We start from the raw sequence: 227,957 nt of genomic DNA on the forward strand, positions 1-227,957 counted from the left end.
AGCTCACCCGTATGGCTGCCAATGTCGGCGTCGACACGCTGGTCGGCGCCATCCCCTTTGCCGGCGATATCTTCGATTTTCTCTACAAGTCGAACACGAAGAATCTGCGCATCATCCGCAAGCATCTCGATCGCCACCATCCCTCGACGGTGACGATCGACGGCTGATATCTGTCAGTTGCCCTCGACCGGCGGCCGGGCGTTGGGGTCGAGATCCAGCATCAACCCCGGTCGCTTGGTCGGATTGGCCGGCGGCGGCACCGGGCGACGCGGGTTGAGGATGATCGGGCCGGGCGTGACCTTGACATAGGCACTGTCGGGCACGCCGCCCTGATGGCCGGGGCAGCGGGTGAATTCCAGCGTCCGGTCCATGCACAGCCACACTTCGCTCAGCTTGTTGTCGCGCGTCGTGGTGACGCGCATCATATCCGCCGTCATGCCCTTGTTCGCCTTGGCAAAGGCCTGGGCAAACTGGCCGGCGGTCAGGTTCGGACGCCGCGACAGCGCCGCCATGTCGGGATAGCGCAGCGATTCATAGAAGGCGCGCGACAGGTTGAAATACAGCTCCGGCTTGGTCGCCATGCAGGTGCCATGCTTGGCCCATTCATGCTGGATCAGCTGAGCCGAGGGGGTGGCGCACATATTCTGGCGGATCACCGCGCGCGGGACCAGGTCGGTCGCGCGGCAATATTGCGGCCATTCCTTGCCATAGCCGTCGGGCCACAGGCCGTGCAGGGTGAAACCGAACTTCCCATTGCGGCCACCACATTGGACACTGTTGCCCGTCCCCTTGGCGGTCGCGCAATATTGCGGCGACCAGCTGATCGCCAGCGTATAGCTGCCGATCGGCAGGACGCGCTTGGGTTCCTTGTCGCTGGGCAGTTCCGGTTCGGGCCGGGCCGGCTGGCTGGGCGGGCTGCAATAGGCCGCCTGGGCGAGCGCGGTGCTCGGCAGGGCGGCAAGGGTCAGAATGGGGGCGAGAGCGAAAATCAGGTTACGCATGGGAAAAATCCAGTCCGATGTCGGCGGCAGGGGCAGATTGGGTGAGGCGGCCGACGCTGATATAGGTGACGCCTGTGTCCGCCCTGGCGCGGATCGTCTCCAGCGTGACGCCGCCCGATGCTTCGGTCGGCACCCGGCCGCCGACCAGGGTGACGGCACCGCGCAGCGTGGCTGCATCCATATTGTCGAGCAGCAAATGGGTGGCACCGGCAGCCAGCGCCGGCTCGATCTGGTCGACCCGGTCGACCTCGACGATGATCTGGGCGATGCCGGCGGCGACCGCACGGCGCGCCGCTTCCTCGACCGACCCGGCGACCGCGACATGATTGTCCTTGATCATCGCCGCATCCCACAGGCCCATGCGATGATTGGTCGCGCCGCCCATGCGGGTGGCATATTTCTCCAGCCGGCGCAGGCCGGGGATCGTCTTGCGCGTGTCCAGCAAGGTCGCGCCCGTGCCCAGGATCGCGTCGACATAGGCGCGCGTCATGGTGGCGATGCCGGTCAGATGCTGCACCGTGTTGAGCGCCGACCGCTCCGCCGTCAGCAGCGCGCGCGCCTTGCCCCGGATGCGCATGATGTCGGTCCCCGCCGCCAACCGGTCGCCATCCTGATGCAGCAGCTCGATCTCCACATCGGGGTCCAGCGCCCGGAAGAAGGCGACGGCGATCGGCAGGCCGGCCAGCGTCACCGCGTCGCGGCTGTCCATCACCCCGTCGAAGATCGCGTCGGCCGGGATCACCGCCTCGCTGGTGACGTCGCGACCGTCCGGCCCCAGATCCTCCGCCAGCGTCGAAGCGACAAAGGCGTCAAGGTCGAACCCGTCCAGCGTGAAAGCCGCGCTCACTTCTTCTTCTCCACCAGTTCGCGAGTCAGGAAAGCGTGCAGCAGCGCCGCGCGCACCGCATCCTCGGCATGGTCTGCGCCGACCGAATGGCCGCCCTCGCGATATTCATGATAATAGACCGTGCTGCCGGTCGCCTTCAGCTTCGCCGCCATCTTGCGCGCATGGCCCGGATGGACCCGGTCATCCTTGGTCGACAGGTAGAAGAAGGCGGGCGGATACTGCACCCCGGTCTTCACATTCTGATAGGGCGACCATCTGGACATGAACGCCCAGTCGGACGGCACATCGGGATCGCCATATTCCGCCACCCACGAGGCGCCAGCCGACAGATGCGAATAGCGCTTCATATCCTCCAGCGGCGATCCCGCGATCACCGCGCCATAGAGGTCGGGCCGCTGCGTCATCGCCGCGCCGACCAGCACGCCGCCATTGGAGCGGCCGGAAATGCCGATATCGCCCTTGGTCGACACGCCGGTCTTGACCAGATCCTCGGCCACCGCCGCCAGATCGTCGAACGCATTCTGGCGCTTCTCGCGCAGCGCATCCTGATGCCAGGCCGGGCCATATTCGCCGCCGCCCCGGATATTGGCGAGGACATAGGCATTGCCATCCTCGACCCAGAACAGGCCGAGCGGCCCGGCGCGATAAGGTTCGGTGGTGAGGTAGGTCGGCGTCTGCGCCGCGCGGAACCCGCCATAGGCATGGATGAAGGCCGGCACCGGCCCCGTCACACCCTTCTTGCGCGCCAGGAAATAGGGCACCCTGGTCCCGTCCTTTGACGTGGCGAAGCGCTGCTCCACGACGAACTGGCTGGCGTCGAAGCGCGCGGGCAGTTGCTGGATCGTGCGCGCCGCCCCCTGCGTCCCCGCCACCATCAGGCTGGGCGGCGTCAGCATCCCCTCGACCGAAGCGAAGACCCGGTCGCCCTTGTCGTCGGTGCCGACCAGATGGACCGTCGCCTTGTCGGCCAGCGGCACCGAACGGCTGGTCCAGCGACCTGTGGCGGCGTCGCGGGTCATCGCCAGCAGCGCGCCCGATACATTGTCGAGCTGCTTCACCCACAGGATATGGTCGGTGGTGCGCACTTCCTCGACCACGGTGGTCGCGGTCGGCTTCAGCACGACCTGCGGCGCCCCCGCCTTGCCCGCCGCAACATCGGCGATCGGCCAGGACACCAGCGATCCGGTCGGAATGTCGCCCAGCGGCTTGTTCAGCAGCACGATCATCTGGCCGCCGATCAGGCCACGGAAATCGGCCGTGTCGGGCACCGGCGTGCGGATCAGCTGGCCGTTCGCGCCCTCGATATAGAGATCGTTGGTGTAGAAGGTCAGCGCCCGGTCGATGAAGACCCAGCGCTTGGCTCCATCCTGCTCGACGCGCGGCCGCACCGAAATGTCGCTGTCGACGCCTTCCTTGACCAAGGTCGCGGCCGACAATGGCGTGCCCCGCTTCCAGCGCTTGACGATGCGCGGATAGCCCGACGCCGTCAGCGATCCCGCGCCATAGTCGGTGCCAACCAGCAGCGTATCCTTGTCGGCCCAGGCGACGTCGCTCTTGGCTTCGGGCAGGATGAAGCCACCCTCGACGAACTTGCCGGTGGCGAGGTCATATTCGCGCACCACATCGGCATCGGTGCCGCCCGCGCTCAGCGAGATCAGGCAGCGGCTGTAATCGGGCGCCAGGCAGTCGGCGCCATGCCAGACCCAGCTCTTGCCCTCGGCCTTGCCCAGCGCATCGACGTCGATGATCGTCGTCCAGTTGGGCTTGCCCGCCAGATAGGAGGCCAGGTCGCTCGACCGCCACAGGCCGCGCGGATTCTTCGCGTCGCGCCACAAATTGGTGACCCGGTCGCCCATCACCTTGTCGGGCACCGCAATCTGGCTTTCATCGTCCAGGATCGCGCGCGCCCGCGCCCGGTCCGCCTCGAACCGCGGGCTGGCCCGCAGCAGCTTTTCCGTCTCGCCATTCCACTGCTCGACCTGCGCGATCGCCTTGGCGCCCTCGATATCCTCCAGCCAGAGATAGGGATCATCGCCCGTGGCGGGCGCGGCGGCGATCAGGGCGGGAGCGGAAGCGATGGCGATCGCCATCAGGGCGGAACGGAGCGTCAGCTTATGTCTCATGGCCCGATGCGATAGGCGATGATGCGGGGCCGTTACAACAGCGAGCCGACCATCCGCGCGACATTTTCCGCAACCTTGCGATAGAGCGGCCGCGCCCGCCATGTTTCGCGGTCCAGCGTCTCCGCCCGCGCCATGAAACGGCGCTGCACCAGTTCCACCGCAGCCACCGTTTCCGCGTCATAGATGAGCAGGCTCGCCTCCTCGTTCAGCTCGAAACTGCGCATGTCGACATTGGAGGAGCCGACCACCGCCACCCGGCCGTCGATGCTGACCGCCTTGGCATGGACGAATTCGGGCCGATGGGCATGGATGCCGATGCCCGCCGCCATCAGCTCGGCATAATAGGAGGCCTGCGCCGCATGGACCAGCCACTGGTCCACTGGCTTGGACACGATCAGGTCGACCTTCACCCCGCGCACCACCGCCGTGCGCATCGCATCGACCAGGTCATCGTCGGGAATGAAATAGGGCGTCACCAGCATCACATGGCTGCGTGCCTGATGCAGTTGCCACACCAGCAGCGTCTTGAACCCTTCCAGCGGATAGTTGGACCCGCTCGGCAGCAATTGCGTCACTGCGTCGCCGACCGGATCGGGAATGATCACCGGCCCATCGGGCAACTGGTGCGTCTCCATATACCAGTCGGCGCGCACCAGCGCCTCCAGCTCCGCCACCACCGGCCCGGTCACCCGCGCCACCAGTTCCTGGTTGACGATGCCGGGCTTGAAGTCGCGCGCGACGATATTCTGCGATCCGACATGGCCGATCACCCCGTCGATCACGAACAGCTTGCGATGGTTGCGCATGTCGCGCCGGGTCCGCCCGCGAATCCAGCGGAACGGCAGGGCGGCGCACAGCTCGACGCCCGCAGCGCTCAGCATCGCCTCCATCCCCTTGCGCCAGGGCCGCGATCCGACGGGGTCATACATCACCTGCACGGTGACGCCGCGCTGCACCGCCGCGCCCAGCGCGTCGGCCACCCGCCGCCCCACCGCATCGTCGGCGAAGATATAGACGAGGATGCGCACGCTGTGCCGCGCGGCGTTGATGTCCGCCACCAGCCGGTCGATCGCGACGATATAGTCGAAGATCAGATCGACCCGGTTGCCGCCGGTCGCCGGCATCTTGCCGAGCTTGGCGGCCAAGTCGACGATCGGCGCGCGATCAGGGTCGGGTGATGGCGCATGGGGCAGCAGCCGCGCGGCAATGCCGCCGAACCAGGGATCAAGCTCGCCGAACCAGGCGCGCCGCCATTCGGGGAAACGCGGGCTGCCGATGATCCAGAACAGGATCAGCCCCGGCACCGGCAGGAAGAAAATCAGCAGCAACCAGGCCCGCGTCGCCGCCGGCGTCCGGCGAAAGGGCACGGCGATCAGCGCGCCGATGCGGATCGCCCATTCGAGAATATAATAGAAAAGGCCGAAGTCGCTGTCGGGGAGGTTGACCATGTGCCTTTTCTCCCCCCTCAAGCGATCCGTTCGCTACCCACAGTTCGTCATTGCGAGCGTAGCGAAGCAATCCACGGGTCTGCAATGGATTGCTTCGCTACGCTCGCAATGACGGGTAGCAATGGCATATCAGCGTGCGCCCAGATCGCCCTGGCCGACCGTGCCGCTGGCCATTTCCAGCATCCGGTCCAGGCTCTTCTTGGCGGCGACGCGCAGCGTCTCGTCCATCTCGATGCGCGGGCTCAGGTCGCGCAGCGACAGATAGAGCTTCTCCATCGTGTTGAGCGCCATATAGGGGCAGATATTGCAGTTGCAGTTGCCGTCCGCGCCCGGCGCGCCGATGAAATTCTTGTCCGGCACGCTTTTTTGCATCTGATGGATGATATGCGGTTCGGTGGCGACGATCAGCGTGTCGCCCGGCATCGTCTTGGCAAAGTCCAGGATGCCGCTGGTCGACCCGACATAATCGGCATGGTCGACGATATAGGGCGGGCATTCCGGGTGCGCGGCGACCGGCGCCTGCGGATGCTGGGCCTTGAGCTTCAGCAATTCGGTCTCGCTGAACGCCTCATGCACGATGCACACGCCCGGCCACAGCAGCATGTCGCGACCCAGCTTGCGCTTCAAATAGCCGCCCAGATGCTTGTCGGGGCCGAAGATGATCTTCTGATCCTTGGGGATCTGCGCCAGGATCTTCTCGGCCGAAGAGCTGGTGACAATGATGTCGGACAGCGCCTTCACCTCGGCCGAACAGTTGATGTAGCTCAGCGCAATATGATCGGGATGTGCCTCGCGGAACGCCTTGAATTGGGCGGGCGGGCAGCTGTCTTCCAGGCTGCAGCCGGCGTCCATGTCGGGCAGCACGACGATCTTCTGCGGCGACAGGATCTTCGCCGTCTCGGCCATGAATCGCACGCCGCAGAAAGCGATGACATCGGCGTCGGTCTCGGCCGCCTTGCGCGACAGTTCCAGGCTGTCACCGACGAAATCGGACAGATCCTGAATCTCGGGCGACTGATAATAATGGCCCAGGATGACGGCGTTGCGCTCCTTGCGCAGGCGGTCGATCTCCGCGCGCAGGTCCGTCCCCTGCGGAATATCGGTGAAAGCGTTCATACCCTGTGACTCCTCGGTCCCTTTGCGGGGTCTTGGCACGCGCCCTAGCGCTGTGGGCGCTTGTTTGCCAGTACCTCGTTGATCGGCGTGGTCACGTCCCAGCGATCGCGATTGGGCCGTTCCGCCGGGAAAGTGACGATCACCCGCGCATCGCCCTGCCCGGCCGCCGCCAGCGGCGCGCCCATCAGTTTCACCAGCGCGGCCCGGCCATATTCGCGCGCCTGCGCCATCCGCTCGGGCGACCCGGCCGATTTGGCGGCCCGCGCCTGCGCGTAAGCAGACGTGCGCCGGCTCAGTTCCTCGCCCGCCTCGCGCGTCACGAACAGGCCGCTGGTGCGCACCAGGGTGCGCTGGCTTTCGTCCACATTGGGCTTGCCGACGGTGACATCGGGCGCATTGACGATCAGGGTGCGGCGCTCCGCATCCCATTCCAGGTCATCCGCGCCGATCGCGCCGACATTGACGAAATAATCGACCGAAAAGGGCATCTTCACCACCTGGTCGGACTTCAGCCAGCCAAAGCCGCGCACATCGCGCGCGCTGCTCTGGATCGTACCGCTGAGTTCCGAAACCTTCAGGCTGCTGGTGCCGGCGATCTTTTCGGCAATGACCTTGGTCACCGCCGTCCCGTCCTCCTCGACGCTCACCACATAGTCGCGATTATAGCGTTGCCAGCCGACCAGCATCGCCCCGCCGACGATCAGGATCAGCAGCGCGACCGCGACCGCCCCGGCATAGCGCTTCAGCGCATCTGCCATCGCCCATCCTCCAGCGGCGCGGCCATGCCCCGGCCATTGAGGTCGATGAGGTGCGCCAGCACCGATCGCCCGGCCGCCCCGTAAAGGCGCGGGTCCACGCCCTTGTACATCTCCGCCACCATGTCGGGGATGGCGCTGTCGCCATTGCGCTCCAGGAAGCGCATGATCTGCCCCTCGCGCTGCTTGCGATGGCCCATCATGCCGCGCACCAGCCGCTGCGGATTTTCCACCGGCTCGCCATGGGCCGGATAATAGACGATATCGTCCCGCTCCAGCAGCAACTGCATCGATCGCATATAGGCGGTCATGTCGCCATCGGGCGGGGAAATGACGCTGGTCGACCAGCCCATCACATGGTCGCCGGTGAACAGCGCCTTGTCCTGCGCCAACGCAAAGCAGAGATGGTTCGACGTATGGCCCGGCGTCGCCACCGCCGCCAGCGTCCAGCCGGTGCCGGCCACCACATCGCCATCGCCCAGCACCCGGTCGGGCCGATAGTCCGCGTCGAAGGCCGCGTCCGCGCGTGGCCCGTCGTCGCTCAGCGTCAACGGCGCACAGCCGATGATCGGCGCGCCGGTCAGCACACTCAGCGGCCGCGCCGCCGGGCTATGGTCGCGATGGGTATGGGTGCAGAGGATCGCCACCACCGGGCGACCGCCGATCGCCGCGATCAGCGCGTCGAGATGCGCGGCCTCGTCCGGCCCCGGATCGATCACCGCGACATCCGCGCCCCCGACCAGATAGGTCTGGGTGCCGGTATAGGTGAAGGGCGACGGATTGGGCGCCAGCACGCGCGCCACCAGCGGCGACAGCGTCATCAGGATGCCGGTCGGCAAATCGGCCGGATCGAACGGGGTAGCCATGGCCCCCATGTGCCCATTTCCCGGCGGATTTCAAGGGCGCGCCGCCATTCCAGAATATACGTCATGCCAGCGAAAGCGGTGGTGGAGGGGCTTTGGCAAGATCAACATCCCCCTTCCCCTCCGCACCGATATCGTCCAGCCTGTCCCGATGAAGAAAGCGCCGCTGGCTCTGGCCCTAATCCTCCTTGCCGCCACCTCCTGCGCGCAGGGGGAGACGATCGATGGCATCGCCTATGGCGAAAAGACCACGCTCTCGGGCATCTGGTTCACCAATTTCGAAAATAGCCGGTTCCTCGAATGCAGCGACAGCTGCGAGGGCGACAGTCTTAGCGAATGGGCATCGATCGCCTGCGCCGACAAGAGCTGCGCGATGCTCGATCAACCTGCCCGGAGGATCATGGGCGACAAGTCGCAGGAACCACCAGAAGGGGCGTTCCGCATTCGCTTCATCGGGCGACGCGGCCTTGCCCCGCACAAATCCCGCTATCTGGGTGATGGCGAAAAGGATGTCTGGATCGACCAGCTTTTGGAGATCCGCCGGGCCGATTAACCGCGATAACTGTCCTACATCGCCCCCCTCTGCTAGGCTTCCGCCATGCGCAACGCAGCCCCTCCCCGCATCCCCCGCTCCACGCAACAAGATTTCCAACTCTTGTTTCATACTATCAAAATGTGCGGGAAATATGCGAAGTTAAGCGCGGCATTTCCAACAGCGCCCTTAGGCCGACCTCTCACCGCCATGGCGACAATCGGCCTCATCAGTCTGAGCGGCTGCGACACCTACACGGTGCCCGTCGATGCAAGTTATAGTCGCCCCGCCCCGGCAGGATCGCCAACCGCTCACCTGGATTATCAGCTAAGGCTCTGGGTCTCGCCACTCTATGCGCCCATCATGAGCCGACATCTGAACAGCAGCAGAGCCACCATCTTCGAATGCCGTTCGGGTGTCCGCTTCGCGACGGTGAAAGGCTTCACCCACGATCCGTCGTTGGGTTTTCAGGCGCATGTCCGCGTCAAATATACGATGCCCATGAATCGGATGTGCATCATCATGCGAGGCGGTCGCTGGCTGGAACGGTTCGAGACTCTGCCGGCGCAGCTCAAACCGATGGATGTGCTGTTTTGATGACCGACAGCCTTCCCGCCTCCCTCCCCGAACGCTGGCGCCAGCATCTCAGCCTCGACCGGCGGCGCTCGACCCATACGGTGCGGGCCTATGTCGCCACGGCCGAGCGGCTGGTCGCCTTTCTCGCCGAGCATCAGGGACAGGCCGTGACCGCCGCCAGCCTCGCCCGGCTGGAGCAGGCGGACCTGCGCGCCTATCTTGCCAGCCGCCGGGTCGATGGCATCGGCAATATCTCCGCCGCGCGCGAATTGTCGGCAGTGCGCGGCTTCCTGAAATTTGTCGGCGGCGCGGAAGCCCGCGTCCCCCAGCTCAAGGGGCCACGGGTCAAGCGCGGCCTGCCCCGCCCCATCTCCCCTGACGAGGCGCTGGCGCTGGCCGGCGACATTGCCGAGGGCGCGCGCGAGGACTGGATCGGCGCGCGCGACTGGGCGGTGCTGCTGCTGCTCTATGGCGCGGGCCTGCGCATTGGCGAGGCGATGGGGCTGATGGGCGACATATTGCCGCTGGGCGACACGCTGCGCGTCACCGGCAAGCGCGGCAAGACGCGACTGGTGCCGCTGCTGCCGCAGGTCCGTGCCGCGATCGAGGCCTATGCCGACCAATGCCCCTGGTCGCCGGCGCGCGACCAGCCGCTGTTCCGGGGGGCGCGCGGCGGCCCGCTTTCGGCCGCGCTCATCCGCCGGTCGGTGCAGGGCGCGCGCGGTCGTCTCGGCCTGTCGGACCGGACCACGCCCCATGCGCTGCGCCACAGTTTCGCGACCCATCTGCTCGGTCGCGGCGCGGACCTGCGCTCCCTCCAGGAACTGCTCGGCCATGCCAGCCTGACCTCGACCCAGGTCTATACACAGGTCGATGCCGCCCATCTGCTGGACGTCTATCGCGCCGCCCATCCCCGCGCCTGAAACGGCCATGGATTCGCCGTAATCCTGCGTCAGCCTTCCTGGCAGATCCCCGTTGCGACCGGAGGAACCCCAGGATGCTGCGTCTGTTGATGGCCCTGCAAAGCGTTGGCGGCACCGATATCCCGCCCGATTTCGACCTTCAGAATGTGCAGCCCGCGCCCAGTCCCAACGCCATCGTCGTCACCGGCCGCCGCCGCGACGAGCGGGTCGAGCGCGAGGTCGTCGCCACCAGCGAAGAGCCCCCGCTCGGCCGCGCCGAAACCACCCTGTTCGGCAAGGTGAAGGGCAATGTCCATGTCGAAAGCCAGACCATGGCGAACGGCACCACCTCGCAACGGGTGATGGTGGGCATCAAATTGCCCTTCTAACCAGGCTTATCCTTTGGGCCGCCAGGTCAGCAATCGCCAGAGATAGAGCAGCACCGCGCCGACCACGCAGGCGGTCGCCACCGGCCCCACATATTTGTCGATGTCGCGGAAATTACGCCCCAGAGAAAAGCCCGCATAGGCCAGGATGACATTCCACACCAGCGCGCCGCCGGCGGTCCAGATCAGGAAGCAGCCCTAAACGGTTGTAAAAGGAAATCCTAACGCATTGCAGCTAGGACGCGCCCATGACCGATTTGCCCTCGATCCGCAGCAGCACAAAGCCTGCTTACATATATGCCCGCTTCTCATCCGCCGAACAAGCCAAAGGGTATTCGCTAGAGCGTCAGCTTTCCACTGCCCGGTCCTACATTGAGAGCAAGGGTTGGCAGTTTGCAGAACAGATGACCGATGAAGGTCGCTCTGCATTCCACGGTAGCAACCGGGATGAAGGTGCAGCCCTATTTGAATTTGAGGCCAAAGCCCGCGCCGGTCATTTCAAAAACGGGTGTATTCTTGTCGTTGAGAACATCGACCGATTAAGCCGTCAGGGTCCGAAAGCAGCCGCGCAACTCATCTGGGCGCTGAACGAAAATGGCGTTGACGTTGCGACCTATCACGACGACCAGCTTTATCGCGCCGATGCCAGCGACATGCTTGAGATATTCGGCCTCATCATCAAAGCGTCAGTCGCCCACGATGAAAGCGAGAAGAAGTCCAAGCGCGCAAAAGCTAGTTGGGACAAAAAATATAAGGGCATTGCAGCAGGGTCGAAAAAAGCCATCACTCAGAATGTGCCTGCCTGGCTGACCGTTACACCCGAAAAGGACATAATCGAGGACAAGCATCGAGTCGCTGTCGTGCGCGAGATATTCAATTCATATGTTGAGGGTGTAGGTCTGCACACCATCATGAAGCGCCTCAATGAACGAGGTGAGCCAGCTTTTTCAGGGAAAGCCACTTCAAAGGGTTGGAGTAAAAGCGCGATCAATCATGTGCTGTCCAATCGCTCCGTGCTGGGCGAATATGCCACCCAAAACGGCAAAAACATACCGGTCCTCTATTATCCTCAGATCATCAGTCTCGACCTGTTCAACCGGGCCGAAGCCATGCGCGCTACGAAGTCCAAAACAGGAGGTTCGTCAAAATATCAGGGCCACAACCTGTTTGCAGGGATAGCCCGTTGCGAGCATTGCGAAGGTCCAATGGGCTACATCAGGGATGGAGGTGTCTCGCGCTACACCACTGCATCAGGCGAAAAGAAGGTCTATCAAAGCAAAGGTCACTCCTACCTGATCTGTGACGCTGCCCGACGAGGGTTCGGGTGCGATAACAAAGCCCACACTCCATATCGTGTGATCGAGACGGCCACATTGCAGCAATTGCTTTGGGCCACTGTCGAGGAACAGCCTGACACATCAAATCCGAAAGCCGATGCAGTCCGGTCCAAACTCGACGCCGCGCTCCACAACATCGACCTCAAGCACCGGCAAATTGCCAACATCATCGACAGCATGGCGGAAGCACCTAGCAAAGCTATGGCCGCAAGGGTTGCAGCTTTGGAAACCGAAATCGAAACGCTTCAAGCCGAATGTGCAGCTCTGCAAAAGGAACTCGCTATCGAAACCGCAGCGCCATCCACGTTCGATGACCTTGCAGAATTGCGCGTCCTGACCGAACTGCTCGAAAGCGAGGACGAGGATATTCGTCGTGCTGCGCGTCTCAGGACAAACGCATCCCTCAAGCGCATCCTCGACCACATGACCATCGACCGCACCGGCAAATTCGTCGTTATGTCGATGGACGTTGGTGTTTGGGAATTTGACCGCTCCGGCCAGCGTATAGGTGGGCAAGCCCTATAAGCCCCTATCCCACTCACTAGATACAAGAATGCCCCAGCGTAGCCGCCGGGGCATCTTTGTTTTGTATGGTCGTCTCAGGGGATCAGTGACGCGGTAATTGCAGCACTTCTGCACCAACATGCAGATCAAAACATGCGCGCTTTCGTTCGCAGTAGATACGCACGCCAGAGAAATCGAACGCGAAGGCATCATCTTCGAAATCGGGATGGTAGTCGAAAGTGGTATCAACATAGTTAGCAAGTGCGTTTAGGTCGATCTGTGTAAGCATGTTAGCACTCCGATGTCTCGTTGTGCCAAAACAGTTAGCTCCACGCCGAACCAGAAGTCATCCACTTTTCTGTCTACTTCTCCTATTTTTCTACTCCGAAGCAATCAAGTGTTGCTCTTTGCCCGATAAGACGCATTGTTTCCTTAGGCACATCAACCAAAAGGAACGTGCCTACTATGGAATGGACAAAGCATATCCGCCCAACGGACCTGCAACAGCTAATCATAAATTGGGAAGAGCAATTGCCGCTCAAGGCGACAACCGGCGAGCGAGACTATCAGCCGGTAGTGAAGATATTCAACCCGGTCGGAGCAGCGACATTCCTCATATCAGAATGTGACAATGAGGGATTGGCCTTCGGGCTTTCAGATTTAGGCTTTGGTGAACCAGAGCTTGGCTATATCAGCATGGACGAGATTTTCAGCGTCCAGTTGCCCGGTGGCCTGACGATGGAGCAGGACATCTATTTCAAGCCCACAAAGACGCTTTCCGAGTATGCCTCAGAAGCCCGTCACAAGGGCCGCATAATGGCCTGAGCATAAATAAGTGCAGCAGGGATAGACATTGGCCTGCTGCTATTTGATCAACGGAGAACCCCGGCACACGGTAGCGCCGGGGTTTTCTTATATCACTTCTTTTCGGCCAGCACCTTGTCAATGTCAGCAGCATCATACTTGCCATCGGCCTTCAACGCAGCGGCAGCTTGAGCAGCCGTCTGCTTCTGCTTGCCCATGCGGATACCGAACGCACGACGGATATTGGTCAAGGGATCGCTGCTGGTAGCGCGAGCAGCAGGAAACCGCTTGGACGCACTTTTAGTGGAGGCTTCGCTGCCAAGCAGATCGTCCAGTTCGCCAGCTTCGACGTTCGCGATCAGCAGATTGACGGCTTCAACAAATCGCTCACTAGGAATGAAATGCTCGGTCTTGCCAGAAATGGCCAGAGGCTCACCACGCAGCTTGGGCGTGAACTTCACAGTATCGCCGTTAGCAGTCCACATGCGGTTCGGGGCTTTGGTGCGGCCAGTGTTAAACTGCTCGATAGCCGTCTTGAGCGCCTTCACAAGCGGCTTACGGATAGCGGCCTTATCGACGGGCTTAGCTTCATACTTGGCGCGCAGACCATCATCGGTGAGCGAGAGAAAATCGTTTATGGGCATCTTGTCCTCCTAGTGCGACTGACGACCAAGTAAGAGGACATTGCAGAGCGGAAGTCAACAGAACGGTCCCACTTTGCAGCAGGACCGTTGGAAGTTAGAAGTTGATTAGCAGTTAGGTTGCAGGCGTTTCCGCTTTCGGCTTCGACTTCCGAGTGGCGCGCATCTTTTCCGTGCGAACAGCGCGAGCTTTTTCCAGCGCTTCAAGTTGCTGGTCGAACTTGCCCTTGCCGATTTCATCAGCAAAGTAGGCCAGCGCTTCGGGAAACAGCTTGGTTTCGACGGCCAGTTGGGTTTCTTCGCCCTTCAATTTGAGCGCCGTGTTAGCGTATCGGATGCTGAAAGCAGTGTCGTTTGCACCGCTTCTGAACCAGCGCCGACCTTCCTTCTTGGGTTCGTTGAACAGCGCGATCTGCGTTTTGATCGCTTCCAATACAACGTCCCGCGCAGTGCGCTTGCCGGTGGTGGTCAGGTCAGCAACAGCGGAAACGCTCTTGAGCGCAGTGGGATTGAAAGCCATCTCGTTTACTCCGATCTTGCAGTGCTGCATTGCCCTGCCAACATCGTATGCAGTCACCTGATATTCATTCCTACCAATCAATGAACTTGACGTTCAGGAGATTTCAGGAGGCACGTTATCAGGGCTAGTTCTTCCCTCTGGATAAGTATGCGGAGAGGAGAACACATTATGATCTATTTCCTAACCGCATTATCCCTGTTCACGTTTCTTACGCTTTGCGGCGCAACTAGCCGCCTCAAGAAAGCAGAAGAGCATATCGAAATTATCCGCGTAGCGCTTGACCGTCATCTTACCGATGGTGCCGACTACCGTTCAACGACAACCGTGCAGAGCGTCAGACAGGCACAGATGCTTGCTGAACTTGCTCAATATCGTGCTGCAAAGTCGGTAGGCCGCAAGGGGGACGAAGCATGAGCCATTACACTAAATGCGAATGGCAGCGCGCAAAGGCTAACGCAGCTGCCCGCTGGCAAGCTGTCTCTTCCAACCCACTGCTCCCGTCGGAATAAGGCCGCGAAGGTCGCACACTGGCTTGCGATAGAAGAAGGCGCGGACCATGCGCTCAGCTTAATCCAGTCAGGGAGCCAACTCGATGAGGTAACTCAATATGTTACCGACTTCCTCGAATGGAAGCTGGGTGGTGACGCATGATCGGCGAAGAAGCACGGGCATCACGCGACAAGATGAGGATCACGCTCAAAGCCATTCGCCGCATGCACTAATCCTTGACAGAGTTGTCCTTGTCGTCGCCCTGTTGTGGTTGCTGCAATGGATGAATGCCCAGTACGATCATATTCGACTCTCGGAGGCTTCCCGCAATTTGGGGCCACGCCTCCATTGCCTTTAAGACCATAACTTCCCGGTCAACAAAGCCTTTCGATACATAGGCGCCACTTCGCAGGGATTCCGGAGAAATGTCATAATCCAAATCGTCAGCCATCGCGCACATGATCGCAATCTGTAGGCTTTGAGCCTTCTGGAAATGAGCTGTGGCAGCATCAACATCTTCCTCTGGCGGTGGACCATTTACTTGTGCAAGATAGTCGGCTCGCGCCTTCATTACCGGCTTCACATCGTGAAAATCCAGCGCTGTCATGGCGAGAGCGCTCTGATATTCAGGATTGGCAGGGGTCTGCCACGTATTCAGAAGAATACGAAGTGTCCGCTCTTTTCGATCTTGTTTGCTTGCACGATCTTGCAGCTTGGGTGAAATCCATCCGGCAACCAGAATTGCGGCAATTATCGACAATCCGTTGACTATGGCCCCCAACTTATCGCCATCAGGGATCGTGCCAATCCAATGGCCGAAAGAAATCGCCCCATTCCATGCAGACGTAATCAAGCAGGTATCCCCCATGTCCACCTCCGATGATGTACAGTATGCAAATTGACGACGCGGTTCCACTGTTTAACGCGCTGATAACGGCTCCACTTTTAGTGAGAGCCTATGACGTTACACGAAGCCATCAGAAGCGTTCTGCCCGCTGGCACCCGATCCAGTCCATATCAGGGCAGCACGCGATACAAATTCGATTGCCCAATGTGCCATCACAACGGCCATCGACGCGATACCCAACAGCGCGGTGCGTTTCGGCTCAATCCAGATGGCAGCGCAGGCTATTCCTGTTTCCAATGCCACCACAACACCCGACAATCACCGGACATGAGCCTGACGCAAAAGATGCGGTCAGTCCTCATCCATCTAGGCATGAGCGACGATGATGTGCAGCGGCTATCATATGACCTTTGGGCAGCGAAAATCACCAGACAGCGCGGCATAGCGCCTCCACCCTATATCTCTAAAAAGCCGTTACCCGCTGGCAGCAAACCTATCGGTCATTGGATCGCGCAGAACGTCGCTGACGATAATTTCAACGATGTCTTGTTAGACCTGGCCGACATGACCGACGAACGCCGGGACAGTCTTTATTGGACCCCGGATGCAGGCGAGTCCGGCGATATGAACAGGCGCTTCATATGGGCAATCGGTCCCAAAGATGATCCGATTGGCTGGGCAGCAGAACTCATCGGTGATGAAGCCACGGACCCAATTCTCAGCGATCCAGATATAATGACCTACAACGACGAGGACGAAAAGTGAGCGACGCGAAAGTAACTAAGACCGAAAGTGATGGAGCAGTTTGGACGTCCACGGTGGTAGTCGATGATGGTCCTGATCCGTATGCTGATTTTATGGAGAAAAAGAAGCAAGAGCGAATTCAAGCCTACAACCAAGCAGTTGCGAATTACGCTCGGATTAAACCAGTCTGGGACCAGTATGTGGTCGAGATAGAGGAATGGCATAAAGCTGCGAGGGAATTTGAAGCAGCATGTGCCGACGAAGCTAAGGATTATGGCTATCTTTGGATGCTGAAAATCAAAGGTGGTTGGAAGAAAGCTGCAAAGACGATCACAGGAAACGGTGTGTCAGAAGACAACCACACGCAGTCGAGCCAAATCCCTGTCTTCAAAAATAATTCGCAATTGAAGGGCTATCACTTCATGCGAGTGACCAAAAAGCAAATCCTGATGGCTAAGCTGTCTGATGAGATCGACACAGGACGGATCATAGATGATCCCGAAGGCAAATTCTGGGCATTCATTGGCAACACGAAATCCCTATGTGAACTGACACCAATTGACGGTAGTTCGATCCGCCGTCACACAGCCCTAATTGCTGAAAAATACACTGTTGAACGAGTTGATCCGCAACTTAAAACTGCTGACGAAATCTACGCAGGAATGAAGTGGGATAATCATGAACCACTACAGCCAAACGAACAGAATTATGTGTCCTGACTATTTTGCAACAGTATCGTTTTTAAGTCGCATCTAGCAGTCGATGGCAGTAAAGCAGTCGTATGCAGCGCGGTAGCAATGCTGTTGGATAGCGGTCGCTTTTAGCTGTCCGAATAACCCGTTGTTCCATACCCCCGGAACAACGGGTTATTCATGTCTGTGATGCCCGTAGAGCGTCACTGAGAACAAATCTCCTAGCCTAGCAGTCAACGGACCCCTAAGACAATCTGACGCTTATTAGGCGAATTTACTCTCCGGCTGTTCGCTGCGCTCAGCATCACTCCATGACAGTCTGAACATCATAGCCTCACTCGGCTCCCTGAACATGACCCGCAAGAAGTCATCGGGATCGTGATGGGCAATTGAGTTTAGCTGCTTGTCGATGCCTGCATTGCGCTCGTTTGGAAATGCACCAACGTCCATAATGTCATAGACACCTACAAGCGATGTATCGCCGTTCAGGTGCCATCTGTCGAAATGCTCAACTTCCTCCAAAGTCGTCTCGTCAATTTCGGTAAACCAGAACGATCCAGCAGTAACCCAGACCATGACCCGGCCCTTGGTATTCTGCTCTAGCCAGTTATGCAGCGCCATCGGATCACCAGCAGGCATGTTCAGCGACGGCAGATCAAAGAACGTCACAACCGATGTTGAGGTAGCAGCCATAAGCTGGCCGAACGCAACAGCATCGCTATCAAGGTCGAATATCACGTAAAGCGAATGCGGCGTCCCGATATAGTGGACAAAGGCATCATCGAGATATGTTGTCCATTCCACCAGACCCGCCCTGTTGCCAACGTCCATTTTGAGTTTGTCAGGAAACTCAAACTCTCCATCGTTGAGAAGCATAATCCGACGCGGCTTTGTATCTTCCGTGTGAAGCCAAATATCTGTGCGGCCCTTCACGCTATCGAAGAAGTGCATGAACGCAGGCATGTCAAGCGTCTGCGTCTGGTCAATCTGGAATGTAGTAGTCACAATTCGATGCCTCGTTTGATTGCCCATTGGCTCGCGTAAATGATCGCGCCAGTCAGCCGCGTTATGCGGTCGTCAGTTTGAATCTCTTCAATGTCGCCCTTGAGATATGCCGTTTTGGCATAAATGGGATCGATCCCGGCTTTGTGCGCCTCAACCATCAGAACCCAACACCATGCGTCGTCCTGATGTGGATTTTCCCCGACGAGCATTGTTGTCGCCGCGTCCGACTGCTTATCCATTATCTCTGCTGTTCGCAGGACTAGATCATCCATGATCTTATCGGCTTTGTCGGTCATTTGTCCCCGCTCACTAAAAGTGAATCTCCTTTACAGACCAACCCCTTAATGCCCGGTTTCCATCCCGCTAACTATGCGATGAGGAACAAGGCAGACCGGACAAAACCCTGCAAGAACGACACATGCAATAATCTCGCGAAAGCCCCGCGTGGCATGTGCTGGACTTGCTATAACCGCGAGACAGTAGCGAGGCGAAGAGCAGCAGTAGCAGAAGGCAAACGCGCTCCTAAGCTGATCCCAACGACATATTCGGTCGATAAACACGGCTACAAAATGGGCTATGCACCTGAGCATCCCCTATCGAGCATTACAGGGGGCGCGCTCTAGACTGAAGTGCAACACCCCGATTTGGTAGGGTGTATGCATGGGAACTCACTACAGCCAGTTGTCGATGGACGAACGTAATCAGATGCATCGGTGCAGCAATGAGGGATTGAGTCTTCGGGCAATTGCCCGAAGACTCAATCGGCCGACCTCCGCAGTGTCGCGCGAAGTGGCGCGGAACACGGTGGGCAAGAGCTACGATGCCGCCCGTGCCGAGCGCGCGACGCTGGCGCGCAGGCGGCGCGGAACGATCAAGTTGAAGAGCGGTTCTGTGCTGCTCAACCGGGTTCGCGCGCTGATGGCCGAGGGCTGGTCGCCGGAGCAGGTTGCGGGCAGACTGCGCCGGATGAACCCTGATGATCCTGCTCTGCACGTCTCGCACGAAACGATCTACTGCGCCATCTACGCCGTGCCACGGGGCGAGCTGCGCAACGAACTCATCGCCCAGCTGCGTTTCTCCCACAAGGCACGCATGCCTCGCGCACGGGGCCAGGACCGGCGCGGCACGCTGCCGAACATGACCTCCATTCACCAGCGCCCGATTGAGGTGGCGGCCCGCCTCGTGGCCGGGCACTGGGAAGGCGATCACATCAAGGGGCCGGGCAACCGCAGTTCGGTGGGCACCCTGGTCGAGCGCAAGAGCCGCTACCTGATGCTGGTCAAGCTGCGTGACGGCTCGGCCGAGGCCACGCTGGAAGGCTTCACGCGCAAGTTCCGCCATGTCCCGCTCGCCATGAAAAAGTCGCTGACTTACGATCAGGGCAGGGAGATGGCCCGCCACGAGATTCTCGCCAAGCGGGTCAAGATCGACGTCTATTTCGCCGACCCGCACAGCCCCTGGCAGCGGCCGACCAACGAGAATACCAACGGCTTGATCCGCGAGTATCTTCCCAAGGGCCTGGATTTGGCGCCGATCTCCCAAGGCTACCTCAACGCAATTGCCCGACAATTAAACAACCGCCCGCGCAAATGCCTCGACTTTGAAACCCCAGCAGAGGTCTTTGCGAGGGAAATCATGAACTTTCAACCCGGTGTTGCACTTCAGAGTTGAAACCGCCGGGCTAATCACCGAGCATCGGATTATCGCATACGAGAAATATGGCGAAGGCGAACAAGAGTGTCACTGGTGCAAAAGCAAGCTGACATGGAAGCAAGTTGAAGTCGATCATGTCGACTGGAACCGCACAAACAATCTGCCGGATAACCTCGTGACAAGCTGCAAATCCTGCAATGTCATCCGAACGGAAGTCAGGGTCGAAACGCAAAACACCACATCGGCAATCGCAGAGAAAATGCGCGCACTGGCAAAGCGACTAGGCAGATAATGAGAAGGAGAAAACTCCCATGACGACATTAGCAACGGATGGAAGGACTATCGCGGCAGATGGGCAGATAACTTGCGGCGATACAATCGAGGACACGAATGCAACAAAAGTATTCAGATTAAAGGATGGAAGAGCGTTCGGCTTCGCGGGCTGTCTAGCAAGTGACTATCAATTTAAGTGGTGGGCTGACAACGGCATGAGTTTAGAAGAACTACCCACACTTAGCGAGGACTTCTCAGCAGTGGTGATAGATGGAAGCAAGACAGTTCTTGTATTCGACCACATGCTTAGAACCATGACAATGCCTGTGCCATATGCAACCGGTTCAGGTAGGCAATACGCAGTAACGGCAATGGATTTAGGCTTTACACCAAAAGAGGCTGTTAAGGCAGCATGTAAACGCGATGTCTGGTCTAGTGGGACGATCAGGGCAATAACGGTAAAAGCTAAAGATAAGCCCAGCACGCCACTGCCATAAATACGAACATGGCGAAAAATAATCAGCAGATACAGTCGGAAAAGAAGCACACGCAAACTCTTATGGGTGAGCTTGTTCCCGTAGTGACCAGCTTAACAGCAGAGGCTACAAAGAACAGGCCCGGACAGCCCACAAAGCGCACTCCGCAAATAGTGGATGAGATTTGCAACCGCCTAGAATGCGGTGAAGCGCTGCTTATGATCTGCAACGATCCCATGATGCCGGGTTATCAGACTGTAATGGGCTGGAAGCGCGCTGATCCAGAACTAGCAAACCGTTTTAACGAAGCTAGAGAAGAAGGCACCTACGCACTGGACGACGTTGCTGAACTGATTGCCCGTAAGATCCCCGGTTATGCAACCGGCGACTATCGTTATGATGATATGCTGGTCGGCGTTCTAGCGCAGCGCAAGCGATATGCGAACCGCAAGCGCTTCGGTGAAAAGGTCCAGGTCGATGTTGTGGACCACAAGGTCTTCATGCTGCCCAACGATGCTATCGACGGCGAAGGCTACTAACCGATAACCCGCTTTACGCTGGCCGGATGCCATTGGCCGCCCTGTGCGGTCGTTATGTGACGGGCATTTAGATATGCAGCTATCGAGCGCAGCGACACACAACCCTCTGCCCTAGCAGCGTCTATATGGGGCATGACCAATGCAGCACGGACAGCGGAAGCAGCGCTGCGCTTACGGGCGCTAGCGGCACGGCCAAGGGCTGATACGGCACTGATGTTGCCCCGATCCCCGCCCAATGCCTTACCCCTTGCTTTAGCGACGGCCAGTGCATCCTTTGTGCGCTTGCTGATCTGCTCGGCTTCCCATTGTGCAACCTGAGCCATTATGCCGATCATAAACCTATCAGCGAACGGCATGTCAGCAAACCTGATAGGCACCTGACTATCGATGAGTTGATTAAGGAAAGCCGCGTTACGGGAAAGCCGATCCAGCTTTGCGACCAGCAGCGTTGCACCAGTCAGGCTGGCATAATCCATAGCGGCTTTGAGTTGCGGCCTCTCATTATCCCTTCCACTCTCTACCTCCGTGAACTCCGCAAGTAGTGGACCATCCAACATCGACTGCACGGCTGCGCGTTGGGCATCCAAGCCTAGTCCGCTGCTGCCCTGTTTGCGCGTTGAAACCCGATAGTAGGCGATGAACTTCATACCGTAACCCTGTTGCAATGTCCGTTGCACAAGATGTTACAGCCGCGCAGCAACTAGCGCGACAAAAGACTGATCCCCGTAGATGCCCTGTAAGCCCCTGCTTTGCTCAGGGGTAGCGTGACAGCTAACTGGTCGTCATGGTGTGCGAGTGACGCTCTACGGGGATCAGTGATAGAAGGAATTTGGAAGGGGTAGTAATACTACCCTCGCCCCCTAGAGCCGGGTGTGGGTGCTACGGACTATTTTCTATGTTTCAAAAAGTAGGGCCGAAGTGTGGACCAATAAATAGCTGACAACAAAAAAGCCCTTCGCGGACCGGCAAGTCCCAAGGGTTCTAACAGGAAAGGGCCTGTCAGCTACATGCTTACTTATCACCACTCACATGACTTCATCCCGGCCAACAAGGTCGATCTACTTTGCGACAAGTTCGTGAAGAACTGCACAATCGACGACAATGATTGTTGGATTTGGAACGGCGCACTCTTCACTAGCGGTTATGGAAAGATCAAGATCGCTCGTAAAAGCTGGTATGTCCATCGCCTTTCAGCTTGTCTGTTCCACGACAGTTTTGATCCCACTTTAGTTGTCTGCCAGGAGTGTCCGAACGCCCACAACAAGGCTTGCTGCAACCCATATCATTTGAAGCAGGGAACACAGAAGGACAACATGAGCCATCCTTTGACAAGGGAACTGCTACGTCAGAAGGCATACGAATATCTAAGCCGACAACAAAGGGGCATGTAGTATTACCCCTATGGTGCTTTGAGGTGCGGGTAGGCACGCTCAAAACTCTGACCTATTTCAGAACCCTCCGCCTTTCGTCAGATTTTCAGCCACCGTTCCAAAAACTCTCGGGCTGCGGTAGAACGCTCGAAACAGGGGGTAAGGAATGGCTGACGACCGCGACGAGGGCACACTTGAAGGTCTGTTCGGTGGGCCCCGATCAGATGAAGAACGGGCGAACGATGAACGGAAGTGGGATCGCGAGAGCAATGAGCGTGCTAGAATAGCTTTCGAGAAAGAAAAGGAGCGCCGCGCCGACTATGTCGCGATGGATCAGCGCATCCGCAACATCGTCAGTCAGGAGATCAACAAGGTCTTCTGGGTTGCCGCTTTCCTTGGTGCGATCTGGTGGACAAATGACCGCTACGGCTCTGCCCCCGCTGTAGGCGTCTTTGTAATAGGCATGGCGATATGGCTGTGGGAAGGTCGGAAGGCCGATCAACTACCGCGCAAAGGCATTGAGGAGGTCGATGATCTAGCAGAGGATACTGTCAGCCATCGCCGCATTGTCGCGTTTGAAGAGGCGGGCAGGCCTTGGGTCACCGTGAAGGGAAAATACCTTCATTATGAAGAGTTCAACGATCACCCGTTTTGGGACGAGGTGAACAAGCAGGTGCGCGAGTATGTCCGCATGTCGCCTAAGAGCCGAAAATCCCACAACCGCGCTGCGCGCGACGCTTCTCTCCCTTATCGTCTCGCGATGCAGTCCAAACTAGACACTGCTGGTGGGGAACACGGCGAGGAGTGGAGTTTGCCCTACTTTGCACGATTCGACGCGAGAGAGCGACGCAGCTAATGAAGTGGCAGGAAGATGAGAGATCGCGTGTTTTCTCAAATGCTGAACGCAAATTGACCCAAACCCGGCCTCATCGTATGGGCGAGTACACCTAATCGATATGCGATCTTCTTCCATCAGAAATCTCTTAATGTCCCCTTTTATTTCATTTGACCTTCCACAACAATTCGTCATGCTGCCTGCAGTAACGGGAGGAGCAAATGGGACTCAAGGGCGGTTTGTGTTTATCAATGATTGCACTTTGCATTCCGACGGTTGGGTGGACGCAATATACTCCTTGGACCGGATCGGACATGTCGTTGGGCAAAGGCTACGACCGATTTCTCAATGGTGCCAAGGGTCGCTGCGTGTCATTCGATCGGCAAGGCCCCATCAATGTAGCAGGTGAAAATCTCAGGTTTGAACTGAGAAGCGTCGAGAACGAGCAATCCCTTTTTAGCAAGCTGGGAGTATCCGTCTCGGCGAAGTATGGAGCGGTAAAAGGGAATGCTTCCTACGACAAAGAGACGTCAGTTAACAGTTATTCTGTCTATTTCTACATCAGCGGCGACATCGAAACACAAAAGGAAAGCATAACGCAACCGGATCGAACTGCTCCGGTATTATTGGACAACCCGAGATTGCTGCTTGAAAGAGGATTGACCGACAAGTTCCGAGAAAAGTGTGGAGACACGTTCATATCTGGAATGTCGTATGGCGGCCGATATACCGCTTTAGTCGAGATCAAGACAAAGAAGGATTCCGAAATATCATCGATTGCCGCAGCGGTGAGCGCCGCTGCTGGCTCTTTTGGTGGAAGTGCGAACGTGAAAAGTCGGCTTGAAGCGGCGACACAAAATCGCGATGTTAGTATAAAGGTACTGCGTCAGGCCGGAGACGGGGCGATAATCCCGAAAACAATCCCAGAGCTAACTGACGCGGTAACTAAGTTCCCCGACGCGCTCCAAGGCATGAGCAAGCGCGATCTACAGCCTTTTGATGTCACAATCGAGGAGTATACCACAATAGATACTCCTGAAAACGTGAGGCGATCGGACTTCACCAACATCGATCAGGAGGAGTACATCATTAACGCGGATCGCTTTGTGGTAAAACATCGAACCGCGATGGCGAATGCCGACTATGCAATCCGTAACCCGGATCAGTTTCCACAAATAGACAAGGGCGCATTGACCGAGTATGTTGAAACTGCCGAACCGATCGTATTACGAGTGGTAAGCGACATAAGAAAATGTCTTGACGGCATAACAAAGTGCAAAGACTTCACTGCGCCTCAACTAGCAGTCGTTTCACCCCCAGCGCGCCTTGAAGGTCCATCGCGTGCAGAACTCGAAGGTAATATCGCCAAATCCCGGTCCGCCCTGTCTCGTATCTTGCTTCCGCAAGGGCAGGAAAGAAGAAACTGGTGCGATGCGGCGACATGGAGAGCGGGTGGGGATTATACCCAGCGTGTGGGCGTCTGCTGGACTGTAATAGAAGAAATTATCAAGCAATGCAATCAAACAGGCTGCACGCCTTAATGTGAGCGCGTATGTTTCGATCTCATAAGATGGGTTTCTAAATAGATAGCCTTCCGCTAAATATCGAATGGCTACAATTAAAACAGCAAGCCAGATCAGACTTACTTCGTCTCAGAAGCAAGCTGCACTGCTGGCGAGTAATCCGTCCAACCGCTACATCCTCTATCGAGGTGGTTCGCGTAGTGGTAAATCCTATCTACTCTCATACATTCTACTCATGCGGGCCATCAGCACGCCCGGTAGTCGTCACGGCATATTCCGTAAGACTGCTTCGAGTTGCCGCCAGACGCTATTTGACCTGACATTCCGACAAGTCATGGAAGATACCTTCCCCGGTATCTTGTCCACTTGCCTAATCAGCGACAGTGAAGCGACCATCACGCTACCGAATGGTCCTGATCCGAAGAACCCATATATCGGTGGCGCTATCTTTCTCTTTCTTGGCCTAGATGATGGCCGACGCGATAAAATCCTTGGTAACGAGTTCGCGACTGTATGGATCAACGAATGCACTGAGGTCGATTATGACCATGTGAGCTTTCTCATGACGCGACTTAACCAGAAGTTGCCCCAGATCAGGAACGACGAACTAGGCCAGCCTATCTACCTCAAGCCCAAGATGTTCTTCGACTGCAACCCTGCGCTCAAGACCGATTGGGAATACAAAGCCTTCATTCAAAAGATCAACCCAAAGGACAACACCGAACTACAGAAGGCATGGCAGTGGGCCGAGGCAAAGCTAGACCCAGAAGGCAACTCAGATAACATCGACCCAGACTATCTGGATATGTTGAACAACTTGTCGGTTCGCGAGAAGCGTCGTTTCGTCGCTGGTGAATGGTCGGACGTAAACGAGAATGCGCTGTTCCGTCAGGACGACATCGACAAGCATCGCCGCGACATCGACATCAGCCATCTGCAACGCATCGTCATTGCTGTTGACCCTGCCGTGACGAACCACAAGAAAAGTGACCTTACCGGCATATCCGTTGCTGGGCGCTGCTCACGCGGCGACATTTATGTCCTACATGACGGCTCCGATAAGCTGCCTCCCGCTGGTTGGGCTGACCGTGTAGCAGAGCTATATGAGCAGTATCAGGCTGACCTTGTTATCGCAGAAGCTAACCAAGGCGGCGATCTTGTTCAGAGCAACCTCCGTTCTGCATATGGTGCGTTGCCCGTCAAACTCGTTCGTGCATTTAGGGGCAAGGAACTCCGCGCAGAACCAGTCGCGCACTTATATGCTCAGGGCAAAGTCCATCATCCGCGCAGGCCATTGACTGATCTAGAAGAGCAAATGGGCATGTTTGGTGCAGCCGCCTTCAAGGGATCGCCTGACCGTGTTGACGCTCTCGTTTACGCGATCACCGAACTAGCAGACCTAAATGGCAATGGGCCTAGACCGGGTGCCATTATCATCAACGCTGGCAACCGCCGACGATAAGTAAATGGGCAGGCTAAACACCTGCCCGTTTTATCATCCCATGTGCCAGTGCGCCAAAGGAGACTTGTGTATAAGATCAATGAAGCCACGAAAGAGATTGCTGCTTGGCACGACCGCTGGAAGCGCAACCGCGACTTTGTTGCAGGCGAAGAAGCTGTAAAGGCTTGTGGACTGACCTATCTGCCCAAAGCGCGCCTTGATGACAGCCCAGCAGAGTATGAGGACCACAAGCAGCGAACCGGGTTCTTTCCAGCAGCGTTCAAGATCGCTCAGGGTTGGAGCGGACTTATCTTCCGCAAGCCACCAAAGCGCAACATCGCAAGTAAGCGCGTCGAACTTCTCGCCGGTCTAGTTACTCAGGACAACCGATCAATGATCGACGTTGCTCAGTGGATCACTCGCGAGACAATGATTACCAACTTCACTGGCAGTCTGACGGATCATCCCGCAAGAAGTGAGTTCCCTGACACGATGAGTGCTGCTCAGGAATTGCAGCTTGGCTATCGTCCCTATGAAGCGCTCTATGCAGGCGAAAACATCTTAGAAGTCACACGCGGTATCATCAACCCATCGACCATCGGTATTGTTCATGTCCGACTACTGGAAAATGATGGCAAGCAAGTCCGACAGCTTCGTATCAATGAGAGCGGCTTCTATGAAGTCATCTTGCATGAGAAGACCGAAGGCAACGACTTTGTAGAGAAAAGCCGTATTGTCCCGACATTCAACGGTCAGGCTCTAACGGAAATCCCGTTCTCGATCATCAACACCGATGATAGCGTTGTTCCTACGCCAGCGCTGTTACAGCATTGCGTGGACTTGAACCTACAGCATTATGTGATGGAAGGCTGCTTGTCTGCCGCAATCCATCTTACCAGCGGCCCGCAGATCACCATTACGGGGTTCAATCCAGAAGTTGACCCTCAGACGAAGAAACTCATCGATCCATTCACTGGCCAGCCAACCGATAAAATCGAGTTCCCCGTTGCACCCGGCGCTGTCTGGGCTTTCAAATCGCAGGACACAGAGGTCGAATGGAATACGTATGACGCGAAGGGACAGGAACTAACAGTCGGCAAGCTGCGCGATTTGAAGGACGCCTTGTCGGCTATCGGTCACTCCATTCTTGCGCCTGAGAAGCCAGCACCGGAAGCTGCTGAAACCCAGCTTATTCGTCGTGCCGCTGAAAACGCCATGTTGGCCGACTTCACACTAAAAGTGAGCAAACAGCAGGAGAAAATCTGGAAGCGCTTTGCGGCCATTGCAGACCCGGCCAATCCCGACCTGACATTTGAACTGAACGTGGATTTCCTGCCGGTCCCGATGGACGCTCCGCGTATTACGGCGCTGTCTGCGCTTGTCGAAAAGCGCCACCTATCGTTGCAGACATTCCATGAGGCTTTGGAAGAAGGCGAACTCATGCCGCATGGCTTTAGCCCAGCGCTTGAAGCCGAAAGGATCGCTCAGGAAGCCATCGATAGGCCGCCGGTCCTGTAATGACGGTCAATTCCGATCTGCAAGACCGTGCGATCCAGCACGCCATAGCGATTAGCCGTTATGGCGCTGGCTTGTCTGACCGCATTGTGAGGCTGCTCAACAGCGCGGATGCCGATCTAATCGAGAAGATCGCGCAGCGCATCGGCACGATAGAGCAGCGCGGCTATGATCTTGGGCCAAAGTCCACAAAGCGCCTGCTTGCGCTCATGGAGGAATTGCGCGCCCTGAACCGGGCCATTTACGACCAGTTGCATGACAGCCTGGCCGACGAGCTGCACGAATTCGCAACAGCAGAAGCTGGTTTCCAGAAGGCAGCGATCGACGGCGCACTATTAGTGGACGTTGGCACGAAGCTGCCTGCTCCTGCGCGTTTGAAAGCCATTGTCGAGGAAGTCCCGTTTGAGGGTCGGCTGCTCAAAAGCTGGACTGACGGCATGGAGCAAGGGCGCATTGATCGCGTCACGCAGGCAATCCGTGTTGGTATGACACAGGGCGAGACGACCGATCAGATTGTCCGTCGCATCCGTGGCACAAAGGCCGCGCAATATAGCGATGGCATCCTAGACGTTAGCCGTCGATCCGCGCAGTCGATTGTCCGCACCTCTGTAAATCATGTCAGCAATGTAACGGCTCAGGAAACATGGAAGGCAAATAGCCATGTCGTAAAGGCATGGCAGTTCCTTGCTACGCTCGATAGCCGCACCACAATCGGTTGTGGGAGCCTCGATGGAAAGACGTTCCCTATTGGCGAAGGTCCAATACCGCCGCGTCATATCCGTTGCCGTTCCATCAGCGTTGCAGTGACGAAGAGCTTCCGCGAATTAGGCGTTGATCGTGATGAACTGTCAAAGGGGGATCGCGCCAGTATGGACGGCCAAGTCGCAGGCGCGCCCCGCTATGAACAATGGCTGTCCACTAAAAGTGCATCAGTTCAGGACGACATTCTTGGTCCTTCTCGCGCAGAACTGTTCCGAGCAGGAAAGCTGAAACTAGACCAGCTAGTTAAGTCTGACGGCACGGTCCTGACACTGGACCAACTCAAAGCCAAATATCCGACCATCCTTCAATAAATAGTTGCGGTGACAGCTAGTCACCTAACTAAGCGACCAGCTAGGTCGGGAAGGAAAATATAATGACCGATAACAACGAGAAGCTAGACCCTAAACTAGCCGACGCACTCTCCACCGTTGACGCACTAAAGGAAAGCGTCAGGAAGCTGGAAGAGTTCAGCGAAGTTCTCAAGAAAGAGAACAAGGACTATAAAGCCGCAGCCGCACAAGCAGAGACAGAACGTGAAGCAGCCGCAGCCGCAGCAGAACGCGCTAATGGCGATGTTGCAGCAATTGAGAAGCGTCTGACCGACAGTTTCCAGAAGCAAATCGACAAGCTGACCTCCGAGCGCGATGCCCTCTCAGCCGACCTTGAAACGATCCGCGTTGATAATGAAATCACTCGCGCACTCGCAGAAGGCAACGTGTTTGAACACAACCTAGAACCCCTGACATATATGTTCAAAGCCAAGGCCAAGTATGAGAATGGTCAAGGTAACATCGAAGGCAAAGCCATCGGTGAGTATATCAGCGAGTATCTTGGCGGCGAAGTTGGCTCCAACTACAGGCGTGGTTCCACAAATAGCGGCGCAAGTGCATCTGGCAATACCAGCCCAACTGTAAGCGCAACTTGGACCAAAGCAGACTTCCTTGGGAAACGCGCAAACGAAGCGGACATTATGGCCCGCGACAAGCCAGCAGAATATAACGCTCTTGTCGCGCAACTAGGTCTGCCAGACAACATGCGCGTCTAAAAACAGTCGAGAAGCCATCGGAATAAATAACGGGGAAGCAAGTCCGCTTCCCCGGCCTCCAATGTGGGCCGTGTTAGTCCCATAGTTGGAGAACATAATAATATGGCTATTGTCGGAACTACAATTGCAGATTTGGTGCCTAGCGAAAAGGCTATGGCCTCTAGGGTTGACCTTCTGCTCCCAGCAAAGAATCCACTAATCAACAGCGGCCTTGCAGTCGGCGGCCCAGAAGTAGACGCGGTTCTACCTGCAACTGGCTCGCGCAAGCAGGGCTTGGCTTTCATCAAGCCTCTCGATGCATCCGAAGTAAACGTCAGCACCGATAACATCGATCAGGACGGTAAGAGCGGTAAGCTGACCGCTGACGAGTTCAGCGTTATTCGTCATGAACATAACTTCGCTTGGGGCTATGCTGACCTTGCCCGCATGATCACCGCTTATTCGATTGAAGGTGGCATTGCAGCAGGCATCGCGCAGTATTGGAACACTCGCTTCCAGAAGACTGCTGTTGCTTCGCTCAAGGGCGTTCTTGCTCACATCGAAGCAGTGATTGCCGCAGGCACCACTGGTACGCCGACCCCAGAACAGGTCGCGAAGAAGGACGAATATCTCAAGCTGCTCGCTGGTGCGAACAACACTGCATTCTCGATGGCCAACGTCTACAAGGCTGCTGCTACCGCAGAAGACTATGCAGACATGTTCGACACTAAAATCGTCCACCCTAACATGTATGCTAAGTGGCAGTCCGAAGAAAGCTCGTCGTTCCTGACGCCAGCGCAGACCGGATCGCAGTTTGCAGTCTACAAGGGCTACAAGCTAATCAAGGACACCTCGTTTGGTGAACAGATGACGGTCCTATGCCGCACCGGCGGCATTGCGTTCGGCACTCGCGCAAACGAACTGGAAAATGAACGTCTAGCCAACAAGGGCAACGGCGGCGGCGCTAACCTGCTGCACTCGCGTCAGGGCTTCGTTTGTCACGTTCAGGGAACCAACTACGCAGGCGAAACCGCTCCAGACCTTGATACTCTGGCACAGGCTTCGACTTGGAACCTCGCTGTTCCTGCTGCTCAGTTCGGCTTCCGCTTCATCAAGCACGCTAAGCCTTTCTAATCGAGAGCACAGACTAATGGACCGGCTCTGGAAACGGAGCCGGTCTTCTGTTGAGCGCCTCATAAATAGTGGAAAGAAACGGAGGCCCAATGGCAGTTACACTAGAACAGGTCGATACCTTCCATGCAGAGCGACAGCACTCCGAATGGGCTGCTATCGCGGATGACGCCCAGCGCAGCGCGCTAATCGTGCGAGCGCTCGACTTTGTAGAGGCCAATTATGCTCCGCTAGTTGAGGGCGCTGAAACTCAGCCACGTTACCTTATGTCGGTTGCGCTTCTTGCGTTGCGCCTCTTCCAATCACCAGACACCGGCACGGCTAAGCCAAGCGTGAAAAGTGAAAAGAAGGAAATGAGGGGCATGAAGAAGGAAGTCGAGTATTTCGAGCCATCTTCGATTGATCCATTCCCCGGCGTAACGAAGCTGATCGAACCGCTGAAACAGCCTGCAATCGCCGCTCCATGTGTCAGCTTTGGAAAGCTGACACGATAATGTCCTTCTATGAGGAAATGGCCGATCTAGCGGTTGAGTGCCTGACCGAGTTTGGCGCTCCTGCAACCCTATCGCGTGAGACTGTCACGTTCGACAAGAAGACTAATAGACGCACCGCTGTTGTGGTCGATCCTGTTTCCACGCTCGCTGTTGTCGATGACATGGAAGTCTTGGACGAGAACACAGGCCGCGATGTGATCCGCACAATTGCGACAATGCTGCATAAGCCAGAAGTCAATGACAAGCTGACTATGGGCGACCGCACTTGGATCATCGGCAAGGTCACAACTGTTCAGCCGACCAACCTACCAATCATTCATTTTGCAGAGGTGGAGAATGCTTAAAATCGACCTTTCCGACTTACTCGCGAAGACACCCGAAATTAAGAAGCTAGTGGAACAGAAAGTCGTTGATGTCGCGGCCAAGGTCACAATTGATGTGCATGCCAACGTCGTTGCTGGCTCACCAGTCGATACGGGCGCATTCCGTGGTGCGTGGACTGTCGAAACACCCACACAGCCTTTTCAAAACGGCAAGGTCGAGAACACCACTCCCTATGGCCCTGCTCTTGTTGATGGCCATTCAGGACAAGCGCCCAAGGGCTGGATCGATAACGCGGTTCTAGCCGCCACCCGACTTTAAGGAGAACCGATGATTTATTTGGACGTAGATGATTTGAATGCCCGCTTCTGGACTTGCGAACTTAGTTACAAGGATGATGAAGGCGAAACCGTTGTGCTGCCCGATAACCAGAAGCTAGTCGAGAACCAGCCAGACGAAGAAATCGACGCAACGCAGCCGTATGTCCGCTGGACCATTGAACCCGGCGCAAGTGTGCAGAAGGTCAATGCTGGCCCTCACATGTTCAAGAGCGTTGGCACTGCTTATTTGCAGGTGTTCGTTCCGAAGGGAATGGGAACTGGTCCTGCTGTTGATCTAGTCGATAGCTTCCATAATCACTTCCGCAAGTATCGAAGCGAAGATACATGCCTGCGTGTTCTTGGAACCGATCAGCGCAAGGGCAACGACAAAAAGTCCCACATGGTTGTGGCTCTGTTCACATACGAAAGCCATCGCTCCTGACCAAGCAATAAATACAGGCAGGAGCCTGTTTTTGCGGCTCCCTAGTTTAACAACAAGGAGACCGCATGGCACTCGTTAGCTCATCTGATATTACGTCCAGCATCATCGCTGAGACTGTGTTTGGCACTACGCCAACCGCAACTGCTACCCGATATGAACTTCCACTTGGAGCGGACGCCGCTCTGCTGACCGCTTCTGCTACCACTATTGCCAGCCCTACTAAGCGCCCTAACCGCGCAAGCAACGGTTCGCGTCGTGGCATGGTCAATCCAGAAGGCTCACTGGACATTCGTTTCCAGCGTCACGCCTTCATGGACATTCTGCTCCAGAGCGCTTTGTCTGGCACATTCGCGACCAACGTCCTCAAGGCAGGCACCACCGATAGCAGCTTCTCGGTCATCCATAAGCTGGCAAGCGATATGTATAAGACCTACGCGGGCCTTATGGTCAACGGCTTCTCGATCTCGACCACCGGCAATGATGAAGTGACCAGCACTTGGAACCTGATGGGTGCAAGCGTGACCAATGGCGCAACCGATAACGCGCTGTCTGTAACTGCAATCACCGGCACTACTGAGTTCGTTGCATCGGAAGTTCAGAGCATCACCGTCGGTGGCCAGACCCTCTCGATTGCAGAACTGACCTTCGAAACCAATTTGGATCGCACTCGCCGTCCTGTGCTGGGTTCGAACACTGGCCTTGCGTTCGGCGTCAATGGCACCCGCACTACCACTATTACGGTGAGGGCTTATCGTGAAAGCCTTGCAATCGACACCGCAATCACAGGCTTGGCACAGGCTGTCAGCTTCGACATCGGCACCACTGGCGGCGGCTATCGCATCCAAGCCCCTGCTGCATACGGCGACATTCCCGTTGATAGCATCAGCGACGGTTCGGCTTTCGTGACCATCACCTTCACGGCGGGTTACGACGCAACTGCTGGCACTGATCTAGTCATCACAAAGCTATAAACCTCAGAGAGCTACTTCTTCTCTCTTCCTCCAGTAGCTCTCGGCGGCTCTGGGCTTCGGCTCAGGGCCGTTCCCATGTCTGCATAAATATCATGCCTATAAAACCATAAGGGAGAAGACATGGCTAAGAATGAAACTACCGTCGAAGAGAACTTCGGCTTCGATATTCCAACTCGTTACGACGCAGACGTTGCACTTGAAGGCGTTTGGACCCCGCCTGTTTTGGACGAACATGACCAGCAGTGGGGCGAGTTTAAGCTAGTGATGTTTGATACTGACAACCCGGCTATCAAGAAGGCTCAGGAGAAGGTCAGGATCAGGAACGAGAAGGCTGTTCGTTTGAAGCAGGTCACGAATGATGACCTCGCGCTTGAAGTGTTCCTTGAGGCTATTCTGATTGATTGGAAGGGCGTCAAGAAGGGCGGCGTGGAAGTGCCGTACACAAAGGAAACTGCCAAGCAGTATTTTTCCGTTTCCGCTGTTCGCAAGGTCGTGTTCCCTGAACTGCTGGCTTTCGCAGTTGACGTTCGTAACTACCCTACTCCTGACAAGGACGAAGTAGCGGGAAACTAATAGAGGCTCTAACTTGGAGTATGCGCGATGACCTCGCGCTGCTCCAAAAAGGGGCCAATGCCGGAAACGAAATTGCTATCAAAGTCCTTGCTGACCAGCCTACTGTTGACTGGCCTTGGCTCTGGTGGGCATTCCACGAACTATCAACGGATCGCCCCGCAACTCAGGGCGCGCTTTTACCGATCCCTCATTCCGCTATTAGCGCGATGTCCAATGAATGGAACCTGCGCGGGAAAGCGCGTTCCGACTTCCACTACATCATCCGACAAATGGACAATCATGTTCTCGCAAAAGCGCGTGAGCAAGCTGAGAAGGCAATGAAGTCCAAGCGATAGCGCCAACTAAATAACGGGAACCTCTTATAACAAGGAGAACCCGTGGCAGACGCACAAGCAGTCATTAGAATTAACATCGAAGCTGCTGGTGCAGAAGCTGGCGCTCGTCGCGTCAATCAAGCCATCGGATCGGTCGGCAATTCATCAAAGGTCGCTGGTGCGGCCAACGACAATCATACCAAGTCCATTGATCGCCTGACACGCGCAATGAACGACAATGTGAAAGCCGGTGGCGCAGTCGGCAAGATCGTTGAAGACATTAATGGTCGTTCTGCTGCCGCGATCCCGGTTGTCGGTAATCTCGTTTCCAAACTGCTGTCCATGGGTCCGGTCGCTGCCATTGTTGGCGCGGTCGCCCTCAGCGTGGGCGCTCTCGCCGTCGCCGCAATCAAAGCCGCTGCTCAGGTGGAGACATGGAAAGCCAACTTGCTGACCATGACGAAAAGCACGGAAGCCGCTGACGCTGCTTATCGTGAACTGGTCGCCTTCGGCAACAATACCCCCTTCTCAACTGAGCAGTCCGTAACCGGCTTCATCAAAATGCGCGCTCTAGGTCTGGAAACCTCGACCGCAATCATGACCAGCTTCGGCAACACCGCATCCGCGATGGGCAAGGACATGACGCAGATCGTGGAAGCCGTTGCTGACGCGACTACCGGCGAGTTCGAACGCCTCAAGGAGTTCGGTATCAAGGCCAAGCAGGAAGGCGATAAGGTCAAGTTCACCTTCCAAGGCGTGACCACGACAGTCGGTAAGAACGCGACCGAAATTCAGAAATACATCGTCGGCATCGGTAATACGCAGTTCGGCGGCGCAATGGCCCGTCAGATGGCGACCGCACAAGGCGCGTTCTCTCAGCTCGAAGATCAGATTTTCAACACGCTCGCGGCCATGGGTGATGGCGTTCTGAATAAGACAGTCGGCAAGGTCGTTGGTGCCGTGTCTGCTGGCCTCGATGCGATCACGCCATTGCTGTCAGGCATCATGGATGTTGTCGGCGGCCTATTGTCGTTCGTCGTTGATATTGGGGGTGGCTTGCTCTCGATGTGGGTCGGCGGCGAGCAAGGCGCTTCTGACTTTAAGGGCGCGCTCGATGCGGTAGCAGTTGGCTTTAAGTTCGTCGGTGAATGGGTTGCGATGTCCGGTAAGGTCATCGGCAGCGTCATGGGCTTTGCTGGTGACATCATCGGCATGGTCGCTGGTGGCATCCGTAGCGCGTTCGGCATGGCCTTCGATTGGCTCATGCCCGCGACCAAATCGACCGGCCAGAGCATGGGCGAAAGCCTCGTTGGTATTCTCCGTGCCGCGCAGTTCGTTGCTGGTCAGCTTCCCAATATCTTCAAGGTCGCACTGGCCGAATTGAAGGCCGCGTTCATGCAGACCGGCGCAGCGTTGGCCGCTGCTCTAACGGGTGACTTCTCCAAGTTCAGCAAAATCGACCTGTCATTCAACCGCACACAAAAAGTGGCCGGGGCCGTGATGACCGGCGCAGGCCGAGTGCAGCAGGACCAGAAAGGCAATCGCAAGTGGATTGATGAAGCTGCTGGTCGCACTAACAAAGGTAACATCGACTTCGCTGCAATGGGAAAAGATAAGCCCGGTGGCGACAAAAAGAAGGACAATGGCGCAAGCGAAGCTGAGAAGCGCGCTAAGGCGGAAAAGGAGTTCTGGGACACTCTCAAGAATGAGGCTGCAACCGTTGAACTGCTCGGCACCAAGGCTGAGGACTATAAGAAGCAGCTAGAGCTACAGAAAATCCTTGGCCGTGATTTGAACGACGCTGAGATGAAGCGTCTGCTCACTGCAACCCAGCTAGTCCGCACCAACAAGTTCCTAGCCGATGCTGCTCAGGCACATATCGACGCGGTAAACGAAGCCGGGATCTCGGAGGAACTGACAAAGAAGCGCGTTGCTGGTCTGACGAAGGATCAACTTGAGCAAGAGCGCGGAGTTCTGGAGTTCCGCAACAAGGCGCAGGCTCAGGGCGTGGACCTGCAAAGCGCTGCATATCAGGCTGCGGAGAAGGCTCTGCGCGCCGATCTTGCCCGCGTCGATGCCAATAAGCTGCTGAACCAGCAGTTGGACCGTGCCACCGATCTGGCGGAGCAATACAGCGCCACATATCGTAAGGGCCAGGCCGACAAGCAGAACGCTATGGATCGTGCCGCGCTAGAAGTGGCCCGCGCAAATGGCACCATCAGTGAAGCGGTCTATAAGGAGATCAACAGCGGTCTGGCTCGCGCTGCGCTTGAGACGGCCAACCAGTTCCGCGACGAGTTCGGACAGCGCATCGAAGCGCTAGGCGATCATTTCTCCGGTAAGTTCGGCTCTGCGATCAACAAGCTAGGCGCGGCCATTCAGGGCATTGCGCTCGCCGCATCGGGCAAGAACTTCGGTGGTCTGGGCGCAATCGGTGGCCTGATGGACGTATTTGGCCGCAAGCTGGACGGCAGCTTGAACGGCCTTGGCGACACGTTCTCGAAGGGCGTCGGTTCGTTCGGTGACAAGCTGTTCAAGAAGGACACATTCGCCAAGCCGCTGTCCAGCATGACCGATAGCTTCGGCGACTTCAAAAAGTCGTTCGGTAGCATGTTCGGCAAGGACGGCGACTTCATGTCGGGTCTGGGCAATATCCTCGGCAATGCAGCCGGTGGCGCGCAGCTTGGCGGCGCAGTCGGCTCCATGCTCGGCCTTAACGGCACAGGTTCATCGCTCGGCGGTGCGCTTGGTGGCGCTCTGGGTGGCCCTCTTGGTTCGCTGGCCGGATCGCTGATCGGCGGCGCACTCGGCGGTCTGCTGAAAAAGGCCAAGTGGGGAACTGCCAGCATCGTGAACGGTCAGATGACCACACGCGGCAATAAGCAGGCATATGAGGATAACGCGTCCGCCGCTGGCACGACAATCATGTCCACACTCGACAATATCGCATCGCAGCTTGGCGCTGATGTCGGCGGCTACAACGTGTCGCTGGGTCAGTATAAGGGCAAATGGCGTGTCAGCGGTTCGGGCAAGACCGGAAAGCTAAAAGGCGGCGATGTTCAGGACTTCGGCAAGGATGGCGCAGAAGCAGCCCTTCGCGCAGCCATTTCAGATGCGATCAGCGATGGCGCAATTATGGGCGTCAGGGCTTCCACCAATGCGCTGTTGAAAGCAGGCAGCGATATTGAGGCCCAGCTACAGAAGGCTGTCACGTTCGAAAATGTGTTCAAGGACTTGAAGAGCCGCCTCGATCCTGTCGGAGCTGCAATTGACGCGCTTGGCTTGGAGTTCAAGAACCTCACCAAGATATTCAATGAGGCAGGCGCAACTAGTGAGGAATATGCCCAGCTAGAGCAGCTTCGCACCATGAAGCTACAAGACATCATCAAGGAACAGACTAGCGGCCTGCGCGACATTCTGGACAAGCTGAACGGCGAAGCCAGCGGCAAGTCAGCCATGGCGATGTTCACTGAGGATATGGACAAGTTCAAGAGCTATCAATCCGATGCGCTCGCGGGCAAGCAAGTCGATCAAACCGCATATTCTGCTCTCGTTGATAAGCTGCTTGGAAACGGCCAGTCCATCTACGGCATGAACTCCAAAGAGTATCAGTCACTCATCGCTGAGTTGAAGTCCACAACGGGCGGTTTCCTGACCAATGTAGAGAACGCCTTCAACGGCGTGAACAATGGCACCGATATGTCAGCAGCACTGAATAGCCAAACAAACGCTATCACCGCAAACCAGACACTACAGACCGACTACCTCGCTCAAATCCTACAGGAGTTGAAAGCAAACGGCGTTGGCGGTGTCGTGACTTACATTGGCGGCAAGTCCAGCTACAGCGCAGTCAACGGCAAGCTGCAATACAACTAAGGGAGGCGCGTAAATAAGCACATGGCAATAGACGCAAACAGAGCATCCTTCATCAAGAAGGAATACCGATGGGACATCAAAGAGGACACTTCTGTCACCGACAAGAATGCGCGTGAAGAGCAAATTCAGGCAAATGTCGATCCTACGACCGCAAGTCAGCTTGCCACCCTCATCCGCGATCAGAACAAGTCCGCTCGTATCTTCAACGTCAAGATCGACGGCATCATTACGCTGGATGACTTCATTGCAGAGGTTCCGCGCTACATTCCTAACATCGCTGACTACGTAACCGATGGCCGTCCGTTCCGTGTCCTGAGCTTCACCGCTTCCCTGAATAGCGGCACAACGGAAGCGAGGTTGCACGGATAATGCCTACCATCATGTGCGCCCCTCGCAATTTCGCGGTTAGCTCGTCCAATTCGGCCAGCAATGCGCCCGCGTCCAATCTCAATCTCGATCATCCCTCGATGGTGTGGCGCTCGTCAAACCTGACTTCCGTGCAGATCACCGTACAGCTTGGCGCGGGTTCGTGGGACACGATTGCGCTCGTCAAAAACAATCTGCGCGCCACCGATACGGTTCGCATTCGTGCAGCAAATTCGGCCAGCAACACCACGGCAAGCCCTACCTATGACAGCGGCAACCTCTCCGCATTTAGTGGAAGCAGCAACAGCGCAGGCAGCTTGACGCTTCTCACTTTAAGTGGTGCGCGCACTGAGACGTTTATCCGCATCGACATCACCAGCACAGGCAACCCAGCGGGATATGTCGAAGCTGCCCGCGTCGTGATCGGCAAGCGACTTGAAGAAGATGGCATTGACCTGAATGCGGAACACTCCTTCGAAGATACGAGCCAGTCCACTCAATATCGCGGCTTCGAAGCCATTGACCCCTTCGATGTCAAACCATCTTGGAAAGTGACAATCGGTTATGTCAAGGAAGCCAACTATTGGACCAACTGGTATCCCCTTCTGCGCGATGTTGGCATGAAGAAGGCTGTCTTGTTCCTACCTGATCGCGACAGCGCATACTTGCAATCCGAGAACCTGTTTGGCCGCATCACCAGCATGGCTAAAGGTAGCCCAGTGTCGTCCGACTACTTCAAGCTGGAACTCTACGTCCGAGAAATCTAAGGCTTAGCCATGCTCAATAAATACGAGCATGGCGAAGACATACAATTTCCTCTTTGAAGTCACCCCGCTTAACGGCACCACCCCCACAACTCTACGTCTGACTAACATCAGCGCGGACAAGAACGCCACTACGGCTAATGGCCAATCGTGGCTCCCTTGTATCACTTCGATGCCAGATACCGGAGCAACGCTTTCAGCGGACGGCTTGCTTGATGACATCAAGATCGAGCGCGGCGAACTTAGCTTCTTCTGTTCCAACGACTTCACTAATCATGTCTGGTCTAGCTATGTCTGGAACAACGCCTTCTATCGCGCATGGTATGGCGAGAATGGCACTGACTTCGCCAGCTACACTCTTTTCGGTGAAGGCCGCACCACCAACCTAGAGCGCGACGGCAACCAAGTTACTGTTCGCCTGCTCGGTCCAGAAGCCGATGTAACGTCCAAGCTGCTCAGCAACTCCTATACTGGCATTGGTGGCGCAGAAGGCCCGTTGGGCTTCAAGGGCAATCTGAAACCCCGCTGCTTTGGCACTCCGCTATCAGTGGAGCCGGTCGAACTCGATCCTGTTAATCTCGTCTATCAGGTTCATGGCTATGGCGCGGTCGCCTCGATCCAGCCCTATGAATATGGCCTTCCGCTGGAAGCCGACCAATTCAAGGGCAACGCGGCTTCCTATGCCGCGCTGATCGCGCTGCCGCTTGTGTCGGGTGAATATGCCACTTGCTTGGCAGAAGGCATGTTCCGTTTCGGCGGCACTCCTACACCCAAGATCACCGCCGATGTCACTATGCCCGGTGGCACATCGCTCGCTGACATTGCGAACGCGATCCTTACCGCTGCTGGCGTTCCGGCGAACAAGATCGGCAGCTTTGCTGCTGTCTCGTCGGTCCAAACCAACCTCTACGTCACAGGCCAGGTCGAGGCGCTTGAGGCGCTGCAATCCCTGTTCAGGCAGGCCGGTTGCTTCGTGTTCGCTGACAAGAGCGGCGTTTGGCAGTGCGGCAAGTTCTACGCGTCCACTAAATCTGCGATCACGCTTAACAGCGATCGTTCGACATTCCCCATCCTGCTCGACTGGAAGGAAGACCCCACAAAGCCGCCGATCAAGAAGGTCAGCTACGGTTTTCAGCGCTGCTGGGGCGTCCATTCCGATAGCGAAGCCTCGCCTATCGTCAACGAGCTGGCACAGCAGGCCGAGAACGCAGCGTTAGCTGCCGTTGCCGCCCAGACGACTGCCGACAACGCGCAATCGCTGGCCAATGACGCCAAGGGCGTTGCCGACACCGCGCTCGATGCAGTCAAGGATGATGACGGCACGGTCATCAAATCCAAGAGCATTCAGGAGAAGGTCAACGAGGCGAACGCCGACATTGCTGAGCTAATCGATACCTATGGTAGCACGGCGACCGCCGCAGCTTCGGCCAATGCCGCTAAAATCTCAGAGGATGCGGCAAAGGCAGCAGCGACCACTTCTCAGACCGCGAGCAACAATGCTGCTCAGGCAAAGGCCGACGCAGAAGCCGCAGAAGCGGATGCCATTGCGGCAAAGACCGCAGCAGAGACAGCCAGGTCACAAGCCCAGACCGCAGCGACTAACGCGGGCACGGCGAAGACCGCCGCCGAGACTGCAAAAACCGCTGCTGAAACGGCCAAAGCAGCCGCACAGACAGCGAAGACCGACGCGGAAACCGCATTCAGCAATTCGACCACGGCAAAAAATGCTGCCGTTGCGGCTCAGGGTGCGGCTGAAACTGCCCGCAATAATGCCCAGACCTACGCGACCAATGCCAGCAATAGCGCAACTGCTGCATCTGGTTCAGCATCGACCGCCAGCACCAAGGCCACTGAGGCAGGAAATAGCGCGACCGCTGCACAGGCCAGCAACGTATCTGCCACGTCCACGTATAATGACCTGCTCAACACGGTCTATAATCAACCATTGCTGCCATTCTCGTTCGAGGAAGGCACAAAGCACTGGACCCGTGTTCGCAATGGCGCACCTGCAACCCTAGCGACGACCGCTGGCACTCAGGTCACAGACGCGGATCTCGGTCAGGCGCTACAGTTCTCCGATTGGACCTCTGCCGGAACGAATATCCTGAGCAAAGGCGCGGTCGCTGTCTCGGCGGGCCGCATCTATGAAGTGACGGTTCGCTTCAAGGTCACGGCTTCCGATGGTTCGGTCAGCTTCAATCCGATCCTTGCGACCATGGCCGAAAACTACGTCGGTACAGATGGATCGTCAGCGGCATTCGCTTCGGGCGGATCGTCCAGCGTCACAGCCAACAATGTCGTCCAGACCTTCACTGCCAAGTTCGCGATCGGCGGCGGCGCTGGCATTGCCTCGCTTCCATCCAATACAAAATATATCCGCCCCGGCCTTCGTCTGAACTCGTCAGAAACAGGGCTGACGCTCGTGATTGGCGAAATTCGCCTGCTCGATGTGACCGAGCGCGAAGCATCCGCCGCGTCCGCAAATGCAGCTTCCACTTCTGCCAGCGCCGCAGCGACCAGCGCTACCGATGCGGGCACTTCCGCATCTGCTGCCCAGACCAGCGCGACCACTGCCGCGACACAGGCCGGTAAAGCATCCACTTCCGCAACCAACGCCGCGACCAGTGAGACAAATGCTAAGGGGTCGGAAAATGCGGCCAAAACGTCTCAGACAGCCGCTGCGACATCCGCAACGAACGCGGGCAACTCGGCCACTGCCGCAGCGACTTCGGCGTCCACGGCTAGCTCAAAAGCGACGGAAGCAAGTCAATCCGCATCGACCGCGACCACACAGGCTAACACTGCAACCACTAAGGCCGGTGAAGCATCGACCAGTGCGACGAACGCCGCAACCAGCGAGAGCAATGCGCTAGGGTCGAAGAATGCGGCTGCAACTTCCGCCACCAATGCCGCGACCAGCGCCACAAATGCGGGAAATAGCGCAACGGCTGCAAGCGGCTCGGCATCGACCGCAGGCACAAAAGCCACGGAAGCAGGTAACGCGGCGACTTCTGCTGCTGCATCGGCGGTATCCGCGAACTCGACCTATAACAGCACGCTCGGCGCGCTCTATGTCTCATCGCCCATTTTGCCATCGACCTTTGATGAAGGCGCGAAGCACTGGACCAACCAGCGAACCGGCAATCCAACCAGCTTGGCCGACATTCCAGGAACTGCGGTGATCGACGCCGACATGGGTCCGTCGTTGGAATTCAACAACTGGGCCGGTGCAGGCAATAATATCCTGACTAAAGGCGTGATCGCACCAAAGCCCGGTCGCATCTATGAAGTCTCGGTTTCGTTCAAGATCACGCAGAGTGACGGCTCGGTTAGCTTCAACATCGCTTTGGGAACGATGCTATCCGGCTTCGGAACAGCAGCATCCAATTATAGATCAAGCACCATTGGGAACTACTCGACCACCGGTTCTGTCAATGTCCTAACTGGCAAGTTCTCCCTTGATACCATCTCCGGTGTGACCACCATCCCGGCCGATGTCGTACTATTCCGTGCTGGCTTGCGTCTGAACTCATCAGAGACTTCGGGATCGCTGGTTTTCCGTGTTGGTGAAATCCGCATTACAGACGTTACCGAACGCGAAGCGGCTCTGGCTTCGGCAAATGGCGCAGCGGCCAGCGCATCGGCGGCAGCAACTTCGGCTTCCACTGCATCGACCAACGCGACCAATGCTGGAACATCGGCCACGTCGGCGTCGAATTCCGCAAATACCGCGACCACAAAGGCCGGCGAGGCATCGACTAGCGCCAGCAATGCCGCAACTAGTGAGAGCAACGCCAACGCATCAAAGAATGCGGCCTCGACCAGTGCGACCAATGCCGCCAATAGCGCGACCAATGCGGGCAACTCGGCGTCTGCTGCGTCGGGCAGCGCCAGCAATGCCCAGACCAGCGCGACAAACGCGGGCAATTCGGCATCTTCGGCGGCGGCAGCGGCTGTGTCTGCATCGTCCAGCTTTGATGGTGCTAAGGTAACCGCTGCATCGCTGTTGCCATCCGACTTCATGCAAGATGGCTTGTTCTGGTCGCACACCTTCACTGGTGTGCCCGGCTCTCAGGCAGCTTTGTCCAATGCGGTTTCGTTTGTCGATGTCGCCAATGTCGGTCGCGTCGCTCAAATGGGCGGTACAACCACATATCGATACATCGCGCCTCTGGGTGCTGTCAGCGTGATCGCCGGTCGAACCTATCGCCTAACCATGTCGGTGCGCGCAACATCGGCCACTGCGCCGGGCGTGCGCCTCTACGGCATATACCTGTCCAGTTCATATGGTCAGATTGGTCAGCCATCCACTTTGCAGACGCTTTCGGTCCAAAACCAGTGGTATAACGTAACAATCGACGTAACCGGTGACGCAGTGATCGCGGGTAGCGGCGCTTACTTGCGCCCACTGCTGCGCCTCGAACCGGGAGAAACGCACACGATCCAGCTCGCATTTCTGAAAATCGAGGATGTTACGAGCCAATTGGCCGCTGCCTCGTCTGCTTCCGCCGCCGCAACCAGCGCATCGTCGGCAGGTACGTCCGCGACCAATGCGGGCAATAGCGCGAATAGCGCGACCCAGTCAGCGAATACGGCTTCCACCAAGGCCAATGAAGCATCCAATAGTGCAACATCGGCAGCGAACAGCGCGTCTAGTGCCTCGTCGTCCTCAACCGATGCCACCAACAGCGCGACCGCCGCAAACTCGTCCGATGTCTCCGCAAAGCTCAGCGCAGCTTCTCAGATGCCATCTGATTTCCAGCAGGACGGCAAATTCTGGCAACAGGGCTTTGGCGGTCTACCGGCTGCACTAAACCCGATCACCGCGAATTCGACCTTTGCTTTCGTCAACAACAGCGATGTCGGTCGATCCATGCGCGTCACGGCGACTGCTCAGACCGACGTTGGCAATATCGGAATGATGCCGCTCCAAGCGGATCGCGTTTATCGTATCACTGCAAAAGTCCGTCAGCAGACCGGCTCCGTTTTTGCCCAGCTTCAGCTTTTCCGCATTGGCGTGAATACGACCGGCAGCACGATGGGCAATGGCACAGTCCAGTCGACTTACACCTTCACGGCTCTGAACCAATGGGTTGAACTGACCGGCACGGTTCCGGCATCCACGACCAACGCAATGATTGCAGCCGGCGCGTCCAGCATCCGTTGCTTGCTGCGCCTCTTGGCCGCGTCTTCCACGGTTACGGTCGATTATTCGTTCATCCGCATTGAGGATATCACCGAAAGCACAGGCGCAGCCGGATCAGCCAGCGCAGCGGCCAATAGCGCTTCTCAGGCATCCGCAAGTCAATCGGCTGCTGGTTCGTCCGCTTCATCGGCCCAGACCAGTGCAACCAATGCGGCGACATCAGCGGGTCAGGCATCGACCAGTGCGAGCAATGCATCGACCTCGGCCAACAATGCCGCTGGCAGCGCCAACACTGCATCGACACAGGCAACAAACGCCAGCAACTCCGCAAATGCCGCATCTGGCAGTGCAACCAGCGCCAGCAACAGCGCATCGGCGGCTAGCACGTCGGCATCGAATGCAGGCAACAGCGCATCGACCTCAGCGGCTCAGGCTCTTTATGCGGGCAGTTACGCGACCGGCAATTTCATCGCGAAGCCGACATTCGAAGACGGTAGCACCGGCATGTGGAATGGCTCGGTATCTGTCACCAGCTATTCTAACGGCGCGCTGGGCACGACCAAGGAACTGCGTAGTCAGGCGCGTGATGCAACCGAAGGCGCAGAGTTTATTCCGCTACCCCAAACCAATGATCGCGTTTTTCGTATCTCGGGTTATGCGCGCTGTGGCTCGTCGTCTGCATATCCGGTTAATGTCGGCATTCAGGGACAATTGGCCAATGGATCATATTCGTTCCCATATAGCCGTGCGGCTAATGCCGGTGTGACGACCTGGAGCTATTTCGAGTTTAATCTCGGCATTCCGGCAAACATCCTTCGCTTCAAGCCCTTCGTCCAGTCCCAGAACGACGCCGGTCAAGCCGGGTCCGTGCACGATGCGCGCGTCGTCGGACTTCGCATTGAAGACGTTACCGAAAGCAACAGCGCAGCCGGATCAGCGAGCGCAGCGGCGACCAGTGCGTCCAATGCCCAGACCAGCGCCACCAATGCAGGCAATTCAGCCTCGTCGGCTAGCGGTTCGGCCAACACGGCAGCGACACAGGCAAATAATGCCTCGAATAGCGCAAGCGCGGCTGCTGGCAGCGCGTCGAGCGCCGCGACCAGTTCGTCTAATGCTGGATCGTCCGCAACATCGGCAAGCAACTCCGCGAACACCGCATCAACCAAAGCCAATGAAGCATCATCGAGTGCAAGCGCGGCATCTGGTTCGGCGGCGACGGCATCAAGCGCAGCATCGACGGCAACCACGCAAGCAAATCTGACTGCCCAGTACTCGACTGGCGGTGGTAATCTCCTGACCAACACGGAATTTGCGGTCGATACTTCCGGCTGGTGGACCGGCATCAACAGTCAATCGAATATCGTGTTTCCCATCAACGGCGGCGGCAACGACTGGCATCCGCAATATGTGAACGCGATAAGCGTTTATCAGCAGAATAGCAGCAGTTCGGGAAGTTCCGACTGGATGCAGGACATCACGATCCAGCCAAGCAAATGGTACGATGTTTCGGTCCAAGTCGCAGCGCATCGCTGTCAGGTGCAAGTCTATCTCCAGTTCCAGAACGCATCTGGCGGTGCGGTCTCAACTCCATCGTCTGGCGCCCTAACTCCGCTGAGCGGTGGCACGAGCATGGGCAACTGGACGCAGGTCGGCTTCAAGGGGCAAGCCCCTTCCGATGCTGTGAAGGCGCGTTTGTATCTCCGCAAATTCGGAACGCTCAGCAACCAGTCTGATAGCTGGGCATGGTTCATGCGCCCGCAAGTGCGCGAGACATTCGCAAATGCACCGACGCCTTGCAGCTACTCTGCTGGCAACGGCAGCGCAGTAGCGACCACTCAGCAGGCATCCATCAATAGCGCGCAGACAGCAATCGCTACAGCCAACTCGTCCATTGCGAGCCTGAACAATAGCGTCTCGACACTCAATTCGTCGGTGAACGTCCAACAGACCGCAATCAACAATCTGAACGGTAAGACCGCTGCATATTGGCAGGTCAATGCCGTGTCGGGTGGCCGAGCACAATTGACCGTCTTCGCTGATAGCAACGGCGGTGGTGGTGTCGATATTCAGGGCGACATTCGCATTTCCGGCAACGCGATGATCGGTGGCACGATCAACCCGGAGGCGCTGGCTCTACAGCGCTTCGTGAAGCGTCTTGGCCCTGTGACAGCGGCAGGCAATCCTGGCGCTACAATGTATTCTGGAACACTTGGCCAGACCACCGGCTACGGCAGCTACCTGCTAGAAGGCAATCTCGCATTCACCTATCAAACAGGGCGATCGACCACCACGCAGAGCGGCAAGCCATATTACATCGACTATCTCCAAGACGGAGGCTTGACCATCTACATCAAGAAGAATGGGGTTCTTCTGGCAAGTGCTTCGTGGACCGGCACAGCGCAGAGCACCTACGCTTCGCGATCCTTCACCGCCGCACTCACAACGAACTTCGACGGCCCTGACCCGGACACGTTCACCGGTGACGTGACTATCGAAGTTGTCCCATTCAAGGGCAACACTGACACCGGAATGGTCAATCAGGGCGACTACTACTCCCGACAAATCAGCGGCAACTACTTGAACTTCTCGATCAACAACCTGCGGCTGAAATGGACGTTCATCTAATCCGATAATTATAAGAAAGAGAGGAATACCTATGAACCAATATGCAAATCCAAACCTAACACAGCGCCAGCAGGTTGAAGCCAGCCTTGAAGCCATCGAACTAAGGATGGCCGCTGTCGATGAGATGATGGAAGACGCTAATGCGGCTACCGATACGGCACTCGACTATGTGACTGCTCAGGTAGTTTCTCAGCATGTGAGCATACTCAATGGTAGCAAAATCCAGCTTGAGCAAGAGCGTCAGCGACTAGCAAACATCATTGCAGTCTGGGACGCAGCCTAACTAAGTTGCCGGGGGTTCATTCTCCCGGCACTACCATCAGTATCTGCCGACCATTCCTCTAAATACGAAATACCATTTGGAGGTCGCCAGACTATGAAGATCAAACTCACTTCCGTTATCGACAGGGTAGCTACCGTTGTCGCCAAGAACAAGGTAGTCGCTGCTGCCGTTGTATCCCTCTTCGCCATCATGGGCGTTGTGTCTCAAGAAGACGCCAGCACATGGACTAACGTCGTAACAGCGGTTGCGACCGTAGTCAGTCAGGTGCTCTGATGATCCATCATCTGGAAGATGCTCGAAACATCGGAGACATTCTGTCTGGGCTGCTTGCCGCTGGAACTCTAGCCCAACTCCTGCCCCAGATCGCTGCCGTGCTATCAATCGGCTGGACACTCATCCGCCTCGCGGAATGGATTAGGTCGAAGATCAGGAAGCGACGTGTCGATCCACTCGATCTGTAAAGATATTGAAACTGACGGACCCACGCACTATATACGCGCCATCAGTTTCAAGGCTCCTCTGCGGGGGACCGGCTGGCGCATGGAGTGTTTGGATTATTGAAGTCGTAGGTCATAGCATTCTCCACCACATAATTGAAAAATGTCTACACAGCATTTTTAACGGAAAGGGAGAATGATTATGAAGAAGACTAAGATGATGACATTATTGAACCGTATGAAGCCTACTAAGCGTGGGTTGTGTTTGTCGATTATATCTGGCGTAGCCGTCACCATAGAAAAGCCCCGCTAACCAAACCAGCGGGGCTTTCTCATATCCACTAAACCGCAGGCAATTCACCGTTCTTAGTTGCGCGTATATACTCGGCAGCTTCTTCCGGCGCAGTCGGCGAGGCATCCATTAGACCAGACTTTAACATGATGCTGATCGCCGTGCCAACCCATGTCTTTTCTTCGTCGCTTATCCCTGCCCCGTAAACGCTCTCAAATAGCACATCAGCTTGTCGCGCTACCAAAGTGATATAGTGAACGTGCTGGGCATATAGAAACAGTGCCAAATCCTTATTGTATATTGGCATGATGTTCGCGCCTACAGTTTCGCCAACCTGCCCTGTCACTAGGTTCTTGGCTATCTCATGGCGGGACACATGACATATCTCATTCAGCCTTCCGTAGACAGGGCCGAAACCAGCGGTCGGCCCTGTCTTTGATATTCTGGGAGTTACACCTTCTTTCCGGGTGCCGTTATTGTATTCGTCAATCCCTGCGATGGTTTCTAGTTCCTGCTTCAAAAGCGCTGCCGCCTGAGAATACATACCCTCCGATATGGCGGTCTCGCATACTTCGATGCCGATTAGAAACTGAGCAATCAAACAAATCTGCCCTTCGACATGCTGCTCCGGCTTATCAATCCGTTTCGCACTGTGGCGCTGTATCATCTTCACCAACGCGCTGAACGCTAACTCATGTGCGCCAATCAAATCACCAGCGTCTTTCTTCCACTGCTTTCGAGCGTGATCCCTGCTCGCCATAAGGTCAGATAGGTAGTGAATTGCTGGGGAGTAGTCTTCGCTCATACCATTAATGCCTCTGTCATTGCCTTCTTTTACTTCGATACAGTCAATGCTTGCGGTTCAGACATATCTCAACCGTGTCGTAGGCTCAGGCGCGCTCTGCGCTCTTCTGCTGCAATATGCGCCTTATGGGCTTCAACGCCAAGATCATGCTCGATTATTGCTTTCTTGACTGCAACCGGACGCCAAGCACCTATATGTTCGCAATCCAACGTGATGTGACTGCTTAGTCTGGACCATTCCATAATGATCTCGTCCATGACCCTCGCAGGCACCTTTGCGGCGGTAATGAATGCGTCGTGGATACGGGCTTTCACTCGGATATTGTTTGCTGCCAAAATCTCGATTGCAACGTCCATCAGGTACGTCTCATTCTGCTGATATGTGTACGCCAGTAGCAGGACATTGCTCACTTTGCCGTTGGAGCCGTTCTGCTCTCTCACTACTTGTGCGACAGATTCAAAGTCGGACCCGGCTTTCACTAGGTCGAGGATTTCAGCTTCAATGCTGGACTGCTCGCTCAGAAAGCCTTCAACCCATGGGTCATTCAAGAACTTCTCGCGCACGACCGGGCTTTTCAGAATGTCGGTCAGCGCAGTGCCCTTCTGCGTCGTGCCGTCAAACCAGATGCCTGCGTTCGTCTTTGCGCCAAAGCCGATAGCGGTCAGGGCTTGCTTGATGCGATCAATCGCATGATCGCGGGTCACGCCGAAGCCGTCGAAACAATGCTCCGCTAGGCGCTTACGGATCGCTTGCTTGTCCGTCAGATACTCACGGGTGTAAGTGCCAACGCGCGAACCAACCAGATTGTTTTCACCGCCATAGATGCTGTTGAGCAGGGCCAGCTTTACCGCATAGACTGCTGCATTCATATCATACTGGTAATGCTCGCCAATGACCGCGCTGCGAACCTGCTTGGTCACATTCTGGATATTCAAGCCCTTGTAATAGATGCGACCGAATGGGCTTGGGCTTGGCTCCATAGGTAGGAACGCATAATTGTGAACCGCTTCTGTGTGTTCACCGACTTTGTAGATCAATTGCGCCTGATAAAGAGACTGCTTCAATTTAGCCTGTAGCGCAGTTTGCTCGCCGGTTGTGCGGCTAATCTCAAACTCGGTGTTCTCGATGTAGTTCTTGAGATTTTCCATGTCGATTTCGAGGCGTTCATACTTTGGATCAGATGCGTCATCATCGTCATATAGTTCAATGAATACATTCTTTGGAGCGCGTTCGTTCAAGAGCATGTTAATAAGCCTCTCGTTGACAATCTGGACTTTTGAGTTTTTCTCGAATGGGTTATCTGCAATCGTTAAGTTGCTGCCCTTGGTGATGACGAAGAATAGCTGATACACTTCACGGAAGGCATTCCAGACTGAAATGCGTTCGTTCTTGTGTTGGAAGTGTCCGCAAGCATCATACATGCCCGACGTCGAAATGTGAGTGAATGCACCATCCGTGAGATAAGGAAGGCTCTTCCAAAGGGAAGCTGTTACAACATCGAGATATTTGCGGAAATACTTGTTCGCGTTCTGAGCGGTCAGATCAGGAAAGCGATCTTTGAAAGCCTTTGGAACCTCAATCGAGGTGGCGACCGTGTTAAGGCGCTGCTGCGCTTTGATTTCTTCTTGGGTGTAATAGCTCTTGGCCATTTTTGATAACCTCATAAAAAAGTCCACTGTGTGGACCGTCAAGACACACAGTGGACAAAGACTTCTTTATGAGCAAAGCGAAGCAGACCACTGCCGAAGGTGGCAGTTTTGACGGTCTGCTTCCTTCATTTCTATTTATCTAATACTGTTCTAACAGGGCCGATAAGGAACTGTCATTATTCGTGTGATGCTTCCAATCATATTTCCTAGCACGCTGCGACTGCTCTAATTGCAAACCGTTAAAAATGTCGCAGTGCGCTAGAGCAATGTCGCAGTATGCTAGGAATGATGTCGCAGTATGCTAGGAAACCGCAGAAAACTGCGGTTTTTCATGTCGCAGTATGCTAGAAACCCAAATGTCGCAGTGCTATAATAGAGAGAAAGAGAAGGAACTTAGGAAGGGATCGGGATGGGTTGGTCGTTAGGTCAGGTGAGTTATGTTGCTTCCCTGTTCGACCTGACCTCACTTCTCGTGGGACGCGCTTTTCGCGCTGCGCGGTGAATATCTAACCCGCGATTTTAACGAGATTTTTACGAAGCAATCGCTACGCCGGGATCGTCAGGGGCAACCCTGATGGCTCTTTGAAATCGACATATTACCTGATGTGTGACGATCCGTTGTTTCCAGTTGCAGTCCAGCGATGGATTAGCAGCAACACTCAAGACGCAAGTCTATAGGGCAGAAGTGCCTTCTGTAGTGGAGCCGTCGAACAGGCGTGAAGCAGACGCAAGTCTGTAGATCGACACTAGTCCTGTCGGGGTGAATGGGGCCGAGTAGGAAGCCAGACTTAAAATCTGGAAGAGCCGCGAAGCATTCAACTCAATTCATCAACTCAACGGTGGAAGCTGAGAAACTCTCGAAGCCTCACCAAATCACACAGAAAGGTCATTGTTATGTCGAATGAAATGGATGTTGTTGCAGTTCGCGCTCTGGTTGCCACTTTTGAAAAGGACTTCAATGTCCCGATCAAGGCAGCAATTGAGGGCATCGACGGTGATATTGAGAAACTGAACGAGCAAATCGCCACCTTGCAGGCCAAGTCGCGGGATCAAACCTACAACAAGGTCGCTGCACTGGTGACGCTTGCTCAGGCTCTCAACATCAGCAATCCGAGTGCCGGATATAATGCCTTTCTCGCTGAGCGAGGCATTGTTGCACCCGACATGACGAAAGCTGGTGCGAACCCTTATCCGAAGTTCATCAAGGCCGTCTTTTCGGTTCAGGTGGGTTCGGTGTGGTCGTTCACTGACCGCAGCGTTGAGAAGCACGCAAATCATGTTCGCTTTCTGGTGAACGCGATGCGCGCCGGAACTCTTACGGGTTCTGTTCAGGACTTCATTCGCGATTTTAAGCACGCTACCCACGGCAATATGCTGGACGGTATCGAGGCCAACGATCGCTTTGATAACAAGACTGATGCTCAGGAAAAGCGGATCGAAACCGTGCGTGAGCGCGGTCGCAATGCTGATCCGGTTGTTACCTTCGACAGCCCTCTGGGCTATGAAGATGGCAGCGTCGTTTCGTTGTGGGGTCGTGTTGTCGGCGGTAATCTGGAAATCATGTTCGTGGAGTCGGCTAACGATGACAAGGACAGCCTGTATTACAAGCTGGGCAAGACGATCAAAGCTGCATAATCCTAAAAGAGCAAAACCCCCGGAGCCATAAACTCCGGGGGTTTCTTCGTATGAACTACAAGACTTGAGCAGCCCTACTTGAGCATCCGTTCGTTCCGACTATTTACCTGTTGGACCCTGCTTCCATGCGATGCCGTGCTTCTCGCACCAATCCGAATAGCTCGTCTTGCTGCCCTTGCTGATCTTCATGCTCGGCTTCTGAAACCATATCTCAATCGAATAGTCCGGGTTCTGCGCTTTGACCGCCAGGATTTTACGGCGATCAGCAGCATCGAAAAGTCCCTTCGCTTCGATGATGCGCTTGTTCGCTACATCGACAAAATCGGGCAAATATGAGCATTCCAGAACATAGGTGAGCTTGACCGGCTCATAGGCATATTCAGGCCCGATTTGAGCAGCGCAGCGCGCTTCATATCCATTACGATAACCGGACATTATGGCTTCACGAAAAGTGAGGCTTCAGCCGCACGGCGCTTCGTCAGGCCGTTGAGGACTTTGCCACCGGCTTTGTTCCATCGGGCAAACTGACCAGCAGCACCGGCATAATTGCCCGAATTGAGCATTTTCAACAGCGTCGATGATCCCAAAGCGCCAACACCGACATTGAATGCGAAACAGACTAGCGCGCCAAGCTGGTTTGCCGTGACCGGCACCTTTACGAGCGCACGGACTTTCTCCTCATAGGCGTCATATTCCTTGAGCAGAACCGCGTCTGCTTCTGCCTGCGTGATCTTTTGACCAAGCTGGACTTTCTTGCCGTTCCAAGTGGTGAACCCCCAGCCGATTGTCGGCACCTTTGCGGGGCAGAGATATGCTGAGAGTTTGCAGCCCTCAAACTGACGAATTAGGCCAAGGCCATTACGGGATGATTGGGTCATCCCGTACTTATCAGAACTCGCTTATGAGCGCGTTTTGGTCACTTCTCACTAAATAGGTGTGGAAGATAACACATCGGAGAGAGAAGCGATGATTGATCCCATACTGAAATTAACACTCTTCAAAATGCGAACTAAGAAAGCATTGAAGAAACTCAGCTACACTGCCTCGGTTTATGGCCTAGCAGCAGACGAGAAGATGGAAGACGCTCTACGCGATCTTTTGCAGCACTGCCGCGATGAGAAGGATGAATTCTACTGGTCATTTGCGAGCTATGCTCGCAATCACACTAAGTCGGACATTCTGGAAATCACAGCGGTCCCTTTGGAAGTCCCATACAGCCTCGCAAGCGAGATTGCAGAAGCGCAAGAGACTTTCCCACACATTCATTACGTCATCCATTCGCAGGATGAGATTAACAGCAAGCGACCACAGGAACGCCTAGTCGTCCTAACTCCACTCGCTAAGCCAATCACCTGCCCGAAGGAATACACTCGAATTGCATCGCTACTAAGTGAGCAGCTTGGAGTAGGCCAACATAGCAAAGGTGACTTTTCCGCTACATTCTTGTTCGCTCCCTTCTTGCAGGTATGCAGTATGCCGAAGGTCGTTCTGCATGATGCGGACAGGACGTTTCTCGATCCAGATACCTACTTGGAAGAAAACAAAGGCGTCTGGACCAATGCGAGGCTGATGCAAGAAGGCGCAGCAGAACAACCGAAATTGAAGGCCGATGAAACTGGCCTCTTCATGTTCTAAGGGGGAGAAGATGACAAAGGTAGAAAGCACACCGATTGCACCGGAAGAAGTGCAAGAAAAAATGCGTGATGACATTAAGGCGCTGTTGAGCAACGACATTCACTGTCCGATTGCTCGCGCTATTGAAAAGGCTCTGGCTGACATTGATCTAGCTATTGCAGCCCACAAGCCGAAATAACTGAACAAAGGAGAACATAAGAATGGCAGACAATGCTATCGACAAACTATTTGAGAAAATGCGCGCTACGGCTGAGGAACTGATTGCCATTCAGGACGAGGAAGAGGCTTTGCAAGAGCAGTTTCGCGATCTGAGGAAACGCCATGTTGCAGCGATCAAGCATCGCGACGTTCTGGAATTGACCCTGAAAAAGCATATTCATGAGAAGATGCCACTCGTTCAGGCCAAGATGGTCGCCCACGAGGAAATCGAAAAGGGCCGCTCGCAACAATCCCTGATCGCATACAGCAGCGCAGCGGCCAATGCAGCAGGCTCAGCATCACAGGCTATGGCTATCGCGTCCATTGCAGCCTCGTCGGCTTCGCAGGCGGTAAGCATTAGGCGATAAATAGACGACCTCGCGAAAGGGCATCAGTTAAGTTGCAAAACCCGGTGGTCGAAAGACTGCCGGGTTTTCTGTTGGTCGCAAGCCTCTTGCCTATGTTCCCGTTATGTTCCTATGATCGTTCTCATGAACCAGCCCGATTCCTTGTGGCTCGCGCAGAGCCTTCTTCACGCGCCCGGTTGGGCGAGAGTAGCACTGACAGCGCCGAATGAGCGCCTGCGAGAGAATGCAGCGTTGGAACTGGCGCAGAGCATATTAGCGGCTTGGGACAAGCAACAGCCGATCCCTGATGCTCGTCAGATGACCTTCACGCTCTAAGTGGGCGCTAACCCGACGCTGCGAAATCTAGGCGACTACACCCGGCGCGGCGCAAATCTCTTCATCATCTGTAACTGCGGACATTCAGGAGTTGTCGATGCGGAAAAGCTCAACCGGTATTTCCTCGCACATTGCTGGAACACCGCAATGGAAACAGTCGGAGCGCATTTGCGCTGCTCGCGCTGTCGGGGCCATCCTAACCGATTTGCTCCCACGCCTCGCAGACCGGATCGCCCCGACTGGATGAATGACGAAGCGCAGTGGACACGTCTGGTCCGAAGGCTCAGGGGTTAGCGTTCAGCGCGTGGCTTCCATGTGGCCAGCCGATACAAATAGAACACCACGGCAGCGACCACGCAGGCGGTAGTGATCGGACCTAACCATTTGTCGATTTCGCCGCTGAACCTCCGTCCGAGGAAATAGCCGCCATACGCTAACACCACGTTCCAGATAAAAGACCCGGCGGTCGTGAACAGCAAAAATCGCCCGTGCGTATTGAGGAAATGGAGCGCCCTTCTTTTTACATCCGTGCGGGCTTGGAAGCGCACATGGCCCATGCGGAACAGGCCAGCGGGCAGCGAGATCATCGTGCGAAAGGCCGGCATGAAGCGGAAGACGAAAACGACGATCTGGCCATATTTGCCGAACAATCGGTCCAGCGCCTCGACATCGCGCCATTCCAGCGTCGCCCAGCGGCCGAAGCGGTCGACCAGCGGTTTGAGCCGACCGAAGCCCAATATATGGCCGACCAGATACCAGAAATAATTGCCGATGGTGGTGCCCAGCGTGCCCGCCAGCAGCAGCCATTCCATCGCCATCCGCCCCTGGCCGACGCGGATGCCGCCAATCCCCATGATCAGTTCGGACGGGATCGGCGGAAAGACATTTTCGAGGATCATCAGCAAGAAGATCCCCCAATAGCCTCCCGCATCGATCAGCCGCAGCACCCAGTCGGTCATGACCGAAATCCGTAGACGCCCGAACGTCCACCCTCCGTTCGCCCTGAGCTTGTCGAAGGGCTCGGCCGACCGAAGGGAGGCACTCCGCTCCGCTCAGCAGAGGGCTTCGACAAGCTCAGCCCGAACGAGTTTCGTTGAATCAAGCCCAAGCTGCTGAAGCCTTACGCCGCGGCCCGTGCCGCCAGGCGCGCGTCGATCGCGTCCCAGATCATGCCGCCGGTGTCGGTGCCGTCGAACGCGTCGATCGACACGATGCCGGTCGGCGACGTCACGTTGATCTCGGTCAGCCATTCGCCGCCGATCACGTCGATGCCGACGAACAACAGGCCGCGGCGCTTCAATTCCGGCCCCATCGCCTCGCAGATTTCGCGCTCCCGATCAGTCAGCACGGTCTTGGCCGCCGATCCGCCGACCGCCAGGTTGGACCGGATCTCGCCCGCGCCCGGAATGCGGTTGACCGCGCCCGCGACCTCGCCATCGACCAGCACGATGCGCTTGTCGCCCTGCGCGACGCCGGGGATGAAGGCCTGAACCATGAAGGGTTCGACCCACGAAGCCTTGAACAGTTCCACCAGCGACGACAGGTTCGCGCCATTGCTGCCGACATGGAATACCGCGACGCCGCCATTGCCATAGAGCGGCTTCACCACGATCTCGCCATGCTCGGCCAGGAAGCTCTTCACCTCGGCCAGGTCGCGGGTGATCATCGTCGGCGGCATGAAGCGGGCATAATCGAGCACGAACAGCTTTTCCGGCGCATTGCGGACGCTGGCGGGGTCGTTCACCACCAAAGTCTCTTCCTGCACCCGCTCCAGCAAATGGGTGGCGGTGATGTAGCTCAGGTCAAAGGGCGGGTCTTGCCGCATCCACACGACATCGACGTCGCGGCCCAGATCCAGCATCTCCGGCTCGCCCAGCGCATAATGATCGCCCTCGACCTTCTGCACCTTCACCGGCCGCGCCTTGGCCAGCACCCGGCCGTCGCGATAGGTGAGGTCGGGCGCCTGATAATGATAGAGCTTATGCCCCCGCGCCTGCGCCGCCAGCATGATGTGGAAGCTCGAATCGCCGGCGATCCTGATCCCCTCCATCGGGTCCATCTGCATGGCGACGGTCAGGGGGTTGAGTTCGGTCATCTTCATTCCTTTTACCGTTCGCCCTGAGCGAAGTCGAAGGGCTCCGCCGAGCGTTAGCGAGGTGACTTGCCTTCGCTGGCGCTCAGGCGTGGGCTTCGACTTCGCTCAGCCCGAACGGAATGGAGAGCCTTCACCCCCCATGCCAGACATTGGCCAGATGGCGTGGCGGGCGGCCCGGCGCAAGGAGGATGACGTCAATTCGCATGTCGTCTCCGGGCCTTGCCAGTTGATGCCATAATATTTCGGCGCTCGCCGCCACCCGCGCCAGCCGGCGCTGGTCGATCGCGATGTCCAGTTCGGCGTCGGTGGCGCGGCTCTTCACCTCGACAAAGGCCAGCATCGCGCCCTTGCGCGCGACCAGGTCGACCTCGCCCGCGGGCGTGCGCAGGCGCTGGCCGACAATCTGCCACCCCTTGAGGCGCAGCCACCAGGCGGCGATGCGTTCGGCCTGCCGGCCGCGCTTCTCCGCCTGCTGGCGGTTCACGCCTCGCGTTCCCCTTTCAGCTCGTTCGCCCGATCATAGAGCGTCCGCCGGTCGAGCCCCAGTTTCTTGGCGACCTCGCCCGCCGCCTTCGACACCGGCAACCGTGTCAGCGCCTCCAGCAGCGCCGCATCGGCATCCTCGGCGCTGGCCGGCGGCGCCTCGCCGGGCGGGCCGACGATGACGACGATCTCGCCCTTGGGCGGGGCATCGGCATAGCGGGCGGACAGTTCGCTCAGCGTGCCGGTCGCCGTCTCCTCGAACGTCTTGCTGATCTCGCGGCTGACCGCCGCCTCGCGATCGCCCAGTGCCGCCGCCATCGCCGCCAGACTGTCCGACAGGCGCGGCCCGCTTTCGTAGAAGACCAGGGTCGCACGCAACGCCACCACTTCGGCCAGCACGTCGCCGCGCGCCTTCGCCTTGTTCGGCAGGAAGCCCATGAACAGGAACCGATCGGTCGGCAGGCCTGAGAGCGTCAGCGCCGCGATCGCCGCGCTCGGCCCCGGCAGGGTCGTGATCTTGCGCCCGGCCGCCCGCGCGTCGCGCACCAGCTTGTAGCCCGGATCGGAAATCAGCGGCGTCCCCGCATCCGACAGCAGCGCCACCGATTCGCTCGCCATCCGCTCGATCAGCCGCTGCCGCACATTTTCCGCGCTATGGTCATGATAGGGAATCATCGGCCGATCCGATCCCGCATGGCGCAGCAGCCTTGCGCTGACCCGTGTATCTTCCACGGCGACCACGTCAGCCAACCGCAGGACTTCCGCCGCGCGCGGCGTAAGGTCTCCAAGGTTGCCGATCGGCCCCGCCACGATGTAAAGCCCGGGCTCAAGCCCGGATGCCAATATAGTTTCCATAAGGATCCCAGATGACAGAGACGGATGCCCCCCGGCAAGCGAACATGTTCGCGGCGATGAAGCGCAGCGCGCGATTGCTGTTCGTTGCCAGCACCATCATGCTGGCCGCCTGTCAGTCGATCGTGCCCAAGGGCCCCGGCCCCGCCCAACCCACCGGCCCCGCCAAGCCGACCGGCCCGGAAGTGACCCAGGGCCTGCCGACCGACACTGCGCGCCACCGCGTCGCGCTACTGGTGCCGACCAGCGGCCCCAATGCCGGGGTCGGCCAGTCGATCGCCAACGCCACCACCCTGGCGCTGATGGACATCAAGACCGACAAGGTCCGCATCACCACCTATGACACTGCCACGGGCGCGGCAGCCGCCGCCAACCGGGCGCTGGCCGACGGCAATCGCCTGATCCTGGGTCCGCTGCTGGCCGATGACGCCCGCATCGTCGGGCCGATCGCGGCCAAGGCCAATGTCCCGGTCATCAGCTTCTCCAACGACACCAGCGTCGCGGGCAGCAACATCTTCCTGATGGGCTATACCCCCAACCAGTCGATCGAGCGGGTGATCGGCTTCGCCCGCGAAAAGGGCCTGTCCAATTTCGGCGCGCTGGTGCCGCGCGGCACCTATGGCGAGCGCGCCGGCAATGCGCTGCTGCGCGCGGTCGAACAGGCCGGCGGCACGGTCGTGTCGATGCAGACCTTCGATCGCACCCCCGCCTCGATCACCGCTGCGGTCAAGAAGCTGCAGGCCTCGTCCAGCTATGACGCGCTGCTGATCGCCGACAGCGGCCGGGTCGCGCTGCAGGTCGCACCGATCGTGCGCAAGAATGGCGGCGCCAATGCCCGCCTGCTCGGCACCGAAATCTGGAATACCGAAGAATCGCTGGCCGCCAGCCCCGTGCTGCGCGGCGCCTGGTATGCCAGCGTGTCGGACGGCCTTTATCGCCAGCTCGCGACCAAATATCGCACCCGTTACGGCAGCGCGCCCTTCCGTTTGTCCTCGATGGGCTATGACGCAGTGCTGCTGACGGTGCGGATCGCCCAGGACTGGAAGCCGGGTTCGCCCTTCCCCACCGCCCGCCTGCGCGATCCGGGCGGCTTTGCCGGCATCGACGGCGCCTTCCGCTTCAACCGCAACGGCATCGCCGAACGCGCGCTGGAAGTGAGCGAGGTTGGCGCCGGCACGATCAGCGTGGTCGATCCCGCCCCGCGCGGCTTCGGCAACTAAGCAAAGGGGGCCGGAAGGCCCCCTTTTTCGTTACGGATCAGACCCGCGCCGTGGGCACGATCAGTGGCAGGCCATCGCTGACGTCGATCCGCGCCGCAACGCCATAGACGGATGCCAGCCGCTCCGGCGTCAGCACCGCCATCGGCGCCCCGTCCGCCACCAGCGCACCGCCATCCATCAGCAGCAGCCGGTCGCAATAGCGCGCCGCCATAGCGAGGTCGTGCAGCACGGTGACGACCAGCGCCCCGCCCTGCGCCTGCGCCCGGAGCAAGGCCATCACGTCGATCTGGTGGCCGGGGTCGAGCGCGGCGAGCGGCTCGTCGGCGATCAGTGCCGGGGCGCCCACCGCCAGCGCCCGCGCCAGCAGCACCCGCGCCCGCTCGCCGCCCGACAGTTCGGTCGCGATCCGCCCCTTGAAGCCGGTGACATCGGCGCGGACCATGGCATCCTCGATCGCCGCCTCATCGTCGGCGGTCAGGCGCGACAGCGGCCCCAGATGCGGCAACCGCCCCAGCGCCACCAGCCGCTCGACTGCCAGGGGCCAGTGCAAGGTCTGGCCCTGCGGCAGATAGGCGATGGACCGCGCCACCGCCGGGCGCGACAGCCGTTCGACCGGCGCCCCGTCCAGCAGCGCGCGGCCGGCGGCCGGCTTCACCAGCCCCAGCAGCGCCCGCACCAGGGTCGACTTGCCCGCGCCATTGGGGCCGATCACGCCGATCAACTGGCCGGGCGCCATGGTCAGGTCGACGCCGCGCACCGCCAGATGGCGGCCCAGCCGGACGTCCAGTTGCTCGGTCGACAGGGTCACCATAGCCGCCGCTCCCGCATCAGGTGAATGAGGAAGACGGGCACGCCCAGGATCGCGGTCAGCACGCCCAGTTTCAATTCGCTGCTGGTCGGGATGATACGCACGCCGATATCGGCCAGGGTCAGCAGCACCGCGCCGCCCAGCATCGAGGGCAACAGCAGCGCGGACGGCGACCGATCGGTCAGCGGCCGCACCAGATGCGGCACGATCAGGCCGACGAAGCCGATCGATCCGGTCACCGCCACCGCGCCGCCGACGCCGATCGCCACCCCCGCCATCAGCCGCAGCCGCGCCCGCGACAGGTCGACGCCCAGCGCCCGCGCGCCATCCTCGCCCAGGGTCAGCGCGTCGAGCGCACGTCCGTCATAAAGCAGCAGCGCCGCGCCGACCGCGATGCAGGGCAGCGCCAGCAGCAGATGGTCGATGCTGCGATTTTCCAGGCTCCCCATAAGCCAGCTCATGATCTCCATCGCGGCAAAGGGATTGGGCGACAGGTTGAGCGCCAGGCTGATCCCCGCCCCCGCCAGCGTCGCGACGGCGATGCCGGCCAGGATCAGCGTCAACGGGCTTTCCGACGGCCCGGCAAGCAGGAACAGCGCACCGATTGCCGCCAGCGCCGTCACGATCGCCAGCAGCGGCAATGCCATCGGATGGAGTTCGGACAGGCCGAAATAGAGCGCGATCACCGCGCCCAGCGCCGCCGCATTGGATACGCCCAGCACGGCGGGTTCGGCCAGCGGATTGCGCAGATAGCCCTGCAATGCCGCGCCCGACAGGCCCAGCATGGCGCCGACCAGCAGTCCGATCGCCATGCGCGGCAGGCGCAGGTCGATGACGATCGCGCGCGCTACCATGTCGCCACCGCCCGCCAGCACCGCCAGGATGCGGGCCGGCGCGATCGTCACCGATCCCAGCGCGACCGACGCGATGGCCGCGACCAGCAGCAGGGCGATCAGCCCCGGCAGCAACAGAGCATGCCGCCGCCCCTTAGAAGCGGACACGCACGCCGCCATAGGCCGACCGGCCATAGGTGCCATAGCCATAGGCGGTGGCGTAATCCGCATCGAACAGATTGTCGATCCGGCCATAGACTTCCAGATGCGCGCCCACCGGGAAGGACGCGCGCAGACCAGCCAGCGCATAGCCGTCGAGCCGGCGGGTGTTGGCCGTGTCGTCATAGCTGTCGCCGACCATGGTCAGGGTCGCGCCGGTCGACAGGCCGAAGGCCCAGAGATAGTCGGCCGACAGGCTGACCGCATTGGCGGCGCGGCGCGGCAGGCGATTGCCGTCGGTGGCTCCGCCCGACCGGTCGCGCGCATCGACATAGCTGTAGGAGGCCGCCACCGTCAGCGCCTCGACCGGCTTCAGCGTCAGCGTCGCTTCCACGCCCTTGGCGCGGGTCCGGTCCAGATTGCCATAGGTGTAGGTCGCATAGTCATAGTTGATCTGGTTGCGGGTATCGCGCCGGAAGGCGGTCAGCGACAGCACCGCCTTGTCCCCGTCCAGGCTCTGGTCGAAGCCGATATCATAGCTTTTCGAGCGCTCCGGCCGCAGCGCGCTGTTGCCGCTATAAGTGTCGTAGAGCTGATAAAGGGACGGCGCCTTGAACCCCTCGCCATAGGAGAGGCGGATATTGGTCGCGCCGGCGTTCGGCGTGTAATTGGCGTTAGCGCCAAAGGTGGTCGCGCCGCCGAACTGGCTATGATCGTCATGGCGCAAGCCCCCGGTGACGGCGAGGCCGGTGAGCGGCTTCACCACCGCCAGTGCATAGACGCTGTCGATGTTCGCCTTCGCGCTCGCTATGTCGCCAAAGCCGAAATACTCATAGTCCGGCCGCTCATGCTCATAGCCGAAGATCAGCTTGGCCTGATCCACCGGGGCATAGACGCCTTCATATTCGAAGCGCAGATTGGTGCCCGAATAGCCATAGTCCGGGTCGGTGCCGCGCACGAAATAATAGTCGCGATCGTTGCGCAGCCAGGTGACGGCGGCGCGGTTGGTCAGCTTGCCGTCGAGCAGCGCCAGGTTGATCCCGGCATAGCCGACATATTGGTCCAGCTTGCTGACGTCGCTGCTGTCGGCCGGCGCGCCGAAGAAGCTGTCATAGTCGAGATCGGCATGGATATAATAACCGCGCAGGTCGAGGCTCAGAGTGTCGGAAAAGGCGATCTTCAGCTTGGCGTTGGTGGCGATATTCTCATAGCCGTCCTTCTCCACGCCGCCGAAGGACCGGCCGACCGAGGAAATGCCGTCGGTGTTGAAATAGGCGACGCCGACGCCGCCCGACACCGCGCCACGCGTGCCCGACACATCGGCCTTGGCGTTGAGCGTGTCGCTATAGCCATAGTCGGCCGAGGCATTGACCTCGAAACCCTCGCTCGGCGCGCCGGTCATCACATTGACCACGCCGCCGATCGCCTGGCTGCCATAGACCACCGAGTTGGAGCCACGCAGCACTTCGATCCGGCGGATATTGCCGGTCAGCAAATGACCGAAATCATAGCCGTCGCCGATGCCGCTCGGGTCGTTGACCTTGACCCCGTCGATCAGCACCAGCGTCTGGGTCGTCTCCGCGCCGCGCAGCGACACGCCGGTCACGCCGCCGGTGGAGCCGTTGCGGCTGAAGCGGACGCCCGGCGTGGTGGCGAGCAGGTCGACGACATCGACCGCCTGGCGCGTCCTGATCGTGTCGGCATCGATCACCGTGATCGCCTGGCCGACCTCGTCGCGCGGCTGTGCGATGCCCGAAGCGGTGACGACGATATCGTCATCCTGGGCCAGTGCCGGCGTAGCGGCCAGCAATGCGATCAGCGAAATCCCCAACATCTTCATTTTATCGTCCCCCGGCGTCCGTCGATTTGGAACCGGGGCGTCCGCACAAGCGGTCGCTGCATGGGGATCGGGAAGACGCCAGCGCCCCGCCCCACGCACCGATGCGGCCCCGGCCGCCATGGGCGTCGCTCGACGGAAACACCGCGCCATGGCCATCCCCTGGGCCAGGGCAAGAGCGACCAGACGCCGGCAGGTCTCCTGGCTCGCGGGTCAGGGCAGCGATGCGCCAGCCTTCCCGGACTCGTCCGTCCAGTGGCCGGTTCCGGCCCTCCCCTTTTGAAGAGCCTGGGAACCCTGCGCATCGCGCTCACCGCTTACAGTTGCAGGGACAGCCGCGGATTTGGAAGGGCTGCGCCCCCCCCGCACCGCATTCCCGTTTTCAGCCCTTGCGGGCACCGGCGCGATCATGCGCGTCCGGGGCTTTTGACCGCCCCGGCGCGCGGCCCCCATAAGCCAAAGCACAAGCCCTGCCAAGCGGGCCAGGATCGCCCCGGCGGATCGTTGCGCGGCGCCGGCGGGCGGCTATGCAGGGGCCTCTTGCCGGGAGACGCCACATGACCGATTCGCTTGCCATCACTGCCGCCGACGTCGCCGATGCCGCGCGGCTGATCGCGCCGGCGGCGGTCCGCACCCCGCTGATCGAGAATGCCGCACTCAACGATCATTGCGGCCGGCGGGTGCTGGTGAAGTTCGAGGGCGCCCAGCATAGCGGATCGTTCAAGTTCCGCGGCGCCTATAACCGCCTCGCCCGGCTGAACGATGCGGAACGGGCGGCGGGCGTCGTCGCCTGGTCCTCGGGCAATCATGCCCAGGGCGTCGCCTTTGCCGCACGCCTGCTCGGCATACCGGCAACGATCGTGATGCCGGCCGATGCCCCGGCGATCAAGACCGCCAACACGCGTGCGATGGGGGCTGAGGTCGTCCCCTATGACCGCTTCACCCAGAGCCGCGAGGCAATCGCCACCGCCCTTGCCACCGAACGCGGCGCCACCCTCGTCCCCTCCTTCGACGATCCCTTCATCATCGCCGGCCAAGGCACGATCGGCCTCGAAATATTGGAGCAGGCCCAGGCCGCCGGCGCCGACCTCGCACAGATTCTCGTCTGCTGCGGTGGGGGCGGGCTGGTCGCGGGCACGGCCACGGCGGTCAAGGCCGCCCGCCCCGACATCAGCGTCTATGCCGTCGAACCCGCCGGCTTCGACGACACGGCTCGCTCGCTCGCCAGCGGCGTGCGGGAAAGCGTCTCGCCCGACGCACGCAGCATCTGCGATGCGCTGCTGGCGCCCAGCCCCGGCACGCTGACCTTCCCGATCAACCACGCCCTGCTCGCCGGTGGCCTGGTCGTCAGCGACGATCAGGTGCGCGACGCGATGCGCTTCGCCTTCACCACGCTCAAGCTGGTGGTCGAACCAGGCGGCGCAGTGGCCCTCGCCGCCATGCTCGCCGGCCTTGCCCCACCCACCGAAGGCGCCACCGCCCTTGTCATCTCCGGCGCCAATGTCGATCAGACCGCCTATGCAGCGATCATCGGCGGGGGCGCCTGATCCAGACATTGTTTTGTCATCATTTCGCCCTACCGCACCGCCCCTGAAGCAGGAGCCGCGGGGGGATAATAAACATGCTTGGATTGATGTTCGCGGCTGCTCTCGCCAACTCGACTCCGGTCGACACCGGGCGCAGTTGGCTGACGGCTCGTGACTATCCGGCTGATGCCCGAAAGCGGGGCGAGGAAGGCATACTCTGGTTCGTCATCCTTGTTTCGCCGGAAGGTCGGGTCGTGCGTTGCGATATCGTCCAGTCGCAACTGTCATCGGAGCTAAACGACAAGACCTGCTCCCTCGTCACAGCGCGCGCGAAATTCCGACCAGCGACCGACGAAACGGGCGCCCCCGTCTATAGTGAGTGGCAGACCCGTATGGAATGGTTTCTGCCCAGCCAGCGCTGGCCGCCCACGACACAAAGCATCACGATGCCCGTCGACATGGAAATACAGGTCCAAAAGCTTCCCAAGGGTGCGCGCGAAAAAAGCGTCGGCCTCGTCGTTAAGATCGATACTGACGGGCATGTCACCCATTGTCAGGGCATCAAGCCCGACAAGAAGGACGCCAAATTTGTCAACGTCGCTTGCGCCCAGGCCCGCGCTCTTACACTGGAAGGCGGCAAAGATAATGACGGCCGCCCTATCCCCTTCGTCCGCGCCATGCTCGTCGCTTTCCGAGTTCCTGCCCAATAGCCGTACGCACCCACAGCCAAGACTCGCCTTTTCCGCCCCGCCACACTAAATGCGGCGCCATGATGAGCCGCTTTTCCAAGATGCATGGTCTGGGCAATGATTTCGTCGTGATCGACGCGCGCCAGGCGCCAGTCGCGATGACGCAGGCGCGCGCCCGCGCCATTGCCGATCGCCATGCCGGCATCGGCTGCGACCAGTTGATCGTCATCGGCGATGCCGACCCCGGCGACCAGGCCGACGTGTCTATGCTGATCTTCAATTCCGACGGTTCGGAGGTGGAAGCCTGCGGCAATGCCACCCGCTGCGTGCCGCTGTTCGTCGGCAAGGACGTGCTGATCCGCACCAGGGCCGGGCTGCTCGACGCCAAGGGCGTGGCGGGCGGCGCCAGCGTCGACATGGGCGCGCCCCGTTTCGACTGGGACGCGATCCCGCTCGCCTATCCGATGGACACGCTGACGATGTCGGCCAGTTGGGAAGACCTGCCCGCGCCGGCCGCCGTCAATGTCGGCAACCCGCACGTGATCTTCTTCGTCGAGGATCTGGACGCGGTCGATTTCGAGCGCCTCGGCCCGCTGATCGAGCATGATCCGCTCTTCCCCGCCCGCGTGAACGTCAATTTCGCGCAGGTCGTCGGCCCGCAGCATCTGCGCCTGATCGTCTGGGAACGCGGCGCCGGCCTCACCCGTGCCTGCGGTACCGGTGCCTGCGCCACCGCCGTCGCCGCGATCCGCCGCAAGCTGATGGCCGGCCCGGTGACGGTCAGCCTGCCGGGCGGCGACCTGGAGATCGACTGGGCGCCGGGCGGCACGATCCGCATGACCGGCCCCGCCACCCATGTGTTCGACGGCGAGGCGGACTGGGACCGCTTCTGACATGGCCCCCATTCTCATCGTCATTGCGAGCGTAGCGAAGCAATCCACCGCGCTGACGTGGATTGCTTCGCTACGCTCGCAATGACGGGGGGCAAGATATCGATGCCCGGTCCCGACATCATCACCCTGGGCTGCCGGCTCAACATCGCGGAAAGCGAAGCGATCCGGGAGATGGCCGGCGCGCAGGACGATCTGATCGTCGTCAACAGCTGCGCCGTGACGGCCGAGGCCGTGCGCCAGACCCGGCAGGCGATCCGCCGCGCCAGGCGAGACCGCCCCGACGCCCGCATCCTCGTCACCGGCTGCGCCGCCCAGACCGAACCCCAGACCTTCGCCGCCATGGCGGAAGTGGACGGCGTGATCGGCAATCGGGAGAAGCTGGAGGCGGCATCCTATACCCCGTCATCCCAGCGAAGGCTGGGATCTCAGGCCGGATGGAGCGCCCTGTCGCAAAAGACCCCAGCCGTCGCTGGGGTGACGGAAGAAGAAGCAAAGGTCAACGTTTCCGACATCATGGCCGTGCGCGACACCGCGCCGCACATGGCCAGCGCCTTTGCCGAACATGCCCGCGCCTTCCTGGAGGTGCAGAATGGCTGCGACCATCGCTGCACCTTCTGCATCATCCCCTATGGCAGGGGGAACAGCCGCTCCGTCCCCGCCGGCGCGGTAATCGACAAGGCGAAGCAACTGGTCGATGCGGGTTACAGCGAGATCGTGCTGACCGGTGTCGACGTCACCAGTTATGGCCCCGACCTGCCGGGCAGCCCCTCGCTCGGCCAATTGGTCGAACGACTGCTGCGTCATGTCCCGGACCTGCCCCGGCTGCGCCTTTCCTCGATCGACAGTGTCGAGATTGACGAGCGGCTGTTCGACCTCATCGCCCATGAGCCGCGCATGATGCCGCATCTGCATCTCTCGCTACAGGCCGGTGACGACATGATCTTGAAGCGCATGAAGCGCCGCCATGCCCGCGCCGATGCCGTGCGCATCGTCGAGCGGGTGAAGGCCGTCCGCCCCGACATCAGCATCGGCGCCGACATCATCGCCGGCTTCCCGACCGAGGATGACGCCATGTTCGCCAACAGCCTGGCGCTGGTCGCCGATTGCGACATCGTCCATGGCCATATCTTCCCCTATTCGCCGCGCACGGGAACGCCCGCCGCGCGCATGCCCCAGCTGGATCGCGCCACCATCAAGGCGCGCGCCGCTTTGCTGCGCGATGCCTGCGCGGCCCAGCGCGACGCCTGGCTCGCCCGCCTGGTCGGCACCCGCCAATCGGTGCTGGTCGAACGCAACGGCCTGTCGGGCCATGCGGAAAATTTCGCGCCGGTGCGCTTCACCACGCCCCAGCCCCCCTCCACGATCGTCGCGGCCCGCATCAGCGGCCTTGAGAATGGCGCGCTGATCGCGCAAGAGGCGCAATAATGACTGACACCGGCACCAGCTGGCGCGACCGCCTCTTCGGCGGCCTCAAGCGCACATCCGACAAGCTCGGCGAGAATCTGACCGGCCTTTTCACCAAGGCCGCGCTCGACGACCAGACCCTCGACGAGATCGAGGAAGCCCTGATCATTTCCGATCTCGGCCCGGCCATGGCCGGCCGGGTCCGCGATCGCCTGGCCGAAGGGCGCTACAACAAGGAACTGACCGAGGAATATCTGCGCGAGATCATCGCGGAGGAGATCGAGAAGGTGCTGGCCCCGGTCGCCCGCCCGCTCGAGATCGAGGCTTTTCCGCGTCCCCAGGTGATCCTGGTGATCGGCGTCAACGGATCGGGCAAGACCACCACCATCGCCAAGCTCGCCAATAATTTCCTGGAACAGGATTATGGCGTGATGCTGGCGGCGGGCGACACCTTCCGCGCGGCCGCGATCGGCCAATTGAAGGTCTGGGCCGATCGGCTGGGCGTGCCCATCGTCGCCGGCAAGGAAGGCGGCGACGCGGCGGGCATCGTGTTCGACGCGGTCAAGCAGGCGACGGCCACCGGCATCGACGTGCTGATCGTCGACACCGCCGGCCGCCTGCAGAACAAGACCGAACTGATGGACGAGCTGGCCAAGGTGCGCCGCGTGCTCGGCCGATTGAACCCGGCCGCCCCGCACGACGTTGTCCTGGTCCTCGATGCCACCACGGGACAGAATGCGTTGAACCAGATCGAAGTCTTCAAGGAAACCGCACAGGTCACAGGCCTGGTCATGACCAAGCTCGACGGCACCGCGCGCGGCGGCGTGCTGGTTGCGGCAGCGGAGAAATATCGCCTGCCGATCCACGCCATCGGCGTGGGCGAAAAGATCGAGGATCTGCGCCCCTTCGATGCCGGCGACATGGCACGCGCGATCGCGGGGACGGCCTATGCCCGCTGACGCCAAGAAGCCCGCCCATGGCGGCAGCCTCAGCCTCGCGCTCGATTTCGGGCCGCTGCTGGTCTTTTTCCTGAGCTACAAGGGCGCGGGCTGGTTCTGGGGTGCGGGCAATCCGATCACCGCCATGAGCTTTGGCACCGCCGCCTTCATGGCCGCGATCGTCATCGCCGTCATCATCTCCAAGGTGAAACTCGGCCGGGTCTCACCGATGCTGTGGCTCTCGGCGCTGCTGATCCTGTTCTTCGGCGGCCTCACCATCTATTTCCACGACCAGCGCTTCATCCAGTTGAAGCCGACCATCATCTACGCCTTCTTCGCGCTGATGCTGTTCGCCGGGCTGCTGCGCGGCAAGCCGCTGCTCAAATATCTGCTCCAGGCCGCCTATGACGGCCTGACCGAGGAAGGCTGGCGCAAGCTGTCGCGTAACTGGGCCTTGTTCTTCGTCGCCATGGCGGTCGCCAACGAACTCATGCGCCGGTCGATGAGCTTCGACACCTGGCTCGCGGTCAAGGTCTGGGGCGTCACCATCGTGTCGGTCGTCTTCGCCGGCGCCAACATCCCGATGCTGCTGCGCCACGGCCTGACCCTGGACGACGGCCTCGACAGCGACGAGGTGGGTGAAACCACCCCGCCGCAGGGCTGACACGGCGCTGATCCGGGTGGTTCAGGCCTGCGCCTGAACCACCTCGTCTACCATGATGTCGCGCAGATGGCCGTCGCGGTCCGGCCACAATATCGCGTTGCCCGCCCGCATCCCGATCAAGGCGGCTCCGACCGGCGTCAGGATCGATATCCGGCCCAGCGCCACATCGGCATGGCTGGGATAGACCAGCTCCACCCGGCGCGGCGTCCCGCGCGCGCCATCGCGATAGAGGATGGTCGATCCCATTGCCGCGACATCGGCCGGCAGCGCCGCCCGGCTGCACAATTGCGCCCGGCCGACCTCCTCCAGCAACAGCTGGCTGACGTCGGGGAAGCGGTCGCGCGCCGCCCAGGCGAGATCTGAAATCATGTCGGCTTCGGATTCGACAATATGGATCGGCGGCACGGCCGCCCACTTCTGTTGCAGGGTCATGGGAAAACTTCCTGATAGGGGTGCGCGCCCGATCCTCGGGCGCAAAGCGTCAAGAAGGGTGCCCCGGACCTGCCGGCAGCGTGCCTGTCAGGTCCGGGGCGGATGGCCCGCGAGAAGCTGTCCCCCATGATGGCGGAAGCGTGCAAAGATGACCTTGAACGGCATGGTGGCGATCATGTTCGGCACGGCCCCGCCTGTCAAGAAACACCGCCCGCCGCCATGCTGACCCATCCCGTCCAAAGCCCCGCCAACCGCCTGTTTCTGCGATCGTTTCGCAATAGGCACATATTGGTTTTCTTGGGCGTTGGGTGCGCATATGGGAAGCGACGGAGGCGTCCACGCCCCGCATGGACCATATGATAAACCGGCATCGCAACCATCACTGCGAGCCGCCCCATAACGAACCCGAGGAGTTCCGCCATGGCCTTTGTTCTGCCCGATCTTCCCTATGCCAAGGACGCCTTTGGCGACATCCTGTCGGTCGAAACCTTCGACTTCCACCACGGCAAGCATCACAATGCCTATGTCGTGAAGGCCAATGAACTGGTCGCCGCCGACGCAAGCCTGCAGGGCAAGTCGCTGGTCGAGCTGATCAAGTCGTCCAAGGGCGGCCTGTTCAACCAGGTCGGCCAGATCTGGAACCACACCTTCTACTGGAACTCGCTGTCGCCGGTGAAGACCGCCCCGACCGGCGAACTGCTCGCCAAGATCGAGGAAGCCTTCGGTTCGGTCGACGCGCTGATCGAGAAGCTCAAGGCAGAGGCCGTCGGCCACTTCGCCAGCGGCTGGGCCGCGCTGATCCTGAAGGACGGCAAGCTGGAAGTGACCAGCTATCATGACGCCGACACCCCGGTCGCGCATGAAGGCCACGCCCCGCTGCTGATCCTCGATGTGTGGGAACATGCTTACTACATCGACTATCGCAACCTGCGCCCGGCCTATGCCGAAAAGCTGCTGAAGGAAGCGATCAACTGGGACTTCGCGGCCCTCAATCTCGACGGCCAGGGCGCCAGCCGCGCCGACCAGCCGGCCTGATCGCGGGAGGCTCCAATCGGGGCCTGATCCACAGGATCGATGACAGAAAGACCGTCCGGTGCGCAGGCGCCGGGCGGTCTTTTTTTTACAGGCTTTGCGCGCTTTGCCCGCCCTGCGCTCCAATCCCCTCTTAACGCCGGCCGACGCATGATCGCACGGCGCAGGGAGGATGATCGCGATGAACATGGACGAATTGGGCACGCAGCATGAGGAGATCGCCCTGATCGCCGCGCAACTGCGCCAGGCGATCGCTGATCCCGACCAGCCTCGGGCGGTGAGCGCGCTGCGCTGGCAACTGGCGCGCAAGCTGATGGCCCATCTCGCGCTGGAAGACCGCATCCTCTACCCCGCGCTCCAGCGCCAGGGCGACGATCGCATCCGCGCCACCGCCGCGCGCATCCAGGCCGAAATCGGCGCGCTGGCCGAGAGCTTCGCCCGCTACATGGCCGCCTGGACGGACGAGCGGATCACCCGCGACTGGCGCGGCTTCTGCGCCGACAGCGACCGGATATTGGATGCCCTCGGCCGGCGGATCGATCGGGAGGAGCGCATCCTCTATCCGCTGGCACGCTCCCTCGATGACCAGGCAACCGGCCAGATAGCGCGCGCCGGCTGACCGGCGATCAGGCCGCTTCCAGCTGCGCCACGAACAGGTCGGTCGCGCGCTGCAACTCCTGCGCGGTGCGCGACAGGCCAGCCGCCGCGCTCGACACGCGATCGGACAGATTTTCGGTATTGCGCGCGACATCGGCCACGGTCGCCATGCGCTGCGCCATATGATCGGCGTCGCGGGCGGTATCGCGCGCCGACTGGCCGATCGCTGCAGTCGCATCGCGCTGGTCGGCCACCGCACGCTGGATCGCCTGCGCCGCCTGCGCCAGTTCCTCGACGCTCCCGGCGACCTCGGACAGGGCTTCCTGCGCCACCCCGGCGCCCTGCCGCGCGGACGAGGCCAGCGACTGGATTTCGCCGGTCGCACTCGCCGTCTGGTTGGCCAGCTGCTTCACCTCGCCGGCCACCACCGCAAAGCCGCGCCCGACCTCGCCGGCCCGCGCCGCCTCGATCGTGGCATTAAGCGCCAGCAAATTGGTGCGGGCAGCAATCTCGGTGATCGAATCGGCGAAGCTGGTGATCGACGCGGTGCGCCCTTCCATCGCCTGCATCGCCTCATGACCCGCCACCGACACGCGCTGCGCCTCGCCGCCCAGGCTCGCCTGCTGGCTGGCCGCCGCCGCAATCGCGCTGATCGATTCGGACAATTGCTCGATCCGCCGCGCCAGCACCGCCGCGCTGGCCGAGGATTGCCCCGCAGCCGCCATCGTCTCGTCCGTGCCCACGCTCGCGCGGCGCGCCAGATCATGCAGCAAACCGGCCGATTCCTTGAGTTCGCCCGTCGCCGCACTGACCGCGCTCACCACGCCCGCCACCGACTGGCGGAAGGCGCCGACCAGCGCCAGCGTCTCGCTGCGCCGCTCCTGCCCCATCCGTGTCTTTTCGGCGTCTCGTTCGATCCGCAGATGCGCCTCGCGCGCGTCGGACTGGCGCTGGGCATCCATCGCCGATTCCGCCGCATTGCGCCCCGCCTGCGCTTCCCGCGCCAGCCGGGCGGTATCCGCCACATGCGCGTCCTGCGCCAGCAGCAGCGCATGCAATTTGATGCTGAGATAGCCCAGGATCGTGCCCTGCAGCACCACCGCAAAGCCATGGACGATGACCCGGCCAAGCTCCGCCTGCCCCGAAAACACCCAATTGGGCGCGATATAGGTCAGCACCAGATGATGCAGCGCGATCAGCACCGACGCCAGCAGGATCGGCCGCCAGTCGTAGAGCACCGCCAGCGAGGCGAGCGCCACGAAGAAATACATGTGCGCGTCCATCTGCCAGACATGGCCGCTCAGCAGGAACAGGGTGATTGCCGGCTGCACCGCCGCCAGCGTCCCCATTACCAGCCGCACTTCCAGATCGTTGCGACGCCGCATCACCATCCAGGTCGGCAGGATATTGGCCAGCGCCGACAGCAGCATGGCGGGCGCTGCCCGCTCATTGCCGATCATCATGCCGCCGATGCCGATCAGCACGGTCCAGATCAGGCTGCACAGCAACAGGATGCGCAGGCCATGCAGGCGCAGGCTGTCGAGACTGTTGAACGCCATCAGGCCAGTCCTCCTACCGGTTCGCCACAGGCCGCGGCAAAGGCGCGCAGCGGCAATATGCCGCCCCGCAACAAGGGTAGCAGCGCGTCGCGCTGCCCCTCCACCACCATCGATCCGGGCAGGCGTCCGCTCGCCACCAGCCGGGCGCCATGCGCCACCGCATCGGGCACCAGATGCGCGCGCGCACCGGCCGTGATCGGGATCAGCAGGATGCGCCCCTGCGCCGGCGGATTGCCGTAAAGCAGGGCGAGACCGAGAAGGATGATCGCGAGTTGGGCCAGCAGCACCGCACCGCGCGAGGAAGGAAGCCATATCCGCATGGCATCCCCCTAGAAATGTTGGTAAGGATAGGTTTAACAAACGCTCGCGAATTTACGCATTTTGCGTAACTCAGCCCGGATTCTGTGGTTCCGCCTGCACCGGCAGGTCCAGCGCCACCGCCAGTGCGTCCAGATCCGCCCCCGGCCGCACCAGCAGCCAGTCGCGGCTGGCGGCGCCATTGACCACAGTGATCGCGCCCCTGGGACAGACGCCCAGGCAATTCACCTCGATGATGCCCGCCGCCGCCTTGCGCCCCTTCTTCAGCGACAGATGCCGCCGCAGCGCCTTGGCGAGCCGCTCCTCGCCATCCTTGCCAAAGCCGCCGTCCAGCTTCTTCGAGCATTTGCGGCAGACCAGCACGGCATTATGCCAGTTGGACCGGACATGATCCTTCAATCGCTGGCGCCCCGCGGCTTCCAGGTGCGCCGTTCCTCGGCCGCGCGCAGCACCTCATAGGCGGCCTGGATCGTCTGGAACTGCACCGCCGCCTCGGCATCGCCCGGCTTCACGTCGGGATGATATTCCTTGGCCAGGCTGCGCCAGCTCTTGCGCACCGCCTCGAAATCGGCGTCATCCTCCAGCCCCAGCGCCTGCAGCGCGTGCATCTCGTCGCGCGACCGGCTGCCGTCGCCGGGACCGCCCCAGCCATGATGGGCGCTCGACTGATAGCCGCCGGCATCGCGCCGTTCGGTGCGCTCGCGCTCGGCCCGCTCTTCCTCGTCCAGCCCCTGAAAATAGTCCCAGTTGCGGTTATATTCGGCCGCATGCTCGCTGCAGAAATACCAGCGGTCCGGGCTGTTGGGCGATTTGGGCGCGGGGCAGTTACCCGGCTGGTCACAGCCGAAACGGTCGCAGATGCGCACGCGCTGCGCTTCCCGCGTCGCGCCATAGGCACGCCAGCGGGGAAAACCCCAGTCATTGGATCGGCTCTGTCTTGCCATCGGACCAAATTAGGGAAGCCGCGCCCGGAAAGCCAGCCCCGCGCCGGGATTAGCGACGGAAAGTCACGCCCTGCATGTTGCCGCCGCAGCCAAGGCCGCCATCGGGACGATAGCTTTGCTCATATTTCGCCCGCGTCACGATCTTCGTGCCGTTGGTGCCAAAGATCATCGGCGGATAGGTGATGACCGCCCGCTGGTTGCGGGTCGTGCCGTCCGCCGCAATGTCGAACTGGACCCGCGTCCATCCCTCGACACCGACGGACACCATGTCGGTGGGATAATCGGCGGAGGATACCGGCGCGCTGCGCAGGCTGGGCTTGGCATCGACGATCGAACATTGCTGCGCCGACAATCCGGTCGCGGCATAGTCGGCCCGTGCCGCTTCCAGATTACCGCCGGTCGCCTGCAGGCTCGCCCGCCGCACCAGCGCCGCTACCCGCAGCGGATCATTGGCCGGCAAGGCGCCATCATCGATCACCGCGTTGAGCAGCGCCTGCGACCCGGCCTTTTCTCGGGGCCTCAGATCATCATAGGCCAGGAGCGCGAAGGTCGCTCGTGCATCCGCATCGGCCTGATAGTCGGCGGCGCGCAACGCATAGGGGGAATCGGCCCGGATACGGATATCCACATGCTCGGCGGCATCATGGACCAGGCGGTCGACCAGCAATTGCGCCAGCGGCGGAGCATCCGCCGTCCGCACCACCCGGCGCAGCAGCGGGCCATAGGTCTCGACATCCTCGCGCGCGGCCATTGATCCTGCCAGCAGCGGGATCAGCACCGGCATCAGTTCCACCGCCGCATCCCCCTTCTGGCTGCGGATCAGCTGCGCCTGCTGCAACAGCAGGGCGCGCTGCCGGGTCATCGGCACATTGTCCAGCACCGGGCCGGGGACGCGCCTGGCCTCCAGCCAGTCGCCCAGCGCCTTGGTCGGCCCCGCCAGCATCGACGGGCCGCCTTCCGCCGTCGAACAACGCAGTTCCAGCCGCGTCACGAACCGGAACAGCGCCGGGATATTCTTTACGTCATCGGGCCGCCACGACCAGTCCCGCACCGCCCGCGCAAACGCCAGCGCCGACGGGCCGGGGCGCGATCCATAGACCGGCCGCGCATAGGAAACGGCGCCGCTGTCGCTGATGCCAAATTCCACCACGGCATAATCCTCGGGCTGGACGCCATCCTCGCCACAGCGCGGCAGCGCCATGTCCGCGCCCTGGGTGAAGTCCTGCTGCGGCATGCGCCCGGCACCGGTATAGACCAGATAATTGCGCGCCGTGTCGCGATGGCCGGCCAGCATGGCGGCGATCGACGCATCCGACCGGGTCACCAGATCATCGAAATCGACCCTGGTGGTCAGCCCGCCCTGCTGCTTCACCGCCCGCGCGAACAGTTTTTCCGCAGGATCGAACTGGCCCAGATTGAGCAGCGCCCGCCCCCGGATCAGGTCGATATGCGCCAGCGACGCCTTGTCGAACATCTTGGGGTCTGCGGCGGCAATGGCATTGGCCGCTTCGGCGGCCTTCAGCGCTTCGGCCGGATCGACGAACGTACCGGCCTGCGCCTGTCCCAACAGCGCCTGGATGCGCGCCGCCGGCCCCTCCGCTTCGGCCAGCGCCGCGCTGAAATGGGCCAGCGCGCCGACATAGTCGAGGTCGCCCATCGACACGCGGCCCAGCGTGTAGGCGGCACGATAGCGGTCGGTCGACAGGCTGGCATCATCCCTGGGCAGGGCTGGCGCCGCCTGGTTCAGCAGGTCGCGCGCCTCGGCCCAGCGCGACAGTTCCGCCAGCACCATCGCCTTGCGCACGCGCACGATCGCCAGGCTGCGCGGGTTGCGCACCACCCGGCCTTCGAGCGCGGTGAGGATTTCGAGCGCGCGGGGATAGTCCGCCGCCTCGGTGGCTTGTGTCGATTGCTCGAACAATTGCTGGATCGTGCCGGTTGCGGGCGCGGGCGTTGCGGGCGCGGGGGCAGGCGCTGCCGGCGCCGCCTGCTGCATCGCATGCCCGATAGCGGGCATGGCGGCCATCGCCATCAGCAAGGCCAAATATCTGTTACGCAAACCGAATCCCCCCAAGACCGCGGACCGGTTATTGCGATAACCTCGCAACAGGGGAAATGCCAGAGGGCCTGTAAGCCGGGTTCTGTCCACCCCCAAGGGGGATAGGCGACCATTCCTCTAGGGGACGGATTGCTCCGTCCCTCAAGCAACCAACCCGGGCGGTCTCAGTCGAAACAGACCTAGCAGTCAAGCTGCGCGCCGCCCCTATTCGGTCTTGCTCCCGGTGGGGTTTACCGTGCCGTCTTGCGTTGCCGCAGACGCGGTGCGCTCTTACCGCACCCTTTCAATTTCACTGGGCCGAAGCCTTAGTGACCTGCTTTCTGTTGCACTGTCCCTTGGATCACTCCAGCCGGCCGTTAGCCGGCACCGTCATTTCGTGGAGCCCGGACTTTCCTCGCCGTGGAAGTTACCCGCCACGCCGCGGCCGCCCGGCCCTCTGGCACAGGCGCCTATAGGTGCAAAAATCGGGTCAGTCATCCCCTGTCGGCTTGGGCAGCAACAGGGCGAGCAAAATCGCCCGGCATTCGCCATCGATGACGCCGTCGATCAGTTCCGGGCGGAAGCGCCGCTGGAAGGCGACGACCGCCGGCTCCGGCTCGGCAATGTCATAGCCGAAACGTTCTAGGGCCAGCATGAAGCCGCTGTCGGTCCAGTGCGGGTCCATCAGATTCTTGGTCGGTCGTGGCAGCGCCAGCCGCAGCCGCGCCAGTTGCGCCCAGGGGAAAAGCTCGCCCGGATCCTGCTTGCGCGCGGGCGCAATGTCGCTGTGCCCGACGATATTGCCGCGCGTGATCCGGTGGCGCTGGACGATGTCGTGGACCAGCGGGATCAGCGATCCCATCTGCGCCTCGGGAAAAGGCCGATAGCCCCATTCATGGCCGGGATTGACGATCTCGATGCCGATGCTGGCACTGTTCACATCATCGATGCCGCGCCAGTGCGACCGGCCGGCATGCCAGGCGCGCTTGTCCTCGGCCACCATGCGAATGATCTGGCCATCCTCGGTCACGACATAATGGGCCGACACCTTGGATTCGGCATTGGCCAGCCAGTTGATGGCGCTCGCCGCGTCCGGCATGCCGGTATAATGGAGCACCAGCATGGTGATCGGCAGGCTGCGCTCGTCATAATTGGGCGACGGCGTCTCGATCATGGGGATGTCGGTCATCGCAAAGGGCCTGTCACCACGAAAAGTCCAGTCTCACGCCCTGTTCCGCCCTGCGTCGCGCCGCGTCATGCAGCCACAGGCGGAATCATGGCCGAGACCGGCGCGGCAATCAAGCGTGGTAAATGATCGGCGGACGATTAGCCCGCGCGCCGGGCCGAATTGCCGGCATCGGCCGGCTGGCTCCGCCGCGCATAGCTGCCGCGAAATTCGGTATGCGGCACGAATTCCTCGCTCTGGCCGATCACCGTCTCGCCCGCACCCAGCAGCAGCACCGACCGGTCATGGCTGTGCCGGGCCAGCAGGTCGAACACGCTCTGGCGCCGTTCGGGCGAGAAATAGAGCAGCACATTGCGGCACAGTAGCAGATCATAGGCGCCGGTCGGCACCCGCGCGGCGAACAGATTATCCTGCCGGAAATCGATCATCCGTCGCAGCTCCGGGTTCGCGCGCCAGTCATCGCCCGCCGGCTCGAACCATTTGATCAGGTCGCCGATCGGCAGGCCGCGCTGCACGTCCATCTGCGAAAAGACGCCGCTGCGCGCCTGGTCGATCGCGGCGCTGGAAATATCGGTCGCCAATATCTCGATCCGCCAGCCAGCCCAGCGCGCCGCCTCATTACTGAAGCGGATCGCCAGCGAATAGGCTTCCTGCCCGGTCGAACAGCCCGCGCTCCAGATCCGCAGCACCCGGTCGCCCCGCTCCTCCTGGATACGCGGCAATATCTGCCGGTGGATGAGGTCGAATATCTGCAAATCGCGAAAGAAGCTGCTTTCATTGTTCAACAGCGCGTTCACCACATCCTCGTCCAGGCGCGGATTGCGACTGCGCAGCAGCTTGCCGGCCAGTTCGTCGATATCCTGAAACCCATGGTCGCGCAGCACCGGCTTGAGCGCCGTCTCCATGCGCCAGGCCCGCCCCTCGGACAGAACCTGACCAGTCCGTGCTTCCAGCAGACCCGTCAAAATCCGGGCAGCGCCCGATCCCATCCTGGCAGGAGGCAAGGCCATCAGTCGTTCATCTTTCCGCGTCGTGCGACAAAATCCATGATCGCATGGGGTTCCATCAGGGCACAGGTCAGCCCCGCCCCCGCAACCGATCCCGGCATCCCCCATACCACGCTGCTTGGTTCGTCCTGGGCGACGATCCAGCCGCCCGCCGCCACGATATCCCGCGCCCCGGCCGTGCCGTCGCGGCCCATGCCGGTCAGCACGATCCCCGCCGCACCCGCGCCATAGACATCGGCCATGGCGGCGAACATCGGATCGACACCCGGCAGATTGCCCGACGGCGTCCGTTCCGGGTCCAGCACCACGCTCACCCGGCCATGCAGCCCGCGCCGCAACAGCAGATTGGCGTCGCCCGGCGCGACATAGACGGTGTCGGGCGCCAGCTGATCGCCGGCCTCCGCCACCTTGACCCGCAGGCTGGTCATGCGCGCCAGTTGCTGCGCGAAATAGACGGTGAAACTGACCGGCAGATGCTGGGTCAGCAGGATCGGCACGCCCAGCGGCGCGGTCAGGCCGCTGAACAACTGGCTGAGCGCATGGATGCCCCCGGTCGACGCCCCGATGCCCAGGCAGGCCAGGGGCTCGACCGCTGCGCTGGGCGCATGAGCGGGCGGAACCATGGACGACCGCTGCGCCGGTGCCGTCGGCGCTTCGCCGCCGAACAGCCGGCCGAGCCGATCGATCAATGCCTGGGGAAATTGCTCGCCAAAGCTGCCGCTGCCCGGCTTGGAGAGAATATCGCTCGCGCCCAGCGCCAGTGCCTCGATCGCCGCCGCACTGCCCTCCTCGCAGCGGCCCGACAGGATCGCCACCTTGCCCTGCGGGTTCGATCGCAGGATCGCGGGCAGCGCGGCCAGGCCGCTCTGCCCCGGCAGTTCGATGTCGAGCAGCACCAGGTCGACGCTATGTTCGGCCAGATAGCGCAGCGCATTTTCCGCGCTGTTGGTCTTGTGGACGACGGTGAAGCCGGGATCGGCGTTCAGGATGCGCTCGATCACCGTGCGCACCACCACCGAATCGTCAACCACCAGCGTGCGCACCGCAGGAGCGGTGTGGCTGTCGAGGCTGACCATGGTCGGCACGAAGGCGGTCATTGACGGGCTTTCAGAACGAAGAGGCTGGGAAAGACGGCGATATCCTCGAAGGGAGGAACCGGGCCTAGATGACCCCGACGATCGCCAGCTTGCTCTCCAGCGTCTCGCGGTCGAACGGCTTCATCACATATTCGTCGGCCCCGGCCTCGACCGCCGCCTTGATATGGCCGATGCCATTTTCCGTGGTGCAAAAGATGATCTTGGGCCGGGCCTCCATCTTGGTGGCCGACAGCGCCTGCAGAAATTCCATCCCGCTCATCACCGGCATGTTCCAGTCGAGCAGCACCACGTCGGGCAGGCTGGCCTCGCACTGGGTCAGGGCATCCTGCCCGTCCACCGCTTCGGTCACGGCCAGGTCCAGCGATTCCAATATGTGGCGTGCCACTTTGCGGATGACCTTGGAATCATCGACGACCAGGCAGTTCTTCATGAAGCGTCCCTTTGATTTTTACGTGCCGGGAGGAGAGGCGTAAACGCGAAAGGCGAGGAAATGGTAAACGACGCGGCCAAGCGATCAGGCCGCCTGTGCCTGGGCACCGGCCTCGATGAAGCCGGCCAGCGACACCAGCAGATGGGGCACGCCCTCATGCTCCACCACGCCGCGCGCAAAGGGCATCCAGGCCGAATCCAGCTGTCCGCGCAGCGGCAGTTCGCCCTCGGGCACACGGCAGATATCCGACACGCCATCGACCATCAGGCCATAGCTATGGCCGCTGATATTGGCGATGATCGCCAGATCGCGCTGGTCGGCCGGCGTCGCGCGCCCATGAATCAGCGCGGCGACATCGATGATCGTCAGCACCCGGCTCCGCAGTGCGGAAAGACCCGCGACATGCACGCCCATGCCGGGCACCGGCGATATTTCGGTCAGCTTGACCACCGCCTCGACCTCACTGGCATCGACCGCGATGCGGGCGCCGGCCAGCGTCGCCAACAGATAGAGTTGCTCCATCGCTCTTCCCCTTATCCGCGCGTGCCGGACAGCGCCGCCATCAGCGCGTCCTGGTCATAGCGGTAGATGCTGGCATCCATTGGCCCGGTGGCCCGCGGCGTGGCGCGCAGATGCACCACACGGCATCCCATGATCTCGGCCACCTGGCCGACATCGCCGGCCGAATAGAGCACGATATCCTGCGCATCGACGGCATCGCCCGGCAGTCCCAGCACCACTTCATGCCCGGCCTGGCGCAGCAGCGGCGCCAATATCTCGCGGGTCCAGCCATCCTCCGCATCGGCCAGCAGGCAACGGCCCCGGCTCTGCGGAGCGATCGGCTCCTGCGGCAATGCGGCAAAAAGGGCGAAGGGGTTGATGACCTCCAGATGCTCGCCATCGACCACCGCAACACCGCTCAATACGCCGTGCATCGCCACCATGTCGGGCACCAGCGGCATCTGGACGATGTCCAGCACCGTCGCGACCGGGTAGCAGGCTTCCAGGCTGCCATCGCGCAAGCGCAGCGCACAAACCTTGTCCTCGGCAAAGGCGTGACAGCCGTTCACCACCGGCACCAGCCGCTCGTCCAGCCGGACGAAGGCCTGGCCGCCGGACCGGCCGAACAGGCTGGCGTCGATATCCTCGACCCGCTCGATCAGCGACAGGCGCAGCAGGCGCCGTTCGCCCGACAATTCCTCGAAACGCAGGGCCGCCACCATTTCGACGCCAGCCTCCTGCGCGGCGGCATCAGCCTGCGCGGCATGGGCGCGATCGTCGATCAAGTTCGGCAGGCGCGCCGCATTGGCCAGGCCCGCCGCATCCAGCAGCAGCATCGGCTTGCCATTGTCGGGCAGGGTCATGCCGGCATAGACGCCGCTCGCCATCACCAGCGGCGATGCGGGACGGATCACCAGTTCCTCATGATTCTCGACCGCGGACACGCCCATGGCAAAGGGCACGCCGGTCGCCGATCGCACCACCATCACGGCGCGCGGACCGACCTGCTGCGGCTTGGCCATGCCCAGCACATCTTCCAGGTCGATCATCGAATGGCGGAGCGACCGGATCGTCGCGATCTTGGCGCCGCCGACATCGGCAATCTGCATCATCTCGTTATTGTCGTGCAGTATCTCGACCACCGCCGCGCGCGGGATCGCGAAATGCAGGCCGCCGGCGCGCACGATCAGGCCCGGAATGATGGTCAGCGTCAGCGGCACGCGCAGCGTGATGCGCAGCCCCTGCCCCGGATGATTGTCCAGCGCGATGACGCCGCCGATCCGTTCGATATTGGCACGCACCACGTCCATGCCGACGCCACGGCCGGACACCGCCGTCACCTTGGCCGCCGTCGTCAGCCCCGGCTGGAAGATCAGGTCCAGCTTGTCCTGCTCGGTCATCCGCGCCGCCGCGTCGGGCGTCAGCCGCCCGGCGGCAATCGCCTTTTCCACCAGCCGCGCGCTGTTGATGCCGGCGCCGTCATCGCTGATCTCGATCACGATCTGGTTGCCCGACTGGCGCGCCTCCAGCCGCAACCGGCCGGCCTCCGGCTTGCCCGCCGCGCGCCGCCGCTCGGGCGTCTCGATGCCATGGTCGATGCTGTTGCGCACGATATGGGTGAGCGGGTCGACGACCATCTCCACCATTTCGCGGTCCATCTCGACATCGCCGCCTTCCAGGCTCAGCTCGATCCGCTTGTCCAGATCGCGGCTCAGGTCGCGCACCATGCGCGGCATCGCCGCGAACAGGCGCTCGACCCGCTGCATGCGGGTCTTGGAAATCACGTCGCGCATGTCGGCGACACAGGTGGACAGCCGCTCGAACGCGCTGTCCAGTTCGGGGTCGGCCGACCGGTCGCGCAGCTTGCGCGACAATTCGTTGCGCGCCAGCACCATGTCCGACACGCCGTTCATCAGCTGGTCGATCAGCGACAGCGGCAGGCGGATGGTGCGCAGCGCCTGGCCCTGGCGCACGGCGGCGACCGGGGCCGCCGGTTCTTCGGGCTCCGCTTCCTCGGCTGGCGCGGCCGGCGCCTCCACCTGCGTCAGCGCGCCGATCAGATATTCGTCATTCTCGTTGGGCAGCGCCGCGCCGCGGGCCACCGCCTCGGCCAGTTCGCCGATCCGGTCCATGATCGCCAGCACCGCGCTGACGGTCGCGGGATCGGGCTTGCGATGGCCGGCGCGAATCTCCGACAGCACATCCTCGGCCGCATGGCTCAATTTCTCGAAGCGCGGCAGATTGAGGAAGCCGCAGCTCCCCTTGACCGTGTGGAAGAAGCGGAAAATGGCGTCCAGCCGCTGGCTATCGCCCGGATTGGCCTCCCAGGCGACGACTTCGCCCGCCAGGGCCTCCAGCGTTTCCTGCGTTTCGGATATGAATTCCTGAAGTAACTCGTCCATTCCCACGACCTTTGGATGCGCGCGAGGGCACCATGGCCGGCCGTGGTTAAGGGGCCGTTAAAGGCGAGAGCCGGCAAAGAAAAAGGGCGCCGCAAGCGCGACGCCCCCTTTGGCACGATATCGATGCCGCAGCGGATCAGTGCTGCTTCTTCTCCACCGCGTCGGCGGCAGCCTCGCCCGCCTCGCGGGTGGCGTCGGCCTTGTTCTCCAGCGCGTCGGCCGCATTTTCGGCTGCGTTTTCGGCGTTGCCCGACAGGTTGTCGGCCATCGCTTCCATGTTCGCGGCCTGGTTGTCGAGAGCGTCCGCCTGATTCTCGTAGGCATTCTCGACCTTGTTTTCCTGCTTGGAATCGCACGCGGCGAGCGAGACCATGCTGGCAAGGCCAAGGATTGCGACGAAGCTTTTCACAGCGTTTTCTCCTGTTGCGCCCCCTCAGGGCAGACATGTTCGACACGAGGTTCGGGACGATCCATGCCATCCCGAACCCTGACGCCGATCAACCGGCCGCGCGCCCAATGGTTCCCATCAGGGCCTCGGTTCGTCGCAATCGCTTATTTTTTCAGCGAGTCGCGAATCTCGCGCAGCAGCACGATATCCTCGGGCGTGACGGCCGGCGCCGGCGCTTCCTCGGGCTTGGCCAGAACCTTGTTCACCAGCTTCACCAGCAGGAAGATGATGAAGGCCAGGATGATGAAATTGACCAGCACGGTGAGGAACTGACCCCAGCCGAACATGGCGACACCGGCCGCCTTCAGGTCGGCATAGCTGTTGGGATTACCCTTGAACCCCTCGGGCAAGTCGCCCAGGCGTAGGAAGTAGCCCGAAAAGTCAGCGCCACCGAAAAGATAGCCGACCACCGGCATGATCAGGTCATCGGTCAGCGACTTGGTGATGGTGGCGAACGCGCCACCGATGATGACACCAACCGCCAGGTCCATGACATTGCCGCGATTGATGAACGTCTTGAATTCCGAAATCAGCCCCATGATGAACCTCTTGTCTCGCCTTCGATAAACTCTGCATGGCCCGTTGCACGGCATCCGACAACGCCCTATTTCCGTCAGCGAAACAGAGCCGAGGATGTTCCATGCTTTTCCCGCGTCGCCTCTCCCGCCTTTTGCTGCCGGTCATGGGCGCACTTGCGCTGTCCGCCTGCGGCATCAACAGCGTCCCCACTGCCGAGGAAAATGCCAAGGCCAAATGGGCTGACGTCCAGGCGCAATATCAGCGCCGCGCCAACCTCACCGGCAATCTCGTCGCCACGGTCAAGGCCGCCGGCAAGCAGGAACAGGCGACGCTGACCGCCGTGACCGAAGCCCGCGCCAAGGCGACCTCGATCCAGATCAACGCTGCCGACCTGTCCGATCCGGCCAAGGTCGCGCAATATCAGGCCGCCCAGGCACAGCTGAGCCAGGGCCTTGGCCGCCTGCTCGCCTCGGTCGAGGCCTATCCCGACCTCAAGACCAACGAGAATTTCCTCCAGCTCCAGTCGCAGCTGGAAGGCACGGAAAACCGCATCGCCGTCTCGATCCGCGACTATAATGAAGCGGTGCAGGCCTATAATACCCGCATCCGCACCTTCCCCGACGCGATCGGCGCCAAGCTGATCCATGGCGCAAAGCCGATGGCTCCGTTCCAGGCAGTCACGCCCGGCGCGGAAGAAGCGCCCAAGGTCGACTTCGGCAACTGAGCCGATAACGATGCTCAGGCGCCTGCTGCTGGTCCTTGCGCTGCTGGTCTTCATACCGGCGGCGCAGGCACAGACCTTTCCCAAGCTGACCGGTCAGGTGGTCGATGCCGCCAACCTGCTCTCGCCGCAGCAGGAACAGGCGCTGACCGCCAAGCTGGCCGCGCTCGACAAGCAGAGCGGCCGGCAGGTGGTGGTCGCCACCGTGCCCGACCTCCAGGGCTATGAGATTGGCGACTATGCCTATCAGCTCGGCCGCAGCTGGGGTATCGGCAGCAAGGAAAAGGACGACGGCACGATCCTGCTGGTCGCCCCGAACGAGCGCAAGGTGTGGATCGCCACCGGCTATGGTGTCGAGGGTATCGTCACCGACGCGCTCGCCTCGCGCATCTATCGCACCGCCATCATCCCGCGCTTCAAGGCGGGCGACTTTCCCGGTGGCATCGATGCGGGCGTCAACGAACTCGCCACCCTGCTGACCCTGCCGCCCGAGGAGGCGAAGGCGCGCGCCGCCGCAGCCGAGGCGGAGCAGCGCAAGGGTGACAGCGGCGGCGGCGCCGTCATGCTGGTCTTCTGGGTCATCGTGATCGTCATCGTCGGCATCTCGATGTTCGCCAGCCGCGGCGGCCGCGGTCGCCGCTATCGCGGCGGTGCCGGCCCGGTCATCATCTGGGGCCCGTCCGACAGCGGATGGGGCAGCGGCGGCGGTTCCGGTTGGGGCAGTGGCGGCGGTGGCTGGGGCGGCGGCGATGGCGGCGGCTTTTCCGGCGGTGGCGGCAGCTTCGGCGGCGGCGGTGCGGGAGGCAGCTGGTGAAGCCGGTACAGTTCAGCGAACGCGATCATGACCTTGTCTCGGCCGCCGTGATGGAGGCCGAACAGAAGACATCGGGCGAGATCGTGCCGATCGTCGCCCGCCGGGCCGACGCCTATCATGATGTCGGCCTGCACTGGGCGATCGGCACCGTGTTCGTCGTCCTCGCCTTCTTCGCCTTCTTCCCGGACTATCTGCGCGACCTGGCCGGCCGGCTGCTGGGCGATTGGGACCATCAGGTCGCCGACTGGAAGATGCTGACCCTATTGCTCGGCGACCTGATCCTCGACTTTCTGGTGGTGCGCTATCTGCTGGCGATCATGCCGCTGCGCATGGCGCTCACCCCGCGCGCGACCAAGGCCCGCCGGGTCCGCCGCCGCGCCATATTGCTGTTCCGCGCCGCTGCCGAGGCCCGCACCGCCGGCCGCACCGGCGTCCTCATCTATCTCTCGCTCGACGAGCATCGCGCCGAAATCGTCGCCGACAAGGCGATCAATGATCGCGTCACCCCCGAAGCCTGGGGCGAGGCGATGGCGCTGCTGATCGATGCGGTGCGCGACGATCGGCCGGGCGAAGGCCTTGCCCTCGCCATCGGCCGGGTCGGCGCGATCCTGGCGCCGCATTTCCCCCGCGCCGCCGACGACATCAACGAACTGCCGGACAGACTGATCGAATTATGAGCGACAATGACTGGAACGCGCCCGAGGAAGTCATGTGGACCGGGCGCTTCATCACTGCCAAAAAGCGCGGCAAATGGGAATATGTCGGCCGCGCCCGCGGCATCCGCGCCGCCGTCATCCTGGCGATCGACGAGGATGCGGACGGCCGCCATGTCCTGCTGGTCGATCAATATCGCGTGCCGCTCGGCAAGCGCTGCATCGAACTGCCCGCCGGCCTGGTCGGCGATCATGACGCCGGCGAGGACGCCAGCCTCGCCGCCAGCCGCGAATTGGAGGAGGAGACCGGCTATCTCCCCGGTCGCCTCGAATCGCTCGGCGAATTTTTCAGCTCGCCCGGCATGGTCTCGGAAAGCTTCACCCTGTTCCGCGCCCATGATCTGGTAAAGACCGGTGAAGGCGGCGGCGTCGACAGCGAGGATATCCGCGTCCACCGCGTCCCCCTCGCCGCCCTGCCGGACCAGATCGCCACCTGGCGCGAACAGGGCTTTGCCATGGACGTGAAGCTGCTCCTGCTCCTCGGCGCAGGGTTCATCGCCTGAATGCAAACATACCTCGCCCCTCCCTTCCAGGGAGGGGTTGGGATGGGTAGCGAGCGCAGCGGGGTTCATGGCCTAGGCGCTACGGGCCGCTGCATATTTATTCCGTTCGCCCTGAGCGAAGTCGAAGGGCATGACTGAGCGAAGGCGAAGTCATCGCCTCGCGCCGCTCGGCCGAAGGCTTCGACTTCGCTCAGCCCGAACGGTTCATTTAGCCCCCCCTCACCCTACCCGATACCAGTCCGCCACCCGGTCGAGCGCCAGTCCCAGCACCAGCTTGCCCGCGCGACTGGGCCAGCCCAGCGCCCGCTCCGCCGGTCCCAGCCCTTCGCCCGCGCACACCACCCGCCACAATATGTCCGCCAGTCCCGGCCCCGCCGCCCGCACCGCGCCGTCGAACCGCTCGCGGGCCGAAAGTTGCGCAGCGCTCGGATCGGGCCTCGCCGCTGCGCCGCCCCGTCGCCGCTCCGCCGGTGCCCCGTCCCAGCGCATCGTCACCCGCGCGCCCAGTCCCGCCTGCTCCCAGTCGCGCCGCAGCCGCTCCCCCGCCGCAAGCTGCCGGTCGCTCACATGGCCGCGCGCATGCAGCCAGGCGAGCGGCGATTCCCCCAGATGCAGCTTCACCGACTGCATCTTACCGGCAGGGTCTTCGATCATCTGTTCGACAAACTGGGCGGCCATGGCGGCATCTCCTGACAGGGTGGGAAAGGCCAGGGGCTTGCCACGGCGGATAATCTGTAGGAAAGAGAAAACCAAATAGGTTATCAACCCGAGGACAGCCATGATCACCCGCATCCGCGAGGTCCGCAAGGCCAAGGGCCTGACGCTGGAACAGGTGGGCCTGCTCTGCGTGCCGCCCACCACCGCCCAGACCATCGGCCGGCTCGAAACCGGCACCCGCACCGTCTCGGTCAAATGGCTGAACCGCATCGCCGATGCGCTCGGCGTCACCAGCGCGGAACTGGTCGCCCTGCCCGGCCAGAGCGAAGTGCCCGTCGCCGCCCTGCTCGGGCCGGAGGGCGCGCGCGCGCCCGTCCGCGCCCTGTCCTTCCCGCCGCCCGTGCCCGCCGACGGCATGATCGGCATCCAGGTCAATGCCAGCATCGGCGACTATCGCAGCGGCGACGCCATCTGGTGCCGTCGTATCGCCCCGGCCGATTTCGCCAGCGCCTTGAACCGCGACGTCCTCTTCCCCCGCCCCGCCGGCCGCTTCCTGTTCGGCCGCCTCATCGGCCGCGAGGGCGACCGGCTCCAGATATTGCCGCTCGGCCATGGCGCCCGGCAACAGGTGCTGACCGACCCACCCTGGGGCGCAGTGGCGGTGCAACTCGTCCGACGGCTATAGCCAAGCGCCCCCGCCACGCCTAAGCCTCGCTTAACCGACCTGCAGTAGGGAAGGCCCATGACACTCAACGTCCTCACGCTTTCCACGCTCTTCCCGGACATGAGCCGGCCCAATTTTGGCGTTTTCGTCGAGCGACAGGCGCGCGAACTGGCGAGCCGCCCCGACGTCAGCGTCACCGTTGTCGCCCCGATCGGCATGCCGCCCTGGCCGCTGTCGCGCGCCGGCCGCTATGCCCCGCTGCGCGCCCTGCCACCCAAGGAAAGGTGGAAGGATCTCACCGTCTATCGGCCGACCTTCCCGATCATCCCGAAATTCGGTGGCCGCACCAATGTCCTCACCATGACCCGCGCGATCCTGCCACTGGTCAGGCGGCTGCACGCCCAGACCCCGTTCGACGTCATCGACGCCAGCTTCTTCTTCCCCGATGGTCCGGTGGCCCAGCGCCTGTCGAAGGCGCTCGGCATCCCCTATTCGGTCAAGGCGCGCGGCGCCGACATTCATCATTGGGGTACGCAGCGCGGCACCAAGAAGATGGTGAAGCGCGCCGCCGACGGCGCCGCCGGCCTGCTCGCCGTCTCGGCCGCGATGCGCCGTTCCATGGGCCGGATGGGCATCGATGCCGACAAGATCCGGGTCCATTATACCGGCGTCGATCTCGACCGCTTCGAAATCGCCGACCGCGATCAGGCCAAGGCCGCGCTCGGTTTCGAAGGGCCGCTGATCCTCTGCGTCGGCGCACTCATCCCGCGCAAGGGGCAGGATATTCTGGTCCGCGCCCTGCCGCTGCTGCCCGGCACCACCCTGCTGCTCGCGGGTCAGGGCCAATATCGCCGGATGCTCGAAAATCTCGCGCAGGAACTGGGCGTCGAACGGCGCATCGGCTTCCTCGGCTCGGTGCCGCACGACCGTTTGCCGCGCCTCTATGCCGCCGCCGACGTGATGGCGCTGCCGTCGGAATCCGAAGGGCTGGCCAATGCCTGGGTGGAATCGCTCGCCTGCGGCACGCCGATCGTCATCACCGATGTCGGCGGCGCCCGCGAACTGCTCGACCGCCCCGAAGCCGGCAGGATCGTCGATCGCGAACCCGAAGCCCTGGCCGAAGCGATCGCCGACATATTGGCCGACCCGCCCGAACGCGAAGCCGTCCGCGCCGCCGCCCTGCGCTTCACCTGGACCGCCAATGGCAACGCGCTGCTCGATCACCTCACCGGCATGGCGCGAGGCTGAAGCTGTCGAGAATATGCCTCCGCCCTCCGCTGGGACGGCGAAATTGGGTGGGAAGCTGACTGGCGGCTTACGGGAAAGCATAGGCCGATAAAGGTCATTTTGCCATGCCGGAAAGCCCTTAAACGAGGTTGTCGGACACATCCTCAATCCGCCAGTGACTCTTGGTTCCACAACACTGAGCAATGCTGGCGACGTCATAATACCCGCTGAATTGCCTATTCACCTGTCCGAAATCGTGTGTTTTTCGGTGGGTTAGAAGCTATCGGTCATATGTGCATCGGAGAACGTCGCAGTATGATTGATATGCCACCAGCATTGCCTCCTTCAGAAGAACAGGTCATTGAGCAGCGATTGATTGAGTGCGGCCTTAATGCGAAGGGCTTATCGGTAAAATATGAGGTTCATCTTCAAAGCATAGAAATTGTAATTCGACCAAATGCTGGTGCAACTGTGGATCGTTTCAAATGCATCAAAGATGCTTCTGGATACGAGATCGTAACATTTGAAGATCGAAATATGCATGTTGCTTACAATGAATATGCTTCCGAACTAGCTCGTTCGCAGGCTTTAGATGGCTTCAAGGCATCTCTCGAAGAAAAGGGCCTATTGGAAGCTTTTCCAGAACGTCGGAAATTCCAAAATTTGCGCGAATACGCGAAGGCCCTCGAAACACATGGGGGCTTAAAGCCCGGCACCGCGTTGCGAGTTTCTGGTGACGTCATTGTCTTCGATCCGCCTCACAACGATAATAACCCGGCGGATTTTATGGAACGCTATTCTAACCTGTTAGCGATAGTCGGCTACGCCTCCGCCCTTGAACGCTTGGACTTCGGATTTATCGGTAACGCGGCTGTTTCGGAGAAGTGAAAACCGTCCGCTTCGGAGTGCGACGAAAGGCAGGTTAGATGACCGACATTGGTCGATTGATGCCAGCGGCAGGGGATCGAACCCGCACCTTCACCTAACGGCGAGGATCGCTGTAGCGATACGTCTACCAATTCCGTCACGCTGGCGGTTCCATCTAACGGTAAAAGGGTTCTTGCCGCAATGTCCGGTTTCAAGATGCGCGATTGAACTCACCAAGGGCAAGAAATGGTCGCTCGCAGACTGTCCAAATTGTCCACACCGCCTAGGCGGCGTTGACAAAAGGGATTCCCAATCGGTGCGTGTTCTGATTCAAGGCTGCTCTTTGGGGAGCGGTCATGGATCGAGGGGATTTGTCGGACGCGGAGTGGGAGTTGATCGGGCCGCTACTCCCGTCCGAGCGTGGGAGGCATGCCCGACCGGCCGGCGATAACCGGCGCTTTCTCAATGGCATGCTGCATGTGCTGCGGGTCGGTTGCCCGTGGCGCGACATGCACGAGCGCTATGGCAAGTGGAACTCGGTCTATGTCCGGTTCCGGCGCTGGGCGGAGCAAGGCGTCTGGGACGCCATGCTGCAAACGTTGGTCGATCTGGGCCTCACCGACGACTGGCAGCACATGATCGACAGCACCACGGTTCGCGGCCACGTCTCGGCAGCGGGCGGAAAAGGGGGGCTTGTGCGCAGGCTTTTGGTCGATCACGCGGCGGCTTTACGAGCAAGATCCACGCCCGCTGTGACAATCAGGGCCTCCCTGTCGGCTTCATCCTTACCGGCGGCGAGGCATCGGACTATACGGCGGCCGACGATCTGATGAACCTGCCGCTGCCCAAGCCCAGGGCGCTGCTCGCCGACAAAGGCTATGATGGCGACAGGTTCCGGGAGAACCTGCTCATGCGAGGCATCCTGCCCGTCATCCCGCCGCGCTCCAACCGCAAGGTGCCGGCCCATCCCGACTACCGGCGCTACAAGGATCGCAATCGTGTCGAGCGCATGTTCGCCAAACTCAAGCAGCAGCGCCGCATCGCCACCCGCTACGACAAGACCGTCCTGTCGTTCGAGAGCTTCATCAACCTCGCTGCCGCGCGACTATGGCTGAAAGCTTTTGTCAACACCGCCTAGCCAGATAGCCCACACGCTCGCAGCGAGCGAAGATCAGTATCTTAAGCCCTGATCCCCGCCAGCCATTCGCCGATCATCGTCCGACCCGCCGCCACCGCGCCCGGCCCATGATCGTCATGATCCTTACGCAGCGCGATGCCGCACTGGCCCGCCACGTCCAGATCGGCCCAGAAATGCGTCAGCCAATCCTCGAAGCGCGGATCCTCGCCCATTTCGGCGTGGAATTGCAACGCCAGCAGGTTGGCCCCGCGGCGGAAAGCCTGATGCGCATAGCGATCGGTCGACCCCAGCAGTTCGACCTGGTCGGGCAGGTCGAACGTGTCGCTATGCCAGTGCAGCACCGGCACCCCGTCGATATGGCGCAGCGGCGACCCTGCCCCCGCTGCGTTGACGCTGACCGGGGCAAAGCCCAGTTCCATATGCCCACCCGGATAGACCCGCGCACCCAGCGCCGCCGCGATCATCTGGCTGCCCAGGCACACGCCCAGCGTCGGCCGGTCCGCCGCCAGCCGCGCGGAAAGCTTGCCGATCTGCACCGGTATCCAGGGATGCACATCCTGCTCATAGACGCCCATCGGCCCGCCCATCATGATCAGCAGGTCCGGCTCGGTCAGGTCGATATCGGCGAAATCGGGGCTGGCCACATCGATCCGCTCGATCTGATAGCCGGCCGCCTCGATCGGCTGGAGATAACCTGCCGCACCCTCGCGCGGCACATGTCGGACGATCAACGCTCTTTTCATTACCCCCAATAGCTAGCCAGCCAAACCCGCCGACGCCAGCCCAGCCTTTCTTGGGGACAGAAAATTGCCGCTATCGGCTTGGCCCGGCCGCCCGGCCATGATTTAACCCAGCCCCATGATCCTGACCCGCATCGCTCGCCCTGTCCTGCTGGCCGCCCTGCTCGGCGGCACCGCCCTTTCCGCCCAGACCAGCGAAACGCCTTCCGCGCCGGTCGATGCGGTCGATCCCTTCATCGGCACATCGGGCGAAGGCCACACCTTCCCCGGCGCCGTAGCCCCCTTCGGCATGGTCCAGCTCTCGCCCGACACCCATGTCGGCCCGGCGCGCCAGACCTATAACTGGGCCGCCGGCTATCGCCACGAAGACCCGGTGATCCTCGGCTTCTCCCACACCCATTTCTCGGGCGCGGGCCATAGCGACCTGGGCGATTTTCTGGTGATGCCGGTCAGCGGCGACACCGTCCCGCTGGAGGCCGGCGACGACAAGACCCCCGGCTTCCGCTCGCACAAGGCCGATGAGGTCGCCTCGGCCGGCTATTATGCCGTCACCCTGACCGATCCGGGCGTACGTGCGGAAATGACCGCCGGCACCCGTGTCGGCGTCCACCGCTACGCCTTCCCCACCGGCAAGGCGGCGCATCTGGTGCTCGACCTGCGCTCGATCATCTATGATTATCCCGACAAGATCCTCTGGTCCTCGATCCGCATCCGCCCCGACGGCACGATTACCGGATCACGCGAGGTGCGCGGCTGGGCCACGCCGCGGCGCATCTTCTTCGCCATCCGCTTTTCCGCGCCGCTGACCGGCCACCAGCTTGTCAGCACCGAAAAGGATATAATCTACAAGGGCTTCAAAGGGCCAGGTCGCGGCCCCGAGACGCTGGATTCCCTCTCCGGCCGCGCGCTGGTGGCCCTGTTCGACTTCGGCACGCTGGCGAAACCGCTGGAGGCAAAGGTCGCGCTGTCGGGCGTGGACGAGGATGGCGCCATCGCCAACCTCGCCAGCGAACCGGGCGATTTCGACGCGATCCGCGCGAAAACCCGCACCGCCTGGAACGATGCGCTGGGCGCGGTGCAGATCGACGCGCCGAAGCCGATGCGCACCAATGTCTACACCGCCCTCTATCACAGCCTGATGGCGCCCAGCGTCTGGGGCGATGCCGATGGCCGCTGGCGCGGGCCGGACGATCAGGTCCATGCCGGCACCGGCTTCACCATGCATTCCACCTTCTCGCTGTGGGATACGTTCCGCGCCGAACATCCGCTGCTGACGCTGATCCAGCCCGAAGCGAAAAATGCCGATTTCGTGAACTCGCTGGTCGCGGGGCAAAAGACCAGCCCGTTCGGCATCCTCCCCGTCTGGCAGTTTGGCGGCAAGGAAACCTGGACGATGATCGGCTATCACGCCGTCCCGGTCATCGCCGACGCCTGCCTGAAAGGGATCAGGGGCATCGACTGCGCCGCCGCGCTCAAGGCGATGGTCGCCAGCGCCGACTATGCCCCCTATGGCGGCCTTGGCGACTATATGAAGCTTGGCTATGTCCCCATCGACCGCGAGCCGGAAGCGGCGTCCAAGACGGTCGAATATGCCTATGACGACTGGACCATCGCCCGCCTCGCCCACCAGTTGAGCGACACCGCCACGGCAGAGCGCTTCGAGAAGCGCGCCCAATACTGGCGCAACAGCTTCGATCCCAAGACCGGCTTCCTGCGCGCACGCAAGGCCGACGGATCTTTCCGCACCCCCTTCGATCCGACCGCGATCAACTATGGCAGCGACTATACGGAGGGCAATGCCTGGCAATATAGCTGGTTCATGCCGCATGATCAGGGTGGCCTGTTCCGCCTGCTGGGCGGTGACGCGAAGACCGTCGCCAAGCTCGACGCCATGTTCGATTATGACAATAGCAAGATCGACTATAGCCATGCCGAGGATATTTCCGGCCTGATCGGCCAATATATCCATGGCAACGAACCCAGCCACCATGTCGCCTATCTCTACAGCTATGCGGGCCAGCCCTGGCGGACCCAGGAGCGCCTGAAGCAGATCGTCGACAGCCAGTATAAGCCCACGCCCGAGGGCCTGGCCGGCAATGACGATCTGGGCCAGATGTCCGCCTGGCTCGTCTTCACCGCCTTGGGCTTCTATCCCGTCGCGCCCGGCAGCAACGAATATGTGATCGGCCGCCCCTTCGTGGAGCGCGCGGACATGACCTTGCCCAGCGGCCAGCGCTTCACCGTGATTGCCGACGGCCTGTCCGACGCCAATCCCTATGTCGGCCGGGTGACGCTGAACGGCAAGGCGCTCGATCGCGGCTACATCACCGACGCGGAAATCCGCGCCGGCGGCGAACTGCGCTTCACCATGCAGGCGACACCCAACAAGACATGGGCGATCGGCGTGAAGGCCCGCCCCTTCTCCATGACCGGCTATGGCAAGTGAGGGAACGGGGCCGGCATTATCTCTTCGTCTGTAGCCAGAACAAGCTGCGCAGCCCGACCGCCGAACACATTTTTGCTGACCATCCGGGCATCGAAACCCTGTCTGCGGGCACCAACCATGATGCAGGAACGCCGCTGGACGATGAGATGCTGCGCTGGGCCGACACCATCTTCGTGATGGAAAGGACCCACCGCAGCAAGATCCAGCAACGCTTCCGCGCCGCGCTGGGCGGCACAAGGATCGTCTGCCTCGACATACCGGACGATTACGAATTCATGGATGCAAACCTGATCGCCCTGTTCCACACCCGCATGCCCCGCTTCCTGCCACGCGCTCCGACCACTTGATCAAAGTCGCGAAGAAGGAAAACATCCGACTGCGGGATGCAGCAACCTGGAGCGAACCTGATCATTCTCCACCGGTACGGCGGAGTTGGGTGGGTAGGCGACGGTCTGCTTTTGGTCTAGCCCCATCACGAAGCGGACCGGATCACGGAAACAAGGAAATACTTGTGAACAAAATATCCATGCCTCTGCTGTTGATATGGACCTTAATTTCCGTTGTATTATTTTTGCTCGGCATTAGCTTTTCCGGTGGATTTACAAATATCTTTACAGGCCCACCGGCCAATTCAGACCTCATTTCTATAGCATTTTGTTTGATTGCGTCGACACTTATACTTACTCCATTTCCATTGCTAATGTTCCGGCTCATCCAATATTTGATGCGTTAAATTCTGAGCGATTTGCTTGCGGCCTTGAATGGCCTTCCCCTCTTGGGGATGCTCATAGCCGCGACAAAAGTCGAACTATGGTCGCAAGCCGTCAAAGCCCCACATCGCCATTGCAAGCGTAGCGAAGCAATAACGGCAATCGGTCGCCTCCCTAGGTTTCGTGGACAAAGGGTATCCATTGCAGGGCTGAGACGAGATTGACGAAGCCGAGGTAGGACTCTTTGGTTTTGTCGTATCGAGTTGCGATACGCCGCCAGTTCTTGAGTTTGTTGAAGAGGCGTTCGACAAGATTGCGCCAACGGTATTTTTCGCGATCGTGTGGGATTGGATCGCGCCGATTGCTTTTGGCGGGAATGACAGCCTCAACGTCAGCATTGGCCAATTCCTCGCGGATGGCATCTGCATCGTAGCCCTTGTCCGCCAACAATGCCTCGATCTTATGAGCAATCAAACGGAACAGCGGGCCAAAGCCTTGGATATCGTGGCTCTGGCCCGGCGTCAGGACAAAGCCGAGCGGTCGGCCTTTGGCATCGCAGCGGGCGTGGAGCTTTGTGCTGAATCCGCCTCGCGATCGGCCAAGCGCCTCGGTTTCCTGAGTCCCTTTTTTATGCCGACGGCACAATGATGTGCTCGGACCACGGTGCTGTCGATCATGTCCGCAGTGGCATCACGAGCCACCATTTCGCCCAGTGTCTCGAGCATCGCCTCGAACACCCCGGTCGTAACCCAGCGCCGGTAGCGGCGGAAAACGCTGTTCCACTTGCCATATTCATCCGGCAAGTGGCGCCATTGCGAACCTGTGCGGGCGATCCACATCATGCCTTCGAAATACAGCCGGTTGTCCTGTGCTGGACGACAGCCACGACCACGCTCAGATGGCAGTAATGTGCCGATGATCCCCCACTCGTCCTCCGTCAGCCCAATACGCTCGCCCAACGCCACCTCCAAAAGGCAGCCTTGAATCAACGCCCGATCCTGCTGTCAACCTTTGTCCACGAAACCTAGCCCACCCATCCGCTTCACCGCAGGCCCCTTTCCCACCCGCGCCTTTTCTGTTCCATGCTTTTCCATGGATACCAGCGCCGCTCTCGCCGCCACGACACTGTCGCTTCGCTGTCAATTCGCTGTCGCTTCATTGTCGCGTCGCAGGCGCCTCATCCCGACCAGCCCCACGGGAATCCGCCCCAAAATGCCCCGGCGCATGCCGCACGACACTGTGAACTTCGACCTGTCGCGTCGCACTGACGCATCAGCCCCCTTTCCTTCCCGCCGCCGATCCGCAACCATGGCCGCTTCACAGGGGAGACAATCATGATGGACCAGGCGGATCGACGGACCATGCTGAAGGGCGCGGCGATGGGGGCGGCGCTGCTGGCGCCGGGCGCGGGGCTGGCTGCCGCCGGCGGCGACCGGGCGAAGCTCGATCAGGCGATCGCCGCCAATCATGACGCCGCCGTCGCGCGGCTGCGCGACTGGATCGCCCTGCCCTCGATCGCGGCCGAGGATCGCGACATGGAAAAGGGCTGCGCCCATATGATGATGCTGGCCAAGGACGCCGGCTTCCAGAAGGTGGAGCGGGTGCCGACCGACGGCGCGCCCGGCGTCTTCGCCACCATGGACAATGGCGCCAAACGCACACTCGGCCTCTATTTCATGTATGACGTCAAGCAATATGACCCGGCCGAATGGAGTTCGCCTCCGCTCGAAGGGCGGATCGTCGACAAGCCGGGGCTCGGCAAGGTGATGGTCGGTCGCGGCGCCACCAACCAGAAGGGGCCGGAAAGCGCGATGCTGGCCGCCCTCCACGCCTTCCGCACCGCCGGCATCAAGCCGCCGGTCAATCTGGTGCTGGTGGCGGAGGGCGAGGAGGAGATCGGATCGCCCCATTTCGCTCAGATCGTCCGCCGCCCCGATGTGCTGGCCGCGCTCAAGCCGTGCAGCGGCGTCATCATCCCCGCCTCCTGGCAAAGCCCGGTCGATGGCGGCGTTTCGATCAACCTGGGCGCCAAGGGCGTGGTCGAACTGGAACTGGTCGCCTCGGGCGAGGCCTGGGGCCGGGGTCCGGCCAAGGACATCCATTCCAGCTACAAGGCGATCGTCGACAGCCCCGCCTGGCGCCTGGTCGAGGCGCTGGGCACGCTCGTCACGCCTGATGGCAACACGCCGGCGATCGACGGCTGGTTCGACAAGGTGCGGCCGCTTACGCCCCGTGAAAAGGCCCTGATCGCCGAGAGCGCGGCCAAGCGTTCCTCCGCCGACGAGTTGAAGCAGCTCGGCGTCAAGCAATGGGTCGGCGAGACCGGCTGGCAAGAGACGCTGGAGCGGCTGGCGGCGATGCCGACCGTGAATATCGAGGGGCTGGTGTCGGGCTATACCGGTCCGGGCGGCAAGACCATTCTGCCTGGCCGCGCCGTCGCCAAGCTCGACCTGCGGCTGGTGCCGAACCAGACGATGGAGGATTGCGTCGCCAAGCTGAAGGCGCATCTCGAAAAGCGCGGCTATGGCGACATCGCGGTCAATGTCTCGGGCGGCTATGACCCGACCGAGACGGCGGAGGACAGCCCGCTCATCAAGGCGGAACGCGCCACCTATGAACGCGCCGGGGTTAAGACCAGCGTCTATCCCCGCCTCGCCGGGTCGTGGCCCGGCTATGTCTTCACTTCCGCCCCGGTATCCCTGCCCGCCGGCCAGTTTGGCCTGGGCCATGGATCGGGCGCCCATGCGCCGGACGAATATCTGCTGATCGACAGCAGCAATCCCAAGGTGATGGGCTATGACGGCGCCACCGCCGGCTTCGTCGATTTTCTCTACCAGATGGCCGTGGTTTAGAGCGGCGGCAGGCGGGCCTTGCCGTCCGGCGTCGGGAACCGCCCCTCGTCGAACGGCAGCTCGCCCCAGCGCCAGGGGGTCAGTTCCTCATAGGCGGGGTTGGAAATCGGCGCATGGCGGCGCAGGTTGAGCAGCCGTGCGCCCTCATTGCCATAGGCGGTCAGCCGCACATGCTCGCGATAGATTTCCGCCGCCCATTCATAATGAAAGGCCGCCTGCCAGCCCATGGCGCGTGCGACCTGGGTGACGATCCACCAGTCGGGCTTCGCTTCGCCGGGTAGCGGGAACAGCCGGCGCTGGCGGCTGATCAGCCGGTCCGCCCCGGTCAGCGTGCCGTCCTTCTCGACCCAGCTTGCCGATGGTAGCAGGATGCCGCGCCCGTCCCGCTCGGGATCGGCCCAGGGGGTGGAGCGGATCGCCAGCGGCACCGCGTCCAGCGCTGCGCGGAGCCAGGCCGGATCAATGCCGTCGCCGCTTATGCTCCACAGCGCGCGGATGCGCCGGTCCCGCACCGCGCCGGCCAAGTCCGCGCCGTCCAGCCCCGGCCCGGTCGCCATCGCCTCGGCCGACCAGAAGCGGGCTATTTCGGCCATCGCCTCTGCCGTGAAGCCGCGATGCGCCGCGAGGCCGCTCGCATTGCAGCCGACCTCGCGCCCGCCCATGCCATTGGCCGCGGCCGTCATGGCAAAGGGCGCCGCCCCCGGCCTGCCGATCCGCCCCGTCGCCAAATGGAAATCGATCACCGCCCGCGCCAGCGCTTCATCCGCGCCGCCAAACAGCGTCACGATCCGCGGCACGGCCGCGATCCGGTCATAGAGCGCACGCAACTCCACCGGCGACAGGCCGCACCCCCGCGCCACCGACCACAAATCATGGCGGGTCCGCAGTTGCGCCCAGAAATCCGCCGGCACGCTGACACTGCGCGCCAGATAGTCGCCATCGGTCGCGCCGACATCATGGCAATGGCGCAGCAGCCCGGCGATCCAGGACGCCATGCCCTCGCGCGGCACGTCGATGCGCAGGTCGGCCTCGATGCTCGCCCCCTCGCCCGGCGCCGCCAGCAACAGCAGTTCGACGCCCTGCTCGGCCCGCGCCGCCGCGATCCGCGCGTTCAGCACCGGATGGTCCTGCGCTAGGTCCGCGCCGATCATCAGGATCAGTTCGGCCCGCTCGATATCCTCATAGGCGGCGGGCATCACATCCTCGCCATAGGCCGCGCGCTGCGCCAGCGCCGCGCCGTCATTCGCCGCCCAGCCCGCATCGACATGGGCCGAACCGATGAAGCCCTTCATCAGCTTGTTGGCGACATAATAATCCTCGGTCAGCAGGCCGCCGCCGACATGCAGCGCCACGCTGTCCGGGCCATGCTGGGCGATCACCGCCGACAAGCGCCGGGCGACCTGTGCGATCGCCTTCTCCCAGCGTTGCGGCCGACCGTCGATCATCGGCTGGAGCAATCGCCCTTCCAGCCCGGCCTCTTCCGCGATTTCCAGCCCGCGCCCGCACAGCCGCCCGGCATTGGCCGGATGCATCCGGTCGCCTTCGACCATCAGGTCGCGATCCTCGCCGGTGATGGCGCGCAGGCCACAGCCGACGCCGCACCGGCCGCAAAGCGTGCGTATCACTGCCATGTCAAAGGGCTGCGCGGGTCCGGCCGGAACGGACGAAGGGAAGAAGGATCGGCATCACCGACGCCTGCTTAGCGTATCGGGCGCGGCGACAAAAGCATGTGCCGACAATTGCATGGCCGCTGCGCCGGGCGCACAAGGCACCCATGCGCTTCCTTCATCCGATTCCGCTTCTGCTGCGCGCGCTCGCGCTCCTGTCCCTTTTGCTGTCACCATCCTGGGCCGCTGCTCAGGACAAGCGCGGACCACTGGTCCTTGCCGCCGCCAGCCTGCAGGAATCGATGAATGCCGCCGCAGATGCCTGGGCGCGGCAGGGCCATGCCCGCCCGGTCCTGTCCTTCGCCGCCTCCTCGGCGCTGGCCCGGCAGATCAAGGCCGGTGCCCCCGCCGACCTGTTCGCCTCCGCCGACGAGGATTGGATGGACGACATCCAGAAGGCCGGCTTCGTCGCGCGCGGCAGCCGCGCCGACATGGCCGGCAACCGGCTGGTGCTGGTCGCCCCGGCCGGCAAGCCAGTGCGGCTGCGCATCGGCCGCAACATGCCGCTGGCCGCAGCGCTGAACGGCGGCCGCCTCGCCATGGCCGATCCCGACGCCGTGCCGGCGGGCAAATATGGCAAGGCGGCGCTCACCGCGCTCAATGTCTGGCCCTCGGTCGCGGACAAGGTCGCGCGCGGCGACAGCGTGCGCGCCGCCCTCGCCCTGGTCGAGCGCGGCGCCACCCCGTTCGGCATCGTCTACGCAACTGACGCCCGCGCCTCGAAATCGGTGCAGACGGTCGGGACCTTCCCGACCGGCAGCCATCCGCCGATCCGCTATCCGGTAGCGCGGCTGACCGCCAGTCGCCACCGCGACGCGGAAGGCTTCCGCCGCTTCCTGCTATCGGCGCAGGGCCGGGCGATCCTTGGCCGTTACGGCTTCAGCGCACCCTGATCCCTGTCCATATCGCTGTCTATTTCTGGCAGGCGACGATCGCGTCGATCACCGAGAGCGTTTCCTGCGGATCGCGCACGCGCACCGTGTCGAGCCCCAGTTCCTTGGCGGGATAGTCGTTGCCGCCCGGAAAAATGGCGTCGCCGATGAACATCATCGCGTCGAGCGCGATGCCGCTCGCGTCGCGCAGTTTCTTGAGGCCGTAGGCCTTGTCCACGCCTTCGCGCGTGATGTCGATCGACGTCGCACCGCCCATGTTGATCGACAGGCCCGGCAGGCGCTGGCGCAGGTCGGCCTGGATGATCTTGCGCTTGGCGAAGTCGGGATCCCAGCCTTCCTTGGCGTGGATCGGCGCCTGCTGGCCAAGCGCGGAGAAGGTGATCTGGCTGCCGCGATCCTCGATCCGCTCGCCCCAGGTCTGCTCGGGCACGAAGCCGGTCGCTTCCAGCGCCGCGTCGAACGCGGTCAGGATCGCCGCCTTCTGCGCCTCGTCAAACAGTTCGGCATAGACCGGGGTCCAGGCGCCCTGCTGATAGGTGTAAAGCTTGGTACCGGTCGTGGGCATCAGCCACAGCCGCGACAGGTCCGCGTCGGCCGGCAGGCGGCTCGCCACCTGCTTGTCGAACTGCGGCCAGTCGCCGCCAGAAATCACGGCGACGTGGGCCACCTTGAGCAGCCGGGTCAGGGCCTCGCCCATCGCCTCTCCTAGCGGCTGCTTGCTCTCTGCAAGCGTTCCATCAAGATCGAATGCAACAAGATCTTTCATTCAAACCCCTGAAAAAGAAAATGGCGGAAGGCTGGATTAGCTGTAAAAGGTCGCCGTGCTGCTATCGCCTGCAAGACGAAACGACAATCCTTTCACGCATAGTGTGCGGAAAAGAACGAATGGCGCGCCGATATTGCAGAGCCATGACGTCAACAATATCGGCCATCGGCGCCTTCAAGCGGCACTGCCATGCTGACTGCGGTGAGTGCTGGAGAATGGAGCGTCATCCTGCTCTCCATGAAGATCAGTCTGGCGGCGATGGGAGCGATGCTGCCAGTCGCTTTCGCATTGGCATGGCTGCTCGCCCGCGCGCGCTTCCCTGGAAAGCTGCTGCTCGACGCCCTGGTCCATCTGCCGCTGGTCATTCCGCCTGTCGTAACAGGATGGCTTTTGCTGATCCTGTTTGGGTCGCAAGGGCCGATCGGATATTATCTGGAAAGCTGGTTCGGCATTACCCTGCTGTTTCGCTGGACCGGCGCCGCGCTGGCGGCTGCGATCATGGCGATGCCTCTGATGGTACGGGCCATGCGCCTATCGATCGAGGCGATTGATCGCCGCTTGGAAACGGCGGCGCAATCATTAGGGGCCAGTCGAAGCCGCATATTTTTCAGCATCTCCCTGCCCCTGTCGCTCCCCGGCGTGCTGGCCGGCCTGGTACTGGGCTTTGCCCGGTCGATTGGCGAATTCGGCGCCACGATCACGTTCGTGTCGGACATACCGGGAGAAACCCGCACGCTGCCGATCGCCATATATTCGGCGCTCCAAGTGCCAGGTGCCGAAATGATGGTCGGCAGGTTGGCCCTGATATCCGTGATGCTCTCGCTAGTCGCGCTTATGCTTTCGGAACTTCTGGCCCGGCGCATCGCGCAAGGAGGGCGGCAGCATGTCCTTTGATATCGACATTCGCCGCACCATTGGCGCCAGAACCATCGGCCTGACCCATCGCAGCAGCAATCCGTTGATTGCCCTGGTCGGCCGCTCCGGAATCGGCAAGTCCAGCATTCTCGACATGATTGCCGGCGTGGCGCGGCCCGACAGCGGCGCAATCCAGATTGCCGGCCGGACTCTGTTCGACAGCGAGGCCGGCATCGACCTGCCGGTCGCGCAACGTCGTGTCGGCTACGTCTTTCAGGACCGCCGGCTCTTTCCGCATATGCGGGTACGCGCCAACCTGCTTTACGGCTATCGGCCGGAAGGCTCGGTCACATTGGCGGAGATCGTATCGGCCCTCGGTATTGCCCATCTGCTGGATCGCTGGCCCGCGCGCCTTTCAGGGGGAGAGGCGCAACGGGTCGCGATCGGCCGCGCGTTGCTGGCCAATCCCGATTTCCTGCTTCTGGACGAACCCCTGTCCTCCCTCGACCAGCAGCGGAAGGCAGATATTCTCGACATATTGGATAATATCCGTCGCCACAGCGCCATCCCCATCATGATGGTTACACATGAACTGGCGGAGGCAATCTATCTCTCTGCCGAAATCGTGACGATGGAAGAGGATGGGATATAATCATCAACGCCTACCCACGCGCCACAATCTGCCTCTAACATTGTCCTTACAACCAAGGTTCTTGCTCTGAATGGATATCAACAATCTCGACGGCGACGACGCTCCGGCGACCGGTAGGAAAGATGCAAGGATTACCTGGCTGGAAGCCCGTGTCCAGGAATTGGAAGCCGCGCTGGCCAGTGTACGAGCCACGCCACCTCATACCCATCCCAGTCCCGCCGCGACCAACCAGTGGTCGGAAACCGGCTACCCCCTCCTGGAACGCGGTCAGGGCGCCGGCATCGGCTATGAACGGCCCATAGATGATTTCCTCGCGACCGGCTGGTGGCCTGTCGAAGGCTGGGGGGTCTGGGGTCGTGACGAAAACCACAGCCTGCGCTTCCATATCCCGAACCATAGCCACGGCTATGTCGCCGTCCACCTGACATTACGCGCCTTTGTCGCCCCCGGACATGAACGGCCGCGCATCGCCATCACGGCCAACGGATATTTTCTGGGCCATTTCCATCTCGGGGCAAAGGCGCAGAAGCTGACCCTGAAATTACCGCCCTCCTCGATCGACAAGGGCGACGTGATCCTAGCCTTTGAACATAGTGCCCCACACTCGCCGGCCTCATTGGGCGTGGGGGAAGATTTTCGTCCCTTGGGCGTCGGCTTCATCGCCCTGGCTCTGCCATGAACATGGAAATGAATTTGCAATCAAGCCAGGAGCATGCGACCACATTGGCGTTCGCATATAGCGGTCTTGTGGCTGAAAATTGTTCAATCTTCCGTCCAGGAAGGATACAGGAAGGAGAGAGTGACAGCCCGTCGGTTCTAGCGACAAAGTTGCGTCAACAGGTTGTCGGGGCGATCATTCCAAGGGCGATTTCAATTTCCGTCATTTTGTAGCGATCTGGGCAATTGTCGCGAGCGCGACGAACTCCGTTTCGTTATCGCCGAGAAGATCGGCATGAGGATAGGGTGACGTCATAAAGACGCACCGAATTGATACTAAGCGATAGGGAGGGGATTGCAGACGAGGCCATGTTGTGGCTGAGGACGATTGCGAGCCCATCTGGGTGTGATTTTGAGGAGCATTGGGGGAATGGCGAACCTGATCGTTACGGGTGGTGCTGGGTTTATTGGCTCGAATTTCGTGCATCATTGGAAAAAAGTCTCGCCGGACGATGGCATCATCGTTCTTGATGCGCTGACCTATGCCGGCAACCCGGCCAACATTGCCGGTCTTGATGGGGTCGAACTGGTGCAGGGCGATATCTGCGATACCGCCCTTGTCTCCCGGTTGATCGACGCGCATGACGTTGACACGATCGTCCATTTCGCTGCCGAAAGTCATGTCGATCGCTCCATCACCGGTCCCGACGCGTTCGTCACCACCAACGTTGTCGGCACGCACAGCCTGCTAAAAGCCGCCAAGGCCGCGTGGCTGGACAAGGGATCGGGCAAGCCCCACCGTTTCCACCATGTGTCGACTGATGAAGTCTATGGCACGCTGGAACCCGAAGACCCGGCATTCAGCGAAACGACGCCCTATGCCCCCAACTCGCCCTATTCCGCGTCCAAGGCCGGTTCGGATCATCTCGTTCGCGCCTATCAGCACACCTATGGCCTGGAGACGACGACCAGTAATTGTTCCAACAATTACGGACCGTACCAGTTTCCAGAGAAGCTGATCCCGCTGTTCACCCTCAATGCCCTGTCCGGGCGCAAGCTGCCCATCTATGGCGATGGCATGAACGTCCGCGACTGGCTGCATGTCGATGACCATTGTGTCGGCATCGAACGCATCTTGCGCGACGGGCGTGTGGGGGAAACCTACAATGTCGGGGGCGGTCAGGAATTGCCCAATATCGAGGTGATCCGCGAAATATGCCGCGGGGTCGATGCCGCTTTCGCCAAAGACCCGACGCTGGCCGACCGTTTCCCGGACGCACCAGCGGCTCAGGGTCGTTCGAGTGAAGAACTGATGACCTATGTCGAGGATCGCAAGGGGCATGACCGTCGCTACGCGATCGACGAAACCAAGATCCGTGGTGAACTGGGTTATGCGCCAGCGCGCGACTTCCCACAGGGCTTTGCCGAAACCCTGCACTGGTATCTGCAGAATGAGGACTGGTGGCGCCCGCTGATCGAGCGCGCAAAGCTCGGGCAGTGAAGCGCGCGCAGTAAACGACCTCATCTTGAAGACTCAGAATTAAATGCAAGGATTTCGCATGAAGCTGGACCTGATCATCCCGGTATATCGAAATGTCGACCTCGTCGAAGCGTGCATCACGTCGCTCGTCCAGCATATCGATGAAGTCGCGGCCTATGACCCCCGCATCATCGTCATCAACGATTCCCCGGATGATACCGCCGTCAATAGCTATCTCGCTCAGGCGAGGGCCAAGGGGATCATCCATGAACTTGTCCGCAACCCGAAAAACTTGGGCTTCGTCAAGAGCGTCAACAAGGGGCTGACGCTTTCCAAGCAGCGGCAGGCCGCCGCGATCCTGGTCAACAGCGACACCATCACCTACGCCAATACGCTGGCCGAAATGATGGCCGTGCTGGAAACCGATCCTCAGATCGGCTTTGTCTGTCCGCGGTCGAACAACGCGTCCATCTCAACCTTCCCCCAGGCCCCCCACAATATGTCCGGCATCGCGACGACACCGGAAGTTTGCTACAAGGCCTGGGAGTCTGTTCATCATCATCTGGACCGCTACACCTGGTCGCCTACAGCCGTCGGCTTCTATATGCTGATCGCTCCGGATGTGGTGTTGAATTTCGGCACTCTCGACGAGGAATTCGGCCTCGGTTACGAGGAAGAAAATGACATGGTGATGCGTGCCGGCAAGGTCGGCTACCGCGCGGTCATGGCCAACCACGCCTTTGCTTATCATGCCGGCTCAGCGTCGTTCATGCTGCATGACATGGACCTCAAGGGGCAGCAGCAGGGCAATCTGCAGAAAATGAATGCTCGGCATCCCGAATTCCTGCCGCTGGTATGGGATTTCGAAGCCTCCGCCGATTATCGCACCGAACTGAAGATCCGGCAGTTGGTTCCGACCATCGAGGGCAAGCTGAAAATTGCCCTGAACCTGCTGACATTCGGCAAGCACCACAATGGCACGAGCGAGCATATGATGCATTTCGTGCGCTGGTGCGACAAGATGGCGCCCGACAATTTCGAAATCTATGCCATCTGCGAACCGTCGGTTGCCAAATTCCACGGGATCGACGAGCTCAAGCGCATTCGGGTCCGCAAGGATTATGAGGCGAATTACGCGATCTCGATCTTCCCTGGTCAGCCTTTCGATCTGCATATCGTCAATGTGATGGAACATCTGGCGCCGATTAATATCTACGGCATGCTGGATGTGATCGCGCTGGATTGCAGCCACCTGCGCGCCAGTAACGATCTTCAAGCATTGTGGGCCTATATTGCCGAACATGCCAATGGCCTGTTCTTCAACAGCGAATTTTCTGAACTGACCTTCCGCAATCGGTTCGAGCGCGAATTCAATACGCCGGTCTACACCAAATTGCTGCCCACGCAGGTCTCCGCCTACAAACCTCGTTTCGGCGATGTCGAAAAGGGACGAGAGCATGTGCTGGTGATGGGAAACCATTTCCCGCACAAGGCATCGGAACCCGTTGGCGCCGTTATCGCCAAGGAAATGCCGAACCTGTCAGTCGTCACCCTGGGTGGCAGCACCACGACTGCCCGCAACGCCCGCATCCTGCAATCCGGGGTCATTCCCGAAGACGAGATGAACGACATCTTTGCGCGCGCCAGCGTTGTCGTCCTGCCTTCCTACTATGAGGGCTTTGGCCTTTCGCTGCTCAACGCGCTCGCCTTGGGCAAGCCGATCGTCGCCCGCGACATCCCCCCGACGCGGGAAATTCTGGCGACCTATAGCGACATCAAGGGCGTGTTCCTGTTCCGCGACAACAAGGAAATTCCTGCGCTGATCAAAAAGGCCATCAGCGCCGAAACATCCAGTGTGGTAGAAAAGGACAGCATCGACTGGGATCAGTGGTCGAAGGGCCTGTTCGACTTCTGCACCAGCCTGATTGAGCAACCCGATCTCTATCGGCGGATCATCAAGCGGACCAAGGACGGCGACGTCCTGCGTCGCTTCGCCCTGATCAGCCAGCAGGATACTCAGCCCAATCCGATGGCCAACAACTTCGTCGCGCCGACGGAAGTGCATGTCGATCACCTGCTTGCGCTTGATCAGGAATTCTTTGTCCGTGCCTTCTATGAGCAGTTGCTCGGCCGTCGCGTCGATCCAGCCGGCCTGGAACATCACATCGCCCTGCTCAACAACGGCACGACCAAGGTCGAAATCCTGCACTCGATCCTGAATTCGGAGGAGTTTCTGGAGAACCGAACTGGCGTATCGGTGATCGGACGCGACTTGCTGCGCAAGCCGCGCCGTTCCTGGATAGCCCGTCTGGCAAAGGCCGGCTGACGCTCTCCGCTTGCCTGGAGCAGCTTCGCCCCGACCATATCGGTGCGACTGCTCCAGGAGGCTGGCCTGGCCTCGGAGCTTAGCGAGCCTCGCAGTCAGCGGAAGTTGCCGACGACCTGAAGCTTGATCGGATACATCATGCCTATACGGACCATGCCGGCATGCCGGTCAGATCGAGGCGATCAAGCTTTGGCCATTGCCGCCCAATCTGGCACAAATCGCTGCGCTCGCCTCTCGCAAATAGGTAATCGACGGCCCGGAAAATGCCTCCCGCACCAGATTGTCATACCCAGGATAGCGGACATTCAGCGTCTCGATCGCGGCAGTGACAAGCTGGTCCTTCTCTGCCTTGAAGCTTGCGGTGCGAACATGGAAAACGAAGGCCCAGGGCGAAATTAAATGGGTCCAGCCCGCAGCTTCGCTGCGCATGCAAAAATCATTTTCTTCCCCATAACCGCGCGGAAAGCCTTCGACATCGAAAGATCCGCAAGCATCGATCGCCGCCCGACGAATGAACAGACAGAAACCCGATCCGGTCGGCACCACAGGCGGTGGGCATTCGAATGTCCCCTGCACCATCAGCAGCGCATATTCTTCATGACTCAAATGCGCTGGCTTTTCGCAACGCTGACCGGGGAGTGGAAAGGAAAAGGCGCCTGCATTGTCACTCATCGCTGTCGCGGTCGCGATCATCGCCCGACTATAAGCGGTAGCACGTAGTCCTTCGAGCCAACGTGGCGTCACTATCGTATCGCTGTTCAGCAATATGACATCCCGGCCGGCGGCCAATTCAATGCCCAGATTGACGGTACGCGTATAACCAAGATTCTGCGGCGACCGCACCAATCTTATGCCCGCCCTGTCTTCCAGATCTTCGAATATCTGCGCAATTTCGTCATCGCTGCTCGCATCATCGATGAGAATGATTTCCGTCTCTGCCAGTTCGGTATGCTTGAGCACCGATGCAATGCAGGCACGCACCTCGTCCGGCGCATTGAATATCGGTATGATCACGCTGACGGGCGGTGCGACACCGATTGCCTTGGCAATGAGCGGCCGAGAGCCCTCAAAATTGCCCCGTTCTCGCATGGATCGTTCGGTAATCCGCTCATAGGCCTCCGCCATGCGTTCATTCAGCCGCTCTTGAGAGAAATTCTCCGTTATGAATGCCCGCCCCTCTTCACCCATCGTGCCAATCCGATGCCCGTTCTCACACAGTTCGACGATCGCATCGACGACCCCATCGATGTCACGGAAAGGCACAAGATAGCCGGTCTTTCCATGCTGCACCAACTCCGGCAACGCGCCCCAGCGATACGCGATGACCGGCCGGCCGGCCGCCATGGCCTCCGCGACCGTCCGACCAAAGGACTCGGCAAAGGTCGACAGATTGAGGAGGACGTTGATCTCCGCGATCGCCGTACGGGCGTCGGCTTGATAGCCGGCAAAAACAAGATTGTCGGGACGCTCTCCTCGACGGACCTCATCCATCCACTGCTCGATCTGAGCGGTTTTCGGGCCGACGATGACAAATCTGGCGCGGGGCGTCCGATCCGCAGCCCGGCTCGCCACCTCGACAAAATCGGCGATGCCCTTCTTGGGAAGATTGGAACTGACGATGCCGAACCGTATTTCGGCGCCGAAAGCGTTCCGCATCTCGAAATCTTCGATTGTCACCGCATTGGGGACATAAATCGTCCGATCGTCGCGACTGAACAATTCGCATGTCGCACGCGAATTACCGATGAGCCAATCGCTCCGCTCGAAGATGCTATCCACGATATAATCCGCGGTCTGCCGCAGTTGCTGCTGCAGGCCGTCATCGAGCGATATCAGTTCCCGAACATGGATGACTGCCGTACGCCCCATTTTCCTGGCAGCCACCATGGGTTCAAACAACACAATGGTATTGGCATATACTATATCTACGGCTTCGCGACTGATAATATCGGCAAAATCCAGTGCCGACCAAGCATAGACGTCTCTATTTTCCATCCATTGGGGATAGTTGAACGTGTATATGGCCGCGCAAAGTGACTGGATACGTAGAAAATAATCGTGATTATCGGCAGCGGGCAAGGTGACGATCACATTGACCGGAAGCAATGCGACCGCTGTCAGAACGTCAAGCAGGCTGCGCTCCCCTCCGAACAGTTCAGCGCTGACACTATGGGCACATATAAGGATAGTCGGCCGATCCGCCTCAATGCGGCATTGCCCCTCATGCCGCCGCCGCCCTTGCGGCATTTGGCCATCGGCAGAGAGCGGCGCGCCCAAATGGGCAAACCGCCCACGAACAGCAGCCCGCCCTTCGGCCTTTCCGAAGCGAATATAATGAATTAACGCATCAATCCCTGCCTCGGCGACATCGCCATTGGTCTCAAGATAGAGATGCGTGTCGAAGCCGGGACCGGGGTCCCGGCGCAACAACATGCCGAACCGGACGAAATGCTCCAGCGGCGGCAATCCGACCTCGGCAACGTCCTGATAAGTGCGCGTATACCACGCTTCGTCAAACAAACCAGATTTGGCGATTTCCGTGGCGATCTGTTCCCAGTCGTCCAACTTTTCGATCCTTCATCTGGCCGGTTGCCTGAGCAAAATAGCCCGTCAGGCGACCGGGCTACGGCCTTCGTCCCTGCCGAAACGAATATAATGGAGAAAAGGTTCCATATCTGATCCTGCAACATCGGCATTCGTGTCGATATAATAGCGTGTATCGAAACCAGGCCCCGGATCTCGCTTAAGCATCAGGCCAAAGCGGACAAAATGCTCCAGCGGCGGAAGGCCGACGATAGCTGTGTCAGGATATGCCCCGACATACCAAGCCTCATCGAACAGCCCCGATTCTGAAATTTCTTTGGTGAGCTGCTCCAGATCTGCCATCCCTGTTTCCTTCCTACTCGCTCCAACCATCCCTCCGCGAAGGCAGCCTCCGTATCAACTGCAATGAAAGCAGTCACTTATCTTATTTGTTTTTTTATGTTGCCAGAACACGCCCTTGCCCGGCAGCACACCCTTCTCCCTATTTTTTTACGCCCAGAGCATCTTTCAACCAACGGATCGGCGCCATGGCGCGATAGGAAGGCGAGGCCTGGATCATGTTCAATTGCATTTCGCGATCCGCCAATTGCTGACGAAGGCTGACCATTTCTTCCTGCTGACCCGCAAAATCCTGACGCATGGCCGCCAGTTCAGCCACGCGTTCTTCCAGAACATCATCTTGCGCGATCAATCTCGTCGCCATGACGCCCAGTTCTTCAAAGCGAAGGCCGAGCGTTTCCTGCAATTCGCTGCGCTCAACTTCGCTCTGCTCCCACAGCACAATCTGCGTTTCGAGATTTTGCTGCTGTCGCTCCAATCGCTCTGTCAGCGTCCGCCGTTCTTCATCCGCTGCCTGCAACTGTCCGGCGATGCTATCTTGTGACGACGCATATTCCGCGCGAATGGTCGCAAGCATATCCGCATGTCCTTGCCGGTCCGCCTCTGCTTGCTGCAACCGCGCCCTAAGATCTGCGACCTCCTCTTGCGAGGCAGTCAGCGCAGCCTCCCTGACCGCATGAGCCTGGGCATGCAGCCGCTGCTCCTCATTCAACGCGTCCAGCTTAGCTCTGAACAATGCCACCTTATCTTGCGAGGCAGTCAATTCGGCGCGCATAGCCTCAAGCTCTTCCGCATGCCCCTGCAATGTACGGCCGTTCTCCACCAATTGGGCGGTAATCGTGCCCAACTCCTTGAAACGGGTCTTGAGTTCGGCTTCCAGCGTCTTGCGCACCTTTTGCAGAGCCCGGCGCTCGGCCTCGCTCGCCTCCAATTGACGCGCACGCTCAGCCAGTTCCTCGACGCGAGCCGCCAGCCCCTGCCGCTCACGCTCGGCCTCGGCCCGCGCGCTGCGCTCCGCCTTCAACTGCGCGTCTGCACTCTCGACGCCTTGCCCCAACTGATGAATGCGCGCCTCAAGAAGCCGCTTATCCTCGGTCAGTTGCTCTTCCAGTTGCGCTCGTTTGACCAGGTCCGCCTTCAGCCGGGAGGCCATGGACTGCATGTCCTTCAGGCTGCGGTTCAACTTTTCCCGTTCGCCCTGCGCTTTGTCGCGCGCCTGTCGCTCCTCGTGCCACTTGGCTTGGCCATCGAACAATTGCTGCAGGACAGCAGTTTGTTCATGCTGTCCTTCCGCAAGGCCTGCTTCAAGTTCGGCAATCTTCTTGTCAGTCGCCGCCTGCAAACCGGTCAGTCGCACACATTCGCGCACGGCTTCATCATGGCGCGCAAAAGCGGCCTCGATATCGGCGGCAGAGCGATCCAGGTCCATCAACGCTGCGCTCGCTTCCAATTCACCAGCAATCGCTGTCGCGACCTCATCCCGTCGCAGCAATTCCGCGCCAAGTATCCGTGCCAGGGCATTGTCCGTCACGAGATATTCGATCGGAATGACCGGCATCTCCTGTTCGAGCGGCAAACCCATCTGGCGCAATGCCTTGGACGCATCGCCCGCGAAGGCGACATCCTCGACAATCACGGCGCGCCGACGATTTTTCCGAAAGAAGATCAGCAGCTTCTCGGTTCGCTCACGCCACTCATCCAACGCTTGTTGGGCCGGCACACCGGCTTCGATCGCCAATGCGAGCGCTTCTGCAGGCGCGGATTGCAGAATGAGAATGGCCGTCTCCTGATCCACCTGATCAGGCGCCTCCAGAAACTGGGGTGCGAAGTGCGAGACGGCCAATGCCACCTCCGCCAACCCCCGCAGACGCTCAGCATGCGCAACGCCGCCCGCATCAATATATATGGCAACCTTTTCTGCCGGCACATCCGGAATACTCTGGTTGGATATCTGCACCGTTGTCTCCGCTCTGCGGGGCGCCGCATCGGCCCCCATTTGCTCACCAGACTGCCCTGAATTCGATGTCATAGCCCGTTCACTCTATTCCCATAAAGAAATGACCCGAACTAAATCGACAGAAAAATTTCATTCCTGTGGCCCAAATCGTCACAATCTGACGCAATCCACCCTCCGCCCTTTTGCAAAAAAATCGGCTTCAAGCAATATGACTGCCGCCATGGCACCAGGCTTCAATCCTAAACGAATCTCCGAACGCTTTCACACAATTAACCAAGAATGGGTCATCTCCGCGCCTGCTGGAGGGACAAAGACTATCACCGTCCTATCCCCGCCCCTTTCACCGACACTGCGTCATCAGAAGCGCGCGGCTGTATTCTCGATCTCGTCCCCCTGAAGGCTATTTCACCTTTCAAAGGAGGCTAAGGCGCGACCCGTAGAAACAACCATAGGAAAGCAATCAAAATATGTAAATCCTTCGATTATGGGTCATTTGCCATGAAGATCGGGGGGAAGCCCAGCTTGACAAGGCCATCCCGGTCCCGCCTATTAGGGAAGCGGCCTTCGGCCAGCAGCAATACGGGTCGCCACGGATATGATGGCCGGGAGCATTACGCCCGTTAGGGGCTTGCCCCACCAGCTAGATTGTTCAGATTTGGGGGGTGTTTGACATTGACGCGCATTTTCGTGACTGGAACGGCTGGCTTTATCGGTTATCACTTGGCCGAATTATTGCTTCAGGAAGGCATTGAGGTCGCTGGCTATGACGGCCTGACCGACTATTATGATGTCGAGCTGAAACGCCGTCGCCACGCATTGCTGCGCCAATATCCGAATTTCTCGGCCACGGAGGCCCTGTTGGAAGACGGGGATAGTCTGGATCAGGCCGTCGACGCCTTCAAGCCAGACATCATTGTTCACCTCGCCGCTCAGGCAGGCGTGCGCTATTCGATCGAACAGCCCCGGGCTTATGTATCGGCCAATATTGTGGGCACGTTCAACGTGATGGAAGCGGCCCGGCGCAATGCGGTCCAGCATCTGCTCATGGCCTCGACCAGCTCGGTCTATGGCGCCAATACGCAGATGCCTTATGCCGAAGCGCACAAGGTTGACACGCAGATGTCTTTCTACGCCGCGACGAAGAAAGCCAATGAAGCGATGGGTCATTCCTGGTCGCATATTCACGGCGTGCCAATCACCATGTTCCGCTTCTTCACGGTCTATGGACCTTGGGGCCGCCCCGACATGGCGCTGTTCAAATTCACTCGTGGCATCCTGGCTGGCGAGCCGATCGATGTTTACAATCATGGCGACATGTGGCGGGACTTCACTTATGTCAGTGACCTGGTCCGAGGCATCAGGTTACTGATCGATGCCATTCCGGGTGATGCAGGTACCGCAGTCGAGGGCGACAGCCTCTCGCCGGTAGCGCCCTTCCGTGTCGTCAACATCGGCAATTCACAGAAGGTCCGACTGGAAGATTTCATTGATGCCATCGAGGCCGCTATCGGAAAAAAGGCGGTACGCAACTACATGGACATCCAGCCTGGCGATGTCCCCGCCACTTGGGCCGATGCCACATTGTTGCAGAATTTGACCGGCTACGCCCCGCAGACGGACGTGCGCGACGGCGTGAACCAATTCGTTGCCTGGTATCGGGATTATTATAATATTACGCCCTGAGCCGACCGGGCAGGAAAACAAGCCTGCCGCGATGATATGTCGAATTCGCAACATTCCATTATGTTGACTATTCAATAGCGGCATAATGGAATAGGGCCTGACCAGAATGGTTGAGTCGACCTTCTCACCTGTTATGAAACAGAGGGTTGTCATGTATCGGGACAGACGATGAGAGCCGAAGAAGTCGACCAGGAAGACCAGCAACTTCATCCTGTTGATGTGGCACGTCCAGATCACGCAAATTTGACCACCACAGGCGCGCCCATAGAGGCCTCCTCCGCTCTCGAAGCCGGGCACAGCGCTACGCTAGGTATGATCATGAACAAGTCGTTCCCTGAGGCAATCACATGGGCTGCAAGCCGCAGTCCGATCGGCACAATTGTCGACATCGGCGCTGGCAGCGGTGAAATTCTACGCATTCCAGCGGTTGCTTCGGCACAACATATTCTGTTGGTGGAACCAAATCCGCTGCACCTTTCTAGATTGAGGAAATTGTCGGCCGGCGACGACCGGATCAGCATATTGCCCGTGGCGGTCGCAGACTTTGCCGGTGAGGTTGTCCTGCGCCAGTTTAATTTCCCTGCGCTGGCCAGTATTCAGGCCCCTTCCGAGACATTGATGCGATTGCTTCCCGGCCTGCGTCAAACCAAACAGCAAGATGTCGATGCGCTACCGCTGGCCACCATCCTGGCAGAAAGCCTGCCCCTGGAAAATGCGCAGGTCGATGCCAGCAACATTTTGATCATCGAAGCCAATGGTGCCGAACTGGACATCGTGCGCGATTTATTGGCCTCTGATCATTCAAGTCATTTTGCCTATATTTTTCTGCATGCCGGGCGCGATGCGGCCTATCAGGACACTCTCCCCCTATCCGAGGCACAAACCCTGCTCGAAGCGGCCGGATATCAGCTGTCCTGTCAGGACGAGGGCGATCCGGATTTCCCCTGGCTGGTTTTCATGCTGGATCAGGTCGCCCTGCAGTTGCTCGATTTACGCCAGCAAGTGGCCAAACGGGATGAGGCCCAGGAGAGCGACCGCAAACGTCTGGCGGACTTGAACAAGCAGTTGGAGAGCAGCAAGACCGAAAGCCGCAGCCGCTCTCAACGCGTCGAAGAGTTGAAGAAAGAGATTGCAGCGCAGGCTGACAGGCACGGTGCCATCAAAACCCAGCTCATCGAGCGGGAACAACGCATCGAAGATCTCAACAAGGAAATCGCGGCGCTGACGGGCAAGCAGGCCACAATCGAAGCGCAACTCATCGAGCGCGACCAGCAGATCGCATCGCTGCAGGATCAGGCGGCCGAGCAGGCCAAAACGCAGGATGCCGAGCGCCAGCAGGTCCGCGACCTTACCAAACAGCTTGAAACAGCCAAGGCCGAAAGCCAAGGCCGCTCGAAGCGCGTCGAAGATCTCAAGAAAGAGATCGCTGCGCTGGCGGACAATCAGACCACGATCGACACTCAACTCATCGAGCGCGATCAGCAAATCGCTTCGTTGCAAGAGCAGGCGGCCAAGCTGGCCGAGGCGCAGGATGCCGAGCGCCAGCAGAACCGGGAGCTTGCCGGACAGCTTGAAACAGCCAAGACCGAAAGCCGAGGCCGTTCCAAGCGCATCGAAGATCTCAAGAAAGAGATCGCAGCGCTGACGGACAATCAGAGCGCAATCGAAGCTCAACGCACCGAGCGCGAGCAACAGATCGCATCCTTGCGGGATCAGGCAGCCGAGCAGGCCAAGGCGCTAGGCGCTGCTCAGCAACGGATCGCCGAGTTGACCAAGCAACTGGAAACGACGCGAGGAGAAAGCCGGGGGCGCTCCGAACGGGTAGAGGATCTGAAAAAGACCGTTGCGGCCCTGTCTGAAAAGCAGACCAGCATGAGCGTTGATCTCGCTGCGCGCGACAAGCAAATCGCGCTACTCCAGAGTCAGGCGATCGATCAGGCCAAGACCCATGAGGCGGATCGCCTGTATAGCCGCGAATTGATGCAACAGCTTGAAGTGATCCAGGCAGAGAGCGCAGATCGCGCCTCCTGCATTGACGACCTCGGCAAACAGCTCAATGCCGCGAAGTCGGAAAGCCGCGATCGCTCGCAGCGCGTTGAAGACCTGAAAAAGGAGAATGATTCGCTGCTGGAAAAGCAGCGAGCAGCGCAGGCCGAAATCGAGACCGCTTCTGCAGCACAGAAAGCGGACGGCAAAAAGATCGACACTCTTGCCAGTCAGTTGGACCAGGCGAAGGCCGAAAGCCGTAGCCGGGCCGAACGGGTCGAAGATCTCAAGCGCGAGATTGCCGAAATGCAAGTGACAGCCAAGGCCCATCTGGCCGACCGCGACCAGCAATTGCGCGCTCTGAAAGCGAAAGTCGAGGATCTGACCAAGGCCCGCGATGCAGATCGGCTGAAGATCGAGGAACGCAACGTCCATCTCGACAGCGTGAAGGCGGAGAGCCGCCAGAGAGCCGAACGGGTCGAAGAACTCAAGCGGGACAATGCGGCCCTTCAGGACCAGCAAATCGCCGCCGAAGCCAGCCTGGCAGAGCGGGATCAGCAATGCATATTGCTACAGCTTCAAATCGAGGAGTTGGAGCTGCTACTTGGCAATACACGGCAGGACAATCTTGACCAGGCCGGCCAAATCGAGGCGCTCCGGCAGGAAAAAGATGAACTTCTCGATCGGCAGAGTGCAACGGAATCCGGCCTGACCGAGCGGCATGAGCAATTGTCCCAGTTGCAAGCCCGCTATGACGACCAGGCCAAGGCCCGCAATGCCGATCGCGAGAAGATCGACGAACTCGGCAAGCAGCTCGACAGTGTGAAGGCCGAAAGCCGTGGCCGATCCTTGCGGGTCGAGGATCTCAAAAAAGAGGCTGGCGGACTGCGAGACGAGCTTGCGCAACTGCGCTCCGAATGGAGCATGGCGATCGAAAAGGAACAGAATGTCCGGGACAGCCTGTTGCGCGCCGAAGCCCAATTGGCACTGATGAAGGATCTGATCGGCCTTCAGACCCGGCCTGACATCGTCGCGCCGGACAAGCAGCGGATCGGGAGCAAGCGGCTGCCCAAATCCACTGTTCCTGCACAGCCATGAAACAGTCGATCGAACAACGGTGCGCGACGGCCCGTCTCTATTGGCAAATCGGCAACTGGGCTGGCCTCGCTGACCTGGAACTCGCCCTCGATGAAGTCGGCAACGCCCCTGAAGAATTATTATTATACAAGGTTCAAGGCCTGTTCCAAACTGGACAGAATGATGAAGCGATCCGACTTGCCCGCAAGGCTCTGGCAGCCGCTCAGTCCCCTGCACGGTTGATAGAGGCGCTCGCCAGCGGCACCCATGCAGCGCTGGCGCAAGCCTGGATGTTTCTCGACGTCCGCGACGCGGCGGTCAGTAATATTGTCGAGGCCGTGACCCTGCATCCTGCGGGCGGAGACGTATCGACCGTCGTTGGGATGCGTTTCGAGGCCGAGCGCAGTGCGGCCGAGAAGAAAGCGAACCGCATTTTGTGCCGTGACGTCCCGGCCAGGAAATTGTTTGTCGATTGCGGTGGCCATGATGGCTGTTCCGCCGTCATGTTCCTGCTTCGTCATCCGGATTTTGACTGCGTGACGTTCGAGCCCAATCCGGCGCTCCATAAATATTATGCCGGCGTCCCAACGCAATTGCGGCCTGAAGCGGCCTACACCTACAATGGCGAGATAAATTTCACGATCGATCCGATCGATGCGGACGGGAGTTCGCTGATCGAAGGGAAACGGATCGACGCGACCAAGAAACTGGAAAATGCGGAATGCCCCGTCATCAATGCGCCATGCATTGATCTTTCCGAATATATTCGAACGGTTTCGTCTAAATATGACGAAATTCATTTGAAAATGGACATTGAGGGTGCCGAATATGACATCCTTGAAAAAATGCTATCCGATGGAACACTAAACCTTATAGACAAGCTTTATTGCGAGTTCCACGTAGAGAAAATCCCAATGGACCCGAAACGCCATGATGATATTGTGGCGCGAGCATCGGCCATTGTTGGTAAAATCCAAGAGTGGAATGCTCACATATTCAAAACTGGGGATGGCGCATCCGTTAAAGCCAGAAGAGCTTATATGCTCGATCTGATCGAAAATATGCGCCAGAATTTATTTGGAGAACGGCATGGAACGCCTCGCCTCTATTCCTGAGGTTGGCTTTGAAGCCGCAAACGAGGCTCAGCGCGCCGGCGATCTGCTCGGCGCAATCAGAGCCTATGTCCGTTTGCTCGTTGATTTGCCCGACATCGCCAGTGAAGCGACCTTCAACCTGTCGCTTGCGCGCCGGCGTTACCGGATCATGCGGCGGGATGCTCCCGCCAGTGCGGTCATTTGCCTGGGTAATGTCGCCCTGGCCCCGCGGGTCGAAACGCTGGCGGCGCTTCATACCGCTGCCGCCTCGACCAGCGTCATCGGCCTCGTCGGCACCGATTCAGCGACCCCGATCGAGACGGCAATGGCGGGAATGGACATTCCCCTGCATCTCTTCGCTCTTGGTGCCCCGGAAACATTGCCGCGTCGCCTGCTCGACCTGGTACTGGACCATCCATGCGATGTCCTGCATCTGTGCGACGCGAATCTGACGACCCTCACCATTGCCCTGCTCTACAGCGCAATTTGGGACAGTCGCCTGATTCTCGACAGCAATGACCAGCCATTGCCTGTCACCCTTGCCGATCTGATTGCGCCACTGGCCCAGGACGCACCTCTCCGCCAATGGCTGGTGGGTGCCGATGAAGGCAGGGCAAGCATCGTCCTGCGCGACATCTTTGACGATCACAGCGTCGCCAGCGCCCCCCTTGAAGCCGAAAACGGCACCATTCTGCTGACCGACGAATCCTCGTCGGCCGACACCGCTCCGCTGCGACTGGCGCGCGCGCTTCCCGCCATAGGCACCTTGCTGGTGCCGGACGCGCGTGCCGCCCTGTTCGAGCAACTGGGTGGTTGGTCCAGATTCGTCGATCCTGCCGCTCCCATCGCAAGCGCCCAAGGCACCGTGGCGGAACGCATCATCGTCTATTCCGTACTGACGGGAGATTATGAAGCGCTCAAAGAACCCGAGGCCAAGGATCCGCGGGTTCGCTACCTGCTTTTCACCGACAATCTCAAACTGAAGTCTGACAATTGGGACATCATCCACCTGGATCTGCCCAACCTCGCACGACGCCATGCATCCCGTTTGCCCAAGCTGCTGGCGCATGAATATCTGCCCGATCATGACATCAGCCTCTATGTCGACAGCACCTTGACCCTTCATGCTACCGACATTGCCATGCTGGTTGATGAATGCCTGCAGGGCAAGGATATCGCTGCCTACGCGCATTTCGAACGCCAGTGCATCTATGCGGAAATGGAGGAGTGCATCCGGCTGGGCAAGGCCGATGCGACCAAGGTCGCTCCCATTCGTGCGCAGTTCGAAGCTGATGGCTTCCCGGCACAATATGGCCTGCTCGAAAATGCTTTCCTGGTTCGGCGTAACACGCCCGAAATCCGCGCCTTGAATGTGGATTGGAAGCAGGCGTTCGAGGCGGGCGCCGAACGCGACCAATTCTATCTCATGTACCTGCTGTGGAAGCGGAATATCCCGCATGCGGTGATCGGAAACAGCACCAACTTCCGTACCAGCCCCTGGGTCACCTTCCACCAGCACCAGTTCCGGCACACCCCGGTACCCGTCGTCCGGAAACCCGGGGACGTAATCCCGCTCATTATCTACTCCTGCCTCTTTGGCGATTATGAAGAGGCCAAGGAACCTGTCGCCCCACCCCAGGAAGGGGTCGAATATATCCTGTTCACCGATCGGACCGACCTCAAGTCGGATCGCTGGCAGATCAAGCAGGTGGATGAAAGCTTCGGCGACCTGCGCCGCACCTCGCGCTTGCCCAAGATCCTGGCGCATAGCTATCTGCCGCCGCACGAAATGTCGATCTACCTCGATTCCAGCCTAGTCTGGGAATGCGCGGATTCGGTGGCGCTGGCGACCAATTACCTCAAGAACAGCGACATCGCCCTGTATCGCCACTATGCGCGCGCTTGCGTCTATGACGAAATTCGCCATTGCATGGAGAAGGAGATCATCGACAAGCAGGCCGGAACCGAATTGATCGACAGCCTGCAAGCCGAAGGCTTTCCCGAAGCCTATGGCCTGTTTGAAAATGCCTTCATCATCCGCCGCAACACACCTGCCATGCGTCAGGTCAATGCAATGTGGTGGAACCGGTTTATTTCAGGCCCGCACCGCGACCAATTCTACCTGATGCCATCGCTCGTCGTCTCCGGCATTGCGCCCACCGAAATCACGGAAGGCCCGCAATTCCGCAAGAGCACCTTCATGACCCATCACAAGCATGCCTATCGCAAGAAGCCGGGGGCAATGAAGGTGGGCTGGATCATGGGTGGCGAAGCAGAGCGCGGCTGGGCCTACTCCAACAATGCCCGGCGCTTCATCAACAAGATGCGCTATGATTCGCACAAGATAAACAAGGCCAATCCCGATAATGACGTGGCCCTGTTCTTCGACCCCCTGATCCATCAGGGCAGCGACCAGCGCGGGCGGGTCAACCTTGTTCGCCTCGGCGGCCCCCGCCCCCTCAATCGCCTGTTTGGCGGCAAGGTGGTCGAGCGCGCAGCATTTTTGCGTAGTTTCGATGCCATCATTGCGCTGAACGCTGAACTTGCCGCTATCGGCGAGATGTCCGGCGCCCGCACCTATCTGGTGCCCAACGGCATCGACCTCGATCACTGGCCGCTCAATTACAAGGCGGATTTGCCGGAATTCATCGTCGGCTTCGCCGGCAATGTCCACACGGCGGAAGAGAGGCGCCTCAAGGGCTTCGACTTCATCAAGGGGGCGTGCGAAGCACTGGGTGTCAAGCTCAAAACCCTGCGCAAGGGCGAGAAGAGCCAGATATCCCATGAGGAGATGCACGAGAAATTCTACGGCAAGATCTCCTGCCTCGTCCACCCCGTGGCGGAGGGCAAGGAAGGCTCTTCCAACGTGATCATGGAAGCCCTGGCGTCAGGGGTTCCGGTGATCACCACGCTTCAGGCAGGCTTTCATGCCGAGCGCCTGACCCATGGCGAGAACGTTCTGTTCGCCCGCCGGAATGTCGGCGCCATCAAGGAACAACTCGCCAAGTTGCGTGATGATGCCGGACTGCGGCGCAAACTGTCGCGCAACGGACGCGCATTTGCGGAACGCGCCCATGACATCAACAAAATCTCCCAGGAATATCGCAATATCTTCACCGCCGCGCTCAACGGGCGCGACCGACTGCGGGTATCGTTCATTCCCGCGCAGCCGGCAGCCGAAAATTTCGCAACCGGACGTATCCGCTGCCTGTTCATGGCCGACGCCCTCAATCGCTATTTCGGCGGCCATATTCGCGCCGATGTCGGGCTGCAGGAACGGGCCGATGTGATCGTCGTCAGCCAGTTGTGCGACGGTCCGACGCTCACCCGCATCCAGCGGCATGTCATCAATGGCGCAAAAGTCATCTACGATCTTTGTGACCCCTATTTCTCCCGCCATGAGGAGGTATATGGCGTTCACGCCTCGGCCCGGTTCAAGGATCTGGCATCCCTTGCCGACCTGATCGTGACCCCGACCAAGCAACTTGCCAGCATGGTGGCCGAAACGGGATGCGAAACGCCTATCGTCACCGTCGCCGACATGATCGATTATCAAAGCCAGTATCAGCCGTCGATCGTCACGCCCACCGACAGCGTGGTGTGGTTCGGCAATCCGGGCCATGGCAATTTCGACTCAGGCCTCTGGGCGCTCAAGGAGCTTGAATCGCGCTGGAAACACAAGGTTTCGGTGATTTCGGTTCCCGCCAATATCAAGGCCCCGAAATCCTTTGAGGTCAAGCAATGGACATATGACGGCTTCATTGCGAAAATCCGGCAGCATGGCCTCGCGCTTGTTTCGCACGATCCGGGTCAGGCACAGAAAAGCAACAATCGTTTCCTGACTGCGATTGCCAATGGCGTGCCGGTCATTGCAACCGGTTCACGCTCGAGTGCGGATCTGCTGCAGGAGATCGGCTATCCCGAATTATTCGTGTCCAACAGCGAGGAACTGGACCGGGCCATGAAACTCCTGGCTGATCCGGCATGGCGCACAGCCTATGTCCGCAAGGCCCAGGCCTATGTTGAGGACGCATTTGGCCCGCTGCAGAGCGCACGGGACTTCTACTATCACGCACTGTCGAGGGTTCTCGAAAAGCCCGAATGCTAAAAAGCCGCACATCTCGGCGGTAGCGCCTGACGCTCCCGCCGAGATGTGAATCAGGCTCTATCCTTTAATTCCGGCCTTGGGCCAATGCGACCTGAGGCGATCAAGTCCGGAGAGGAGAGACATAACGCCCCTCCCCCACAGCCCGTCATTGGGGCTGATTTGTCAAATAAACCTCGCGCGACGCGCGCACGATCTTGTCGCCCGCTCGCACGAAATATTTGGATGTGTAGTGGGAATCATCGGCCAAGGCCCGCTCGAAGCCGAAGGCAGATATATGGCCGGTCGGATCAAGGAAGCCGACCGTCTCCTGCTCATCGGCAATCTCCTGCAGCACCTCCGCGATGAGTTGACGGCTGGGATTGACGCCCTTGAACGGCCCGGTGTCGACGAAATGGCCGATCAGCAATACCGGCTTGCCAATAGCGACAATCAGCTTTTCAACCGAATCCTTAAGGTCATCACGCGACATGCTGTAAAACTGGCGGCTTTTCATGACATCCAGCAATAATGGATCACTCTCCGCCAGCAACAACTCACCTTCCTCGGGTAGAGCCGTGCCGCCTACGATGGCACTATATGGCACCCCCATCTCCAATCCGGCCGCGAGCAGCCGATCACGGACGCGATTCACCTGCAGCACCCAGCCGTCATATACGGCATAGCGCAAAGACGAGATTTCCACGCCAATGACATCCGCTTCGCCGTAATGTGCGGCGAACAGGTCATCGGCACCCGCCAGCGTTGACGTATCCTGAATGCTGACCAGGTCGCCAATCTCAGCGGGGGGCACGCGCTCACGCCGCAGGATCGAAAGCGCCTGAACCATCTCCTGCGGCGTATGCATGAAGCCGAAAGTAGGGTCCAGCATATGGACGATCCGTCCTTCACGATGCATCGCCCTAATGGGCTCATGCACACGACAAGTGCCGAAGACGCCTACTTTCAGTACCATTTTTACCTCTTATGATCGGCTTTCTCAACCAGCATCATTTGCGCTCTCAGCCGCAATATTTCGTGCCTATAAACTAAAGCAAAGTTTGATAGGCAGGATCATGAAATGTCAAGCAGCGAGGACCGCACGAATATCGCCCGCCCCTCGCCCGACGTCCGCAGAGATATCATCATAGATCGCCGTGGAAATGAGCCAGTATCACCTATCAACGGCTTGAAAAGCATGAAAACTTGCCGCTCGAAGGGAGGGGTGCTATTCTGGCCGCATTCAAAATAAAATGGCAGGGCACGCATGCAAGACAGCGGCAAGAACAATAAAATTGAAATACTTGGATCATCAAAAGTAAATGGTGAAATAAAAGGAAACAATAATATTGTAAAAATTGGAGAGAGCCTGAAACTGGATTTGTCACTTAATATTTCTGGCTCGAACAATCGCGTTATCATTGGCCGTAAATTTGTTGCCAAGCGCCTAACTATAACCGTCGGCAATCACAACCCTGCCAACAATGTCACCGTCGAGATCGGTGAGGACTGCTCGACCGAAGCAGATTGCCGGTTTTATGTGTACAATAGCGGAAATACGTTAAAAATTGGCAACGAATGCATGTTCTCCAATTCGATCGTTCTTAGAACTGGAGAATCGCCCCACCTAATTTTCGACGACATTACTGGTGATTATCTTGACACGAGTGGGCATGTCGAAATCGGTGACCATTGCTGGATCGGTGAAGGCGCCTATATAACCAAGCGCGCTACATTGCCCCGAGACACGATCGTCGCGGCACGTTCGGTCGTCACGCATCGCTTCAGCGAAGAAATGACGATGATCGCCGGCAATCCGGCATCCGTGAAACGACGCAACATTCGTTGGATTCGGAACCGCAACAAACTCGTCGAGGGCAGCCGCTTCAAGGCATCCTATGACGATTTCATCAAGAAGCATGAAGTGTAATCGAACCGAGACATTCTCAAAGTAGGTGAACACAGATAGCGAGCGGGACAATGCAATGACGACAAGCTCCATGCCCTACAATGTCGTTCTTCCATTGCCCATTTGGTCGATTCATCAACAAGCCGATGCAATCGACTGGTACGGCGCTTGCCTTCACCTGCCCCAACCACTAGACATCTGCCCGTCATGATATTGGGAGGCATAGTGCGCAAGGGAATAATATTGGCCGGCGGATCCGGCACTCGCCTTTATCCGCTGACAAAAGGCGTCTCAAAGCAGCTTATGCCGGTCTATGACAAGCCGATGATATACTATCCGCTGTCGATCCTTATGCTTTCAGGCATAAGAGAAATATTGATTATCACCACGCCACATGATGCCCCCGCCTTCCAGGCGCTGCTGGGCGATGGCGCCCAATTCGGTATTTCCCTGTCCTATGCGATTCAGCCGGACCCCGGCGGACTGGCGCAAGCCTATCAGATCGGCGCCGATTTCATCGGAGATTCTCCGTCGACCCTGGTTCTGGGCGACAATATTTTCTACGGTCACGGACTGAGCGACCTGCTTGAGCGCGCCAGCCTGCGCGATCATGGCGCCACCGTGTTCGGCTATTATGTCAACGATCCGACGGCTTACGGCGTGGTATCCTTCGACAAGGATGGTCGTGCCGACAGCATTGAGGAAAAGCCCGCACATCCCAAGTCGAATTATGCCGTCACCGGCCTCTATTTCTACGATGGACGCGCCGTCGATTTTGCCAGCTCGCTCAAACCCTCGCCGCGGGGCGAACTGGAAATCACCGATCTCAACCGCCTCTATCTTGAGGAAGGCTCACTTTCGGTCGAGATCATGGGTCGCGGCTATGCCTGGCTCGACACTGGGACGCATGGCTCCCTGCTGGACGCCGCGCTCTATGTTCGCGTGACGGAAGAGCGGCAAGGCCTCAAAATTTGCTGCCCGGAAGAAATTGCGTGGCGCCAAGGTTTTATCGACGATGCGATGCTGGAACAGGTCGCCTCTCCGCTGCGCAAAAGCGGCTATGGCAATTATCTCATGGGACTGTTGCAGGGTAAGGGCGCAATGCAATGAAGGTCATCGAAACCGCCATCTCCGGCCCTCTCATCATCGAACCCAGCGTCTTTGGCGACGATCGCGGCTTCTTCATGGAAAGCTGGAATGCCGACAGCTTTGCGGCCGTCGGGCTGGATTGGAAATTCGTTCAGGACAACCATAGCCGATCGGCCAAGGGGGTGTTGCGCGGCCTGCATTTCCAGAACCCCAATCCCCAGGGCAAGCTGGTACGCGTCGTGTCCGGCCGGGTGTGGGACGTCGCGGTCGATATCCGTCGATCGAGCCCAACCTTCGGCAAATGGGTTGGCGTTGAATTGTCAGCGGCCAACAAGCGCATGTTCTGGGTTCCCGAAGGCTTTGCACACGGCTTCGTCAGCCTCGAAGATGGAACCGATTTCCTCTATAAATGCACCGGCCGCTATGATCCGACATCCGAACAGTCCCTGCTTTGGAATGATCCGACCGTAGGCATTGAATGGCCACTGGAAGGGATTACCCCGCAATTGTCTGGCAAGGATCAACAGGGCCAGTCCCTCGCTGACATCAAGGCCTTCGCATGAAAGCGCTCATCGTCGGCAGCAAGGGGCAACTTGGCCGCGCCCTGCAGTCCACGGCGCCAGCCGGGGTGGAATTATTCTGTGTCGATGTTGATGAACTCGACATCACCCGTCCCGATCTGGTGAATGAATGGGTCGACCGGGTAAAGCCGGACATCCTGTTCAATGCAGCGGCCTACACCGCGGTCGACAAGGCCGAACAGGATGAAGAAACGGCATTGGCGATCAACGGTACGGCCGTCGGCACGCTGGCCGATGCTGCCGGTCGAATCGGCGCCAGGTTCGTCCATGTTTCAACCGATTTCGTCTTCGACGGCACTGCAGGGACGCCTTATACGCCCGACGCTCCGGCTAACCCGCTCAGCGCCTATGGCCGTACCAAATTGGTTGGCGAGCAATTGGCAGGCGAAAATGCGATCATCGTGCGCACGGCCTGGGTCTACGCTCCCGTCGGCAACAATTTTGTGCGCACCATGCTCCGCTTGATGAGCGAGCGACCTGAAGTACGCGTCGTCGCCGATCAGATCGGAACGCCCACTTATGCGCCAGCCTTGGCCGAAGCGCTCTGGCGTCTGGTCGCGGCTCAAGCTCAGGGCCTATATCATTACACCGATAGCGGCGTCGCCAGTTGGTATGATTTCGCCGTCGCCATTCAGGAAGAAGGCATGGCTGCCGGCCTTCTAGCCCAGGCCGCCAAAGTCGTGCCCATCAATACAGCCGACTTTCCCACCCCCGCGCACCGACCTTCCTATTCGGTCCTGGACAAGAGCCGTACGTTCGACATCATCGGCGGTCCTGCCCCCCATTGGCGCGACCATCTTCGCCGGATGATCGCGGAGATTAAGACCAACGGATAATTGCCATGGATCGCTCTGCGATATGAGCGATCCATGATCTCAATCTCAGTTGGTACGACGATCGTCGGCGAACGAGGCGATCTGGATATCCAACGCCGCAATCAGAGCATCAAAACTCGCCGTCCAATCCGAATTTACTGCCGATATCAGCGGTTCGGGTTGCGCGAGCGCGTCCTTCATGGCTGCGATCATCGCCGTCGGCGCATCAGAGCCAAAATAGCTCAGCCCGTCCCGCGCCAGTTCGCGGAATACCGGCAGGTCGCGCGCCAGTACCCGGCGACCATATCCCAGAGCCTCAACCACCGGCAAACCGAAGCCCTCACCATAAGAGGGGACGACGACCAGTTGCGCTCTGCGATATAACTCTGCCAGCAATTCGTCGGATGCATCATTGAGCCAATGAAAGCCCTGACCGCGAGCAGGATGATCGAGCATCCGTCGCTGCAATGCTTCCGTCCGCCAGCCTGGCCGCCCGACCAGCACGAGGTCCGGCACCTCTTCCGCGCATTCGTTTCGCCACTGGTCGAATGCCGCCAGCAACACATCATGCCCCTTGCGGGGCTCGATTGTGCCCACCATCAGGATTGTTGGCCGCCGCTCCATCGCATCGATGATGACCTGTCCGGCAGCGTCCAAGCCACCGCTGGGCCTGCTCCCCGCAATGTCTCCGGACAAGGGCAGATGCGCCAGGCGCAACATACCTACAGCACCTTGCCGCCGTTCCTGCATCAGGCTTCGCATATCGAAGACCACCTGTTTCGATATGCACAAGGCCAGATCGGCATAGCGCAGCACGACGCGAATCCAGCGATCGAAATTGCGGACCGTACTTGGCGGAAACCAGTCCGGCGCGCGCAGCGGCAACAGATCGTAGATGGTGATTGCAATCACCGCCCCCCGCTGCTTCCAGCGAGCAAGCTGGCGACGGTGTCGCCACAACCTGTGCGCTGCAAGGTCCAGGCCAAGGAAAATATCGCCGCTGCCGATCTCTACCAGCGGCGCCTCTGGCAAAGGCAAACCAATATTCTCGCCATCGATCGCGGCTACGCAATAGCCGCGCCTTGCGGTCGCAACCACCGGCACGACCGCATAGCCCTCCAGAGGAGTTGCCTCCAACAAGTGCCAAAGCGCCCGGACCACCCGCTGGATACCAGTGCCAGCATCATGTTGCGCAATGGTCGAAAGATCAACGATTAGCCGCCTGCTCGAGGGGGCAGGTGCACCCGTCCGTGCAAAGCTGATCGCCGCTGCCAGGCGGCGCCAACCCCACCCGAAAACTGCCATCAGGCGTACCGATGATAATAGACATAGGCTTCGTCCACGTCGTCGAAGCTTATCAGTTCGCCATTCTTGAGGACGGCCGCCTTCTGACAATGCTGCCGCACATAGTCAGCATTGTGCGATACCAGAAAGATCGATCGATTGGCGCGCTTGACGAACAATTCCTCGTGGCATCGATCACGAAAACGATCGTCACCGACCGCGACAACTTCGTCGATCAGATAGCAATCAAAATCCACGACTAGCGAAATCCCGAAACCCAATCGCGCGCGCATGCCTGCGGAATAGGTCCCGATCGGTTCGAACATATATTTGCCGAGTTCTGCAAAATCCTCCACCCGGGGCAGCGCAGCCTCTGGGTCAATCTCGTAGATCCGGCAGATGAAACGCAGATTGTCGAAGCCAGTCAGCGAATGCTGGAAGGCCCCGGAGAAGGCCAATGGCCAGGACACAGACATATCGCGCAACACCCGTCCCTTTGACGGTTCTTCCACCCCGCCCAGCAACCGGATCAAGGTCGATTTGCCAGCACCGTTGCGACCAAGAATACCAACCCGCTCGCCCTTTTCGACGGTCAGATTGACATTCTTCAGAATCTCGGCCCGCCCACTGCGGGTCTTGTAATATTTACTGACGTTATCGAGCTTGATCATTGCGGTACGATATGCCGTTTGGCGTTGCGCAGTTCGACCAAGCCAAAAAAGGTCAGGACCATATTCCAGCTGATCAAATACATCGGACTGTACATCGCCGTGAAATGCGATCCAAAAAACCCGTCTCTAACCCATTCGACGCCATGGATCATCGGCACATACATTAGATAGGGCCGCATGGTGGCCGGCGCCGCTTCCGCCAGCCAGGCAGCGCCGGAAAATGGGAACATGAGATAGGTAAAGGGATGGAAGAATTTATCGACCAATTCCGAACGAAGCGAGAAGGCTCCCAGGAACATCCCCATTGCCATGCCGAACCAGGCAAGCGCCAGCCAGCCCTCCAGTACCAGATAGGGGTTTTCCGGTGCGCTGACCCAACCGATCGCCGAAAAGAAGATCGACAGTACGAAGAAGGAAACACCCACGCCGAGTACTTCCAGCAGGATGCGCGCGACCAGAATGTCCAGCGCCTTCACATTCCGGTGGTACATCAGCGACAGATTGGGCTCGATCGCGCCGATCGATCGCGAAGGAATGTTCCGCCAGACCAGCACACTCGAATAGCCAGTGACCGCAAAGGCGGCGATCGGCAAGTCCGAGCCATGGACATTGCGGAACGCGGTCCACACCAGAGTGACACCAATCGTGAAGACCATCGGCTCCACGAACAGCCACAGGAAACCGATATTGTGCCGCCCATAGCGCGTGAGCATCTCGCGAAGGATCAGTGCTGTCACGATCCGCCGCTGGATCGCCCAGGAGCGCCGCAGAGAGGTCTGCGGTATCTGATCTTCGCCTTCCATCAGTCCGTATGCTCGCGCACGCCTGCCAGAAGCATCGACATCACGCCCCAGAAGAGCAGTCCGACCACGAAGACATTGAGGATGCCGCGTATCCGCTTCGGCCCTGACCGATGGTCCGGCAGATTGGGTTCAACGATGCGCTCCACATAAGCGCGCTTGCGCCGCGCTTCGTTCCGCGCTTCCTGCAATGAGGAAATCGCAGCCGCCAGTTCCTTGTCGGCCAGCGCACTTTCCAGTTGGAGCCTCTGGAACTGGACTGCAGACGCCGCCAGCGACTTTTGATCGCCGGCAATCAGCCCCAGTTGCGCATTGATTTCCTTGCCCAGTTCGTCAATCCGCGTCCGCAGGACCGGAATTTGTGGATTCTGGGGAGTCAGCGATCTCAGCTGAACCAATTGGGTCTTGGTCGCAATCATCTCATCCTGCAGCTTGGAAATCATCTGCAACTGGACGGTAGCCTGCTTTTCCGGATCGACAATCCCTTCGCGGTTGCGGAAAGTCGACAATGCAATTGCGGCCTTGCGGGCCTGATCCTTCGCATCCTGCAGCTCTGTAGTGGCATAGCTGATCAAGTCTTCGCGCCCACGCGCGTTCATCCGATTGACCAGCTGTTCCGCCTGCTCCAGCAGCTGCAGATTGATTTTCTGGGCATCAGCAGGCGTATAGGCCTTGACCTCAAGCGTCGTGATGCTCGCCGCAGAATCATATTTTACGGTGACCATTTCATCGTAATAATCGAACAGCCGATCCCGGCCGCCGCCCCATCCAAAGGCGTTAAAACGATCTAAAAGGGCGATGGAAGGACGCGTATAAGCGTGAAGAACCGCATCATTCTTATTGAGCGCCTGAAGCGCATCACGCGACTTGATGTAATCATTGGCTGCGAAGGCTTCTTCGGACGCAGCGGAAAAGCCCGTCGCCTTGAAAAGTGCGCCAAGCCCGGTCTGCTGCTGCTTTTCAGAGCTTTGCACGACAAAACGGGATTCGGACGTATATATGTCCGAACGCAAAGAGAGATATATCGCGGCAACGACGGTTGGAACGAGCACCGTGGCAACAAAAAGTACCGGGAGCCCACCAATCTTCTCGGGAACTTTGATCATCAACTATCTTAATCTCTCAGTTTGTTCGGGTGGTACGCTGTGCCCCTGCCAATGTCCAGCGCTTTGCCATGGTGTTGCAGCGCAGCGAAATTTTACTAATTGGGCTTGTCAAATTCTCAGATTGACTTGTATTCACGACCCTGAGTGAAATCCAAAACGCTAAATGATTAGGAAGATCGGCCCATGAAAATCACGATGATCGGCACCGGTTATGTCGGCTTGGTTTCTGGGGCGTGCTTTGCAGACTTTGGGCATGATGTCGTTTGCGTTGACAAGGACACGGCAAAGATCAGCGCAATCGAAGCTGGCCGTATGCCGATCTATGAGCCGGGCCTGGATCAACTGGTGGGTTCCAATGCCGCCGCAGGCCGCCTGACCTTCACCACCGATCTGGCCGAAGGCGTCAAGGGCGCGGACGCCATATTCATCGCGGTCGGCACGCCCTCGCGGCGCGGGGACGGCCATGCCGATCTGTCCTACGTCTATGCCGCAGCCAAGGAAATCGTCGAGGCCCTCGACGGTCCTGCCGTAATCGTGACCAAGTCGACGGTACCGGTCGGAACCGGCGACGAAGTGGAACGGATTGCGCGCGAACTGCGGCCGGATCTCGACATTCAGATCGTATCCAATCCCGAATTCCTGCGCGAAGGCGCCGCGATCGGCGACTTCAAACGCCCTGATCGCGTCGTTGTCGGCACGACCGGCAGCGAACGGGCCATCGCCGTGATGAGCCAGATCTATCGCCCGCTCAACCTCAACCAGGCACCGTTGATGTTCACCGGCCGCCGAACCGCCGAACTCATCAAATATGCTGCCAACGCCTTCCTCGCGACCAAGATCACCTTCATTAACGAAATGGCGGATCTGTGCGAAGCGGTTGGCGCCGAGGTGCAGGACGTCTCGCGCGGCATCGGCCTCGACAACCGCATCGGCTCCAAATTCCTGCATGCCGGCCCCGGCTATGGCGGCTCCTGCTTTCCCAAGGACACCCTTGCCCTGGTCAAGACCGGTCAGGATTATGACACCCCGATCCGGATCGTTGAGACCGTGGTTCAGGTGAACGACCTGCGCAAGCGCGCCATGGGACGCAAGATTGTCAAGGCTCTGGGGGGCGATGCACGGGGCAAGACGGTGGCGCTGCTGGGCCTGACCTTCAAGCCGAACACCGACGACATGCGTGACGCACCGAGCCTCGCCATCGTCCAGGCATTGGAAGATGCGGGCGCCAGGGTTGTCGCCTATGATCCCGAAGGCATGCACATTGCCGCCCCGATGGTCCCGGGTGTGACGATGGTGAAGTCGGCTTATGAAGCAGCAGCCGGCGCCGATGCGCTGGTACTGGTTACCGAATGGGACGCTTTCCGTGCGCTTGATCTCCCCCGCCTCGCCGCTTCGATGAATGCGCCGACTTTGGTCGATCTGCGGAACATCTACCCCGTAGCCGAAGCACAGGCCGCTGGTTTTACCCTTTCGCGCGTTGGCAGTGCCGCCTAAGAACGACATCAAATTTCATAGAATGTCACATATGCTTCGCGCGATCATTACCGGTATTACAGGCCAGGACGGCGCCTATCTGGCGGAATTCCTTCTTGGAAAGGGCTATGAGGTCTATGGCTGCTTTCGTCGGACGAGTTCCGCGAATTTCTGGCGCATAGAAGAACTCGGCCTGATGGATCATGAACGGCTCCATCTGGTCGAACATGATGTGACAGACCTGTCTGCCTCGATCCGCCTCCTGCAACAAACCGGTGCGGGCGAAGTATATAATCTTGCCGCACAGAGTTTTGTTGGCGTCTCGTTCGAACAGCCGATCGCCACCGCCAACATCACCGGCCTTGGCGTGCTCAACCTGCTGGAAGCCATCCGGATCGTGAATCCGGCGATCCGCTTCTATCAGGCCAGCACATCGGAAATGTTCGGCAAGGTCCAGGCCAGCCCGCAGAACGAAACCACCCCCTTCTACCCGCGCAGCCCCTATGGCGTCGCAAAGCTGTTTGCCCATTGGACGACCATAAATTATCGGGAAAGCTACGGCATCTTCGGATGCAGCGGCATTCTGTTCAATCATGAAAGTCCGTTGCGCGGCAAGGAATTCGTGACCCGCAAGATCAGCGATGCGGTCGCCCGGATCGCCCTGGGCCAGTTGGACTGCGTCCATGTGGGCAATCTGGATGCGGAACGGGACTGGGGCTTTGCGCGGGAATATGTCGCCGGCATGTGGCAGATGCTGCAGGTCGACGAACCCGATACCTATGTGCTGGCGACCGGACGGACGGTTGCGGTACGCAGCTTTGTCGAACTGGCGTTTGCCGCAGCCGGCATCACCGTCGCATTCCAGGGACAGGGGCAGGAAGAGACCGCCGTCGACACCCGAACGGGCAAGACTGTGCTGCGCGTCGATCCGCGCTTTTACCGTCCCGCGGAAGTCGACCATCTGATCGGCGATGCCCGCCTCGCACGCGAAAAACTCGGCTGGGCACCGGAAACATCGCTCGAAACATTGTGCAATATGATGGTCGACGCCGATCTGCGGCGCAACAAGACCGGCTACAGCTTCTGAGCCGGCAGACATGAGCCGCGCTCTCATCACCGGCGCCAGCGGATTTACCGGCCATTATCTGGTCAAGGCCCTTCAAGCGGCCGGACACGAAGTTCACGCGACGGTACAGGATGCCAGCGGTGCGGACGCGCGGGGTTTGACCTTCGTGCATGGCTGCGACCTTACCGATGCAGAGGCCTGCCAAAGGCTGGTCGATCAGGTGCGGCCGGAGCTTGTAGCGCATCTCGCAGCGGTCTCTTTCGTGGCTCATGCCGACCCGTCCGAAATGTATCGGACCAATATTCTGGGCACCCGCAACCTTCTTGCGGCATTGGCCCAGACGTCGACCCGCCCGTCAGCGGTCCTGGTCTCCAGCAGTGCCAACATCTATGGCAATCGCTCGGAAGGCATTCTGGACGAAACAGCACCGGTGCAGCCCGCCAATGACTATGGCGTGACCAAAGCCGCGACCGAGATGGTGTGCAGCATCTACGCTGATCGGTTGCCCCTGATCGTCAGCCGCCCGTTCAACTATACCGGGGCGGGGCAGTCCCCCCGCTTTCTGATTCCGAAAATCATTGACCATGCGCGCCGGCAGGCCTGGGATATCCCATTGGGCAACATCGCAATCGCACGCGATTTTTCGGATGTGCGGACCGTGGTCGATGCCTATTGCCGTCTGCTGGCAGAGCCTCAGGCGATCGGCGGGACATTCCAGATCTGTTCGGGCCAGGCCGTATCGCTGGAACAGATATTGGCGATGGTCGAAAGATTGGCGGACGGGCGCTTTACGGTCCGCGTCAACCCGGATCTGGTCCGTGCGAACGAGGTCATTTCGCTCTGCGGCACACCGGCGCACATCGAATCCGTGATCGGCCCGCTGAAATCTGTCCCGCTCATCGAGACGCTGGAATGGATGCTGCGACACCATGGCTGAGCAGACGCAGCGCTGTCCGCCCTAATATTGGGCTTGCAACTCCAGCCGCCCTGTTGTTGATGAACAGGAAACGGTCGAAGCGAAACGCCCAACCCATTGAACATTGGAAACTTTATGAAAAGTCTATCCTGTCGCGCGGTGCCGAAGGAACGATTCAGCGCGGCGGCGCTCGCCCTCTTGCTGCTATCGACCTCGGCTTGCACCTCGGTAGGCCCTCGGACCGGTCATGTTCTCAAGGCTGCGGATAACAGTTCGCTTCAGGGCATCCAGATCGTCACGCTCGATCCGCTGACCGCCAATCATTACACTGTCCCGGCCGAACCGAGCTTCGCGGATACCCTGGGCACCGGCGAACCGGTCGGGCAGACGGTTGGCATTGGCGACACGCTCCAGATCACGATCTGGGAGGCACCGCCTGCCGTCCTTTTCAATCCCCCCTCCTCCAGCGCAGCAGCCGCTGCCGCCGGAGCCTCCGCGCCTGAAACCAGTCGCGGCACCGGTCTGCCGGAATATCTTGTCGGCTCGTCCGGCAGCATCTCGATCCCCTTTGCCGGTACTGTTCCGGTAACCGGTCGTAGCCCGGAGGCGATCGAGCGGGATATCACCGCGCGCCTGGTCAAGAAGGCCCACATCCCTCAGGTCAATGTGCGGATATCGCGCAACGCCTCCGCCAATGCCTCGATCGTCGGCGAAGTGGCGCAGAGCACCCGCATGCCGCTTACCCCGAAGGGGGAGACGATCCTGGACGGCCTTGCCGCTGCGGGCGGGACGCGCCAGCCGGTCAACAAGATGACCATTCAGATCACCCGCAAGGGTCAGGTTCACAGCATGCCACTGGAAAGCGTCATCCGCGATCCGAGGCAGAATGTCGTGCTGCTGTCCGGCGACGTGATCACGGCCTTCTATCAGCCTTACAGCTTCACAGCCCTGGGCGCTGCGGGCAAGAATGAAGAAATCAATTTCGAAGCCACCGGTATCACCCTGGCCCAGGCCCTTGGTCGACTGGGCGGCTTGCAGGATGCGCGTGCCGATCCCAAGGGCGTCTTCATCTTCCGCTGGGAAGCCCCCGCATCCGTACCCAATCGCGATGCGAATGTCGGCGTGGCCGCAGACGGCCGTATTCCGGTCATCTACCGCATCGACATGAAGGATCCCGGCACCTATTTCGCGATGCAGAACTTCCCCGTCCGCAACAGGGATGTCGTCTATATCGCCAACAGCACCACGGCCGAGTTCCAGCGCTTCGTTGGCATCATTGCCTCGACGGTCCTGCCGCTGATGTCGGTAAACAACGCCATCCAGGGCAATTAAGCCCTCTTGCCCGAACATGACAAAGCCGCCCTGCCGCCATTTCGGACGGCAGGGCGGCTTTTTGTTGACCTCAGGCCGGGCTTAGTTGGCTGAAGGCGTCGATCATCGCCTTGACGTCCTGCGACCGGTCGCGCGGCAACACCAGCACCACCTCTGCCGTCGAGATTACGATCGAATCCGTCACGCCGAGGGCGGCGATCGGCGGCCCGCCTGCCGACAGCAGCAAATTGCCCGAACTGTCCAGCGTGACCGCCGCACCCTGGATGCTGTTGCCATTCTCGTCGCGGGCCCGCACCGACCAGAGCGCATCCCAGGTGCCGACATCGGACCAGCCAATATCGACCGCCACGACCGCCACCCGGTCCGTCTTCTCCAACACCGCATAGTCGATCGAATCATTGGCACAGGACAGAAAATGCGCGGGTTCTGGCCGAACGATAATCCCTTCCTGGCTCGGTTCCGCCATGGCCCGCGCGATCGGCTCCGCCACCGCCGGAGCGTGTCGGGCCAGTTCATCCAGGAAATGCCTGGCCGTGAACAGGAAGATGCCGGCATTCCAATCATAACGGCCATCGGCCAGATATTGTTCGGCAACGGCAAGCGGCGGCTTTTCGACAAATTTGCTGACCTGGAACACCGAATGTTCCTCGCGGATCGGCTCGCCCTTTTCGATATAGCCATAGCCGGTAGCAGGATGATCAGGCTTGATCCCGAACGTGACCAAATGCCCCGCTTCGGCGATCGGCCGGGCATGGTCGAGATGACGATGAAACGCCTCTATGTCGGTAATGACATGGTCCGACGGCATCACCAGCATGAGGCCATCGCCCTCAGTCTGCACGATCCAGTGCGCGGCCATTGCGATCGCCGGCGCGGTATTGCGCCCCTCCGGCTCGATCAACAGGGCAGCCGGCTCGGCGCCGCTCTGCGCCAAAATGCCCTGTACCACGGCTAGATGCTGCTGTCCGGAAACCAGAATCGGTCCGCCAAAGCCACGTCGGCCATCAACCCGGCCGATTGTCTCATCCAGCATCGACCGGTCGCTTACCAGGGGCAGAAACTGCTTGGGAAGTGCCGGCCGCGACAGCGGCCACAACCGAGTTCCAGAGCCACCAATCAGGATTACAGGGTGAATTTGCATGCATGGTCCCAGGATTGTGCCCCATTGCGCGCACGCGCCAGGGCGAAGAAGGGTAGATTGTCGCGATGGCGCCGCTAACCGGAAATTATCGCAGGGCATATCCCGGCAGCGCCGAAGCCCGCGCAGGATGCGCGATAATCTTGGCTTTGGGATGCTCGATACGTTCCGACGTCAAACGGCGCACCGCATTTTCAACGAGCAGGCCAAGCCCCTCCTCGCTCAGCAAGCCACCGCGGATCAGGCAGCGGTCCATCAGCACTCTGCGGAAAGCCGAATAGAGCTTCATGTCCGGTTGGCGCGGCGCCTGCCAGAAATCATCTAGGCTGGACTGGTGAACGACCCCCGGCACCTTGTAGACGGCATGGCCCAGCACCACGACCGGCTTGCCGCTGTTGAGCGCCAATGTCCCCACCGTACTGTTGACGGTAATGACGCCCAGCGATTTCTGCACCACCTCGGCGATGTCCCAGTCGGCCAGATAGATCACCCGATCCTTCACCCCATAATGGGTCGCGAGACGGCGGGTGAGACGGTGCCAGGCCACCAGACCAGGATCGAGCGGGTGGCGCTTCACCACCAGCGAAACATGGGCCGGCGCATGCTGGGCAAAGCTCTTGATCACGAAACGCAATGCCGCCCGCATGTTGCCGAAGGGCGAATGCACGCGAATCTGATAATCCGAATTGAGCTGGAGCGGCAGGGTGAAATAGGGCTGATCCTTGATCGCCTCCCAGGCGGCATGCGATCGGCGCGCATCCCCTTGACTCACCACCAGCTTGCGACACCAGGCGACCGACTCCATCAGGAAACTGTGCGGCCGATGGGTTCGGTAGAATGGGAAATAGGGCCGCATGAATGCCGCGGCCAGGCCATTGCGCATCGTGTTGCGCGCGCGTGCCTGAAAAGTCGACGGCACTGGCGGCAGGCTGTCATCATAATCGGGCAGCTTGCGTGCCTGCTCCAGATACCAACGCGGATCAAGCGGCAGGGTCGAATTGCCGTTCACCCCATCATCCTGAAGCGTCAGGAAATCGGGCCGGATATAACCTTCCTCGACGACATGGACACGCAGGTTGCGCAGCCGCGCCATCCCATGCGCAGAGGCATGATAGGGACGACAATCGCCATAGAGGACCAGATCCGTGACGCCATGGTTGACGATGAAATCATCGAAGAACAATGGCCAGTTGCGGAACGTCCCGCGATAGTCCGTTGCCGGGCCGGGCCAGTCGACCTTGTCGCCGCCGTTGATGTTGATCCGCAACGCGGCATGCCCCCTGTCCCGAAGGGCTTGCGCCAGCATCGAAAAATAGGGGCCATGTGGTCCCTGAAGGAACAGAAATGTCTTGGACGATGGTTCAGCCATGAAGGAACTCAGCGGACAAGGTCATAAATCTTCGTAGCTTCCCCTGTAGCGCGCGCAGCCGAATGAGCCATGTCATCGGCGGCGTCGATCCACTGGCCATGCGGTCCACCATCAGTTCGGGGCCACAGGGCAAGCGCGTCACCGGATCGAGATAGCGAGGATAGAGAATGAGTGCGCCCGCGACAAGCTGATCCACATCCAGCAAACGCCCTCTTCGGGACGACGGTTTGGCCAGGTCGCGGGTCAGCCCCCAGCCGGCATAGAAGGGCATGCCATGCACCGTGACGGATCGACCGCGCATCAGCGCCTCGAAACCAGTCAGCGAGGAAAGGACATGGACTTCGTCTACCCGCTGCACCAGTTCCATCAATGGTGCGCCGCTGTCGATCGCGTCGGCATGTTCCAGTACCACCGTATCGCTCAGATGCCCCTTCCGATGTCCGGCCTGCACATCGGGATGAGGGCGATAGACGATCCAGGCATCCGGCTCCGCCTTGCGCACGCGGGCCAGAAAATCCAGATTGCCGCCGACGCCCGCTCCGCCCAGTTGGACTGACATGTCGTCATCGACCTGACCCACGGCCAGGACGGTCCGCCGGTCCGTCGGCAGATCGATCATCTGCCCAGCCTCCAGTCCATATTTGGTGACCCCCGCCGCGCAGACCCGATTGCGCAAGCGGCGCGCACGATCGACCAGGGCAGGCGTAAATATCTGGGTTGCGAGCAATGTCTCCAGATCGCTGGGGCTTCGGGCATTATAATAGATTCCGCTGCGATCGATCACCACGGAACCGGGCGGATGCAACCCTGCCCCCAGCCCACGCGATCGCAGGAACCCATCTTCCACCCGCGCGATCGAAACACCCTTGGCCGCTGCCTCGCTGGCCGTATCGGACGGCACACGGGACGGCCAGATCGCCAGCGCAGCTCCACGCTGGCGCGCGCGAGCCAAACCTCGGGCAGCCGACAGGAAGGGTGGGCTATCAAGCCCATCCCAGAGAAAATGCCGGATCGCCTCCCGTTTCCAGAAGGCCATGCCGCTGGCGGCCGCGATACCGCGATTGCCGTCGATATGACGGCGCCAGTCGGCCAGTTGCGCAACGACATGCTCGACATCGACCGGCACACCGGTAAAACAATCCCGATAGACCGCTGCCGCCAGCCTGTCGCGCGCTGCCGCGCGCAATCGTTCCGGCGCAAACCGATCACCATTAGCGCCAAAGACCGCCACGCCGAGCAGCCCCCCGATGATCGCCAGATCGTCTTCTGGCGGGGCATAGATGGCACGCGCCTGCGCTACCAATGCCCATGGGTCGCAACCGACCGGCAGAAAATGACCTATCTTTGCGCTGACGGCGGCACCACGCCGTGGCGCCAACGGCAGGATGCCAATCTGTCCAGCGACCAGACCGACACAGGCCTCCGCGGGGATCTCCACCCCTGCCCGCGCCACGATCTGCACCCCCTGTGGTCGATGCCCCCAGAAATCGCCACCGACCCGCGCCGCTGCAATCATGTCGAACAATGTATCGGGAATAGCCGCGACCGACGCACCGGCAGCCGGATGGCTGATCGCCGCCACATCCGAATCAATGCCCGGAAAGGGAGGAGAACGCAGGAACGGCATAACGGTCACAGAGCGTCGCGCTCCACCTGAGACATCTGTCCCACTCGCCTTTTCCACCAACCCCCGGTCACATATCCCCCTGATCCGGCACGCGGTCATCTTCTCGACCGGATCAGTCATGATCGCCGGGCGATTGCAGGTCAAGGAACAGAAGCTGTCACGTCTTCCAATAGCTGCGCCACTATGTCGAAATAGTCACGCCAGGTCGGCGCATGCCATCCGCCGATCCGCGCGAGTTGCGCCGCACGCTGCGGCGAATCTGCTGCGGCATAGGCGTGGATCATCCGCATCCAGCCTATGCCATCGAGTGGATCGATATAGTCGGGCGCATCCCCGCCCACCTCGCGATGGGCCGAAATGTCACTGCAGATCACCGGAACACCAGCGCACAGCGCCTCAACCACCGGCATGCCGAACCCTTCGGCAAAGGACGGCATCAGCATCGCCCGCGCGCCCGCAACCAAATCCTGCATCTGGTTGTCGGGCAGTTCGCCTGCCTCGACCACATGGCCGCGCAGCGCCTCGCCCCGCTCCAGCATGTCGATGACATTCTCATTTTCCCAGCCGCGCCGGCCGATCAGCACCAGCATCGGCGCCGCCTCGCCCAGCTCGTCCACCATCCGTCGCCAGATGTTGAGCAGCAGCAGATGGTTTTTCCGCGGCTCGATGGTCGACAGATAGACGAAATAGGGGCGCTGCGGGATCGTCGTGCCGGACCCGCCGAAAATATCCGGCGGATCGGCTCCGAAATGGGCGACGCATGTCTGGCGATCGGTCAGGCCGCTGGACAGATGCGGTTCCAGCGCGTCCAGCGTCGCCTGGCTGTTGCCGATGATCCCGGCGGCATAGAGGTCGATGCTGCGCAGCCGGCGACGATGCTCGTCCGCGCCCTGCGGCCGGGCAAATTCGGGATGGCTCAGCGGGATGACGTCATGCACAAGCGTGACGAATTTCGCACCCTCCGCGCGCAAAATCGCACCGACCTGCGCCGCATCGTCCAGATGATGTGGCGACGCCTGCAGATAGATGCGCGGCGCCTTGGCCCTGGGCACCGGGCGTGGGCGCGTCGCAAACATGTGGCGGATCACCGCGGCCCGTTCCGTGCGCTCGCCCGGAGAATCTACATTGCGCCATTTCGCTGCGGTGAAGGCCAGGAACTGCCGCACGGCGGATATGTTCAGCCGCCCATAATAGCCGCCGGCGGGATGGACGGCGGCGAAAGCCAGCCGATCGGGCATCCGCGCCAGCAATTCGCGGGCATAGACATATTCGACCCGGTCGATGCCGGTCGGGGTCGGGTGAAAGGCGCGCGAAAGCAGGCGCGAGATGTCGAGGATCACCTCGGCCCCGCCCCGGTCGCCGGTCAGATAGCTGTTGGCCGGCTTGGACCGCAGCGCCAGCCGCGCGCCCGGCGCCTTGAAGGGTTTGAGTGCCACGTCAGAACTGCGCGCGAATCTCTTCGGCCAGCGCCGCCAGCGCATCCTTGTCCGCCTGTGCGCCCACGCCATGGGCGACAAAGCCCTTGGGATCACCCTCCCAACGCGGCAGGATATGGACGTGCAGGTGAAAGATCGTCTGGCCCGCCGGCGCGCCGTTATACTGGGCGATCTGGATACCGTCGGGGTTCAGCGCCTTGCGGATGGCGGTGGCGACCTTCTTGGTGGTCGCCATCACCTCACCCAGCGCCTCATCCTCCATCTCCAGCAGGTTGCGCGCCTTGGACCATTTGGAAATGACCAGCGCATGGCCCCGCGTCTGTGGCATGATGTCGAGGAAGGCGAAGGTATTCTCGTCCTCGTACAGCTTGGTCGACGGGATCTTGCCCTGCAGGATCAGGGCAAAGATATTGGCTTCGTCATAGGTGCCGTCGAGGCTCATGAAACGCCCTTAGCTGATATAATGGGCGGTCGTCTTAGCAGCGACTTCCTCGGCGGTCACGCCCGGCGCCAGTTCCACCAGTTTGAACGGGCTGTCATGGTCGGGACGCTGGAACACGCACAGGTCCGTGACGATCATGTCGACCACATTCTTGCCGGTCAGCGGCAGAGTGCAGGCCGGGATGAACTTGGGATCGCCATTTTTGGACGTATGCTCCATCACCACGATGATCTTCTTGACGCCGGCGACCAGGTCCATCGCGCCGCCCATGCCCTTGATCATCTTGCCGGGGATCATCCAGTTGGCGATGTCGCCATTCTCGGCCACTTCCATCGCGCCAAGAACGGTCAGGTCGATATGCCCACCGCGGATCATCGCGAAACTGTCGGACGAACTGAAATAGGCCGATTGCGGCAGTTCACTGATCGTCTGCTTGCCCGCGTTGATCAGGTCCGCATCCTCATCCCCCTCATAGGGGAAGGGACCGATGCCCAGCATGCCGTTTTCCGACTGCAGCGTCACTTCGACGCCATCGGGAATATGGTTCGCCACCAGCGTCGGAATGCCGATGCCCAGATTCACATAGAAGCCGTCCTCCAGCTCCTTCGCCGCACGCGCGGCCATCTCGTCACGGGTCCAGGCCATTATCACTTCTCCCCTTGGGCGGGCGGCGCCCACCTCTTGTCGGCAGGAAAAACATCGTCGAAGCCGCCCTTGAGGCCGCTGCCATAAACGGGGTTGGGCAGGACGAACCAACCCGCGCCCCAGAGTTTCGCGATTGCCGGGCCTTGGGCCGCGGCGCGCCGCGCCGGCACGCTCTGTCCGACATTGAACAGGTCGGTGAAATCGCCAAGCTGGTCGCCGCCCAGCGCGATCACGCAATAGTCACGCGAAATCGTCCAACGCCGGCCATCCTTGCGCGATCCCATCGCATCGTCGCCGGCCAGATACAGCGTCTGGCCATGCACCGCCTCGCCCAGCCCCGCCGCCTTGATCGCGCGCGCGGTCGCATCGGCATTGGCGGCCGAGCGGTTGGTGTTGAAGATCACGGTCACGCCCATCGCCCGCAGCGCGTTGAGGCCGCTGTCCGCACCGGGCACCGGGCCGACCGCGCCTTCGCCGGTCTTTTCCCACGCATCCCAGTCGGCGGCATCATAGCCCTTTCCGGTCTTCGCATCATGATATTCGAAGCCGCTGTTCAGCATCACCGTCTCGTCGACGTCGAACACGGCGGCGAAGGGCCGGTTGCCGCACGGCACATATTTGGGCGCATCCAGGCTCGCGCCTTCGGCCAGCACGACAGAATCGGCCGGCCGCGCCTTCACGACGGCGGCGGCATGGGCGACCAAAGCGGTCCAGGCCTGGCGCGACAGCGCCGCCGCCTCGCCCGATCCGTAGAGATATTGCATGCCCGCCGGCGGCACCGCCGGTCCGGTCGGCAGAACTGGCGCCGGGCCAGTCGCACTAGTCGTCGCGGTGGTGGTCGCACAGGCCGCCAGCGGCGCCAGCAACAGTGCCGGCGCAAGCCGCATCATCGTCGCCATCAGGCCGCGTCCCTCTGGCGCACGGTGCGGAACTCTATCTTCTTGTCATAGGGCGCGCCGACGATCATCCGCTTGACGTAGATGCCCGGCAGATGGATCGCATCGGGGTCCAGGCTGCCGACCGGCACCACTTCCTCCACCTCGGCGATACAGATCTTCGCCGCGGTCGCCATCGGCGCGTTGAAATTGCGCGCGGTCTTGCGGAAGATCAGGTTGCCGCTCTCGTCCGCCTTCCAGCCCTTGATGATCGCGACATCGGCGAAGATGCCGCGCTCCAATATATAGTCCTGGCCGTCGAAATTCTTCACTTCCTTGCCCTCGGCCACCGCCGTGCCGACGCCGGTCTTGGTGTAGAAGCCGGGAATGCCCGCCCCACCCGCGCGGCAGCGCTCGGCCAGCGTCCCCTGCGGGCAGAATTCCACCTCCAGCTCGCCGGCCAGATATTGCCGCTCGAACTCCTTGTTCTCGCCGACATAGGAGGAGATCATCTTCTTGACCTGGCGCGTGCGCAGCAGCTTGCCCAGCCCCTCGCCGTCGATGCCGGCATTGTTGCTGGCGATGGTCAGGTCCTTAACCCCCGAATCGCGGATCGCGTCGATCAGCCGCTCGGGGATGCCGCACAGGCCAAATCCGCCCGCGCACAGATGCATGCCGTCGAACAGCAGCCCCTCCAGCGCGGCGGCGGCATCGGGGTAGAGCTTCTTGGCCATCGGCATCCATCCTTTTGAAATTTCGGCGCAGACTAGGCAGGGCGACCGATCAATACCAATGATTTGTTTTTTCGGTTAAACCCAAACAATGTCTATCAATCGCATCGCCTTCTACCATCTCGAAACCCTGCTCTGGATCGCGCGGCTGGGCACTTTCGCGGCGGCGGCGGCGCGCCTCAACACCACCCAGCCGGCCATTTCCGCGCGGGTGCGCGAACTGGAAAGCCATCTGGGCACCGCGCTCTTCCGCCGTGAAGGACGGACGATGGCCCTCACCCCGGCCGGGCGCGAACTGGTGCGCGAGAGCGAACCGCTCTGGGCGCGTTTCCAGGGCGTGCTGATGGGGTGCAGCGACATATCCGGCGCGACCGGCATCATTCGCATCGGCGCGGGCGAGATCGCGGCCGCCAGTTGCCTGCCCGGCTTCGTTGCCCAACTCGGCCGCGACCTGCCCCATGTCAGTCTGGAGGTCGACATCGCGCTCACCGCCGACCTCATCCAGCAGCTCGCGTCCGGCCATGCCGACCTTGCCTTCGCGGCCGGCCGCATCGCCCATCCGATGCTGCGCACCGCGCCGATCGGCAGCGTCGACCTGCTCTGGCTCGCCAGTCCCGCAACCGTCGCGACCATGGAAGACGCCCGCCCGCCAATCTGGTCGCTCACCAACCTGTCGCCGCTCTACCGCATCATGAAGGACGCGATCGCCGCGTCGGACCTGGCCGATTGCCCGCTCAACCTGTGCAACAATGTCCGCACCATGATCGACATCGTGCTGGAAGGCGGCGGCATCGGCATCTTCCCCCAGCCGATGGCACGCCAGCAATTGGCCGAGGGGCGGCTGGTCCCGGTGCCCGGCGCCCCGCTCATGCCCCCGGTCGACTTCCACGTCGCCGTCCGCGCCGCCGAAGCCGACCCGCTGGTGCTCGCGATCTTCGACCGGGCCAGCCGTCTGGAGTTGCGGGGTGAAGAGTGAAGAACGAGGGATAGGATCGCGGTCAACCTGATCGGTTAAATAATGGACTTCCGGCCCTCCCTCACAACGTCATGCTGAACTTGTTTCAGCATCCATCCGGCCCAATAGTCCATTGGCCTGCTGGGACAAATGGACCCTGAAACAAGTTCAGGGTGACGGTGCTGTTAGCGACAGTTTCTGCCCCCCAACCGTGCTGTCCTACATGCGCCTCTTCTGATTTACTTTGGGGATGGGATATCCGCGCCCAAGCAACTGGCCATGCGCCGCCCAGGCGTCGCTTCACTGTCGCCTTCGTGTCGCGTCGCTGTCGCGTCGAACGCGCGCGATCGTGACCCGATTGTCGCGCGACTGTCGCTTCGCTGTCGCGTCGTGGGCGCATTCCCGGCGCATTGGCCCGGAATCAGCCCCACGACACTGTGAACTTCGACTGTCGCGTCAAATCTCGCGCCGCGACGCCCTGGAATCAGATCAGGCCGGCAAGCGGGCTCGACGGGTCGGCATACATGCGCTTGCCCATGCGGCCGGCGCGATAGGCCATGCGGCCGGCCTCGACGCCCGCCTTCATCGCCGCCGCCATCAGCACCGGGTCCTTCGCCTCGGCAATGGCGGTGTTCATCAGCACGCCGGTGCAGCCCAGTTCCATCGCCTGCGCCGCTTCCGACGCGGTGCCCACGCCCGCATCGACCAGCACCGGCAGCTTGGTGCCTTCCACGATCAGGCGGATCGTCACCTTGTTCTGGATACCCAGGCCCGACCCGATCGGCGCGCCCAGCGGCATGATCGCCACCGCGCCGGCATCCTCCAGCCGCTTGGCCGCGATCGGATCGTCAACGCAATAGACCATCGGCTTGAAGCCTTCCTTGGCCAGCACCTCGGTCGCGCGCAGCGTTTCCACCATATCCGGGTAGAGCGTCCGCGCTTCGCCCAGCACTTCCAGCTTCACCAGTTCCCAGCCGCCCGCCTCGCGCGCCAGGCGCAGGGTGCGGATCGCCTCCTCGCCGGTGAAGCAGCCGGCGGTGTTGGGCAGATAGGTGACCTTCTTGGGGTCGATATAGTCGGTCAGCATCGGCGCGTTCGGATCGGAGACGTTGACGCGACGCACCGCCACGGTGACGATTTCCGCGCCGGACGCGACCAGCGCGGCGGCATTCTGCTCGAAACTCTTATATTTGCCGGTGCCCACGATCAGGCGCGAACGGAAGGTCTTGCCCGCCACTGTCCAGCTGTCATCGTCAACCGCTGTGACGTCGCCACCACCAACAAAATGCACGATCTCCAGTTCGTCGCCGTCTTCAACCTTCACATCGGCCAGGGTCGAACGCGGCACCACTTCCAGATTGCGCTCCACCGCCACCTTCTCCGGCGCGAAGCCCAGCTCGCTCGCCAGCTCGGCCAAGGTCAGGCCATCGCGGATGCGGCGATGCTCGCCATTGATATGGATGGAGATGGTGCCGTCGATGCTCACTACATTATCCCGTTCGTGGCTGGAAACGTGTCTCGACTTGGCGCGACACGAAGGGCTAAAGATCAGCGCGCATATAGGGGCGGCGACGCCGCGCCCGCAACAGACAAGTCTCGACCGAATGGGGGATCGCCATGGCGGACACACGCAAAATCTACGTTCTCAACGGCCCGAACCTCAACATGCTCGGCACCCGCGAACCGGAAATCTACGGCTATGACACGCTGGACGACATTGCCGAGCGGATGGAGGACGCCGCCCACCGCGCCCATGTCGAGATCGATTTCCGCCAGTCCAATCATGAAGGCCATCTGGTCGACTGGGTGCAGGAGGCGCATCGCGAGGGTGCCCATGCCATCATCATGAATCCGGGCGCCTATACCCACACATCGATCGCGCTGCATGATGCGATCAAGAGCATCACCGTGCCAGTGATCGAGATCCACCTGTCCAACCCGCACGCGCGCGAAGCCTTCCGCCACAAATCCTATGTCGGCATGGCCGCCAAGGGCACGATCGCAGGCTTTGGCGCCATGTCCTACATGCTGGCGCTCGAAGCAGCCCTGGAACTGTAGAACGCACAAAAGTTGCGCTTTGGCGCAAATGAGCATAGGCGCTGGCCGCCAGAACGCATTTTGAAAGACGACAAGGGTCAAGCATGAACGACAAGCATGACAAGGGCGCGATGCAGGTGGACGTCACCCTGGTGCGCGAACTGGCAGCTTTGCTGGACGACACCAACCTGACCGAGATCGAGGTTGAAGACGGCGACCGCAAGATTCGCGTGGCGCGCAAGATCGGTGGCGGCGCCCCCATCTTCGCAGCGCCCGCTGCCGTAGCGGCACCCGTCGCTGCCCCGGCTGCGGCACCGGCCGCCGCCCCCGCCGCAGCGGCCGAACCCGCCCTGCCGGCCGGCAATGTGGTGAAGTCGCCAATCGTCGGCACCGCCTATCTGTCGGCCGAGCCGGGCGCCGCCCCCTTCGCGCGCGTCGGCGCGCAGGTGAAGGCCGGTGAAACCGTGCTGATCGTCGAGGCCATGAAGGTGATGAACGCGATTACCGCGCCCGTCGCCGGCACCGTCAAGGCCGTGCTGGTCGATAACGGCCAGCCGGTCGAATATGACCAGCCGCTGATCGTCATCGAATAAGGCCGCGACCCCATGGCCATCGAAAAACTGCTGATCGCCAACCGCGGCGAGATCGCGCTCCGCATCCACCGCGCCTGCCATGAAATGGGCATCAAGACGGTGGCGGTCCATTCGACCGCCGACGCCGATGCCATGCATGTGCGCCTCGCCGATGAGGCGATCTGCATCGGGCCGCCCGCCGCCAAGGACAGCTATCTCAACATCGCCGCGATCATCTCTGCGGCGGAGATCAGCGGCGCCGACGCGATCCATCCGGGTTATGGCTTCCTCAGCGAAAACGCCAAGTTCGCCGAGATCGTCGAGGCCCATGGCCTCGCCTTTGTCGGCCCCAAGCCCGAACATATCCGCACCATGGGCGACAAGATCGAGGCGAAGCGCACTGCTGGCGCACTTGGCCTGCCGCTCGTTCCCGGTTCGGACGGCGCGGTCAGCGATGTCGAGGAAGCGCGCGCGATTGCCGATGCTGCCGGCTATCCGGTGATCATCAAGGCGGCATCGGGTGGCGGCGGCCGCGGCATGAAGGTCTGCACCTCGCCCGACCAGCTCGAAACGCTGATGCAGCAGGCCGGTTCGGAAGCGAAGGCCGCGTTCGGCGACGCCACCGTCTATATCGAGAAATATCTCGGCAACCCGCGCCACATCGAAATCCAGGTGTTCGGCGACGGCAATGGCAATGCCATCCATCTGGGCGAACGCGACTGCTCGTTGCAGCGCCGTCACCAGAAGGTGCTGGAAGAAGCGCCCTCGCCCGTCCTGAGCCAGGCCGAGCGTGAGCGGATCGGCGGCATCTGTGCCAAGGCGATGGCCGACATGGGCTATCGCGGCGCGGGCACGATCGAGTTCCTGTGGGAAAATGGTGAATTCTACTTCATCGAGATGAACACCCGTCTGCAGGTGGAGCATCCGGTGACCGAGATGATCACCGGCCTCGACCTGGTGCGCGAACAAATTCGCGTTGCCGAAGGCAAGCCGCTTTCCGTGAATCAGGAAGACATCCGCTTCACCGGCCATGCGATCGAATGCCGCATCAATGCGGAAGATCCCAAGACCTTCGCGCCCTCGCCGGGCACCGTCACCAGCTATCATGTTCCGGGCGGCATGCATGTCCGCGTCGATAGCGGCCTGTATCAGGGCTATAAGGTGCCGCCTTACTACGACTCCATGATCGGCAAGCTGATCGTCTATGGCCGCACCCGCGAGGGCGCGATCATGCGTCTGCGCCGCGCACTGGAGGAATATGTGATCGAAGGGATGAAGACCACCATCCCGCTGCACCAGGCGCTGCTGAAGGATCCCGAATTCCTCAACGGCGACTATACGATCAAGTGGCTCGAAGAGTGGCTTGCCCGTGAGGATGGCCAGTGAAGGCCACCATCTGGCACAATCCCAAATGCGGCACGTCGCGCAAGACGCTGGCGATCCTTGAGGAAACGCCCGGCGTCGAGGTCGAGGTGGTCGAATATCTCAAGACCCCCTTCACCCGCGACAAGCTGGCCCAGCTGTTCGCCGACGCCGGGATGACCCCGGCCGAAGCGATCCGCAAGATGGGCACCGATGCCGAGGAACGCGGCCTGCCGGACATGACGGCGGATGCGATCCTGGACGAGATGGCGGCCAATCCGGCCTATGTGAACCGCCCCTTCGTCGAAACCGAAAAGGGCGTGCGCTTCTGCCGCCCCCAGGACAAGGTTCTGGAAATCCTCTGAATATCAGCCGCTTGTCACGCCCATGTAACAAGCGGCTGATTTGAGCCCTTGCTTTGACGGGGGGAAGCCGTAGCTTCCTCTCCCATGGCAAAGGAACCGGCATTGGCGACCATCGCCGTCTACAGCCTCAAGGGAGGCGTTGGCAAAACCACCTTTTCGGTCAACCTCGCCTGGGCGTCGGCGAGCATATCGAAACGGCGCACCCTGCTCTGGGATCTCGACCCGCAGGCCGCGTCGAGCTGGCTCCTCTCCACCGACCTGGAAAGCCGCGATGCGGCCCAGGCCATCTTCAGCAAGGATGTCGAAGTCCCCAAGCTGATCCAGCCCACCACCGTGCCGGGCCTGGACCTGATCGCCGCCGACACCTCGCTGCGCAGCCTGGACCATCTGTTCCGCGAAATGGACAAGAAGAAGCGGCTCGCCAAGCTGATCGACAGCCTGGGCAAGGATTATGACCGCATCATCCTCGATTGCCCGCCGGGCCTCACCGAAACCAGCGAGCAGGTGCTGCGCGCCGCCGACCTGATCGTCATCCCCGTCATCCCCTCCCCCCTCTCGCAGCGCGCGATGGGTGAGGTGGCGCGCTATCTGGTGCAGCGTGGCGGCAATCATGCGCCGATCCTGCCGGTCTATTCGATGGTCGATCGCCGTCGCAGCCTGCATCGCAAGGCACTGGACGAACAGCCCGGCTGGGGCGCGATCCCGATGGCCAGCACGATCGAGCAGATGACGGTCCGTCGCAAGCCACTGGGCGCCTTCGCCCCCGCCTCGTCCCCGGCCCAGGCCTTCGGCGCGCTATGGACGATGGTCGAAAGACAGATACAGGCCTGATCGGCTAGCCGTTGCCACGGGCCTGTGCTGGCGATTCCGGAAACAGCCGCACCGCATCCTGTGGCAGCATCGGCCGGCCATAATAATAGCCCTGTACCTTCTTGCAGCCCAGTCGGCGCACCATGTCGAGTTCGGCGGCAGTTTCCACACCTTCGGCCGTGGTCGACATGCCCAGGCTTTCCGCCAGCGTTACCACCGCCCGAATGATCGCCAGATTCTCCGGCGTATTATGTGCCGCGCCGACGACGAAGCTGCGATCGATCTTGATCGTGTTGAAGCGGGTGCGACTGAGATAGCCGAGCGAGGAATAGCCGGTACCAAAATCGTCTAGCGACAATTGCACGCCCAGCCCCTGCAACTGGTCCAGCACGCGCAGCGCGCTGTCATCCTCGTGCAGGAAGACGCTTTCGGTCACTTCCAATTCCAGCCGTCGTGCATCCAGCCCACTCTGGGCCAGCGCATTCACCACTGCCGCTACGAAGTTGGACTGGTGCAACTGCTCGGCGGAGACGTTGACCGCGACCCTAATATGCGCAGGCCAGCGCATCGCCTCACGACAGGCAGTACGCAGCACCCATTCGCCAATCGGGCCGATCAGCCGCGCCTCTTCTGCCACCGGAACGAACTTTGACGGCGGGATCGGCCCCAGATCGGGATGAGTCCAGCGGGCGAGGGCTTCGAATCCCGTGATCACGCCCGATGTCGCATCCACCACCGGCTGATAGACAAGATGCAGTTGATCCTTCTCCAGCGCCTCGCGCAGAGCCTGTTCCAGCCGCTGCCGCTCCTCCGCCTTGGCATGCAAATGCGGTTCATAGGGACAATGGACACCGCCGCCCTCATCCTTGGCGCGATAAAGCGCAAGATCGGCACTACGGATGATCGCTTCAGACTGATGCCCGTCGATCGGCGAAACAGCCGAACCGACCGAAGCGCCCACATGGAGGACATGCTGGTCGATCTGATAGGGCGCCGACAGGGCATCGATGATTGCGATCGACAGCCGCGCAACCGCCCGATCATCATCGATCCGCGCGATCACCACGCCAAATTCATCACCGCCGATACGGCCGCAAAAACCGATACCGCCACAGACATGACGCAGGCGCAGCGCAACCTGGCTAAGCAACTGATCACCAACCTGATGGCCCAGGCTGTCGTTGATTGCCTTGAAGCGGTCGAGATCCAGCATCAGGAATGCGCAGCCGGGCCGGCGATTGCCGGTCTCCGCCATGGCATGATCGAGCGCATCACGCAGATGTGCTCGATTGGGAAGCCCCGTCAGCGTATCGAAACGTGCCAGTTGGGCGATCTTGTCGGCGGACTCGCGCTGAACGGTGATATCGGACCCGACGCCCCGGAACCCCTGGAAATTGCCATTATCGTCATATCGCGGCGACGCCGACAGTTCGAGCCATCGGGTCTTGCCCTGAACATCAACTGGCAGCGCCAAATTGCTGAAGCTCTCCCGCCGCTTGAGATGATCCGCCAGGCTATGCAGGCTGGAGGCGAAGCGCCCGCTTTCCCAACCCGCACCCGCCAGGATCTGGACCAGCGGTGCGCCCTCCAGTGCCTGCGACGTCATGCCCACACTCTCGGCAAACCGCGCGGAAACGCTACTCAGCCGACGCAGAGCATCCGTCTGCCACAGCCAATCGGATGCGCCCTGCTCATATTCGCGGAGCAGCAGGCTGACGACCTCGGTCTGCTCGGCCAGCTGGACGGTAGTGCTATGCTGACGCGCAAAGGTGCGGGCGTAGATGAGACAGCCAACTAGCAACGACAGCGCGTAGCTGGTTGCCAGCGCCCGCAGCGGCAATTGGGTGCCACCGTCAAACATCGACGACAGGCCGACGATACAGGGAACGAGAAAGGCGGTAGCAGCCAGCGGCGTTGCGGCGTAGCTGATCGCGCCGCACACCATGATACAGCTGATGAGGGTCCAGAGCGCCACCAGATGTTCAGCGCCGCCCCCGCGAGAAAAGAGAATCATGCACGCAGCCCAGACCAGACCGTGCAACAGGCCAGTCAGCGCATGGCGGCGTAGGTCACGGGCCTGAGGCAGCCCGCCGACACCGATCTTGCGGCGGTGAATCAGCAAGGCGCTGATCGAAACGGCAGCAATCAGCGCCATGCTCCAGCCGACCATGACGGTCGCCGAAACATGGCTGCCGAAGACCCGCCAGAGAAACAGCAGGCCGAACACGTTCATCGCCAGACGCAAAACTGCAACACTGTCGGCGGACTGCAACTGCGCAGTCAGGACGCGCATGTCGGCTTCATTAACGAGGCGTGCGAGCCCCATCATCGCCCTTAGCGAGCCCCGTCCCTGCCGGTCGGTTTCGGATTGCCCTTGCTCAATACCCACATGCCCGGCCTAGCAGGCAATGGTTATCAATCGGTATGCGCCCCCGGATCAGGCGGCGATATCGTAGGGGCGAATCTCACCAGTCAGATAGAGATTGCGCGCCTTCGAGCGGCTGAGTTTCCCGGAGCTGGTACGCGGCAGGGTGCGCGGCGGCACCAGTTCGACGACGCAGTTCATACCGGTAATGGCGCGGACCCGCTCACGAATCTGGTCGCGCAGACGCGAACGCTCTTCATTGTCAGAGGTGCGGCAATGGACCAGTACCGCCGGCGCTTCCTCGCCACCCGGCGTCGTAATCGCAAAGGCGGCAATGTCACCCTGCTTGAAGCCCGGCAACTGCTCCACCGCCCATTCAATATCCTGGGGCCAGTGATTCTTGCCGTTGATGATGATCATGTCCTTGGCGCGGCCGACAATGTAGAGATAGCCGTCGGACAGATAGCCCATGTCGCCGGTGTCCAGCCAGCCATCGACCATGCAGGCCTCGGTCGCTTCGGGATCGCGGAAATAGCCAACCATCAGCGACGGGCCAGTGGTCCAGACCTTGCCGATCTGGCGCTCGTTCATCAGGCCGCCATCCTCGTCCCGGATCTCGACGATCATGTCCTTGGCCGGCTTGCCGCAATTGACGATCGAACGGAAACGCTGTGGACGGCCTTCCGGTGCGGTGCCGCCGGACAGGTCGGTTTCCTCGACCAGTTCGACGATGATGCCTTCGCCCGGCGGCATGATGGTGACGGCCAGGGTTGCTTCGGCCAGGCCATAGCTGGGCAGAAAGGCCTTGGGACTGAAGCCCGCATCGCCAAACGCATCGACGAAGCTCTGCATCACGTCGGGGCGAATCATATCGGCACCGTTACCGGCCAGGCGCCAGCGCGACAGATCGAAACGATCGGCCGCCTTGGTCTGGCTCGACATGCGACGCGCACAGATGTCGTAGCCGAAGGTCGGCGAGTAACTGATCGAGGTGCCTTCATTCCGGCTGATCAGGTCCAGCCAGGCCAACGGACGGCGGGCAAAGTCCTCGGTCTTCATATAGTCGGTCGACACCTGATTGGCGACGACCGACAGGAAGCAGCCGACCAGGCCCATGTCATGATACCAGGGTAGCCAGCTGATGCAGCGATCGCTCTCCTGCACTTCCATGCCATGGCTGTGCGCCGACAGGTTGGATAGCAATGCATGGTGCGTTACCGCGACGCCATGGGGGAAGCGGGTCGAACCGCTCGAATATTGCAGATAGGCGATTTCCTCGCCCTTGGCCTGCGGCAGATCGCAGGGGACCGCCTCGCGGGCGATGAAATCCTCGAAGGCGATGCTCTCGACCGACTTCTGGCGACCGGATTCGCCCGCCATGTCCTCCAGTTCCTTGGGGAAGAGGAACAGCATCGGGTCACAGCTCGACAGCTGGACATTGAGCTGGTCGATATAGCTTTCCTTGCCGCCAAAGCTGGTCGGCAGCGGCAGCGGCACCGGCCAGGCACCGGCATAGACGATGCCGAAAAACAGCATGGCGAAGTCGGCGCCGGTTTCGGCGACCAGGGCCACGCGGTCCTCGGGCTTCACGCCATGGGCGATCAGGCGATGGGCACAGGCAACCGCATCCGTCCGCAGTTCGCTGAACGGATAGGGGCGCGCCAGATTGCCACGCGCATCGTGGAAATTCAGGCCGCGCTTGCCCTGCGCCGCATAATCCAACGCCTCGCCAAGCGTCTCAAAATCGGAGAAGCGGCGCGGAAGATCATCGTTGGTCGGCGTTGCTGCCATCATAGTCTGCGAACCCGTCATATTGGTGTCACCCAATGTCATATCTGTCATATTCCGGCGGCCGCTATCAGTTTTGACGTCGACTTGCACCGGATAGTTTCAATCCAGCTTGTGCTTGTAGACCACAAGGCGCGGTAAAATTCCGGCCCGACTGTGGCATAAAGATGGCGCTTAGCGCATGATGGCGCACAATGCACGACCGGTCATGACCAGCAAACGCCCGCCCCCACCTCTGGACGAAGACGCCTTGCGCGAATTGGCGCTGCGCTATGTCGGCCGGTTCGCGACCAGTCGCGGCAAGCTGCTCGCCTATCTTGCGCGCAAATTGCGCGAGCGCGGATGGGGCGGGGAAGCGCCGGCCGATCCCGAAGCGCTGGTCGCCCGCTTTGCGGAACTCGGTTATGTCGACGACAGCGGCTTTGCCCTGATGAAGAGTGCGGCGCTCGGCCGGCGTGGCTATGGCGCACGCCGCATCACCGAAACGCTGCGCGCCGCCGGCATAGAGGAGGCCGATCGTGGCGCCGCCAATGCCCAGGCACAGGCCGATCGCTGGGCAGCAGCCGACCGATTCGCCCGACGCAAGCGGATCGGCCCCTATGCGATGCAGGCGCCCGATCCCAAGGGACGGGAAAAGGCGATCGCCGCCTTCCTGCGCGCCGGCCATGATTATGCTCTGGCCCGGCGCTGGGTCGATGCTGCACCCGGAGACTTCCCCGAAGCGGAGGATTGAGGGTTAACCCTCTCCCGCACCTCCCCGAAACCCGCTAGGCAGGATCGCATGATCCGTACCCGACTGCTTTTCGCCGCCGCCCTGCCCGCGCTGCTCCTGGCCTGCTCTGCCAAGCCTGATGCAGGTAACGACGGCAACAATGTCCAGGCCGCCGCGCCGCAGGGCGCCCTTCTCCCTCTCGTCATTCACACGGCAAAAGACGCGCATCGCTTCGACGTGGAAGTCGCCCGGACCGAGGCGGAGCAGGAACAGGGGCTGATGTTCCGCAAGGCGCTGGATGCCGACAAGGGCATGCTGTTTCCGATGGAACCGCCGCGCACCGCCAGCTTCTGGATGAAGAACACGATCATCCCGCTCGACATGCTGTTCATCCATACCGACGGCAGGATCGCCTTCATCGGCGCCAATGTCGCCCCCTATTCGCGCGAACCGGTGTCCGCCGGCGTCCCGGTCATGGCGGTATTGGAACTGCGCGGCGGCCGCGCAGCGGAACTGGGCATCAAGGAAGGCGACCAACTGGCCTGGGGCAAATGCGCGACAGCCGACGGCAAGAGCGCGATCGACCTCGATTTCTGCCCGACAACCGCCCGTTAGGGCCATATCGTCCTTGCCCACGACAATCCCAGCGGCTAAGCGCATCGGCCATGGGTATCCTGGCAAACATCTTCACCTGGTGGAATGGCGCCACCTTTGGCACCTGGCTCTTCACGGCTCGCAAGGGCACGAAAGTGGGCGAGGACCATCAGGGCAATGTCTATTATGAAGGCGGCGTCGACCCGAACGGCCTGACGCGCCGCTGGGTGATGTATAACGGCGCCAATGATTCGAGCCGCGTTCCGGCCGAATGGCATGGCTGGCTGCACCACTCGATCGAGGGCACGCCCGAAAGCTTCCTGCCGCCGCCGCGCATCTGGGAAAAGGAATTCACCCCCAACGCGACCGGCACCGCCAACGCCTATCGTCCCTCCGGCGCGCTCGAAAAGGGCGGCCAGCGCCAGAAGGCGACCGGCGATTACGAGGCATGGAGCCCCGACGCGGCATGATTCGGCGTCCGGCGGGGGGATTCCCGCCGATCCTGCTTGGCGCGTCGCTTGTGGGTTGCGCGCTGCTGGCGGCCTGCGGTCGCAATGATGCGCCAGAAGCGAATCAGAGTGGCCCGGTGAAGATCGAGGGCCAGCCTATCCGCAACGCGGACGAGGCCAGCCTGTCCGGCACGCCAATGGCCGAGCGCACCGCCGTGATCGGCCTGCTGAACAAGCGCAACGGCCTGACCCGCGACCTCAGCATGAAGCCCGGTGAGGCGCTGCGCGTCGGCGACGCCATCGTCCGCCTGCAGGCGTGCGAGACCACGGCTCCTTGGGAAAATGTGCAGGAAACCGGCGCCTTCGTGCAATTGGACGTGCGCAGCAGTGCCGATGGCAAGTGGCGCCGCAACTTTTCCGGCTGGCTGTTCCGCGAACGGCCCGACCGCAATGTCGTCCAGCACCCGGTCTATGACGTCTGGGTCAAGAGCTGTACGATGGAATGGCCCGAAAGCGGCCCTGCCACGGTCAAGCTGGGCGACAAGGGCAAGGTGCCTGCCGCCGCATCGCCGGCCAGCGGCGCAAATGCCAGCTCAGCCGCCGCGCCCGAACCGGCTGACAGCACCGCGTCGCCCGCCCCCAGCGGCACGTCGCCGACGGCAACGCCCAACAACTGAAGATAGTCGCGCTGGCTGATTTCCTGCGCGCCCATGGTGCGCAGATGATCGGTCATGAACTGGCAGTCGAGCAGGCTGAAGCCGCCAAAGCGCATCCGCGCCACCAGCCAGGCCAGCGCCACCTTTGACGCGTCGGTGCGGCGCGACACCATGGACTCTCCGAAAAAGGCACCACCCAGCGCCACGCCATAGAGGCCGCCGACCAGTTCATCCCCATCCCAGCATTCGATCGAATGGGCAAAGCCTAGTTCGTGGAGATGACGATAGGCGCGCTCGATTGGACCGTTGATCCAGGTCGAAGGACGATCGGGCGCCGCTTCCGCGCATAGGGCGACGATGCCGGCAAAGGCGCGGTTGGCCGTGACGCGAAACCTGTCCTGTCGGATCGTCTTTGACAGCGAACGTGACAGGTGAAGGCCATGGAGTGGCAGGATCGCCCGCCGCTTGGGCTCGACCCAATAGACCTCGTCAGTCTGCCGGTCGTCGGACATCGGGAACACGCCGATCGCATAGGCCTGCAGCAAAAGTAGCGGGTCGATCATGTTTCCCGATATGGCATGAGGAGGGTCATTCTCGTTCCTGGCCAACAAGCGCGCCCATCAGGTGCCAAACAGCATCAACCCGAGCCCCAGCATCGCAATCATCAACGCGAATGCAAGAAAGCTGAAATCCGGCTTATCCGGGTTAGGCATGACCGGCTCCTCCTGTACATTCCCATATGGTCGCCTGCCCTTCCTATTGCACCGCTCGCAAAAATGGAAATCTACAGAAAAGTGAGGATATTGAGGCCTTCGATCAACTGATCATGATCAGATTGACTTGGTCCGTCGCCCCCCTAGTCTCCCGCGCCATGACATCCCTCCGCCTCGCAGCTCTGCCGCTGCTCCTCGCCACCGTCACCTTTCCCTTCACCGCTTGCGCCGCCCCCACATCCGATCCCTATGCCGCGCGAATCGCCAAGGTGCTGAAGACCACCCCGCTGATCGACGGCCATAATGACTGGCCCGAAGCGATGGCTGGAAAGGCCGGCGACGCCCGCTGGACCATGCCGCTCGACCGGCTCGATCCCAGCCAATATCATACCGACATCACCCGCCTGCGCGCCGGGCAGATGGGCGGGCAATTCTGGTCCGTCTGGGTGTCGGCCGACCTGCCCGAACTGCAGCAGGTGAAGGACACGGTCGAGCAGATCGAACTGGTCCACAGCCTCGCCCACCGCTACCCGCAGGATTTCACCCTCGCCACCACTGCCGCGCAGGTCCGTGCCGCGCACAAGGCCGGACGGATCGCGTCGATGATCGGGGTCGAGGGCGGCGGCCAGATCGACGGCAGCCTGGCCGTGCTGCGCGCCTATCACGACCTTGGCGCCGGCTATCTAACGCTGACCCACAGCCGGACCATCGCCTGGGCCGACAGTGCCACCGACAATCCGCAGCATGACGGCCTCACCCCGTTCGGCGAGGCGGTGGTGCATGAACTCAACCGCCTGGGCATGCTGGTCGACCTCGCCCATGTCAGCGAAGGCGTGATGCTGGACGCACTGAAGATCAGCAAGGCGCCGGTCATCTTCTCCCATTCCAGCGCACGCGCGCTGTGCAACACGCCGCGCAACGTGTCCGACGCGATCCTGCAGCAGGTGGCGGCCAATGGCGGCGTGGTCATGGTCAATTTCGCGCCGCAATATGTGTCGGAGGCCCGCCGGGTCTGGAGCGCGGCGCGCAGCGCGGAAATGGCCCGCTATAACGCCCCGCCCTTTGGCGGCCTCTATATCGGTGATCCCGAAGGCGCGAAGAAGGCGCTGGCGGAATGGGAAAAGGCCAATCCCGAACCGGTCGTCACCCTATCGATGGTCGCCGACCATATCGACCATATCGCCAAGGTCGCAGGCGTCGACCATGTCGGCATCGGCAGCGATTTCGATGGCGTGGGATCGCTGCCCCAGGGGCTGGGCAGCGTCGCCACCTATCCCGCGCTGCTGGCCGAACTGATGCGCCGCGGCTGGAGCGATGCCGACATCGCCAAGCTGGCCGGCGAGAATGTGCTGCGCGTCATGGCGGCGGCCGAGAAGGTTGCCGATGGCATGAAGGCGGAGCCGATCGGCAGTGGCACCGTCGCCTCGCTGGACGGCGCCAAGCCCGCAACTAACTAACGGCCTGCTCCAGCAACCGGATCGTACCCGCGTCCGCGTCGATTTCGGCGCGGGCGCCGACCGGCAGACTGAACTGGTTGGCGATATGGCCGAACAGCGCGCCCTGGAAAGCAGGAATGCCGAGCGGCGCCAGATGCTGTTGCAGCACTTCCGACAGGGTGAAGCCGCCATAGGACACGCCGGTGGCCGTGCAACTGGTGCACTGACCGAAGACGAAGCCGGCAAGCTTTGGCAATATGCCCGCCAGCGACAATTGGGTCAGCATCCGGTCAATGCGATATTCCGCCTCGTTGGTTTCCTCCACGAACAGGATCGCGCCGGTGAAATCGGGTAGCCAGGGCGTGCCCATCAGCGCCGTCAGCACGGTGAGATTGCCGCCCAGCAGCCGCCCGCTCGCCTTGCCGCCGCCAAAGGTGCGGATTCGCCCGCTGCGCGGAACCAGCCGATCCTCCGCCCCCACCGGATTGACATAGGTGGGCGTCGCCCCGTCGAACGCCACCGCGCGGAAACTGTCCCAGCTGAGCTTGCCCCAGCCGCTCGCGGCATTGGGGCCGTGGATGGTGGTGAAGCCGGCGCGGGCCGCAAAGGCCAGGTGCAGCGCCGTGATGTCGGAAAAGCCGGTCAACAGCTTGGGATTGGCGCGGATCGTCTTGAAGTCGAGATAGGGCAGCATGCGCGCGCAGCCCCAGCCGCCGCGCACCGCGAACACCGCCTTCACCTCCGGGTCGGCATACATGGCGTTTATGTCGGCGGCGCGGTCGACATCCTTGCCCGCCAGATAGCCATAGCGCTCGACCAGATGCGGCGCGGCCCTGGGCTTCAGCCCCATCGCCCGGATCGTCTCCTTGACCAGGTCCAGGTCGAAGGCGTCATCGGTAAAGCCCGCCGGCTCGACCAGGCCAACCACATCCCCTTCGCGCAGGCGCGGCGGCCGGATCAGCCCGGCCGGTGCCGCTGCCGAAACCGAAGGAATGCCCGCCGCAACCACAGCCCCGCCCATGCCGGCCAGCAACCCACGACGATCCATCATGCAAAAACGCTCCCATCCTTGTGGCGATAGACCCCACCGGACAGGTGCAGGTCGATATCGGGATAATGGCAATCACTGACAGACGGACGGCCAAAGGCAAGGAAGACGCAGTCCGCGTCACTTTCGTTGCGCAGATGATGGCCGTTGGCCACGCCCTTGGGAAAGGCCGCCATGTCGCCCGGTGCCATCGGCGTGCGCCCGCCCTCCTCGACCAGCACCGCCTCGCCCGACAGCATGACGACAAATTCGTCCTCGCCCTCATGCCAGTGCCGTTGCGAGGAGGCCGCGCCGGGTTTCAGCACGACATGGCTGACGCCGAAATCGTCCAGCCCCGTCGCCGGGGCCAGCCGGCGATAGAAGCGACCGGCGACCGCCAGCGCATGATCGCCCGGATAGCCGGTGGCATTGCTTTGTGGAATGGCGGCGAGATCGATCTTCGGCATGGCCCCTCTCCTCTGCGCTGGTCAAGAAAGTCGGCTTTCGCTAACGCTGCCCCATGACCAAGACCAGCACCAATCATGACGCCCTGGCCCTGGCCGAGCGCCTGCTCGCCTGCCCCTCCGTCACCCCGGCCGTCGGCGATGTGTTCGCCGAGCTGGAAGCGATGCTGGTCCCGCTGGGCTTCACCGTAGACCGTTTCGTCAGCGGCGAAGCACCCGACGGCCCGGTCGAAAATCTGCTCGCCTGGCGCACCACGGGCGCCGGCCCGCATTTCGCCTTTGCCGGCCATCTCGATGTCGTCCCGCCTGGCCATGGCTGGGCCAGCGATCCCTTCACCCCGGTGGTGCGCGGCGACCTGCTTTACGGCCGCGGCGCGGTCGACATGAAGGGCGCGATCGCCGCCTTCGTCGCGGCGCTGCACGAACTGCCCAACAGCCTGCCCGGCACGATCAGCCTGATCATCACCGGTGATGAGGAAGGCCCAGCCACCTATGGCACGCTGGCGCTGATGGACCGGATGGTCGCCCATGGGCTGCATCCCGACATGTGCCTGGTCGGCGAACCCACCTCCTCGGCGCGGCTGGGCGATGTGGTGAAGATCGGCCGGCGCGGCTCGGTCAACATGTGGATCAAGGTGGCGGGCACGCAGGGCCATGTCGCCTATCCCCACCTGGCCGACAATCCGATCCCGGCGCTGGTCCGCATCCTGGCCAAGATCGATGCCGAAGTGCTGGACACCGGCACCGACTGGTTCCAGCCAAGCAATATCGAGATCACCGACCTGGAAGTCGGCAACCCGGCGCATAATGTCATCCCGGCTGCAGCCACCGCGCGCATCTCGATCCGTTTCAACGACCAGCATAGCGGCGCATCGCTGATCGAGCGGATCAGCGCGATTGCGGCGAGCGAAGGCGGCAGCGTCGAGGCCAAGATCAGCGGCGAACCCTTCCTGACCCAGCCGGGCACACTCTCCACCCTGATCAGCGAAGCGATCCGCGACGTGACAGGGCTGAAGACCGAATTGTCGACCACCGGTGGCACGTCCGACGCGCGATTCCTCTCGCGCATCTGCCCGGTCGCTGAATTCGGCCTCAATAATGCGACGATGCACAAGCTGGACGAGGCGGTTGCGGTCGCCGACCTGCACGACCTGACCCGCATCTATACGCTGATCACGGAACGGGCGTTGCGCGGCTGAAGCCGATCTGCGACGCGACAGGGCGAAGTTCACGATGTCGTGGGGCTGTTTTGGGCCATTTGCGCCTGGAACGCCACCGCTACGCGCCTGCGAGGCGACAGTTGCGCGACACGGACGCGACATCAGGATCATCCTGACGCACCATCGACGCGACAATGAGAGGACAGTGAAGCGACATCCACGCGCCACTGGCGCAGCGGTCCATGCCGGATCAGGGGTCTTTGACCTGCTCATCGGGCAGGATAGATCATAAAAACCCGAAATAGGACAGACCGGCCGATGTCAGGAAGGGGTGAGAAGCTGAAGGGCTGCTTTTTGGGCAGGAACAGTCGCAAGCGGACGTTTTAGGGCACGTGCCCGGCTCGATCCACGGCACCCCACAGGTAGTATGAGGGTATGTTGGCGACGATGCCGGATCGGTAAATACCGACCCCGCTCACCTCGACGCAATCTGCCTGCTGCAAGCCCCGTGCTTCCTCAACAAGACGTCGAAGGGTCAATCCGCTATCATCAACGATGCGGTGAGCTTTCAATGAGCCACCTTTCGTCCCGAAGGGAATAATCGCAAGCTGTCGAGCCTGCAATTCGGTATCCGGTTCTAAAGCTGCGAGATCTTCCTTTCTGTTCGACCAATCGGCAGCTTGGTGTCGGAAAAAGCGCATCGGCAGATCAGGACGCAGTTTATCGAGTTCCGTCGGAGAGAGCGGCTGCGATCTAACGATACGCGACGTCTCTTTCAGGTAATCCGTTCGCATACGGTAAAATATCGCGGTGCGTGCGCGTTCCAACCCCCACCCGTGTTGATCCCACGCCACATCATAAAACGTCTCGCTCGCGTCAGTTTGGATTACTCGGATATCGCGAGTGTCCCAAGTTACCGCCAACACGTCGCCGGGCGTAAATTCCGATGCCATTAATTGCTCCCGTTGCCTCAGCGAATGTCGGCTATCAGGGGTGCCGGGCGCAAGCGCCAACGGCTCGAAATGGTCGGTTCCTGCCATCAATCCTCTGCTTCATCACCCCCACCAAATCGGTCGATGATGCGGGTGACCCCCATATCGGCGGTGACATTGCCCACGGTGCGGAATATGTCTGGCACGGTTTCCACGGCGAGCAGCAACGGAAGTGCCTCGACCGGGACGCCCATGGCGAGGCAGATGGGACCGGTGGTGGTGAAGAAGGTAATCTGGCTGGGCAGGCCGACTGCCGCCAGACTGACGATCGCGGCAACCGCGACGCCCAGTATGATCTGCACAGGGCCGAGAGCCACCCCGCTCATCGCCGCCACATAGAGCGCAACACCCAGATTGGCGGGCGGACTGGTAATACGGAACAGCGAGATGGCCAGCGGCAGGACGATCGAGCGGGTGCTTTCCCGCACCGCCAGCGGGCCATCGCTCGCCGCGATCATCGCCGGCAACGAGGCGATCGAGCTTTGCGTCGAAAAGGCGATGAGCTGCGCCGGCAAGGCCGCACGGGCGAAGCGACCCGGCGCGATCCGGCCCAGCAGGATCACCAGCGGATAGACCAGCGCCGTCACGGCCAGGCAAATGAGGACGATGAAAGCGATATAGTGGAGCAGCGCCCCGGCGGTGGCGAGGCCGGAGCGGCTACCGGCCACCAGTGCCAGGGCGAACACCCCGATCGGGGCGAGCCACAACACCCAGCCGACGACGATCAGCAGCGTATCGACCAGCGCGGCGAGAAAACCCGTCAGTGCGGCGCGGCGTTCCTCCGCCACGCGCGTCACGGCAAAGCCGAAGACGAGGGCGAAGAGCACGACAGCCACCACCTGTCCCTCGGCCGCGCTGCGGATCGGGTTGGCCGGAATGAAGCCCAGCAGCCATTCGGCGGACGGGCGGACACCGGGCACCTCGCTGACCGACCCCGCACCGGTAAGCGCCCCCACGGCGCCAGCCGGCACCGGCCAGAATTGCAGCAGCAACGGCCCCAGCAGCGCCGCAACAGCCGCGGAGGCCGTGAGCAGCAGCGCAAAGAGGATCAGCGTGCGAGTCGCCGTGCCGCTGGTCCGCGCCGTGCTGGCCGCGGAGGCAACGCCCGTGACGAGCAACGCGAAGATCAACGGGATGAGCGGCATCTGGAGCCCGTGGAGCCAGGCCTTGCCGACCGGCTGGGCAATATCGACGATGCGCCCATCCAGCGCACCACCAAATTCCGACAGGGCGATGCCGCACGCCAGCCCCACGACCAGCGCAATCATGATCCTGACCGTCAACGACATATGCATTCCCCCCTGATGCGTGACGGCATCGCTCCCCTGAGGATCAGCCTAAAAGCTTGCAGCCAAAAAGAAAGCCCGGCGATCGCAGGGATCGCCGGGCAATTTTGGTCTGGCTGGGAGCCGACCGTATCCTTGCTGCTCAGCCCTTCTTTTCAGGCGGCAGGGTGATCTTCACATCCTCGCCATTCTGGCCGGGGAAATTGGTGAACATCGCGTCGATCAGATTGGGCACCAGATAGGTGAGCTTGTTGGACAGCGACTGGGCGCTGGCCTTGCCCTCGAACAGGCGAAGATTGTCAGCCGCGCGGTCGATCTTCATGCTGAGGTCGCTGGTATAGACGGTGTAGCTCGACACGTCATTATACATGCCGGGACCGCCGAACAGCCACGGATCATAGAAGCCAAGGCCCCAGGGGCGCCCCCAGCGGCCATAGCCCCAGCCGCCGCCGAAATAGGGGCTCGGACCAAAACCACCGGTGGAGCGCACCCGCTCGCGACCATTGTCGACATCATAAGCGACGCGCACGATAAGGTCGGCCTTGGCCGGATCGCTGGCCGCGACATAGCCGGTCTGGGCCAGACGCTGGCCAACCATCTGGGCATAATGGGAAAATTCGAGTCCGCCGGCGAGCTTGGGATCGTCGGCTACGATCGTGTAGCTCTGCCCTGCGGGTGCGGGGAGTTGCTGGAAACGGGCGACGTCCGCCTTGAACGACGTGGCGCAGCCGGACAGGGCCATCAACGCCAATACGGGCGCTGCGAAAAGGCCGATCTTGCTGAAAGCTTTCATTTTTTCGCGTCCTGAATCAGGCGGATGCCTGTTAGTCTTCTTGCGCCCTGCTCTAGCAAAACGCAACTGAACATCGTTTGAACGCACCAACCCGTCGATTGGACGCAAGCCATGCCCGGTCAAAGAGGGGACGGAGCGGCGGCGCCCATTCCGTATGCCTGCCACAGGAGACGGGCTCTTTCCCCGCCCCCTGTGGCATCAGGGCATCACTCAGCGCATCAGGCCCATGGCGTCATAGGCCGCACGCAGGGTTGGCTCGGCTGCCGCCGCCGCCTTGGCCGCGCCCTTGTCCAGGATCGCGTCGAGCGCAGCATCGTCAGTGCGCAGTTCCACGAAACGTTCACGCATCGGCCGCAGCGTTTCCACCAGCAACTCGCCCAGCGCCGGCTTGAACGCGCCGAAGCCCTTGCCGGCGAACTGCGCGCAAACCGCGTCAGGCGTGCTGTTCGACAGGGTGGCGTAGATGCCGATGAGGTTGGTCGCTTCCGGACGACCGGCCAGGCCCTCTGCCGTTTCGGGCAGCGGTTCGGGGTCGGTCTTGGCCTTCTTCACCTTGGTCATGATCGCATCATCCTCGTCGGTGAGGTTGATGCGGCTCAGGTCCGAGGGGTCGGACTTGGACATTTTCGCCGTGCCGTCGCGCAGCGACATGATGCGCGCCGATTCCTTGGGGATGATCGGGGCCGGCAAGGTGAAGACATCAGCGCCGAAGTCGGTGTTGAACTTGGTGGCGATGTCGCGCGACAGCTCCAGATGCTGCTTCTGGTCCTCGCCCACGGGAACATGGGTCGCCTGATAGAGCAGGATGTCGGCGGCCTGCAGCACCGGATAGACGAACAGGCCGACCGAGGCGCCCTCGCGGTCCTTGCCCGCCTTGTCCTTGAACTGGGTCATGCGGTTGAGCCAGCCGATGCGGGCGGTGCCGTTAAGCAGCCAGGCGAGTTCGGCATGGGCCGGCACGCGGGCCTGGTTGAAGAGGACCGAGCGATCCGGATCGATGCCCGAGGCGACCAGGGCGGCGGCCATGTCGCGCACGTTGCGGATGCGTTGCTCGCGCCCTTCATGCACGGTGATCGAGTGCATGTCGGCGAGGAAGAAGAAGCACTGGCTGCCTTCATCCATCTCGTCCTGCATCCGCACCCAGTTGCGGATCGCGCCGAGGTAGTTGCCAAGGTGCAGATTGCCGGTGGGCTGGATGCCGGAAAGGACGCGCATTACTCTAATCCATTCTGTTGATTATGGGGTGCCTCGCCGCCGCAACAGCGCCTTGAGGTCGGACAGCCGATAGGCGCCTGTGACGAAGCATGCCAGCCCGTACAGCGCGACGCCCGCGCCGACAAGCAGGGCAAGGCCGATATAGCGGCCAACCATTGGGCCGGAGAGCATCGGGTCGAGCAGATCCTCGCCTGCCCAGAGCGCCAGCCCCATGACGACTGCCGCCACGGCAAGGCGCGGCATGCGGCGGCGCAGTTGCGGGTCGGCGGTGAAATGCCCACGCGCGACCAGCGTGCGATAGAGCATCGCGACATTGACGGTGGAGGAGAGCGCGGTGGCGAGCGGCGGCCCGATATGACCGAGCGTCGGGATCATCGCGAGATTGCCGACGATATTGATGGCGATCGACAGCATCGCATAGCGCACCGGCGTCTTGGTATCCCCGCGCGCATAATAGCCCGGCGTCAGCACCTTCACGAGCACATAGCTGGGCAGGCCGATCGAGAAGGCGGACAGTGCCCAGCCACAGCGCATCGCATCTTCGGCGCTGAAGCGGCCATATTGGAACAGGCCGCGCACGATCGGTTCGGCCACGGTGATGAAGGCGACGGTCGCCGGCAGGGTGAGGAACAGGGCGAGCTCAATGCCCCGGTTCTGCGTTTCCATCGCCGCCTGATCCTCGCCCTTCGACAACATGCGCGAGATGGTGGGAAGCAGGATGGTGCCCAGACCGATGCCGATCAGGCCCAGGGGAAGCTGATTCAACCGGTCGGCATAATAGATATAGGTGATCGAGCCCGAGGCGAGCAACCAGCCCGACAGCGCCGTGGAGATCAGCAGGTTGATCTGCGACGCGCCGGCGCCGGCGGCGGCGGGCACGATCAGGCGCAGCAGTTCTCGCACATCGGCGTCGAGGCGGGGGCGCTTGAGCTTCATCGAGACGCCGGCCCGCTTGCAGGCCCAGATCAGCCAGAGCAGTTGCAGCGCACCGCCGACCGTGACCGACATCGCCTGAACCCGCGCGGTTTCATATTCGTCGGCGCCGTGGAAGAACCACAGGCCCGCGATCATCGCGACGTTGAGCAGGATCGGCGCGGCGGCATTGACCCAGAATTTGTCGAGCGAGTTCAATATGCCGCCGAGCAGCGAAGCCAGGCTGATCAACGCCAGATAGGGAATGGTGATGCGCGACAAAGTGACGGCGAAGGCGAACTGATCCGGCGTCGGATTCTGGCGCGAAAAGCCGCCCGACAACGCCCAGGTGATCGGCCAGGCGGCCGCCAGCAGGACGACCGTGAACAGGATCAGCACCGGCAGCAGCACGGCCAGCGCCCGCTCGGCGAAATGATAGCCATCGGCCATGCCGCCCGGCCCGGCCGCCTTCTTGTTGAAGAGCGGGATGAAGGCGGCGGAGAAGGCGCCCTCGGCAAAGAGGGCGCGGAACATGTTGGGCAGGCGGAAGGCGACGCCGTTGAACGCGTCCGACGCGAAGCCGGCGCCGACATAACGAGCAGCAAGCGAATCGCGTACCAGCGCCAGCACGCGGCTGGCGAGCGTCAACCCGCCGACCGAGCCAAGGGCCTTCACCAATTTCATGCGGCGCCCCTCCATGCCGTTCGGGCTTTGACAGGCTCAGCCCGAACGGACATCAGGAGCATATAATGATCAGGCGTGGCCGGCGGGCTCGCCCGTGGTTACCTGCATCTGTTCGGCCTGCTGCAGGTAGAGCGCGCCGAAATCGATCGGATCGAGCAGCAGCGGCGGGAAGCCGCCGTCGCGGATCGCGTCGGCCAGCACGCGGCGCGCGAAGGGGAAGACGAGGCGCGGCGCTTCGGCCAGCATGAAGGGCTGAATCTGGTCCTCGGGCACGTTGCGCATGCCGAACAGGGCGGCATAGACCAGTTCGACGGCAAAGGCGGTGCCCTGCGGCGCGACGGCCTTCACTTCGATCTTCAGGGCGATTTCCAGCACTTCGTCACCGACGCGGTCGGCGCCGATGTTGAACTGGACGTCGATCTGCGGCTGATCCTGCCACTGATAGACGGCGGGGGCGTTCGGATTTTCGAACGACAGATCCTTCACATATTGGCTGATCAGCGCAATCTGCGGCGCGGTGTCGGCGCCATTGCCGGTCACGTTGGTCTGGATGGTGTCGGCTTCGTCGGCCATTGTCCTCAAATCCTTGCTGATCGTTCGTTGCTCGAAGGGCCGGAACGGCCCGCGATATCGATCCGCGCGCTTAGCAGTGGCGAAAGATCAGGGCAATGCCGCCCGACAGGAAGCAGCATCGGCCAATTGCTACGCATTACAGGGCAAGCCGATATTTGAAGTATCGTGCAAACATGCCTATGTTGATGGAACATCATCCCGAACAAAGGGTATTTGCCTCCGTGTACGTGATCGTCATCCTCGCCATGATTGCCGGCTTCCTGGCACTGCGGCTCTATTCCGTTCTTGGAAAGCGGACGGGCCATGAGCAGGAGCCTGCGCTGCGTCCGGCGGAGGAACGCGCCAAGGTGGGCGGCTTGCAGCCCCGCCCGATGCCGGAAGCGACCGGCGACTCGGTTCGCTTGGCCGAAGGCCTCATTACCCCGGCAGGCGAAGCCGGCGTGCGTGCGCTGATCAGTGCCGATCGCAGCTTTGACGTGCCGCAGTTCGTCGAAGGCGCCAAGAGCGCTTACAAGATGGTGCTGGAAGCCTTCTGGCGTGGCGATCGCGACGAACTGGCCTGGCTGTGCGATACCGATGTTCTCGGCTCCTTCGAGGAAGCCATTGCGGCGCGCGAAGCGGAAGGCCATGTGCTCGACAATCGCCTGGTACGGATCGAGAAGGCACAGATCGTCGATGCCAGCGTCAATGGCCGCATCGCCGAAGTCTCGCTGCGGTTCGAGGCGGACATTGCCGCCGTCACCCGCGACAAGGACGGCAATGTCATTGCCGGGTCGCTGACCGACGCGGTCGGCACCAACGACATCTGGACCTTCACCCGCGACATCCGCAGCGCGGATCCCAACTGGAAGCTCAGCGAAACCGACGAGGCGGCGTGAGCCTGCGTCATTCGGGGGGAGCGCTGCTTGCAGCGCTGATGCTGTCCGCCTGCGCGGGCGGCGTCATTCCGCCATCGGCCGGCGGCCCCGCGCCAAGCCGGCCGAGCGGTAGCGGCGAAGGCGCGACCCGGCCGGTTCCGGCCACGCCCCGCCCCACCCTGCCGCCGAAATTGCCGACCGTATCGCCGGACGGCCTGCCGACGGATCAAGCCAATGCCGCCGGCCTGGGCGTCACGCCCGGCCCCGACATTGCCAGCCTGATCCCGTCCGGCGAGCGCGCCCGCGCCGCCCTGCAGGCCTTTCGCATTTCCTGTCCAACGCTGATGAAGCGCACGGACCAGAGCGGCCTGACGCGCGGATCGGACTGGAACAGCGCCTGCGGCGCGGCGTCGAGCTGGCCCGAAGCCACCGCCGCCGAATTTTTCTCCCGCTATTTCGAGGCGGTGCAGGTGGGCGACGGCACCGCCTTCGTCACCGGCTATTATGAACCGGAAATCGCCGGGTCGCGCACACGCCAGCCCGGCTATCAGGTGCCGATCTATCGCCGTCCGGCGGAATTGATCGACGTCAACCTCGGCCTGTTCAGCGACAGCCTGAAGGGCCGCACCATTCGCGGCAAGGTGCAGGGCAGTAATTTCGTGCCGTTCGACGAGCGATCGCAGATCGTTGACGGATCGCTGGCCGGACGCGGACTGGAACTGGCCTGGGCGGCGGACCCGGTCGAATTTTTCTTCCTGCAGGTCCAGGGCAGCGGTCGGCTGACCCTGCCCGACGGCGGGGTGATGCGCATCGGCTATGACGGGCAGAATGGCCGCGACTATACCGGCATCGGCAAGCTGATGAAGGATCGTGGCCTGATCCAGGCCGGGTCGATGCAGGACATCATGCAATATCTGCGGGCCCACCCCGCCGAGGGTGCGGCGATCATGAACGAGAATAAGAGCTTCGTCTTCTTCCGTGAATTGACCGGCGCGGGACCGATCGGCGCGCTAGGCGTACCGGTGACGGCCGAGGCGACGGTGGCAGCCGACCCCAAATATATTCCGCTCGGCGCCCCTGTCCTGCTGTCGCTCGACAGGGCCGAACCCAATGGCATCTGGATCGCCCAGGACACTGGCGGTGCGATCAAGGGGGCCAACCGGTTCGACAGTTTCTGGGGCGCGGGCGCCCGCGCTCGCGGCATTGCCGGCGGTATGTCAGCCCGTGGCAGCGCACTGATATTGCTGCCGATCGGGTCCGCCGCACGGCTGGCGCGCCCGTGATCGCGCGCCATGCGACGCCGGACCCTATCTTCTGAGGAGCAGGCGCTCTGGGGCGCATTGACGCGCTCGGTCCGGCCGTTGCGGCCGGGGCTGATGCGCCCGCCCCTGCCCGTTGTCGCCCCGGCGCCGATCCCGGAAACAAGGTTAACGCCACAGCCTGCCAAGGCGGTGCCGATCACCCCCGCCCGTACGCCCGCAGCCGTGCTCGACACTGGCTGGGAAAAGCGAATCCGTAGCGGCAACATCGCCCCAGACATGTCGATCGACCTGCATGGCCATAATCTGGCAGGCGCCCATGTCAGGCTTAATCAGGCACTGGCAACGGCCTTGGCCCGCGATGTGCGGGTGCTGCTGGTCGTGACCGGCAAGCCGCCAAAAGCCAGCAGTCACAGGGATTCGAGCCGGCGCGGTGCGATCCGGGGCGAGATCGGCCATTGGCTGGAAACCAGCCCCTATGCCGATCGCATCGCCAGCGTGCGCATCGCCCATCCCCGCCATGGTGGCGATGGCGCCATCTACCTGATCCTGCGCCGCAAAAAATGACGTATTTTGCGCAGCCACTGACCTTTTCTTAACCACCGTCCTTCATATCCGACTGATCCAGCAGCACCGATTATCGGGGGCTTTGAGCAGGCAGGGAGGCACATGCAGGGCGTGACAGTGAAAAGCCGCGCTGCTGCCTTTGCCTGTGCGGCTGGCGCGCTCGTCTTCATCCTGTCTCTGCTATTGGGTCATGGCGCGGGCGACGATCTGGTCGATGTCGGCCGATCGCTGATCATCGCAATCCTATGCGGCACAATGAGTTGGGCGTCGGCCCAGCGCACCATCGCGGCCACCGCGAGCGCCATCGACACCGCGACGGAGCGGCTGCTGGCCGCCGCCCATGGCGATCTTCATTCCCATGTTCCCGCCGAGATTGGGCTAGAACTGCCCGACCTGTCGGTGGCGATGGAAAGCCTGTTCAGCCAGGTCCGCACCAATCTGGACCATGTCCAGACGCTGGCGCTGTTCGACCAGGTGACCGGCCTTGCCAACCGCACCAGCTTCTGTCGGCAGGTCGAACGCCTACTCATCGAACGCAGCGGCACGGGACCGGCCGCCTTGTTCTTCATCGACCTGGACGGATTCAAGGCGGTCAACGACACGCTGGGCCATGCAGCCGGCGACCAATTGCTCGCTCGGGTGGCGGGCCGCCTGCGCGAAGTGGTGATGGCGCAGGTCAGCGCGGGTCTGGGCGACGCCGTGATCGGTCGCCTGGCCGGCGACGAGTTCACCATGTTCTTCCCCGCCCTGCCGAGCCGCGAGGCAGCCACGCGCATCGCACGTGCCATCCAGTTCGCGCTGGGCGAACGATTCGAACTGGGCAGCCAGCATGTCGATCTGGGCGCGTCGATCGGCATCGCCTGCTATCCCGACCATGGCGACAGCCTGTCCGCGCTGCTGCGATCGGCCGACATCGCCATGTATCATGCCAAGCATGAAGGGCGGGGCCGCGCCGAGATGTTCACCGCCGAACTGGCACTGGAGGCGGCGGATCGCGCCGAACTGGAACGCGACCTGCTGCTGGGGCTGGAGCGCGACGAATTTCTGCTGGAATTCCAGCCGCAGATCGAAATGAGCCACGGCGGGGTGGCGCAGGCGGTCACGGCCGAGGCGCTGGTGCGCTGGGTCCATCCCGAACGCGCACTCATCATGCCCGGCGCGTTCGTGCCGGTTGCGGAGGAAAGCGGCATGATCGTCGCGCTGGGCGACTGGGTCATGAGCCGGGTATGCGAGACCGCTGCGCGTTGGGCGCGATCGGGCGTGCATCAGCGAATCGCGATCAACATTTCGACCCGCGAACTGGCACAGGCCGATTTCTTCCTGCGCCTGCGCCACGCCATGGCAACGCACCAGACCCCACCAGCCATGCTGGAGCTGGAGATCACCGAATCGCTGGCGATGGACATGGACGAACGCGTGCTGGGACAGCTCAGCGCGCTGCGACAGGATGGCGTGCGAATCGCCATCGACGATTTCGGCACCGGCTATTCCAATCTGGCCCGGCTGCGTGAATTGCCGGTCGACCGGGTGAAGATCGACCGCAGCCTGGTGCGCGACATCGCGACCTCCGCAGAGGCGCGGACGATCTGCAGCGCCGTCGTCGGCCTGATTCAGGGCCTCGGCATGGAAGTGGTGATCGAAGGGGTCGAGACGCAGGCGCAGATGGACATGCTGCGCGTCATCGGCTGCACCCTGTTTCAGGGCTATCACCTCGCCCGACCGATGGGCGAGGCGCAATATCTGGATCGATACGCCGCCGCGCCCACCGTCGAACCGACGGAAAGACGCAGCCTCTAAACCGGACGATTCAGGGCAGGCGCCGGGCCGACAGGATCTTGACCGTCGGCTCCAGCATCTGCCCCTTCATCACGCCATTGCCGGCGGTGGGCGATTTCGGACCGGCCTGGATGGCCTTCACGATATCCAGCCCCTCGACCACATGGGCGAAAACGGCAAAGCCCTGATTGTCGCCGGCCGATTCGGGATGCGCGTCCATCGCCGGCATCTTGCCCAGCACGATGAAGAAATCCCCGGTCGCGCTGCCCGGTGCATAGCGCGCCATCGACAGCGCGCCATCATCATGGGTGAGGCCCGTCTGGCTCGTGGGCTCATGCTTGATCGGCGGCAGGACGCGCTTGGGATCATTCTGTGTCCCGCCCTGAATGAAGCCATAGCCCGGGCCGCCGACGGCACGATAGAAGACGGTGCCGTCGAACCGCTTCTGGTCGACGTAACGCAGGAAATTGCCGGCGGTGACCGGTGCCTTGTCGGGATGCAGTGCCACCACGATGCGCCCGGCACTCGTGTCGAGCGCCACCCGGACATCGCTTGAGGCGACAGGCGGCGGAACCGGCGTTGAAGACTGGGCCAGCAGCGGGCCGGAGGCCAGCGCGGCAAGGAGGAACAGGGCCAGGGTACGGATCATGGCATCAAGCCTAGTTCAACCGCCCTGCCCTGTCAGCCCATGGAGTCAGCCCATGGTTGGGGCTGCTATCAGCCTTCCAACTGGCGCATCAGGGCGCGGACGTCGGCGTCCATGTCCGGATGGCTTTCGCGCAGCTTCTCGATCGTGCGCACCGCGTGAATCACCGTGCTATGATCGCGACCGCCAAAGGTGCGGCCGATTTCCGGCAGCGAGCGCGGCGTCATCTTCTTCGAGATATACATCGCCACCTGACGCGGACGCGCGACGGCGCGCGCACGGCGCTTCGACTTCATTTCCGACAGGTCGATCTTGAAATGGGCGGCACAGGCCTTCTGGATCTCGTCGATGGTCAGGCGACGCACATTGGCGCGCACTGCGTCGGCGAGCATGGTCTGGGCAAATTCCAGATCGATCGAACGACCGGTCAGCTGGCCATAGGCCACCAGCTTGTTGAACGCGCCTTCCAGTTCGCGCACGTTCGAGCGGATCGAACGGGCAAGGAAGTCGATCACCGCATCGGGCACCGGCGGATCGCCGGCATGGGCACGGCGCGCCTCCAGAATCGCAAGGCGCAGGTCGAGACCCGCCGGACGGATATCGGCCACCAGACCGCCCGCCAGACGCGACAGGATGCGCGGGTCAATGCCGTCCAGCATTTGCGGCGCGCGGTCGGCGGTCACGACGATGCGGGCACCGGTATCGATCAGGTCGTTGATCGTGTGGAGGAATTCTTCCTGGGTCGAGCCCTTGCCGGCGATGAACTGGATGTCATCGATCAGCAGCAGGCGCGCGGCGCGCAGGCGGGCCTTGAACGCCATCGTCTCGTTCGAGCGCATCGCGTTGACGAACTCGACCATGAAGCGTTCGGCCGACATGTAGAGCACCGGTGCGCTCGGCGAATGGGCCGAGAAGGCCCGCGCGATCGAGTGCAGCAGGTGCGTCTTGCCCTGGCCGGTGCCGCCATGGATGAAGAGCGGCGTGAAGCGGGGCTCTGCCTCGCCCGCCATTGCCAGCGCCGCCGAATAGGCGAGCTGGTTGGTCTCACCCGGAACGAACTGGTCGAAGGCGTGGCGCGGCTGGAAGTTGCAGGCGACGGTCGGCGCAGCGGCAACGATCGCCGGCGCCGTCACGGTTGCGGCCACGTCGCGCTTCACCTCCAGCAGGCGCGGCCCCGACGAATCGGGCGCACGACGCAGGCGCACTTCACGCACGCCGGCGCCAGAGCAACGCCAGGCCATGCGCAGGCGGTCGCCAAACTGGCCGGAAACGAAATTCGCGCTGAAATCCGACGCAAAATGGAGATCCAGCGTCTGCGAATCGGGGCAATAGTCACCCAGGCGCGCAGGCTTCAACCATTGGTCGAACATGCGCGCGCCGATGTCGCGGCGCAGACCGGTGCGGATGGTCGTCCAGGCGGATTCCAGGCGGGCCATATCTGCCGCTGCCTCTCCGTCCTGAATTCCAAGCACCGCCGCATTATCCTTCATTGAATGCTGCCCCCAAAATACCAACAAAAATGCCCTGAGGGCACGACTATCGGACGCAACAAGATGGTTCGGAAAAGCGCCCCCGCCTTTCCGAGTCTGATACATCGACTGACATTATGACGACCGCCAGGAAGTGATTCGATCAGCGGCCGGAGGATCAAAATAGACAGGGCCGCTTCGCCGGATCAAGGGCGGGTCGCTTCAAAAAACTGAAATAAAGACGTTGACTCGGGAATCCCGCAGAAAACCGCAGATTCACAAATTATGACTATTTTTCAGGGAATTACTTGTAGTCGATTCTGACGATCTGGCTCGAATCGTGAGAAATTCGCGGGTCAGGGAAATGACCATTTCGTGACTCCAGCAGAAAAAGCCCGCTCCGGCGATCCGGAGCGGGCTTTTCAGATAAGCGGGTAGCTTAACGTAAGGCTTAGGCGATCGCGCCGACGGCCTTGGTCAGGCGACCGAACTTACGAGCGGCGGTGTTCTTGTGCAGAACGCCACGGGCAACGCCGCGGGCCAGTTCGGGCTGGACAGTCTGAAGTGCGGTAGCAGCTGCATCCTTGTCACCGGCGAGGATGGCGGCTTCCACCTTCTTCACCAGGGTGCGGATCCGGCTGATGCGGGCGCCATTGATCGCGGCGCGACGCTCATTGCGACGGATGCGCTTCTTGGCTTGCGGCGTATTGGCCATTCTATTCCTCGGTTCTCATCAAATCTCGGGAAGAGGCCCGTCGGATTCGCCAACCAGCCTCGTGAAGGTGCGCCCCTTACAGCTGTTCCGGGGTGTCGTCAACCAGCGAGCCCTCCGCTATTTCTGGCATTTTGGGCAATGGAAGGTCGATCGTCCCCCATCGACTCGGCGCTGCACGGTGCCACCACAGGGACAAATCTGTCCTTCGCGCCCATAGACTCGCCATTGGTTGGAGAAATAGCCCAATTCGCCATCCGGCCGCGCATAATCGCGCAGGGTGGAACCGCCAGCGACGATGGCGGCGGACAGAACGGTACGAATCGCTTCCACCAGCAAAGTGAGTCGTGGCTTCGATATGCGCCCCGCCGCTCGAGTCGGGGCGATGCCCGCCATGTTCAGCGCTTCACATACATAGATATTGCCCAGCCCCGCGACGATGCGCTGGTCTAGCAGTGCCGCCTTGATCGATGTTGCCTTGCCGCTCAGCACCCTCGCCAGATAGGCCGCGTCGAAATCCACCCCCAATGGTTCCGGCCCCATGCGGGTGAAGGGAGCATAGCCCTGCCAGGCGTCACTGCGCACCAGATCCAGCGAACCGAAACGGCGCGGGTCGTTGAGCGAGAGGAGATGGCCGCTGCCCGTCTCCAGCAACAGGTGGTCATGCGCCCCGATTTCCGCCGGATCGATTCGCCATCGCCCCGACATGCCGAGATGGAAGATCATCATGTCGCCGCGATCGGTTTCGATGAGGCCATATTTGGCGCGACGCGACAAGCCCGTAACCGTGGCGCCGGTCATACGCTGACGCAGGTCCACCGGAATCGGGAAGCGCAGATCGGCGCGGCGCGGCTCGACCCGTGTCAGAGTCGCCCCCTGCAAGACGGATCGCAGACCGGAAACGGTGGTTTCGACTTCGGGAAGCTCTGGCATAGTCCCTATGTAGGATGCCGGATAGCGGAGCGACAGGGGCGTTTACGTCCAACTCCCAACCCATGCCTTCGCGCCAGAAGGGCAGTGATACTGCACAATCGCACAAGCGCCCGATTCACCGCATCGCGTGAGCGCGCATAGCGCTTCCATCTCAAACGATCAGGCTCTAGAGCGAACCGCATGAGCGAAACAGCATCCTTCGGCTATCGCGACGTCGATGCCGCCGAGAAGGCGGGCATGGTCCGCGCCGTATTCTCCAATGTCGCCGCCAAATATGACCTGATGAACGACGCCATGTCGGGCGGCGCCCATCGGTTGTGGAAGGATCAGTTCGTCAAGCGGGTGAAGCCGCAGCCGGGCGAACAGATATTGGACATGGCCGGCGGCACCGGCGACATCGCCTTTCGCATGCACAAGCTGGGCGCGCATATCACCGTGTCCGACATCAATCCCGAGATGCTGGCCGTGGGTGTCGAGCGGGCACAGAAGAAGGGCTATGAGGGCCTGATCTGGTCGGAACAAAATGCCGAAACGCTGACCTTTGGCGACCGGGAGTTCGACGCCTATACGATCGCCTTCGGCATCCGCAACGTCACCCATATCGACATGGCGCTGCGCGAGGCGCACCGCGTGCTGAAGTTCGGCGGGCGCTTCTTCTGCCTCGAATTTTCGACCACCACCTGGCCGGGCTTTTCCGACGTCTATGACAGCTATTCACACAAGCTGGTGCCACAACTGGGCAAGCTGTTCGCCAATGATGCCGACAGCTATCGCTATCTGATCGAATCGATCCGCCGCTTCCCGCCCATGCCCAAGTTCGAGGGCATGATCCGCGACGCCGGTTTCGTGAATACCAAGGTCGAGCCGATCCTGGGCGGACTGGTGGCGATCCATTCGGGCTGGAAGATCTGACGCCCACATGACCACCCACGCGACTCATATCTGGCGGCTCCTGAAATGGGGCCGGACTTTGGCACGCCATGGCGCCCTCACTGGCATAGAACGCGATCCGCTGACGCCAACGCCGGTACGCCGGCTGGTGCGCCTGGCCCGTTTCGGCGCGCGCGTGCCCAAGCAGCCACGCTATGCCGATGCGTTCCAGTCGATCGGCCCCGCCGCGATCAAGCTGGGCCAGACGCTGGCGACACGACCCGATCTGGTCGGTGAGGAAGCCGCGAACGACCTGCTACGGCTGCAGGACGCCCTGCCCCCGGTTCCGTTCGACACGATCCGCGCCCAGATCGAGCAGAGCTTCGGCCGGCCGCTGGAGCAGGTCTATGCTCGCTTCGACGAGGTGCCCGTGGGCGCCGCATCGATCGCGCAGGTGCATCGCGCAATTACCAGCGACGGCCGCGAGGTCGCGGTCAAGGTGATCCGCCCCGGCGTGATCGACCAGTTCAACCGCGACATCCAGACCTATGAATGGGCGGCCGCCCATGTCGAGATGCTGGGCGGCGAAGTGGCCCGCCTGCGTCCGCAGCTGGTGATCGCCAATATGAAGCGCTGGACCGCGCGCGAGCTGGATCTGCGGCGCGAGGCGGCATCGGCATCGGAACTGGCCGAGGCGATGGAAGCGATGCCGGGCTATCGCATTCCCGCGATCGACTGGGACCGCACGACCGGCAAGGTCATGACGATGGAATGGATCGACGGCATCAAGATCTCCGATCGCGATGCGCTGATCGCCGCCGGCCATGACCTCAAGGACATCGCCGCGCGGCTGGTTAACGCCTTCCTGCGCCAGGCGATCGCCGAGGGTTTCTTCCACGCGGACATGCATCAGGGCAATTTGTTCGTGAAGGGCAATGGCGACATCGTCGCGATTGATTTCGGCATCATGGGCCGGATCGACCGGCGCGCCCGCATGTGGCTGGCCGAGATTCTCTATGGCCTGATCACCGGCAACTACAAGCGCGTCGCCGAAATCCATTTCGAGGCGCAATATGTGCCCGGCCATCATAATGTCGACGAGTTCGCCACCGCACTGCGCGCCGTAGGCGAGCCGATGCGCGGCAAGCCGGCGAGCGAGCTGTCGGTCGGCGGCATGCTGGACGGGCTGTTCGCCATCACCCGCGATTTCGACATGCAGACCCAGCCGCACCTGCTGTTGCTGCAGAAGACGATGGTGATGGTCGAGGGCGTCGCGCACCAGCTCGATCCCGAAATCAACATGTGGGAAACCAGCGGTCCCTATGTGAAGGAATGGCTGCGCACCGAACTGGGCCCGGAGGCCAAGGCGGCCGATGCGCTGATCGAGAATTGGCGCCTGATCCAGCGGCTGCCGGCACTGGTCCGCCGGATCGAGGACGCCTTCCCCGAAAAGGGCGGTGCCCCGCCACCGCTCCCGCTGGGCGACGTGAAGTTGATCCAGGTCGGCGGCGGCTGGCGTTATGGGCTGGTCGCGCTGCTGGCGGCGGCGATCGGCGCCGGCGCGATGGCGGCAGCCACGACCTTCCTATGAAGTCGCAGGGTTAAGAGCCGGACGGATCATTCTTGTCGTCGTCCGGCTTCTTGCCAAAGCCGCGCATACGCCACACCACCAGCGAAGCCGCAACGATAACGCCTGCTAGCGCCAGCAGCCACCCGCGCAGGCTTTCGAGCAGACCAGTCGTATCCTTGATATCGTCCTTGGCGGTCTGAATCTTCTCGGCCCGGGCCTCCCGGTCGGTGACATGGACGCTGACTGCGATCGGTGCGCTCTGATAGAGTTTGAGCCGGGTCGCATGGCCCTCCCCATCCTGGGCGAAGGTCTCGATCCGTACCTGCAATGTCTGATCGCCCGCGCGGGTCGGGGTGACATCCCATTCCCATTGTTCGCTGCCGCTCATCCCCAGATCACGCTGAGGATCGCCGATCGGCACGATATCAAAGGCGCTGCCGCTGAGCGCGGCGCGCATGTAGCGACCGATACGGACCGGGGCCACCTGAACATCGGCCGGGCGGCCGCCGGCGGCGCGTACCGTCTCGCTCCGTTCAGCCTGCGCGCCTATGGCCAGCACGACTCGGGTGGCAGCACCGCGCATCATCATGCGCGGTGGATTGAAGGCGGCAACCCCTTGCTCCAACGAATCACGCTGGGCGGCGAGTGCCGCGCAGCGCGCGGCTGGCATTGCTGCACGCGCGGCGGGGCACCAGGGATCATCCGCCGTACCACCAGCCGCATTGCCCGGCTCGACCGACCCGCCGCCATAAACGGGGCCGCCAGTATCCGGACTGACGGCATTGCCGGGCATGATGTCGGCCGCGTTCATCGCATTGTCGAGCGCATCTTCGGGGATCGCTCCGGGCATGGGGGCCGCCGCATTTTCGACATCGGACGATGCGCTCTCGCCCTGCATCGGCGCGCTGTTGCACCCCGCCAGCCCCAGCATCACCGCCATCGTCAACAGCCGTCCGCCCATCATCCCAGCCCCCAGAGACGAAAATGGAAGACGCATCCTATCATGAATGCCGGCCGGTGCGACGATTGATTCATGCGCGGCCAACGGGCAAGGAAGACATATGACCCAGCGTGTCCTTCTCATCGTGTCCGGCGGCATTGCGGCCTATAAGTCGCTGGAACTGGTGCGCCAGTTGCGCAGGCGCGGCATCGCCGTGCGCGCGGTACTGACCGAAAGCGCGCAGCAGTTCGTCACGCCGCTGAGCCTGGGCGTGCTGACCGAGGATCATGTCTATGGTGACATGTTCGATCTCAAGGAAGAGCGCGAGATCGGCCATATCCAGCTGTCGCGCCAGGCGGACCTGATCGTCGTCGCGCCCGCGACCGCCAACATCCTGGCGAAGATGGCGGCGGGCATTGCCGATGACCTGGCCACCACCATATTGCTCGCCACCGACAAGCCGGTGCTGGCCGTACCGGCGATGAATGTGCGCATGTGGCACCACAAGGCGACGCAGCGGAACCTGGCGCAGCTCCATGCCGATGGCGTCCGCATCATGACGCCCGACGATGGCGAGATGGCCTGCGGCGAATATGGCAAGGGCCGCCTGCCTGAGCCGGAAGCGATCGCAGCGGAGATCGGGCGCCTGCTGGCCGCCCCTGCCCTGCCCGATCCGCTCGCGGGTCAGCCGGATTTCGCGGGCGCAGATGAACCGCTGACCGGGCGGCATGTGCTGGTGACAGCCGGACCGACCCATGAGCCGATCGATCCGGTGCGCTACATCGCCAATCGGTCTTCGGGCAAGCAGGGCTTTGCCATCGCCGCTGCCGCTGCGCGCGCCGGGGCGAAGGTGACTTTGGTGGCAGGCCCCGTGCATCTGCCGACGCCCGTCGGGGTCGACCGCATCGATGTCGAGACCGCGCGCGAAATGCTGGCGGCGGTCGAGGACGCCCTGCCCGCCGACGCAGCGATCATGGTCGCGGCCGTTGCCGATTGGCGCACCGCCGACGCGGCCGAACAGAAGCTGAAGAAGGATGGCTCCGGCCAGCCCGCGCCGCTTAGTCTGGTCGAAAATCCCGACATATTGGCGACGCTCGGCCATCATGCCCGCCGCCCCCGCCTGCTGATCGGCTTTGCCGCCGAGACACAGAAGATCGCCGAACATGCACAGGCCAAGCTGGCCCGCAAGGGCGCCGACTGGATCGTCGCCAATGACGTGTCCGGCGACGTCATGGGCGGCGACAGCAACAGCGTCCAGATCGTCACATCCGCCGGCATCGAAAGCTGGGCCGCCATGGCCAAGAGCGATGTCGCCACCAAACTCATCGAAAAGGTTGCCAATGCCCTCTCCGTTGCCGCCGATTGATATCCAGCTCATGCGCCTGCCCCATGGCGAAGGGCTCCCCGTCCCCGCCTATGCCACCGCGCACGCCGCCGGCATGGACGTGGTGTCGGCAGAGGAGATCATCCTCAACCCCGGCGATCGCCATCCGGTCGCGACCGGCTTCGCGCTGGCGATCCCTGAAGGCTATGAGATTCAGGTGCGGCCGCGGTCCGGCCTGGCGCTGAAACATGGCATCACCCTGCCCAACGCCCCCGGCACGATCGACGCCGATTATCGCGGCGAACTCAAGGTGCTGCTGATCAACCATGGCGCCTATCCCTTCCCGATCAAGCGGGGCGATCGCATCGCGCAATTGATTGTTGCGCCGGTTCAGCTTGCGAGCTTCGTCGAGGTCGATATGCTCGACGACACCGTCCGCGGAGTGGGCGGCTTCGGTTCTACGGGAGTGTGACATCATGATGACCCCGCTGCTTTCGCTGATGCTTGCCGCCACCACACCACAGGCGCTGCCCGCCATGCCCCAGGATCTGAGCGAAGTGCCGGTGATCGAGGGCTGGCAGGGCCGCAAGGTGTCGCCCAAATGGTCGGAGAATGTTCACACTCTCTACCGCAAGGCATCGTGCAGCGGCGCGGTCAATTATGAAGGCTCGCAACTGCTGGAACTGGATGTGCTGTTCCTGCTCGATGGTCAGGGCCGACCGCTGAAGATCGCGCCGGTCAATGTCCGCTGCCCCGATGTCGAAACATTCGTGAGCAAGCGCATCCTCGGCACGCTCAAGGGCAGTTTCCCCAAGACCGGCACCGACGAGCCGGTCTGGATGCGCTCGCAGGTGCGCTTCCTCTGGTCGGACGCATCGTGACGCTGACTGACGATCAACTGGAGCGCTATGCCCGCCATATCATACTGAAGGAAATCGGCGGCGCGGGTCAGGCGCGGCTGCTGTCGGCCGATGTGGCGGTAATCGGCGCGGGCGGCATCGGCAGCCCGGCCATCCTCTATCTGGCGGCCGCCGGCGTCGGTACGATCCGGGTGATCGACGATGACGCCGTCGCCCTGTCCAATCTGCAACGTCAGGTGCTGTTCGGCACCGCCGAGATCGGCGCGCCCAAGGCCGAAGCGGCGATGGTGGCCGTCGCGCGCCTCAATCCCGACATCAAGCTGATCCCGATCAATGCGCGGATCGATGCGGACAATGCTGCCACGCTGCTGCGCGAGGCCGATGTCGTGCTGGACGGGTGCGACAGTTTCGCCACCCGGCTGGTGGTCGCCGATGCGGCGCTGGCGCTGCGCATGCCGCTGGTGTCGGCGGCGGTCGGCCCGTTCGAGGGGCAACTCGCCACCTATCGCGGCTGGGAAAAGGACAAGCCCTGCTATCGCTGCCTGGTGGGCAGTCCGGTTGACGCGCCCGAACGCAATTGCTCGGAAACCGGCGTGATCGGCGCGCTGACCGGGGTGATGGGCAGCCTGGCCGCGCTGGAGGTGATCCGGGCGCTGGTGCCGTTCGGCACCGACATGGCGGGGCAGTTGCTGATCGCGGACCTGCTGGCGATGCGGTTCCGTACGCTGGGCGTGCCCAAGGATCCGGCCTGCCCCGGCTGTGCGGCAGAACTGTGCGCGCGCTGAGGATCGTCGTCATGACGGCCGATGCGGAGCGGCTGCGCGGCGCATTGGTGCTGGCGACGGCGCAGGCGGCATTGGGCGGCGAAGCGAGCCTGTTCCTGCAACTGGATGCCGTGGCGCTGCTCGCGTCGCCGCTGGCCGCGCCGGAGGATACGGCGCATCAGGCGACGGGCCTGCCCATGCTGGCTGAACTGCTGGCCGAGGCGCTGGACATGGGGGTGGCCCTGATCGCCTGCCAGAGCGGCCTTGCCCTGTCGGGCCTGTCCGCCGACGCCCTGCCCGCCGGGATCGAGATTGGCGGCCCGCTTTCCTTCCTGCAACAGACCGACGACGCTGCCCGGCTGCTGATCGCCTGATCGCGATCGACACGTTCGGCGACAGACATGGCCGGCCTGGGTCGTTTGACGCCCTAAATTAACGGCCTTCCCCGGTGTGAGCGCTTGTTGGACGGTAAGTCGCGCAGTGTTATTCCAGTTTTTTCAATGCCTTAGCTGGAAAAAATCGAAAGTTTGCGCGTATGCGCCATGGAAGATTTTCGCGGCCGGCGAAAAATCGACGACAATTGAGTGGGTTGACGATCAAAAGAGCCAGCCGGAACTTTACACCGGACACGCCGCTGTAGGACAGGGCTTTCCGCACAAGGCCATCGCGGCGAAGAGGCGCTGCCATTCCCTTTGCCCGCATGACATCAATCACACGGAGCTGCGGAGAAAGCGGAGAGGGGAAAGGAAAGGCGAATTGGGCGGCTATTTCTCCCATCATCCCTGCGCAGAACGGGTAAACGGGGATTCATCCCCCCTCCAGCGTTTCGGCGCGATGTCTAGAGATGGATTCCCGCCTGCGCGGGAATGACGAAAAAGGGTGGGAAGACGACTGTCAGCTTTCTTGATCGTGAACCGGATTAAGGAAGGTCCATACTACAAGCACGAAACCGACAATCGTAAAGCATACTGCTGAATGCAAAGCCCATGTCCAGATAGCGTCGGGTATCGAGAAAAACCAGCAAACTGCCGAGATGAGCAGCGGTAGCAGCATCCATGGGATGAGTTGAAAATTCATCTCATTCACCCATGACAATCCACGTAGCGGCGTTGCCTTGCTGGAAAGAAAGGCGCGATATCTGATAAATGTCTTTTGCACCAACCCTGTATCTCGTGTGCGAACAGCGACCGCAAATGGTCGTTAGCCGCTAAAATCCGACATCGTCATTGCGAGCGTAGCGAAGCAATCCATCTCGCGCCGGTGGATTGCTTCGCTACGCTCGCAATGACGGGAGATGGTCGGAAGCCGCCCTACCCTCATCCGTCATGCCGGGCTTGACCCGGCATCCCGCTTTTCGACGCTACAGATAAAGAAGCGAGACCCCGGCTCAAGGCCGGGGTGACGATGATGGTGAGGGCAGCTTCTAGTGGTCCGATTCTGACATTCGATACCGCTTGAGGCGATGTCGCACACGAATGTCAGAATTTGTTCGGACCACTAGAAATATTTGTTTCTAGTGGATTTTACGATTTTGACATTTGCAAATCCAGCCCCATCGACAAGGGATGCAAATGTCAAAATCAATCCACTAGGAGAGACCATAGAGTGAGCGGATGGCGCTGATTGGTCATCTGGCGCCATGGCATTTGCATGGGGCCAGCGCGCCCTGCCCTCCCTCCTTCCAGCCTCAATCGCGCAGGAAGATATCCTCGATCTTCAGGCCGAACAGGTCGGCGATGCGGAAGGCGAGCGGGAGCGAGGGGTCATATTTGCCGGTCTCGATCGCGTTGACGCTCTGGCGCGAGATGCCGAGTTGGGCGGCGAGATCGCTCTGGTTCCAGTCGCGTTCCGCCCGCAAGACCTTGAGCCGGTTCTTCATGCGCGACCACCGGGCAGGATCGGCGCCAGCAACAGGCCCAGATTCCACAGGATGAAGGCGGCATAAGCCGGTGCATGGGGGGCAAGGCCGGAACCTTCGAGCAGGCCCCAGACGGTGGTGATGACCAGCATGAAACCGGCCGCGATCAGCGCGCGCCGGGCATGGACCATGCGCAGATATTCGTCGGCCTCCTCCACCAGCAGCCGGCCCATCGCCCAGATGAAGCCGATCAACGGCGGCGCCGGCAGCAAGGCGACGAGCACGGCCCAGATGCCCGCCGGATGCCATTCGCGCTGGATGGTGATGGCCGCGACCACGGTGACGACATTGGCGATCATCAGCGGCACGACCCGGCCGATATAGCGGGCGATCGCCGATCCCGGCACGGCGCGCGCCAGCCGCATCGCTTCCCAGATCAGCCAGCCCAGCGCCAACAGGCCCGGCACCATCAGCGGCAATTTGCCGTTGCCGCTGATGGTGAAGATGTTGGCGGCGACGGCCGCGGCCACCATTAGCAATGTGAACAGCGCGGCGGCCGCGCAGATGCGCCAGGGAAAGGGATGGATAGGTTCCGGGGCGATCATGACTCGTGCCTCCTGCTCTGAAAGGGTCAAGTGTCCTTTACATAAGCAGAAAGCAACGAGTCAATGTTGCTTTACATTTTATCGCGCATCCTTGTCAGAACTGGCCGTAGCGCTCATTGCCGACAAAACCGAGCTTGGTGACGCCGGAACGGCGGATGTCGGCCAGCGTCTGGTCGACCACCAGATAGCGGGCGGCAGCGTCCGGCTGGAATTGCAATTCCGGCTCGACCGGCATGGCCAACGTCTGGGCGAGATAGCGGCGCAAGGTAAGGGCATCGACCGCCATGCCGTTCCAGCGGACCACGCCCGATGCGTCGATCGTCACCTTGTTCTTGATCGGATCGGGTTGTGGCAGGCTGGTATCGACCGGCCCCCGGGGCAGGTTGATGCCCACGCTGTGGGTCTGGATCGGGATGGTGATGATGAACATGATCAGCAGCACAAGCATGACGTCGATCAGCGGCGTCGTGTTCATCTCGCCCATCGGCGCGTCATCCTGTGCGCCACGGGATTTTGCAAAGCTCAAAGCCATAAGTCCCTCCTGTACTGATAATGATATATCAGAACATAAAACATGCGCTCCTGGGTGACTCTTGGCAAGAGGGCTTCTATTGACAGGGCAGACCGCCCATTTATGGGGAAGGCGCGGCTTTTTCGGCTGCGCAACCCGCAAATTTCATAGAAAGACCCCCCGTGTCCGCCATGCTCAAGATCACCCTGCCCGATGGTTCCGTGCGTGAAGTCGCGCCCGGCACTACTCCGGCGGACATTGCAGCGGCGATCGGGCCGGGCCTGGCCAAGGCGGCGATCGCCGCGAAGGTCGACGGCGAGCTGCGCGACATCATGCGCCCGCTGGAACAGGATTCGCAGCTGGCGCTGGTGACGGCGAAGGACGAGGCCGACGCGCTGGAACTGGCGCGCCATGACTTTGCCCATGTGCTGGCCGAAGCGGTGCAGGCGCTGTTCCCCGGCACGCAGATCACCTTCGGCCCGGCGACCGATGATGGTTTCTATTATGACTTCGCGCCCCCAATGATCGATGGAAAGCCTCGCCCCTTTACCGAGGAAGACCTGCCCGCGATCGAGGCGGAGATGCGCAAGATCATCGCGGCCAACAAGCCGCTGCGCCGCGAAGTCATCGCCCGCGACACGCTGATCGCCCAGTGGGAAGCCGCCGGCGAAACCTTCAAGGCGCAATGGGCCGCCGAACTGCCGCAGGGCGAGGAACTGACCGTCTATCATAGTGGCGACGGCTGGTACGACATGTGCCGTGGCCCGCATCTGGCCTCCACCGGCAAGCTGGACCCGGCCGCGTTCAAGCTGACCCGCGTGTCGGGCGCCTATTGGCGCGGCGACCAGAAGAATGCGATGCTGAGCCGCATCTATGGCACCGGCTGGCTGAACAAGAAGCAGCTGGGTGAGCATCTGACGCGGCTGGAAGAGGCCGGCAAGCGCGACCATCGCAAGCTGGGCGCGGAGATGGACCTGTTTCACCTGCAGCAGGAAGCGCACGGGTCTGTCTTCTGGCACCCCAAGGGCTATCTGATCTGGCGCGAGCTGGAAGCCTATATGCGCCGCGCGATCGACGATGCCGGCTATCGCGAGGTCAAGACCCCGCAGGTGATGGACGCGCGCCAGTGGGAGCAGTCGGGCCATTGGGGCAAATATCGCGAGAATATGTTCGTCATCCCCGACGAGGTGCCCAACGTCGCGGACGAAGGCCCGCTGGTGTCCGACGATGTCGACTGGATGGCCCTGAAGCCGATGAACTGCCCGGCGCACATCCTGATCTTCAAGCAGGGGATCAAGAGCTATCGCGACCTGCCGCTGCGCTTCTACGAAAATGGCTGCTGCCACCGCAACGAGCCGCATGGCGCGCTGCACGGCCTGATGCGGGTGCGCCAGTTCACCCAGGACGACGCCCATATCTTCTGCCGCGAAGACCAGATCGTCGAGGAAGTGCGCGCCTTCTGTGCGCTGGCCGACCGGATCTACCGGGATTTCGGCTTCACCTACTCGATCAAGCTGGCGCTGCGCCCGGAAAAGCGCTTCGGCACCGAGGAAATGTGGGACAAGGCGGAAGAGGAACTGCGCAACGCGGTTGCCGCTGCCGGCCTCAACACGCCCGAATATGGCTGGGAAGAACTGCCCGGCGAAGGCGCCTTCTATGCGCCCAAGCTGGAATGGCACCTGACCGATGCGATCGGCCGCACCTGGCAGGTCGGCACGATCCAGTCGGACCGGGTGCTGCCCGAGCGGCTCGACGCCAGCTACATCGCCGAGGATGGCGAGCGCCACCGGCCGGTGATGCTGCACCGCGCGATCTTCGGCAGCTATGAGCGGTTCATCGGCATCCTGATCGAACATTATGCCGGCAAGTTCCCGCTGTGGCTGGCGCCGGTGCAGGCGGTGGTCGCGACGATCGTGTCGGATGCGGACAATTATGCGCTGGACGTGGTCGAAAAGCTGCGCGCCGCCGGCATCCGCGCCGAAGCCGACGTGCGCAACGAGAAGATCAACTACAAGGTGCGCGAACATTCGCTGGGCAAGGTACCCAACCTGCTGGTCGTCGGCCGCCGCGAGGCGGAAGAGGGCACGGTCGCGCTGCGCGAACTGGGCAAGGACGGCCAGACGATGTTGTCGGTGAGCGAATTGATCGCGCGCCTGGCAAAGGACGCGCTCGCGCCCGATCTGGCCTGAACTGCATGGGGGAGAGATGACACCGTAATGGAGCCATCTCCCCACCGGGCCTGACCCGACCCTGATAGCATGGCGGCATCACCTGACCGGGGGAGAGCCGCCATGCCGATCAACCTGTCCGAACCGCTGCGCTGGACCAGCGCCGATGCCGATGAAACCGCCCTGTTGAAGGATCTGCAGGGCAATATCCTCGACGGCCATGGCCGCAAGGCGACCTTGCACCTGATGCTGCGCTTCGGCGCGGATGCCGCTGCCGCCCGCGCGGCGCTCCGCGCGCTGGAACCGCTGGTGACATCGGCCCTCGCCCAGCTGGAAGCCGCCCGCAGCTTTCGCGAGACCGGCCAGTCGGGCGGCCCCTTTGTCGGCCTGCTCCTCTCTTCCTCCGGCTATGCGCGGCTGGGAATCTCCGAGCGCATGCCCGACGGAGCTGCGGACGGCGCCTTTGGCAGCGGCATGATCGCCCGCAGCGCCATTCTCAACGATCCCGCCGCCCCGGCCCTGGAAGCGCCCTATCAGGACCGCATCGACGCGATGATCCTGATCGGCGCCGACCCCGACGGGCCGGACCAGTGGACATCGCAGGCGGCGCAGGATCTGGCCGATAGGATCATGCGCGGATTGGGCAGCACCGTCAGCCTGATCACCGCCGAGAGCGGCCGCGCGATCTTCCGCAGCAACAGCGTGGGCGAAGCCGAAGGGATCGAGCATTTCGGCTATGTCGACGGGCGCAGCCAGCCGCTGCTGCTGCAGGAACTGATCGATCGCGAGGCGGCCGGTGGCGGCATCGACCAGTGGAATGCCGCCTTCCCCCTGTCGCAGGTGCTGGTGCCCGATCCGGGATCGCCCGACACCGGCACCGCCTTCGGCAGCTACTTCGTCTTCCGCAAGCTGGAGCAGCAGGTGAAGGCCTTCAAGACGTGGGAAGAGGAAGTGGGCGGGGAACTGGGGATCGGCGAACTGGCCGGCGCTTTCCTGGTCGGCCGGTTCGAGGATGGCACGCCCGTCACGCTTCGGGGGACGGAAGGGCTCGACCATCCGGTGCCGAACAATTTCAGCTATGATGGCGACAGGACCGGCGCCCGCTGCCCCTTCTTCGCCCATATCCGCAAGACCAATCCACGCGGCGATGTCGGCCGGACATTGGTGCCGACCCCACAGAGCGCGGCCGATTTCGATCGCATCCGCGAACTGGATGACAGCGAACGCCGCGTCATCATGGCCCGGCGCGGCATGCCCTATGGCATCCGCAACCAGGTGATCGACCCCAGCGACCAGCCGGAAGGCGGCGTCGGCCTCATGTTCATGGCGTTCCAGAGCAGCATCGAGGCGCAGTTCGAATTCACCCAGCAGAGCTGGGCCAATTCGCCGCCCTTCGTTGCCCGCATCAATGGATCGCCCGGCGATGCGGTCGGCCGCGATCCGATCATCGGCCAGCGCGGCGGCGAAGAGAATGTGGCGCTGGCCATGCCCCATGGCTGGAACGACGCCGCAGCCGGCACGACGCCGGCTAGTCTGGCGGAATTTGTCGTCCACAAGGGCGGCGAATATTTCTTCGCCCCGGCCAAGAGCATGCTGCGTGCGCTGTGAAGCGCCAGCGCTCTTGCAAAAAGCCCGACAAGACACAATATGCGCTGAGGCAGCAATGCCACAGGGTGCGTGATTCCGTTACGATGGAGACACGCACCCCTTTCGGTTTTGTGCAAAAGCCGCTAAGAGCCACTCGTTTTTAATAGACTCAGGAGAAGCTGCTATACGTCCCCCGATGATGCGCCGCCCGCTGGCGCCGCCGCCGAAGTCCGGCCCCCGGTATAACGAATTCATCACCGTGCCCAAGGTGCGCGTGATTGATGACGAAGGCGAAAATCTGGGCGTGATGTTTACGCAGGAGGCGATCGAACAGGCCGCAGATGTTGGCCTGGACCTGGTCGAAGTGTCGCCCAACGCCGATCCGCCAGTCTGCAAGTTCCTGGACATCGGCAAGTTCAAGTACGAAGCCCAGAAAAAGGCGAACATCGCCCGCAAGACCCAGAAGACGCAGGAACTCAAAGAGATCAAGATGCGTCCGAACATCGACGATCATGACTATGATACGAAGATGAAGAAGGTCCATGATTTCATCGGCGACGGCGACAAGGTGAAGATCACCCTGCGCTTCCGCGGCCGCGAACTCAGCCACCAGCAGCTGGGCATGAACCTGCTGCAGCGCGTTGCGGAAAATGTCGCCGAGATCGCCAAGGTCGAAGCCTATCCGCGCATGGAAGGCCGCCAGATGCTGATGGTGCTGTCGCCGAAATAAGCGGCGCCGCGACATCGAAGAACATGCGTAGCGGGCGGGGTCTGGCAACAGGCTCCGCCCGAACGCATTTGGGGACATGTCCTTCGAGGCGACCGCCATTCGAAGGGCGATGTGGCGACCATGCCGGTTTTCGTCATCCTTGAAACGGGTCACGCACCTCGTTCCAACGCAGCCTATGTAAAGCAGCCAGGCACCGAAGGCGCGAAGAGCCGCCACTTATAGACCGCCAGTGCTGCATATCGAGCGCTCCCAGGCCACGACATAAACGCGCAGGCACAGCCGCATTGAAACAAATCGCTCGATGGCGAAGAGCTTGTCGGCGCGCTTGCACCAGGCCGCATGAACAAATTCGACGCTCGCCAAATGATCGGGATGGGCACCTTCGCGCCGGGGCACTTTCGGGAACGCCTGGCGCAAGTCGGGCCGATGGACGGCGATCAGGGGTAGTTGGGGACTGTCGGCATTTGCTCGCACAGGGGCGTTTGCTGCCGTTCCGCTTGCAATCCATTCCACGCCAAGCCTGTTGAATGTTCCGCGAGCACAGACGAGATATGAGCATATGTTGCACACAGAAATCATTTCAGAGTTACTTGATGACCATTCGACTCTGCTCGTCCAGACGGGACGGACGCCGATCGACATGAAATACCAACAAATTCGTCAGTGGAGCGCCGATGCCAATATATCGGAAGTTGAGCTTACCGAGCGGTTAGCCCTCGATGTAGCAGCAAGATATGCGCAGAGAGAAATCGATTACGGGCCAGCGGACTGGATTATCAACAATCTGTTCCTCGCGATGACCGACGACCCTTTGAGTAATTGGTCAGATTTATTTTTTGACATCTACAACGCTTTTGATAGCGGGGAATATAGGCGGGATGGAGACGGTGACGTTGAACCGAGCGAAAAATACACTCGCCCAGAAATTGCACGAATTCTCTCGATGAAGCGGTGATGCTTTGGATGACGGCAAGAGGCTGGCTAAGCGCCAGGCTGCTTTCCAGTCCTTCATACCCCTTTCTCCGCGTTCTTCGCGGTTCCGCGTAATTCATTTTTTGCGCGGAGCCGCGAAGAGCGCGGAGGGCAAAGAAGGAAGGGCGACTTTGGGTGGGTAAGAGACATTGAAGCATTGAAATGCCGACGTCAGCAACGCGCCCATTGTTGACGTTCGCACGTAATCCGGGACTGTCAGGATTTCCGTGTGCGGCCGGGCGGTTGATCATCAGGCCGCCATGGCTCTGATGAAACGTTCGCCGAAGATCACGGCAAATTGCGCCTTCGCCATGGTCCACTCACGTGGTGGCATCTTCCACTCTTTCTCCGACCGATTCAAGATCAGGTAGAGCAGCTTGGTGGCGGCCTCGTCGCTGGGGAAGTGTCCCCTGGCCCTGACAGCCCGCCTGAGCTTCGAGTTCAAAGCTTCGATGGCGTTCGTAGTGTAGATGATCCGGCGGACCTCGTCGGGGAACGCAAAAAACGGGATCACCTCGCCCCAGGCGCGCCGCCAGCTCTGGCCGATGGCGGGATAGCGCTGCCCCCAAGGGCCAGCCTCAAATGCTGTCAGCGCCTTTTCGGCGGCATCTGCGTCGGTGGCACGGTAAATCTCCTTGAGCGCGCTGGCGAGGTTCTTTCGGTCCTTCCAGGAGACGAAGTCCATCGAGTTGCGCAGCAGGTGAACGATGCAGGTCTGGACGATCGCATCGGGGAACACTGCGGTGATCGCATCGGGAAAGCCCTTCAGGCCGTCAACGACGGCCAGCAGGATGTCTTCAACGCCACGGTTGCGAAGCTCGTTCATCACCCGAAGCCAGAACTTGGCACCCTCATTCTGCTCGAGCCACAAGCCGAGCACCTCCTTTGCGCCGTCGGCGCGGACGCCCAGCGCAATGTGGATCGCCTTGTTGCGCACCATGCCCTCGTCGCGGATCTTGACCCGGATCGCGTCGAAGAAGACCAGCGGGTAAACCGGATCGAGCGGCCGCTGCTGCCAAGTGGCGACCTCATCGAGCACGGCGTCGGTCACCGTGCTAATCAAATCGGGTGAGACGTCGATGCCGTATAGATCGTGCAGGTGCCTGGTGATCTCGCGGGTGCTCATGCCGCGCGCGTACATCGACACGATCTTGTCGTCGAAGCCGGGAAAGCGGCGTTGATACTTGGCGATCAACTGCGGGTCGAAGCTCGACTGGCGATCGCGCGGCACGTCGATCGCCAACTTGCCGGTGTCGGTCATTACCGTCTTCCGACCGTAGCCGTTGCGCATGTTGCCGGCGCCGTCTTCGCCAGCGAGGTGGTGATCCATCTCCGCATTCAGGGCACGCTCTGTCAGCGCCTTCTTCAGCGAATCGAGCAGACCGCCCTGCTCGAAGGCGGCACTGGCAGCGCCGCCCGCCAAAAGCTGATCGAGAAGCTCATTCGGTATGGCAGGTTCTTTGCGTCGTGACATAGTGGGACTCCTTGTTGCCCATTATGCCCGGCCGCACACGGAAATCCTGACAGTCCCCGTAATCCTGACGAACTCGAAAGCGGACATTCCAGAACAGCCTGTCATCGCCGTCCCGAGGTGCGGGCAGCCGCGACTGTCGGGAACCCAAGGCGCCGCTTTGATGCTCTAGAAGCCTGAATTGCGGCCTGGCCAGAGCATCAAACCGAGATACTCCGCCCTTTTCCCTGATCGCTTCAGGGTTAATTCCGATGCCTACTGAAAAAGGCTCGGCCTAGCTTCTTGGGGCAAGATTCCTGCAGGAGAGCTTTATGTCAAAGACCGATAAGACGCTCACTGGTGCCCCTTCCGGCACACCACACGTCCTTCCGCGCCCGGACTGGACCTTTCCTGGCGAAGTGGGTCGCACACAGGCCGATTCCGATCCGGCACAGTTCCCGCAGCCGATCGCCGCGCCCGAAGGGGCGCCGAACGTCGTCCTGCTGCTGATCGACGATTGCGGCTTCGGACAGTTCGGCACTTTTGGCGGCGGCATTCCTTCGCCCACGATGGACAAGCTCGCCTCGAAGGGCTTGCGGTTCAACCGCTTCCATACCACCTCGCTGTGCAGCCCGACGCGCGCGGCGCTGATCACCGGGCGCAACCACCATTCGGCGTCGTTTGCCGGCATCACCGAGATCGCCACCGGCTATGACGGCTATACCTGCGTGCTTCCCAAGAGCTGCGGTACCATCGGTGAGGTCCTGCGCCAGAACGGCTACATGACCGCCTGGATCGGCAAGAACCACAATACCCCGCCCTGGGACACCAGCCTCGCCGGGCCGTTCGATCGTTGGGCCAATGGCCTTGGCTTCGACTATTTCTACGGGTTTAACGCGGGCGACATGCACCACTGGAATCCGATCCTCTGGGAGAACCGCAACCTCGTCCCCAAGTCGCCCGATCCCGACTACCACCTCACCACCGACATCGCCGACAAGGCGATCAACTGGGTGCACCAGGTGAAGAGCATCGCGCCCCAGCGCCCCTATTTCCTCTATGTCGCCACCGGCGCCACCCATGCCCCGCACCACGCCTCCGAGGAGTGGATCTCTAAGTTCAAGGGCCAGTTCGACGAGGGCTGGGACAAGTATCGCGAAGTCACGCTCGAGCGCCAGAAGAAGCTCGGCGTGGTCCCTCAGGACACCCAGCTCACCGAGCGCTCGAAGGGACTTCCGGCGTGGGATTCGCTCAATGCCGACCAGAAGCGTCTCTATTCGCGCATGATGGAAGTGTTCGCCGGCTACGGCGCCCAGTGCGACTATGAGCTGGGCCGCGTGGTCGATGCCTGCAGGGCGCTGCCCGATGGCGAGAACACGATCTTCATCTACATCGCCGGCGACAACGGCTCGAGCGCCGAGGGCGGCCTCGAAGGCTCGCTGTGCGAAAACCTCTTCTTCAACGGCATCACGGAGAAGTGGGAAGACAATATCAAGGTCATCGACGAACTGGGCGGGCCGAAGCACTTCAACCACTTCCCCGCCAGTTGGGCACACGCCATGAACGCGCCGTTCCAGTGGACCAAGCAGGTCGCCTCGCACTTCGGCGGCACCCGCAATCCGATGATCATCTCGTGGGAAGCGGGGATCAAGGACAAGGGAGGCCTGCGCGAACAGTTCCTTCACACGATCGACCTCGTGCCCACGCTCTACGAACTGTGCGGTATCACCGCCCCGCGCGAGCTGAACGGCATTCCGCAAAAGCCCATCGAGGGTGTGAGCTTCGCCGCCGCGCTGCAGGACGCGAAGGCGCCCGAAACGCGCAACACGCAGTATTTCGAACTCGGCTGCAATCGCGGTCTCTATCATGATGGCTGGATGGCCTCCTCGCCCTCGTTCGTGCCCTGGGAAGCCAATCGCGGCGAGTGGGACCCGGACAAGGCGCCTTGGGAACTCTACAACATCGAGGAAGACTTCTCGCAGGCCAACGACCTTGCCGACAAATACCCCGAGAAGCTGCGCCAGATGCAGGACATGTGGTGGGTGGAAGCGGCCAAGTACAACGTGCTCCCGCTCGACTGGCGCGCCACCGAGCGCTTCAACTCCGAGGCGATGGGCCGCCCCAGCCTGGTGCGCGGACGCGACGAGCTGACCTACTATCCGGGCAACATCGCGGTGCCCGATGCCTGCTCGCCGCCGATGCTCAACAAATCGTGGACAATCACCGCCAGCATCGAGATCCCCGAGGGCGATCCCGTCGAGGGCATGGTCGTCACCCATGGCGGCATCGAGGGCGGCTATGGCCTGTACCTGCGCGCTGGCAAGCCGGTGTTCGTCTACAACTTCCTCTCGCTCGATCGCCCGACCTTCGAGGCGAGCGAGGCGCTGTCTGTCGGCAAGCACGAACTGGTCGTCGACTTCAAGTACGACGGCGGCGGGGTCGGCAAGGGCGGCCAGGTGACGATCAAGGACAACGGCAAGACCATTGCGGAAGGCCGCCTCGAACGCACCGTCCCGGCACAGTTCTCGCTGGGCGAAGGGCTCGACGTGGGCATGGATGTGGGCACCCCCATCGACTTCACCTACGATCTGCCTTTCGTGTTCACCGGCAAGATCGAGAAGGTCCACTTCAAGCTGGGCAAGACCGACACCGGCGCGCCCGCCGCGAAGGAACCGGCATAAGCCCAAAGGCCGCGAGGACAGCTTCGTAATCGCGGCCTTTTGAACAAACGCACCTGACGGTCGACGGCGCAATTTTCGGCCCATCGACCGACAGGTGCTCGTTGCCTGCCGGGGCCTGACAGTGTCCTGCCAAAAAATCCCATGCGGGCGAAATCTAGAAGCAGGCGGTCCGCACTTGGGGATTTCAAATCGGCACTGGAATGACCGCAATGCATTTCCGGCCGGTATCTAAGACGCCTTCCCGTCAGCTTGCCCCTACAAGTTGTTCGCACCACTTCTCAAACGGTTGCGATGGCCATCGGTAGAATACCCGATGTTTGGGGTTCGCTCGGGATTGTAGCCTCCCGCACAACCCAGCGCACATGGAAAGGACCACCGTCATGCCGCAGAAAAAGCCCAACATCCTTGTCATCTTCGGTGACGACATCGGATATTCGAACATTAGTTGCTTTGGCGGCGACATCATGGGCGTACCAACTCCGAACATCGACCAGATCGCCAAGGAAGGCATCAAGCTTACCTCCTTCTATGCACAGCCATCCTGCACGGCCGGTCGCGCAGCCTTCATCACCGGTCAGATGCCGGCCCGCACCGGGCTCACCACCGTCGGCTGCGCGGGCGCTCCGCAGGGCATGTCCGACAAGGATCCGACGATCGCCCAGATCCTCAAGATGCATGGTTATGCGACAGCTCAGTTTGGCAAGAACCATCTGGGCGACCGCGAGGAACACCTGCCGCACCGCCACGGCTTCGACGAGTTCTACGGCAACCTCTATCACCTCAATGCGAACGAGGATCCCGAGGATCCCGACCGGCCGCAAACCGAGGAATTTGAGAAGGCGTGGAACGTCCGCGGTGTCATCTCGGGTACCGCCGACGGCCCGACCAAGGACGAGGGCGCGCTGACGACCGAGCGCATGAAAACCTTTGACGATGAAATCGTCGCCAAGTCGTCCGAGTTCATGGAGCGTCAGGTCAAGGCCGATACGCCCTTTTTCGTGTGGCATTGCGCCACCCGAATGCATGTGTTCACCCACCTGGTCGACGAGCACAAAGGCGTCTCGCGCGCATCCGAGCAAGACGTCTATGGTGACGGACTCGCCGAACATGATGGCCATGTCGGCCAGCTTCTCGCAAAGCTCGATGAGTTGGGCATCGCCGAGGATACGATCGTGGTCTACGCCACCGACAACGGCGCCTATCAGTACATGTGGCCGGAGGGCGGTACCTCGCCGTTCCGCGGCGACAAGGGCACGACCTGGGAAGGCGGTGTGCGCGTACCTTGCGTCATCCGCTATCCCGGCAAGATTCCGGCGGGTCAGGTGAGCGCCGAAATCGTCGCCATGGAAGACTTCTTCATGACCTTTGCGGCGCTCGTCGGCATGCCGGACATCGACAAGAAACTGAAGGAAGGCGTCGAACACAACGGCAAGACGTACAAGGTGCATCTCGACGGCTACGACCAGACGGCCCTGTTCACAGGAAAGGGACCGTCGGCGCGCAAGCATTATTTCTACTATGACGAAACGACCCTGACAGCCGTCCGCTACGGGCCATGGAAGGTGACGATCGCGGCAAAGATGGAAGGGAAGTGGGACAATCCGCTCGTCCACCTTGGCCGCCCGTGGGTCACCAACATCCTGATGGACCCGTACGAACGGCAGTGGGGCGACGTCAACCGCAGGATGGCCGAACACAAGGGCTGGGTGCTGTTGCCGATCGTCGATTTCATGACCAAGCATGTGATGACGTTCAAGGACTTCCCGCCTAGGCAGGAGGCCATGTCAGCCGATTTCTCCAAATTGATCGAGAAGTTCAAGGCACACGCCGCAGAGGACTGATCCCAAGCTTTGCTCTGAGAGGGAGATTGCGAGAGGCTGTTTAGAAAATGCCCTGAGCGGCGCTTTAAGCAGCCTCTTCAATAGGCACCTTGCTGCCCAACACCTGCCGAACGTGTGAATGACTAGTTCCGGCGTAAGCCGACACTCCAGAGGCTGCACCGGAACGGCGAGAGCTGGTCGGCACCCGTCTCGCGCGAGCGTCGGCTATCCCCGCGCCTCGGCTCCAACCCGGATGGTCGCCTACCGGCCAATCTCTGCTGTTCTAACGCCAGGCGTTGAACGTCGAAAAATGGTCGTTAGCCGCTAAAATCCGACATCGTCATTGCGAGCGTAGCGAAGCAATCCACCGGCGCGAGATGGATTGCTTCGCTACGCTCGCAATGACGGGAGATGGTCGTTTGCTGACCATCCGGATTGTCCAGCCGCCTTTAGTCGGCCAAGTGCGTGTCGGGCGTGGCGCGCGCATCCAGCGTCAATTGCAGGAAGGTCAGGTCGAGCCACCGGCCGAATTTCATGCCGACCTGCGGCAACAGGCCGACCTGGGTGAAGCCCAGTTGCTCGTGCAACCGGATCGACCCGATATTGCCGGCCTCTATGCCGGCGACCATGACATGCTTGCCGATCGCGCGGGCACGATCGATCAGGGCCAGCATCAGCGCCTTGCCTATTCCCGCCCCGCGCTGATCTGCGCGGACATAGACCGAATGTTCGACCGTGTTGCGATAGCCATCCCAGGCGCGCCAGTCGCCAAAGGAGGCATAGCCGACCACGCCGCCCAGCGCATCGACCGCGACCAGCACGGGATAGCCCTGCCCCCGCCGCTCCGTCAGCCAGGCGAGGCGATTGGCGGCATCCACCTGATGATCGTTCCAGATCGCCGTCGTGTTGACGACCGCGTCATTATAGATGGCCGCGATGGCCGGCGCATCGGCCGGGCCGGCATCCCGAATGGTCATTGGCGTCGGCCACTCCTTGATGGGTGCATATAAGGGCTCAGGCCGGGTTCGGCACGATCAGATATTTCTCGCCGGTGCGCCGGGCATTATAGGCCAGCACCGCGTCGCGCGTCAGCGCATCCCTGAGTGACAGGCGCGCCTTGTAGTGGCTGGCGAAGAGGCCGGTGAGATTGTCGCGCACGCGGGCGCGCATCCGCTCCACCGTTTCTGCCCCCGCCTGCGCCAGGAAGGGCGTCAGCAGCCAGCCGCCGACCCGCCAGCTGAAGCCGAAGCTGCGCGTGAGCAGGGTCGGCGACAGGTCGAGCGCGCCATAGATATAAGCCTGCTTCATGGTGGCGGAGCCATAGCGGCTATAGGTGGCGCCCGCACTCGCCACCTGCTCCATCGCGCCCAATATCCGGCTGACCAGCGATCCGCCGCCGATCGCATCGAAGGCGATGGTCGCCCCCGTTTCGGTCAGAGCGGCGACCAGCCGTTCGGCAAAATCATCGGCCGTGCTGTCGAGCACATGGCGCGCGCCCAGATCGCGCAGCAGCGCAACCTGCGCCGGGCTGCGGACGATATTGACCAGCGGGATGTCGTCCGCCTGGCAGATTTTGACGAGCATCTGGCCAAGATTGGAGGCGGCCGCAGTATGGACCAGCGCCTTGTGCCCCTCTGCCCGCATGGTTTCGACAAAGCCGAGCGCGGTCATCGGATTGACGAAGGCCGATGCCCCCTGCTCCGCCGTGGCATCGTCCGGCAAGACCATGCAGGCGCGCGCGTCGACCAGTCGATATTGGGCGTACATGCCGCCCGGCACGCAGGTGACAAGTTTGCCGAGCAACGCCTGCGCCTCCGGCGCTTCGCCCGCTGCGATCACCGTGCCAGCCCCTTCATTGCCGACCGGCATCGCTTCGCCCAGGCGCGAGGCCATGGCCCGCATCACTGCCTCGGGCATCTGCGCCACCAGATAGCCATCGCCATATTCGGCATGGTCGACATCGGCCGACCCCAGCAGCAACCCGAGATCGGAAGGATTGATCGGTGCCGCCTCGACCCGCAGCACGACCTGAGATCCGGTCGGCGCTGGCAGGCTCTGCTCCGCCAGCGATACGGTCAGGCGGCCATCGGGCGCCAGGTTCGAGAGAAGGTGCAGGCCGGTGATGTCGGACATGAGGAGGCTCCCTTGGCGGCGATGAAAGGGGCTTAGCCTGCCACGTCGCCATCGGCCAGCGTCAGCACGATCAGGCGGCCGGAACCGCGCGGTAGAGCGTGGGATACATGGCGCGGAACGCCTTGAGCTTGGGCATGTCCCAGCGCTGGATATAGGGATGATAGGGATAGCGGGCCATGAAGTCCTGATGATCGGCCCCGGCATCCTGGAAGCCGGTGAAGGGTTCAACCTTGGTTACGATCGGGTCACGCCACAGCCCGGCTTTCTGCAACTGCGCCAGATAGGCGCGCGCCGCCCGGTCCTGCTCGGCATTGAGCGGGAAGAGTGCGCTGCGATATTGGGTGCCGCTGTCGGGCCGCTGATAATTGAGCGTGGTAGGATCGGTGATGACCGAGAAGAAGATGCGCAGCAGCGTGCCATAGCTGACGATCTTCGGATCATAGGTGACCCGGACCGACTCGGCGAAACCGGTATCGCCGCCGCTGACCATGTCATAATCGACCTTGCGATCACGCGGACCGCCAGCGAATCCGGCCACCGCGAGCTTGACGCCCTTCACATGGGAAAAGACGCCCTCGACGCCCCAATAGCAGCCGCCCGCAAAGATCGCGGTTTCCAGCGATCGGCTCGACTGCGCATCCAGCGCCGGGATCGGCGCGGGGACGACAGGTTCGGCATGCAATGGGGAAGACGCGGCGGCGAGCGCCGCAAGAGCTGGTAGGAAGAGGCCCTTAGAGCGCCGCACTGCCGACAGGGGTCGCGGTCGACGCGATCGCGGTCGAGGTCAACGCAGGCGGCTCATTATTGGGCTGAAGCGCGAACATCGCGACCGCCCCGATGGCAAAGCCACCCAGGAAGCGGAAGAACAGTTCGGATTTCAAAAACGCCAACATGGCCAAGCCTTTCTGTCGCGATATCTTCGCGATCGTCGCCCGGTAGGACATTGCGCCTTGCCCCTGTCTGAACATGATCGCGCCGGACAGCGGCTTTCGACCAAGAACAGGAGCGGAGCGACGAAATGCCACCGCACATAAGTTTCTTTACGCAACGGGCATATAGCGCCTGCGGCGTCAATCACAAGACGCTGCAGTGCGAAAAAGACCGTTTCATTTTTTGAGACAATGGAAAAATCCGGCCGCGATAGACAGTATCGCGACCGGATTTTCAAGAGCTTATTGCAGGCCGATAATCATCGGCCGGCGCTTATTTCAGCGCTGCGCAGGCTTCCTGGATGCGCACGCAGGCGGTCTTGAGCACCTCTTCCGAGGTCGCATAGCTGATGCGGAAGGCCGGCGAGAGGCCGAAGGCGGCGCCATGGACGGCCGCGACCTTCGCTTCGTCGAGGAAATAGCCGATCAGCGCTTCGTCGCTGTCGATGACTTGACCCTTGGGCGTCACCTTGCCGATCACGCCGCTGGCGTCGGGATAGACATAGAAGGCGCCTTCAGGCGTCGGGCAGTCGAGGCCCGGCGCGTCGTTCAGCATGGCGACGACCATGTCGCGGCGCTTCTTGAAGGCGGCATTGCGTTCTTCGAGGAAATCCTGCGGCCCGGTCAGCGCGGCCACGGCCGCGGCCTGGCTGATCGAGCAGGGATTGCTGGTCGACTGCGACTGCAGCTTGCCCATCGCCTTGATGATCCATTCCGGGCCACCGGCGAAACCGATGCGCCAGCCGGTCATGGAGAAGGCCTTGGAGCAGCCATTGACCGTCAGGGTGCGGTCATAGAGGTCCGGGCAGACCTGGGCGATGGTGGCGAAGGGGGTCGGCGCGTACCAGACATGCTCATACATGTCGTCGGTCATCACCAGCACATGCGGGTGACGCAGCAGCACCTCGCCCAGCGCCTTGAGTTCGGTCGCCGAATAGGCCGCGCCCGACGGGTTGGAGGGCGAGTTGAGCATCACCCACTTGGTGCGCGGGGTGATCGCGGCGTCGAGCTGGGCCGGGGTGATCTTGTAGCCCTGGCTGGCCGGCCCTTCGATGAACACGGGCGTGCCGCCGGCAAAGTTCACGATGTCGGGATAGCTGACCCAATAGGGCGCCGGGATGATGACTTCATCGCCCACGTCGACGGTCGCGACCAGCGCGTTGAACAGGGTGTGCTTGCCGCCCGAGTTCACGCTGATCTGGCTGCGCTTGTAGATCAGACCATTGTCGCGCTTGAACTTGAAGGCGACGGCTTCCTTGACGTCGGCGGTGCCGTCGACATCGGTGTAGCGGGTCAGATTCTTGCGAATGGCCTCGATCCCCGCCTCTTTCACGAAATCGGGGGTGTCGAAATCGGGTTCGCCGGCCGAAAGACCAATAACGTCCACACCTTCGGCTTTAAGGGCATTCACGCGCGCGCTCATCGCCAGGGTGGCGGAGGGCTGGATGCGACCGAGGGCTGCGGAAGTCTGGCTCATGGCAATGATCTTTCTCCAGAGCGATGCCCAGACGGACAAAAGCGTCCGCGTTCGACGGCATCGCGACAAAAAATACTATGATCTCCTTGTCCGCCGCACAGGCAGACGCGGCGGTCCTTAGTGCGCAAAGGACGCCGGAGCAACCGCCAGTTGCCGGTTATTGGCTTGTCACCGTCCTAGGAAAACTATCGGACGAGCGAGGCCGCGACCATCCCGCGCGACGCATTGCCGATGAAGAAGCCGCGCTCCAGATCATGGATGCGCAAGTCGCCCTCCACCGCCTCGCCCATGTCGAGCAGGCTCTGGCGCAGGATTCCGCGCAGCAGCCCGCGCGAGGCCGGCGGCGTCACCAGCTTGTCGCCCCGCTCCACGAAGATGGAGGAGAAGCAGCCTTCGGTCAGATAGCCCTGTTCATCGGTCATCAGCACCTCATAGGTGCCGCCGCGCTGCAGCGCGTCACGATAGAGGGAACGGTCGGTGGTCTTGTGCTCCAGCCGCGGATCCGTGGCGGCGGCGAGCCGGGGCACGACCTTCACCTGCATGATCGCCTTGGGCCAGGTGCGATGTTCGCGCACCTCGATCGACACAGAACCCTGGCGCGATACCAGCAGCCGCACGCGGCTGAGTTCGCGCAGGCGGAAAGTGGCGGCCTGAAGCTCGTTGCGCACGCTGTGGCGGTCGAAGGCGAAGCCCAGCGCCTGCGCGCTGTCCTTCAGCCGGCCCAGATGCAGTTCCAGCAGACGCACGCCCTCATGCGGATCGAAGGCCATGGTCTCGAGCAGATCATATCGTCCGTCAGCCACCGACATCGAACCTATTCACGCCCCACTGCAATCATCTTTCATCCCAGCGACAGGAAGCGCCCCTTGGCCAGGCATTCCGCCCATTCGGCCGACGCATCCGAATCCGCAACGATGCCGGAACCCAGGCCCAGGCGACCGATACCGCTTCCTTCTTCGACGCAAATGGTGCGAATGGCAACATTGAAAGCCGCGTCCCCCGCCGGATCCATCCAGCCCATGGCGCCAGTGTAGACGCCGCGCGCAAAAGGCTCGACCATGTCGATGATCTCCATCGCCCGCACCTTGGGCGCGCCGGTGATCGATCCGCAGGGAAAAAGCACGCGCAGCACGTCGACCGGCGCCAGCCCCGGCAGCACGCGGCCGCGAATGGTGGAGACCATCTGGTGGACGGTCGGATAGGTTTCGACCTTGAACAGGTCGGGGACTATGACCGATCCGGCCCGCGCCACCCGTGACAGATCGTTGCGCAGCAGGTCGACGATCATCAGATTTTCCGCGCGCTGCTTGGCATCGCGCGCCAGATCGGTCGCCAGGGCGGCATCCCGGTCCGGATCATGATCGCGCACGGCGGTGCCCTTCATCGGCCGCGCGGTGAGTTGCCCGCGCACCTGGGTGAAGAAAAGTTCGGGCGAGAAGGACAATATCTGATGCCCGCCGATGTTGATGACGCCGCCATAGCCGGCCTGCGCGCGCGGGCGCAGCGCTGCATAGAGCGCCATCGGATCGCCGGCAAAGCGCAATTCGCACGGGAAGGTCAGATTGACCTGATAGATGTCGCCGGCGCGGATCAGTTCCTGCACCTGGTCGAACTGCGCGCGATAATCGGCTTCGCTGACGAGCGGCCAGGGCGCATCGACGCTGACCGCCGCAGGATCGGGCAGCAGGTCCGCGACACCATCGGCCGGGATGAAGCGGCAGCCTTCGAACAGGCCGAACCAGAGCAAGGGCATGGCCTGCGGCCCGCCCTTGGGCGGGCGGTGCGCGATCGGCGCCAGCCGATCCTCCAGCGCCAGCCCGGCTTCATAGCTGATATAGCCGGCGGCATGCAGACCGGCCTCGCGCGCTTCGGCAATGCGGTCGAGCGCGGGCTGCACCTCCTCCATCCGCCAGGCCGCGATGACCGACACCGGATCGCGATACAGCCGCGCGGGCGCTGCCCCCTGGACGCGCGCATCGTCGAACAGGGCAAAGGCTTCGGTGGGACCAGGCAGGCGCATGGCGTCCTCTTAACAGGCTTTGGCGCGTACGAAAGAGCGATGCAGGCGGCGGCATGATTGCCCGGTGGGGCAAAGCTGGCCTAGACAGGGATCATGTCCGACCAGCCCCCTGCCCCGACCAGCGAACCGCGTCCGTTCAAACCGGCCTTGCTGCTGGGACTGCGCAGCCGCTGCCCGGCCTGTGGCGAGGGCAGGCTGTTCGCGCGCTTCCTGAAACCGGTGTCGGCGTGCAGCCATTGCGGTCAGCGCTGGGATGGACATCGGGCCGATGATTTCCCGGCCTATATCGTCATCCTGCTGCTCGGCCATCTGCTGGTGCCGCTGATGATCGAGGTCAATGCCGCGCTGGCCATCCCAATGGGCTGGCAGGCAGTGCTATGGCCGACGCTGGCGGCGATATTGGCGCTGGCGATGATCCAGCCCGCCAAGGGGGCGGTGCTGGCCTTCCAATGGTCCCGCCGGATGCACGGCTTCGCCTGACGGCGCGCCGATATTTATTCCGCCGGCTTGCGGATGAAGTTGAGTTCCATCGCTTCGCGCAGCGTGTCGTCGATCGAGCGTCGGCCTTCGGCGCCATGGGTGACGACCGTGGTGTCGCACGTGGCGACGCACACGCCCTTCTGGAAGCCGGCCGAGCTGATCGTCCAGCTGGTGCGGCCGATATGACCGATCGCGCAATGGACCTCGAACGGATAGGGGAAATGCGATTCCTCGATGAAGTTGAGGTTCACATTGGCCACCAGCCAGCGCACGCCCTGTTCCTGCGGGTGGCGGCCCATATGGTGATGAAAGCGGATACGGGCCGTTTCAAAGATACCGGAAATGGCCACATTGTTGATGTGGCCCATGGTATCGAGATCCTGGAAACGCGTATCAATGCTCGTGATGAAGCGATATGCGTCGGGACTGAACCGCCAGGATTCGGGTTTGGCCATGTCCTGCTTTCCTTGAAATTGTTTTTTTCGCTCTTAGCCCAGCGATCTTGCGATGCAATGTTCGCGGCGAAAATGCCGCGACTGCGACCTTTATGACACAGACAAAATCATAACGATATTGTCACGAAAGTGACGCCGCAGCGTCGCGATAGTCACATTGCAGTGCAACATGTCCAGCCTAGAGCGCCCGCCAATCACATCCGATTGGGGGATTTCACCATGCGCCACGCACTCAGCCTGCTGCTCGCTTCGACCGCCTGCATCGCCGCACCCGCCTTTGCCCAGGACATGGCGCCCGCGGCCGATGCCGCGGCCGATGCAGACAGCGCCGGCATCATCGTCTTTGGCCGGGGCGAAACCCGCCAGGTCCAGGAAATCACCACCCGCGACCTCGTCACCCTGACGCCCGGCACCAATGCGCTCAAAGCTATCGAGAAGCTGCCCAGCGTCAATTTCCAGTCGTCCGATCCGTTCGGCAGCTATGAATGGTCGCAGCGCGTCAGCATCCGCAGCTTCAACCAGAACCAGCTCGGCTTCACCTTCGACGGCATTCCGCTGGGCGACATGAGCTATGGCAATCATAATGGCCTGCACATCACCCGCGCCATCAGCAGCGAGAATATCGGCACCGTCCGCGTGTCGCAGGGCTCCGGCTCGCTCGGCACCCAGTCGACCGGCAATCTGGGCGGCACGGTCGAGACCTTCTCGATGGACCCCGCCGATGCGCTGGGCGCGCAGGGCAACCTCACCTATGGCAGCGACGAGACCTGGCGCGCCTTTGCCCGGCTGAACATGGGCAGTGCGGACGGTATCCGCGGCTATGTCTCCTACGCCTATGGCTCGACCGACAAGTGGAAGGGCCAGGGCACACAGGACCAGCATATGGTCAATGCCAAGGTCGTGGTCCCGGTCGGCGACGGCAAGCTGGATGGCTGGCTGAGCTATTCGGACCGCCGCGAACAGGATTATCAGGACATGTCGATGGACATGATCAACCGCCTGGGCTGGAAATGGGACAATACCTCGCCCGACTATGCCAAGGCGGTTCTCTATGCCGACATCGGCAATAATCGCGGCGAAACCGGCGCACCGGTCAGCAACGCCGCTGCCGGCACCGTCTATCCCGACAATGTGACGTCGGTGTGGGACGCCTATTATGACGCCGCCGGCCTGCGCGAGGACTGGCTGGGCGCGATCGGCTACAGCACTCCGCTGGGCGATCATGCCAATTTCAAGATCAAGGGCTATTACCACAACAACAGCGGCATGGGCCTGTGGGCGACGCCCTCGGTCCCCAGCCCCACCGGCGGTTCGCCGCTGTCGATCCGCACCACCGAATATGACATGGACCGGATCGGCGCGTTCGGCAGCGTCGATGCGACGATCGGCATCCAGACGCTGGAAGCCGGCGCCTGGTACGAGAATAACAAGTTCAACCAGGCCCGCCGCTTCTATGCGTTCAAGAGCCGCACCGAAGCCGGCCTCTCCTTCCGCGACTATCCCAAGAACCCGTTCGCGACCCAGTGGGAATTCGATTTCACCACCGACACGATCCAATATTATGTCCGCGACAAGATCGACCTCGGCATGCTGACGATCAACCTGGGCTGGAAGGGCTTCAAGGTCACCAACGAGGCCGAGGCGGTCGTGTCGAGCAGCTTCCCCGAGGGCAAGATCAAGGCCGAGGACTGGTTCCAGCCCCATGCCGGCTTCGCCGTCGAACTGAGCCCCGAGGCGGAAATCTTCGGTGGCTTCACCCAGGTGACCAAGGCCTTCGCCAGCGCCACCACCACCGGCCCCTTCTCCACCAACCAGGCCGGCTTCGACCAGATCCGCGACGACCTGAAGCCGGAAAGCTCGGACACGTACGAACTGGGCCTGCGCTACAATAGTTCGCGCTTCAACGGCACGCTGGGCGCCTATCTGGTCAATTTCCGCAACCGCCTGCTGGCGGTGCAGGTGGGCAGCCCGATCCTGGGCCTCGCCTCCGCGTTGCAGAATGTCGGCAATGTCCGCGCCGTCGGCATCGAGGCGGCGGGTAACCTGACCCTGGGTCAGGGCTTCGGCCTCTATGCCAGCTACAGCTACACCGACGCCACCTATCGCGACGATGTGCTCAACAGCTCGGACGGCACGCTGGTCGCGGCGATCAAGGGCAAGACCGTGGTCGACAGCCCCAAGCATCTGCTGCGCGGCGAGCTCAATTATGACCAGGGGCCGCTGTTCGGCCGGATCGGCGCCAACTATATGTCGAAGCGCTATTACAGCTACACCAACGATGCGTCGGTCGATGGCCGGGTGATCGTGGACGCCTCGATCGGCTATCGCATCACCGACCAGATCGAAGTGCAGCTCAACGCCAGCAACCTGTTCGACAAGAAATATATCAGCACGATCGGATCGGGCGGCTTTGGCAATAGCGGCGACGCGCAGACGCTGCTGATCGGCGCGCCGCAGCAATTCTTCGTCACCCTCAAGGCGGGTTTCTAAGATGAACAAGGCCGCGCTGCTTGCCTCCGCCCTGCTCGCCATCACGCCGCTCCCGGCGCTGGCCGAGCCGGTGCTGCTGATCTCGATCGACGGGCTGCGCCCCGGCGACGTGCTGGAGGCGGACAAGCGCGGCCTTGCCCTGCCCAATCTGCGCCGGTTCCTGACCGATGGCGCCCATGCATCGGGCGTCACCGGCGTGTTGCCGACGCTGACCTATCCCAGCCACACCACGCTGATGACCGGCGTGTCGCCGGGCAAGCATGGCATCGTCAGCAACAACAGCTTCGATCCGATGCAGATCAACCAGGGCGGCTGGTATTGGTATGCGCAGGATGTGAAGGTGCCGATGCTGTGGGATGCGGCGGCAAAAGCCGGGCTGTCCACCGGCAATGTCCACTGGCCGGTCAGCGTCGCCGCGAGGGGCGTCCGCTGGAACCTGCCGCAAATCTGGCGCACCGGCCATGCTGACGACGCGCAGTTGCTGGACGCGCTGGCGACGCCGGGCTTGAAGGCGGAGCTGGAGCGGGCAGTCGGCCAGCCCTATGCCATGGGGATCGACGAGAGCCTGTCCGGCGACCAGAACAGGGGCCGGTTCGCCACCGCCCTGATCGCCGCGCACCAGCCCGACTTCCTGACCGTCTACCTCACCGCGCTCGACCATGAGCAGCATGGCAGCGGCCCGGATACGCCGGCCGCCAAGGCCGTGCTGGAAAAGATCGACGCGATCGTCGGCGACCTGATTGCGGCCGAACGCAAGGCCCATCCCGATGCGCTGATCGCGCTGGTCAGCGACCACGGGTTCGAGGCGACGCATAGCGGCCTCAACCTGTTTCGCCCCTTCATCGACGCCGGCCTCATCACTCTGGGCGCGGACGGCAAGGTCGCCTCCTGGCAGGCCATGCCCTGGATCGGCGGCGGGTCGGCCGCGATCATGCTGGCCCGGCCCGATGACCAGATGCTGGCCGACAAGGTGAAGGCGCTTCTCGACAAACTGGCCGCCAACCCCGCCAACGGCATCGACCGCATCGTCGACCGGGCGGCGATGGCGAAGCTCGGCGGCAATCCGCAGGCCAGCTTCACGATCAACCTCAAGCCCGGCTTCGTCACCGACATCTTCCGGGGCGCCAATGCGCCGCTGGTCGCGTCGACGCCGGTCAAGGGGATGCACGGCTATTTCCCCGGACCGGCCAATCTGCGCGCCACCTTCATGGCGATGGGACCGGGGGTGAAGCCGGGCAAGGATCTGGGCCTGATCGACATGCGCGCGATCGCGCCCACTTTGGCCAAGGCAATGGGCGCCAGCCTCCCCGACGCGGAGGCGGCACCGATCGACCTGCGCTGAACCACCCGGCAACGGATCGTTTCCGGCTGCGACGATGGACTTCATTACCTCCGCGACATAATTTCGCGCCCAATCCAACAGGGTCATTTTCGGGGTAGTCCATATGCCGCAGCGTTACAGCCTGGCCGCCATCACCTTGCATTGGGCGATCGCCGCCCTGCTCGCCTTCCAGATTGCCGTCGGCTGGGCGCTGGGCAGTTTGGGCGCGCGCGGCTTTGCGCTGTTCCAGTTGCATAAGTCGATCGGCATCACCGTGCTGCTGCTGACCCTGCTGCGCATCGCCGTGCGCTGGTGGAAGCCGCGCCCGGCCAAGCTGGAGGGCGGCTGGCAGGGCGCGCTCGCTTCCGGCGTCCATGTCGGCCTCTATGCCTTCATGCTGGGCGCGCCGCTGACCGGCTGGGCGCTGGTTTCGACCGCCAAGGTCAAGGTGCCGACGCTGTTCTTCGGCGTCATTCCCCTGCCCCATTTGCCGCTGCCAATGGCAAGCCATGGCCTGGCCGAAGGCGGTCACAGCCTGCTCGCCTGGATCGGCATCGCGCTGGTCGCGCTTCATGTCGCGGGTGCTCTGCGCCACCATGTGCTGATGCGCGACGGGCTGATCTGGCGGATGGTGCCGGGCCGCTCGACCGCGTTGCTGATCGGCCTGCCTGCGCTGATCCTCGTCGGCTTCCTGCTGGGCCGGGCGATCCTGCCGGGTTCTGCGCCGGCCGCACCGCAAGCCCCCGCCGCCAACGCCGTCGAAGCGGAAGAGGCGCCTGCCGAAGACAATGCCGTCGAAGCCGCCAGCAATGCGAGCGACAATGCCGCCGCCCCGGCTGCGAACGAAACCGCCGCCGTCACCGAAGAACCTGCCGGCCCGCCGCCCGCATGGGCCGTGCAACCCGGCGGTAAGATCGGCTTTGCCGTCGGCAACAGCGGCGAGACGATCAGCGGCAGTTTCTCGAAATGGACCGCGAAGATCGTGATGGACCCCGAACATCCCGAAAGCGCCGACATCAAGGTGACGATCGACATGGCATCGGCCAGCGTCGGCGACGCCTACAAGGACGGCATGCTGCCGGGCGACGAATTCTTCGGCAGCGCCGCCCACCCGACCGCGACCTTCGTGGCCAAGGGTGCGGAGAAGAGCGGCATCAACGCCTATCGCGCCCATGGCACGCTGACGCTGAAGGGCGTGGCCAAGCCGCAGGCGATCCGCTTCACCCTGTCGGGCAGCGGCACAAGCCGCAAGGTCAGCGGATCGGCCAGCGTCGCCCGCCTGCCCTTTGGCGTGGGCAATGGCGACAGCAGCACCGGTCTTGATCCCAAAGTGATGGTGACCTTCAGCTTTGACGCCAAGACGCAATAAGACCATGCGATGCATGGATTAACGTAACGGTTTCTGCCAAGAAGCGGACATGGAAAGACAGAGCCGGCATCGCCGAACGCAGATTGAGGATGGGGTGTTCGTCGCCCTGGTGGTGCTGGTTTCCATCGCCTTCGCGCTGGTGGTCGAGCCCTTCTTCGGGGCGATCCTCTGGGGCGTGATCGTCGCCATCCTGTTCATTCCGGTGAACCAGGGACTGCTCAAGCTGATCCCCGGCCATCGCAACAGTGCAGCCCTGCTGACGCTGTTGCTGATCATTGCGATCGTGATCGTGCCGGCCATCATCCTGTCGATCGCGCTGGTACAGGAAGCGACCGCGCTCTACGGCCAGATCAATGTGGGGAAGATCAACATTCCCCACATGTTCGCGCAGTTCCAGGCAGCGTTGCCCGACTGGGCGTCGATCGGCCTGCGGCGGCTGGGCATATCGAATTTCGCGGCGGTCCAGCGGCTGCTGACCGACGGCCTGACCGCCAGTTTCCGCACCGTCGCGGCCCAGGCCTTCCTGATCGGCCAGAGCGCCTTCAGCTTCATCATCGCGCTGACGGTGATGCTCTATCTCACCTTCTTCCTGCTGCGCGACGGGCTGGACCTGGCGCGCAAGCTGGACCGCGCCGCGCCACTGCGGGTGCTGCATCGCCGCGCGCTGATGCGGCAATTCGTCATCGTCATCCGCGCCACCATCAAGGGCAGCATCGTCGTCGCCATATTGCAGGGGCTGATCGGCGGACTGGTGTTTGGCGCACTGGGCATTTCCGGCGCGCTGCTGTGGGGCGTGATGATGGGCTTCTTCTCGCTGCTGCCGGCCGTCGGCACCGGCCTCATCTGGGCGCCGGTGGCGATCTACCTGCTGGCGACCGGCGCGATCTGGAAGGGGCTGATCCTGATCTTCTGCGGCATGTTCGTGATCGGCATGGTCGACAATCTGCTGCGCCCGATCCTGGTCGGCCGCGACACCCGCATCCCCGACTATGTGGTGCTGATCACGACGTTGGGCGGGCTGCAACTGTTCGGCTTCAACGGCATCGTCATCGGACCGGTGATCGCCGCCCTGTTCATCGCGGCCTGGCAGATCGTGATCCGCACCCGCTCCCACGAAGCGGGCGCGCCACCGCTCACCTTCTAGCCCCTGATCGTCTGAGGTGAACGCGCTCCGCGCTTTCACCGATGGCGTGAATCGGGGTCTAAAGCCGAAGAATCAGCCCGCCTCGAGCGCCGCGCCGGCTTCCATCCAGACCTCTTCGGCCGCCTCCAGCTTCTTCTCGACCGATGCGCGCTTCACCATCAGTTCGCTGGTGGTCATCTTCGCCTCGGCCCCGGTTGCGCTCTTGGGATCGGACAGCACGGCGTCGATGCGCTTGCGCTCGGCAATCAGCGTCGTCATCTCGCGCTCGGCCTTGTTGACTGCGTTCTTGAGCGTTTTCTGCTTCTCGCGCCATTCGGCGGCGGCCTTCTTGTCCGCCTTGCGGTCGACCTTGGGCGCGTCACCGCCCGACGGATTGCCGTCTGCCTTGCGCAGGATGATGTCGGTATAATCGTCCAGGCTGCCGTCGAACGGCTGGGCCGTGCCATTGTCGACCAGCACCAGCCGGTCGGCGACCAGTTCGATCATGTGGCGATCATGGCTGACGATGACGACGGCGCCCGAATATTCGTTGAGCGCCTGCACCAGCGCCTCGCGGCTGTCGACGTCCAGATGGTTGGTCGGTTCGTCGAGGATCAGCAGATGCGGCGCATCGCGGGTGATGAGCGCCAGCGCCAGACGCGCGCGCTCGCCACCCGACATGGAGCCGACCTTCTGCGTCGCGCGCTCGCCCGAAAAACCGAAACGGCCAAGCTGGGCACGCACCGCACCGGGCGTCGCGCCCTTCATGACGCGGGTCATATGCTCCAGCGGCGTGTCGGTGACGTCCAGTTCCTCCACCTGATATTGGGTGAAATAGCCGACATTCATCTTGGCCGATGTGGTCATCGCGCCTTCCATCGGTGCCAGCTGCGCCGCGATCAGGCGGGCCAGCGTGGTCTTGCCGTTGCCGTTGCGGCCGAGCAGCGCGAGGCGATCATCGGGATCGATGCGCAGATTGACGCGGCGCAGGATCGGCGTGTCGTCATAGCCGACCGAGGCCATGTCCATGGTGATGAGCGGCGGGCGCAGTTCGGCGGGGCTGGGGAAACCGAAATGCAGGCTGGGGTCTTCGATCGCGGCGGCAATGGGCTGCATCTTGGCCAGCGCCTTGGCGCGCGACTGGGCCTGCTTGGCGGTCGAGGCGCGGGCGGAGTTGCGGGCGACATAATCCTGCAGCTTCTCGCGCTCGGCCTGCTGCTTGGCGCGCGCCGCTTCCTGCTGGGCCAGCCGCTCGGCGCGCTGACGCTCGAACGCGTCATAGCCGCCGGGATAGAGGGTGACCTTGCCACCCTCCAGATGAAGGATGAAGTCGACCACATTGTTGAGCAGGTCGCGCTCATGGCTGATGATGACCACGGTGCCGCGATAGGCCTTGAGGAAATTCTCCAGCCACAAGGTCGCTTCGAGATCGAGATGGTTCGACGGTTCGTCGAGCAGCAGCAGATCCGGGTTGGAGAAGAGCAGCGCCGCCAAGGCAACGCGCATCTTCCAGCCACCCGAATAGCTGTCGAGCGGACGGCCCTGCATTTCCTCGTCGAAACCGAGGCCGACGAGGATGCGGGCGGCGCGCGCGGGCGCGGTATAGGCGTCGATCGTGGTCAGCCGCTCATAGATATGGCCGAGCCGATCGGGATCTTCGGTATGCTCCGCCTCCGCCATCAGTTCGGCTCGTTCCTTGTCGGCGGCGAGCACGGTGTCGAACGGGGTCGCGGTGCCCGAGGGGGCTTCCTGCGCGATATAGCCGAGGCGGGTGTCGCGCGGCATGTCGCAGCTGCCCTCGTCCGGATCGAGCTGGCCGATCATCACCTTCATCAGGGTCGACTTGCCGGCGCCGTTGCGGCCGATGAGGCCGACCCTGCTGCGCGGCGGCAGCGCAGCGCTGGCGCGGTCGAGGATGGTGCGGCCGCCCAGGCGCACGGTGATACCGTTCAAGTTAAGCATGGCCGCGCCTGTAGCAGAGCTGCGGCGGGGGGTGAAGCGGCTTGGCAGTTCGGCGAAAACTGCAAAATATATAGTGTCGCGGGGGACGCATTTGCGCCACTGCCGGTCCGCAGCCACGACTTTGCAATAGGAAATTTTTGCGAAATGCCGTGCCCGAGGCGCGAAAACGGGGTGGACCAAAGGCCCACCCCGCAAAGGTCAGATGCCGTCGACGGCCTTGCTGACGAGGATGTTGACCGCGACGCGGCGATTTTGTGCCTTGCCCTCGGCCGTGTCGTTGCTGGCCACCGGATCGGCCTCGGCCATGCCGGTCGGCGTCAGCATGCGATAGGGCTTCCAGCCGCAGGCCTGCTGCAGATAATTGACCACGCGCGAGGCACGCTTTTCGCTGAGCTCCTGATTCAGCTCCTCGCCGCCGGTGGAGTCGGTATAGCCCACGACCAGCAACAGCGCGTTGCTCATGCCATTGGCCGAAGTCGCGGCAGCACACAGATCATTCTTCGCCTGGGCCGACAGCACCGCCTTGCCGGTGTCGAAATTGACGTTGGTCGTGCCCTTAACATTATATTGGTCGATCTCGCCCATGCGGCCACGCAGCGCCTCGGTCGCCGCGGTCTGCTCGTCGAACCGCTGGGCGGTGCCGTTGTTGATCATCGACGCGGTCTTGAGATCCTTGTTCTGCAAGGCGATCTTGCTGGCGAGCAGCCCTTCGCCGGCCTGCAGGGTCTTCACTGTCACCGGCAGGCCGTTCAGCAGCGATGTCGCGGCCAGATGGTCGCGGCCAAGGCCGAACAGCCCCTTGCTGGCGCTGATCTTGGTGTCGTCATTGATAGTGATGACGCTCTTGCTGCCGTCGGCGGCGGTCACCTGCATCCGGTCGCCGCTGCGCGCGGAGATGATGCCCTTGACCTCAGGCCCTTCCGTCAGTTCGGCGGCCGGCATGGCAACGCTGGCCGACACATCGGCCGCCGGGGCCTCCTGCTGCGCGTCCTGGGCCTGATCCTGCGCCACGACGGCGGCCGGGGCAGCCCCGGCCAGCAGGGCAAGCATCACAAGATATTTTTGGTTTTTGGACATGATAGGCATCACGCTGCTCCTTCACTTCTTGTTCGGTCGGGCCTGCAGCATTGCAGCTTGTCGTCCGACGGCGGCCGCCTGGTGGCGTTTCGAGCCGTCAGAACCCCCTTCTTCTGACCTTCATAAATTTTGACGTCTTGGCGCCGTGGGATGCGCCAGACATATTGCCTGTTCGTGTCCGGCTTTCTGCCACATGAACAACCCATGTGGAGTCCGTGTTGCGCAGGCCAGATGAGTGGTTGATGCGACGAACCGATGAGCAATATCGCAATCATTAGCGACTCACACTTGGTCCCCACCAGCTATAGATTGACCCCGAACTTTGTCATGGAACGATCTTTTATTGTGAAACAAAAATCATCAAATCCGTGGAACAAATTCCGATTTTCTATTTTTGCCAATCGGCCATGTTGACTTGAAACAATCCTGAGACCACTTGCCCGCGGACAACGGATCGCGGATGCTGGACGACCGGCAGACTGGATGACCGGCAGACTGGATGACCGGCAGGCTGGACGCCGTCGAGTGCATCACCCACCCTCCACCAATAGGGGCTGTGGCAATATTGCCACGACAGGAAATATTCGCATAGTTTGCGCAAAATTGACACTGCGAGGCATTCGCATTCTTGTTGCGATTGCCTCGCAACATCCCCTAGGACGACGCCCAATTTCCTGCGTCCAAGAATAGGGGTCCATCATGCTGTCGAAATATCACTGGCTCGCAGGCGCCGCGCTCTGCGCCGTCGCCCTTCCCGTCGCTGCACAGACCAATGCCGCACCGGCCGAAGACAATCGCGACGACCAGATCATCGTCACCGGCACCTATACCCTGCCCGACAAGATCGACACCGCAACGGGCCTGGGCCTCACCATCCAGGAAACGCCGCAGTCTGTGAGCGTGATGACCGCGCAGCGCATCCTCGACCAGAATTTGATCAGCGTGAAGGACGTCATCGTCAACAGCGTCGGCGTGTCCGCCAATGAGGTCGACGATGTCCGCAACAATTTCTACGCCCGCGGCTTCGAAATCCGCAACACCCAGGTCGATGGCGTGCCCGCCGCCTGGACGCTGGCTGGCGGCAATGGCGAGACCAGCATCGACGTGTCCATTTATGAGCGCGTCGAGATCGTGCGCGGCGCGACCGGCCTGCTGTCGGGCGCGGGCGACCCGTCCGCGTCGGTCAATCTGGTGCGCAAACATGCCGACGCCACCGAATGGACCGGCTATGCCAATGCCAGCATCGGCAGCTGGAACACCTGGCGCCTGTCGGCCGATGTCGGCGGCGCGCTGACCAGCGACGGCCGCATCCGTGCCCGACTGGTCGGTCGCTATGAGGAAGGCGACAGCTATATCGACCTGCAGAACAAGAAGAAGTGGGTGCTCTATGGCGTGGTCGATGCGGACCTGACCGACAGCACGCTGGTCCGTGTCGGCATGAGCCACCAGGACACCAAGCCCAAGGGCGCGACCTGGGGCGCGCTGCCCACCTTCTATACCGACGGCACCACCACCGACCTGGCCCGATCGCAGAGCACGGCGGCCGACTGGACCTATTGGAACAGCACCAACCAGAATATCTTCGCCACCATCCGTCAGGAATTTGGCGAGAAGTGGAACCTGACGGTCAATTACAACCGCCTGCGCAACACCGGCGATACCCAGCTCCTCTATCTCTACGGCAATGTCGACAAGGCGACCGGCACGATCGAGTCGAGCAATCCCTACAAGTCGAAGAGCGACAGCGTGCAGAACAGCATCGACGCGCAGCTCAAGGGATCGGTCAGCCTGTTCGGCCGCGACCATGAGATCGTCGTCGGCGCGCTGCACAGCGTATTGAAGCGCCACACCGACAATTATGTCGCGCCCTATACGGAGAATAACCCGGCCTGGGGCACCGGCCTCAACAGCTGGGCGACCAATGTGCCGGTGATCGGCGCGGGCGGCGCCGACTTCCCCGAGCCGATCTGGGGCACCGACGCGGTGCGCAACGAGCAGGAGCGGATCGAGCAGACCGGCTATTATGGCGCCTTCCGCCTGAACGTCGCCGACCCGTTCAAGATCATCCTGGGCGGGCGCCTGTCGAGCTGGAAGCAGAAGGGCTTCGCCTGGAGCGGGCCGAGCGACTATGGCGACGATAATGTATTCATCCCCTATGTCGGCGCGCTCTATGACGTGACGTCCAACCACCGCGTCTATGCGAGCTATACCAAGATCTTCCAGCCGCAGAATCTGTTCGACCGCAACCTGCAACTGCTCGATCCGCTCGATGGCAATGCCTATGAAATCGGCCTCAAGAGCCGCTTCTTTGGCGACGCGCTGCAGACCTCGATCGCGCTGTTCCGCATCGAACAGGACAATGTCGGCCAGATCGGCGACGTCATCATCGGCCCCAACGGCCCGCAGCAGACCTATGTCGCGGCCGAGGGCGTGACCAGCAAGGGCTTCGAACTGGAAGCGACCGGCCAGCCGTTGCCGGGCTGGAACATCAATGCCAGCTACAGCCAGTTCAAGGCGGAGGACGGCGACGGCGTGGCCGCCAACACCAACCAGCCGCGCAAGCTGCTGAAGATCTTCACCACCTATGACATGCCCGGCATGCTGACCGGGCTGAGCGTGGGCGGCGGCATCAACTATCGCTCCAAGGCCTATTCGGAAGGGCTGAACCCGGTGACGGCCGCACCCTTCCGCTTCCAGCAGGACGGCTATACTTTGGTCAGCCTGATGGCGCGCTATGCGGTGACCGAGCAGCTGCAGCTCCAGGCCAATGTCGACAATCTGTTCGACAAGAAATATTACAGCCAGATGGGCTTCTTCAGCCAGTATCGCTACGGCGCCCCGCGCAATTTCACGATCAGCGCGAACTACAAATTCTGATACAGGAAGGGCGCCACGGGAGACCGCGGCGCCCTTTTGGTTTTGAGGGCGGACGGATGCTGGCGCAGATTCAGCATGCGAAATGGCGCAACGCTGTTTTGGAGCGGCTAAGCGCCAGACTGTGTTTCAGTCCTTCATACCCTTTCTCCGCGCTCTTCGCGGCTCCGCGTGATTCATTATTCGCGCAGAGCCGCGAAGAGCGCGGAGGAGAAAGAAGGAGAGGCGGGGATTGGGTGGGTAACCGACGCCCTTTACCCCTCTCCCTTGAGGGAGAGGGGTGCGCAGACTTGGCAGCTTGCTGCCTAGTCGTAGCTGGGTGAGGGGGACGCAAGCTCGGGCAAATGGACCGACATAGCGCCCAATCCCCCTCATCCAACTTCGCCTAACCGCTACGCGGCAAGGCTTCGTATCCTTCTCCCTCAACGGAGAAGGAATGGCTATTAATGGTCGCTTCCTGCCAATCTGATACGCAAAACCCGGCGACGCCCTGCGCCGCCGGGGTGCTCATTCCTCAGAAGCGGTCCGCGTTCATGACCTTGGTCCAGGCGGCGGCGAAGTCGGTGACGAACTTCTCCTTCGCATCGTCCTCGGCATAGACTTCGGCCACGGCGCGCAGTTCGGAATTGGAGCCGAAGATCAGGTCGACCGGGGTCGCCGTCCACTTCGCCGCGCCGCTGGCCCGGTCCTTGCCGTCATAGAGGCCCGGCGTCGCCGACTTGCTCCACACCGTGTCCATCGTCAGCAGGTTGACGAAGAAGTCGTTGCTGAGCGTGCCCGGACGGGTGGTCAGCACGCCATTCTTCGATCCGCCGCTATTGGCGCCGAGCGCCCGCATGCCGCCGACCAGCACGGTCATTTCCGGCACGGTGAGGTCGAGGGCATCCGCCTTGTCCACCAGCGCATCGGCCGGGCTGACCTCTGCCCTGGGGCCATACCAGTTGCGGAAGCCGTCCGCCTTGGGCTCCAGATAGGCGAAGGAGGCGACATCGGTCTGTGCCTGTGCGGCATCGACCCGGCCCGGCGTGAACGGCACGGTGATGCTGTAGCCGCCCTTCTGCGCCGCCTGCTCGACCGCGGCGTTGCCGGAGAGGACGATGAGGTCGGCCATCGACACCTGATTGCCGGACTTGGCGAAATCCTTCTGGATCGCGGTCAGCTTGGCCAGCACCTTGTTCAGCTCGGTCGGGTCATTGACCGCCCAGCCCCGCTGCGGGTCGAGCCGCAGGCGCGCGCCATTGGCGCCGCCGCGCATGTCGGTGCTGCGGAAGGTCGCGGCCGAGGCCCAGGCGGTGCGCACCAGTTCCGGCCCGGTCAGGCCCGACGCCAGCACGGCCGCCTTCAGCTTCGCCTGATCGGCGGCGCTGACGGGGGCGAAGCTCGCCTTGGGCAGCGGATCCTGCCAGCTATAGGTTTCGGACGGGATGTCCTTGCCGAGATAGCGGGCCTGCGGGCCGAGATCGCGATGGGTCAGCTTGAACCAGGCGCGGGCGAAGGCCTTGCTGAACAGTTCGGGATCCTTCTGCCAGCTTTCCAGCACCTTGCGAAAACCGGGATCCTCCTTGAGCGCGATGTCGGTGGTGAACATGATCGGCGCGTGCCGCTTGTCCTTCACATGCGCGTCGGGGACCATCTGCGCGGCGGCGGGATCGGTCGGTATCCACTGGGTTGCACCGGCTGGGCTCTTGGTTTTGACCCAGTCGAAGTTCAGCAGATTGTCGATATATTGGGTGGTGAACTGGGTCGGCGTGGCCGACCAGGCGCCTTCCAGGCCCGAGGTCAGCGTATCCTCGGCATTGCCCTTGCCGCACTTGTTCTTCCAGCCGAAGCCCTGATCCTCGATGCCGGCGGCGGCAGGTTCCGCGCCCAGGCATTCTTCGGGCTTCTTGGCGCCATGCGCCTTGCCGAAGGTGTGGCCGCCCGCGATCAGCGCCAGCGTCTCCTCGTCATCCATCGCCATATTGCCGAAGGCGCGGCGGATGTCGGCAGCGGCGCCCTTGGGATCATGATTGGCGCCGGGGCCTTCGGGGTTCACATAGATGAGGCCCATGGTGGTCGCGGCGAGCGAGCGCTTGAGCGAGCCGTCGGGATTGGAGCGCTCGGTCCCCATCATCTTGGTTTCCGGGCCCCAATAGACGACGTCGGGCTGCCAGGCGTCGATGCGGCCGCCGGCAAAGCCCACGGTCTTGAAGCCCATATCCTCCAGCGCGACATTGCCGCTGAGGACCATGAGGTCGCCCCAGCTGAGCTTCCGGCCATATTTCTGTTTGATCGGCCAGACCAGACGGCGGGCCTTGTCGAGGCTGACATTGTCGGGCCAGCTGTTGAGCGGATCGAAGCGCTGTTCGCCGCCGTCCGAGCCGCCGCGACCGTCACCGACGCGATAGGTGCCGGCGCTGTGCCAGGCCATGCGGATGAAGAAGGGGCCATAATGGCCATAGTCGGCTGGCCACCAGGGCTGAGAGGTCGTCAGCACCTTGCGGATGTCGGCCTTGACCGCTTCCAGGTCGAGGCTGTTGAATTCCTTCACATAGTCATAGTCGGCGCCATAGGGATTGGCGCGGGTCGCCTCATGCTGGCGCAGCGCGGTGAGGTCCAGGCGGTTGGGCCACCAGTCCTTGTTGGTCATGCCGCCGGGCTTTTCGGTGACGGCGGGCGCGGCAGCGGCGGGTTTGGTTTCGGCGGCGAGCGCCGGGCTGGCGAGCAGCGCGCACGCCAAAGCGAATGTGGAAATGCGGGTCGTGGACATGTTTCTCTCCCCTGTCCTGTTCAGCCTGTTCAAGGCGCGAAAAGGGGTAGTCCTGCGCGGCGACGGATCGAAACGAATCGATTCCGTCACAGTGATCGGATTTTCCTATGAGAGAGGGTGGATCGGAGAGTTCAGCCTTTTGGTGGCGGAGAGGCCGGCGCCGCCGCATAGAGGGTGAACTGGCCATGCAGGCCGCCGGTCGAGGACTGGCCGACCCACAGGTCGAACAGGCCCGGCTCGGCGATACGGCGGTTGCCGGCGCCGACAAATTCGAGGTCGGTGCGCGACAGGGTGAAGCGGACCTGGGTGGAATCACCCGGCGACAGGGTCACGCGCTGGATGCGCTTCAGTTCGCGGATCGGGCGGGTGCGGCTGGCGACGCGGTCGCGGATATAGAGCTGCACCACCTCGTTGCCCTTGCGCTTGCCCTTGTTGGTGAGGCGCGCGGTGATCTCGACCGCGCCGTCCCAGCGCAGCGCGGTGTCGGAGAGCTTGAGGTCGCTGAGGGCGAAATCGGTGTAGCTGAGGCCATGGCCAAAGGGGAAGCGCGCGCTGTTATCGGTGGTGGCGTAGCGCGCCTTATATTCGGTACTGCCATTGTCCACGGTCGGTCGGCCGGTCGACTTGCGATCGTAGAAGAAAGGCTCCTGCCCGCTTTCCCAGGGGAAGCTGACCGGCAGCTTGGCCGAGGGATCGACCTTGCCGAAGAGGATGTCGGCCAGCGCATGGCCGGTTTCCGACCCCAGGAACCAGGTCGCCAGCAACGCCTGCGCATTGGCGACACCGTCATGCAAAGCGAGCGCGCGGCCATGGCGCAACAGGACGATCACCGGCTTGCCGGTGGCGGCGATCGCATCGGCCAGCGCCTGTTGCGAGGAGGGCAGCTCGATCATCGTGCGCGATTGCGCCTCGCCCGACATCGCCTGGGATTCGCCGACTGCCAGGATCACCACGTCCGCCGCCTTCGCTGCGGCGACGGCACGGGCGATCCCGTCCTTGATCGGGCCGTTGACTGCGCAACCCAGCTCGACCGTCAGCTTCGCGGGATCGGGCATCGCCGCGCGCAGGCCGGTGGCGATGTCGACACCCTTGTCGGGATCGCCGTAAAAGGCCCAGGGGCCGTAGAGATTGGCCTTGTCCTCGCCGAACGGGCCGATCAGCGCGATCCTTTGCCCGGCGGTGGGATCGAGCGGCAGCACGCCGTCATTCTTGAGCAGCACCACCGATCGCGCTGCCGCCTCACGCGCCAAGGCATGATGGGCGGGCGTGCCGATGCGCGCCTTCTCAACCGTCTCATCGAGCGAGCGATAAGGATTGTCGAACAGCCCCATCGCGGTCTTCACATAGAGGATGCGGCGCACGGCGACATCGACCGTCGCCATCGGCACCGCGCCGCTCTTCACCAGATCGGGGATGTGGCGGATATAGAGGCCGCTCTGCATCGACATGTCGACCCCGGCCAGCACCGCGAGACGGGCGGCGTCACGCTCATCCTCGGCAAAGCCATGGGCGACCAGTTCCTCGTCGGCGGTGTAATCGGAGAAGACGAAGCCGCGAAACTGCATCTCGCCGCGCAAGATGTCGGTCAGCAATTCGCGGTCGGCGGTGGCGGGCACGCCGTTAATCTCGTTGAAGGCGGCCATGGTGGTGAGCGCGCCGGCGGCAAAGGCCTTGCCGAAGGGCGGCAGATGGGTTTCGCGCAGCGTCTCGTCACTGATGTCGACGCTGCCATATTCGAGACCCGCCGCAACCGCGCCATAGGCGGCGAAATGCTTGGGGCAGGCGAGCAGCGAATCGTCGCGGCGCAGGTCGCGCCCCTGGAAGCCGCGAATCCGCGCCGCCGACAACAGGCCGGTCAGATAGACATCCTCGCCCGCGCCCTCGACCACCCGGCCCCAGCGCTGGTCGCGCGCGACATCGACCATTGGCGCGAAGGTCAGGTGCAGGCCGGCCGCCGTCGCCTCCACCGCCATGACTCGCGCGGTCTTTTCCACCAGCAAGGGATCGAAGCAGGAAGCCTCCCCCAGCGGCACGGGAAAGATGGTCTTGAGCCCGTGAATCACGTCGCCGGCCAGCAGCAGCGGGATGCCCAGGCGGCTGTTCTTGACCGCTATTTCCTGCGCGCGGCGCCCGCCGGCAACGCCGATGCCATTGAACAGGCAGCCGACCCGGCCCTTGCGAATCTCGTCCGCCAGGCGCTTCTCGTCCTGGATGCCGGCCGCCGGGTTGGGTGGGTTGAACGGGCGGAAGCTGTCGGCCAGGCAGGTCATCTGCCCGGCCTTTTCCTCCAGCGTCATCTTCGCGATGAGGTCATCGACGCGGGCGACGTCGGCCTGCGCCAGCGCGCGGCGGGGGATGCCAAGGGCGAGGACACCGCCCAGGGTGCGGATCAGGAGGTCGCGGCGATCAAGAGTCATGCGGGAGAGAGCGTAACCGGGGAAGAATGAACGGGGCTTGTCCGAAGACAAACGGACTTGCGCCGTTTTTGTTGCGCTGCGGCAATAAGCCTGCGGCGCGACGCCCCGATCCCGCGATCAGGCCACCGGGCGAATCATGTTACGCGAATCAGGAGTAGCAATCACGCCTGGGCCGACAATTTGGTGCCGACCACGCCGATCACGATCATCGCCATGAAACCGATCTGGGCCATGTTGACCCGATCGCCATAGAGAATCATGCCGCCGATGATGACGCCCACGGCGCCCAGGCCCGTCCAGATCGCATAGGCGGTGCCCGCCGGCAGATCCCGCATCGCCAGCGCCAGCAAGCCCATGTTGAGGAAGCTGAGGCCGATCGGCACGGCCGATGCCTGCCAGCTGCCGACAGTGGCGGCCCATTTGAGGCTCAATGCCCAGATGATTTCGGTGAATACGGCAATGCCGAGAATGACCCAGGCCAAGCGGCGTTCCTCTTGCGGTAACGGGCTCGGCTGGAGCGGCGCGCGGACCGGAAACCCGAAAGAGGCGGCGCGCCGATGAGGGCAGTGGTGGACAGGGCTGGATTCGAACCAGCGTACGGAAACCCGGGCAGATTTACAGTCTGCTGCCTTTAACCACTCGGCCACCTGTCCAGTGCCCTACGCGGTGGAAATTTGCTGTCCCGCCGCGCTGGAGGCGGCTCAATGGCGAATGGAGGCTTGCCTGTCAATGGGGTGATGTGAAAAGAGCGAAAACATGAAAAGAGGACATCGTACCGGCAAGCCGAAAGGCGCCTTCCCCCGCTTCTACGGGCGCCATGCCATCACGGCCGCGCTCGCCAACCCGAACCGCATCGTGCGCAAGATCTGGGGCACGCGCGAAGCCATCGGCGCGCTCGACCTGCCGCCCGTGCTGCCGATCGTCTATTCCGACGTCGCCGACATGGGCCGCATGGTGCCGTCGGACGCGCCGCATCAGGGCATCGTCGCCGAAGTCGAGCCGCTGGACGATGTCTGGCTGGGCGACGTGCTGGAACAGGGACGGGACGACCAGCGCCCGATCCTGGTGCTCGACCAGGTGACCGACCCGCATAATGTCGGCGCGATCCTGCGTTCGGCCGCCGCCTTCGACGCGCTGTGCATCGTCACGCAGGACCGGCATGCGCCGCCCGAATCGGGCGTGCTGGCCCGCGCCGCGTCGGGCGCGCTGGAAACCGTGCCCTGGGTGCGGGTGGTGAACCTGGCCCGCGCGCTCGAAGAGATTGCCGAAGCCGGCTACTGGCGCATCGGCCTGGATGGCGACTGCGACACCGTGCTGGCCGACGCGATCGGCGAATCGCGTGTCGCGCTGGTACTGGGCGCCGAGGGCGAAGGGCTGCGCCACAACACCATGGCGCATTGCGACATTATCGCTAAGCTGCCGATCAGCCCGCGCATGGAGAGCCTGAACGTCTCCAATGCGGCAGCGATCGCCCTGTACGCCGCCACCAGCCGGTAAGCGGCCGCCGGGCACCATCTTGCGACGATATGGGCGGGGCGCCCTGCCCCGCTCGCATGGTCGCGCAGACGAACGGGGGTTCGCCATGGTCCTATTGTCCCGCGCGGCGGGCGCACTGGCGGCGCTGCTGATGCTGCCCGGATGCCTGGTGACCCCCGGCAATTTCACCTCCACGCTCGACATCCGCGCCGACCGCAGCTTCGCCTTTGCCTATAAGGGCGAGATATTGGCGTCGGACATGGACAAGGCGCTGGGGGGCCTGAACAGCGATGCGGAGGAGGATCCGCTGGAAGGCGTCGCCCCGCCCGAGGGCGAGGAGGCCGTGTTGCAGAAGGTGGCGCAGAGCCAGAGCAAGACTCCCGCCGAGCCCGCCGCGCCCCAGTTCGACAAGGCCGGCGGCGACGATGCCCAGATGCAGGCGATGGCGAGCGCGCTCACCAAGGAAAAGGGCTTCCGGTCGGTCCAGTATCTGGGCGATCACAAATTCGCGATCGATTATGCGATCAGCGGAAGGCTGGACCATGCCTTCCTCTTCCCCTTCAACATCGACGCGCAGATCGTCCTGCCCTTCGTCGCGGTGGAAATGCGCGGGGCGGACCGGGTGCGGGTGAAGGCACCGGGCTTTTCCAACGGTTTCGACAAGAGCCAGGGGCCGGCCGGCATGGGTGGCGGATCGGGCGACGCGGCCGCCAAGGCGCTCAATGGCACGTTCACGCTGACCACCGATGCAGAGATCGTCAGCCAGAATCAGGAAGATGGCGCGACCACCGTGCCGGAGGGCAAGCGCATCACATGGACCATCACGCCGCTGACCGGCGATGCGCCGGCCGCGACGTTGCGGGTCAGGCCCTGAAGTAAGAAATCAGTCTTCCGGCGCGATGGTGACGCGCAGGCCGTCGAGCGCGTCGCTCAGCACGACCTGACAGGACAGGCGGCTGGTCTCGTTGCGATGATCGCTGCTGTCGAGCAGGTCATTCTCGTCCTCGCTCATCGCCGGCAGGGCGTCGGCAAAGGCCGGGTCGACATAGACATGGCAGGTCGCGCACGAGCAGCAGCCGCCGCACAGCGCGAGCAGTTCGTCAAAGCCATGGTCGCGAATGACTTCCATCACCGAGAGACCCTTGTCCCCCTCAACAGTCTGTTCGGCACCATCACGGTTGACCACGATCAGCTTCGGCATCTACCCATCCCTTTTGGACTTATCCCCGCCGCTCTGACGGACAGCGGCGGCGAAATCAAGGGCTGGACGGGCGGACATGGTAAGCACGGCGGAAGAATTGCGCGTCAGCCTGGACTTTATCGCTGCGGCGGAGCCGGCATTCGGTGCCGCGATCGCCAGCGTCGGCTATCCGGTGCCGCGCGTGCGCGAACCGGGCTATGAGACGTTGCTGCGCACCATCGTCGGCCAGCAGGTCAGCGTCGCCTCCGCTGCGGCGGTCTGGCGCAAGCTGGAGGCGGAACTGGGCGTGGGCTGCACACCCGAAGCGCTGCTGGCGCGCGATTTCGATACGTTGCGCGCCTGTGGCCTGTCGCGGCAGAAACAGGGCTATGCCCGCAGCCTGGCCGAACTGGTGGTGAACGGCACGCTGGACCTGCATGCCTTGCCCGCCGACGACGAGGTCGCGATCGCGCAACTGGTGCAGATCAAGGGGATCGGCCGCTGGTCGGCGGAAATCTATCTGCTGTTCGCCGAAGGCCGCCCCGACATCTGGCCGGCCGGTGACCTGGCCGTGCAGATCGCGGTCGGACGGATATTGGGCCTGGACGAGCGGCCGAGCGAAAAGCTGACCCGTGATCTCGCCGAAGCCTGGCGCCCGCATCGCGGCGCCGCCGCGATCATGGCCTGGCACCATTATAATAGCGGGCAGGACATGCTGCAGAGCTGAAGGCGGACGGGGCGCCTGCCCCGCCCGCCTTGATCCGATTCAGCCCAGTAGCGCGAGGTTGAAGACGATGCCCAGCACGGCCGCCAGTGCGAGCGCAAGCAGGCAGACGGCGATCACCAGCGTCACCGAAATCGGGAAGCGGCTGTCGGAGTGAATCAGCCCATCCTCCGTCATGATCTTGCGCCGGTCGCGCAATTCGGTCGCGAACTGGACATGGCGCACGATCCCGCCGGCCAGCAGCACGATGCCGAACACCAGCAGCGCCACGCCGAAATTGCGCGGCGCGTTGACATTCTGGATGCTGCCCGCGTCATGCATCTTCTGGAATGCCTGGTTGATGGTGAAGCCGAAGCCGATCAGCGACAGCGCGGTGCGCATTTCCGACATCAGGGTCCGGTCCGCGCTCATCCGGGTGCGCTGGAACGACATGCCGGTCCGGCGCATCGACATTTCGGTGCGGTGCCCGGACAGGTCGGTGCGATATTCGGACAGGTCGGTGCGATGTTCCGACAGGCCCGTGCGGTGGCGCGACAGGCCGGTGCGGAAATGCGAAAAGACCGTCGATGCGTCATCGGACGCCGCCGCCTCCGCCTCCGGAATGGGTGGGACGGGCTCACCCACATTGCGGGCGGGGCGGATCAGCCCGCCTTTTTCTTCCTGTGCTTCAGACATTGCCTTCGCTCCTCACTTGGCCTTTATCGGCGGCGGGAAATTGGCAAGCACGGCGGTCACCGCCTTGTCGATTACCGCCTGGTCGGGGCTCTTGCTGCTGACTTGTTGGGTGGCCGTGCCGTGCCAGACGGGCTGTTTCGTCCCGGTATCATAGATGTCGACCGTCAACGTACCATCGGCCACGTTGCGCACATCGACGTTGCGATAGCCGCCCCAGCCGGCCCACCCGCCCCAAGGACGATAATAGGTCGCATAGGGACCGAAATCGGTCACCTCGACCCGGTCGCGCGCGCCCAGGGTGAAGCCGATGGCGAACTCGCCGGGATTGGCCTGGCTGTAGCCGCGCGCCGCGAGCGCAGTGTCGATGGATGCCTTCACGCGCTGGAACAACAACGGGTTCATCCCCTGCGGCACATTGATCGATGCCCAGCTATAACTGCGATAGCCGGCGAAATTGGCGGCGGGATCGGCATCATAATTGACCCGCGGCGTGGTGGCACAGCCTGCCAGCGCCAGCAGCAGCCCGGTGACGAATATGCGCCTGAACATGTCGCGACCTCCCTTTGAATATCGACTGGCATAGCTAAGCGGACGCCCGGCCAGCCATCGGGATTCTTCCCTAGGGACCGCGCCGGATATCCCTAGCCAAGTGCAGGAATATGCACGTCGAAAGAGCTGATGGGCCAAAGCGGGACAGCCGTTCACCATAGGCGAAATCCGCTATGGCGCGGCACCTCGGAATGCGCGATCATTCGCTTATTCCAGCGGTCGGACGGGTGAGTCGCGGCGCCAATCGCGAAACTTTCCTGCCGATCGCAGCCCAGCAGAGGGAGCTGTGTGCGATGGTAAGAGACTGGCCTGCAATGGTCGCAGCGGGCGCCGGCATTTGTGTGGCACTGGCCACGGCAAGCAACATGGGCACGCCGCAAGATGCAACCCCCACCGTCAGGCTGGCGCCACCGGCCCTGCCCTGGCTCGACAATTTGAACACGGGCAAGCCGGCGGTGCGCGCCGGACAGGCGCTTTCCAGCAGCCGCTGACGCGACCATGATCCGAGCCGGACATGCCCGGGCTGAACGGACTGACGGATTCACGCTGGATAGGCCCGCGCTGAACCGGCCCGACTGAACCGGGCAACATTCGGCCGGGACGGCGCCAACGCCTGCACGGCTGGGCGGAACGATCCGGCCCCGGCGGCGGGATGCCAGCCTTCCTCATGATCGGGAGTGTCGATGGACTTCCTACGCCTGTTCCAGTCGCTGGAGGAATTTCTCTACGAGGCGATGAGCTGGCTGGTCTTCTATCCCCGCACCTTGTGGCGGACCATCCGCCACCCGATCCAGATGCTGCGCTATTCCGACAAGGAACTGGAAGACGCGCCCGACCAGCAATTTACCGACATGCTGAGCCCGCCCCTGTTCCTGATGCTGACCATATTGCTGTCGCACCTGATCGAGGTCGCGTCGCACCAGAAGATGCCGGAGGTCGCGACCACCGGCATCGGCAAGGAAATCACCGCGTCGGAAATGAACCTGCTGGTGCTGCGCGCCTTCCTTTTCGCCATCTATCCGCTGATGTTCGCGGTGCGGCGGCTGAAGGCACAGGGCATGGCGCTCAACCGTGATACGCTGCGCCGCCCCTTCTACGCCCAATGCTATATTGCCGGGCCGGCTGCGCTGGTGCTGGGCATCGCGTCGATCCTGGCGCGCCTCGGCGATGTCGGCTGGGCGATCGCCGCTCTCATCATCATGCTGGTGACGATCATCTGGTATCTGCGGATCGAGACGATCTGGCTGCGCAGTCGAACCCGGAAATCGACCGGCACGGCATTCCGATCGGCGCTGGGCACCTGGCTGCTCGCCTCGCTGATCAACAGCGGGGCGAGCTTCCTGATCCTGGGTCGCTGAACCGGCTATTTGCCGTCGGGCGTCATCGCCATCACATCGACGAAGCGGCGCTGCGCATCGAAGCGGCAACGGAAGCGCTTGATCCCCTCGCTGCCCTTGTCGACCGTGCCGTCGATGAAGAAGCCACCGGGCGCCTTGGCGATGGCACCGGTCTTCACATAGGTCGGGCGGGTGCCATATTGGCTCGATGCCTCCCCCCGGCAATAAGCGGGCATGTTGCCCGGCGTCAGCGCGGGACCGGTTGCCGCCGGCATGACCTGCGCCGCGGTGGCCGCCAGCGCGGCGACGCTCAGGGTCAGCGTATAATTGGCAACCTCATTACGGCGCGCGGCATTGCGCATCAGATAGACGCGGATGCGATAATCGCCACTGGCAGGCAGGCGGCCCGAGAAACTGTTGCCGGCGGTCGAACCGACGAACATCGCGCTATCCCCCGCACCGGGCGCCAATATATTGAAATAGCTGGAGGCGTTGCTGGTCTGAAGCCGGACATTCATGGTCTGGCCGGCGCGCGCGCCGACCAGATAATCGACCATGTCATAGCCCTTGAGCGACGCCTTGATGACCTTGGACGCGGTCCCCCTGGCAAATTGCACCCGCTCGCTGCGCACCGGCGCCTGAGCGATGGCCGGCATGGCCCACGCCGACAGCGCGACAGTCGCGATCATGGCATTCCTCATGATGCATCCTTTCGATCAATAGGGGTCCATCGAGATCATGTTGCCGTCGCCCGTCACGCTACAACGCGCAGGCCAATGGCAGGATGCGATGATCGGCCAGATGTGAATATCGGGATTCTTGGGGAGGTGGACAGAGAAGACAATCCATCCATAAATGTCCGGGAGCGATGCAAGGATCGCTCCCGGACGGCCATGGTGCCCACCGCGAAAGGGGTTAAGCGGCGGCACGGACCCGCGCGCCGATTGGGGCGACGCGCTTAACTGTAGAAGGTCAGACGACCAGCTTGGCCGCGTAGAGCAGGCTGCCCCGGCCCAGCTGGGCCATGACCTGCGACCGGACGCTGTCGCCGACCGCGAAACAGCCCTGGCTGCGCCCCAGCTTGCCGCGCGCACCGGCCAGCGTGGGCTCGGCATACCAGGCACCATGTAGCACGATCGCCCGGCTCATCGCATTGTCGTTGGTCGGATCGAGACCCTGCAAGCGCTGCGACGGGCCATGTTTCCCGACATAGGGATCGGCCGTCAGGAACGCGCCGGAACAGGAGGCGTTGGAGCCAGGCGCATTGGAAAAGCGCTCCAGCCAGCCGCTATGATCCGGATCCGACCCGCTGCCATGCGCCACCAGATAGGAGGTGGCGGTGCCATCCAGCAGGTTGACGATATGCAGCCGCGGTTCCGACGAGGGCGCGGCAAAATCGACCAGCGCCATGCGGTGCCGGTTGACGATCTGCGGATGCCGTTCCAGCGCCGCGCGCGCCT

At 61.6% G+C, this 227,957-nt stretch carries 215 protein-coding genes, 1 tRNA gene, 1 other RNA gene, 5 pseudogenes and 1 riboswitch (2 of these 223 only partly in view); of the genes and pseudogenes, 117 read left to right on the top strand and 105 right to left on the bottom strand.

The features are described from left to right. Positions 1-167, top strand: the end of a protein-coding gene (locus N6H05_RS23670; RefSeq protein ID WP_284111938.1) for a DUF4112 domain-containing protein. The gene continues 256 nt to the left of window position 1, outside the view; the window shows 167 of its 423 coding nt (coding positions 257-423); its start codon lies beyond the left edge, outside the window; its stop codon occupies positions 165-167. A gap of 6 nt (positions 168-173) precedes the next feature. Here the strand turns inward: N6H05_RS23670 and N6H05_RS23675 are convergent, their stop codons facing one another. From N6H05_RS23675 to N6H05_RS23705, 7 genes are all read right to left on the bottom strand, one after another. Next, complete coding sequence (locus tag N6H05_RS23675) at positions 174-1,001, bottom strand: ribonuclease T2 family protein (protein WP_284111939.1); 828 nt, start codon at positions 999-1,001, stop codon at positions 174-176. Continuing rightward, positions 994-1,848 carry a carboxylating nicotinate-nucleotide diphosphorylase gene (nadC, locus tag N6H05_RS23680; RefSeq protein ID WP_284111941.1) on the bottom strand — a complete coding sequence of 285 codons (855 nt, stop codon included), beginning with the start codon at positions 1,846-1,848 and terminating at the stop codon, positions 994-996. The genes N6H05_RS23675 and nadC overlap by 8 nt, the downstream gene beginning before the upstream one ends. After that, positions 1,845-3,971, bottom strand: a complete 2,127-nt coding sequence (locus N6H05_RS23685; RefSeq protein ID WP_284111942.1) for a prolyl oligopeptidase family serine peptidase — start codon at positions 3,969-3,971, stop codon at positions 1,845-1,847. The genes nadC and N6H05_RS23685 overlap by 4 nt, the downstream gene beginning before the upstream one ends. A 32-nt stretch (positions 3,972-4,003) precedes the next feature. Next, positions 4,004-5,419 carry a phospholipase D-like domain-containing protein gene (locus N6H05_RS23690; protein WP_284111943.1) on the bottom strand — a complete coding sequence of 472 codons (1,416 nt, stop codon included), beginning with the start codon at positions 5,417-5,419 and terminating at the stop codon, positions 4,004-4,006. 129 nt (positions 5,420-5,548) lie between these two features. Continuing rightward, positions 5,549-6,535, bottom strand: coding sequence for a quinolinate synthase NadA (nadA, locus tag N6H05_RS23695; protein ID WP_037516208.1), 987 nt, complete (start codon positions 6,533-6,535; stop codon positions 5,549-5,551). Between the two features lie 44 nt (positions 6,536-6,579). Next, positions 6,580-7,293, bottom strand: coding sequence for a DUF4230 domain-containing protein (locus tag N6H05_RS23700; RefSeq protein ID WP_284111944.1), 714 nt, complete (start codon positions 7,291-7,293; stop codon positions 6,580-6,582). Further along, the gene (locus tag N6H05_RS23705; protein WP_284111946.1) at positions 7,278-8,156 is read right to left on the bottom strand and encodes an MBL fold metallo-hydrolase; all 879 of its coding nucleotides are present in this window, start codon (positions 8,154-8,156) and stop codon (positions 7,278-7,280) included. Before N6H05_RS23705 ends, N6H05_RS23700 begins: the two co-directional genes overlap by 16 nt. Before the next feature lie 148 nt (positions 8,157-8,304). Between N6H05_RS23705 and N6H05_RS23710 the strand changes: the two genes are divergently transcribed. The 4 genes from N6H05_RS23710 to N6H05_RS23725 all read left to right on the top strand — a co-directional run bounded on the left by N6H05_RS23710 (position 8,305) and on the right by N6H05_RS23725 (position 10,552). Beyond that, positions 8,305-8,706: a hypothetical protein gene (locus N6H05_RS23710; RefSeq protein ID WP_284111947.1), complete on the top strand. Its 402-nt coding sequence runs from the start codon at positions 8,305-8,307 to the stop codon at positions 8,704-8,706. Between the two features lie 45 nt (positions 8,707-8,751). Beyond that, positions 8,752-9,282 carry a hypothetical protein gene (locus N6H05_RS23715; protein WP_284111948.1) on the top strand — a complete coding sequence of 177 codons (531 nt, stop codon included), beginning with the start codon at positions 8,752-8,754 and terminating at the stop codon, positions 9,280-9,282. Next, on the top strand, positions 9,282-10,184 hold the full coding sequence (locus tag N6H05_RS23720) for a tyrosine recombinase XerC (RefSeq protein ID WP_284111950.1): 903 nt from the start codon (positions 9,282-9,284) through the stop codon (positions 10,182-10,184). Before N6H05_RS23715 ends, N6H05_RS23720 begins: the two co-directional genes overlap by 1 nt. A gap of 74 nt (positions 10,185-10,258) precedes the next feature. After that, a complete protein-coding gene (locus tag N6H05_RS23725; RefSeq protein WP_284111951.1) occupies positions 10,259-10,552 on the top strand; it encodes a hypothetical protein in 294 nt (97 codons plus the stop codon). A 6-nt stretch (positions 10,553-10,558) separates the two neighbouring features. On the opposite strand, the pseudogene N6H05_RS23730 reads toward N6H05_RS23725, so the two are convergent. Beyond that, a pseudogene (locus N6H05_RS23730) lies at positions 10,559-10,741 on the bottom strand (DedA family protein); the annotation flags it as partial. A 56-nt stretch (positions 10,742-10,797) separates the two neighbouring features. On the opposite strand from N6H05_RS23730, the gene N6H05_RS23735 reads away from it, so the two are divergent. After that, positions 10,798-12,411 carry a recombinase family protein gene (locus N6H05_RS23735; protein ID WP_284111954.1) on the top strand — a complete coding sequence of 538 codons (1,614 nt, stop codon included), beginning with the start codon at positions 10,798-10,800 and terminating at the stop codon, positions 12,409-12,411. Positions 12,412-12,493: 82 nt separating this feature from the next. On the opposite strand, the gene N6H05_RS23740 is transcribed toward N6H05_RS23735, so the two are convergent. Then, positions 12,494-12,679 (bottom strand): hypothetical protein, encoded by a 186-nt coding sequence (locus tag N6H05_RS23740; RefSeq protein ID WP_284111955.1) that lies wholly within the window; start codon positions 12,677-12,679, stop codon positions 12,494-12,496. A 176-nt stretch (positions 12,680-12,855) separates the two neighbouring features. On the opposite strand from N6H05_RS23740, the gene N6H05_RS23745 reads away from it, so the two are divergent. After that, positions 12,856-13,215, top strand: coding sequence for a DUF2958 domain-containing protein (locus N6H05_RS23745; protein WP_284111956.1), 360 nt, complete (start codon positions 12,856-12,858; stop codon positions 13,213-13,215). A gap of 92 nt (positions 13,216-13,307) precedes the next feature. Here N6H05_RS23745 and N6H05_RS23750 read toward each other — a convergent pair whose 3' ends face one another. Together N6H05_RS23750 and N6H05_RS23755 are read right to left on the bottom strand one after the other, a co-directional pair. Then, a complete protein-coding gene (locus N6H05_RS23750) occupies positions 13,308-13,838 on the bottom strand; it encodes a hypothetical protein (protein ID WP_284111957.1) in 531 nt (176 codons plus the stop codon). A 112-nt stretch (positions 13,839-13,950) separates the two neighbouring features. Continuing rightward, positions 13,951-14,355, bottom strand: coding sequence for a hypothetical protein (locus N6H05_RS23755; protein WP_284111958.1), 405 nt, complete (start codon positions 14,353-14,355; stop codon positions 13,951-13,953). A gap of 168 nt (positions 14,356-14,523) precedes the next feature. Between N6H05_RS23755 and N6H05_RS23760 the strand changes: the two genes are divergently transcribed. Next, positions 14,524-14,769: a hypothetical protein gene (locus N6H05_RS23760; RefSeq protein WP_284111959.1), complete on the top strand. Its 246-nt coding sequence runs from the start codon at positions 14,524-14,526 to the stop codon at positions 14,767-14,769. A 304-nt stretch (positions 14,770-15,073) separates the two neighbouring features. On the opposite strand, the gene N6H05_RS23765 is transcribed toward N6H05_RS23760, so the two are convergent. Beyond that, a complete protein-coding gene (locus N6H05_RS23765) occupies positions 15,074-15,712 on the bottom strand; it encodes a DUF6680 family protein (RefSeq protein ID WP_284111960.1) in 639 nt (212 codons plus the stop codon). A 351-nt stretch (positions 15,713-16,063) separates the two neighbouring features. On the opposite strand from N6H05_RS23765, the gene N6H05_RS23770 reads away from it, so the two are divergent. Continuing rightward, a complete protein-coding gene (locus N6H05_RS23770) occupies positions 16,064-16,456 on the top strand; it encodes a hypothetical protein (RefSeq protein WP_284111961.1) in 393 nt (130 codons plus the stop codon). Beyond that, entirely contained in the window at positions 16,453-17,154 is a 702-nt protein-coding gene (locus tag N6H05_RS23775; protein WP_284111963.1) for a hypothetical protein, read from the top strand. Before N6H05_RS23770 ends, N6H05_RS23775 begins: the two co-directional genes overlap by 4 nt. Before the next feature lie 237 nt (positions 17,155-17,391). On the opposite strand, the gene N6H05_RS23780 is transcribed toward N6H05_RS23775, so the two are convergent. Both N6H05_RS23780 and N6H05_RS23785 read right to left on the bottom strand, forming a co-directional pair. After that, a complete protein-coding gene (locus N6H05_RS23780) occupies positions 17,392-18,132 on the bottom strand; it encodes a hypothetical protein (RefSeq protein WP_284111964.1) in 741 nt (246 codons plus the stop codon). Beyond that, positions 18,129-18,428, bottom strand: coding sequence for a hypothetical protein (locus N6H05_RS23785; RefSeq protein ID WP_284111965.1), 300 nt, complete (start codon positions 18,426-18,428; stop codon positions 18,129-18,131). Before N6H05_RS23785 ends, N6H05_RS23780 begins: the two co-directional genes overlap by 4 nt. A gap of 364 nt (positions 18,429-18,792) precedes the next feature. On the opposite strand from N6H05_RS23785, the gene N6H05_RS23790 reads away from it, so the two are divergent. Genes N6H05_RS23790 through N6H05_RS23800 form a run of 4 tightly spaced genes read left to right on the top strand, consistent with a single transcriptional unit; the run spans position 18,793 to position 21,073 of the window. Beyond that, on the top strand, positions 18,793-19,803 hold the full coding sequence (locus N6H05_RS23790) for an IS30 family transposase (RefSeq protein ID WP_284111966.1): 1,011 nt from the start codon (positions 18,793-18,795) through the stop codon (positions 19,801-19,803). Beyond that, the gene (locus N6H05_RS28330; protein WP_502958949.1) at positions 19,784-20,077 is read left to right on the top strand and encodes an HNH endonuclease; all 294 of its coding nucleotides are present in this window, start codon (positions 19,784-19,786) and stop codon (positions 20,075-20,077) included. Before N6H05_RS23790 ends, N6H05_RS28330 begins: the two co-directional genes overlap by 20 nt. A gap of 19 nt (positions 20,078-20,096) precedes the next feature. Next, positions 20,097-20,555, top strand: coding sequence for an Ntn hydrolase family protein (locus N6H05_RS23795; RefSeq protein WP_284111968.1), 459 nt, complete (start codon positions 20,097-20,099; stop codon positions 20,553-20,555). A gap of 8 nt (positions 20,556-20,563) precedes the next feature. Next, positions 20,564-21,073, top strand: coding sequence for a terminase small subunit-like protein (locus N6H05_RS23800; protein ID WP_284111969.1), 510 nt, complete (start codon positions 20,564-20,566; stop codon positions 21,071-21,073). Here N6H05_RS23800 and N6H05_RS23805 read toward each other — a convergent pair. Then, on the bottom strand, positions 21,070-21,720 hold the full coding sequence (locus tag N6H05_RS23805; protein ID WP_284111970.1) for a recombinase family protein: 651 nt from the start codon (positions 21,718-21,720) through the stop codon (positions 21,070-21,072). The two genes, N6H05_RS23800 and N6H05_RS23805, sit on opposite strands and share 4 nt — an antisense overlap. Before the next feature lie 889 nt (positions 21,721-22,609). Here N6H05_RS23805 and N6H05_RS23810 point away from each other — a divergent pair. The 20 genes from N6H05_RS23810 (at position 22,610) to N6H05_RS23905 (ending at position 47,442) form a co-directional block, all read left to right on the top strand. Beyond that, positions 22,610-23,299 (top strand): hypothetical protein, encoded by a 690-nt coding sequence (locus tag N6H05_RS23810; protein ID WP_284111971.1) that lies wholly within the window; start codon positions 22,610-22,612, stop codon positions 23,297-23,299. A 200-nt stretch (positions 23,300-23,499) separates the two neighbouring features. After that, complete coding sequence (locus tag N6H05_RS23815) at positions 23,500-24,819, top strand: hypothetical protein (RefSeq protein WP_284111972.1); 1,320 nt, start codon at positions 23,500-23,502, stop codon at positions 24,817-24,819. A gap of 67 nt (positions 24,820-24,886) precedes the next feature. Then, complete coding sequence (locus tag N6H05_RS23820) at positions 24,887-26,263, top strand: phage terminase large subunit (protein WP_284111973.1); 1,377 nt, start codon at positions 24,887-24,889, stop codon at positions 26,261-26,263. Positions 26,264-26,329: 66 nt separating this feature from the next. Beyond that, the gene (locus N6H05_RS23825; protein ID WP_284111974.1) at positions 26,330-27,760 is read left to right on the top strand and encodes a DUF4055 domain-containing protein; all 1,431 of its coding nucleotides are present in this window, start codon (positions 26,330-26,332) and stop codon (positions 27,758-27,760) included. Beyond that, entirely contained in the window at positions 27,760-28,830 is a 1,071-nt protein-coding gene (locus N6H05_RS23830) for a minor capsid protein (RefSeq protein ID WP_284111975.1), read from the top strand. The genes N6H05_RS23825 and N6H05_RS23830 overlap by 1 nt, the downstream gene beginning before the upstream one ends. A 62-nt stretch (positions 28,831-28,892) precedes the next feature. Next, positions 28,893-29,564, top strand: a complete 672-nt coding sequence (locus N6H05_RS23835) for a hypothetical protein (RefSeq protein ID WP_284111976.1) — start codon at positions 28,893-28,895, stop codon at positions 29,562-29,564. A gap of 102 nt (positions 29,565-29,666) precedes the next feature. Further along, positions 29,667-30,677: a hypothetical protein gene (locus N6H05_RS23840; protein WP_284111977.1), complete on the top strand. Its 1,011-nt coding sequence runs from the start codon at positions 29,667-29,669 to the stop codon at positions 30,675-30,677. Between the two features lie 89 nt (positions 30,678-30,766). Then, a complete protein-coding gene (locus N6H05_RS23845) occupies positions 30,767-31,168 on the top strand; it encodes a hypothetical protein (protein WP_284111978.1) in 402 nt (133 codons plus the stop codon). Next, a complete protein-coding gene (locus N6H05_RS23850; protein WP_284111979.1) occupies positions 31,168-31,512 on the top strand; it encodes a hypothetical protein in 345 nt (114 codons plus the stop codon). Before N6H05_RS23845 ends, N6H05_RS23850 begins: the two co-directional genes overlap by 1 nt. Continuing rightward, on the top strand, positions 31,505-31,810 hold the full coding sequence (locus N6H05_RS23855) for a hypothetical protein (RefSeq protein ID WP_284111980.1): 306 nt from the start codon (positions 31,505-31,507) through the stop codon (positions 31,808-31,810). Before N6H05_RS23850 ends, N6H05_RS23855 begins: the two co-directional genes overlap by 8 nt. A gap of 9 nt (positions 31,811-31,819) precedes the next feature. After that, a complete protein-coding gene (locus N6H05_RS23860) occupies positions 31,820-32,251 on the top strand; it encodes a hypothetical protein (RefSeq protein ID WP_284111981.1) in 432 nt (143 codons plus the stop codon). Positions 32,252-32,316: 65 nt separating this feature from the next. Beyond that, positions 32,317-33,222: a phage tail tube protein gene (locus tag N6H05_RS23865; RefSeq protein WP_284111982.1), complete on the top strand. Its 906-nt coding sequence runs from the start codon at positions 32,317-32,319 to the stop codon at positions 33,220-33,222. 120 nt (positions 33,223-33,342) lie between these two features. Beyond that, positions 33,343-33,795 carry a phage-derived protein YdaY family protein gene (locus N6H05_RS23870; RefSeq protein WP_284111983.1) on the top strand — a complete coding sequence of 151 codons (453 nt, stop codon included), beginning with the start codon at positions 33,343-33,345 and terminating at the stop codon, positions 33,793-33,795. A gap of 20 nt (positions 33,796-33,815) precedes the next feature. Beyond that, positions 33,816-34,130: a hypothetical protein gene (locus tag N6H05_RS23875; protein WP_284111984.1), complete on the top strand. Its 315-nt coding sequence runs from the start codon at positions 33,816-33,818 to the stop codon at positions 34,128-34,130. Positions 34,131-34,172: 42 nt separating this feature from the next. Beyond that, complete coding sequence (locus N6H05_RS23880) at positions 34,173-37,985, top strand: tape measure protein (RefSeq protein WP_284111985.1); 3,813 nt, start codon at positions 34,173-34,175, stop codon at positions 37,983-37,985. A gap of 21 nt (positions 37,986-38,006) precedes the next feature. Continuing rightward, entirely contained in the window at positions 38,007-38,354 is a 348-nt protein-coding gene (locus N6H05_RS23885; RefSeq protein WP_284111986.1) for a hypothetical protein, read from the top strand. Continuing rightward, complete coding sequence (locus N6H05_RS23890) at positions 38,354-39,118, top strand: hypothetical protein (RefSeq protein WP_284111987.1); 765 nt, start codon at positions 38,354-38,356, stop codon at positions 39,116-39,118. Before N6H05_RS23885 ends, N6H05_RS23890 begins: the two co-directional genes overlap by 1 nt. 28 nt (positions 39,119-39,146) lie before the next feature. Beyond that, positions 39,147-46,886: a carbohydrate binding domain-containing protein gene (locus tag N6H05_RS23895; protein ID WP_284111989.1), complete on the top strand. Its 7,740-nt coding sequence runs from the start codon at positions 39,147-39,149 to the stop codon at positions 46,884-46,886. A gap of 31 nt (positions 46,887-46,917) precedes the next feature. Continuing rightward, positions 46,918-47,169: a hypothetical protein gene (locus N6H05_RS23900; protein ID WP_284111990.1), complete on the top strand. Its 252-nt coding sequence runs from the start codon at positions 46,918-46,920 to the stop codon at positions 47,167-47,169. A gap of 93 nt (positions 47,170-47,262) precedes the next feature. Further along, positions 47,263-47,442, top strand: a complete 180-nt coding sequence (locus tag N6H05_RS23905) for a hypothetical protein (RefSeq protein WP_284111991.1) — start codon at positions 47,263-47,265, stop codon at positions 47,440-47,442. A gap of 505 nt (positions 47,443-47,947) precedes the next feature. Here the strand turns inward: N6H05_RS23905 and N6H05_RS23910 are convergent. Further along, the gene (locus N6H05_RS23910) at positions 47,948-48,703 is read right to left on the bottom strand and encodes a hypothetical protein (protein ID WP_284111992.1); all 756 of its coding nucleotides are present in this window, start codon (positions 48,701-48,703) and stop codon (positions 47,948-47,950) included. A 68-nt stretch (positions 48,704-48,771) separates the two neighbouring features. Further along, positions 48,772-50,352, bottom strand: a complete 1,581-nt coding sequence (locus tag N6H05_RS23915; protein ID WP_284111993.1) for a hypothetical protein — start codon at positions 50,350-50,352, stop codon at positions 48,772-48,774. A gap of 894 nt (positions 50,353-51,246) precedes the next feature. Here N6H05_RS23915 and N6H05_RS23920 point away from each other — a divergent pair. Further along, the gene (locus tag N6H05_RS23920) at positions 51,247-51,987 is read left to right on the top strand and encodes a hypothetical protein (protein WP_284111994.1); all 741 of its coding nucleotides are present in this window, start codon (positions 51,247-51,249) and stop codon (positions 51,985-51,987) included. Positions 51,988-52,086: 99 nt separating this feature from the next. Here the strand turns inward: N6H05_RS23920 and N6H05_RS23925 are convergent, their stop codons facing one another. Together N6H05_RS23925 and N6H05_RS23930 are read right to left on the bottom strand one after the other, a co-directional pair. After that, positions 52,087-52,422 carry a PDDEXK family nuclease gene (locus N6H05_RS23925; protein ID WP_284111995.1) on the bottom strand — a complete coding sequence of 112 codons (336 nt, stop codon included), beginning with the start codon at positions 52,420-52,422 and terminating at the stop codon, positions 52,087-52,089. Then, entirely contained in the window at positions 52,422-52,865 is a 444-nt protein-coding gene (locus N6H05_RS23930) for a lysozyme (protein WP_284111996.1), read from the bottom strand. Before N6H05_RS23930 ends, N6H05_RS23925 begins: the two co-directional genes overlap by 1 nt. An 88-nt stretch (positions 52,866-52,953) precedes the next feature. On the opposite strand from N6H05_RS23930, the gene N6H05_RS23935 reads away from it, so the two are divergent. The 4 genes from N6H05_RS23935 (at position 52,954) to N6H05_RS23950 (ending at position 54,503) form a co-directional block, all read left to right on the top strand. Beyond that, the gene (locus N6H05_RS23935; RefSeq protein WP_284111997.1) at positions 52,954-53,622 is read left to right on the top strand and encodes a hypothetical protein; all 669 of its coding nucleotides are present in this window, start codon (positions 52,954-52,956) and stop codon (positions 53,620-53,622) included. A gap of 10 nt (positions 53,623-53,632) precedes the next feature. Further along, positions 53,633-53,800 (top strand): hypothetical protein, encoded by a 168-nt coding sequence (locus tag N6H05_RS23940; RefSeq protein ID WP_284111998.1) that lies wholly within the window; start codon positions 53,633-53,635, stop codon positions 53,798-53,800. Positions 53,801-53,822: 22 nt separating this feature from the next. Continuing rightward, the gene (locus N6H05_RS23945; RefSeq protein WP_284111999.1) at positions 53,823-54,188 is read left to right on the top strand and encodes a hypothetical protein; all 366 of its coding nucleotides are present in this window, start codon (positions 53,823-53,825) and stop codon (positions 54,186-54,188) included. Between the two features lie 123 nt (positions 54,189-54,311). Continuing rightward, positions 54,312-54,503: a DUF6771 family protein gene (locus N6H05_RS23950; RefSeq protein ID WP_284112000.1), complete on the top strand. Its 192-nt coding sequence runs from the start codon at positions 54,312-54,314 to the stop codon at positions 54,501-54,503. Between the two features lie 290 nt (positions 54,504-54,793). Here the strand turns inward: N6H05_RS23950 and N6H05_RS23955 are convergent, their stop codons facing one another. From N6H05_RS23955 to rsmI, 4 genes are all read right to left on the bottom strand, one after another. Next, the gene (locus N6H05_RS23955) at positions 54,794-55,462 is read right to left on the bottom strand and encodes a DedA family protein (protein WP_284112001.1); all 669 of its coding nucleotides are present in this window, start codon (positions 55,460-55,462) and stop codon (positions 54,794-54,796) included. 161 nt (positions 55,463-55,623) lie between these two features. Next, complete coding sequence (gene gshB / locus N6H05_RS23960; RefSeq protein ID WP_284112003.1) at positions 55,624-56,598, bottom strand: glutathione synthase; 975 nt, start codon at positions 56,596-56,598, stop codon at positions 55,624-55,626. A 130-nt stretch (positions 56,599-56,728) separates the two neighbouring features. Next, positions 56,729-57,082, bottom strand: a complete 354-nt coding sequence (locus N6H05_RS23965; protein WP_284112004.1) for a YraN family protein — start codon at positions 57,080-57,082, stop codon at positions 56,729-56,731. Continuing rightward, the gene (gene rsmI, locus N6H05_RS23970) at positions 57,079-57,936 is read right to left on the bottom strand and encodes a 16S rRNA (cytidine(1402)-2'-O)-methyltransferase (RefSeq protein ID WP_284112005.1); all 858 of its coding nucleotides are present in this window, start codon (positions 57,934-57,936) and stop codon (positions 57,079-57,081) included. Before rsmI ends, N6H05_RS23965 begins: the two co-directional genes overlap by 4 nt. A gap of 11 nt (positions 57,937-57,947) precedes the next feature. Here rsmI and N6H05_RS23975 point away from each other — a divergent pair, with 11 nt between their 5' ends. Then, positions 57,948-59,153 (top strand): penicillin-binding protein activator, encoded by a 1,206-nt coding sequence (locus N6H05_RS23975; RefSeq protein ID WP_416341359.1) that lies wholly within the window; start codon positions 57,948-57,950, stop codon positions 59,151-59,153. Between the two features lie 37 nt (positions 59,154-59,190). Here N6H05_RS23975 and N6H05_RS23980 read toward each other — a convergent pair whose 3' ends face one another. Genes N6H05_RS23980 through N6H05_RS23990 form a run of 3 tightly spaced genes read right to left on the bottom strand, consistent with a single transcriptional unit; the run spans position 59,191 to position 62,793 of the window. Further along, positions 59,191-59,964 carry an ABC transporter ATP-binding protein gene (locus tag N6H05_RS23980; RefSeq protein WP_284112007.1) on the bottom strand — a complete coding sequence of 258 codons (774 nt, stop codon included), beginning with the start codon at positions 59,962-59,964 and terminating at the stop codon, positions 59,191-59,193. After that, positions 59,958-60,962, bottom strand: coding sequence for a FecCD family ABC transporter permease (locus N6H05_RS23985; protein ID WP_284112008.1), 1,005 nt, complete (start codon positions 60,960-60,962; stop codon positions 59,958-59,960). Before N6H05_RS23985 ends, N6H05_RS23980 begins: the two co-directional genes overlap by 7 nt. Next, complete coding sequence (locus N6H05_RS23990; RefSeq protein WP_284112009.1) at positions 60,949-62,793, bottom strand: TonB-dependent receptor plug domain-containing protein; 1,845 nt, start codon at positions 62,791-62,793, stop codon at positions 60,949-60,951. The genes N6H05_RS23985 and N6H05_RS23990 overlap by 14 nt, the downstream gene beginning before the upstream one ends. Positions 62,794-62,964: 171 nt before the next feature. Continuing rightward, a riboswitch (cobalamin riboswitch) is annotated at positions 62,965-63,208 on the bottom strand. A 139-nt stretch (positions 63,209-63,347) separates the two neighbouring features. On the opposite strand from N6H05_RS23990, the gene N6H05_RS23995 reads away from it, so the two are divergent. The 6 genes from N6H05_RS23995 (at position 63,348) to ispZ (ending at position 68,904) form a co-directional block, all read left to right on the top strand. After that, positions 63,348-64,337, top strand: coding sequence for a threonine ammonia-lyase (locus N6H05_RS23995; protein WP_284112010.1), 990 nt, complete (start codon positions 63,348-63,350; stop codon positions 64,335-64,337). A gap of 74 nt (positions 64,338-64,411) precedes the next feature. Next, a complete protein-coding gene (locus N6H05_RS24000) occupies positions 64,412-65,026 on the top strand; it encodes an energy transducer TonB (protein WP_284112011.1) in 615 nt (204 codons plus the stop codon). Positions 65,027-65,085: 59 nt separating this feature from the next. Continuing rightward, positions 65,086-65,898 carry a diaminopimelate epimerase gene (gene dapF, locus N6H05_RS24005; protein ID WP_284112012.1) on the top strand — a complete coding sequence of 271 codons (813 nt, stop codon included), beginning with the start codon at positions 65,086-65,088 and terminating at the stop codon, positions 65,896-65,898. A gap of 102 nt (positions 65,899-66,000) precedes the next feature. Further along, complete coding sequence (gene mtaB / locus N6H05_RS24010) at positions 66,001-67,323, top strand: tRNA (N(6)-L-threonylcarbamoyladenosine(37)-C(2))-methylthiotransferase MtaB (RefSeq protein WP_284112013.1); 1,323 nt, start codon at positions 66,001-66,003, stop codon at positions 67,321-67,323. Continuing rightward, positions 67,323-68,261, top strand: a complete 939-nt coding sequence (gene ftsY / locus N6H05_RS24015) for a signal recognition particle-docking protein FtsY (protein WP_284112014.1) — start codon at positions 67,323-67,325, stop codon at positions 68,259-68,261. The genes mtaB and ftsY overlap by 1 nt, the downstream gene beginning before the upstream one ends. Continuing rightward, the gene (gene ispZ / locus N6H05_RS24020) at positions 68,251-68,904 is read left to right on the top strand and encodes a septation protein IspZ (RefSeq protein WP_004210432.1); all 654 of its coding nucleotides are present in this window, start codon (positions 68,251-68,253) and stop codon (positions 68,902-68,904) included. Before ftsY ends, ispZ begins: the two co-directional genes overlap by 11 nt. A gap of 21 nt (positions 68,905-68,925) precedes the next feature. On the opposite strand, the gene rnk is transcribed toward ispZ, so the two are convergent. Continuing rightward, positions 68,926-69,336, bottom strand: a complete 411-nt coding sequence (gene rnk / locus N6H05_RS24025; RefSeq protein ID WP_037516172.1) for a nucleoside diphosphate kinase regulator — start codon at positions 69,334-69,336, stop codon at positions 68,926-68,928. Between the two features lie 420 nt (positions 69,337-69,756). On the opposite strand from rnk, the gene N6H05_RS24030 reads away from it, so the two are divergent. Continuing rightward, complete coding sequence (locus N6H05_RS24030; protein ID WP_099233746.1) at positions 69,757-70,371, top strand: superoxide dismutase; 615 nt, start codon at positions 69,757-69,759, stop codon at positions 70,369-70,371. Between the two features lie 169 nt (positions 70,372-70,540). After that, positions 70,541-70,987 carry a hemerythrin domain-containing protein gene (locus tag N6H05_RS24035; protein WP_284112015.1) on the top strand — a complete coding sequence of 149 codons (447 nt, stop codon included), beginning with the start codon at positions 70,541-70,543 and terminating at the stop codon, positions 70,985-70,987. Between the two features lie 7 nt (positions 70,988-70,994). On the opposite strand, the gene N6H05_RS24040 is transcribed toward N6H05_RS24035, so the two are convergent. The 14 genes from N6H05_RS24040 to mscL all read right to left on the bottom strand — a co-directional run bounded on the left by N6H05_RS24040 (position 70,995) and on the right by mscL (position 83,434). Continuing rightward, entirely contained in the window at positions 70,995-72,524 is a 1,530-nt protein-coding gene (locus tag N6H05_RS24040) for a methyl-accepting chemotaxis protein (RefSeq protein WP_284112017.1), read from the bottom strand. After that, positions 72,524-72,844, bottom strand: a complete 321-nt coding sequence (locus N6H05_RS24045; RefSeq protein ID WP_284112018.1) for a hypothetical protein — start codon at positions 72,842-72,844, stop codon at positions 72,524-72,526. The genes N6H05_RS24040 and N6H05_RS24045 overlap by 1 nt, the downstream gene beginning before the upstream one ends. A 70-nt stretch (positions 72,845-72,914) precedes the next feature. Beyond that, a complete protein-coding gene (locus N6H05_RS24050) occupies positions 72,915-73,265 on the bottom strand; it encodes a (2Fe-2S) ferredoxin domain-containing protein (protein WP_284114305.1) in 351 nt (116 codons plus the stop codon). Further along, positions 73,238-73,786: a J domain-containing protein gene (locus tag N6H05_RS24055; protein WP_004210421.1), complete on the bottom strand. Its 549-nt coding sequence runs from the start codon at positions 73,784-73,786 to the stop codon at positions 73,238-73,240. The genes N6H05_RS24050 and N6H05_RS24055 overlap by 28 nt, the downstream gene beginning before the upstream one ends. 49 nt (positions 73,787-73,835) lie before the next feature. Next, a complete protein-coding gene (locus tag N6H05_RS24060; protein ID WP_284112019.1) occupies positions 73,836-75,803 on the bottom strand; it encodes a hypothetical protein in 1,968 nt (655 codons plus the stop codon). A 97-nt stretch (positions 75,804-75,900) separates the two neighbouring features. Further along, positions 75,901-76,285: RNase P RNA component class A (gene rnpB, locus N6H05_RS24065), an RNA gene on the bottom strand. Between the two features lie 29 nt (positions 76,286-76,314). After that, positions 76,315-77,013, bottom strand: coding sequence for an N-acetylmuramoyl-L-alanine amidase (locus N6H05_RS24070; RefSeq protein WP_188083018.1), 699 nt, complete (start codon positions 77,011-77,013; stop codon positions 76,315-76,317). Between the two features lie 137 nt (positions 77,014-77,150). Continuing rightward, entirely contained in the window at positions 77,151-78,020 is an 870-nt protein-coding gene (locus tag N6H05_RS24075) for a CheR family methyltransferase (RefSeq protein WP_284112020.1), read from the bottom strand. Beyond that, on the bottom strand, positions 78,020-79,114 hold the full coding sequence (locus tag N6H05_RS24080) for a chemotaxis protein CheB (protein WP_284112021.1): 1,095 nt from the start codon (positions 79,112-79,114) through the stop codon (positions 78,020-78,022). The genes N6H05_RS24075 and N6H05_RS24080 overlap by 1 nt, the downstream gene beginning before the upstream one ends. 64 nt (positions 79,115-79,178) lie before the next feature. Next, a complete protein-coding gene (locus N6H05_RS24085) occupies positions 79,179-79,544 on the bottom strand; it encodes a response regulator (protein ID WP_284112022.1) in 366 nt (121 codons plus the stop codon). Positions 79,545-79,628: 84 nt separating this feature from the next. Continuing rightward, positions 79,629-80,066 carry a chemotaxis protein CheW gene (locus tag N6H05_RS24090; RefSeq protein ID WP_004210415.1) on the bottom strand — a complete coding sequence of 146 codons (438 nt, stop codon included), beginning with the start codon at positions 80,064-80,066 and terminating at the stop codon, positions 79,629-79,631. Positions 80,067-80,077: 11 nt separating this feature from the next. After that, positions 80,078-82,447, bottom strand: coding sequence for a chemotaxis protein CheA (locus N6H05_RS24095; RefSeq protein WP_284112023.1), 2,370 nt, complete (start codon positions 82,445-82,447; stop codon positions 80,078-80,080). 136 nt (positions 82,448-82,583) lie between these two features. Continuing rightward, the gene (locus tag N6H05_RS24100; protein ID WP_004210413.1) at positions 82,584-82,856 is read right to left on the bottom strand and encodes a hypothetical protein; all 273 of its coding nucleotides are present in this window, start codon (positions 82,854-82,856) and stop codon (positions 82,584-82,586) included. A gap of 143 nt (positions 82,857-82,999) precedes the next feature. Next, positions 83,000-83,434 carry a large conductance mechanosensitive channel protein MscL gene (mscL, locus tag N6H05_RS24105; RefSeq protein ID WP_004210412.1) on the bottom strand — a complete coding sequence of 145 codons (435 nt, stop codon included), beginning with the start codon at positions 83,432-83,434 and terminating at the stop codon, positions 83,000-83,002. A gap of 101 nt (positions 83,435-83,535) precedes the next feature. Between mscL and N6H05_RS24110 the strand changes: the two genes are divergently transcribed. From N6H05_RS24110 to N6H05_RS24125, 4 genes are read left to right on the top strand one after another with little or no spacing between them, the layout of a single operon-like run. Continuing rightward, a complete protein-coding gene (locus tag N6H05_RS24110; protein ID WP_004210411.1) occupies positions 83,536-84,138 on the top strand; it encodes a LemA family protein in 603 nt (200 codons plus the stop codon). A 10-nt stretch (positions 84,139-84,148) separates the two neighbouring features. Continuing rightward, the gene (locus N6H05_RS24115) at positions 84,149-84,949 is read left to right on the top strand and encodes a TPM domain-containing protein (RefSeq protein WP_284112025.1); all 801 of its coding nucleotides are present in this window, start codon (positions 84,149-84,151) and stop codon (positions 84,947-84,949) included. After that, on the top strand, positions 84,946-85,626 hold the full coding sequence (locus tag N6H05_RS24120; protein WP_284112026.1) for a TPM domain-containing protein: 681 nt from the start codon (positions 84,946-84,948) through the stop codon (positions 85,624-85,626). Before N6H05_RS24115 ends, N6H05_RS24120 begins: the two co-directional genes overlap by 4 nt. After that, entirely contained in the window at positions 85,623-86,165 is a 543-nt protein-coding gene (locus N6H05_RS24125; protein ID WP_284112027.1) for an NUDIX hydrolase, read from the top strand. Before N6H05_RS24120 ends, N6H05_RS24125 begins: the two co-directional genes overlap by 4 nt. A gap of 219 nt (positions 86,166-86,384) precedes the next feature. Here the strand turns inward: N6H05_RS24125 and N6H05_RS24130 are convergent, their stop codons facing one another. After that, the gene (locus N6H05_RS24130) at positions 86,385-86,843 is read right to left on the bottom strand and encodes a DUF6456 domain-containing protein (protein WP_284112029.1); all 459 of its coding nucleotides are present in this window, start codon (positions 86,841-86,843) and stop codon (positions 86,385-86,387) included. A 100-nt stretch (positions 86,844-86,943) separates the two neighbouring features. Between N6H05_RS24130 and N6H05_RS24135 the strand changes: the two genes are divergently transcribed. The 3 genes from N6H05_RS24135 (at position 86,944) to N6H05_RS24145 (ending at position 89,601) form a co-directional block, all read left to right on the top strand. Beyond that, a complete protein-coding gene (locus tag N6H05_RS24135) occupies positions 86,944-87,507 on the top strand; it encodes a helix-turn-helix domain-containing protein (RefSeq protein ID WP_048938403.1) in 564 nt (187 codons plus the stop codon). A gap of 57 nt (positions 87,508-87,564) precedes the next feature. Continuing rightward, on the top strand, positions 87,565-88,734 hold the full coding sequence (locus N6H05_RS24140) for a glycosyltransferase (RefSeq protein ID WP_284112031.1): 1,170 nt from the start codon (positions 87,565-87,567) through the stop codon (positions 88,732-88,734). Between the two features lie 294 nt (positions 88,735-89,028). Beyond that, positions 89,029-89,601: a hypothetical protein gene (locus tag N6H05_RS24145; RefSeq protein ID WP_284111397.1), complete on the top strand. Its 573-nt coding sequence runs from the start codon at positions 89,029-89,031 to the stop codon at positions 89,599-89,601. A gap of 60 nt (positions 89,602-89,661) precedes the next feature. Here N6H05_RS24145 and N6H05_RS24150 read toward each other — a convergent pair. Beyond that, positions 89,662-89,747: pseudogene (locus N6H05_RS24150) on the bottom strand. Positions 89,748-89,936: 189 nt separating this feature from the next. Between N6H05_RS24150 and N6H05_RS24155 the strand changes: the two are divergent. After that, a pseudogene (locus N6H05_RS24155) lies at positions 89,937-90,718 on the top strand (IS5 family transposase). Positions 90,719-90,759: 41 nt separating this feature from the next. Here the strand turns inward: N6H05_RS24155 and N6H05_RS24160 are convergent. After that, positions 90,760-91,461 (bottom strand): glutamine amidotransferase, encoded by a 702-nt coding sequence (locus N6H05_RS24160; RefSeq protein ID WP_284112032.1) that lies wholly within the window; start codon positions 91,459-91,461, stop codon positions 90,760-90,762. A gap of 115 nt (positions 91,462-91,576) precedes the next feature. On the opposite strand from N6H05_RS24160, the gene N6H05_RS24165 reads away from it, so the two are divergent. Beyond that, a complete protein-coding gene (locus tag N6H05_RS24165) occupies positions 91,577-93,904 on the top strand; it encodes a GH92 family glycosyl hydrolase (protein ID WP_284112033.1) in 2,328 nt (775 codons plus the stop codon). Beyond that, the gene (locus N6H05_RS24170) at positions 93,901-94,251 is read left to right on the top strand and encodes a low molecular weight protein tyrosine phosphatase family protein (protein ID WP_284112034.1); all 351 of its coding nucleotides are present in this window, start codon (positions 93,901-93,903) and stop codon (positions 94,249-94,251) included. The genes N6H05_RS24165 and N6H05_RS24170 overlap by 4 nt, the downstream gene beginning before the upstream one ends. Positions 94,252-94,788: 537 nt before the next feature. Here N6H05_RS24170 and N6H05_RS28335 read toward each other — a convergent pair. Continuing rightward, positions 94,789-95,579 (bottom strand): annotated as a pseudogene (locus tag N6H05_RS28335) (IS5 family transposase). A 372-nt stretch (positions 95,580-95,951) separates the two neighbouring features. On the opposite strand from N6H05_RS28335, the gene N6H05_RS24185 reads away from it, so the two are divergent. Continuing rightward, positions 95,952-97,466: a M20/M25/M40 family metallo-hydrolase gene (locus tag N6H05_RS24185; protein WP_284114306.1), complete on the top strand. Its 1,515-nt coding sequence runs from the start codon at positions 95,952-95,954 to the stop codon at positions 97,464-97,466. Here N6H05_RS24185 and N6H05_RS24190 read toward each other — a convergent pair. Next, positions 97,463-99,097, bottom strand: a complete 1,635-nt coding sequence (locus tag N6H05_RS24190) for a molybdopterin oxidoreductase family protein (RefSeq protein ID WP_284112035.1) — start codon at positions 99,095-99,097, stop codon at positions 97,463-97,465. The two genes, N6H05_RS24185 and N6H05_RS24190, sit on opposite strands and share 4 nt — an antisense overlap. A gap of 143 nt (positions 99,098-99,240) precedes the next feature. On the opposite strand from N6H05_RS24190, the gene modA reads away from it, so the two are divergent. Beyond that, complete coding sequence (gene modA / locus N6H05_RS24195) at positions 99,241-100,026, top strand: molybdate ABC transporter substrate-binding protein (protein WP_284112036.1); 786 nt, start codon at positions 99,241-99,243, stop codon at positions 100,024-100,026. Between the two features lie 19 nt (positions 100,027-100,045). Here modA and N6H05_RS24200 read toward each other — a convergent pair whose 3' ends face one another. Then, entirely contained in the window at positions 100,046-100,792 is a 747-nt protein-coding gene (locus N6H05_RS24200; protein ID WP_284112037.1) for an HAD-IIB family hydrolase, read from the bottom strand. A 189-nt stretch (positions 100,793-100,981) separates the two neighbouring features. Between N6H05_RS24200 and modB the strand changes: the two genes are divergently transcribed. The 5 genes from modB (at position 100,982) to N6H05_RS24225 (ending at position 106,762) form a co-directional block, all read left to right on the top strand. Next, positions 100,982-101,686, top strand: a complete 705-nt coding sequence (modB, locus tag N6H05_RS24205) for a molybdate ABC transporter permease subunit (RefSeq protein WP_284112038.1) — start codon at positions 100,982-100,984, stop codon at positions 101,684-101,686. Then, the gene (locus tag N6H05_RS24210; protein WP_284112039.1) at positions 101,676-102,299 is read left to right on the top strand and encodes an ATP-binding cassette domain-containing protein; all 624 of its coding nucleotides are present in this window, start codon (positions 101,676-101,678) and stop codon (positions 102,297-102,299) included. Before modB ends, N6H05_RS24210 begins: the two co-directional genes overlap by 11 nt. Positions 102,300-102,369: 70 nt before the next feature. Then, complete coding sequence (locus N6H05_RS24215) at positions 102,370-102,978, top strand: hypothetical protein (protein WP_284112040.1); 609 nt, start codon at positions 102,370-102,372, stop codon at positions 102,976-102,978. 408 nt (positions 102,979-103,386) lie between these two features. Continuing rightward, on the top strand, positions 103,387-104,457 hold the full coding sequence (rfbB, locus tag N6H05_RS24220; RefSeq protein WP_284112041.1) for a dTDP-glucose 4,6-dehydratase: 1,071 nt from the start codon (positions 103,387-103,389) through the stop codon (positions 104,455-104,457). A 58-nt stretch (positions 104,458-104,515) separates the two neighbouring features. Further along, a complete protein-coding gene (locus N6H05_RS24225) occupies positions 104,516-106,762 on the top strand; it encodes a glycosyltransferase (protein WP_284112042.1) in 2,247 nt (748 codons plus the stop codon). A gap of 168 nt (positions 106,763-106,930) precedes the next feature. Here the strand turns inward: N6H05_RS24225 and N6H05_RS24230 are convergent, their stop codons facing one another. From N6H05_RS24230 to N6H05_RS24240, 3 genes are all read right to left on the bottom strand, one after another. Next, positions 106,931-109,327 carry a glycosyltransferase gene (locus tag N6H05_RS24230; protein WP_284112043.1) on the bottom strand — a complete coding sequence of 799 codons (2,397 nt, stop codon included), beginning with the start codon at positions 109,325-109,327 and terminating at the stop codon, positions 106,931-106,933. A 45-nt stretch (positions 109,328-109,372) separates the two neighbouring features. After that, a complete protein-coding gene (locus tag N6H05_RS24235) occupies positions 109,373-109,648 on the bottom strand; it encodes a hypothetical protein (protein ID WP_284112044.1) in 276 nt (91 codons plus the stop codon). A 139-nt stretch (positions 109,649-109,787) separates the two neighbouring features. Further along, the gene (locus N6H05_RS24240) at positions 109,788-111,602 is read right to left on the bottom strand and encodes a coiled-coil domain-containing protein (RefSeq protein WP_284112045.1); all 1,815 of its coding nucleotides are present in this window, start codon (positions 111,600-111,602) and stop codon (positions 109,788-109,790) included. A 672-nt stretch (positions 111,603-112,274) separates the two neighbouring features. Here N6H05_RS24240 and N6H05_RS24245 point away from each other — a divergent pair. From N6H05_RS24245 to N6H05_RS24260, 4 genes are all read left to right on the top strand, one after another. Further along, positions 112,275-113,285, top strand: coding sequence for an NAD-dependent epimerase/dehydratase family protein (locus N6H05_RS24245; protein WP_284112046.1), 1,011 nt, complete (start codon positions 112,275-112,277; stop codon positions 113,283-113,285). A 168-nt stretch (positions 113,286-113,453) separates the two neighbouring features. Further along, complete coding sequence (locus tag N6H05_RS24250) at positions 113,454-116,369, top strand: FkbM family methyltransferase (protein WP_284112047.1); 2,916 nt, start codon at positions 113,454-113,456, stop codon at positions 116,367-116,369. After that, the gene (locus N6H05_RS24255) at positions 116,366-117,463 is read left to right on the top strand and encodes an FkbM family methyltransferase (protein WP_284112049.1); all 1,098 of its coding nucleotides are present in this window, start codon (positions 116,366-116,368) and stop codon (positions 117,461-117,463) included. The genes N6H05_RS24250 and N6H05_RS24255 overlap by 4 nt, the downstream gene beginning before the upstream one ends. Continuing rightward, a complete protein-coding gene (locus N6H05_RS24260) occupies positions 117,438-121,550 on the top strand; it encodes a glycosyltransferase domain-containing protein (protein ID WP_284112050.1) in 4,113 nt (1,370 codons plus the stop codon). Before N6H05_RS24255 ends, N6H05_RS24260 begins: the two co-directional genes overlap by 26 nt. A 145-nt stretch (positions 121,551-121,695) precedes the next feature. Here N6H05_RS24260 and N6H05_RS24265 read toward each other — a convergent pair whose 3' ends face one another. Next, positions 121,696-122,502 carry a hypothetical protein gene (locus N6H05_RS24265; RefSeq protein ID WP_502958950.1) on the bottom strand — a complete coding sequence of 269 codons (807 nt, stop codon included), beginning with the start codon at positions 122,500-122,502 and terminating at the stop codon, positions 121,696-121,698. 291 nt (positions 122,503-122,793) lie between these two features. Between N6H05_RS24265 and N6H05_RS24270 the strand changes: the two genes are divergently transcribed. The 4 genes from N6H05_RS24270 (at position 122,794) to rfbD (ending at position 125,941) form a co-directional block, all read left to right on the top strand. Further along, complete coding sequence (locus N6H05_RS24270; RefSeq protein WP_284112052.1) at positions 122,794-123,456, top strand: acyltransferase; 663 nt, start codon at positions 122,794-122,796, stop codon at positions 123,454-123,456. A 186-nt stretch (positions 123,457-123,642) separates the two neighbouring features. Next, positions 123,643-124,545, top strand: coding sequence for a glucose-1-phosphate thymidylyltransferase RfbA (gene rfbA, locus N6H05_RS24275; protein WP_284112053.1), 903 nt, complete (start codon positions 123,643-123,645; stop codon positions 124,543-124,545). After that, positions 124,542-125,087, top strand: a complete 546-nt coding sequence (gene rfbC, locus N6H05_RS24280) for a dTDP-4-dehydrorhamnose 3,5-epimerase (RefSeq protein WP_284112054.1) — start codon at positions 124,542-124,544, stop codon at positions 125,085-125,087. The genes rfbA and rfbC overlap by 4 nt, the downstream gene beginning before the upstream one ends. After that, on the top strand, positions 125,084-125,941 hold the full coding sequence (gene rfbD, locus N6H05_RS24285; protein WP_284112055.1) for a dTDP-4-dehydrorhamnose reductase: 858 nt from the start codon (positions 125,084-125,086) through the stop codon (positions 125,939-125,941). Before rfbC ends, rfbD begins: the two co-directional genes overlap by 4 nt. 45 nt (positions 125,942-125,986) lie before the next feature. Here the strand turns inward: rfbD and N6H05_RS24290 are convergent, their stop codons facing one another. From N6H05_RS24290 to N6H05_RS24305, 4 genes are all read right to left on the bottom strand, one after another. Next, positions 125,987-127,060 carry a glycosyltransferase gene (locus N6H05_RS24290; protein WP_284112056.1) on the bottom strand — a complete coding sequence of 358 codons (1,074 nt, stop codon included), beginning with the start codon at positions 127,058-127,060 and terminating at the stop codon, positions 125,987-125,989. Between the two features lie 164 nt (positions 127,061-127,224). Beyond that, positions 127,225-127,875 (bottom strand): ABC transporter ATP-binding protein, encoded by a 651-nt coding sequence (locus tag N6H05_RS24295; RefSeq protein WP_284112057.1) that lies wholly within the window; start codon positions 127,873-127,875, stop codon positions 127,225-127,227. Further along, positions 127,872-128,678: an ABC transporter permease gene (locus N6H05_RS24300; protein ID WP_284112058.1), complete on the bottom strand. Its 807-nt coding sequence runs from the start codon at positions 128,676-128,678 to the stop codon at positions 127,872-127,874. The genes N6H05_RS24295 and N6H05_RS24300 overlap by 4 nt, the downstream gene beginning before the upstream one ends. Next, the gene (locus N6H05_RS24305; RefSeq protein WP_284112059.1) at positions 128,678-129,781 is read right to left on the bottom strand and encodes a KpsE/RkpR family capsule polysaccharide export protein; all 1,104 of its coding nucleotides are present in this window, start codon (positions 129,779-129,781) and stop codon (positions 128,678-128,680) included. Before N6H05_RS24305 ends, N6H05_RS24300 begins: the two co-directional genes overlap by 1 nt. Positions 129,782-129,964: 183 nt before the next feature. Here N6H05_RS24305 and N6H05_RS24310 point away from each other — a divergent pair, with 183 nt between their 5' ends. The 4 genes from N6H05_RS24310 to N6H05_RS24325 all read left to right on the top strand — a co-directional run bounded on the left by N6H05_RS24310 (position 129,965) and on the right by N6H05_RS24325 (position 134,568). Further along, a complete protein-coding gene (locus N6H05_RS24310; RefSeq protein ID WP_284112060.1) occupies positions 129,965-131,275 on the top strand; it encodes a UDP-glucose dehydrogenase family protein in 1,311 nt (436 codons plus the stop codon). A gap of 31 nt (positions 131,276-131,306) precedes the next feature. Then, the gene (gene gmd / locus N6H05_RS24315; protein WP_284112062.1) at positions 131,307-132,341 is read left to right on the top strand and encodes a GDP-mannose 4,6-dehydratase; all 1,035 of its coding nucleotides are present in this window, start codon (positions 131,307-131,309) and stop codon (positions 132,339-132,341) included. Between the two features lie 10 nt (positions 132,342-132,351). Then, positions 132,352-133,257, top strand: a complete 906-nt coding sequence (locus N6H05_RS24320) for an NAD-dependent epimerase/dehydratase family protein (RefSeq protein ID WP_284112063.1) — start codon at positions 132,352-132,354, stop codon at positions 133,255-133,257. Positions 133,258-133,371: 114 nt separating this feature from the next. Beyond that, positions 133,372-134,568, top strand: coding sequence for a polysaccharide biosynthesis/export family protein (locus tag N6H05_RS24325; RefSeq protein WP_284112064.1), 1,197 nt, complete (start codon positions 133,372-133,374; stop codon positions 134,566-134,568). A 70-nt stretch (positions 134,569-134,638) separates the two neighbouring features. Here the strand turns inward: N6H05_RS24325 and N6H05_RS24330 are convergent, their stop codons facing one another. The 8 genes from N6H05_RS24330 to N6H05_RS24365 form a co-directional block, all read right to left on the bottom strand. Beyond that, entirely contained in the window at positions 134,639-135,709 is a 1,071-nt protein-coding gene (locus tag N6H05_RS24330) for a mannose-1-phosphate guanylyltransferase/mannose-6-phosphate isomerase (RefSeq protein WP_284112065.1), read from the bottom strand. Between the two features lie 85 nt (positions 135,710-135,794). Next, positions 135,795-137,075 (bottom strand): capsule polysaccharide biogenesis protein, encoded by a 1,281-nt coding sequence (locus N6H05_RS24335; RefSeq protein ID WP_284112066.1) that lies wholly within the window; start codon positions 137,073-137,075, stop codon positions 135,795-135,797. Further along, positions 137,068-138,711: a capsular polysaccharide export protein, LipB/KpsS family gene (locus N6H05_RS24340; protein WP_284112067.1), complete on the bottom strand. Its 1,644-nt coding sequence runs from the start codon at positions 138,709-138,711 to the stop codon at positions 137,068-137,070. The genes N6H05_RS24335 and N6H05_RS24340 overlap by 8 nt, the downstream gene beginning before the upstream one ends. A gap of 131 nt (positions 138,712-138,842) precedes the next feature. Further along, entirely contained in the window at positions 138,843-140,138 is a 1,296-nt protein-coding gene (locus N6H05_RS24345) for a glycosyltransferase family 4 protein (RefSeq protein WP_284112068.1), read from the bottom strand. A gap of 1 nt (position 140,139) precedes the next feature. Next, on the bottom strand, positions 140,140-140,580 hold the full coding sequence (locus N6H05_RS24350; RefSeq protein ID WP_284112069.1) for an HIT family protein: 441 nt from the start codon (positions 140,578-140,580) through the stop codon (positions 140,140-140,142). Between the two features lie 9 nt (positions 140,581-140,589). After that, positions 140,590-141,225: a CoA transferase subunit B gene (locus N6H05_RS24355; protein WP_004210374.1), complete on the bottom strand. Its 636-nt coding sequence runs from the start codon at positions 141,223-141,225 to the stop codon at positions 140,590-140,592. A 2-nt stretch (positions 141,226-141,227) separates the two neighbouring features. Then, a complete protein-coding gene (locus tag N6H05_RS24360) occupies positions 141,228-142,124 on the bottom strand; it encodes an HAD family acid phosphatase (protein ID WP_284112070.1) in 897 nt (298 codons plus the stop codon). Next, entirely contained in the window at positions 142,124-142,834 is a 711-nt protein-coding gene (locus N6H05_RS24365) for a CoA transferase subunit A (RefSeq protein ID WP_048936425.1), read from the bottom strand. The genes N6H05_RS24360 and N6H05_RS24365 overlap by 1 nt, the downstream gene beginning before the upstream one ends. A gap of 88 nt (positions 142,835-142,922) precedes the next feature. On the opposite strand from N6H05_RS24365, the gene N6H05_RS24370 reads away from it, so the two are divergent. Then, positions 142,923-143,807, top strand: a complete 885-nt coding sequence (locus tag N6H05_RS24370) for a LysR family transcriptional regulator (protein WP_284112071.1) — start codon at positions 142,923-142,925, stop codon at positions 143,805-143,807. Positions 143,808-144,270: 463 nt separating this feature from the next. On the opposite strand, the gene thiS is transcribed toward N6H05_RS24370, so the two are convergent. Continuing rightward, entirely contained in the window at positions 144,271-145,272 is a 1,002-nt protein-coding gene (gene thiS / locus N6H05_RS24375) for a sulfur carrier protein ThiS (protein ID WP_099233311.1), read from the bottom strand. Positions 145,273-145,403: 131 nt separating this feature from the next. Here thiS and aroQ point away from each other — a divergent pair, with 131 nt between their 5' ends. From aroQ to N6H05_RS24400, 5 genes are all read left to right on the top strand, one after another. Beyond that, a complete protein-coding gene (gene aroQ, locus N6H05_RS24380; RefSeq protein WP_010335659.1) occupies positions 145,404-145,844 on the top strand; it encodes a type II 3-dehydroquinate dehydratase in 441 nt (146 codons plus the stop codon). Positions 145,845-145,927: 83 nt separating this feature from the next. Beyond that, positions 145,928-146,416 carry an acetyl-CoA carboxylase biotin carboxyl carrier protein gene (gene accB / locus N6H05_RS24385; RefSeq protein ID WP_004210355.1) on the top strand — a complete coding sequence of 163 codons (489 nt, stop codon included), beginning with the start codon at positions 145,928-145,930 and terminating at the stop codon, positions 146,414-146,416. Positions 146,417-146,428: 12 nt separating this feature from the next. After that, complete coding sequence (gene accC, locus N6H05_RS24390; RefSeq protein WP_004210354.1) at positions 146,429-147,781, top strand: acetyl-CoA carboxylase biotin carboxylase subunit; 1,353 nt, start codon at positions 146,429-146,431, stop codon at positions 147,779-147,781. Further along, entirely contained in the window at positions 147,778-148,122 is a 345-nt protein-coding gene (locus tag N6H05_RS24395) for an arsenate reductase family protein (RefSeq protein ID WP_069335955.1), read from the top strand. Before accC ends, N6H05_RS24395 begins: the two co-directional genes overlap by 4 nt. 84 nt (positions 148,123-148,206) lie before the next feature. Then, on the top strand, positions 148,207-148,953 hold the full coding sequence (locus N6H05_RS24400) for a ParA family protein (RefSeq protein ID WP_284112073.1): 747 nt from the start codon (positions 148,207-148,209) through the stop codon (positions 148,951-148,953). 4 nt (positions 148,954-148,957) lie between these two features. Here the strand turns inward: N6H05_RS24400 and N6H05_RS24405 are convergent, their stop codons facing one another. Further along, a complete protein-coding gene (locus N6H05_RS24405; RefSeq protein ID WP_349666204.1) occupies positions 148,958-151,261 on the bottom strand; it encodes a putative bifunctional diguanylate cyclase/phosphodiesterase in 2,304 nt (767 codons plus the stop codon). 108 nt (positions 151,262-151,369) lie between these two features. Then, positions 151,370-153,130, bottom strand: coding sequence for a fatty acyl-AMP ligase (locus N6H05_RS24410; protein ID WP_284112077.1), 1,761 nt, complete (start codon positions 153,128-153,130; stop codon positions 151,370-151,372). Between the two features lie 163 nt (positions 153,131-153,293). On the opposite strand from N6H05_RS24410, the gene N6H05_RS24415 reads away from it, so the two are divergent. The 4 genes and pseudogenes from N6H05_RS24415 to N6H05_RS28205 all read left to right on the top strand — a co-directional run. Continuing rightward, on the top strand, positions 153,294-153,818 hold the full coding sequence (locus tag N6H05_RS24415) for a regulatory protein RecX (RefSeq protein WP_284112078.1): 525 nt from the start codon (positions 153,294-153,296) through the stop codon (positions 153,816-153,818). Positions 153,819-153,866: 48 nt separating this feature from the next. Beyond that, complete coding sequence (locus tag N6H05_RS24420) at positions 153,867-154,412, top strand: DUF192 domain-containing protein (protein ID WP_284112079.1); 546 nt, start codon at positions 153,867-153,869, stop codon at positions 154,410-154,412. A 50-nt stretch (positions 154,413-154,462) separates the two neighbouring features. Then, positions 154,463-154,861 (top strand): NADH:ubiquinone oxidoreductase subunit NDUFA12, encoded by a 399-nt coding sequence (locus N6H05_RS24425; RefSeq protein WP_004210347.1) that lies wholly within the window; start codon positions 154,463-154,465, stop codon positions 154,859-154,861. Positions 154,862-155,103: 242 nt separating this feature from the next. Beyond that, positions 155,104-155,274 (top strand): annotated as a pseudogene (locus tag N6H05_RS28205) (DUF2155 domain-containing protein); the annotation flags it as partial. Positions 155,275-155,309: 35 nt separating this feature from the next. On the opposite strand, the gene aat reads toward N6H05_RS28205, so the two are convergent. Beyond that, positions 155,310-156,059, bottom strand: a complete 750-nt coding sequence (gene aat / locus N6H05_RS28210) for a leucyl/phenylalanyl-tRNA--protein transferase (protein WP_349666205.1) — start codon at positions 156,057-156,059, stop codon at positions 155,310-155,312. 308 nt (positions 156,060-156,367) lie between these two features. Here aat and N6H05_RS24440 point away from each other — a divergent pair, with 308 nt between their 5' ends. After that, positions 156,368-157,666: a dipeptidase gene (locus tag N6H05_RS24440; RefSeq protein ID WP_284112081.1), complete on the top strand. Its 1,299-nt coding sequence runs from the start codon at positions 156,368-156,370 to the stop codon at positions 157,664-157,666. Here N6H05_RS24440 and N6H05_RS24445 read toward each other — a convergent pair. Both N6H05_RS24445 and N6H05_RS24450 read right to left on the bottom strand, forming a co-directional pair. Beyond that, on the bottom strand, positions 157,659-158,696 hold the full coding sequence (locus N6H05_RS24445) for a S66 peptidase family protein (protein ID WP_284112082.1): 1,038 nt from the start codon (positions 158,694-158,696) through the stop codon (positions 157,659-157,661). The two genes, N6H05_RS24440 and N6H05_RS24445, sit on opposite strands and share 8 nt — an antisense overlap. Further along, positions 158,693-159,139 carry a cupin domain-containing protein gene (locus tag N6H05_RS24450; protein ID WP_284112084.1) on the bottom strand — a complete coding sequence of 149 codons (447 nt, stop codon included), beginning with the start codon at positions 159,137-159,139 and terminating at the stop codon, positions 158,693-158,695. Before N6H05_RS24450 ends, N6H05_RS24445 begins: the two co-directional genes overlap by 4 nt. A gap of 53 nt (positions 159,140-159,192) precedes the next feature. Here N6H05_RS24450 and dapE point away from each other — a divergent pair, with 53 nt between their 5' ends. Beyond that, a complete protein-coding gene (gene dapE / locus N6H05_RS24455) occupies positions 159,193-160,335 on the top strand; it encodes a succinyl-diaminopimelate desuccinylase (RefSeq protein ID WP_284112085.1) in 1,143 nt (380 codons plus the stop codon). A gap of 344 nt (positions 160,336-160,679) precedes the next feature. On the opposite strand, the gene N6H05_RS24460 is transcribed toward dapE, so the two are convergent. The 6 genes from N6H05_RS24460 to secB all read right to left on the bottom strand — a co-directional run bounded on the left by N6H05_RS24460 (position 160,680) and on the right by secB (position 166,751). Continuing rightward, positions 160,680-161,336: a hypothetical protein gene (locus tag N6H05_RS24460; protein ID WP_284112086.1), complete on the bottom strand. Its 657-nt coding sequence runs from the start codon at positions 161,334-161,336 to the stop codon at positions 160,680-160,682. After that, on the bottom strand, positions 161,336-162,577 hold the full coding sequence (locus tag N6H05_RS24465) for a dicarboxylate/amino acid:cation symporter (RefSeq protein ID WP_284112087.1): 1,242 nt from the start codon (positions 162,575-162,577) through the stop codon (positions 161,336-161,338). Before N6H05_RS24465 ends, N6H05_RS24460 begins: the two co-directional genes overlap by 1 nt. A gap of 139 nt (positions 162,578-162,716) precedes the next feature. Next, positions 162,717-163,367 carry a DUF4136 domain-containing protein gene (locus N6H05_RS24470; protein WP_284112088.1) on the bottom strand — a complete coding sequence of 217 codons (651 nt, stop codon included), beginning with the start codon at positions 163,365-163,367 and terminating at the stop codon, positions 162,717-162,719. Between the two features lie 210 nt (positions 163,368-163,577). Next, a complete protein-coding gene (trpS, locus tag N6H05_RS24475; RefSeq protein WP_284112089.1) occupies positions 163,578-164,582 on the bottom strand; it encodes a tryptophan--tRNA ligase in 1,005 nt (334 codons plus the stop codon). 21 nt (positions 164,583-164,603) lie between these two features. Continuing rightward, positions 164,604-166,178, bottom strand: a complete 1,575-nt coding sequence (gene murJ, locus N6H05_RS24480) for a murein biosynthesis integral membrane protein MurJ (RefSeq protein WP_284112090.1) — start codon at positions 166,176-166,178, stop codon at positions 164,604-164,606. 69 nt (positions 166,179-166,247) lie between these two features. Further along, positions 166,248-166,751 carry a protein-export chaperone SecB gene (gene secB / locus N6H05_RS24485; protein WP_048936411.1) on the bottom strand — a complete coding sequence of 168 codons (504 nt, stop codon included), beginning with the start codon at positions 166,749-166,751 and terminating at the stop codon, positions 166,248-166,250. A 221-nt stretch (positions 166,752-166,972) separates the two neighbouring features. On the opposite strand from secB, the gene N6H05_RS24490 reads away from it, so the two are divergent. From N6H05_RS24490 to N6H05_RS24505, 4 genes are all read left to right on the top strand, one after another. Continuing rightward, positions 166,973-167,629: a Tim44/TimA family putative adaptor protein gene (locus N6H05_RS24490; protein WP_284112091.1), complete on the top strand. Its 657-nt coding sequence runs from the start codon at positions 166,973-166,975 to the stop codon at positions 167,627-167,629. Next, positions 167,626-168,891, top strand: a complete 1,266-nt coding sequence (mltA, locus tag N6H05_RS24495; RefSeq protein ID WP_284112092.1) for a murein transglycosylase A — start codon at positions 167,626-167,628, stop codon at positions 168,889-168,891. The genes N6H05_RS24490 and mltA overlap by 4 nt, the downstream gene beginning before the upstream one ends. Before the next feature lie 9 nt (positions 168,892-168,900). Then, complete coding sequence (locus N6H05_RS24500; protein WP_284112093.1) at positions 168,901-169,434, top strand: Smr/MutS family protein; 534 nt, start codon at positions 168,901-168,903, stop codon at positions 169,432-169,434. 102 nt (positions 169,435-169,536) lie between these two features. Beyond that, a complete protein-coding gene (locus tag N6H05_RS24505; RefSeq protein ID WP_284112094.1) occupies positions 169,537-171,231 on the top strand; it encodes a putative bifunctional diguanylate cyclase/phosphodiesterase in 1,695 nt (564 codons plus the stop codon). 10 nt (positions 171,232-171,241) lie between these two features. Here N6H05_RS24505 and N6H05_RS24510 read toward each other — a convergent pair whose 3' ends face one another. The 4 genes from N6H05_RS24510 to mutM form a co-directional block, all read right to left on the bottom strand. After that, positions 171,242-171,859 (bottom strand): peptidylprolyl isomerase, encoded by a 618-nt coding sequence (locus N6H05_RS24510; RefSeq protein WP_284112095.1) that lies wholly within the window; start codon positions 171,857-171,859, stop codon positions 171,242-171,244. Between the two features lie 68 nt (positions 171,860-171,927). Beyond that, a complete protein-coding gene (dnaA, locus tag N6H05_RS24515) occupies positions 171,928-173,346 on the bottom strand; it encodes a chromosomal replication initiator protein DnaA (RefSeq protein ID WP_284112096.1) in 1,419 nt (472 codons plus the stop codon). Between the two features lie 430 nt (positions 173,347-173,776). Continuing rightward, positions 173,777-174,040 (bottom strand): 30S ribosomal protein S20, encoded by a 264-nt coding sequence (rpsT, locus tag N6H05_RS24520; protein WP_010335635.1) that lies wholly within the window; start codon positions 174,038-174,040, stop codon positions 173,777-173,779. 117 nt (positions 174,041-174,157) lie between these two features. Further along, positions 174,158-174,970 (bottom strand): bifunctional DNA-formamidopyrimidine glycosylase/DNA-(apurinic or apyrimidinic site) lyase, encoded by an 813-nt coding sequence (mutM, locus tag N6H05_RS24525; RefSeq protein WP_284112097.1) that lies wholly within the window; start codon positions 174,968-174,970, stop codon positions 174,158-174,160. Between the two features lie 180 nt (positions 174,971-175,150). Here mutM and N6H05_RS24530 point away from each other — a divergent pair, with 180 nt between their 5' ends. Together N6H05_RS24530 and ubiB are read left to right on the top strand one after the other, a co-directional pair. Continuing rightward, complete coding sequence (locus N6H05_RS24530; RefSeq protein ID WP_010335632.1) at positions 175,151-175,882, top strand: class I SAM-dependent methyltransferase; 732 nt, start codon at positions 175,151-175,153, stop codon at positions 175,880-175,882. Between the two features lie 7 nt (positions 175,883-175,889). Beyond that, positions 175,890-177,431, top strand: coding sequence for a 2-polyprenylphenol 6-hydroxylase (ubiB, locus tag N6H05_RS24535; protein ID WP_284112098.1), 1,542 nt, complete (start codon positions 175,890-175,892; stop codon positions 177,429-177,431). 10 nt (positions 177,432-177,441) lie between these two features. Here ubiB and N6H05_RS24540 read toward each other — a convergent pair whose 3' ends face one another. Beyond that, a complete protein-coding gene (locus N6H05_RS24540) occupies positions 177,442-178,374 on the bottom strand; it encodes a hypothetical protein (protein ID WP_284112099.1) in 933 nt (310 codons plus the stop codon). 97 nt (positions 178,375-178,471) lie between these two features. Here N6H05_RS24540 and coaBC point away from each other — a divergent pair, with 97 nt between their 5' ends. Genes coaBC through N6H05_RS24565 form a run of 5 tightly spaced genes read left to right on the top strand, consistent with a single transcriptional unit; the run spans position 178,472 to position 181,672 of the window. Then, positions 178,472-179,716 carry a bifunctional phosphopantothenoylcysteine decarboxylase/phosphopantothenate--cysteine ligase CoaBC gene (gene coaBC, locus N6H05_RS24545; RefSeq protein ID WP_284112100.1) on the top strand — a complete coding sequence of 415 codons (1,245 nt, stop codon included), beginning with the start codon at positions 178,472-178,474 and terminating at the stop codon, positions 179,714-179,716. Then, positions 179,691-180,146 carry a dUTP diphosphatase gene (gene dut / locus N6H05_RS24550; protein WP_284112101.1) on the top strand — a complete coding sequence of 152 codons (456 nt, stop codon included), beginning with the start codon at positions 179,691-179,693 and terminating at the stop codon, positions 180,144-180,146. The genes coaBC and dut overlap by 26 nt, the downstream gene beginning before the upstream one ends. Positions 180,147-180,150: 4 nt before the next feature. Then, positions 180,151-180,555 (top strand): hypothetical protein, encoded by a 405-nt coding sequence (locus tag N6H05_RS24555; RefSeq protein ID WP_284112103.1) that lies wholly within the window; start codon positions 180,151-180,153, stop codon positions 180,553-180,555. Continuing rightward, the gene (locus tag N6H05_RS24560) at positions 180,552-181,319 is read left to right on the top strand and encodes a HesA/MoeB/ThiF family protein (protein ID WP_284112104.1); all 768 of its coding nucleotides are present in this window, start codon (positions 180,552-180,554) and stop codon (positions 181,317-181,319) included. Before N6H05_RS24555 ends, N6H05_RS24560 begins: the two co-directional genes overlap by 4 nt. An 11-nt stretch (positions 181,320-181,330) precedes the next feature. Next, entirely contained in the window at positions 181,331-181,672 is a 342-nt protein-coding gene (locus N6H05_RS24565; protein WP_284112105.1) for a DsrE family protein, read from the top strand. A gap of 109 nt (positions 181,673-181,781) precedes the next feature. Here the strand turns inward: N6H05_RS24565 and N6H05_RS24570 are convergent, their stop codons facing one another. The 4 genes from N6H05_RS24570 to N6H05_RS24585 all read right to left on the bottom strand — a co-directional run bounded on the left by N6H05_RS24570 (position 181,782) and on the right by N6H05_RS24585 (position 184,293). Continuing rightward, a complete protein-coding gene (locus N6H05_RS24570; protein ID WP_284112106.1) occupies positions 181,782-182,078 on the bottom strand; it encodes a hypothetical protein in 297 nt (98 codons plus the stop codon). 907 nt (positions 182,079-182,985) lie between these two features. After that, a complete protein-coding gene (locus tag N6H05_RS24575; RefSeq protein WP_169863136.1) occupies positions 182,986-183,177 on the bottom strand; it encodes a helix-turn-helix transcriptional regulator in 192 nt (63 codons plus the stop codon). Beyond that, entirely contained in the window at positions 183,174-183,761 is a 588-nt protein-coding gene (locus tag N6H05_RS24580) for a hypothetical protein (protein WP_284112107.1), read from the bottom strand. Before N6H05_RS24580 ends, N6H05_RS24575 begins: the two co-directional genes overlap by 4 nt. A gap of 94 nt (positions 183,762-183,855) precedes the next feature. Then, positions 183,856-184,293 carry an ExbD/TolR family protein gene (locus N6H05_RS24585; RefSeq protein ID WP_284112108.1) on the bottom strand — a complete coding sequence of 146 codons (438 nt, stop codon included), beginning with the start codon at positions 184,291-184,293 and terminating at the stop codon, positions 183,856-183,858. A gap of 170 nt (positions 184,294-184,463) precedes the next feature. Between N6H05_RS24585 and thrS the strand changes: the two genes are divergently transcribed. The 3 genes from thrS (at position 184,464) to infC (ending at position 188,757) form a co-directional block, all read left to right on the top strand. After that, a complete protein-coding gene (gene thrS, locus N6H05_RS24590; protein ID WP_284114307.1) occupies positions 184,464-186,461 on the top strand; it encodes a threonine--tRNA ligase in 1,998 nt (665 codons plus the stop codon). Between the two features lie 102 nt (positions 186,462-186,563). Further along, entirely contained in the window at positions 186,564-188,048 is a 1,485-nt protein-coding gene (locus N6H05_RS24595) for a Dyp-type peroxidase (protein WP_284112109.1), read from the top strand. A 175-nt stretch (positions 188,049-188,223) separates the two neighbouring features. Further along, a complete protein-coding gene (gene infC / locus N6H05_RS24600) occupies positions 188,224-188,757 on the top strand; it encodes a translation initiation factor IF-3 (RefSeq protein ID WP_029547879.1) in 534 nt (177 codons plus the stop codon). 216 nt (positions 188,758-188,973) lie between these two features. Here infC and N6H05_RS24605 read toward each other — a convergent pair whose 3' ends face one another. Next, positions 188,974-189,270 carry a hypothetical protein gene (locus N6H05_RS24605; protein WP_284112110.1) on the bottom strand — a complete coding sequence of 99 codons (297 nt, stop codon included), beginning with the start codon at positions 189,268-189,270 and terminating at the stop codon, positions 188,974-188,976. A 46-nt stretch (positions 189,271-189,316) separates the two neighbouring features. On the opposite strand from N6H05_RS24605, the gene N6H05_RS24610 reads away from it, so the two are divergent. Then, complete coding sequence (locus tag N6H05_RS24610; protein WP_284112111.1) at positions 189,317-189,712, top strand: hypothetical protein; 396 nt, start codon at positions 189,317-189,319, stop codon at positions 189,710-189,712. Between the two features lie 267 nt (positions 189,713-189,979). On the opposite strand, the gene N6H05_RS24615 is transcribed toward N6H05_RS24610, so the two are convergent. Beyond that, complete coding sequence (locus N6H05_RS24615) at positions 189,980-191,203, bottom strand: IS256-like element ISSpwi2 family transposase (RefSeq protein WP_014082638.1); 1,224 nt, start codon at positions 191,201-191,203, stop codon at positions 189,980-189,982. Between the two features lie 308 nt (positions 191,204-191,511). Between N6H05_RS24615 and N6H05_RS24620 the strand changes: the two genes are divergently transcribed. Beyond that, positions 191,512-193,860, top strand: a complete 2,349-nt coding sequence (locus N6H05_RS24620; RefSeq protein ID WP_284112112.1) for an arylsulfatase — start codon at positions 191,512-191,514, stop codon at positions 193,858-193,860. A gap of 380 nt (positions 193,861-194,240) precedes the next feature. After that, positions 194,241-195,701, top strand: a complete 1,461-nt coding sequence (locus tag N6H05_RS24625; RefSeq protein ID WP_284112113.1) for an arylsulfatase — start codon at positions 194,241-194,243, stop codon at positions 195,699-195,701. 428 nt (positions 195,702-196,129) lie between these two features. Here the strand turns inward: N6H05_RS24625 and N6H05_RS24630 are convergent, their stop codons facing one another. From N6H05_RS24630 to pabB, 7 genes are all read right to left on the bottom strand, one after another. Then, the gene (locus tag N6H05_RS24630) at positions 196,130-196,657 is read right to left on the bottom strand and encodes a GNAT family N-acetyltransferase (RefSeq protein ID WP_284112115.1); all 528 of its coding nucleotides are present in this window, start codon (positions 196,655-196,657) and stop codon (positions 196,130-196,132) included. Between the two features lie 37 nt (positions 196,658-196,694). Then, a complete protein-coding gene (locus N6H05_RS24635; RefSeq protein WP_284112116.1) occupies positions 196,695-197,813 on the bottom strand; it encodes a zinc-binding dehydrogenase in 1,119 nt (372 codons plus the stop codon). A 70-nt stretch (positions 197,814-197,883) separates the two neighbouring features. Further along, complete coding sequence (gene msrA, locus N6H05_RS24640; protein ID WP_284112117.1) at positions 197,884-198,558, bottom strand: peptide-methionine (S)-S-oxide reductase MsrA; 675 nt, start codon at positions 198,556-198,558, stop codon at positions 197,884-197,886. Then, entirely contained in the window at positions 198,545-198,706 is a 162-nt protein-coding gene (locus tag N6H05_RS24645) for a hypothetical protein (protein ID WP_170319005.1), read from the bottom strand. Before N6H05_RS24645 ends, msrA begins: the two co-directional genes overlap by 14 nt. A 310-nt stretch (positions 198,707-199,016) precedes the next feature. Next, the gene (locus N6H05_RS24650) at positions 199,017-200,219 is read right to left on the bottom strand and encodes a pyridoxal phosphate-dependent aminotransferase (RefSeq protein ID WP_284112118.1); all 1,203 of its coding nucleotides are present in this window, start codon (positions 200,217-200,219) and stop codon (positions 199,017-199,019) included. 185 nt (positions 200,220-200,404) lie between these two features. Beyond that, complete coding sequence (locus N6H05_RS24655; RefSeq protein WP_004210299.1) at positions 200,405-201,028, bottom strand: aminotransferase class IV; 624 nt, start codon at positions 201,026-201,028, stop codon at positions 200,405-200,407. Positions 201,029-201,060: 32 nt separating this feature from the next. Beyond that, on the bottom strand, positions 201,061-202,239 hold the full coding sequence (gene pabB / locus N6H05_RS24660) for an aminodeoxychorismate synthase component I (RefSeq protein WP_284112119.1): 1,179 nt from the start codon (positions 202,237-202,239) through the stop codon (positions 201,061-201,063). Positions 202,240-202,332: 93 nt separating this feature from the next. On the opposite strand from pabB, the gene N6H05_RS24665 reads away from it, so the two are divergent. Beyond that, complete coding sequence (locus tag N6H05_RS24665) at positions 202,333-202,719, top strand: DUF983 domain-containing protein (RefSeq protein WP_284112120.1); 387 nt, start codon at positions 202,333-202,335, stop codon at positions 202,717-202,719. 14 nt (positions 202,720-202,733) lie between these two features. On the opposite strand, the gene N6H05_RS24670 is transcribed toward N6H05_RS24665, so the two are convergent. Beyond that, a complete protein-coding gene (locus N6H05_RS24670) occupies positions 202,734-203,174 on the bottom strand; it encodes an acyl-CoA thioesterase (protein WP_004210293.1) in 441 nt (146 codons plus the stop codon). A 219-nt stretch (positions 203,175-203,393) separates the two neighbouring features. Between N6H05_RS24670 and N6H05_RS24675 the strand changes: the two genes are divergently transcribed. The 4 genes from N6H05_RS24675 to N6H05_RS24690 all read left to right on the top strand — a co-directional run bounded on the left by N6H05_RS24675 (position 203,394) and on the right by N6H05_RS24690 (position 209,498). Continuing rightward, positions 203,394-205,664, top strand: coding sequence for a TonB-dependent receptor (locus N6H05_RS24675; protein WP_284112122.1), 2,271 nt, complete (start codon positions 203,394-203,396; stop codon positions 205,662-205,664). Between the two features lies 1 nt (position 205,665). After that, positions 205,666-207,006, top strand: a complete 1,341-nt coding sequence (locus N6H05_RS24680; protein ID WP_284112123.1) for an alkaline phosphatase family protein — start codon at positions 205,666-205,668, stop codon at positions 207,004-207,006. Between the two features lie 103 nt (positions 207,007-207,109). Next, positions 207,110-208,354, top strand: coding sequence for a YceI family protein (locus tag N6H05_RS24685; RefSeq protein WP_284112124.1), 1,245 nt, complete (start codon positions 207,110-207,112; stop codon positions 208,352-208,354). Positions 208,355-208,403: 49 nt separating this feature from the next. Beyond that, positions 208,404-209,498 carry an AI-2E family transporter gene (locus N6H05_RS24690; protein ID WP_284112125.1) on the top strand — a complete coding sequence of 365 codons (1,095 nt, stop codon included), beginning with the start codon at positions 208,404-208,406 and terminating at the stop codon, positions 209,496-209,498. A 72-nt stretch (positions 209,499-209,570) separates the two neighbouring features. Here N6H05_RS24690 and N6H05_RS24695 read toward each other — a convergent pair whose 3' ends face one another. After that, positions 209,571-211,439 (bottom strand): ABC-F family ATP-binding cassette domain-containing protein, encoded by a 1,869-nt coding sequence (locus N6H05_RS24695; protein WP_284112126.1) that lies wholly within the window; start codon positions 211,437-211,439, stop codon positions 209,571-209,573. A gap of 198 nt (positions 211,440-211,637) precedes the next feature. Then, complete coding sequence (locus N6H05_RS24700; protein WP_284112127.1) at positions 211,638-212,525, bottom strand: OmpA family protein; 888 nt, start codon at positions 212,523-212,525, stop codon at positions 211,638-211,640. A gap of 690 nt (positions 212,526-213,215) precedes the next feature. Between N6H05_RS24700 and N6H05_RS24705 the strand changes: the two genes are divergently transcribed. Then, the gene (locus tag N6H05_RS24705; RefSeq protein ID WP_284112128.1) at positions 213,216-215,393 is read left to right on the top strand and encodes a TonB-dependent siderophore receptor; all 2,178 of its coding nucleotides are present in this window, start codon (positions 213,216-213,218) and stop codon (positions 215,391-215,393) included. 511 nt (positions 215,394-215,904) lie between these two features. Here the strand turns inward: N6H05_RS24705 and katG are convergent. The 4 genes from katG to N6H05_RS24725 form a co-directional block, all read right to left on the bottom strand. Next, positions 215,905-218,139 carry a catalase/peroxidase HPI gene (gene katG, locus N6H05_RS24710; protein WP_284112129.1) on the bottom strand — a complete coding sequence of 745 codons (2,235 nt, stop codon included), beginning with the start codon at positions 218,137-218,139 and terminating at the stop codon, positions 215,905-215,907. Between the two features lie 131 nt (positions 218,140-218,270). After that, positions 218,271-220,556 carry a beta-glucosidase BglX gene (gene bglX, locus N6H05_RS24715; RefSeq protein ID WP_284112130.1) on the bottom strand — a complete coding sequence of 762 codons (2,286 nt, stop codon included), beginning with the start codon at positions 220,554-220,556 and terminating at the stop codon, positions 218,271-218,273. A 161-nt stretch (positions 220,557-220,717) separates the two neighbouring features. After that, positions 220,718-221,038 (bottom strand): DMT family transporter, encoded by a 321-nt coding sequence (locus N6H05_RS24720; protein WP_017499387.1) that lies wholly within the window; start codon positions 221,036-221,038, stop codon positions 220,718-220,720. An 85-nt stretch (positions 221,039-221,123) separates the two neighbouring features. Continuing rightward, positions 221,124-221,209, bottom strand: a tRNA-Tyr gene (locus tag N6H05_RS24725). Positions 221,210-221,312: 103 nt separating this feature from the next. Here N6H05_RS24725 and rlmB point away from each other — a divergent pair. Next, positions 221,313-222,053 carry a 23S rRNA (guanosine(2251)-2'-O)-methyltransferase RlmB gene (gene rlmB, locus N6H05_RS24730; protein WP_284112131.1) on the top strand — a complete coding sequence of 247 codons (741 nt, stop codon included), beginning with the start codon at positions 221,313-221,315 and terminating at the stop codon, positions 222,051-222,053. 85 nt (positions 222,054-222,138) lie between these two features. Next, a complete protein-coding gene (locus N6H05_RS24735) occupies positions 222,139-222,906 on the top strand; it encodes a hypothetical protein (RefSeq protein ID WP_284112132.1) in 768 nt (255 codons plus the stop codon). A 9-nt stretch (positions 222,907-222,915) separates the two neighbouring features. Here N6H05_RS24735 and N6H05_RS24740 read toward each other — a convergent pair whose 3' ends face one another. Beyond that, the gene (locus tag N6H05_RS24740) at positions 222,916-223,233 is read right to left on the bottom strand and encodes a 2Fe-2S iron-sulfur cluster-binding protein (RefSeq protein WP_004210272.1); all 318 of its coding nucleotides are present in this window, start codon (positions 223,231-223,233) and stop codon (positions 222,916-222,918) included. A gap of 76 nt (positions 223,234-223,309) precedes the next feature. Here N6H05_RS24740 and N6H05_RS24745 point away from each other — a divergent pair, with 76 nt between their 5' ends. Then, a complete protein-coding gene (locus N6H05_RS24745) occupies positions 223,310-223,939 on the top strand; it encodes a DNA-3-methyladenine glycosylase family protein (protein WP_284112133.1) in 630 nt (209 codons plus the stop codon). Between the two features lie 39 nt (positions 223,940-223,978). On the opposite strand, the gene N6H05_RS24750 is transcribed toward N6H05_RS24745, so the two are convergent. Then, the gene (locus tag N6H05_RS24750) at positions 223,979-224,611 is read right to left on the bottom strand and encodes a YidH family protein (RefSeq protein ID WP_284112134.1); all 633 of its coding nucleotides are present in this window, start codon (positions 224,609-224,611) and stop codon (positions 223,979-223,981) included. A gap of 12 nt (positions 224,612-224,623) precedes the next feature. After that, complete coding sequence (locus N6H05_RS24755) at positions 224,624-225,160, bottom strand: DUF4136 domain-containing protein (protein ID WP_284112135.1); 537 nt, start codon at positions 225,158-225,160, stop codon at positions 224,624-224,626. A gap of 173 nt (positions 225,161-225,333) precedes the next feature. Here N6H05_RS24755 and N6H05_RS24760 point away from each other — a divergent pair, with 173 nt between their 5' ends. Then, positions 225,334-225,651 carry a hypothetical protein gene (locus tag N6H05_RS24760; protein WP_284112136.1) on the top strand — a complete coding sequence of 106 codons (318 nt, stop codon included), beginning with the start codon at positions 225,334-225,336 and terminating at the stop codon, positions 225,649-225,651. 192 nt (positions 225,652-225,843) lie between these two features. Continuing rightward, positions 225,844-226,518, top strand: coding sequence for a hypothetical protein (locus N6H05_RS24765; RefSeq protein WP_284112137.1), 675 nt, complete (start codon positions 225,844-225,846; stop codon positions 226,516-226,518). 5 nt (positions 226,519-226,523) lie between these two features. Here the strand turns inward: N6H05_RS24765 and N6H05_RS24770 are convergent, their stop codons facing one another. Beyond that, a complete protein-coding gene (locus tag N6H05_RS24770) occupies positions 226,524-227,198 on the bottom strand; it encodes a hypothetical protein (RefSeq protein ID WP_284112139.1) in 675 nt (224 codons plus the stop codon). Positions 227,199-227,469: 271 nt separating this feature from the next. Next, on the bottom strand, positions 227,470-227,957 hold the 3' portion of the coding sequence (locus N6H05_RS24775; RefSeq protein WP_284112140.1) for a murein L,D-transpeptidase catalytic domain family protein. The gene runs 184 nt beyond the window's last position; 488 of the gene's 672 nt are visible here — the last part of the coding sequence; the start codon falls outside the window, past its right edge; the stop codon is at positions 227,470-227,472.

Source organism: Sphingobium sp. WTD-1, from assembly GCF_030128825.1.
In the GTDB taxonomy this organism is placed as follows: domain Bacteria; phylum Pseudomonadota; class Alphaproteobacteria; order Sphingomonadales; family Sphingomonadaceae; genus Sphingobium.

Coding starts and splice junctions, on each gene's coding strand:
- N6H05_RS23675 (WP_284111939.1), bottom strand. CDS start 1,001: ATGCGTAACCTGATTTTCGCTCTCGCCCCCATTCTGACCCTTGCCGCC.
- N6H05_RS23685 (WP_284111942.1), bottom strand. CDS start 3,971: ATGAGACATAAGCTGACGCTCCGTTCCGCCCTGATGGCGATCGCCATC.
- N6H05_RS23690 (WP_284111943.1), bottom strand. CDS start 5,419: ATGGTCAACCTCCCCGACAGCGACTTCGGCCTTTTCTATTATATTCTC.
- nadA (WP_037516208.1), bottom strand. CDS start 6,535: ATGAACGCTTTCACCGATATTCCGCAGGGGACGGACCTGCGCGCGGAG.
- N6H05_RS23700 (WP_284111944.1), bottom strand. CDS start 7,293: ATGGCAGATGCGCTGAAGCGCTATGCCGGGGCGGTCGCGGTCGCGCTG.
- N6H05_RS23705 (WP_284111946.1), bottom strand. CDS start 8,156: ATGGCTACCCCGTTCGATCCGGCCGATTTGCCGACCGGCATCCTGATG.
- N6H05_RS23710 (WP_284111947.1), top strand. CDS start 8,305: ATGAAGAAAGCGCCGCTGGCTCTGGCCCTAATCCTCCTTGCCGCCACC.
- N6H05_RS23715 (WP_284111948.1), top strand. CDS start 8,752: ATGCGCAACGCAGCCCCTCCCCGCATCCCCCGCTCCACGCAACAAGAT.
- N6H05_RS23720 (WP_284111950.1), top strand. CDS start 9,282: ATGACCGACAGCCTTCCCGCCTCCCTCCCCGAACGCTGGCGCCAGCAT.
- N6H05_RS23725 (WP_284111951.1), top strand. CDS start 10,259: ATGCTGCGTCTGTTGATGGCCCTGCAAAGCGTTGGCGGCACCGATATC.
- N6H05_RS23735 (WP_284111954.1), top strand. CDS start 10,798: ATGACCGATTTGCCCTCGATCCGCAGCAGCACAAAGCCTGCTTACATA.
- N6H05_RS23740 (WP_284111955.1), bottom strand. CDS start 12,679: ATGCTTACACAGATCGACCTAAACGCACTTGCTAACTATGTTGATACC.
- N6H05_RS23745 (WP_284111956.1), top strand. CDS start 12,856: ATGGAATGGACAAAGCATATCCGCCCAACGGACCTGCAACAGCTAATC.
- N6H05_RS23750 (WP_284111957.1), bottom strand. CDS start 13,838: ATGCCCATAAACGATTTTCTCTCGCTCACCGATGATGGTCTGCGCGCC.
- N6H05_RS23755 (WP_284111958.1), bottom strand. CDS start 14,355: ATGGCTTTCAATCCCACTGCGCTCAAGAGCGTTTCCGCTGTTGCTGAC.
- N6H05_RS23760 (WP_284111959.1), top strand. CDS start 14,524: ATGATCTATTTCCTAACCGCATTATCCCTGTTCACGTTTCTTACGCTT.
- N6H05_RS23765 (WP_284111960.1), bottom strand. CDS start 15,712: ATGGGGGATACCTGCTTGATTACGTCTGCATGGAATGGGGCGATTTCT.
- N6H05_RS23770 (WP_284111961.1), top strand. CDS start 16,064: ATGAGCGACGATGATGTGCAGCGGCTATCATATGACCTTTGGGCAGCG.
- N6H05_RS23785 (WP_284111965.1), bottom strand. CDS start 18,428: ATGACCGACAAAGCCGATAAGATCATGGATGATCTAGTCCTGCGAACA.
- N6H05_RS23790 (WP_284111966.1), top strand. CDS start 18,793: ATGGGAACTCACTACAGCCAGTTGTCGATGGACGAACGTAATCAGATG.
- N6H05_RS23795 (WP_284111968.1), top strand. CDS start 20,097: ATGACGACATTAGCAACGGATGGAAGGACTATCGCGGCAGATGGGCAG.
- N6H05_RS23800 (WP_284111969.1), top strand. CDS start 20,564: ATGGCGAAAAATAATCAGCAGATACAGTCGGAAAAGAAGCACACGCAA.
- N6H05_RS23805 (WP_284111970.1), bottom strand. CDS start 21,720: ATGAAGTTCATCGCCTACTATCGGGTTTCAACGCGCAAACAGGGCAGC.
- N6H05_RS23810 (WP_284111971.1), top strand. CDS start 22,610: ATGGCTGACGACCGCGACGAGGGCACACTTGAAGGTCTGTTCGGTGGG.
- N6H05_RS23815 (WP_284111972.1), top strand. CDS start 23,500: ATGGGACTCAAGGGCGGTTTGTGTTTATCAATGATTGCACTTTGCATT.
- N6H05_RS23820 (WP_284111973.1), top strand. CDS start 24,887: ATGGCTACAATTAAAACAGCAAGCCAGATCAGACTTACTTCGTCTCAG.
- N6H05_RS23830 (WP_284111975.1), top strand. CDS start 27,760: ATGACGGTCAATTCCGATCTGCAAGACCGTGCGATCCAGCACGCCATA.
- N6H05_RS23835 (WP_284111976.1), top strand. CDS start 28,893: ATGACCGATAACAACGAGAAGCTAGACCCTAAACTAGCCGACGCACTC.
- N6H05_RS23840 (WP_284111977.1), top strand. CDS start 29,667: ATGGCTATTGTCGGAACTACAATTGCAGATTTGGTGCCTAGCGAAAAG.
- N6H05_RS23845 (WP_284111978.1), top strand. CDS start 30,767: ATGGCAGTTACACTAGAACAGGTCGATACCTTCCATGCAGAGCGACAG.
- N6H05_RS23850 (WP_284111979.1), top strand. CDS start 31,168: ATGTCCTTCTATGAGGAAATGGCCGATCTAGCGGTTGAGTGCCTGACC.
- N6H05_RS23855 (WP_284111980.1), top strand. CDS start 31,505: ATGCTTAAAATCGACCTTTCCGACTTACTCGCGAAGACACCCGAAATT.
- N6H05_RS23860 (WP_284111981.1), top strand. CDS start 31,820: ATGATTTATTTGGACGTAGATGATTTGAATGCCCGCTTCTGGACTTGC.
- N6H05_RS23865 (WP_284111982.1), top strand. CDS start 32,317: ATGGCACTCGTTAGCTCATCTGATATTACGTCCAGCATCATCGCTGAG.
- N6H05_RS23870 (WP_284111983.1), top strand. CDS start 33,343: ATGGCTAAGAATGAAACTACCGTCGAAGAGAACTTCGGCTTCGATATT.
- N6H05_RS23875 (WP_284111984.1), top strand. CDS start 33,816: ATGCGCGATGACCTCGCGCTGCTCCAAAAAGGGGCCAATGCCGGAAAC.
- N6H05_RS23885 (WP_284111986.1), top strand. CDS start 38,007: ATGGCAATAGACGCAAACAGAGCATCCTTCATCAAGAAGGAATACCGA.
- N6H05_RS23890 (WP_284111987.1), top strand. CDS start 38,354: ATGCCTACCATCATGTGCGCCCCTCGCAATTTCGCGGTTAGCTCGTCC.
- N6H05_RS23895 (WP_284111989.1), top strand. CDS start 39,147: ATGGCGAAGACATACAATTTCCTCTTTGAAGTCACCCCGCTTAACGGC.
- N6H05_RS23900 (WP_284111990.1), top strand. CDS start 46,918: ATGAACCAATATGCAAATCCAAACCTAACACAGCGCCAGCAGGTTGAA.
- N6H05_RS23905 (WP_284111991.1), top strand. CDS start 47,263: ATGAAGATCAAACTCACTTCCGTTATCGACAGGGTAGCTACCGTTGTC.
- N6H05_RS23910 (WP_284111992.1), bottom strand. CDS start 48,703: ATGAGCGAAGACTACTCCCCAGCAATTCACTACCTATCTGACCTTATG.
- N6H05_RS23915 (WP_284111993.1), bottom strand. CDS start 50,352: ATGGCCAAGAGCTATTACACCCAAGAAGAAATCAAAGCGCAGCAGCGC.
- N6H05_RS23920 (WP_284111994.1), top strand. CDS start 51,247: ATGTCGAATGAAATGGATGTTGTTGCAGTTCGCGCTCTGGTTGCCACT.
- N6H05_RS23925 (WP_284111995.1), bottom strand. CDS start 52,422: ATGTCCGGTTATCGTAATGGATATGAAGCGCGCTGCGCTGCTCAAATC.
- N6H05_RS23930 (WP_284111996.1), bottom strand. CDS start 52,865: ATGACCCAATCATCCCGTAATGGCCTTGGCCTAATTCGTCAGTTTGAG.
- N6H05_RS23935 (WP_284111997.1), top strand. CDS start 52,954: ATGATTGATCCCATACTGAAATTAACACTCTTCAAAATGCGAACTAAG.
- N6H05_RS23940 (WP_284111998.1), top strand. CDS start 53,633: ATGACAAAGGTAGAAAGCACACCGATTGCACCGGAAGAAGTGCAAGAA.
- N6H05_RS23945 (WP_284111999.1), top strand. CDS start 53,823: ATGGCAGACAATGCTATCGACAAACTATTTGAGAAAATGCGCGCTACG.
- N6H05_RS23950 (WP_284112000.1), top strand. CDS start 54,312: ATGAACCAGCCCGATTCCTTGTGGCTCGCGCAGAGCCTTCTTCACGCG.
- N6H05_RS23955 (WP_284112001.1), bottom strand. CDS start 55,462: ATGACCGACTGGGTGCTGCGGCTGATCGATGCGGGAGGCTATTGGGGG.
- gshB (WP_284112003.1), bottom strand. CDS start 56,598: ATGACCGAACTCAACCCCCTGACCGTCGCCATGCAGATGGACCCGATG.
- rsmI (WP_284112005.1), bottom strand. CDS start 57,936: ATGGAAACTATATTGGCATCCGGGCTTGAGCCCGGGCTTTACATCGTG.
- N6H05_RS23975 (WP_416341359.1), top strand. CDS start 57,948: ATGACAGAGACGGATGCCCCCCGGCAAGCGAACATGTTCGCGGCGATG.
- N6H05_RS23980 (WP_284112007.1), bottom strand. CDS start 59,964: ATGGTGACCCTGTCGACCGAGCAACTGGACGTCCGGCTGGGCCGCCAT.
- N6H05_RS23990 (WP_284112009.1), bottom strand. CDS start 62,793: ATGAAGATGTTGGGGATTTCGCTGATCGCATTGCTGGCCGCTACGCCG.
- N6H05_RS23995 (WP_284112010.1), top strand. CDS start 63,348: ATGACCGATTCGCTTGCCATCACTGCCGCCGACGTCGCCGATGCCGCG.
- N6H05_RS24000 (WP_284112011.1), top strand. CDS start 64,412: ATGCTTGGATTGATGTTCGCGGCTGCTCTCGCCAACTCGACTCCGGTC.
- dapF (WP_284112012.1), top strand. CDS start 65,086: ATGATGAGCCGCTTTTCCAAGATGCATGGTCTGGGCAATGATTTCGTC.
- mtaB (WP_284112013.1), top strand. CDS start 66,001: ATGCCCGGTCCCGACATCATCACCCTGGGCTGCCGGCTCAACATCGCG.
- ftsY (WP_284112014.1), top strand. CDS start 67,323: ATGACTGACACCGGCACCAGCTGGCGCGACCGCCTCTTCGGCGGCCTC.
- ispZ (WP_004210432.1), top strand. CDS start 68,251: ATGCCCGCTGACGCCAAGAAGCCCGCCCATGGCGGCAGCCTCAGCCTC.
- rnk (WP_037516172.1), bottom strand. CDS start 69,336: ATGACCCTGCAACAGAAGTGGGCGGCCGTGCCGCCGATCCATATTGTC.
- N6H05_RS24030 (WP_099233746.1), top strand. CDS start 69,757: ATGGCCTTTGTTCTGCCCGATCTTCCCTATGCCAAGGACGCCTTTGGC.
- N6H05_RS24035 (WP_284112015.1), top strand. CDS start 70,541: ATGATCGCGATGAACATGGACGAATTGGGCACGCAGCATGAGGAGATC.
- N6H05_RS24040 (WP_284112017.1), bottom strand. CDS start 72,524: ATGGCGTTCAACAGTCTCGACAGCCTGCGCCTGCATGGCCTGCGCATC.
- N6H05_RS24045 (WP_284112018.1), bottom strand. CDS start 72,844: ATGCGGATATGGCTTCCTTCCTCGCGCGGTGCGGTGCTGCTGGCCCAA.
- N6H05_RS24055 (WP_004210421.1), bottom strand. CDS start 73,786: ATGGCAAGACAGAGCCGATCCAATGACTGGGGTTTTCCCCGCTGGCGT.
- N6H05_RS24060 (WP_284112019.1), bottom strand. CDS start 75,803: ATGCCCGCTATCGGGCATGCGATGCAGCAGGCGGCGCCGGCAGCGCCT.
- N6H05_RS24070 (WP_188083018.1), bottom strand. CDS start 77,013: ATGACCGACATCCCCATGATCGAGACGCCGTCGCCCAATTATGACGAG.
- N6H05_RS24075 (WP_284112020.1), bottom strand. CDS start 78,020: ATGGCCTTGCCTCCTGCCAGGATGGGATCGGGCGCTGCCCGGATTTTG.
- N6H05_RS24080 (WP_284112021.1), bottom strand. CDS start 79,114: ATGACCGCCTTCGTGCCGACCATGGTCAGCCTCGACAGCCACACCGCT.
- N6H05_RS24085 (WP_284112022.1), bottom strand. CDS start 79,544: ATGAAGAACTGCCTGGTCGTCGATGATTCCAAGGTCATCCGCAAAGTG.
- N6H05_RS24090 (WP_004210415.1), bottom strand. CDS start 80,066: ATGGAGCAACTCTATCTGTTGGCGACGCTGGCCGGCGCCCGCATCGCG.
- N6H05_RS24095 (WP_284112023.1), bottom strand. CDS start 82,447: ATGGACGAGTTACTTCAGGAATTCATATCCGAAACGCAGGAAACGCTG.
- mscL (WP_004210412.1), bottom strand. CDS start 83,434: ATGGGGCTGATTTCGGAATTCAAGACGTTCATCAATCGCGGCAATGTC.
- N6H05_RS24110 (WP_004210411.1), top strand. CDS start 83,536: ATGCTTTTCCCGCGTCGCCTCTCCCGCCTTTTGCTGCCGGTCATGGGC.
- N6H05_RS24115 (WP_284112025.1), top strand. CDS start 84,149: ATGCTCAGGCGCCTGCTGCTGGTCCTTGCGCTGCTGGTCTTCATACCG.
- N6H05_RS24125 (WP_284112027.1), top strand. CDS start 85,623: ATGAGCGACAATGACTGGAACGCGCCCGAGGAAGTCATGTGGACCGGG.
- N6H05_RS24130 (WP_284112029.1), bottom strand. CDS start 86,843: ATGGCCGCCCAGTTTGTCGAACAGATGATCGAAGACCCTGCCGGTAAG.
- N6H05_RS24135 (WP_048938403.1), top strand. CDS start 86,944: ATGATCACCCGCATCCGCGAGGTCCGCAAGGCCAAGGGCCTGACGCTG.
- N6H05_RS24140 (WP_284112031.1), top strand. CDS start 87,565: ATGACACTCAACGTCCTCACGCTTTCCACGCTCTTCCCGGACATGAGC.
- N6H05_RS24145 (WP_284111397.1), top strand. CDS start 89,029: ATGATTGATATGCCACCAGCATTGCCTCCTTCAGAAGAACAGGTCATT.
- N6H05_RS24160 (WP_284112032.1), bottom strand. CDS start 91,461: ATGAAAAGAGCGTTGATCGTCCGACATGTGCCGCGCGAGGGTGCGGCA.
- N6H05_RS24165 (WP_284112033.1), top strand. CDS start 91,577: ATGATCCTGACCCGCATCGCTCGCCCTGTCCTGCTGGCCGCCCTGCTC.
- N6H05_RS24185 (WP_284114306.1), top strand. CDS start 95,952: ATGGACCAGGCGGATCGACGGACCATGCTGAAGGGCGCGGCGATGGGG.
- N6H05_RS24190 (WP_284112035.1), bottom strand. CDS start 99,097: ATGGCAGTGATACGCACGCTTTGCGGCCGGTGCGGCGTCGGCTGTGGC.
- modA (WP_284112036.1), top strand. CDS start 99,241: ATGCGCTTCCTTCATCCGATTCCGCTTCTGCTGCGCGCGCTCGCGCTC.
- N6H05_RS24200 (WP_284112037.1), bottom strand. CDS start 100,792: ATGAAAGATCTTGTTGCATTCGATCTTGATGGAACGCTTGCAGAGAGC.
- modB (WP_284112038.1), top strand. CDS start 100,982: ATGCTGACTGCGGTGAGTGCTGGAGAATGGAGCGTCATCCTGCTCTCC.
- N6H05_RS24210 (WP_284112039.1), top strand. CDS start 101,676: ATGTCCTTTGATATCGACATTCGCCGCACCATTGGCGCCAGAACCATC.
- N6H05_RS24215 (WP_284112040.1), top strand. CDS start 102,370: ATGGATATCAACAATCTCGACGGCGACGACGCTCCGGCGACCGGTAGG.
- rfbB (WP_284112041.1), top strand. CDS start 103,387: ATGGCGAACCTGATCGTTACGGGTGGTGCTGGGTTTATTGGCTCGAAT.
- N6H05_RS24225 (WP_284112042.1), top strand. CDS start 104,516: ATGAAGCTGGACCTGATCATCCCGGTATATCGAAATGTCGACCTCGTC.
- N6H05_RS24235 (WP_284112044.1), bottom strand. CDS start 109,648: ATGGCAGATCTGGAGCAGCTCACCAAAGAAATTTCAGAATCGGGGCTG.
- N6H05_RS24250 (WP_284112047.1), top strand. CDS start 113,454: ATGAGAGCCGAAGAAGTCGACCAGGAAGACCAGCAACTTCATCCTGTT.
- N6H05_RS24255 (WP_284112049.1), top strand. CDS start 116,366: ATGAAACAGTCGATCGAACAACGGTGCGCGACGGCCCGTCTCTATTGG.
- N6H05_RS24260 (WP_284112050.1), top strand. CDS start 117,438: ATGGAACGCCTCGCCTCTATTCCTGAGGTTGGCTTTGAAGCCGCAAAC.
- N6H05_RS24265 (WP_502958950.1), bottom strand. CDS start 122,502: ATGGTACTGAAAGTAGGCGTCTTCGGCACTTGTCGTGTGCATGAGCCC.
- N6H05_RS24270 (WP_284112052.1), top strand. CDS start 122,794: ATGCAAGACAGCGGCAAGAACAATAAAATTGAAATACTTGGATCATCA.
- rfbA (WP_284112053.1), top strand. CDS start 123,643: ATGATATTGGGAGGCATAGTGCGCAAGGGAATAATATTGGCCGGCGGA.
- rfbC (WP_284112054.1), top strand. CDS start 124,542: ATGAAGGTCATCGAAACCGCCATCTCCGGCCCTCTCATCATCGAACCC.
- rfbD (WP_284112055.1), top strand. CDS start 125,084: ATGAAAGCGCTCATCGTCGGCAGCAAGGGGCAACTTGGCCGCGCCCTG.
- N6H05_RS24295 (WP_284112057.1), bottom strand. CDS start 127,875: ATGATCAAGCTCGATAACGTCAGTAAATATTACAAGACCCGCAGTGGG.
- N6H05_RS24300 (WP_284112058.1), bottom strand. CDS start 128,678: ATGGAAGGCGAAGATCAGATACCGCAGACCTCTCTGCGGCGCTCCTGG.
- N6H05_RS24305 (WP_284112059.1), bottom strand. CDS start 129,781: ATGATCAAAGTTCCCGAGAAGATTGGTGGGCTCCCGGTACTTTTTGTT.
- N6H05_RS24310 (WP_284112060.1), top strand. CDS start 129,965: ATGAAAATCACGATGATCGGCACCGGTTATGTCGGCTTGGTTTCTGGG.
- gmd (WP_284112062.1), top strand. CDS start 131,307: ATGCTTCGCGCGATCATTACCGGTATTACAGGCCAGGACGGCGCCTAT.
- N6H05_RS24320 (WP_284112063.1), top strand. CDS start 132,352: ATGAGCCGCGCTCTCATCACCGGCGCCAGCGGATTTACCGGCCATTAT.
- N6H05_RS24325 (WP_284112064.1), top strand. CDS start 133,372: ATGAAAAGTCTATCCTGTCGCGCGGTGCCGAAGGAACGATTCAGCGCG.
- N6H05_RS24330 (WP_284112065.1), bottom strand. CDS start 135,709: ATGCAAATTCACCCTGTAATCCTGATTGGTGGCTCTGGAACTCGGTTG.
- N6H05_RS24335 (WP_284112066.1), bottom strand. CDS start 137,075: ATGGCTGAACCATCGTCCAAGACATTTCTGTTCCTTCAGGGACCACAT.
- N6H05_RS24350 (WP_284112069.1), bottom strand. CDS start 140,580: ATGAGCCTCGACGGCACCTATGACGAAGCCAATATCTTTGCCCTGATC.
- N6H05_RS24355 (WP_004210374.1), bottom strand. CDS start 141,225: ATGGCCTGGACCCGTGACGAGATGGCCGCGCGTGCGGCGAAGGAGCTG.
- N6H05_RS24360 (WP_284112070.1), bottom strand. CDS start 142,124: ATGGCGACGATGATGCGGCTTGCGCCGGCACTGTTGCTGGCGCCGCTG.
- N6H05_RS24365 (WP_048936425.1), bottom strand. CDS start 142,834: ATGGCCAAGAAGCTCTACCCCGATGCCGCCGCCGCGCTGGAGGGGCTG.
- N6H05_RS24370 (WP_284112071.1), top strand. CDS start 142,923: ATGTCTATCAATCGCATCGCCTTCTACCATCTCGAAACCCTGCTCTGG.
- aroQ (WP_010335659.1), top strand. CDS start 145,404: ATGGCGGACACACGCAAAATCTACGTTCTCAACGGCCCGAACCTCAAC.
- accB (WP_004210355.1), top strand. CDS start 145,928: ATGAACGACAAGCATGACAAGGGCGCGATGCAGGTGGACGTCACCCTG.
- accC (WP_004210354.1), top strand. CDS start 146,429: ATGGCCATCGAAAAACTGCTGATCGCCAACCGCGGCGAGATCGCGCTC.
- N6H05_RS24400 (WP_284112073.1), top strand. CDS start 148,207: ATGGCAAAGGAACCGGCATTGGCGACCATCGCCGTCTACAGCCTCAAG.
- N6H05_RS24405 (WP_349666204.1), bottom strand. CDS start 151,261: ATGATGGGGCTCGCACGCCTCGTTAATGAAGCCGACATGCGCGTCCTG.
- N6H05_RS24410 (WP_284112077.1), bottom strand. CDS start 153,130: ATGACATTGGGTGACACCAATATGACGGGTTCGCAGACTATGATGGCA.
- N6H05_RS24415 (WP_284112078.1), top strand. CDS start 153,294: ATGACCAGCAAACGCCCGCCCCCACCTCTGGACGAAGACGCCTTGCGC.
- N6H05_RS24420 (WP_284112079.1), top strand. CDS start 153,867: ATGATCCGTACCCGACTGCTTTTCGCCGCCGCCCTGCCCGCGCTGCTC.
- N6H05_RS24425 (WP_004210347.1), top strand. CDS start 154,463: ATGGGTATCCTGGCAAACATCTTCACCTGGTGGAATGGCGCCACCTTT.
- aat (WP_349666205.1), bottom strand. CDS start 156,059: ATGATCGACCCGCTACTTTTGCTGCAGGCCTATGCGATCGGCGTGTTC.
- N6H05_RS24440 (WP_284112081.1), top strand. CDS start 156,368: ATGACATCCCTCCGCCTCGCAGCTCTGCCGCTGCTCCTCGCCACCGTC.
- N6H05_RS24445 (WP_284112082.1), bottom strand. CDS start 158,696: ATGATGGATCGTCGTGGGTTGCTGGCCGGCATGGGCGGGGCTGTGGTT.
- N6H05_RS24450 (WP_284112084.1), bottom strand. CDS start 159,139: ATGCCGAAGATCGATCTCGCCGCCATTCCACAAAGCAATGCCACCGGC.
- dapE (WP_284112085.1), top strand. CDS start 159,193: ATGACCAAGACCAGCACCAATCATGACGCCCTGGCCCTGGCCGAGCGC.
- N6H05_RS24460 (WP_284112086.1), bottom strand. CDS start 161,336: ATGGCAGGAACCGACCATTTCGAGCCGTTGGCGCTTGCGCCCGGCACC.
- N6H05_RS24465 (WP_284112087.1), bottom strand. CDS start 162,577: ATGTCGTTGACGGTCAGGATCATGATTGCGCTGGTCGTGGGGCTGGCG.
- N6H05_RS24470 (WP_284112088.1), bottom strand. CDS start 163,367: ATGAAAGCTTTCAGCAAGATCGGCCTTTTCGCAGCGCCCGTATTGGCG.
- trpS (WP_284112089.1), bottom strand. CDS start 164,582: ATGCGCGTCCTTTCCGGCATCCAGCCCACCGGCAATCTGCACCTTGGC.
- murJ (WP_284112090.1), bottom strand. CDS start 166,178: ATGAAATTGGTGAAGGCCCTTGGCTCGGTCGGCGGGTTGACGCTCGCC.
- secB (WP_048936411.1), bottom strand. CDS start 166,751: ATGGCCGACGAAGCCGACACCATCCAGACCAACGTGACCGGCAATGGC.
- N6H05_RS24500 (WP_284112093.1), top strand. CDS start 168,901: ATGCGACGCCGGACCCTATCTTCTGAGGAGCAGGCGCTCTGGGGCGCA.
- N6H05_RS24505 (WP_284112094.1), top strand. CDS start 169,537: ATGCAGGGCGTGACAGTGAAAAGCCGCGCTGCTGCCTTTGCCTGTGCG.
- N6H05_RS24510 (WP_284112095.1), bottom strand. CDS start 171,859: ATGATCCGTACCCTGGCCCTGTTCCTCCTTGCCGCGCTGGCCTCCGGC.
- dnaA (WP_284112096.1), bottom strand. CDS start 173,346: ATGAAGGATAATGCGGCGGTGCTTGGAATTCAGGACGGAGAGGCAGCG.
- rpsT (WP_010335635.1), bottom strand. CDS start 174,040: ATGGCCAATACGCCGCAAGCCAAGAAGCGCATCCGTCGCAATGAGCGT.
- mutM (WP_284112097.1), bottom strand. CDS start 174,970: ATGCCAGAGCTTCCCGAAGTCGAAACCACCGTTTCCGGTCTGCGATCC.
- N6H05_RS24530 (WP_010335632.1), top strand. CDS start 175,151: ATGAGCGAAACAGCATCCTTCGGCTATCGCGACGTCGATGCCGCCGAG.
- ubiB (WP_284112098.1), top strand. CDS start 175,890: ATGACCACCCACGCGACTCATATCTGGCGGCTCCTGAAATGGGGCCGG.
- N6H05_RS24540 (WP_284112099.1), bottom strand. CDS start 178,374: ATGATGGGCGGACGGCTGTTGACGATGGCGGTGATGCTGGGGCTGGCG.
- coaBC (WP_284112100.1), top strand. CDS start 178,472: ATGACCCAGCGTGTCCTTCTCATCGTGTCCGGCGGCATTGCGGCCTAT.
- dut (WP_284112101.1), top strand. CDS start 179,691: ATGCCCTCTCCGTTGCCGCCGATTGATATCCAGCTCATGCGCCTGCCC.
- N6H05_RS24555 (WP_284112103.1), top strand. CDS start 180,151: ATGATGACCCCGCTGCTTTCGCTGATGCTTGCCGCCACCACACCACAG.
- N6H05_RS24565 (WP_284112105.1), top strand. CDS start 181,331: ATGACGGCCGATGCGGAGCGGCTGCGCGGCGCATTGGTGCTGGCGACG.
- N6H05_RS24570 (WP_284112106.1), bottom strand. CDS start 182,078: ATGATGGGAGAAATAGCCGCCCAATTCGCCTTTCCTTTCCCCTCTCCG.
- N6H05_RS24575 (WP_169863136.1), bottom strand. CDS start 183,177: ATGAAGAACCGGCTCAAGGTCTTGCGGGCGGAACGCGACTGGAACCAG.
- N6H05_RS24580 (WP_284112107.1), bottom strand. CDS start 183,761: ATGATCGCCCCGGAACCTATCCATCCCTTTCCCTGGCGCATCTGCGCG.
- N6H05_RS24585 (WP_284112108.1), bottom strand. CDS start 184,293: ATGGCTTTGAGCTTTGCAAAATCCCGTGGCGCACAGGATGACGCGCCG.
- thrS (WP_284114307.1), top strand. CDS start 184,464: ATGCTCAAGATCACCCTGCCCGATGGTTCCGTGCGTGAAGTCGCGCCC.
- N6H05_RS24595 (WP_284112109.1), top strand. CDS start 186,564: ATGCCGATCAACCTGTCCGAACCGCTGCGCTGGACCAGCGCCGATGCC.
- infC (WP_029547879.1), top strand. CDS start 188,224: ATGATGCGCCGCCCGCTGGCGCCGCCGCCGAAGTCCGGCCCCCGGTAT.
- N6H05_RS24610 (WP_284112111.1), top strand. CDS start 189,317: ATGTTGCACACAGAAATCATTTCAGAGTTACTTGATGACCATTCGACT.
- N6H05_RS24615 (WP_014082638.1), bottom strand. CDS start 191,203: ATGTCACGACGCAAAGAACCTGCCATACCGAATGAGCTTCTCGATCAG.
- N6H05_RS24620 (WP_284112112.1), top strand. CDS start 191,512: ATGTCAAAGACCGATAAGACGCTCACTGGTGCCCCTTCCGGCACACCA.
- N6H05_RS24625 (WP_284112113.1), top strand. CDS start 194,241: ATGCCGCAGAAAAAGCCCAACATCCTTGTCATCTTCGGTGACGACATC.
- N6H05_RS24630 (WP_284112115.1), bottom strand. CDS start 196,657: ATGACCATTCGGGATGCCGGCCCGGCCGATGCGCCGGCCATCGCGGCC.
- N6H05_RS24635 (WP_284112116.1), bottom strand. CDS start 197,813: ATGTCCGACATCACCGGCCTGCACCTTCTCTCGAACCTGGCGCCCGAT.
- N6H05_RS24645 (WP_170319005.1), bottom strand. CDS start 198,706: ATGTTGGCGTTTTTGAAATCCGAACTGTTCTTCCGCTTCCTGGGTGGC.
- N6H05_RS24650 (WP_284112118.1), bottom strand. CDS start 200,219: ATGAGCCAGACTTCCGCAGCCCTCGGTCGCATCCAGCCCTCCGCCACC.
- N6H05_RS24655 (WP_004210299.1), bottom strand. CDS start 201,028: ATGTCGGTGGCTGACGGACGATATGATCTGCTCGAGACCATGGCCTTC.
- pabB (WP_284112119.1), bottom strand. CDS start 202,239: ATGCGCCTGCCTGGTCCCACCGAAGCCTTTGCCCTGTTCGACGATGCG.
- N6H05_RS24665 (WP_284112120.1), top strand. CDS start 202,333: ATGTCCGACCAGCCCCCTGCCCCGACCAGCGAACCGCGTCCGTTCAAA.
- N6H05_RS24670 (WP_004210293.1), bottom strand. CDS start 203,174: ATGGCCAAACCCGAATCCTGGCGGTTCAGTCCCGACGCATATCGCTTC.
- N6H05_RS24675 (WP_284112122.1), top strand. CDS start 203,394: ATGCGCCACGCACTCAGCCTGCTGCTCGCTTCGACCGCCTGCATCGCC.
- N6H05_RS24680 (WP_284112123.1), top strand. CDS start 205,666: ATGAACAAGGCCGCGCTGCTTGCCTCCGCCCTGCTCGCCATCACGCCG.
- N6H05_RS24685 (WP_284112124.1), top strand. CDS start 207,110: ATGCCGCAGCGTTACAGCCTGGCCGCCATCACCTTGCATTGGGCGATC.
- N6H05_RS24690 (WP_284112125.1), top strand. CDS start 208,404: ATGGAAAGACAGAGCCGGCATCGCCGAACGCAGATTGAGGATGGGGTG.
- N6H05_RS24695 (WP_284112126.1), bottom strand. CDS start 211,439: ATGCTTAACTTGAACGGTATCACCGTGCGCCTGGGCGGCCGCACCATC.
- N6H05_RS24700 (WP_284112127.1), bottom strand. CDS start 212,525: ATGCCTATCATGTCCAAAAACCAAAAATATCTTGTGATGCTTGCCCTG.
- N6H05_RS24705 (WP_284112128.1), top strand. CDS start 213,216: ATGCTGTCGAAATATCACTGGCTCGCAGGCGCCGCGCTCTGCGCCGTC.
- katG (WP_284112129.1), bottom strand. CDS start 218,139: ATGTCCACGACCCGCATTTCCACATTCGCTTTGGCGTGCGCGCTGCTC.
- bglX (WP_284112130.1), bottom strand. CDS start 220,556: ATGACTCTTGATCGCCGCGACCTCCTGATCCGCACCCTGGGCGGTGTC.
- rlmB (WP_284112131.1), top strand. CDS start 221,313: ATGAAAAGAGGACATCGTACCGGCAAGCCGAAAGGCGCCTTCCCCCGC.
- N6H05_RS24735 (WP_284112132.1), top strand. CDS start 222,139: ATGGTCCTATTGTCCCGCGCGGCGGGCGCACTGGCGGCGCTGCTGATG.
- N6H05_RS24740 (WP_004210272.1), bottom strand. CDS start 223,233: ATGCCGAAGCTGATCGTGGTCAACCGTGATGGTGCCGAACAGACTGTT.
- N6H05_RS24745 (WP_284112133.1), top strand. CDS start 223,310: ATGGTAAGCACGGCGGAAGAATTGCGCGTCAGCCTGGACTTTATCGCT.
- N6H05_RS24750 (WP_284112134.1), bottom strand. CDS start 224,611: ATGTCTGAAGCACAGGAAGAAAAAGGCGGGCTGATCCGCCCCGCCCGC.
- N6H05_RS24755 (WP_284112135.1), bottom strand. CDS start 225,160: ATGTTCAGGCGCATATTCGTCACCGGGCTGCTGCTGGCGCTGGCAGGC.
- N6H05_RS24760 (WP_284112136.1), top strand. CDS start 225,334: ATGGCGCGGCACCTCGGAATGCGCGATCATTCGCTTATTCCAGCGGTC.
- N6H05_RS24765 (WP_284112137.1), top strand. CDS start 225,844: ATGGACTTCCTACGCCTGTTCCAGTCGCTGGAGGAATTTCTCTACGAG.
- N6H05_RS24770 (WP_284112139.1), bottom strand. CDS start 227,198: ATGAGGAATGCCATGATCGCGACTGTCGCGCTGTCGGCGTGGGCCATG.